Below are 183,274 nucleotides of genomic sequence, written 5' to 3'. Positions count from 1 at the left end.
GCAGCCGCTCGATCTTGCCCGGATCCTTGTCGACGCAGCACACATCGTGCCCGAAATCGGCAAAGCAGGCCCCCGACACCAGGCCGACATAACCCGAACCGATCATCGCAACACGCATGGCAATCACAATCCTTCAGGGTAGGCGCCCGGCAGCCGGGCCGTTCATGTCCGGCGCGCCGGTTAGCATGGCGACCAGCGGGCGGGAAGCCGCAACGACCGTGCGCCGCGTGCCGGGCCCCGGCCCCCGGCTCATCGGGCGTTCAGGCGGCGGGGGCAAAGACACACGGGCAAATTCGCGGGAGACAATGATGCGGCAGCGTTGGACGACGATGGCCCCGGCGACAACCCTCGGCCTGGTGACGGCATTGGCGGCCGTGCTGCTCGCCGTGCCGGCCCCGCTCGCGGCGCAGCCGGCGGTGCAGTCGCAGCCGGTGCCCGCGTCCCAGCCACAAGCGCCCGTAAACGGCGAGACGCCGGCGCCGCTGCCGCCCGAGAAATCGCCGACCTATGCCGAGGATGATGTGCTCGGCGCCGCCGAGGATACCTTCGGCAAGGGCGCCGAGGGCCTGGCCGAGCTCATCCGCCAGACGTTTTCGAAATACGGCCAGCCCAACGCCTATATCGTCGGTAAGGAGGTGGGCGGCGCCATCGTCGTCGGCGTGCGCTATGGCTCCGGCACGCTGTTCCACAAGGTGGAGGGCCAGCGGACGGTACACTGGACCGGGCCGTCGATCGGCTTCGACCTGGGCGGCGACGGCTCCAAGACCTTCGCGCTGGTCTACAACCTCGACGACACCGAGGACCTGTTCCGCCGCTATCCGGCGGCCGAGGGCAAGGCCTATCTGGTCGGCGGCTTCACCGCCAATTACCTGCAGCGCGACAATGTCATCATCGTACCGGTCAAGCTCGGCGTCGGTGCCCGGCTGGGCATCAATATCGGTTACATGAAGTTTTCCAAGACAGGGAAGATCGTCCCGTTTTGATCGCCGATATTGACACTTTGAACCAGATGGGCTAACTGGCGGACGCTTCATGAAGTGCAGGCGTCGTTGTGTCCAGCGGAAGGCGTCCAGACACCCGGGGCAAATGTACGAAATCGCACGTCAATGGTGTAGCCTTAGTGTAGCTTTAAGGTTACAACGTTGAAATAAAAGGGTGGATTTCAGCCCTTCACCTGCCCCAACAACGTCTCTCCCGCCGCCGTCCGCCGGATGTTTTCCGCCAGCCGCTCGAACACCCGCCGCGAAGTTTCGGGCGACACCCAGGACCGGTGCGGCGTGATCCGGGCGCGCGGGTGGCCGATCAGCCAATGGCCATCGGGGAGCGGCTCGGGCTCGGTGACATCGAGCGATGCCCAGAGCCGGCCCTTGTCGAACTCGCACTTGAGCGCGTCGTCGTCGATGATGGCACCGCGCGCGACGTTGACGATATGGGCATCGGCCTTCATCCGGCCGAGGAAGTCGGCGTTAATGATGCCCCGCGTCGCGTCGCTGATCGGCGCCGCGATGACCAGATGGTCCGAACGCGCCGCCAGCTCGGCGAGCGGCACCAGTGTGATACTGGGGTCGTCGGGCGGCGTGTTCGACTGCCGGGTGGCGATGATCTTCATGTCGAAGGCGGCGGCATAACGCGCCACCTGGCCGCCGATCGCGCCCAGCCCAAGCAGTCCCAGCGTGCGCCCCTCCAGCGTGCCCGACGGGTTGGCCATCATCTCGTCCCGGCTCGGCCAGCTGTCGCCGGCGTTGAGCGTCACCTTGGCCAGCTGCTTGGTATGCGCGAGCATGACCGCCAGCGCATATTCGGCGATCGGCCGCGCCGTGGTGCCGGAACTGCAGGCGACCAGCGGTGCCTCGAACACCCAGTCGGGATAGTCGTCGAGGCCCGCGCTGGCGATCTGGACGAGCTTCGTCGTGCCCGGCCAGCCGGCGGGGCGCGGGACGCCGGCGACGCCGCGCGTCTCGCCCTCGCCGTGCAGGATGAACAGCACATCGGCGTCGACGGGCAGGTCCCAATGCCGTTCGCGCGGCTGGTGCTCGGCGCTGGTGACGCCGGGCAGGCCAGCGATGAGCCCCGACATGGGCGGTGCGAACTGGTGGACGACGCGCATGAAAACTCCCCTTGGTTGCTGCATCCTATCGCGGCGGCCGCCTCTTCGCCATCTTGTCCTTGTGCCATCGCCGCCGCTAAGGAACGGGCGACCGCCACCAGGAAAGCAGCACCATGGCCGAAATCACCGTCACGACCCGCGAGGGCAAGGATATCGCCCTGCCGGCCAAGCCCGGGATGTCGGTGATGGAGATCATCCGCGACGGCGGCATCGACGAGCTGCTGGCGCTGTGCGGCGGCTGCTGTTCGTGCGCCACCTGCCATGTCTATGTCGATGAAGACTTCGCCACCGCCACTGGCACCGCCGGCGCCGACGAGGACGACTTGCTCGACAGCTCGGATCACAAGACACCCGCGTCGCGGCTATCGTGCCAGATCGCCTTCACCGCCGCCCTCGACGGCCTGCGGGTGACCATCGCCCCGGAAGACTGATCGCCCCATGGGCCTGCTGCCGGCCATCGCCGATGCGTTCGCCCGCCAGGCCGGGTTCTGTCGCCGGCTGGGCTCGCCGCTGACCGCGGCAGTGTGCGACGCGGCCGTGCTCGCCTGCGACACCACCAGCCTGACCGGGCGGACGCTGGCGGACTGGCCGGGCGACCCGATGGCCGATGCGCTGATGATGCGTTTCACCGGCGGCTGCAATGCGATGGTGCGCGCCGACCGGGCGCCGATGCTGGCGCCGCTGTACCCGCCGGCCGCGACGCCGTCGGTCGCCGATCTCGCTGCCGCGCTGCGGTTGCTGCTGGCCGACCCGGCGCTCGATGCGGCGCTGGCTGGCTGGCTGGATGGGCCGCCGCAGACCAACGAGGTGGCACGTGCCGGGGTGCTGATGCCCGGGCTGATGGTCATCGCCGCCGCCACCAGCCTGCCGCTGCGACTGTTCGAGCTGGGCTGCAGCGCCGGGCTCAACCTCGCGCTGGCGTCCTTCGGCTATCGGCTGGGCAGCGTCACGATCGGTGACCCGCGGTCGCCGGTCCAGCTGGCGCCGGCCTGGACCGGGCCGCCGCCGCCGGTCGCCGGGGTGTCGGTTCTCGCGCGGCGCGGCACCGACATCAGCCCGCTCGACGTCGCCGACCCGGCGGTGCGCGAACGGCTGATGGCCTATGTCTGGCCCGACCAGCCCGAACGCGTCGCCCGCGCCGCCGCCGCAACCGCAGTGGCCCTGGCCGATCCGCCGCCGATCGACCGCGCCGACGCCGCCGACTGGACCGAGGCGCATGTGCGGCCGGAACCCGGCAGCGTCGCCGTCGTCTATCACTCGATCGCCTTCCAGTATTTCCCGCCCGCCACCCAGGCGCGCATCGCCGCGCATCTGGCCGGGCTTGCCGCCACCGCCGCAGCACCGGTCGCCTGGCTGCGCTATGAGATGGACGACGCCAGCGCTGCCCGGCTGCCGACGCTGCGGCTGACGCTGTGGCGCGGCGGCGACCCCGAAGAGCGGCTGCTGGCCCGTGCCCATCCGCACGGCACCTTCCTGGAGTGGCTCGCCTGAAACTCATCCTCGCCTCCGCCAGCCCGCGCCGGGTCGAACTTCTGGCCCGGCTCGGCATCGTGCCCGCCGCCATCGACCCCGCCGACATCGACGAGACGCCGGGCAAGGCCGAGGTGCCGCGCGCCCATGCCGAGCGGCTGGCGCGGGAAAAATGCGCCGCCGTCGCCGCCCGCCATGCCGGCGCGCTGGTGCTCGCCGCCGATACCGTCGTCGGTGTCGGTCGCCGCATCCTGCCCAAGGCGGAGGACGAGGCGACGGCGCGCAAGTGCCTGGCGTTGCTGTCGGGCCGGCGGCATCGGGTGACGACAGCGGTCGCCATTGCCGATGCCGGCGGGCACATCCGCATGCGGACCAGCGAAACGATCGTGGCCTTCCATCGCCTCGACGCCGCCGCCGTCGACGGCCTGGTCGCCGCCGGCGACTGGCGCGGCAAGGCCGGCGGCTATGCACTGCAGGGCTCGGCCGAAACCTGGGTGCGCTGGCTGTCGGGCAGCTGGTCGGGCGTCGTCGGCCTGCCCCTGGCCGAAACCCGGACCCTGCTGGCGGCATCGGGCTGGTGACCAGCGCGCTGGTGGAGCGCGGCATCGGCGCCACCCGGGCGCTGGTGCTGGACGGCGACACGGTCATCGGCGCCCATATCGAGCGCGACGACGGCGGCCCGCGTGCCGGCGCGATCCATGTCGGCCGCCTGGCGACGATCCTGGTGCCGGGCCGGCGTGGCATCGTGCGGCTGGGCGACGGCGAGGCGCTGCTGGAACCGCTGCCCCGGCTGGCGGAAGGTGGCCTGCTCCGCGTCGAGGTCGTGCGAGAGGCGGTGCCCGAGGTGGCGCGGCCGCGCCTCGCAAAGCTGCGTGCGATCGACGGCCCCGCGGCGGCACCCGGCGAGGTCCAGCCCGGGCCCGACCTGATGGCGCGGCTGGCGGTGGCCGGCCATGCGGTCACGATGGTCGGCGGCCTTGGCGCGGACCGGCTGGAGGCGGCCGGCTGGAGCGAAGCCGTGGAGGCGGCGCGCACCGGCCATGTCGCCTTCCCGGGCGGCCTGCTGACGATCAGCCCGACGCCGGGGATGACTGTCATCGATGTCGACGGCCCCGGCGACCCGGTGGTGCTTGCCGAAGCCGCCGCCCATGCCGCCGCCGTCGTCATCCGGCGCTTCGATCTCGCCGGCTCGATCGGCATCGATTTCCCGACCGTGACGGGCAAGGCCGCGCGCAACCGGCTCGGCGAGATCCTCGACGCCGCGCTGCCGGCGCCGTTCGAACGCACCGCCGTCAATGGCTTCGGCTTCATCCAGATCGTGCGGCCGCGGCTGCGTGCCTCCTTGGTCGAATCGGTCCGCGCGCCGGGCTTTGCCGCGCTTGAACTGCTGCGCCGCGCCGGCCGCGGCGACGCCGGCGCGCGGACGCTGGTGGCGCATCCTGTGGTAGCCAACTGGCTGGTCGCCCGACCGGCGTTGATCGAGGCCCTGTCGCGCCAGGTCGGCGGCGCCGTGCGCTTGCAGGCCGACGCGGCGCTCGCCATATCGGCCGGCGATGTCCACTGAAAAACCCTGCGCCTATTGCGGCAAATCCCCTCGGGTCGAGACCTATGCGCCGTTCTGCTCGCGCGGCTGCCAGGACCGCGATCTCGTCCAGTGGATGCGCGAAGGCTATGTCGTGCCGGCGAGCGACAACGAGGACGAACTTTCCGACACACGCCCGCTGGACAACGAACGCTCCGACGGTTAGACGCCTGCCTCCGCCCCGGCTTACCCCGCCGGGTGCATCATGGGCCCGGGTAGCTCAGGGGTAGAGCAGGGGATTGAAAATCCCCGTGTCGGTGGTTCAAATCCGCCCCCGGGCACCACCTTTGCCATGAAGCCGGACCGGAGTCGGTCGCCATCGATTCTGCCATGCCGCCATGCTTGCACCGGTGTGGCGCGCGGACGTCGCGCCTGCGTCGCAACAGCCCGCGCCCTGCCCTTCGTGTTTGCCTATCGTTGGTGACCAGCATCCCGCAACCTTTGGTTGCCGGTGCGTTATAGCCTTGACCCAACAAGGAACCCGATGTGGCCAAACCCAAGCAGACTATTGTTTCTCCTGCCAAACAGGCGCGGACCGGCTCCGACAAGTCCAAGGGGCGCGCCGACAGCGACAGCCCGGCGAATGTCGTTCGCGGCGCCGGTGGCGAACTGCATCAGCAGGCCACTGGCGACCAGGTCCGGCTGACTACCAACAACGGTACGGTCGTTTCCGATGATCACAACAGCCTCAAGGCAGGACCTCGCGGCCCGGTCCTGCTCGAAGACTTTGTGCTGCGCGAAAAGCTGTTTCACTTTGACCATGAGCGCATCCCGGAGCGCGTGGTCCATGCCCGGGGTCTCGCCGCCCATGGCTTTTTCGAGCTGACCGACTCGCTCGCCAAGCACACGACGGCAGCGATCCTCGGCGAAACCGGCGTTCGCACGCCGGTCTTCGTCCGCTTCTCGACGGTTGCCGGCAACCGCGGCTCGGCCGACCTGGCGCGCGACGTGCGCGGCTTTGCCGTCAAGATGTATACGTCGGAGGGCAATTGGGACATCGTCGGCAACAACATCCCGGTGTTCTTCATCCAGGACGCCATCAAGTTCCCCGATCTCGCCCATGCCGTGAAGGAGGAGCCGGATCGCGGCTTTCCCCAGGCGCAGTCGGCGCACGACACCTTCTGGGATTGGATCGCCATGACGCCGGAGGCGATGCACATGGTGATGTGGCAGATGTCGGACCGGACCATCCCGCGCTCGATGCGGATGATGCAGGGCTTTGGCGTCCACACGTTCCGGCTGATCGATGCCGAAGGTCTGTCCACCTTCGTCAAGTTCCACTGGACGCCCAAGCTCGGCGTCCAGTCGGTCGTTTGGGACGAGGCTGTGAAGATCAACGGCGCCGATCCCGATTTCCACCGGCGCGACCTGTACAATGCCATCGAGGCCGGCGATTTCCCCGAATGGGATCTGGGCGTCCAGCTCTTCAGCGAGGCAGAGGCGGACGCGTTCGATTTCGATCACCTCGATTCGACCAAGGTCATCTCGGAGGAAGTGGTGCCGCTGCGCACCATCGGCCGTCTGGTGCTCGACCGGAACCCGACCAACGTCTTTTCGGAAACCGAGCAGGTCGCGTTCTGCACCCAGAACATGCCCGCCGGTATCGATTTTTCCGACGACCCGCTGCTGCACGGGCGCAATTTTTCCTACCTCGATACCCAGTTGAAGCGGCTTGGCTCGCCCAACTTCCACCAGCTGCCGATCAACGCGCCAAAGTGCCCGTTCGCCAACATGCAGCGCGACGGTCACATGCAGATGGGGCTGCACCCGCAGCGCGTCACCTATACGCCGAGCCTGCTCGATCCGAGCGGCCCGCGCGAGGACCCGGCCAAGGGGTTCCGCAGCTTTGCAGCGCCGGTCGAAGGGCCAAAGCTGCGCCAGCGGTCACCGACCTTTGCCGACCACTACAGTCAGGCGCGTCAGTTCTTCCTGAGCCAGACCGAGCCCGAGCAGAACCATCTCGTGTCGGCGCTGATCTTCGAACTGAGCAAGGTCGAGGCCCTGATCGTTCGCGCCGCGATGCTCGGCCATCTGGTCAACATCGACGAGACCCTCGGCGAGCGCGTCGCCGCCGGGCTCGGCCATGACGCGCCGATCGTGCCTGCCGAACCCGCAGTCACGACGCGGACCGACCTCGCTGCCGCGCCTTCGCTCAGCATCCTCGCCCGCTTCGCGCCGACACTGGTCGGCCGCAAGATCGGCGTGCTCGTCACCGATGGCGCCGAGGCGGCGCTGGTTGCCGACCTGATGGCGGCGGCAAAGAAGGCCGGTGCGACTGTCGAGGTGATCGCGCCGCGCGTCGGCGGCGCCACGCTTGACGATGGCGCCAGACTGGCCGCCGACCATCAGCTGCAGGGCGGACCGTCGGTGCTGTTCGACACTGTCGTGCTGGCAGTATCGGAAGCCGGTGTCGCGGCACTGCTCAACGAGGCGGCTGCCGTCGCCTGGGTCCATGACGCCTTTGCCCATCTGAAGGTCATCGGTGCCAGCGCAGCCGCCGAGCCACTGCTTGCCAAGGCCGGTGTCGTCGCCGATGCCGGTCTGGTGCCGTTGACCGACCGTGCCCATGTTGCTGACTACATCAAGGCAGCCGAGGCCGGACGCATCTGGGCCCGCGAGCCGTCGGTGCGCTCGGTCTACTGACGACGCGCGAGGATCGGCAGCACCGACAGGCTGCCGGCCCTCGCAACGGTTCCCGTTGCGCACATGCAACCACGCTGCGAAACATGGGTTAATCGTTCGTGTGGGTGACGCAGACACATTGGCCCGACGCTTGTCATGTCATCTCGCATCGTGAAATCTCGATAGCAGTTCCGGCACGGAACGAGGCAGCGAAATCGTTGCGTGTCTGTGCGCCATCGATGCTGCCGCCACCCGGATCGCGCCTCGGATCCCCACTGTCGTCGTTCTGGTCAACAACAGCCATGATCAGACGGCGATGCTGGCGCGTGCGACGGTCATGCGGAACTGCCGTCTCATCGTCGAACAGGTCGCCCTGTCACCGGGCAACGCCGGCTCGGCCCGCATGGCTGCCCTCGATCGCGCGATTTTCGAGCTGCCGCCGACCGGCATCGTGATGACGACCGACGCCGACAGCGAAGTGGCACCTGATTGGATCATGGCCAATCTCGCCGAGATCGACGCCGGCGCCGACGCCGTAGCGGTCGTCGTCGCGTTCAGCCCGGCGACGCTGGCGGCACTGCCCAGCTTCGGAAGCGCGCGACACCTGGAATGGCAGCTTGCCGATCAGCACGCGCGGCTCGGTACGCTGATCGACCCTGTCGCGCATGATCCCTGGCCGAACCACATCTGGGCCTGGGGCGCGAGCCTGGCCGTTACCGTGGCCGCATACAGGACAGTTGGCGGCATGCCGCCCGTGCCGCTCGCCGTAGACCGCGCCTTTGCGGCGCGCATCGAGGCCCATGACTTGCGACTGCGGCGTAGCCATGCGGCTGTCGTCTACACCTCCGCACGGCGATCGGGGCGGGCTCCCGGTGGCTTCGCCGACCTGATCGACGCCTATGCCAGCAACGCCGAAATGCCCTGCGACGCCGCGCTCGAGCCGACGATGGACTTGGTGCGGCGGTTGCTGCTGCGGGCGCGGTGCCGGGCCGCAGGCGAAAACGGGTTCGGCGCACGCTGGGCGATGATCGAGTCCACGACGCCAGCGCTGGCCCGACGGCGCCTGCATCCCGCAACCCTGCCGGCGGAGGTGGCGCTCGCCGGGCGGATCATTGCGGCGCTGTCGCCAGCCGCAGCAGGTCGAGCCGATACTCCGGTGTCCGCTCCCGGCGTCTGACCTGGAACGGACCGAGCGCCGCTACGAAGGCGCCGACCGCGCCGTCGCCTATCTGGGGATAGTCCGGCGTCGGGCCGAGCCAATGCACCAGCAAGATGTCCGCGCCGGGCTGCGCCGGGCACGCACGGCATCGGCGGTCCTCGCGATGCCGGCGTCGTCGAAATAATAGAGCACTTCCGACAGCAGGATGAGATCGAACCGGCCCGGCGGCGGCCGATCGGGCAGGGTGGATAGCGCAAAGCGAGCCTGGGGCTGCGCGGCACAACGCTTCCGGGCTATAGCCAGCGCCGCCTCGGCAACATCCGTGCCGAGCAAATTGTCACAGGACGGAGCCAGCCTCGCCGTCAGCACACCGATCGAACAACCGACCTCGATCGCATCGGCGTAGTGGCGGCCCTCCAGTGCCGCCAGGGTCGCTGCATATTTGGCATCCTCGTACGGGCTGGTCTCGAAGCCCCAGGGATCGGCACTGCCCTCATACAGCGCATCGAAATAGCCCGGCTGGAGCGCAGGGGCGATCATCGCTCGAACGTTCCGCCACGGGCGAGCAAATAGCCCGCGGCATTGTCGCGCGAGGCGTCGAGCATCGGCTGGCGCAGATAGGTTTCCAGGTCGCGGCAACAGCGGTCGAGCGGGTCGGGCCCCAGGAACGCGGCAAGACCGGCATTGCGCCGGGCCGCATCGACACCGAGCAGCACCAATGTCTCGAACGTGGCTCGCGCAAGGTCGACGTAGGCGACGGCCGCTTCGGGTGGGACTGTTGCATCGGTCGCGCGGTGGGCGGCCTCGGCGACGAGCAGACGCGCGGCCTCGAAGGCGCCGGCGGCGGCGGCAAAGCGGTGCCGGCTGACGGGATCGGCGCCGCGGCCGCTGCGCGCCAATTGGGCCGCGTGCAGCGCGAGGATCTGGCGCATGCCGCCCGATTGCACGGCCAGCACGCGCCAGGCGCCGCCGGCGAACAGCGGCGCGCGATAGTAATCGCCGGGCGCACCGATGATGTCGTCGTCAGCAACGAAGACATCATCGAAATTGACCGTGCCGGTGGCCGTCCCGCGCATGCCGGCGGCCTGCCACACCGACAGGTCGACGGCGATCCCGTCGCTTGCCATGTCGACCAGGCACATCAGCGGGCCATTGCCGGGCGTCTGCGCCGTCACCAGCGGGCGGCGAATGCTGCCGGCGCCCGAGCAGTGCACCTTACGACCGGACAACTGCCAACCGTTGCCGCAACGCGTCGCCGTGACACCGACGCCGCGTTCGGCGTTCCACACGCCGGAGATGCGGCCAGCGGTCGCTTCGGCGGCCAGCGTTGCCATCGGGCCGCCATAGCGGTCGACCAGCAGGATGGCGTTGCAATGGCCCTCGAAAAGACGACCGACCGTCAGGCTCGCGGCGCCGATATCCGTCAGCAGCGCCGCATAATTGTCGATCGCCGCAGCGTCGACGGCGAGCGCCTCTCCGCCATGCGCCCGCGGCAATGGCCGGGTCAGCAAGCCAGCACCGGCGAGCGCCGCGATCGCACCAGTCGGGAAGTTGCCGTTCCGGTCGACATCTGCCGCATCGGCGAAGATTTCGGGGGCGATCGCGGCGAAAGCGCCGACCGCGTCGACCATATCGGGAACGCGTGCCTGCAGGTGGACATTGACCATCTGAAATGAACACCCGCCCACGACCCGCGTTCCGCATCGGCCGCCCTTTGCTGGCGATCATCGCGCCGCACCCCGATGACGACGTCCTCGGCTGCGGCTTGCTGATCGATGCCGCAAGGCGCGCCGGCTGGCGGCTGCTGGTGGTCGCGCTGACCGACGGCCAGGCTTCGCATCCTCATTCGGCACGCTGGCCGGCATCGGCCCTTGGTCGCTTGCGGCGTGGCGAGATGCGCCGGGCACTGGCCCGTCTCGGCGCCGGCACCGCACCGGTGCGCTTCATGGGCTGGCGCGATGGCGATCTCGCGGGCGATGGCTCGACGCTCCGGTTGCGTCGGCTGTTGCATGCGGCAGGCGCCACGACCGTCGCGGTCGCGTCCCCCGCCGACCACCACCCCGACCATCGCGCCGCCTGGGCGCTCGCCCGTACCGCAACATCGGCGGGGCGGTGGCGATTGCTCGGCTATGAAGTCTGGGCCCGCAGCGAGACATGCCCGCGGCCGCTCTTCACAACTGGCAAAGCCGCCAAGCGCTGGGCGATGGCGGCCCACCGCAGCCAGGTCACCGACTATATCGCTGATGATCCGGACGGCTTTATCTTTGCCGCGCCGGTCCTGCGCGGCCTTGTCGAAAGTGCCGAAACGCTGCGGCTGCACAAGGGTGCGGTGGTCGCCAGGCCGACCGGCAACCCTAATCGAAGCGCATGCCGAGCACTGCGCCGAGATCGGCCAGCGCCTGCGCTTCGCCCGTCACCTTGATCGCCGTCATGCCCAGCGCGGCCGCCGGCTTACAGTTGATGCCGAGGTCGTCGAGATAGACGCAGTCGGTCGGCTTCAGGTCGAGCAGCTGGCACATCATCTGGTAGATGCGCGGATCGGGCTTGCGCAGGCCCACCTTTGAGCTTTCGATGACATGGTCGAAGCGGGCCAGGGTGGCGGCGACGGCGGCGGTCTTGGCCGGGTCGCTGGTCATGCCGGCGCCGTGGCCGACCTTGGCGTTGTTGGTTATGCAGCCGAGCTTGAGCCCGGCAGCCCGGCAGCGATCGAGCGCCGTCACCATCGTTGGCCGGATGTCGCCGGCCAACAGCGCGAGCACCGCCGCACCGCGGACGTCGTGGCCCAGCGCCAGGGCCTCGTCGGCGAACAGGGTGTCGAACCCGTCGGTGTCGATCTCGCTGCGTTCAAGCAGCGCCCAGGCATTGCTGTCGGGATTGCGGGCGTTGACGCTGCGGATGAAATCATGGGGCAGGCCGCGTTCGGCCTCATATCGGTTGAAGGCGTCGAAGGGCGACGAGGTGATGACCCCGCCGAAATCCCAGATCACGGCCTTGATGTCATTGCTCGCCATTGCTGCGCTCCCTTGCGGGACGCGTCTAGCCGGTGGTGCGCGCGGCCGCCAGCGGGCGCGGGTTCATCCGTACGATCGTCCAGATGAGGAAGGTCGCAAAGCTGACCCACAGGATATACGGCGTCAGCAGCAGTGCGGCAAATTGCTCGATCGGCCACAGCGCCACCATCATCGCCACGATCGAGGCCCAGAGAAACGGCACCTCCGCCAGCGCCCAGTCAGGCCGCTGGGATCGGAAGAACAGCGGGCTCCACAACAGATGGAAAACGCCGTTCACGCCAAAGACGATAAGGATGTCGCTCTGCTGCGCCGGTGTCGCCAGCGCCCAGGTCCGCACGCCGGCCCAGGCGGCAAGGCCGAGGATCGCCGTCCAGGCCGGGCCGAACAGCCAGCCCGGCGGCTGCCAACCGGGTTTCCTCAGCTTTTCATACCAGTCCCCACGCGGCGTCATCAGCCCGCCGATCAGCAACAGGCCGACAGCCCAGGCGATCGCATAGAGGGTAGGGGTGTGCACGTCGGGCATATGGGTCCTCGGCAGTGCAATTCACAGGTGCGCGGGCGGTTGCAACGGCGAAGATGCCGGGGCATGGCAGGCACCATGAACCTCGCACGCTTTCCCCGTCGCCGCTACACCCCCGGTTTCACGCCGCTCGAACCGATGCCGCGCCTTACGGCGGCACTGGGGGGCGCCGAACTCTGGATCAAGCGCGACGACCTGCTTGGTCTTGCCGCCGGGGGCAACAAGACGCGCAAGCTCGAATTCCTGGTTGCCGATGCGATCGCGCAAGGCTGCGACACCCTGGTTACCGTCGGGGCGCCGCAATCGAATCATTGCCGGCTGACGCTGGCAGCGGCAGCGCGGGAGGGGCTGAAATGCCGCCTGGTGATCGAGGAACGGGTGCCCGGCACCTACAGTCCCGACGCACTGGGCAACAACCTGCTGTTCGACCTGATGGGCGCTGAGACCATCCGCAACGTCCCGCTCGGTACCGACCTTGCCGCCGAGATGGCGATCGAAGTGGCAGCGGTCGCGGCACTGGGGCGCAAGGCCTATGCCATCGTCGGCGGTGGCTCGAACGCGCTGGGTGCGCTGGGCTATGCCGCCTGTGCCGCAGAGATCATGGCGCAGTCGTTCGAACAGGGCGTCGCCTTCGATCGCATCGTCGTCGCCAGCGGCAGCGCTGGAACCCATGCCGGCTTATTGACGGGCCTGGTCGCGCTCAACGCCGGCGTGCCGGTCACCGGCATCAACGTGCGGCGGCCGCAGGCGGAGCAGGAGGGCAATGTCCACAAGCTGGCGGTGGCGACGGCCGCGTTGCTCGGCACGCCGGCGCCGACCCGCGACGCGGTGGTGGCGCTCGATCGCTGGGTTGGCCCCGGCTATTCGCTGCCCACCCCCGAAATGGTCGCCGCCGTGAGGCTGCTGGCGCGGACCGAAGGAATCCTGCTCGATCCGGTGTACACCGGAAAGGCGATGGCGGGGTTCGTCGCCCTGGTGCGCGACGGCACCTTGGCCGCCGGGCAGCGCGTGCTGTTCCTGCACACCGGCGGCAGCCCGTCGCTGCACGCCTATGCCGATGACCTGCGCGACCCCGCGCTGAATTGATGGCCGGCTGGCGCGCGATCGGCGTCATCGGCGGCATGGGGCCGGCGGCGACCGCCGATTTCCTGGCGCGGCTGGTGATCGCCGCCAGTGCAACGAGCGATAGCGACCATCCGCGCGTGTTCGTCGACAGCAATCCCCATGTGCCAGATCGCAACGCCGCGCGGGTGGGGCAGGGACCGTCGCCGGGTCCGGTGCTGACCGCGATGGCGCGCGCGCTGGCGGCGCAGGGCGCCGAGCTGCTGGCCATGCCGTGCAACGCCGCGCACGGCTGGGCCGACGATATACACGCGGCCGTGCCGGTGCCCTTCGTCGACATGATCGCGGCGGCCGTGGTGGAAACACTGGCATTGCGGCCGCAGCGGGTCGGCATCATCGCCGTTGGCGCAACGCTCGATGCGCGACTTTATCATCACCGGTTGGCGTCGGCGGGTGTCGAGGCCATCGATTGCGATCTGGACATCGTCCAGCCGCTGGTCACGCGGATCAAGGCCGGCGATACCGGGGCCGACGTCCGGGCCGCCATGGCCGCCGAGGCTGCACGGCTCGCCGCTGCCGGTGTCGATGTCATCATCGCCGCCTGTACCGAAGTGCCGCTGGTGCTGAACGCCGCCGACGCGCCGGTGCCGCTGGTCGATGCGACGGCGGCCTTGGTGCGGGCGGTGATGGCCGCGGCGCGCCACCCGTCCGCATAGGCGCGCTATCGGACGCGCAAGAATCGCTGATTCCAGCTTGCGACGCCGCCTTGGCACAGTGCCGGTTCACCATGGGGGTGAACCAGGGGCATCGATGCAGCACTCCACCGGGCGGCGACCGTCATGGAAAATCGCGCCGCCATCGCGGTCGCTGCTTGCGCACTGGTTCTGGCGCGGGCTGACCGGGCTGGTCTTTGCCGGCACCATCGCGATGCTTTTCGTGCAACCGGTATCGGCGGCGCCGAAAAGCTGGTCAGGCAGCTGGCGGGTGACACTCGCCCTCCCCGGCGGCCCGCTGCCTTTCGGGCTCGAAGTTCGGCAGGGCAAGGCCGGGGTCAGCGCCACGCTCATCAACCCGCCGGAGCGCATGCGCGTGGAACGCGTCAGTCTCGATGGCGAGCGACTGACGTTGGCATTTCCGTCGTACGGCTCGCTACTGCTGCTGGTACGCGGGGCCGACGACCGCATCACCGGCATCGCGGAACTGGCGCGCAGCACCGGCCCGGCCAGCCTGGCTGTTACCGGCCAGCGCGGCGCGTGGCGATTCGAGGCGCAGCCGGCAAGGCCGGCGGCCGACCTTTCCGGCCGCTGGCTGATGACATACGGCAAGGATGCACAACGCGGCCTGGTGCAGCTGCGTCAGACCGGCACCCAGGTCAGCGGCTCGGTCCAGTTGCCGAGCGGCGATTTCCGTTATCTGGCGGGGGAGGTTTCCGGTCGCAAATTGTCCTTGTCGACGTTCGACGGCAACGCCGCGACGCTGTGGACAGCTGTTTTCGACGGCAAGGCGATCAATGGCGCGCAGTTCACCGCCACCGGTAGCCCCGCCGGCACGGCGTGGACGGCCCGCCGCGCCGGCAAGACCGTCGTCGAACCCGTTGCTGTCGAAAAGGCGAAGGGCCGCGAGCTTGCCTTCAGCTTTCCGGACAGCAGCGGTCGCAGGATTTCGCTGACGGACCAGCGCTACAAAGGCAAGGTCGTGGTCGTCACTCTCGGTGGCGCCTGGTGTCCCAACTGCCACGATGAAGCCGTTTTCATGGGCCCCTATGCAACGCGCCGCCAGCGCGAAGGCCTGGAAGTGATCGCACTTCAGTTCGAATATGGCACCGACAAGGCAAAGGCGTTTCGGCTGATCGACAACTTCAAGGCGCGCTACAAGTTGCCGTACCCTTTATTGCTGGCAGGCGAACCGACGCCGGAATCGACCAAGGCAGCCCTCGGCGCGCTCGGCCCGGTCAAGGTCTATCCTTCGACTATCTTTATCGGTCGTGACGGCCGGGTCCGCGAAGTTCACATAGGCTGGGCCGGCCCGGCAACGGGCATGTTGAACGCCCGTGCCAAGGCCGACTTTGACGCGACCGTCACGCGCCTGCTGCGCGAACGGTCGTAGCCGTCATCAGGCACGACGTCCGCTGACCAGTGACATGATCAGGCTGACAGCGAACAATGCGATGAAGATGAAGAACAGGATCTTGGCGATGCCGACGGCCGCGGAAACAATACCGCCAAAGCCGAACAATGCGGCGATCAAGGCGATGACCAAAAATGTGATTGCCCAATTCAGCATGGCGGATTTCCTCTCATGACGACGGCGATTTAACGTCGTCGCCAATGGCGGGTTCCGCCGCCCGCAGCGGGAAGGACAGGCTGGCAGTGCTGCCGCTACCGTCTGCACCCGGCTGAATGTGCATCGTGCCGGCAAGCTGGGATGACAGGGCACGGATCAGGCGCAGCCCCTGGCCGTTCACCGTGTCGCCGGCGAGGCTGTCCGGGCTGAAGCCGACGCCGTCGTCGGTCACCGACAGAACAGCCGGCTTGCCGGCGCGGAATCGCACGCACACCCGCCCCGAGCGTCCGGCCGGAAAGCCGTGATGGAGCGCGTTGTTGACCGTCTCCACGACCCAAAGCGTCATCGGCACAGCAGTGTCGATATCGACCTCGACATCATCGACGTCGCATATCAGTCGGACATTGCTGTCCCCTGCCGGCTGCAACTGTTGGCATAATGCGTCGAGCAGGGTCTGCGCCGAAATGCTCGCCAGTTCGCCGGTATCATAAAGTTGGCGGTGAACGAGCGCGAGCGCGCCGATCCGTCGGCGGGCCTGATCGATCGCCTGCCGTGCGGCATCGTTCTGCAACCGGCTCGACTGCAGACTGAGCAGGCTCATGACCATCTGGAAGTTATTCTTGACGCGGTGATGAAGCTCGCGGGCCAGCAACCGCTGTCGCTCCAGCGAATCGCGCAGCCGCCGGTCGCGCTCGCCGACAGCGCCCGACATCCGGTACAGCGACGCTGCGACGCTGCGGATCTCGCGCGGAGCCTCCGAGAAATTGACCGGACGCCGGCGATAGTCGCCACCGGCAAAGCTCAAGGCGAGCCGCTGCAAGGCCACCAGCCAACGCAATACCAGTTGGCGTGCGCCGAACCATATCGCGAGAGAGGCGAGCAGGATGGCCAGCACCGGCAGTGTGAAATCAATGACCGTCTGCCACCAGACGACGCCAAAGCGTTCCGCATCGGGACTGGCGTAGACGACGTAAAGACCGACCTGCCCGGGGGCGGAGCGGACCAGCGGCACCAGCGTATAGGACCAGGATCGGCCCGCCTCGTCACGCGTCCGGCCGATGTCGCCGATCGGAACGTTCAAGTCGATGGGAGGCAAATCCCGGCTGCTGATCAGGCGCTGCCCATTGTCGCTGAAGATTGCCACCCCGGTGTCGCGTTCCGTGGCGGCGGCAATGGCCAGCCGACGCTCCAGCCAGGCAAGATCGATGGCGATGCCCAGCGTGCCTTCGAACTCATCCTGTGCGCTGCGCAGCGGTAGTACCAGCGAAATGATGCGCTTGCCGGTGATCGGCCCGACTCTCGCCTCGCTGACCATGATCTTGCGGCTGTTTCGAGCCAGCTGCCATTCGGGCAACGTCGCGATGTTCACCGACTTCGTGGGCATTACGGCCGAGCACACAAGCTCGCCGTCGGCATTGTAACGTGCGAGATTCGTATAGGCCGGCGACAGCCTCTGGACCGACCGCAGCGTGGCGGCGCACTGTGGGCGAACGTCTCGGATGTCCGGATTCATCGCGGCGATATTCAGCGTCGTAGCTGCGCCGTTCAGGATCATCTCGTTGCTGTCCGCCAGCGAATGGGCACTTTCGGACAAATGGCGGATGACGCTGGCGCGCCGGCTTTCGACGCGCACCAGCCCCTGGGCGATAGACAGGATCGTGATCGGCAGCAAAGCTGCGATCAGCAACAGCAGCAGACCGCGGCGCAACGACAAGCGCTTCAGGTTCAGCCAGCGATAGCGGGAGAGGGTGCCGGCACCCGGACCGGTCATCGACAACTGCAGCCTAGGCCGCAGGCCGGACTTGCGGAGGAGGTGCTTCGGTGGCGCCGTTCATGTAAAGGTTGAGCGCTGCCCGGCCGCGCGAAACACGGCTCTTCACTGTCCCGACGGCGCAACCCATGACGGCGGCCGCCTCCTCGACCGACAGGCCGCTGGCGCTGACGAGAAGCAGTGCTTCACGCTGTTCGGCCGGCAGGGTCGACAGTCCGCGCTGGACGTCGGCAATGTCGATGCCCGAGCCCTGCGTCGCCGTCGTCACCAGCACGCGATCGGCAAGCGCCTCGTCCCAGGGTGCGAAGCGATGGGCGCGGCGGCCGAGCGAAAAATAATGGTTGCGCAGGATTCGAAACAACCACGCGCGAAAATGCGTGCCGGGCATGTAGCTGTCGCGCGCTGCCCAGGCCTTGGCCAGCGCATCCTGGGCGAGATCATCGGCCAAGTCGCGATTACCGCACAGGCCACGCGCAAACCCGCGCAAAGCTGGAATTGCGGCAAGCAGGTCGCGACGAAAATCCTCTGGCGGCGGCGTGGGTGCGTCGTCGGTCATTGCGTTGGTCCCTTGCTGCGCGAATCGATCTCGTCGAGCAGCTTCAGGAAATCATCGGGAATGGGCTCGTCGGCGATTGCCGCGAACAATTTCTGCAGGCCTGTCGTTACAGGATCGGGCTTGCCCGCCACCGGCGCCTCGCGACGAATAGCGTTACGTTCCATCCCGGCGTCCATCGCATCATCCTGTTTCATTCCGTCGTCTTCCCCCCGGACACGTCGACCAGCAGCCCAAAAACGCCGTTACAACCGATTCGTTCCACAACGCGTACGATTTCACGGAACCATGACGATGACAGGGCGTAATCACCGAAGTCTACGCAGCGCTGACATCGGCGAGGGGAATAAAGCATGAAGGATGTAGTTGGTTCCGAAGGACAGGTCACGTCAGGCCAGGGTGGCCTGCGTGCGTCGTTGGGGCCATATCTGCCATATTTGCGTCGCTACGGTCGTGCATTGACGGGCTCGCAGCGGACAGGCGACGCTTTCGTGCGTGCGGCGCTCGAGGCGCTCGTGCAGGCGCCTGACCAGATCAACCAGGAGCGTTCGCCGCGGGTCGAGCTGTTCCGCTTGTTCCATGCCTTCTGGGGCCCCGTTGCCGACCAGGTGGGCGAAGCCGCGCCGTCATGGGCCGGCGCGAGCCGAATGGTCGGCGAGGACCTGCTCGAGAATCTTCCCGCCCATCGCCGGGAAGCGCTGTTGCTGACTGCTGTCGAAGGTTTCTCGCTTGCCGAAACGGCGGTCATCCTGGCCCGGGACGAGGCCGAAGTCCGCGCAGACATCGCCGCAGCAAATGCCGCCATTGCCGAGCAGATGGTCGGCCGGGTGATGATCATCGAAGATGAGCCGATCATTGCAATGGATCTGCAGTCGATCGTCGAGGGCCTCGGTCACAGCGTTGTCGGTATTGCCGCGACGCGCACCGAAGCGGCAGCGCTGGTTGCCCGGGAGGAGGCCGACCTGGTGCTCGCCGACATCCAGCTCGCGGACGGTTCGTCAGGTATCGATGCGGTGAAGGACATCCTTGCCGATCACGACATTCCGGTCATATTTGTGACCGCTTTCCCGGAACGACTGCTGACAGGCGAACGCCCCGAACCGACCTATCTGATCACCAAGCCTTTCGCAGTGGAAACGCTGGTGGCAACAATCGGCCAGGCGCTGATGCTGCAAAAGCGTTACGAGCCGGCGTGATCGCGCTGTGAGATGGCAACGTCGGAGCGCGTAGGTGCTCCGGCCTTGCACAGTCAGACAATATTTGGGATGCAGCGCTACAGCGGCGCCTTGACGTGACTGCCGACACCCCGGGCCGACGTGCCGGTCGCCACCGCCGCAGCCATTCGAAACAGTGAAACAACCCGCCCCGGACTTTCCCAAAGTTCACCCAGGTCGGGGCTGAAGCGGATCAGGCGGATATCGGGATCCGTTGGTCCCGCAGGGTAGAAGGCCTCGGCGGCCGGCGACCATAGCGCCTCGATCATGGCGCGTTCGCTCGATATGCGAGCGTTGCCGGTGAACACCACACGGGCGGACTTGCCGTCGCTGAAAACGACCGTTGCGCGTGGGTCGGCGCGGATTTCGTCGAGTTTGCCCGAGTCCTCGTCGGTCATGAACCAGATCAAGTCGTCCTCGGCCCGAATGATCGCCGACATCGGCCTGGCATGCTATACCGCGTCACCGATGGTCACCAGCAACGACGAGCCGATAGATTCGGCCGCATCCCAGACCCGCTGCCGCTGGACGTCATCAGGCTTCGACTTGTGGACTCCCGTATCGTATGTGGAACGTGACGGCGGCGACGCGGTTCCAGTCTGGCCTTGTGCCGACTGCATGCCGCGCCCTATCGGTCATGGACCACAAGGACCGTTCACCGCCCATGAAGATCACCGCTGCCGTCCTCGATGATGCAAGCAACGCGGCTCCTTTTGCCGACAGCCGGCCTTTGCGCCTGGCGTCGCTGGACCTCGCCGATCCCGGACCGCACGAGCTGCTGGTCCGCATCGAGGCCGCCGGCCTGTGCCATTCCGATCTTTCGGTCGTGAACGGCGACCGCCCGCGCCCGGTACCGATGGCGCTGGGGCATGAAGCCTGCGCAACGGTGATCGCCACCGGCAGCGCCGACAGCCGTTTCGCCGGCGGCGACCGGGTCGTGCTCGCGTTCCTGCCGGCGTGCGGCCGCTGCGTCGCCTGTGCCAGTGGCGAAGGTTGGCTGTGCGCGGAGGCGGCCGGCGCCAATGGCCGCGGCGAGTTGCTGGGCGGCGGGCGCCGGTTGAGCGAGGACGGGCGGCCGGTCCACCATCACCTGGGGCTGTCCGCCTTTGCCGGCCATGCCGTCATCGACGAGCGTTCGGCCGTGCGCATCGACGCGGATATCCCGCCGGCGATTGCCGCGCTGTTCGGCTGCGCGGTGCTGACCGGCGTCGGCGCGGTGTTCAATTCGGCAGCGGTGCGGCCCGGTGAAAGCGTCGCGGTCTGGGGCCTCGGCGGCGTTGGCCTGGCTGCGTTGCTCGGCGCCGTCGCTGCCGGCGCGGAACCGGTGATCGCCATCGATCCGGTGCCGGCGAAACGCGCGTTGGCGCTGGAGCTCGGGGCCCGCGCCGCCGTCCATCCCGACGAGGCCGAGGCTGCCATCAAGGCAGCGACAGGCTCCGGCGCCGACGTCGCCATCGAAAGCGTCGGCTCGGGCAAGGTCCTGGCCGAAGCCTATCGCCTCACGCGGCGCGGCGGTCGCACCGTCACCGTCGGTTTGCCCAATCCGGCCGAGCCGCTGACCATCCCCGCCGTGAGCCTGGTCGCCGACGCCAAGACGCTGATCGGCAGCTACATGGGTTCTGCGATCCCGTCCCGCGACGTGCCGCGCTACATCGCGCTGTGGCGGGCCGGGCGCCTGCCGGTCGAACGGCTGTTGTCGGACACCCGGCCGATGGCCGAGATCAATGCGGCGCTCGATGCGCTCGCCGGCGGCAGCGCCATCCGCCAGATCCTGCTGCCGGGGTGATCGCGGCGCTGCTCGGCCTTGTCGCCGGGCTGATCATCGGCAGCTTCATCGCGGCGCTGACCTGGCGCTGGCCACAGGGTCGCAGCATCGCCACCGGCCGGTCCCGCTGCGATCACTGCGATGTCGTGCTGGCACCGCGCGATCTGGTGCCGGTCATCAGCCATCTCGTGTTGCGCGGGCGCTGCCGGCACTGCCGTACGCCCATCGCGCGGCGGCACATGGCCATCGAGATCGCCGGCGCCGGCGTCGGTGCCTTGGCGATGGCGCTGCATCCTGACATGGCCGGTGTCGTCGGCGCGGCATTTGGCTGGCTGCTGCTTGCGCTCGTCGTGCTCGACATGGAGCAGCTTTGGCTGCCGGACGCGCTGACCTTGCCTTTGCTGGTGGCGGGGCTGGTCGCCGGGCTGTGGTTGCAGCCCGCTATGCCCGACCGGGTCATCGGTGCCGTCGCCGGCTTTGCCAGCCTCGCCGTCATCGCCGCCGGGTACAAGGCGGCGACCGGGCGGGTCGGCATGGGCGGCGGCGATCCCAAGCTGTTCGGCGCGATCGGTGCCTGGCTCGGCTGGGCGGCGCTGCCGCTGGTGCTTCTGCTGGCAGCGCTGCTGGGGCTGGCCCTCGTCGCCCGTGACCGGCTGGCGGGGCGGATGGTCGGTCGCCACAGTCGCGTGCCGCTGGGCGCGCTGCTCGCCGCTGCCGCTTGGTGGTTGTGGCTCGTTTCACCTGCACTACAGTGGCTGCCATGACCATTGTCCCCTTTGCCGGCGCGCAGCGCCTGCCCGTTCGCGAAGCCGTGGTGTTTTCGCGACGGCATTTCCTTGCGGCCGACGAATGTGCGGCGCTGGTGGCGCGGATCGACGCCGAGCGCCGGCCTTCGGGTCTTGCCGATCAGAACGGCGACCCCGGTTTCCGGACCAGCGAAACATGTGACCTCAGCGGCGATGATCCGCTTGTGGCCGGCATCACCAGGCGCCTGGCGGCCTATGCCGGGCTCGATGCAAGCCACGCCGAGCCGCTGCAGGGCCAACGCTATGCGCTCGGCCAGGAGTTCAAGGCGCATACCGACACGTTCGAACCGGATGGCGCCGACTATGATCTGTACTGCAGTGTCGCCGGCCAGCGCACCTGGACACTGATGGTCTACCTCAACGAGCCGGAGGCTGGTGGCGCGACACGGTTCAAGCAGCTCGACAAGATCGTCCAGCCCGAAACCGGCAAGCTGTTGGCCTGGAACAACCTGTTGCCCGACGGCCGCCCCAATTACGCGACGCTCCACCAGGGCATGCCGGTGCGCGGCGGCACGAAATACATCATTACCAGCTGGTTCCGGCAAAAGCCCTGGCGCTGATCACGGCACGGGTCGTCAGAAATTGACGCTGGCTCCGAAGCTGAAGGATCGACCCAGGTCATAGGTGTTGTTGTCGATCCGCGAACCGTTGAGCAGCTGGAATTCCTGATATCGGGTGTTGGTCAGGTTGCGCGCCTCGAACTTCAGCTCGAGATTGAAGCCGCCGAGTTCGATGGCCTGGCGCATCACGAAGTCGAGCCGCAGGCCGGGGCGTTCGGTAAGGTCGGGCTGGCCCGACGGGCCGCGGTTGGTGGCGCGCTGGCTCGCATAGGTCAGCAGCAGCGTCTGTTCCGACAGCGAGTCCTGATCCTGGATGCCCAATTGCAGATTGACGATATGGTCGGACTGACCCGTCAGCCGCTGACCATCGCGGAACAGCTCCGACGCGGCGACGACCTGGCCGGTGAAGGGAACGATGGTGGTATCGCCGTCGGTCACTTTGATCCGGGACTTGGTGTAGGTGTAGTTGGCGCTGGCCAGGATGCGGCGGCTGGCGAGAAAGCCGCTGTCCGACAAGGCATCGAGCGGGAAATACTTCTGGATCTCGGCTTCGGCGCCGTACAGCGTCGCCTTGGGCGCATTGGCAAAGGTGGTGTTGAAGCTGCCGCCGACCTGGAAAGCGATGGTTTCGATCGGATTGGTAATCTGCTTGTAGAAGCCGCCGAGGGTCAGCCGCTGGTCGCGGCCGAAGTAATATTCATAGCGCCCCTCGGCATTGAACAGCGTCGAATCGATCAGGAACTGGTTGCCGAAGCTGTTGCGATCGCTGTCGGTATCGAAGAAGGGCTGCGGCGCCAGCTCGCGGAACTGCGGGCGCGCGACGGTCTTCGAAGCCGAAAAGCGGAGCTGCATGTCCTCGGCAAAATTCCAGGTCAGCGTGCCGGCGGGCAGCCAGTAGGTGTTGTTGATCCGGGTCGGCGTGAGCACGACGTCGCCCAGGTTGAACAGATCGATCGGCGCCACGAACTGCTTGCCGTCTTCGTAGCGGACGCCGGCGACGAACTGCACGCCGTCGACGGGCTCGATCTCGACCTGGCCATAGCCGCCATGCACGGTCAGGCCGGCGTCGTAGCGGGCAGCGCCCGAGGTTGCCGAGGTTTCGTTGAGGATGATGCCGTAGGTGTAGACGTTGTAATCGGACAGCAGGAAGTCGGGCCGTTGCTGGGTCACCCCCAACGGCAGGGCATCGACGCTCTGGAACCGATAATCGCGACGGGTCGAGGTGCGCTTGTTGTCGCTATAGGCGTAACCGGCGGTTACCTTGATCGGGAAAGGCCCGTTCTCGAACTTGTAGCCGAGGTCGAAACCGCCGGCCCAGACATTCTCGTTCAGGCGCGAAAAGGCGATGTCGCTGCGCTGGCCGGGGCTGCGCAGGTCGTTCACATAATCGTCGACCTCGGCGCTGAAGGCGTAGTTGTTGTTGCGTTCATAGGGCGAAAAACGCTTCGAATTGGCGTAGGTGCCGCGCACGTCGACGGACAATTGGCCGAAGCGGAATTCGCCGACAAGCTGCGTGTCGAACAACTGGCGCTCGAACCAGGCGGTGGCGTTGCGGTTGAGGAGGACATCTTCACCGACGTTCACCGCATCGAAGCCGGACTGGATCCGCGCCTCCTTGATGGTGTCGTGAATGAAGAGGTTGGTGAATCGCACCTTGTGATCAGCGAATTCGGCGCCGATGCCGAGCAGGCCGTTGACGACGATGTGATTCTCGGTCGAGAAAAACCGGTAGTTCTGGTCGGCGACCAGCACCGGGTCGCTGCCGGGCGTCAGCACGCGGGCACCGCCCGACAGCTGCTGCAGCCCCGATTTCGTCCGCCATTCGTTTTTCAGCCCGGCCGAACCTACAAGGCCGACACGGACATCGCCCATGTCGAAACTGGTGCCAGCCTCGATGTTGCCCGCCAGATTGACCGGAATGCTGTAGTTGCGCTGGATGACATTGGTCGGCGAGTTGGTCAGGCTTGCGGTAATGTCCTGCAGGTCGCGTACCGAAAAATTCGGGCCGGCGAAGAGCAGGTTGCCGCTCTGCTGGGCGTTCTTCAGCAATCGCGGCGTCGCGCGTGTGCCATTGTCGAAGCCGAGCCAATCGGTGTTGCTGCCCTGGTAGACAAGGCCAAGCTCGCCTGTGGTGACGGTGTTGCCGCCGATGCTGCCACCGATGCTGAGGAACGGCTTTTCGGGCACGGCGCTGGTTGTCAGGTTGATGACGCCGCCGCCGAATTCACCCGGGAAATTGACCGAATAGCTTTTCTGCACAAGCGACGACGCCAGCACGCTGGTCGGAAACAGGTCGAGCGGCACGACCCGGCGCAGCGGATCGGGCGACGGGATCGGCAGGCCGTTGAGCAGCGCCAGCGAGTAGCGTTCGCCAAGCCCGCGAACATAGACAAAGCGGCCGCCGACGACGGAAAGCCCGGTCACGCGCTGCAGCGCCCCGGCAATGTCACCTTCGCCGGTGCGCGCGATGTCGGCCTGTGACAGTACCGAGACGACCTCGCGGGTCGATCGGATGACGTTGGGGATGCGGCGGCCGATGACGACGATCTCGCTGTTGCTGCCACCGCCCGGGACCGAGACATCGACATCCGCATCAGGGGCGTCGTCCTGTGTCGTGGCCGGTGCAGGCGTGTTCGCGGGTGCCGGCGTCGACCCAGACGTCGGTGCAGGCGTCGGCGCAGACGTTGGTGCAGACGTTGGTGCAGACTGGGCGAATGCCGCCGATCCCGACAGCATGGTCGATACAAGCAGCGCGCTGCCAAGTCTGGTCTTGAGCTTCATCGTGCGGTCCCCTGGTTCCTTCGGTCATGCATCCGACGGCGGCGCATGACGCTGCGGCAAGCGGGGGGGTGGTTGCCGCCACCCCCCGGTCGACCTCAGCTGCCGGTGTTCGCCGGCGCGGCTTCGCACGACACCTGGCCGGGCAGGCCGCAGGTCCAGCCATTGAACCAATTGTCGTTGGCGTCGCGGAAGGCGCCAACGTAGCTCGTGTTGACGAGGAACGGGTTGAGCGTGCTGGCATCGAACGGCACCGCACCGAGTTCGGTCGCCCCCGGAAAGACCGTGTTGGCCAGCGTCGGCACATAGTTCAGCACGTTGTTGTTGCCGGTGATCAGCGGCGTGATGGCGGCGACCGGGACATCGGCTTCGTCGCGCGCCGGCGTGGCGCAACCGAACAGCACCGAACGGAACACCGGCGCGCCGACTTCGTCGAGGGCCGCATCGACGGCGGTCGACGCGGTCTGCGCACCGTCGATGTCGAGGCAGATGCCGGCGGTCGCCGCGATCACGCCGTTGACCAGCGTATAGTCGGTGCCGCCGCGCAGCAGGATCGGATCGGCGGTGCGACGGTTGATGAAGGTGAAGTTGGCCAGCCGCACGTTGGTACGCGGGGTCAGCAGCTCACCGCCGGCGGTATCGGCCTCGATGATGCGGTCGCCGCCGGTCGTGCGCTGGATGGCAAGCACGAACTGCAGGAAGCCCTTGTAACCGAGATCGGTATCGATGTTGTCGTCGTCGATGCCCGTCAAAACCAGGTAGCGGCCGTTGACCCGCCCGCCGAACCATTCGATGCCGTCATCGGAGCTGTTGTGAACCTGGATGTTCTCGACGGTTGTCCCCGAGCCGACGCCGGCCAGCGTGATGCCGTTGAGCTCGTTGCCCGGCGCGACTTCAAAGCCCGGGTAGCGGACCTGGACATAGCGGAGGCGACCGCTGTTGTCGGCGAGGGTGGCGCCGCCGTAGAAGGCGCCCGTCAGGCCCTCGACGGCCGACTGGCAGCCGACGGTGCCGCCGACGACGCCGGCACCGATGCATGTGTGGATAGGGGCGCGGCCGAGGACGACGATGCCGCCCCATTGGCCGATGGTGTTGGCGCCGGCCGTACCTTCGATGTTCGAGCGGCTGGTGAAGATGATCGGCTGGGTCGCGGTGCCTTCGGCGAAGATCTGCGAGCCGCGGTTGATGACGAGCGAATCGGCACCCGACGAGCCGAACAATACGGTCCCCGGCTCGATGGTCAGGATGCCGGCAGTGCTGCCGGCGAGCGGCGCATTGGGGTCACCGCCACGATCGGTCCCGACGTTGACGCGGCCTGACAGCGAGTAAATGACGCCGCGCAGGTTGCGGACGCTCAGATTGCCCAGGATGTTGCCCGAGATCTGGCAGTTGCGCAGGTTGTTGATGATTCCGACATCTGCGGTGCCGGTGGGGCAGCTGGCGGCGGGGCCGGTGGGGGTCGGCGTAGGCGTCGGAGTCGGCGTCGGCGTGGGAGTCGGCGTGGGCGCCGGCGTCACGATCACGCCTTCGCCCGGCGATGCGATGTCGCTGGCACCGTCACAGGCGGCGAGCGCCAGGGCCGACCCCAGCAGCAGGAGTGTCCGATACTGCAGCATTTGCTTATCCCCTGAACCTGAGTTTCGAGAACCGGGCGTTCCCGTCGGACATCAGGCAGGGTCAACCGCGACCCGACCTTCGAATGACATCCGTCAGGGCCGGGCTTAGGTTCGGATCGTGACTCGGTCGTTGCGCTTGGATGACGGATTTAAGTCAACGCGCGACTTCCACCGTCGCTGTGGCCGCGACGCCACCACGCCGATAATCGATGCTCACGCTGTTCGATCCGGCGATTTCCGCCGGTAATTCCAGCAGCTTCTCCTGGCTTTCCAGCCCCTGGCCGCCGATGGCGGTGACCACGTCGCCAGACCGCAGTCCTGCCAGCCGGAATATCGGCAAGCGTGTCATATCAACGATTTCGTGACCAATGACGCGGTCGCCTTCGCGCACGGGCTTCATGCCAAGCCGATAATCATTGGCGGTTGCTGCCACTGCCCGCACATTGCCGCGACTTTCGGGCTGCGGGCCTGCCGGGCGGTCGCCGTCGAGCAGCAGCGTCTGTCGAGTCCCGCCCGACAGCAGCGCAACGGACCCAGGCGTTAGTTCATCGAGGATGATACCCGGCGCGACCACGCCCCCGGCCCGGACCAGACGCTGCCGGCCGTCGCCGGCCTCGATGATCGCCGCGCCGCCGCTGCCGCGTATCAGCACCCCGCGCAGGATGAAGCCGCCGGAGGCAGCGGGCGCCGGCGCGGGTTGCGGTCTCGCAGGGGGCGGCGCAGGCGGATATGGCGCGACAGGCTCCGTCTGCGTCAACGCGACAGCGGGTGCGGCGTCCATGTCGGGCGACGGGTCGAGGATCCCGACCAGGCCCGCCGCAAGCAGCAGACCCCCACCGACAGCGAGGGCCCATTCGCGCGGGCTGGTTTCAGCCACAGCCGACCAGCCCGGCGACAGGCGCGACCACGGCTTCGCCTGTCGGCAAGGTCATCGTGATGATCGCGTCACGGACGACGCCGCCAATGCCGCCGTCATTGGGCTCGATGGTCGCATCGATGGCAATGGCGCTGCCCGCATCGGCAAAGCGCAGCCGCGACGGGAACCCCAGCACCGGTGCGCCGGTGCCGGCGTCGCTGGCGGGCAGCGTCGTCGCCACCCCGTTGCGCATGACCCGCAGCGACAATGGGTTGGCCAGCACCATCGCCACCCGCCGTTCCGACGCGCGGTCCCAAAGGAACATGGCGCATTGATCCTTGCCCAGGACCTGTTGCGGCAGTTCACCGAGCGGCAGGGCCGAAGCGACGGCGGCGGCGAGCAGCAGCGGGAACGGCATCACAGGCGTCCTTCGACATTGAATGCGAGGCCGCGCGGAGTCGGCTGGAAGCCGGCGGCGAGCAACCCGGTGCGATCGCCCTCGCCGACATCGTCGACGGCGAGTGTCACGCGATAGCGGCCGTCCGCCGAGATGCGCAGGTCGAGCCGGGTCCTATCTGCCGCCAGCGGCAGCACCAGCGCCGGACCGTCGCATCGCGGCGTGCCGACGAGCGAGCCGATGCGCGCCAGGCCGCCCCCCGCCTGGAGGGTCACGCGCCCGCCGGTACTGGCGCACGTCGCACCGCGAAAATCGACGCTGAAGTCGTCGAAGTCGAGCGAGGCCACCGGCAGGCCGGCGAGGCGCCCCGGCAAAAGGCGACCGCGGACGCCGGACACGCCGCCGCCGTCGCTGTGCCGCAGCACCGCACCGGCTATCGCGGGCCCGAAGAACGCGAGCCTGACCGTGCCCCCGAGCAGCGGCAGCGGCGCCAACCTGGCCTCGACATCGCCGAGTGGCAGGCCGCGCAGCTGCGCCGCCGTCAGGCGACCGCTCCAGACGTCGCCGGTCACCGCTTGTGCCGTTAATCCCGCATCGCCGAGGCCCGCGAAGCGCAGCGGCAACAGCGCCAGCAGCGCAAGGGCAAGCAACGCAACGAAGGCGATCGAGCGGCCTGTCATCGCCGCGCGTCGCGCAGCGCGAGGTCGGCGGCTATCGTCTGGTCACCGTTGCGCGTGATGGCGAGCCGATCGACGATGATGCCGTCGGCGGTCTCCAGCTCGGCAATCCAGCGCAGCAGCATGGCCGGCTTTACCGCGGGGACGCGCATCGTGACGCGGCCGCCGGCGTCGCTATCGAGCCGTTCCGTCGTCAATCCGGCGGCAGACGCGCGGCTGCCGACACGTTCGATGGTCGGCAGCGCCTCGGCCGGACGCGTGCGGACTTCCGCGGCCCGGATCGCCGCCGCCATGCCGCGCACATCGCCGAGCGCCACAGTCGCAACTGACAGCCGATCGGCCGCTTCCGCCCGGGCCTGCGCCAGCGGTCGCAAGACCCCGAACCCGAGCGTTATCGCCAGCACCAGCACCGCCAGGACCAGCAGCAGGATCTGCTCGCGCCGACTGCGTTCACGCCACCAGGGCAGGACCAGCGCCGTCATCGCGGCCGCACCATGACATCGACAACAGTAACGCCATTGTCGGGGCGCGGACTGCCGATGCGTGCCTCGACACCGGCGGCGGCAAGTCCGGCGGCGATGGCCTGGCCATCGTCGGCACCCGGCACCGCCACCAATGCCGTCAGCCCGGTGTCGGGCGTGTAGCCGAGCGATTGCAGTGTCGCCGCCGGCCGGCCCTGCAGCGCGCCGAGCAGCGCCGCTGCCAGCCCTGTCAGCCCCTGGCCGGCGCCGCCCAGGCTGGCAAGTCGTGCCGCGACCTGCGCGCGCGGCGCATCGATCGCGGTACCGCGTGGCAATACGGTGCGCGCGGCGTCGGCAAGCTGCTGTTCGGCGCGATCGGCGGCGAGGCTGGTGCGGAACAGGACGGCGGCATCGCCGACGAGCCACAGCGCCAGCGCGGCGGCCAGGGTCAACGCAATGCGTCGGGTCTGTCCCTGCTCGACACGCCAGGCCTGGACACGGGCGAACTCCCCTTGGCGGAGGTCGATCGGCAGGTCGGCAAGACTGGCGTCAAGGCCTGCATCGAAGCGGGCGAGGTCGATCCTCTCCGCATTGCGATCGCCGATCAGGAGTGGGGTCAGGCCCGGTTCGGCCGAGAACGCCAGCCGCTGCCCGCGCACATGATCATGCCCCGAGGCTGCGAGGACCGTCACATCGTCGGCGCCGGCGGGCACCGGCAGCAGCATGGGAAGCGGCACGATGCGGTCGGGATCGAGGCCGGCGGCCGCAAGCTGCGCCAGCCAGACGGCCATCGCCCCGCGATCGACCAGCGCCATCGGCCGGAACCCCTCGGCATCCGGGGCTCCGATCGCGACATGCACATCGGCGACCGGAGCGCCGCTGACATCGGCGGCCAGCAGTCGCGCTGCTGCCAGGGCCTGGGCCGGGGCAAGCGGCGGCAATTCCACCCAATGCAGCACCACCGCGGTGCCGGGCACGACGGCGATCAGCGCGTCGCCATCGGCAACGGCCGGCAATCCCGGCCCGCGTGCCGTGGCGACATCGTCGTCGAGGCGCAACCAATGGCTGCCGTCGCCGTCGAGGAAAGCTAGCCAGCGGATCATTCGTCCCTCGTCCAGCGCCGTGTCGCGATCCGCACCGATTGCTGGCGGGCGTCGAACAGCGCGGTCTCGCGCAGCTCGCTTTCGCCCGCGCGAACGCGCATGTCCACCGCGAACCAGGCCGTGCGGACCTGCGGTTGGCGAAGGGCGTCGGCCGGGGGATCGATGCCACGCAAGGCGTCGGTGTTCCAGAAGGCACCGATGTCGGACCAGCCCGGGCCCGGCCGCTCGGCGATGATGCGGCGTGCGGCCGGAATGTCGAGCGTGCCGGGGAACAGCATGGCCAGCAGCGGCGCCTGGTCAGGCAGCAGCGTGTTGACGTTGAGGGGCGACAGGTCGGCGACCGGCAAGGCGCACAGCCACGGGCGGATGCGGGCATAGACTTCGGGCGTCACGCCCGAGACGGCGCGCCATTCGCTGGCCTCGGCCATCAGGGCGTTGGCGGTGCGGTACGGCACCGCGGCGCGCGCATAGACGCTGTCCTCGGCGCCGTCCGGATAGGCATCGCCGTTGCTGTCGATCCAGTCGGCGCTGGCCGCGGCGATGCGTCGGGCCTGGGCTTCGGGGATGGTGAGCAGCGTCATCAGGCGGGCAAACTGGTCGATGGCGATGGGCCGAGCCACCAGCGCCTGCGCACTGCCGGCAACAAGGCTGTTGAGATTGAAGCAATTGCCGCCGTCCCGCACCCGGACCTCGGCGGTTCCGTTGGGCAGCGGCAGCGTCGTCGGGCGATCCTGCCAGCCGCCCGCCAGGGTCGTTCGGGTGGCGCTGGCCGCGGCGAGATCACCGATACGCGTCGCCACCAGCATCTCGGCGATGCCGGCATAGGCGCGCGCCTCGGTGATGCCGGCGCTGTTGCCGGCCAGGGTCGTTGCCAGGCGCAGGCGATCGAATACCGCGACCGCCAGCGCCCCCAGGATACCGACAAGGATCAGCACGCTGAGCAGGGCCGCGCCGCGCTCTTTCGGGTTGCCGGCGTTCATATCGGGCCCGGCCCGACGAGGAACACCTGCCGCAATTCGGGGACGGCGGCGGCAGCCAGGGTCAGCTCGACGGCGTCGGGCATGACATCATCGGCGGCCGGCTGCCAATCGCTGCGCCATTCGCCCGCCGTGTGAAAGCGCAGCCGCAAGCTCGTCACCCCGGTCAGCAGCACGGCCGGCGGGTTGGCGACGGTGCCGTCGACCATCGGTGCCGACAGGCGTTCCAGCCGGTCGCCGTTGAGGCGGTAGGCGACGCGCTGCAACGAGGACCTCGGAGCACCGCCGTCGTTGCGCCAGCCGCGACGCACCATTTCCATGGCGACGGTGCCGTCGGTGGCAAAGGCCGGGTGGCGCAGGCCGTTGCTGTCGCGCCAGGGTCGCGGCGCGGCTTGTGCCAGGTCGGCGGACAGCAGCGCCCGGGTGCGGACGACGCCGGCCAGCGTGTCGAGTCGCTCACCGGTGCGCTGGCGCGCGTCGATGCTGAACGACAGCAAGGACACGCCGGCGAGCGACAGGATCGCGAAGATGGCGAGGCCGATCAGCAGCTCCACAAGGGTGAAACCGGCGGACTTCATGCCGCCCGCCGCACGACAGTGCGGGTCGCGGCCGTGCCGCCGTCGGGACCGGCGACGCGAATCTCGATGCGTTGCAGGCGCGGATCGGGGCTGCGCGCCACGATCTGAGTCCAGCGCCAGCTGCGACCGGCGTTGGCCGTGGTGCCGGCGGTGGCACCATAGGCGGGCGGCTGGGGTGTGATCATCAGCTCGACGGCGATGTTCTGGGCCACGATATCGGCCATGGCACGCTCGTCGAGCCGGGCCGTCGTGCCCAGCGCAGCGCCCTGCAGGCGCAGCAGCGCCAGCGCCGCCAGGCTGAAGATCGCCAGCGCGACCAGCACCTCGATCAGCGTGAAACCGGCGTCAGCGGGCCTGGACATCGACCGCCCCCGCTGCGTCGACGGCGATGCTGGCGCGATCGGTGCCGCGCTGCAGGGTGACGAGGGCCGGCGTGGCAAGGCCGGTGGTGTCGAACACCAGCAAGTCGCCGCCTTCGATGCGGTTCAGCGCCTCCACGCCCTCGCCCCAGCGGCGCGGCTGCAGCGCCTTGGCGGTCGCCGGTACCCAGCCGTCACCGGCGCGGCGTGAAAAGCCGTAGCCGGCGGCATCGATGCGCACCGCCATGTCGGCGCCGCCAACGATGGCGAGGTCGCGCGCGGTTACCAGCCGGGCAGCCAACGCCTCGGCATCGTCGGCGATGCGGCCGCGCGGGTCGGGCAGGGCGATGACGACGGCGGCCGTGGCGAACCCCAGGATGACGAGCACGATCATCAGCTCGACCAGCGTGAAGCCGGCCTCGCCGGGGTCGCGCCGGCGGCTACTTCCAGTTGCCGATATCGGCATTTTCACCGGTCCCGCCCGGCGCGCCATCGGCGCCGAGCGAATAGATATCGACGGCGCCATGCGTGCCGGGGTTGGCGTATTGATAAGGCTTGCCCCAGGGGTCGTCGGGCAGGCGCTTGAGGTAGCCGCCGCGGCGATAGCGGTCGGGCTGCGACAGGCCGGCGGGGGGCGTCTGCAGTGCCGCCAGCCCTGCGTCGGCGGCCGGATAGGTGAAGTTGTCGAGCCGGTACATCTCCAGCCCCTGTTCGATCAGCGCGATATCGGCCTTTGCCTTCTCGACCATCGCCTTGTCGCGGGTCGGCAGGACGTTGACGATGACGACGGTGGCCAGGAGCCCGATGATGACGATGACCACCATCAGCTCCACCAGGGTAAAGCCGTCTTCGTGTTCGCTGTGGGTCACGGGGGTCCTCATTGGGCAGCCAGTGTGTCGAGTTGCAGGATCGGCAGCAGGATCGACAGCACGATGGCGGCGACGATGCCGCCCATCACGATGATGACGCCGGGTTCGAGCAGCGACAAGGCGGTGGCGGTGAAGGTGTCGAATTCGCGTTCCAGATAGTCGGCGGCGCGTTCGAGCATCAGGTCGAGCCGGCCGGAGCTTTCCCCGCCGGCGGCCATATAGACCAGCAGCGGCGGAAACACACCCGATCGGCGCAGCGCCGTCGACAGGCTGCCGCCCTCGCGGATGGCGACGATGATGTCCTCGGAGGCGCGGCGCAGCGCCCGGTTGTTGATCGTTGCGGTAGTCAGCGCCAGCCCCTCGATCAGCGGCAGCCGGCTGGCGACCATGGTGGCGAGCGTGCGGGCCAGCCGCGCGGCGTGGAGATCGCGCAGCAGGCGCCCTAGCAACGGTAGCCCCAATAGCCAGGTGTCGAAACGCAGGCGAAAACCCTCGTCACGCATGGCGCGGGCGAACAGCAGTGCGGCGCCGGTGATGCCCAGCAGCAGCAGCCACCACCAGCCTGACAGGAAGTCCGACAGGCCGATGACGATGCGGGTAAGCAGCGGCAGCGCCTGGCCGATGTCCTCGAACTGGGCGACGACCTTGGGGACGACGAAGATCATCAGCGCGATGACGACGACCGTGGCGACGATGGCAAGGGCCGCGGGATAGGCGATGGCGGCGACGACCTTGCCGCGCACGGTGGCCTGGCGTTCCTGCAGGTCGGCAAGGCGCTCGAGAATCTCGGGCAGCGAGCCGGAGCTTTCCCCGGCCGACACCATGGCGCGATACAGCGGCGGGAAACTCGCGGGGGCCAGCGCCATGGCTTCGGACAGGCGTCGGCCCTCCACGACGCCGGTGTGGACGCGGCCGAGCACCTGCTGGACATGGGGCTGTTCGGACTGGCGGACGATGGTGCGCAGCGCCTCCTCGAGCGGGGCGACCTGGCCCAGCGTCGCGATCTGGCGGGTAAACAGCGTCAATTGCCGGGCATTGAGGCGACGACGGCCACCGCCCGCCGCTGTCGGCGCACGCGCACTGGCGGCATCGATGCGGGTGGCAAACAGTTTCTTGCGCAGCAGATCTGCGCGCGCGGCGTCGCTGCTGTCGGCATTGACCCGGCCCTGGCGGGTGCGGCCGGCGGCATCGATCGCGCTGTACTGATATTCAGGCATCGCCGGCACCGCTGCGCATGACGCGCACGGCCTCTTCGGGAGTGGTCACGCCGGCGGTGACAAGGGCGCGGGCGGCACCGGGCAGGGCCGGGGCGTGCGCAAAAGCCTGGGCCGCGATGGCCGCCTCGTCGCCGCCGTCGAGGATCAGCTTGCGGATCTCGTCGGTGATGCGGATGGCCTCGAACACCCCGACGCGGCCGCGATAGCCGCTGCCGGCACACGCCGGGCAGCCGTGGGCGGCCCAGATCGTCGTGCCGGGCGCGATGCCGATCAGGGCGGCGGTGCCGGCGTCGGCGGGATGCGGGGTGGCGCAGTCGGCGCACAGGCGGCGCACCAGCCGCTGGGCGATGACGGCGCGCAGCGTCGATGCCAGCAGGAAGGGCTCGATACCCATGTCACGCAGCCGGGTGATGGCGCCGGCGCTGTCGTTGGTGTGGACCGACGACAGCACGAGGTGGCCGGTGAGCGACGCCTGGATGGCGATTTCGGCGGTTTCGCTGTCGCGGATCTCCCCGACCATCACGGTATCGGGGTCTTGCCGCAGGATCGCGCGCAGGCCGGCAGCGAAACTGAGCCCGACCTTGGGGTTGACCTGGGTCTGGCCGACGCCGTCGACGGCATATTCGACCGGGTCCTCGACGGTCAGGATGTTGCGGCTGCCGTCGTTGAGGAGGCGCAGACCGGCATAAAGCGTCGTCGTCTTGCCCGAACCGGTGGGGCCGGTGACCAGCACGATGCCGTTCGGTTCGGCGAGCGCCGCGCGAAAGGCGCGGTCGATGGTGAGCGGCATGCCCAGGGCATCGAGGTCGATGCCGGCATTGTCCTTGTCGAGCAGGCGCAGGACGACGCGTTCGCCGGCGCGCGACGGCAATGTGGAGACGCGGACATCGAGGCTCTTGCCCCCCAGCGTCAGCCCGATGCGTCCGTCCTGGGGCAGCCGGCGCTCGGCGATGTCGAGCCGGGCCATGACCTTGATGCGGCTGACCACCATGGAGGCGACGTTGGCGGGCAGGCGGTGGCGCTCGGTGAGCTGGCCATCGGCGCGCATGCGGACGATCAGCGCGGCTTCATAGGGCTCAATATGAATGTCGGAGACGCCCTGGCGGGCAGCTTCGGCGATGAGCCCGTTGATGAGACGGATGATCGGCGCGTCGTCCTGGGTGTCGAGCAGGTCGTCGGCGGAGGGGATATTGTCGACGAGAAGCCCCAGTTCGTCGCTGCCTTCCATGCCCGCGGTGGTGAAACCACCCAGCGCATAGTTGCCCGACAACAGGCGATCGAAGCCTGCGGGCTCGACGATATCGACGGTGAGCGGGCGCGCCACGATGCGCCGGACCTCGGCGAGTACCCGGGGATCGTCGCCGCGGCGCAGGCCGACATGCACCGCGGCGGCATCGGCACCGGTGATGACGACGCCGAAACGCTTGGCAAAGCCATAGGGGAGCACCGGCGGCGGCGCCGGCAGCGGCGCCGCGTCGAGGATCGAGGGAGCGTTTTCGCTCATTTCCGGGGCGGCAGGGGGGCGGGAAGGGGCGCCGGCGGGGGCATGCGGGGTGGCATCTGCGGCGGCACGGTGCGCAGATAGTCGTTGACCAGCACGTCGAGCGACGTGGTGTCGGACGCATTGGGGCCGGTTCGCGCGGCATCGGCGCCACGCATATACTCATAGCGTTCGGCGGCGAGGCGCTGCGCGTCCGATGCGGTGCGGACGATGGTGGGGCGGATGAACACCATCAGGTTCGTCTTGGTCTTGTTGCGCGACTTGGAGCGGAACAGCACGCCAAGGCCGGGGATGTCGCCGAGCAGCGGCACCTTTTCGATGGTGCGGCGCTCGTTTTCGTCGATAAGGCCGCCGAGCGCGATGATCTGGCCATCGTCGACAGTGACCGTCGTCGACAGCTCGCGCTTGTTGAGGATGAGCTCGCTCGACGTCGACGAGACCGGGCCGGCGATGGAGCTGACCTCTTGCCGCAGCTGCAGCTTGATAGTGCCGCCGGCGTTGATCTGCGGGCGGACGTCGAGCTGGATGCCGACATTCTGGCGCTGGATGGTGCGAAAGGCGTTGTCGAAGTTGTTCGACAGTGCTTCGCCGGTGGAGATCGGGACCTCCTGGCCGACGAGGATCTTGGCCTGCTGGTTGTCGAGCGTCATGATCGACGGGGTCGACAGGATGTTCGATGCGGTGTCGGCCTTTACCGCATTGATGACGAAGCCGAAGATGGCGTTGTTGCCGAGCTTGCCGCCGAGGCCGAAGGTGCCGCCGGTGGCGCCGAGCAGGCTTTGCAGCGCGGCGTCGCGCAGCGCCGTCGTGGTATCGGAGCCGGGGTCGTATTTTTCGCCCGCCACGGCACCGGCGACGGTCAGCAGGTTGGGCGCCGTGTTCGAATAGTTGGTGACCGAGAACGGGATCGCGCTGCCGCCGGTGCCGGTCAGCAGGAACTGCACGCCCAGCCGTTTGGCGGCGACGTCGGATATCTCCACGATGATGGCTTCGACGAGGACCTGTTCGCGGCGGGTATCGAGCTGGCGGATGACTTCGCCGAGCTGGCGCTGCACGTCGGCAGGCGCCGAGATGATGATGGCGTTGGCGCCTTCGTAGCGGGCGATGACGGCCTGGCCGCGGCCGATGGTGGCCCCGGCGATCTGGGTCGCCGGGCCGGCGCCCTGGGACGCGACGATGTTGGTGGCGGCGCGGTCGCCGAACGGCTGTTGTGCGGTGCTCTGGCTGGTCCCGCCGCTGGTCGGCGCGGCGGTCGGTTGCTGCCCGACGAGCTGTTGCAGCACCGGCAGCAGCTTTTCGGCGTCGGCATGGTTGAGGAAGATGACCCGCACATCGGCGCCGGCGGCAGCGCGGCGGTCGAGATCGGCGATGGTGTCGGCGAGGCGCTGCACGGCCCCGGCCTCGCCGCGCAGGGCGATGGCGTTGGAACTGTCGACGGCGACGATGGACACCCCGCCGCGGGTCGCCGCGCCCCCGCCGGCACCGGGATCACCGCCGGGCCCGCCGCCGAGCTGGCCGAGCGCCTGGGCGATCTCGCGGGCGCCGGCGTTCTTCAGCGGTACAACGCGGTTGGTCTCGCGGTTGCGGTCGATCTGGTTGATCAGGTTGCGGATGCGGGCGACATTATCGGCATAATCGGCGACGATGACGGCATTGCCCGACCGGTTGGCGGTGACCTGGCCCTCGCGGCTGACCAGCGGGCGCAGGCTGTCGACGGCGGAGGCGGCATCGATCGAATCGAGCCGGAACACCTGGGTGACGAAGCGGTCGCGGCCGCCGCCGGCGCTCGGCTGGGTGGCGGCACCATCGGCGGGCTGGACGCGAAAGGCGCCGCCGGCGGCGGGGACCACGATCAGCCCGTTGCTGCGCAGTGTCGACAGGAACAGCTCGAAATAGGCCTCGCGGCCCAGTGGGCGTTCGCTGACGACGGACACCTTGCCCTGGACGCGCGGGTCGATGATGAAGGTGCGGCCGGTGGCGCGCGACACGTCCTGGATATAGGCGCGGACATCGGCATCGCGCAGGTTGATCGTCTGCTGGGCCTGTGCGGCGCCGGCGAGCAGCAGCGCGGCGATGATGGCGCGGCGCATCAGCGTGACCCCGCGATGCGCAGCTTGACGATTCGGCCGCCGCGTTCGACGCCGATCTCGATACCGCCGCTGTCGAGCTGGCGGGCGAGTGCCGCCGGATCGCCCAGGGCAGCGACCGGCGCGCCATCGACGCTGACCAGCACATCGCCCGGCTGCAGCCCGGCCGTGGCGAAAGCGGCGCCGCTGCCCTTGGGCGCGAGGACATAGCCGGTGATCGCGCTGCCGTTCAGCCGCGGCGTGACCTGGACGTCGGCCGCGAGACGGGGGGCAGGACCGGCATTCGGCGCCGCGCCGATGGCGGCCGGCGTCACCGGTATGCCGCCGGCGGATTGGTCGAGGAACAGTTTTTCGGGCGTGCCGCCGCGCAGCAGCGTCACCGAATCGAAACCGACCGCCTGCAGCGTGACCCCCGGCTGCACGGTTTCACCGACGAGATAGCTCGACTGCACGCCGTCGCCGGCAGCGATGATCGCCGATCCGCGGCCGGACACGGTGTCGACGCGGGTGCCGACCAGGGTGAGCGCCAGGCCCGACACCTGCGCCCGGCCGTCGTCGACCGGCTGGCGGAAAAAGGGATCGAAGCTGCCGAGGATGCTGCGATCCACAGTGGCGGTGGTGGTCGCCGGCGGCTGCCAGTCGCCGAGCGGGGTCACCGGGGTGACGACGGCCCAGAACAGCCGCGCCGCCGCCAGCGCCAGCACGGCGAGCGCCGCCAGTTCGGCGGCATGCATCGCGCCCGCGGGCCACCGGTCCCGCGCCGCTGGCCATGGCAAGGTCATCGCCGGTCGCTTCAATTGCACACGCATCCGACTGTACGGTTCCCCCGGCTCCGACTGCCCGTAGACTTCGCCGATGACTCATTTGTGACAGTTTCGCGGTGGCTTTGAAAGCGACGCTCGGCCTGTCGCATCGCCGGTGCCCCGCCGCCGCTTGACTTTTTGCGGCGCAGCAACGATATCGGCCTCGGCTTCAGCGCGGTAATGCCGCTGCCCACGCCGGGTGCGTGATCGAGCAGACTGCTCCTGACCCGGACGTTCAGAGGCCAGCCCCAAGGGCCACCCTCATCACGCGGGTTGTCAAAACCCGCTTGTCCGGCCGGCCCCAAAGCCCGCCGGCAGCCACGCGAATCCATCGCGTGACCCAATTCGCAAAGAAAACCCATGACGTATTTTGCTGATTTCGGCCTCGCCGAACCCATTGCCCGTGCGCTCGCCGACAAGGGCTATACCGAACCCACGCCGATCCAGACCCAGGCCATCCCGCCGGTGCTGGAAGGGCGCGACATCTGCGGCATCGCCCAGACCGGCACCGGCAAGACGGCGGCGTTCGCGCTGCCGATGCTGCACCGCCTGGCCGCCAATCCCAAGCATCGCCTGAAGTACGCCACCCGCGCGCTGGTGCTGGCGCCGACGCGCGAGCTGGTCTCTCAGATCGCCCAGTCGTTCACCGATTATGGCAAGTACATGAAGCTTTCGGTGACGACGGTGTTCGGCGGCGTGCCGATCCCGCGGCAGGAACGCGCCATGTCGCACGGTGTCGATGTCGTCGTCGCGACGCCGGGCCGCCTCCTCGACCTGATCGAGCGCGGCTCGCTCGACCTTAAGCAGGTCGAGATCCTCGTGCTCGACGAGGCCGATCAGATGCTCGACCTGGGCTTCATCCACGACTTGCGCCGTATCGTCGGCCTGCTGCCGCGCCAGCGCCAGACCTTGTTCTTCTCGGCGACCATGCCGAAAGCCATCGAGGAACTGGCGTCGCGCTACCTGACCAACCCGGTCAAGGTTGCCGTAAAGCCGGCCGCCACGACCGCCGAGCGCGTCGACCAGGCCGTCATCCACGTCAACCAATCCGAAAAGCCGGCGCTGCTGCAGCTGATCCTGCGCGACAAGGCCATCGACCGGGCGCTGGTGTTCAGCCGGACCAAGCATGGTGCCGACCGCATCGTGCGCCAGCTCGGCAATGCCGGCATCGTTGCCGAGGCGATCCATGGCAACAAGAGCCAGCCGCAGCGCGAACGCGCTCTGGCGTCGTTCAAGAACGGCACCTGCAAGGTGCTGGTGGCGACCGACATCGCGGCGCGCGGCATCGACGTGACGGGTGTCAGCCACGTCATCAACTATGAGCTGCCGAACGTGCCGGAAAGCTATGTCCACCGTATCGGGCGGACGGCGCGCGCCGGCGCCGATGGCCAGGCGGTTGCTTTCTGCGCCGAGGACGAACGCCCGTTCCTGCGCGACATCGAAAAGCTGATCCGCCAGAAGATCACCGTGCTGGCGCTGCCGGCCGATTTCCGCGCGGCTGTCGTTGCGGCGCAGAAGGTGGAGCGCGCTGCTCCGCCGGCGCCGCGCGAGGAGCCGGGCCGCGAGGATCGTCGTGACTTTGCCCGCCGACCGGCGGGTGGGGGCCGTCCCGGCCGCGATCCGCGCGCGCAGGTACGTGCCGATGGCCGCTCGGGCCGCCCGCCGGCGCGGGCCGGTAGCGGCGGCGGCTATCGCGGCGGCCGCTGAGGCGTAAAGAAAGACCCCGGGTTGCCAGATGGCGACCCGGGGTTTTCCATGTCCTGATTGTAAGTCATCTCGGCATTCGCCGGGAAGACTCGGGGGAGCTTACGCCGTCCCGCGACCCGATTCGTCGATCAGGTCGGTGACGCTGACGTTCTTTTCCTGCGGTGCGCTGCCGGTCATCTGGCCCGGCTCGACATTGCTGTCGGCTTCGGGCCCGGCAAAGGCGCCGGCGGCGTCATCGGCGAGCAGCCCGACGTCGGACTGGCGCGCATCGAAGCCACTTTCGCCCTCGCCGCCGCTTTGGTCTTCGTCGATGGCGTCGCCGCCCTCTTCCTCTTCCATCGTCACCGCGACATCGGCATTTGCCGACAGGCGGACCTGGTCACCCTCGACGCTGGCGACAAGTCCCATCGGGATGAAATGGTGATGGTCCTGGTGGCCGCCGCCGAAACCGGCGCCGCCGCTGTCCTTCTTGGTCAGCTGGATACGGTCGCCCCGGACATGGTCGACGGTGCCGACATGGACGCCATCGGCGCCGATGACTTCCATGTGCTCGCGGATATTGTCGTGCATGATCGTTCTCCCGGGTTTGCTGTCCGACGGGCAAACGCGGGAGAACGGGACACGGCTGCCTATGCGGCAACGGCCTTCAGGATCTTGCCCGGGGTCCGCGGCGGCTCGCCCTTGGGCAGCGCGTCGACATGTTCCATGCCCGAGGTGACTTCGCCCCAGACGGTGTACTGGCGATCGAGGAAGCTGGCGTCGGCAAAGCAGATGAAGAACTGGCTGTTGGCGCTGTTGGGGTTCTGCGAGCGCGCCATCGAGCACACGCCGCGGACGTGCTTTTCGCCCGAGAATTCGGCCTTCAGGTCGGGCTGCTTGGAGCCGCCCATGCCGGTGCCGGTGGGGTCGCCGCCCTGGGCCATGAAGCCGGGGATGACGCGGTGGAAGACGACGCCGTCATAGAAACCCGAATTGGCCAGGCCGGCGATGCGCTCGACATGGCCGGGGGCGAGGTCGGGGCGCAGCTTGATGACGACATCGCCACCGGAATCGAGCGTCAGGGTCAGGGTGCTGGGGGTATCGGCCATCATTTCTCTCCAAAAGGTCCGGCGCTTTACCCCTTCAACGGGAAAGCCTCAAGCCGCGCGCGTAATTCGGCGGGCAGCGGCGCCGGGCCGTCGGGGCCGCGATGGACGAGGACCGAGTCGCACAGCGCGATGCAGGCACCGTTCTGGAACATCGCCTTCAGGCTGCGCATGCTGCTGGTGCCGATATGGCCGATGGCATAGCCCAGCGTGAGCGGCGCCGGGTACGAGCCCTCGTCGAGATAGTCGATCGCCACATGCGCGACGAGATAGCGCGGCCGCACCGACATGCGGCCGTCGGTGACGAGGCCCTGGTTGAAGCGGATGCGGGCTTCCTCGAAAAAGCGCGTGATGGCGACGTTGTTGAGGTGGCGGTTGACGTCCATGTCGGCAAAGCGGGTCTGCATTTCCGCCACCCAGGGGTAGTTGGCGAGATCGAGTCGGCGCGGGTCGTGCCTCATCGCATGCGGTACCGGATCGGCAGCGTCTTGCGGCCCGAAACGAAGTTGGCGATCGAGTTCTTCGGCTCGCCGGCGAGCTCCACAGCCTCGATGCGCGGCAGCAGTTCGGCGAGCAGCAAGCGGATCTCGAGGCGGGCGAGATGCAGCCCGAGGCACATGTGGACGCCGTTGCCGAACGCCGTCTGCGGGTTGGGGCTGCGGTCGACCTTGAACTTGAAGGGGTCGGCGAACACGCGTTCGTCGCGATTGCCCGACCAGTAGAACAGGCAGAGCCCGTCGCCGGCCTTGATCTGCTTGCCGCCCAGCTCGGTATCCTCGGTCGCCGTGCGCATGAAATGCTTCACCGGGGTGACCCAGCGGATCATTTCCTCCACGGCCGACGGCAGCAGCGACGGGTCGGCCTGCAGCTTCGCCAGCTGCTCGGGGTTGCGGATCAGCTGTTCAAAGCCGCCGGCGGCGGTGGAACTGGTGGTGTCGTGGCCGGCGGTGGCGGTGATGACGTAATAGCTCATCGCCTCGCGGTCGCCGATCGGGGCGCCGTCGACCATGCCATTGGCGATGATGGTGCTGAGGTCGTCGCGCGGATGGGCGCGGCGATCGGCGGTGATGGCACCGAAATAGGCGAAATACTCCTGCGCCAGCTTGAACAGGTCGACCTGCGGATTGCCGCTGCTGCCCGACAGTGCGCCGATACCCTGGGTGATCAGCTTTGAACGCGCCACGACATCGGGGTCTTGGGCGCCGAACATCTCCTGCGTCATCCGCAGCATCATCGGTTCGTCGGATTCGGGCACGCCGAGGATGCGCATGATGACGCGCAGCGGGTAGAACAGCGCGACCTCGTTGACGAAATCGCAGGCACCGCCGAGCGCCGCCATGCGGTCGACATGGTCCTTGGCCACCGCGCTGATCATCGGTTCGAGCTTCCTGAGGTTGGCAGGCAGGAACCAGTCATGGGTGAGCCGGCGCAATTTCATGTGCAGCGGATCGTCGAGGTCGACGAGGCTGCGGAACAGATGGGTGTCGCCGACGGTGTCGAGGGTCCATTTCTCGGCCTCGGCGGGGGCGAGATAGGTGCGATGGGAGTTGATGAACTTGCTGTTGGCCTTGCTGACCGTGGTGATGTCGGCGTGCCGGGTGACGGCCCAGAACGGGCGGTAGCCCGTGGGTTCGCACCAGTGCACCGGGTCTTCGTCGCGCAGCCGCGTGTAGACGGCGTGGACGCTTTCGTCGGCGGTGGCTTCCGGATTGACCAGGATATTGTCGTCGCTGGCGCGGTCGAAGCCCGGGAAGGGCATGACGGGGTCGGCAAAGGCGGTGGCCATGGTGGTTCCTTACTGGCTGCGGCCACGGGCCTGGACGGCGGCGCGGGCCTGCTCGACGGCGCTGGCGGACACGGCGGCGTTGGCGGCCTTGCCGCGTTCGGCCTCCAGCGCCATGCCGTCGGCGAAGGTGGCGCCATAGCCGTCGCCGATGAGCCGCTTGTAGGCAGCCGAGAACGCCGGATCGATGGTCGCCATGTCGGCGGCGAGGCGCTGGGCGTGGGGCAACAGCTCGTGCGGCGGCACCACGCGGTTGACGAGGCCCCAGCGCTCGGCAGTGGCGGCATCAAGGAAATTGCCGGTCAGCGACAGTTCGCGGGCGCGATACGGCCCGATCAGGCGCGACAGTTTCTGTGACAGCCCCCAGCCCGGCATGATGCCGACCCGCGCATGGGTGTCGGCGAAGCGGGCGCGTTCACTGGCGATCAGCACGTCGCAGGCCAGCGCGACCTCGAAACCGCCGGTGATGGCGACGCCGTTGATGGCGCCGATGCAGGGTTTGGTCAGCTGTTCGATGGCCAGCACCGGGTTTTCGTCCGCAGTTTCGGCGTTGGCGGCGCCCAGGCCGTCCTGGCCGAGCTCCTTCAGGTCGAGCCCGGCCGTGAAGGCACGGTCGCCGGCGCCGGTCAGGATGACGACGCGGACGCTGGCATCGGCCTCCAGCGCGCGCATGGCGGCGGCGAGATCGCGGCGGACGGCGCGCGACAGGGCGTTCATTGCATCGGGACGGTTGAGCGTGACGGTGGCCACCGGCCCGTCGGTTGTCACCAGCACCACGTCTTCGGCCATGTCTGCACTCCCTTTGACCGGCACCCTAGCGCAACGGCCGGGGATTTGTCCTGTCGTTGCGGCTAGGGCGTCAGGGTTGCCGGCGCAGAATCAGGTAGAATGCGCCCCCGCCGCCGTGCCGCGGATGGGCGGCGCGCAGCGAGGCGATGCGGCTGCGCATGGCGCCGGCGTCGAGCCAATGGGCGAGTTCGCCGCGGATTCGGCTGGGGCGATCGGCGCGGCCCTTGCCGGTGATGACCAGCAGCACCCGGTCGCCATTGGCATGGGCATCGTCGAGCGCATGGGCAAGCACGTCATGGGCGGCGGCCAGGGTGTGGCCGTGAAGGTCGATGATGCGGTCGGGACGCACGTCGCCCTGGCGCAGCTTGCGGTCCCAACCCCCGTCGAGGGTGGCGCCGGCGACGGATTTCGCCGGCTTTGCACCGGGATTGATCAGGCGCGGCGGGGCGGGAATTGTCGATTTCGGTGCGATCCGGGGTGGTTTCGGTTGCGGCGGCGGGGGTGCGGCGGGGGTGGCGCGCTTGCCGGCGATGGGGCGGACGGTGGCGGCGACGCGGGACCAGAGCGCCTGTTCATGCGCGCTGAGCCGCCGGGACATCAGCGGGCAAGCCGCTCGGCGGCTTGAACGGGGACAAGGACGAGGATGCGTGCCGCCGCGGCCTGCGCGCCGGCATCGGCGCGGGCCTCGGCGCCGGCGCCCATGAACAGGTCGATGCGATTGGCGCCCTTGATGGCGCCGCCCGTGTCCTGCGCGACCATCAGCGCCGACAGTGGCCGGTTGCCTGGCAGGGTGGTTTCCACGAGCAGCGGCGCGCCCAGCGGCACGAACAGCGGGTCGGCGGCGACCGAGACGCGCGGGGTGACGGCGATGCCCATCGCGCCGACCGGGCCATCGCCCTTTATCTCACGGAAGAACACGACGCTGGGGTTGGCGGCGAGCAGCGCCGGCGCCTCGGCGGGGTGGGCGCGCAGCCAGGCGAGGATGGAATTCATGCTGGCGCCGCCTTTCGGCAGGTCGCCGCGATCGACCAGCACCTTGCCGATGGCAACATAACCGCGGCCGTTCTGGCTGTCGTAACCGATGCGCATGATGCCGCCATCGGGCAGCCGCAGCCGGCCGGAGCCCTGGATCTCGAGGAAAAACGCCTCGTACGGGTCGGCGGCCCAGGCGAGTTCCAGGCCCTTGCCGGCGAGCACGCCGGCCTGGACGGCGGCGCGGTCGAAATAGGGGACGAGCGCCTTGCCGTCGATGCGGCCGCGCAGCTTGCGGCCCTTCAGGTCGGCGGCAAAATCGCCAAGATCGGCCTCGATGAGGTCGGGCGGGCGGCGGTAGAAGGGCACTGGAAAGCCCGGGGTGGCGGTACGCGCGCCGGCGATCTCGGGCTCGAAATAGCCGGTGCTGAAGCCCTTGCCGGCGTCGATGGCGACGGCGCGGAAGTTGCCGGCGAAGAACATGGCGGGATCGGCGGGCGCCGCGGCGGCGGCGGTGCAGGCGGCGGCCCAGTCGCCGGGGCGGGTCAGGCCGCTGCGGTCTTCACGCTTCTGCAGCGAGGCGCAGCTCTTGCGGAAGGCGGCGAGCGCCGCGGCGGCATTGGCGGGCGGCGTGAACGCGACGACCGCGAGCGGCAGGTCGGCAGCGCGCGCCGGGGCGGTGACGGCCGGTATCGCCCCGGCCGGTGTCGTGGCGGGGCGCGGCGGCGCATTGGTGGGGCGCGGCGGTGCAACGGCAGGCGTGCGGGCAAGCTGCGGTGCGCAGGCGGCGAGCAGCATCGGCAACAGGAAATAGGCGCTGGCGCGCGCCCGCATCGGCAGCACCTCGCCGGTCTTCAGCGGGTCTTGTCGCCGTCGCCGGGAGTTTCGTCGTCGGTGGCGATCAGCAGCCACTGCGGGTCACGGCTGCCGACATGGCGGCTGAACGTCCAGACGTCGTTGCTGTTGATCGGGTCGCCGCCGGCGATCGCCACCCGCGCATCGAAGCGGATCGTGACCTCTGCCATCTGGCCTATCATTTCGGCCTGGGTGATGGCGGCGCTCTCGATGGAAACGATACGGTTCGGCAGTGCCGCACCTTCGCGCTCCTCGATGGCGGTGGCGAAGTTCTCCTGGATTTCATCGGACACCAGGCCGTTCATCGTGCGCGTATCGCCCGACCAGAAGGATTCGAGGATCATGCGATAGGCGGCCTTGGCGCCGCCGACGAAACGTTCCGGATCGAAGCCGGCATCGGCATCGGCAACCGCCTGCAGCGCCGGCGCCAGGCCGGTATCGGTGCCCGCTGGAACGGCAATGGCGCCGCGCGACGGCAAATCGATGCCGCGGCTGACAGGTGCCGTCACCTCGGGGGCGCCGGGGCGGAAGCTGTCACCGACCGGCCGTTCATGCCCGGTGCGCTTGCCGAGTACACTGACCAGCCGCAGGCCGATGAAGGCGGCCAGCATCGCCAGCAACACGATCTCGATCCACGAACTCCCGTCAGCCATCGGATTTTCCTATTCCAGTCGCGTCCTGCATAGCAGGGAAAATATGGTGCGGTCCATCGCCACGACAACCGCTGCGACATTTGCCGCGATTACGTTCTCGCTGATCGTTTAACGGACAGGGCAGGACAAGGCTGCACAGGATCGGCACGGCAGGCCAACAATCCTACGGCGCATGTCGCCGTGCTGGTGTGGACGGCGGGACTCGAACCCGCACTCCCAGGGGGAAGCAGATTTTAAGTCTGCTGCGTCTACCGGTTTCGCCACGTCCACAGCGCGGGCGGCGAGGAAGCGGCAGGCGCCGCGGCCTCAGCCGACGTTCAGTCGCTCGCGCAGTTCCTTGCCCGGCTTGAAATAAGGCACGCGCTTGGCATCGACCTTAACCGCGGTGCCGGTGCGTGGATTGCGGCCGGTCCGGGCCTCGCGGGCGCGGGTCGAAAAGGCGCCGAAGCCGCGCAGTTCGACACGACGGCCCGACGACAAGGCGTTGGTGATTTCATCGAAGATGGTGGACACGATGCCTTCGACATCGCGCATGGTCAGATGCGGATTATTCTCCGCGACGATGGCAACCAATTCTGACCTGATCATAGCTTCATCCCGCTCCCGGCCGATTCCCCGGCACGTGCACGATAGCCGGCTGTGGGCCGCCCCCCGACGGACGCAAACTGTAATCGGACCCTAACGTTGGTCAACCCATCAGGTAATGAAATCGCAAGTTTTTTTGCAAAAATAGCTGCCCCCGCCGGGATCGGCGGGGGCAGGAGGCCGGTATCTTACGACTTGTCGGCGTCTTCCTTGGCCTTGTTGAAGGCGGCACCGAGGATATTGCCCAGCGTCGCGCCCGAGTCGGACGTGCCGTACTGGGCCACGGCGGCCTTTTCTTCGCTGATCTGCATCGCCTTGATGGAGAGCATGGGCTTGCGGCCCTTTTCGAAGCCGATGATCATCGCGTCGACCTTCTGGCCGGGCTGGAAACGCTCGGCCTTCTGCTCGTCGCGGTCGCGGCTGAGGTCGCCACGCTTGATGAACACCGTCGGGCCGTCGTCGCCGACCTGGACGTCGATGCCGCCATCCCGAGCTGCAACCACCGTGCCGGTGATGATATCGTTCTTCTTGAGGTTGTCGGCCGCGGCCGGACCCTCGGTGCTGGCGATGACGCGCGGACCCTGGCTTTCGTCGAGCTGCTTGATGCCGAGGCTGATGCGCTCCTTCTCGACATCGACTTCGAGCACGACGGCGGTGACGCGCTCACCCTTGTGGTGACGCGACAGCGCCTGCTCGCCGGTGAGGCCCCAGGCGATGTCGGACATGTGGACCATGCCGTCGACTTCGCCGTCCAGCCCGATAAACAGGCCGAATTCGGTGGCGTTCTTGACTTCGCCCTCGACCTTGGAACCGACGGGGTGATCTTCGGCGAAGACCTCCCACGGGTTGCGCTGGGCCTGCTTGAGGCCGAGCGAGATGCGACGCTTTTCCTCGTCGACCTCGAGAACGATGACTTCGACTTCCTGGCTGGTCGAAACGATCTTGCCGGGGTGGACGTTCTTCTTGACCCACGACATTTCCGAAACGTGCACCAGGCCTTCGATGCCGGCTTCCAGCTCGACGAATGCACCATATTCGGTGATGTTGGTGACGCGGCCCTTGTGCTTCGAATCGACCGTGTACTTGGCGGCGGCGGTCGTCCAGGGATCGGCCTCCAGCTGCTTCATGCCGAGGCTGATGCGCTGCGTCTCGCGGTTGATGCGGACGATCTGCACGCGCAGCACATCGCCGATGTTGAGCACTTCGGACGGGTGGTTGACGCGCTTGTAGCTCATGTCGGTGACATGCAGCAGGCCGTCGATGCCGCCCAGGTCGACGAAGGCGCCGTAATCGGTGATGTTCTTGACGGTGCCGTCGACGATCTGGCCTTCGGCGAGGCTCAGGATCAGGCCCGAGCGCTGCTCGGCGCGCGATTCCTCGAGGATCGAACGGCGCGACACGACGATGTTGCCGCGCTTGCGGTCCATCTTCAGGATCTGGAATGGCTGCGGCAGGTTCATCAGCGGGGTGACATCGCGCACCGGGCGGATATCGACCTGCGAACCGGGCAGGAAGGCGACGGCGCCGTTCAGGTCGACGGTGAAGCCGCCCTTGACGCGGCCGAAGATGACGCCTTCGACGCGCTCGCCGGCGGCGTACTGGGTTTCCAGCGCATCCCACGACGCTTCGCGGCGGGCGCGGTCACGGCTGAGCATCGCTTCGCCATTGGCGTTCTCGACGCGGTCGACATAGACCTCGACTTCGTCACCGACGGTCAGCCCATGCTTGCCGTCGAGGCCGGCGAATTCGCGCAAGGGGATGCGCCCTTCGGACTTGAGGCCGACATCGATGACGGCGAGGTCGTTTTCGATACCGGTGACGATACCCTTGACGACCCGACCTTCGAAACTCTGGTTCTTGCCGAGGCTGGATTCGAGCATTGCTGCGAAATCATCGCGCGTCGGCTGTGCGGCAGTTGCCATATATACTTCAACACCTTGTAGTCAGGATCGGCACGGGAGGCCCCCGTGAAACCCTCCAGCCGGCACCATTGCCTGCTGTTCTGCGTCGTCGCGCCGGCACCATGCCGACACTCCAAACCCCAGCGATAAATCGAAAGTGGCGGGAGATTACCCCCGAAAGCTTTCAGACCTGTTGCTGGCCGTCCAACGAATGGGCCTGCGCAATGGCTTGTTCGACAAGCGCAATGGCCCGCTGGACGGCGGCGTCTATACCCAATTCGCTGGTATCGAGCAAGGCGGCGTCGTCGGCCTGGCGCAGGGGGGCGGTGCTGCGCCCCGAATCGCGGGCGTCACGCGCCTCGATGTCGGCGAGCACGGCGGCGAGGTCGCGGCTGTCGCCCTTGGCGGCGAGCTCGCGGTGGCGGCGCTGGGCGCGGACCAGCGGCGTCGCGGTGACGAACAGCTTGGCGGTGGCGTGCGGCGCGATGACGGTACCGATATCGCGGCCGTCGAGGACGGCGCCGCCGGGCTGGCCGGCAAAGACGCGCTGGCGTTCGAGCAGCGCCGCGCGCACCGGCGGGTGGGCGGAAACGATGGAGGCGCCCTGGGCGTTGTCGCTGCTCATCAGGTCGGGATCGTCGAGCAATTCGGGATCGAGGTGCAGCGCGGCATGGGTGGCGGCGGCGACGTCGCCGGGGTCGCCGCCCGACAGGCGCACGGCAAGGCCGGTGGCGCGGTAAAGCTTGCCGGTGTCGAGGTGCGGCAGGCCATAGCGGCTGGCGAGCGCCCGGGCGATGGTGCCCTTGCCGCTGGCGGCGGGGCCGTCGACGGCGATGATGATGGGGTGCGGGGTTGTCACGGCTGCGGCCTTAGGCGGGTGGCAGCGTTTCGCCAAGCACCGCGCGCGGGCACGACCCGCAACCGTCGACCCCGCGCAGCCTGGGCCCATGGACCACCGGCTGTCGGCGCGGGCGGTGCATTCGTGGGCTGGCCGGTGTTTCATGTGTCCCGGCCTGCGCCGGGATGACGGTGAGGTGGGGTGACTTGCAGCCGGGATGGTTGTGACTTAGCGTCGACTGATGGCGGTGGGGGCACCTTCAAATGATGCGTTTGCTATCGTCGTCGGGACCCGGCCCGAGGCGCTGAAGCTGGCGCCTGTCGTCTTGGACCTGGCGCGGCGCGGACGGCGGCCGCTGCTGGTGGCGACGGGGCAGCATCGCGAACTGCTCGACGGTGCGCTGGCGGCCTTCGGCCTCGCCCCCGATCGCGATTTCGGCATCATGCGCAGCGGCCAGGCGCCGGCCGATGTCATCGGCGCGCTGGTGCCGGTGCTGGCCCGCTGTTTCGACGAAGTGCAGCCGGCGGCGGTGATCGTCCAGGGTGACACCGCCAGCGCCTTTGCCGGGGCGCAGGCGGCCGCCTATGCGCGGCTGCCGCTGGCGCATGTCGAGGCCGGGCTGCGGTCGGGCGACAGCGAGCCGTTTCCGGAAGAGATGCATCGCCGCCTGATCGGGCAGCTCGCCGACCTGCATTTCGCGCCGACCGCCGCCGCCCGTGCGGCGCTGCTGGCGGAAGGGGTGACGCCGGGCAGCGTCCATGTCACCGGCAATACCGGCATCGATGCGCTGCGGCTGATGCAGGCGCGGCTGCGGGGCGATCCGGCGCTGGCCGCGGCGCTGGCGCTGCGCTTCGGCGCCGTCGACCGGCGCCGGCCGCTGGTGCTGGTGACCGTGCATCGGCGCGAGAATCACGGCGGCCGGCTGGCCGGCGTGCTGGCGGCGGTGGCGGCGCTGGCGGCGGAGGCGGAGATCGTCATGCCGCTGCACCCGAGCCCGGCGGTGCGCGCGCCGGCGCTGGCGGCGCTGGGCGGGGTGGCGGGCGTGCACCTGCTGCCGCCGCTCGATTATGCGGCGTTCGTCTGGCTGATGGGCCAGGCGACGCTGGCGCTGACCGATTCGGGTGGCGTGCAGGAGGAGGCGCCGGCGATCGGCCTGCCGGTGCTGGTGCTGCGCGATGTCACCGAACGGCAGGAGGGGGTGGCGAGCGGCAATGCGCGGCTGGTCGGCACGGATGGCGCGGCAATCGTGGCGGCGGCGCGGGCGTTGCTCGCCGATGCCGGCGCGCTGCGGCGGATGGGCGAGGCGGCGCTGCCCTATGGCGTGGGGGATGCGTCGCGGCGGATCGGGGATGTGCTGGCGGCGCGGTTCGGGGGATCGGTGGCGGCGGAGTGATGTCCTCCCCCCTGAGGGGGAGGATTAGTGGGCGCCGAGTGAGTTCATCATGGCGACGAAGGTAGGGAAGCTCGTTGCGATCGGGCGGGCGTCGTCGACGGTAACCGGCGCGCGCGCGTTGAGGCCGAGCACCGCGAAGCTCATGGCGATGCGATGATCCAGCCGGGCGGCGATGGTGGCGCCGCCGGGCACGGGCTCGCCCCCGCTGCCGGTGACGACCAGGCCGTCGGGCAGTTCCTCGACGATGACGCCGCAGGCGCGCAGCCCTTCGGCCATGACGGCGATGCGATCCGATTCCTTGACGCGGAGTTCTTCCAGCCCGCGCATGACTGTGCGGCCCTGCGCAAAGGCGGCGGCGACGAACAGGATCGGATATTCGTCGATCATCGATGGCGCGATCTCGGGCGGCACGGCGATGCCGGTCAGCGGGCCGTGGCGAACGGTGAGGTCGGCGACAGGTTCACCGCCGACGCTGCGTTCGTCCGAAAGCGTGATGTCGGCGCCCATCGCCTGCAGCACGCCGATCAGCCCGGCGCGGGTCGGATTCATGCCGACGTTCGTGATGGTGACGGCGGAGCCGGGAACGATCAGCGCCGCAACGAGCGGGAAGGCGGCCGACGACGGGTCGCCGGGCACGGTAATGGCCTGGGGGCGAAGCTCGGGTTCGCCGACGAGGGTGATGACGCGGCCCTCCGGCGACGCTTCGATGCGCAGCTTGGCGCCGAAGCCGGCGAGCATGCGCTCGCTGTGGTCGCGGGTCGCGATCGGCTCGACGACGCTGGTCTCGCCAGGCGTGTTGAGCCCCGCCAGCAGCACCGCCGACTTCACCTGTGCCGAGGCGACCGGCAGCGTGTAGCGCAGCGGCACGGCGGGGCAGAGGCCGGTCATGGTCAGGGGCAATCGGCCTCCGGGCGACGCGGCAAAGCTGGCGCCCATCAGCGACAAGGGTTCGATGACCCGCCCCATCGGCCGGCCCGACAGCGAGGCATCGCCGATGAAGGTCGCGGTAACCGGGTGGCTGGCGACGAGGCCCATCAGCAGCCGGGTGGAGGTGCCGCTGTTGCCCATGTCGAGCGCCGTGCGCGGCTGCAGCAGCCCGCCGACGCCGACGCCATGGACGTGCCAGCGGCCGTCGCGGCGTTCGATATCGGCGCCCATTGCCCGCATCGCGGCGGCGGTGGCGAGCACGTCCTCGCCCTCCAGCAGCCCGGTGATGACGGTTTCGCCGACCGCCAGCGCACCCAGCATCAGCGACCGGTGGCTGATCGATTTGTCGCCCGGTACGGTCACCGTTCCGGCCAGCGGGCCGGCGGTGGCGAGGGTCAGGGGCTGCGGGAGGCCGGCGGCGTTCATGGGGGCGCGCTTTGACAGGGGCGGCGGCGTGTGGCAATCGCCCGCCTTTCCGGGGCGTCTTTTCGCACCCCCGGTTTCGGAGACTCCCAATGGTCAAGGCTGAATGGGGCGCCAAGCGCGCCTGCCCGAAGTGCAATACACGTTTCTATGACCTGACGAAGGACGAGCCGGTCACCTGCATCGCCTGCGGCTATGCCTGGGCGCCGGAACCGATCCTGAAGTCCAAGCAGACAACGCCGTTCGAACAGGCCAAGCCCGCCGCCGCGGCCGAGGGCGCCGACGCCGTCAATGCGGTCGACGAGGATCTGGACCTGGATGCCGACGACGATGCCGCCGAGGCACCCGATGTCGACCTGGGCGACGACGACGACCTCGGTGCCGTCGTCACCAACGGCGAAGACGAGGAAAGCTGAATTTCGAGCTTGCGCCGGACGGGGCTATGTCCTAACCGGCGCTTCCTCCCGGTTCGCCGGGATGACGGTCGTGGGGCGTTAGCTCAGCTGGGAGAGCGCTACGATGGCATTGTAGAGGTCAACGGTTCGATCCCGTTACGCTCCACCAACCGTCATATGAAAGCGGCGCCCCGGGCAACCAGGGCGCCGTTCTCGTGTTGGGTGGTGGGGGCATATTAGAGGTCAACGGTTCGATCCCGTTACGCTCCACCAACCGTCATATGAAAGCGGCGCCCCGGGCGACCAGGGCGCCGTTCTCGTGTCGGGTGGTGGGGGCATATTAGAGGCCAACGGTTCGATCCCGTCACGCTCCACCAACCGTCACAGATTAAATCGGCGCCCCGGGCAATCGGGGCGCCTCTTTCGTGTTCTGTTTCCCTCTCCCGCACGCGGGAGAGGCGACTCGCGCCCAGCGCGGCGGGTGAGGGTGTTCCCGGCGCCGAAGACGAGAAACACCCTCACCGGGGCCGGCTTCGCCGCCTCTCGCCTCTCCCGCACGCGGGAGAGGGCAGTCGTCAATCCACCACCGGGAGCCAAACGGCGCTGGCCTTGCCGGGGCTGTGCTCGATGGTCTGGGTCGCCGCCTTGTAGTCGCCGGCTTTCGCATTGAAGATGTTGGGCACGAACGTCTGCGGGTTGCGGTCGTAGAGCGGGAACAGCGTCGACTGGACCTGCACCATGATGCGGTGGCCCGGCAGGAAGACGTGGTTCACGTTGGGCAGGCCGAACTTGTAGTTCTCGAGCCTCCCGGGCTTCAGCGCCGCCGGGGTCGATCGCCCATGGACGTAGCGCCCGCGGTAGATCTCGATGCCGATCGGCAGCTGGAAGCCGGCGAGTTTCGGGTTCGCCGAGCCTTCGGCCGGATAGACGTCGATCAGCTTGACCACCCAGTCGCTGTCGCTGCCGCTGGTGGCGGCGAACAGGTCGACCTGGGGGGCGCCGGCGATATGGACGGCCTTGTCGAGCGGCGCCGTCGTGTATTGGATCACATCGGGGCGGCCCGAGACGAAGCGCTGGTCCGACACCAGCCACGGGCCCCAGACATCGCGATCGCGCAGGTGGACGGGGCGCGGCACGAACGGCACCGGTTTGGCCGGGTCGCTGACATAGGTATCGCGCCCGGCGGTGGCCGGCTTGTCGAAGGACAGCTTGCCGCCGGCCTGGAGGTAGATCGGCTTCGGCGTGCCGCCGGGCCAGGACGCGGCGCGTTCCCAGGTGTTGGTGCCGGTCGCATAGGTCAGCACCGGCGGGGTGGCGGCCTTGGGTGCGTCGTCCTTCAGATGCTGGTCGAGGAACGGCTTCATCACCGTCTTGCGGAATTCCAGCGCGGTGTCGCCGCCGAACGGCAGCGCGCCGAGCGACGTGCCGTTGTAGTTGACGCCGCTGTGCCGCCACGGGCCGATGACGAGGAACAGCTTGTCGTTGGCGGTGTCCTTGCCCTCCAGGGCGCTGTAGACGGCGGGGGCGCCATAGCTGTCCTCCTGGTCCCACTGGCCGACAACGAGCATCGTGGGGACGCTCAGCGGGCGCTTGGCGAGCTGTTTGTCGACGGCCTGTTCCTGCCAGAACTGGTCATAGGCCGGATGCTCCATCAGCTTGCGCGCGAAGGGGAAGGCATCCATGCCATAGGCCCGGGCGAAATCACCGGCGGAGCCTGCGTCCAGATAGGCGTCGTAATCGTCGTCGGTGCCATAGGGCACGGGGCCGCCGCCCTTTTTCGCGGTCTGGCCGGCGGTATAGTCGAAGTTCGACTGCCGCCAGGCCCCGTTGTGGAACCAGTCGTCGCCGATCCAGCCGTCGACCATCGGGCTTTGCGGCACCGCCGCCTTCAGCGCCGGGTGCGGATCGACCAGCGCCATCAGCGAGGTGAAGCCGGGATAGGAGGAGCCGGTGATGCCGACCCGGCCGTTCGATTCGGGGACGTTCTTCACCAGCCAGTCGATGGTGTCGTACGCATCGGTGCTGTGATCGGTCGCGGTCGGGTTGATCGGGCCGCGCAGGGGCTTGGTCATCACATAATCGCCTTCGGAGGCGTGGATGCCGCGAACGTCCTGGTAGACGCGGATATAGCCGTCGTTGACATATTCGGTGTCGGAGATCGGCAGGATCTCCGTGATAGACTGGCTGCGGTTGCGCGATGTCGCCTTGGCCGCGTCATAGGGGGTGCGGGTCAGCAGCATCGGGCCACGGGTCGTGCCCTTTTTCATGACGATGACGGTGAACAGCTTCACCCCGTCGCGCATCGGGATCATCGCCTCGCGCCGGATGAAATCGGCCTGGGGGCGGACCCAGTCGTACCGGGCGATGCCGTCGGGCATGTCGACCGGCGTTTGCGCCGCAGCGCCGGCTGCCAGCATCGTGCCGGCCAGGATCATGCTCAACAATTTCATCGTCAATTCCCCTCGATGCGGTAACCATATTCGGCGGCGACGACGGTCGCCAGGTCGTGGCCGCGTGTCGCCATCAGGCGCTGCAGCTCGGCGATCTTGGCGTCGACGAGGAACCGGTACCAGAAGCCCTGCAGCCCATGGAACGCCAGCCCCTGCCAGCCATCGAGAATGCCGAGCAGCACGATGTAGCGGTACAGGAAATACAGCAGCGGCCGCAGCCCCAGCGGCAGCCTGGCATAGACATTGTCCTTGATCCAGCGCTTGCGCCGCGCCTCCGGCCCCATGTCGCCGGTGTCGGGCGGCCCGACTGCGCGCAATAGCTGGTCGATGGCCTCGCGGGTGGCATAGCCGTTGTGCTTGGCGGTCCACCAGCCGATCGAGTTGAGGTTGATGTCGGTGATGGTGCCGTCGATGTGGGTAACGGCGCCGCCGACGACGACATGTTCGTCCATCCAGCGGTTCTCGACGCGGCCGCGGCCGGTGCGCCACAGCCGGATGACGCGGGTCGGGAACATGCCGCCCCAGCGGATGCGGCGGCCGAGAAAGACCATGTCGCGATCGATGGTGGCGCCGGCCACGCCCGGATCGGCGCTAGCCATGAAGGCGGCGATGGCGGCGGCGAGTTCGGGCGATACCACCTCGTCGGCGTCGAGGCGCATCGTCCAGCCATGATTGTCACCGGCATGGTCGAGCCCCCAGTTGAACTGCTGGGCATAGTTGGTCCATTCGTGGCCGACGACATCGGCGCCGGCGGCGCTGGCGAGCGCGCAGGTGTCGTCGCGCGAGCCGCTGTCGACGACGATCATGCGGGTGGCGATGGCACGCACCGAATCGAGGCAGCGTTCGATGTGCCGGGCCTCGTCACGGGTCAGGATGATGACCGTGAGCGGTGGGTGCGTTGCGGCCGACATCAGGTGCCGTTGATGCCGACGGGGATCAGCCGGATGCCGTATTCTTCCTGGGCAACGGTGTTGAGCGTGTGCTGGCGCTGCGCCATCAGCGCCTCGACCTCGCGTTTCTTGATGTCGACGAGGAAGCGGAACCAGCCGGTCTGCAGCACGCAATAGACGAGGCCTTCCCAGCCATCGAGCAGCCCCAGGCGGACGAGATAGCGCCACAGCGTCACGACGGGCGCGCGGATGCCGACGGGCATGCCGCCGACGGCGCCGCTCGGCCAGCCGTCGTGGAGCTGCGCCAACGCCTCGCGGGTGGCATGGTCGTTCTGGCGGTCGGTCCACCAGCCGATATTGTGCAGGTCGATGGCGGCGATGTCGGCATCGATGGCGCCGGCGCGGCCGTGGACGATCATGCGGGTGCCGACCAGCCGGTCCTCGCAATGGCCATGGCCGGTGCGCCACAGCCGCAGCGTGCGTTCGGGATAAAGCCCGCCGCGACGCAGCCAGCGGCCGAGGAAGTGGAAGCGGCGGCGGACGGTGAAGCCGAGCGGCGTGGCGGGGAGCACCGTGAGGTCGGCGAGGCGGGCGGCGAGCGGCGGCAGGATGACCTCGTCGGCATGGAGGAGGAAGGTCCATTCGGTGGTGATGCCGGCGGTGTCGATGGCCCAGTTGATCTGGCGCGCATCGCTGCTCCATTTATGGACCAGCACCTCGGCGCCGTGGCTGCGGGCGATGTCGGGCGTGCCGTCGCTGGAGCCGGCGTCGATGACGATGATGCGCTGTGCCAGCGTGCCGATGCTGGCGAGGCAGCGGGCGATGTGCGGCGCCTCGTCGAGCACCGGGATGATCACCGTCAGCGCCATCAGTCGCGCATCCTGAGCAGCCGCGGCGGCGAGCCGGCGACGACGGCGTTGGCGGCGACATTGTGGGTGACGACCGAGGCGGCGCCGACGACGGCGCGGGCGCCGATGCGGACGCCGGGGCCGATGTAGCAGCGCACCGCCACCCAGGCGTCGTCGTCGATATGGATGGGGGCGCCGATCACCGGGCGGCCGGGGCGATCGAAATCGCGGCTGGCGGAGCACAGGTAGGTGTACTGGCTGACCCCGGCGTTGCGGCCGAACACGATTGGCGCGACATTGTAGACGACGACATGGTCGTCGATCGAGCTGCCGTCGGCCATGACGAGGTTCCAGGGTGCCCAGACGATGCTGCGCGGATAGGGGTGGACGCCGCGCCCGATGCTGGCGCCGAACAGGCGCAGCAGCAGGCAGCGCCAGCCGTGGGCGACGCGCGGGCTGGGGCGATAGAGCAGCGCATGGACGAGCCCCCAGGCAAAGCGCCCGGCGCGGTTGCGAAACGTCACGTCGATGTCGCGAAAGCCGGCGGTGCTGGCGGCGGCGGGGGTGTCAGGCATGCATGGGATCCGGTTCGGGCGCACCCTGCATGACCCGGCCATAGCTGTCGAGCAGGCGCGCGGCGATAGGGGCCCAGCCGAAGTCGCGCTGCACCAGGGCATGGCCGCGGCTGCCCATGGCGGCGCGCTCCGCCGGCGACAGGCGCATGGCGGTGGCGAGCGCCGTGGCGAGGCTGTCGGGGTCGGTGCCGGCCCGCCAGCCGCAGGCTTCGGTGGCGAGGCTGGCCCAGGGCGTGCCGGTGGTGGCGACGACGGGGACGCCGGCGGCCAGCGCCTCGGTGACGGTGATGCCGAAGTTTTCGGAAAAGCTGGGCAGCACGAACAGGTCGGCGGCGGCGAACAGCGCCGGCTTGTCGGCCTCGGCGACGGGTCCGGTGAGGCGGACGCGGTCGCCGAGGCCGAGTCGGGCGATCTGATCGCCAAGCGCGGTGCGGTGGTTGCCCTCGTCGGGGCCGCTGATCTGCAGCGTCCAGTCGGGGAACTGGGGCGCCAGCCGGGCCCAGGCGGCGACCAGCCCGGGCAGGTTCTTTTTCGGGTGCAGCCGCGACAGCGACAGCAGGGTGCGGCCGGGTGCGGCGGCGCGGTCGCTGCGATCGGGCAGCGGCGGGCAGGCGACGCCGTTGGGCACCAGCGCCACCGGCTTGCCGGGCAGCAGCGCGGCAATGGCGGCGGCCTCGGGCGCGGCGGTGGCGACGAGCAGCTCCGCCTGGGCCAGCAGGCGACGCTGGTAGAGTGCCCAGGCGAGCTGCTTGCGGCGGCGGTGCCAGGCCAGCGCCCAGGGCTCGAGCATGCCGTGGGGGGTGAGCAGCAGCGGCAGGCCGAGGCGACGGGCGGCGGTACCGGCGGCGATGTTGGCGAGGCTCCACAGGCCGTTGTCGTGGACGATGTCGGCACCGAGCGGCCGGATGGCGGCGGTGAAATCGGGCAAGCGGCCCGGCACCAGCAGCGTCGTCACCAGCGCCGGATCGGGCCGCAGCAGCGCGCCGTCGCGCGCCGGATCATGGCGGGCGACCAGCGTTACCCGGGCGCCGGCGCGGGCGAGGGCCTCGCACAGGTCGCGGATGGTGCGCGCCGGGCCGCCGTCGCGCTCGGCGATGCTGGCGATGGTCTGGACGACATGCATCAAAGGCGCGCGCGCAGGCCGGCGAGGGTCGCCGCCGGGCTGGCCAGCCGGCGCGCCAGCAGGCGCAGCGGGGCGATGATGTGGTCGCGGGCGGCGAGCGAGCGGCCGAGCGCCTTTTCCCGAATGCGGACAAGGTCCTGCGCATTAGCCGCTGCGAGGCGCCCGCTGCCGGTGATGCTGTCGCCATAGAGGCGAAAGGCGCCGAGCGCGTCGGGGATGTTGGCGACGCGGACCCCGGCGCAGAGCATGTCGACGAGCAGTTCGTAATCCCAGCACGTACGATTGGCAGTGTTGAAGCCGCCGGCGGCGGCGAGCGCCGCCGGCCGGAAGAAATGGCCCTGCTGGACGAAGGTCATGGCGCCCTGGCCGATGTCGGCGCGGCTGACGCGGCTGGTGCGGATCGGCCGCAGCACCCGGTCGTCGGCATCGACCAGCACGCCATTGCCGCAGACGGCATCGGTGTCGGGCCGTTCGGCAAAGGCACGGGCGACGGCGGCCAGCGCCCCGGGCAGCAGCCGGTCGTCGGCGTTGAGATAGCCGTAGATGGCGCCGGTGGCGCGGGCGAAGCCGCGGTTGAGGCCGTCGGCAGGACCGTCGTCGGGATCGAGGATAACCGGGCCGAGGCCGGGGGCGGCGGCGATGATCGTCCGGCTGGCGTCGGTGGAGCCGGGGTCGACGACGATATGCTCGATATCGGGGTAGCCCTGGTCGCGCACCGAGGCGAGCGCCGCCGGCAAGAACCGCGCCTGGTTGAACGACAGGGTGACGATCGAGATGCGCGGCAGGTCCATGGCTGGCGCCGGCCCTCGCACAAAGCCGGGCGGGGGTAAACTTCAGCGGCGGCCGGCGGCGCCCTCGCCGAGGGCGCGGACGAGGTCGCGGCCCCAGGTGCTTGCCGACCAGCCGGTGGCGGCCTTCAGCGCCGCGGCGGCGACGCCGGTGTCGGGTTCCGCGGCGGTGCCGGGCAGGATGGTGACATGGTCGGCGGCGTCCTTCCCGAAAAATTCAAAGGCGTGGCCGGCGAATTCGGCGGTGGTCAGCGTGTGGCCGGTGGCGACGGCGGCGTCGCGGACCTGGGGCAGGGCGGCGAGGCGCAGCACGGCGTCGACATATTCGGGGGTCCAGCCCCAATCCTGCGGGCCGGATTCGACCAGTTCCAGCCGCTCGGGCTCGCCCCGGGAGGCGCGCCAGGCGGCGGCGGTGATGCGGGCGGCGAGATTGTCGGTCGGGCCGAGCCGCGAATCATGCGGGTGGAGAATGGCGTTGAACCAGGGCCGGCCGTCGGCGGCGCGCGCCTCGGCGATGCGCCGGGCGCGGGCGGCGGCGTCGCGGTCGCGTTGCAGCCGGTCGCGATCGACGACATGGGCGATACGCAGGCCGGGCCGGGCGGCCGCCAGGATATTGTCGATCTGGGCCTCGAGGCCGTTTGCGGCGACCGCGAACACCACGTCGGCTCCGGCCGCGGCGGCGACCGGATCGTCGGTCAAGGCGACGGCGGCACCGATGCCGAGTTCGGCGATGGCATCCGGGCCGGCAACACCCGCCTTCACCCCGGTGACCCGCACGCCGCGGGCGTCGAGCAGCCGGGCGAGATAGGCGCCGACATGGTCGTCGACACCGAGGATGAGGGCGGAGGCATAGGGGAGCGCGGCCATCGGCGATTCCCGCCACGCCGCGCCCGGACTGTCAACTGCTGTTCCGCGTTCATGTTGCTGCAACGCAAAATGCTTTGAATTCGGCCGGGCCGGGCCGTATATCGTCGCGAGGCTGGCCGCCAGGCGCGGCCACCATGTGCAATTGCGAAGGCGACCGGGTGGCAGGCACCTTCATCCTCAAGCCCTATGAGCGGCGCCGCGATCCGGGCGTGTTCGGGCGCTTCATCCGCATTTTCGGGCTGATCATGCTGGCGGCATTCTATGGCCTGCTGTGCAGCGTCCTGCCGCTGCAGCTGCTGGTCGTGCCCGCCATCCCCATCCTGGTCCTCGTCGGCCTGATCCTGTGGATGCTGCCCGATGTCGGCGGGATCTATGCCGACACCATGGCAAAGCTGTTGGCGGCCTATGCCTTTCTGTTCGTCGTCTGGCCCTGGTACGTCGCGATCGATGTTCCCGGGGTGCCCTGGGTGTCGCCGCAGCGCATCTGCATCGCCGCGCTGGTCGCCGTCTTCCTGTTCAATCTCGCCAAATCGTCGGAATTCCGGCAGATGTTGACCGACGTGATGGCGGCATCACCGTTCACCCGGCGCGTCTTCTGGATTTTCTGCGGCGTGACCCTGGTGTCGCTTCCGTTCAGCGCCACGCTGGGCTTTTCGATCAACAAGTTCATCAACAACCAGATCTTCTGGACGATGATGTTCGTCGTGTCCGCCTGCCTGGCGACGCGGCCCGGCTTTGTCTTTCGGGTCGGACAGTTGCTGGTCATCGGCGCCATCATGGTCTCGATGGCCGGCCTGTACGAGGCGGCGAGCCAGCGGGTGATCTGGATGGACCATCTGCCGGGCTTCCTGCAGGTCGATCCCATATTGATGGCGACCTTCGCTTCGGCGCAGTCGCGCGCCGGCACCGACATCTACCGCGTCCGCGGCACCATGGGCGTCAGCCTCTATTATGCCGAGTATCTCGCCATGGTGCTGCCGTTCGTGCTGCACATGATCGTCTGCGACAAACGCTTTCGCAACAAGGTGCTGCTGTCCGCCGGCGCGGTCGCGATTGCCGCGAACATGTACCTGACGAACGCCCGTTCGGGGATGATCGGTCTGTTCGCGTCGCTGGTCGCCTATACCTTTTTCGTTGCTGTCCGCCTGCGTCGGCGAGACTCCGGCTCGCTGGTCAGTTCCGCGATGTTCTACGCCTATCCGCTCGCCGTGATGATGCTCGGCATGGTCGTCCTGGCGTCGACCCGGTTGCGCACGATGACGCTCGGCGGCGGCGCCCACCAGGCCAGTTCCGATGCGCGCAAGGCGCAGTGGGAAATGGGCATTCCCAAGATCATGGACCATCCGCTCGGCCATGGCGTCGGCCGCGCCAACGAGGCGCTGGGCTATACCAATCGCGGCGGCGGCGGCACCATCGACACCTATTACCTGTCGCTGCTGATGGATTATGGCCCGATCGGCTTTGTCTGCTTCCTGCTGATCTTCGCCTCGGTGGTCTGGTTCGGCTTCAAGGCCTATCTCGCCGCGGCGACCCCTGACCAGGACATGGCGGCACCGCTGGCCGTCGGCCTGCTCAACTTCCTCGTCATCAAGTCGGTGTTGAGCGCCGAGCTGAACATTCCGATCGCCTTCATGATGACCGGCTTTGTCGTCGGCCTGATGTACCAGCAGCAGCGTGCCGGCCTGGTGCCGCCGCCGGCGACGAAGCCGATCCTGCCGCGCCTGTTCAGCCGTTTCCGGGCCAGCCCGCAGGCGGCATGAGCGAGGCAGGCCGGGCGAGCCGCGCAGACTATCGCGCCTTTCGCTCCATCCCGACGCGCTGGATGGACAACGACGCCTATGGCCACGTCAACAACGTCGTCTACTACAGCTGGTTCGACACGGCGGTGAACACACTGCTCGTCGAAATGGGACTGCTCGACATCATGCACGGGCAGACCATCGGCCTCGTCGTTGAAACCGGCTGCCGCTATCATCGATCGGTGGCGTTTCCCGCCATTGTCGAAGCCGGCGTGCGGATCGCGCGGCTGGGCAGCAGCAGCGTCCGCTGGGAGGTGGGGATCTTTGTCGCCGGCTCCGACGCCATCGCGGCGGAAGGCTTTTTCGTCCATGTCTATGTCGATCGCGACACCCGGCGCCCGGTGCCGCTGACCGACGATTGGCGCACGGCGCTGACGGCGCTGGCCGCCTGATGGCGCGGCCGCCGACCACCTGACGCCTGGCGTAGCGTTTTCGCGCCGGCGTGAAGAGGCGCTGCGGGCGATGATCGTCGCCGAACGCGGGCGTGTGGCGAGGCACTTAACCATTCTCGATCTTGGCGGTCGCGCCTATTATCGGCGCCGCGCCGGCATCGATTTCCGCGATGCGCAAGTCGATGATCGGGGAGCGGCGATCGGCTTGACCGTCCTATGTCGGGCGGTGCTGGACAGGTCCGGCCAAGGGCTTTAATCGCCCGCAATGACCCACCCGACCGAATCCGTCCTGATCCTCGATTTCGGGAGCCAGGTGACGCAGCTGATCGCCCGCCGGGTGCGCGAGGCCGGGGTCTATTCGGAGATCGTGCCGTTCGCCAAGGGCGGCGAGGCCTATGACCGGCTGCAGCCGCGGGCGGTGATCCTGTCGGGCAGCCCGGCGTCGGTAACCGACGAGGGCAGCCCCCGGGTGCCCGACAATATCCTCGCCGCCGACGTGCCGATCCTCGGCATCTGCTATGGCGAGCAGGTGCTGTGCGCGCAGACCGGCGGCCAGGTCGGGCCATCGGGCCACCGCGAGTTCGGGCGGGCCGATATCGACATCGTCGACGATTGCGCGCTGTTCGACGGCGTCTGGGCCAAGGGTGATCGCCCGCATGTCTGGATGAGCCATGGCGACCGCATCGACGCGATCCCGGATGGCTTTCGCCCCGTCGCCGTGTCCGCCGGCGCGCCGTTCGCCGCCATCGCCGATGACCGTCGCCGCCGCTATGGCGTGCAGTTTCACCCCGAGGTGCATCACACCCCCGATGGTGGCCGCCTGCTGGCCAATTTTGTCCACAACGTCGCCGGCATGGCGTCGAACTGGACGATGGCGGGCTTTCGCGCCGCCAAGATCGCCGAGATCCGCGAGCAGGTCGGCAGCGAGCGCGTGCTGTGCGGGCTGTCGGGCGGGGTCGATTCGTCGGTCGCCGCGTTGTTGATCCATGAAGCGATCGGCGACCAGTTGACCTGCGTGTTCGTTGACCATGGCCTGTTGCGGCAGGGCGAGGCCGAGCAGGTCGTCGGGCTGTTCCGCGAGCATTACCACATCCCGCTGGTCCATGTGGACGCCAGCGACGTGTTCATGGCCGGGCTGGCCGGCGTCACCGATCCGGAGAAGAAGCGCAAGTTCATCGGCGGCGCCTTCATCGACGTGTTCGAGGCGGAGGCGAAGAAGATCGGCGGCGCGCGCTTCCTGGCGCAGGGCACGCTGTACCCCGATGTCATCGAGAGCGTGTCGTTCACCGGGGGCCCAAGCGTCACCATCAAGAGCCACCATAATGTCGGCGGCCTGCCGGCGCGGATGAACATGGCGCTGGTCGAACCGCTGCGGGAGCTGTTCAAGGACGAGGTGCGGCGCCTGGGCGTCGAGCTGGGCCTGCCGCCGGCGTTCGTCGGCCGCCATCCGTTTCCGGGGCCGGGTCTTGCCATCCGCATTCCGGGCGAGGTCACCAAGGACGCCTGCGACACGTTGCGCAAGGCCGACGCCATCTATCTCGAGGAAATCCGCAACGCCGGGCTGTACGACGAGATCTGGCAGGCCTTTGCCGTGCTGCTGCCGGTGCGCACCGTCGGCGTGATGGGCGACGGGCGGACCTATGACAAGGTCTGCGGGCTGCGCGCCGTCACCAGCGTCGATGGCATGACGGCGGATGTCTATCCGTTCGAAAGCGCGTTCCTGTCCCGTGTCGCCACCCGCATCGTCAACGAGGTGCCGGGCATCAACCGCGTCGTCTACGACTATACGTCGAAGCCGCCCGGCACGATCGAGTGGGAGTGACCGATGGCAAGTCCTGACAGCCCGCCCCGCGCGGCGCCCCCGCCGGTGCCCGCGCCAGCGCCCTACAGCGCGGCCCGGATCGCCAGCGCTGCGGTGATCGTCGTGGCGATCGTCGCCGTCGCCTGGGGCGCGACGCTGCTTTCGCGGTTCTTCATGCTGGTGTTCGCTGCGATCGTCATTGCCGCGATCTTCGACACCATTGCCAGCTGGCTGGTCCGCAAATCGGGGATGAAGCGGTCGATCGCGCTGGCGCTGTCGGTGATCGGCATCATCGCGCTGTTCATCGGCGCCTTCACGCTGTTCGGCACACAGCTGGCGAGTGAGTTCGACACCATCCGGCAGACCGTGCCGCGCGCGCTGCGCGGGCTGGAAGGGTTCCTCGACCGCTTCGGTCTCGGCGAACAGGCACGGCAGCTGGCCAAGGTCAGCAGCGACGATATCTCCGGCATGCTGTCGCGGGCCGGGGGCTATGCGCTGGCGGCGGGCAATGGGCTGGCCGATTTCGTGCTGGTGCTGGTCGGCGCGATCTTCCTCGCCGGGGATCCCGCCACCTATCGCCGGGGGCTGCTGCTGATGGTGCCCACGCGTGTCGAGCCGATCGCCGCGCTGGCGATCGACGACGCTTCGGCCGGCCTGCGCGGCTGGATGGTCGGCCAGGCGGTGTCGTCGCTGGTCGTGGCGGCGCTGACCTGGGCCGGGCTGGCGCTGCTCGGCGTGCCGGCATCGGGCGGGCTGGGGCTGATCGCCGGGCTGCTCGACATCATCCCGATGGTCGGGCCGGTGATTGCCGGCGTGCCGGCGGTGCTGCTGGCCTTTACCGAATCGCCGGCGACGGCGCTGTGGACGCTGTTGCTGTTCCTCGGCATCCAGCAGCTGCAGGGCAATTTCCTGCAGCCGATGATCCAGAAACACGCCGTCGACGTGCCACCCGCGGTGCTGCTGTTCGCGGTGTTCGCCGCCGGGCTGCTGTTCGGCTTCATCGGCGTGCTGCTGTCGGCGCCGTTGACAGTCGTCGTCTATGTTCTTGTCCAGCGCATCTATGTGCAGGCGATCCTGGGCAAGCCGATCAAGGTGGCGGGCGCCGACTGAACGACAGGGAGCGGCCGATGGCACTCAGTATCCTCGTCTTCTACGGGTCATACCGTTCCGACCGGAAGGGCATCCGCCTCGCGGACTACCTCGTCAGGGCGCTGGCCGGGCGTGGTCATGATGTCGAGCTGGTCGATGCCAGGGCGGTCGGTTTGCCGATGCTCGACCGGATGTTCAAGGAGCATGCGGCGGGGGAGGCACCGCCGGCGATGGCGGCGCTGGCGGGGAAGATCAGGGCGGCCGATGCGTTCGTGTTCGTCGCCGGCGAATACAACTGGGGCATGCAGCCGGGGCTGAAGAACCTCACCGATCATTTCCTCGAGGAATGGTTCTGGCGGCCGGCGGCGATCGCCAGCTATTCGGCCGGGCGGCTGGGCGGCGCACGGGCGAACAGCGCCTGGCACGCGACATTGTCGGAAATGGGCATGGTGGTGGTGTCGAGCACGCTGACGGTCGGCGGCATCGGCAATGCGCTGGACGCCGACGGCACGCCGACAGGTGACAGCGGCGCCGCGCTGGCCAAGCAGTTCCCGCGCTTCGCCGCCGATCTGGAATGGTGGGCAGAGGCCGGCAAGCGCCAGCGCGACGCGGTGCCGGTGCCCTATTGAGGATTTGCGAATGACGCTGACGCTGCACGGCATCAAGAATTGCGACACGGTGAAAAAGGCGCGCGCCTGGCTCGATGCCCGCGGCGTCGCCTATCGCTTTCACGACTACAAGGCATCGGGCGCCGATGCCGCTGACCTCAACGCCTGGGTCGCCGCGCTGGGCTGGGAAACGGTGCTCAACCGCGCCGGCACGACGTTTCGCGGGCTGGCGGATGCCGACAAGGCGGGCATCGACGCCGACAAGGCGGTGGCGCTGATGCTGGCGCAGCCGTCGCTGATCAAGCGGCCGATGCTGGTCGGCGACGGCGTGCTGCTCGCGGGGTTCAAACCTGAAGTCTACGAGGCGACGATCAGGGGCTGACGCGCATCCGCCAGCTTCTTCGAACGATCCGTTCCATATTATGCCGATTTCCTGAAACGTCGGCGGCCGTTACAAACGCGCCAACCCAAACACAGGAGACTCACGATGCCCAAGGTTCTGGTGCTTTACTATTCGAGCTATGGCCATGTCGAGACGATGGCCCAGGCCGTTGCCGAGGGCGCCCGCGCCGCCGGCGCCACCGTCGATGTCAAGCGTGTGCCGGAAACGGTGCCCGACGACATTGCCAAGGCCAATTACTTCAAGACCGAGCAGGACGCCCCCGTCGCCACCATCGCCGAGCTGGCCAGCTATGACGCGGTCATCATCGGGGCACCGACGCGTTTCGGCCGCATGCCGTCGCAGCTGGCGGCGTTCCTCGACCAGGCCGGCGGCCTATGGGCGTCGGGCGCGATGAACGGCAAGGTCGGCGCGGCCTTCACCTCGTCGGCGTCGCAGCATGGCGGCAACGAAACGACCCTGTTCTCGATCATTACCAACCTGCTGCATTTCGGCATGGTCGTCGTCGGCCTGCCGTACAGCCACCAGGGCCAGATGACGCTGGAGGAGATCGTCGGCGGCGCGCCGTATGGCGCCACCACCATCGCCGGCGGCAAGGGCGAGCGCCAGCCGAGCACGATCGAGCTCGACGGCGCCCGCCACCAGGGCGAGCTGGTCGCGAAGACCGCGGCAAAGCTGTTCGGCTGACAACCCGCTTGCCCGGCGCCGCGGCTGGCGACAGAAGCGGCGCCGTAGCAGGGGAGCGCGCATGCACTGGCTGATCAAGTCTGAACCGTTCAAATACAGCTGGGACATGCTGGTCCGCGACGGGTCGACGACCTGGGACGGCGTGCGCAACAACCAGGCGGCGATCTACCTGCGGTCGATGAAGATTGGCGAGGAACTGGCATTCTATCACAGCAACGAGGGGCTGGCGGTGGTCGGCGTCGCGCGGGTTGCAGGTGAACATTTCATCGACCCGAGCGACCCCAAGGGCCGGTTTCCGGCGGTCACCGTCGCGCCGGTGCGACCGCTGGCGATGCGGGTGACACTGGCGGCGATGAAGGCCGAGCCGCGGCTGGCGGGCATGGCGATGTTCCGCCAGTTCCGGCTGTCGGTGGCGCCGGTGACCGATGCCGAATGGGACGTGATCATGGAAATGGGCGGCGGCTGACGCTTGCCCTCGGGCCGTGTTCGGCGCAGGAAAACGGCCATGTCGACCACCTTCACTCTCGATACCGCCACCAGCCGCGCCCATCCGGTGCCGGAGCCGGTGCGGCGGCTGACCGTGCCCGGCATCGCCAAGCGCAAGGGCGGCGAGCCGGTGGTCATGCTGACCGCCTATACGGCGCGGATGGCGCAGCTGCTCGACAAGCATTGCGACATGCTGCTGGTCGGCGATTCGCTGGGCCAAGTCATCTATGGCCTCGACACCACGGTGAAGGTGACGCTGGACATGATGATCGCGCACGGCGCGGCGGTGGTGCGCGGGTCGTACCGGTCGGTCGTCGTCGTCGACATGCCGTTCGGCAGCTATGAGGCGTCACCGCAGCAGGCGTTCGAAAGCGCGGCGCGGGTGATGAAGGAGACCGGCGCCGCCGCCGTGAAGCTGGAAGGCGGCACGGCGATGGCGGAGACCATCAGCTTCCTGTCACGCCGCGGCATTCCCGTCGTCGCCCATGTCGGGCTGACGCCGCAGGCGGTCAATGCGCTCGGCGGCTATGGCGCGCGCGGCCGCAGCGAGGCCGAGGCGGCGACCATTCTCGCCGATGCCGTCGCGGTGGCCGAGGCCGGCGCCTTTGCGCTCGTCGTCGAAGGCGTCGTCGAGCCGCTGGCGCGCCAGATCACCGAAAGCGTCCGCTGCCCGACCATCGGCATCGGCGCGTCGGCAGCCTGCGACGGCCAGGTGCTCGTCGTCGACGACATGCTCGGCATGTTCGAGCGGGTGCCGCGCTTCGTGGAGCGCTTCGACGACCTGGCGGTGCGCATCGACGCTGCTGCCGGGAGCTATGCCGCCGCCGTGCGCGAGCGGCGGTTTCCGACCGAGAAGCAACTCTACCGCTAGCAGGCCAGCCCGCCGAGCGTCTGCCCGCCCGGCACCCCGGCTTGCTTGCACAACGTGCGCAAGGCCGCGGCGTCACCCGGGTCGAAGCGCAGCCGGCGCGGTGCGATCGGGTTGTCGCCGATCGTCCAGTCGGCGCCCTTGCCCTTGTTGTAGATGATGGCGCCGGCGACGTAATTGCCGGCGATGGTGACGTTGCTGTCGCTGCCGTTGACCAGCAGGCCGCCCTTTGGCGCGATCAGCACGTTGTTGCGGATGGTCACCGTGCGGGTTTCGGCGCCCCAGCTGGTCAGCGCCGCCTGCGCCGTCGGCGTCGCCAGGAAGATATTGCGCTCGATGACGAAATCATGGTCGCCGGGGCCCGGACGGCTCTTGTCGCCGTGGAAGGTCATCGGGCGTGAGGTGTTGTCGATGAAATTGTCGGTAACCTTGATGCGGCGATTGGCAAGGTAGAGCGAGATGCCGTTGCCGTGGATGCCGTGCAGGTCGGTCAGCACGTTGCCGCTGATCTCGCTGTCGGTCACGCCGAGCAGGGCGATGCCGGTCCGCCCGACGCTTTCGATGCGATTGCCGATGATCCTGATGTTGCGCATATTGCCGGCGATGCGCATGCCCGAGCCGCGCTCGATCCTGATGATGACGTTGTTGCGGATCACCGTATCGGAGATATTGCCGAGACTGAGAACGCCCTTGCCATCCCACAGCGCCGAGTTTTCGAAGCGGTTGTTGCTGATCAGCAGCCCGCTGCCGACACTGCCGCCGCGGGAGATCGCCTGGCCCTCGCCGCGCCCTTTGGGAGCGGCGGTCTGGTGGCGAAAGACGAAACCGGTGATGGCGATGCCCTGCCGGTTGCGCAGGTCGAAGCCACCGCGGCCGCTGCCGACCATCAACCGGCCGCTGCGGGCCCAGACGATCGCCTGGCCCGGCCCGGTGACGGCGTATTGGCCGGGGGCGGTGATGGCACCGGGCAGCCCGAGCAGCGCATAGCGGTTGGTCCGGTTGGAAAACACCTTGATGCCGGCGGGATCGAACAACACCGTGTCGCCGGACACGCCGGTGACCGGGCGGCGCACGACCTGATTGCCGAACACCCAGAGCTGCAGCGTGCCGCGGGCCCGGCCGCCGAGCTGGCGGGCGATGCCGGGCGCCTCCAGCCGGCCGCTTTCGATGGCGGCCGCCTCCGTCGCGGGCGCCGTGGCAAAGCCGCCGACGTCGTCGGCAAAGAACGGGTCGGCAACCGCCGGCGTCTGCGCCTCGAACATCACGCCTTCGCCATCGTAGAATTTGATGAAGCTTGTTTCGGGCGGGGTGAACCTGACGAGGCTGAGCTTTTGCCAGTTGGCGGCATCGCCGCATTCCGCCGCCGACCGGCACGGCGTGACCGCGGTGACCGGATCGCCGCCCTCGATGATCGCCGGGCCGCTGCCATAGCCGCTGCCGGTATAGGTCAGCAGGCGATCGCCGGTGCCGTCGCCCTTGATGGCGATGGTGCCGCGATAGGCGACGCCGCCCTTGAAGCGCACCACGTCGCCGGCGCCCGGCATGGCGCTTGCGGCGGTGCCGGTGGCGGCAGGGTCGCCCGGCGCGTGCTGCCAGGGCGTCGACGGCGAGGTACCGCCGGCGCGGTCGTTGCCGGCGTCATAATCGACATAATAGGTTGCAGCGGCAGCAGGCGTGCCGCCGGCGAGAAGCAGCAGCAGGGCAAAACCGATTTTCAAGCGCCGTCTCCGGACATGAGGGTGGCAAGCAATTGGTCGACCGTGAGGACGAAGCCGAGCGTGGCGCGGCCGGGGGTGGCGTCGCCGCGGGCAAAGGCGACCAGCGCATCGCGATTGAAGATTCCGCTATCGGCGAGCCGGTCGACGTCGATGGCACCGTTGAGGCCGTGCCGCAGCGCGAGCGACCCGGCGGTGGCCGATCCGATGGTTGCGCGATCGCGTGCCGACAAGCGCTGTTGCAACTTTGCCGTTGCTTTCGCGACAAAACGCCGTGCCTGGGCGACGCGATTGCCGACTCCGCCGCGTGCCACCGCCGCCGGGACCAGGCCCGAATCGAGGGCGATGGCGGCCAGGCCCGGATCGAGCCGGGCGATTTCCTGCGCCACGAAACGCGAGGCGTTTTTTTGCGCCGGCGGCGTCACCCGGGCCAGCGCCAGCACATCGGCATCGAAGAACGGCAGCAGTACCGGGCGCCGGCCGAGCGTCGCCGACACCGCGGTGCCGCACCAGCGGTGCATGCGCTGTTCGAGGTAGAAGCGATCGAGGGCGGCACCCCAGCTTGCGTCGTCGCCGCCGAGCAGCTGATCGGTCAGGCGCGCGGTGATCGTGGCGCGGGCCGCCGCCAGCCAGGCCGGATCGAACAGCGCCGGGCTGACGAGATCGTTGGAAATGATGCGCCAGCCGATGACCCGTGCCGCCAGCGCCGCCGATGGCGCCGCGTCGAGCGGCTGGCCGGGATAGTAGAAGCCGCGCAGGATCTCGCCGTTCTGGCCGCTGAAGCGCGCCACCGGCGGCCGGCCGGCGTTGATGACGTTGACGCCGGCGCGATCGAGCGGATTGGCGGTGAAATCGTCGCGTGCCGCGGCGCTGTGCAGGACGGCGGCGAAATCGGCAGCGGAAAGCCGGGCGAGCGCCGACTGGTCTACGATCACATGCTGCATCCCGGCATGGGCGGCGAGGCGCGCGGCGACGATGACATCGGGCGCGTCGGGGGTGCCAATGGTGAAGCCGGTGGTACTGGGCCGGTCGGCTGCCGGCAACGCCGCCAGCATCAGCCGGCTGTCCCAGCCGCCGCTCAGCTCGATTTCGGCCGTCTCGTGCGCGGCGCGCAGGCGGGCAACGGCGGCGGCGATGGCATCCTCGGGGGCGGCGAGCCGACTCGGCGGCGGCATGGCGACCATCGCCAGGCAGCCACCCGCAAGCTCGGCGATGTGACCCGCCGCCAGCTTGCCGACGCCGGCGACCGCGCTGTCGAGCCCGACCATCGCGCCCGTCAGCGCCAGCCCGGCCAGCGCCATGGTGTCGATGCCGAGGCCAAAGCGCCGGGCGATGGCGGTGGCGCTGTCGCCGATCGCCGCGACGCCCGGCCCGGCCCAGGTGAACCAGTGGCCGAGGCCCGGATGGTCGGCGGCGGCGCGCACCGTGTCGCCGTCCTGCCAGGCGAGGCGGAACGGCGGTGCCCAGTCGGCAAAGGCAGCGACGCCCTGCGCGGCCAGCGCCGCGGCGACGGCGGTCGCGGACAGGCGGCAAGCGTCGCGCCGGTCGACGATGTCGCCCTGCAGACCTACCAGCGGATCGGGAACAGCGGGCCAGCGGCCAGCCCCATGGTCCGCGTCGCGCCACAGCAGCAGCGTCGGGCCGAGCCGCACCAGTCCGTCGGCATGACGGGCGGCGGCCCGGTCGGCCTGGCCAGGTTCCGCGAAACTGGCGATCAGCACCGGGCAACGATCCTTTCGGCGCCGCGGCGTGCGGCGCTGACTTTGGCCGCAGCGTGCGGCGCTGGCTTCGGCCGCAGCGTGCGGCGCTGGCTTCGGCTTAGTCAAGCGGCGGCCCGGAGGCCATCGCATTCGCGTCCGAATGCGGCGGCTCGACCGCCCGGGCGGGTCAGAATTTAGAAACACCTTTATCTCTGTTGTGTCATCGGGCATTCAGCCGCGGACTGGCAGAGGCGGCACCGATGTGCCGCCGATCGAATACTGGAGTTTCCTCCCCTTGGCCGTGACCCCGCGCGAACCCGACGAAGCTTTTCTGCGTGAAGTCGACGAAGGTGTGCGCCGCGACCAGGTCGCGTCGCTGTGGCAGCGCTTTGGCAAGGTCGGGATCGCGCTGGTCATCGTGCTGCTCGGCGCGCTGGCGTTCTACTTGTGGCGGCGCGACAACCAGGCTGCAGCCGCGGGCGTTGCCGGCGAGGATCTGAGCCAGGCGATGACCCGGCTCGAAGTCGGCGAGGGCGCCAAGGCGCGGCCGGTCATCGACCGGCTGGCGGAGGATGGCCCCGGCGGCTATCGCACCGTCGCCAGGCTGGTGCAGGCGAGCGACGCCATCGGCGGCGGCGATTCGGCCAAGGCGGTCAAGATGCTGGATGCCATCGCCGCTGACAGTAGCCAGCCGCAGCCGGTGCGCGATGCGGCGCTGCTGAAATCGGTGCGCCTGTCCTATGACGGCCTGCCGCCCGCGACGGTGATCGCGCGGCTGAAGCCGCTGGCCATTCCGGGCAATGCCTGGTTCGGCCTCGCCGGCGAGATGACCGCGCTGGCCCAGATCAAGGCCGGGCAGAATGCCGCCGCCAAGCCGCTGCTGATCGCAATCACCCGCGACGAGACGCTGCCGGCGTCGCTGCGCAGCCGCACCGCCCAGCTGGCGGTGGCCGAGGGCGTCGATCCTTCCCAGCTCCAGCCGCCGGCCGTCGTTTCCGGCGCCGCGAAGTAAAGGCGTTACCCTTGCACAAGCCTTCTATCGGACTGCTGTTGATCACCGCACTGGCGGTGTCGGGCTGCGGTGTCTTCAAGCCGTCGAAGAAGCGCGGCACGCCGACGCTGGGCGAGCGTATCCCGGTGCTGAATTTCGAGACCCGGGCGGAGGCCGAGGCCGAGCTCGCCGACCTGGCGGTGGTGCTGCCGCCGGCCGAAACCAATGCCGACTGGGCCCAGCCCGGCGGTTCGGCGGCCAAGGTCGCGGGCCAGCTGACCCTGTCGGAGACGCTGACGCCGGCGTGGACCGCCGCCATCGGCAAGGGCAGCACCGGCCAGCGCCGGTTGAACGCCGCGCCCGTCGTGATGGGCGGCAAGGTGTTCACCATGGATACCGCCGGCGACGTCAAGGCATTCGACGCGGCCAGCGGCCGGACGGCCTGGCAGGCGCACATCTCGCTGGTCGTCGGCGATGAAAAGAAGAAAAAGAAGAACGAGAACGCGGCCTTTGGCGGCGGCGTCAGCGGCGGCGACGGCCGGGTCTTTGCGACGACCGGCTATGGCATCATCGCCGCCTATGATGCCGGCACCGGCACGCAATTGTGGCAGCAGAAACTCGGCACGCCGCTGCGCGGGGCGGCGACCGTTGCCGGCAATCGCGTCTATGCGCTGACCCAGGACAACCAGCTGTATGCGCTGTCCGCCGACAAGGGCGAGACGCTGTGGACGGTGTCGGGCACCGTCGAGGTCGCCGGCCTGCTCGGCGCCGGGGCACCCGCCGTGGCGCAGGACACCGTCGTCGTCGGTTTTTCCAGCGGCGAGCTGAATGCGCTGCGGGCGGAGAACGGCCGTACCGTCTGGGCCGATGCGCTGGCGCGGACCGGCCGCTCGACCGCCATGGCGGCGCTGTCGGACATCGATGCCTCGCCGGTGATCGATCGCGGCCGGGTCTATGCCATCGGCCATGGCGGCCGCATGGCGGCGCTGGAACTGGCGACCGGGCAACGGGTGTGGGAACGCAATTTCGCCGGCACCTCGATGCCCTGGGTGGCAGGGGAATTCATCTTTCTGGTGACGCTGGAAGGCGAGGTCGTCTGCCTGAAACGGTCCGACGGCAAGGTGCGCTGGGTCTACCAGCTGCCGCATTATGGCAACGTCAAGAAGAAGACCAACCCCATCCACTGGCAGGGCCCGGTGCTGGCGTCGGAACGCCTGTATCTCACCGGTTCCAACAAGCAGATGGTGGTGATCTCCCCCTACACGGGCAAGCAGATCACCAGCTACAAGCTGCCGGCGCCGGCCTATCTGCCGCCGGTGGTGGCCGGCAACATGGCCTATGTGCTGACCGACGACGGCAAGCTGACTGCGTATCGCTGATGGCCGGGGCCGCGCGCCTCTGCTAGGAGGCGCGCATGTCAAACCATGAAAAACTGCCGCGGGTGGCCATCGTCGGCCGGCCCAACGTCGGCAAGTCGACCCTGTTCAACCGCCTTGTCGGCCGCAAGCTGGCGCTGGTCGACGATACCCCCGGCGTCACCCGCGACCGGCGGGAGGGGCTGGCGAAGCTCCACGACCTGACCTTCACCATCGTCGACACCGCGGGTTTCGAGGATGCCGATGCCGCGTCGCTGGCCGGCCGCATGCGCGAACAGACCGATGCCGCCGTCGGCGATGCCAAGGTGGCGCTGCTGGTGTTCGACGCCCGCGCCGGCATCACTCCGCTCGACAAGCATTTCGCCGGCTGGCTGAGGAAGCGCGGCACACCGCTGATCCTCGTCGCCAACAAGGCGGAAGGCCGCGCCGGCGAACTGGGTGTCGCCGAAAGCTATGCGCTGGGACTGGGCGACCCGGTGCAGATTTCCGCCGAACACGGCGAGGGCATGGCCGATTTGTTCGAAGCGCTGATGCCGTTCATCGACGCCGATGAGGCCGATGACGACGATCTCGAACTGCCCGAGGGCGAGCCCGAACCCGAAGTCGAGGCCGGGCCGCTGAAGCTCGCCATCGTCGGGCGCCCCAATGCCGGCAAGTCGACGCTGATCAACACGCTGCTCGGCGAACAGCGGCTGGTCGTCGGGCCGGAAGCCGGCATCACCCGCGATTCGATCGCCATCCCCTGGGATTATCACGGCCTGCCCGTCCGGCTGGTCGACACCGCCGGCCTCAGGAAGCGTGCCAAGGTCAGTGACAAGCTGGAGCGCATGTCGGCCGCCGATACCAAGCTGGCGGTCGATTTCGCCGAGGTGGTCGTGCTGCTGCTCGATTCGGAACTCGGCCTCGAAAGCCAGGACCTGCGCATCGCCGACATGGTGCTGTCCGAAGGTCGGGCGCTGGTCATCGCCCTCAACAAATGGGACGTGGCACGGGACCAGTCGTCGCTGTTCCAGGGCGTCCGCAAGGCGCTCGACGACGGGCTGTCGCAGATCCGCGGCGTGCCGCTGGTGGCCATCTCGGGCCAGACCGGCAAGGGCCTCGACCTGATGATGAAGGCGGTGACCGAGGCGCGGGAGAAATGGTCGCGCCGGGTGCCGACGGCAGGCCTTAACCGCTGGTTCGAGGCGGCGCTCGACCGCAATCCGCCGCCCGCCGCCGGCGGCACGCGCATCAAGCTGCGCTATGTCACCCAAGTCGCGGCGCGGCCGCCGACCTTCGTCATCTTCGGCAACCGCACCGAGGATCTGCCCGCCAGCTATGGCCGCTACCTCGTCAACAGCCTGCGCGATGATCTCGATTTCGAAGGCGTGCCGATCCGACTGAGTTTTCGCGGCGGCAAGAATCCGTTCGAAGGCGCGCCGCGGCGCGTGTCGGACCGGGCACCGCGATCCGTCCGGCGATGACCGCGGCGCGGCCGGTCCTCTATGGTTACTGGCGGTCGTCGGCCGCCTATCGCGTGCGACTGGCGCTGGCCTGCAAGGGGCTGGCGTACGACAGTCTGCCCGTCGACCTCAGGATTGGTGCACAAGGCAGTGACGACTATCGGGCGCGCAACCCGCAGGGGCTGGTGCCGGCGCTCGCCATCGATGGCGACGTGCTGGGGCAGAGCCTGGCCATCATCGAATATCTGGAGGAAACGGCGGGCGGCCCGGCGCTGCTGCCGACGGAACCGCTGGCCCGGGCGCATGTGCGGGCGGCGGCGCAGATCATCGCCTGCGACATCCATCCGATCAACAACCTGCGCGTGCTGCGCTACCTCAAGCAACCGCTCGGTCACGACCAGGCGACGATCGATGCCTGGGCGCGCCACTGGATCACCAGCGGCCTGACGGCGCTCGAGACGATCGCGGCGCGCCATGGCGGGCTGTGCCTGTTCGGCGACACGGTGACCATCGCCGACCTTTGCCTGGTGCCGCAGCTTTACAATGCGCGGCGAATCGTCACCGATCTGGCGGCGTTTCCGCGTCTGACGGCGATCGACGCCCGGCTGGCAACCGCCGAATTCGTTATGGCGGCGCACCCCGACGCGCAGGTCGACAGCGTCGCCGGCTGATCGGATTTCGACGCATTTGCCACACAGCTTGGCTTGCATTTCCCAGCAATCAGAGTAACAACGACGGTGCGTTAACTGGGCTTAAACGCATAATTGTTGGGGGCTATATGTTCTTTGGTACTACGCGTCGTCGCTCTTTGATGGCGACCAGCGCTCTCGTTCGCGCTGCGCGAATCACTGTCTCGGCAACCGGGCTGGCCGTTGTCGGATTGTCCCCGGCAGCTGCCCAGACACTGGATCTCGCCGGCGCGAATCAGACCATTAATTCGTTCGCCCCCTACAACGATATCTTCAATTCGACCGGGTCGGCGACACTGACGGCGCAGCTGCTGTCGGCGCAAACCTATGCTGGCGTGTTGCGCGACAACGGTGGCGTGCTCGGCCTGACGAAAACCGGTGCGGGTGCCCTGACCCTGACCGGCGCCAACACCTATTCCGGCGTGACGACGATCGGCGCCTCGAGCCGCATCATTGCCGGGGCCGCCAACACCCTGTCCGCCGCGTCGCTGCTCAACACGACCAGCACCGGCGTGCTCGACATGGCCGGCTTCGGCCAGACGATCAACGGCCTCGTCGGCACTGGCGCCAATGGCGGCGTGCGCAACACGGGCGCGTTGGCGACGTTGACGATTTCGAGTGCGACGGACCATAGTTTCGCCGGCAACATCGGCGGCAATTCGGGTGCCGGCGATGCGATTCGCGTCATCAAGACGGGTGCCGGGCTGCAGCGCTTCTCCCGCGCGAGCAATTACACCGGCGGCACCCAGCTGGCGGCCGGCACGCTCGGCTTCGGCTCGGGCGGCGCGTTCGGCACGGGCGCCATCGACGTTACCGGCAACGCGCGGATGACCAGCTTCGGGTCCGCGCTGACGGTCGCGAACGACATCAATCTCGGCGCCAGGCTGTCGCTCGGCGGGCTGCCCTTCACCCTCAGCGGCGTGATCTCGGGTGCGGGTTCGCTCGACCTCACCGGCGGCGGCGCGGCGCTGACCGGCCTCAACACCTTCGGCGGCGGCATCATTCTCAACGGCAGCGGCCTGATCGTCGGCAGTTCCTCCTCGACCGGCGCCGGCGCCATCTTGGCTTCGGACAACACATCGTCGTTCACGGTTTCGGCGGCGGCCTTTGCGTCGGTGACCAACGTCACCCTCAGCAACGACATCGTCCTCAGCTTCGCATCGCCCGACCGCGGCATCAACTTTCGCGCGCCGGTGGCCGGTCAGTCGCTGACGCTCGACGGCACGATCAGCGGCAACGGCCGGTTGTTCTTCAGCGGCGGCGACGGCACGGTCATCTTCAACCGCGCGAACAGCTTTGTCGGCAGCGTCAACGTCAGCCAGGGCGTGCTCGGCGTCGCCGTCGACAACGCGCTTGGCGGTCCCGGCAACCAGATCAACATGTCGGGTCCCTCGGGCATCACGGCCTTTGGCAACGTCCTCGTCATCGCCAACGAACTGCGTGCCGCAAGCGTCGTGACATTCGACACCAACGGCAATGATCTGACCTACAGCGGTGTCATCCGCAACCTGAATGCCGGCGCCGGGTCGGTGGTCAAGGCCGGCGCCGGGACTCTGATTCTGGAAGGTGCAAAGACCTACATTGGTACGACGACCGTGAATTCGGGTACGCTGCAGCTCGACGGTTCGCTGACCAGCGATGTCACGGTCAACGCCGGCGCAACGCTCAGCGGCAACGGCTCGGTTGCGGCGGCACGGACGGTGACGATCGCCGATGGCGGCATCATCGCGCCGGGCACCAGCCCGGGCACGCTGACGGTCGGCAATCTGGTTCTCAACGCAGGCTCGGTGCTGAACTTCGAACTCGCCGCGCCGAATGCTCCGCTCGGCGGCGCCGGCAGCGACCTGATCGTCGTTACCAACAACCTGACGCTCGACGGTACCATCAACACCACCGCGCTGCTGGGCTTCGATGCCGGCACCTATCGCGTCATCAACTACGGCAACCTGCTTGCCAACAACGTCCTGCTCGCCGGCAGCGGCCCGGCAGGCTTCACCTATTCGATCGTGACGACCACCGGGATTGGTGGCGGTGCCGGTGGAGTCAATCTGCTCGTCGCCTTTGACGGGCCGCGCTATTGGGACGGCACCGGACCGTTCGGCAATAACGTCGTCAACGGCGGCGACGGCATCTGGACGGCCGGCGCGACCAACTGGACCGATGCCACCGGCGCCGGGGCCCTGTCCTGGGCCAATACCGAAGGCGTGTTCGCCGGCAGTGCCGGTACCGTCTCTGTGGTCGGTCCGCAGACCTTCACAAGCTTGACGTTCACCACAGGCGGCTATGTGCTGACCGATGGCGGCAGCGGTTCGCTGGTCACCAATGGTGCCAGCGTTGTCGATACCGCTACCGCCGCCGCGGATGTGACGGTGTTCGATCTCGTGGTTTCCGGCGCGGGCTCGATCGTCAAGCAGGGTGTGGGCTATCTCGATCTGACGCGCGCCAACAGCTATGCGGGCGGGACGGACATTCAGGGCGGCACCGTGCGTGCCTATGTCTCGGGCGCGGTTGGCGGCGGCGATGTCACCATGGCCGGCGGCACTGCGTTCGATCTGGTGACGGGTGGCATCACCCTGGCCAACAATTTCGTACTGAATGGCGTCGACACCTTCCGCGTCTACAATGGCCTGTCGGCAATCGATGGCGTGATTTCAGGCAGCGGCAGCCTGTTCTATGACGAGGCAGGAACGCTCGCACTTAATGCGGCCAACACCTACAGCGGCGGAACCACGATCAATTTCGGCGCGGTCCAGGTCGGCAACGATGCCGCGCTCGGCGCCGGCGGCGTGACGATCGCCGACAACACGACGTTGATCGCTGGCGTAAGCGGCCTCGCCTTGGCCAACGCCGTTGCCACGCTTGGCAGTGGCAAGGTCGATTCGGGTCCTGGCGTGTTCACGCTCAATGGCGCCATCAGCGGCGCCGGCTCGATCTCGCAGGTCGGCACCGGCAACCTGGTGCTGAACGGCAACAACAGCTTCACCGACCTCGGCATCAATCAGGGCACGGTGACTGTCGGCACCAACACGGCCGCCGGCATCGGCAGCATCAACATCAACGACAATGCCACGCTGGCGGCGGGCGCCGATGGTCTTGCGTTGGCCAACGCCATCACGACGACGGCGAACGGCATCGTCAACGCCGGACCGGGCGTCTTCACGCTCAATGGCAACATCGGTGGCGCCGGCTCGATCTCGCAGGTCGGCACCGGCACCCTGGTGCTTAACGGCGACAACAGCTTCACCGACCTCGGCATCAACCAGGGCACGGTCGTTGTCGGCACCAACACGGCTGCGGGCATTGGCAGCATCAACATCAACGACAACGCCACGCTGGCGGCGGGCGCCGATGGGCTCGCGCTGGTGAATGGCGTCACGACGACCGGCAATGGCATCGTCAATGCCGGCCCGGGCGTGTTCACGCTCAACGGCAACATCGGGGGCGCCGGCTCGATTTCGCAGGTCGGCACCGGCACCCTGGTGCTTAACGGCGACAACAGCTTCGCCGACCTCGGCATCAACCAGGGCACGGTCGTTGTCGGCTCCAACACGGCAGCCGGCATCGGCAGCATCAACATCAACAACAACGCAACGCTGGCGGCCGGGATGTCGGGCCTCGTTCTTGCCAATGCGGTGACGACGACCGGCGCTGGCACGATCGACACCGGCCCGGGCGTGCTGACGATGACCGGCGCCATCGGCGGCGACGGCGGCATTGCCAAGACCGGCAGCGGCACGCTGACCCTGACGGGGACCAGCACCTACACCGGCGCGACGAGCGTCGATGCGGGTAACCTCAACGTCAACGGCGCGCTCGGCAATACCGCGGTTACCGTGCTGTCGGGTGCCACCCTGTCCGGCACCGGCACCATCGCCGGAGATGTGACCATCGAAGACGGTGGTACCCTCAGCCCAGGCAACTCGCCCGGCACGCTGACCGTCGGCGCGCTCAACCTCAATGGCGGCTCGATCCTCAATTGGGAACTGGGCGCGGCCAACACGATCGGCGGCCCGCTTAACGATCTCGTCATCGTCAACGGCGACCTGGTCCTCGATGGCCAGTTGAACGTCGTGCAGAGCGCCGGCGGCCTGTTCACGCCTGGAATCTACAACCTCATCACCTACACCGGCGCCCTGACCGACAATATCCTGTCGATCAATTCGCTCGACAACGGTGCCAGCGGCGTCGTGCAGACGCTGGTCAACGGGCAGGTCAACCTGGTCGTGCTCAGCTCCCCGACGGTCGTGCTGTACTGGGACGGCGCCGATGGCGTCGGCAACGGCGTCATCAGCGGCGGCTCGGGCACCTGGAACCTCAGCAACACGAACTGGACCGGTGGCCCGCCGAGCGCGCTCAATTCCAGCTGGCAGCAGGATGCACTCGGTGTGTTCACAGCGCCGGGCGGCACTGTCGACATCACCGACAGCATCCAGTTCCAGGGCCTGCAGTTCACCGGTGACGGCTATGTGCTGACCGCCAGCGGTGCCGGCGAACTGACGACGGCGACGTCGAGCTTCGTATTTACCGACGCCGGCGTGACGACAACGATCACCGCGCCGATCACCGGCGTCGGCGAGATCGTCAAGCAGGGTGCGGGCACGCTCGCGCTCGGCGGCAACAGCAGCTATGCGGGCGGCACGCAGCTTACCAATGGCCAGATCACCGTGCTGACCAACGGCGCGCTCGGCACCGGTACGCTGACGATGGCGAGCGACACGACGCTGGCCGCCGGCGTCTCGGGCCTCGTGCTCGCCAACGCGGTCACGACGACCGGCAACGGCCTCGTCGACTCGGGCGCCGGCGTGTTCACGCTGAATGGCGACATCGGCGGCGCGGGCTCGATCTCGCAGGTCGGCACCGGCAACCTGGTGCTCAACGGCAATAACAGCTTCACCGACCTCGGTATCAACCAGGGCACCGTGACTGTCGGCACCAACACGGCGGCCGGCATCGGTTCGATCAACATCAACGACAACGCCACCCTCGCGGCGGGCGTGTCGGGCCTGGTGCTGGCCAACGCCATCACGACGACGGCCAACGGCATCGTCGACTCGGGTGCCGGCGTGTTCACGCTGAACGGCAATATCGGCGGCGCCGGCTCGATCTCGCAGATCGGCACCGGCAATCTGGTGCTCAACGGCAACAACAGCTTCACCGACCTCGGCATCAACCAGGGCACGGTCACGCTCGGCACCAGCACCGCTGCGGGTGCGGGCAGCATCAACATCAACGACAACGCCACTCTCGCAGCCGGTGTGTCGGGCCTGGTGCTGGCCAACGCCATCACGACGACGGCGAACGGCATCGTCGACTCGGGTGCCGGCGTGTTCACGCTGAACGGCAATATCGGCGGCGCCGGCTCGATCTCGCAGGTCGGCACCGGCAATCTGGTGCTCAACGGCAACAACAGCTTCACCGATCTCGGCATCAACCAGGGCACGGTGACGGTGGGTTCGGATACCGCTGCCGGCGTCGGCTCGATCAACCTCAACAACAATGCGACGCTGGCCAACAACAAGGACGTGACGCTGGCCAACGCCATGACGACGACGGGCAATGGCCTTGTCGACGTGCAGGCCGGCACGACGCTGACGCTCAATGGCAACATCGGCGGTGGTACGGGCGCGGGCCTGGGCGGCAACCTGCTGACCAACGGCAGCTTCGAAGCTGGCAACATTTCCGGTTGGACCACGACGGGCCAGAGCTTTGCCTGGAGCGCAACGACAGGTGGCCTCAATGCCGTCGACGGCAGTTTCTATGCCGGCACCGGCTGCGTTTCGACCGCCTGCCCGCTCAGCCAGACGGTCGCGACGACCGCCGGCCAGAGCTATGTTCTCAGCTATGCCTTCAATCCCGGCCAAGGTGGCCCGTCGATTGCCTCGGCGGCATGGAACGGCACCGATGTGCTGCAGATGCCGCAGGGCCCGGCGGTCTGGACCAACTACAGCACGACCGTTGTCGCCACGGGCGCTTCGTCGCTGCTGCAGTTCTTCGGTCGCCAGGATCCCGCCTTCAACGGGCTCGATGCCGTCCTGCTTCAGCAGGCCGGTGGCGCTTTCGGGTCGCTCAGCCAGATCGGTCTCGGCACGCTGGTGCTCAACGGTGACAACAGCTTTGTGAACCTGGGAATCAACCAAGGGACCGTGCAGGTCGGCAGCAACACGGCGGCCGGGATCGGTGGCATCTCGATCAACGACAACGCCACCCTGCAGTCGGGCGGCGCGGCGATCACGCTGGCCAACGGCGTCGCAACCACGGCCAATGGCCTTATCAATGTCCGCGCCGGTGAAGTACTGACCCTCAACGGCAATGTCGTCGGCGCGGGCTCGATCTCGCAGATCGGCAGCGGCACCCTGGTGCTGAACGGCGACAACAGCTTCACCGACCTCGGCATCAACCAGGGCACGGTCACTGTCGGCACCAACACGGCGGCCGGCATCGGTTCGATCAACATCAACAATGACGCCACGCTGAAGGCCGGCGCGGACGGCCTCGTCCTCGCCAATGCGATCACCACGACGGCGAACGGCCTCGTCGACAACAGCGGCTTTACCTTCACACTCGATGGCACCATCGGTGGCGCCGGTTCGATCAGCTCGATCGGCCTCGGCAATCTGGTGCTCAACGGCGCCAACAGCTTCACCGACCTCGGCATCAACCAGGGTACGGTGACCATCGGTACCAACACGGCGGCCGGCATCGGCAGCATCAACATCAACGATAACGCCACCCTTGCGGCGGGCGTGTCGGGCCTGGTGCTGGTCAATGCGATCACCACGACCGCCAACGGCCTCGTCGACTCGGGCGGCGGCGTGTTCACGCTGAACGGCAACATCGGTGGCGCCGGCTCGATCTCGCAGATCGGCACCGGCAACCTGGTGCTGAACGGCGACAACAGCTTCGTGAACCTCGGCATCAACCAGGGCACGGTCACTGTCGGCACCAACACGGCCGCCGGCAGCGGCAGCATCAACGTCAACGATAACGCCACTCTCGCGGCCGGTGTGTCGGGCCTGGTGCTGGCCAACGCCATCACGACGACGGCGAACGGCATCGTCGACTCGGGTGCCGGCGTGTTCACGCTGAACGGCAATATCGGCGGCGCCGGCTCGATCTCGCAGGTCGGCACCGGCAATCTGGTGCTCAACGGCAACAACAGCTTCACCGACCTCGGCATCAACCAGGGCACGGTCACTGTCGGCACCAGCACCGCCGCGGGTGCGGGCAGCATCAACATCAACGACAACGCCACGCTTGCTGCGGGGGCGGATGGCCTGGTGCTCGCCAATGACGTGACGACGACCGCCAATGGCATCGTTGACAACAACGGCTTCGTGTTCACGCTGAATGGCAACATCGGTGGCGCAGGCTCGATCAGCTCGATCGACACCGGCACGCTGGTGCTGAACGGCGCCAACAGCTTCACCAACCTTGGCATCAACCAGGGAACGGTGCAGGTCGGCAGCAACACGGCGGCGGGCATCGGCGCCATCGCGATCAACGACAATACCACCCTGCAGTCGGGCGGTGCGGCGATCACGCTGGCCAACGCGGTCGAGACGACGGCTAACGGCCTTGTCAACGCGCGTGCCGGTGAAGTGCTGACGCTCAACGGCAATGTCATCGGGGCTGGCTCGATCTCGCAGATCGGTACCGGCACGCTGGTGCTGAACGGTGACAACAGCTTCACCAACCTCGGCATCAACCAGGGAACGGTGCAGGTCGGCAGCAACACGGCGGCGGGCATCGGCAGCATCGCGATCAACAACAACGCCACCCTCCAGTCGGGCGGTGCGGCGGTCACGCTCGCGAACGCTGTCGAGACGACGGCCAATGGCCTCGTCAACGTCCGCGCCGGCGAAGTGCTGACGCTGAGCGGCAATGTCATCGGGGCCGGCTCGATCTCGCAGATCGGCAGCGGCAATCTGGTGCTGAACGGCAACAACAGCTTCACCAACCTGGGCATCAATCAGGGCACCGTGACTGTCGGTACCAATACTGCCGCCGGCATCGGCGCCATCGCGATCAACAACAACGCGACGCTGGCAGCCGGCGTCTCCGGGCTGGTGCTGGCCAATGCCATCACCACCACGGCGAACGGCATCGTCAACTCGGGCCCCGGCGTGTTCACGCTCAACGGCAACATCGATGGCGCGGGCTCGATCAGCCAAGTCGGCATCGGCAATCTGGTGCTCAACGGCAACAACAGCTTCACCAACCTCGGTATCAACCAGGGCACGGTGACAGTCGGTACCAACACGGCGGCGGGCATCGGTGGCATCGCCATCAACAACAATGCGACGCTGGCGGCGGGCGTCTCCGGGCTGGTGCTGGCCAATGCCATCACCACCACGGCGAACGGCATCGTCAACTCCGGCCCTGGCGTGTTCACGCTCAATGGCAACATCAACGGCGCGGGCTCGATCAGCCAGGTCAGCACCGGCAACCTGGTGCTCAACGGCGCCAACAGCTTCCGCAACCTTGGCATCAACCAGGGCACGGTGACTGTCGGTACCAGCACGGCGGCGGGCATCGGCGGTATCGCCATCAACAACAATGCGACGCTGGCGGCGGGTGTCTCCGGCCTGGTGCTGGCCAACGCCATCACCACGACCGCCAACGGCATCGTCAACTCCGGCCCTGGCGTGTTCACGCTCAACGGCAACATCAACGGCGCCGGCTCGATCAGCCAGGTCGGCACCGGCAACCTCGTGCTCAACGGCGCCAACAGCTTCACCAACCTCGGCATCAACCAGGGCAAGGTGACGCTCGGCACCAACACCGCCGGCGGCATCGGCGCCATTGCGATCAACAACAATGCGACGCTGGTCGCCGGCGCCAACATCACGCTTGCCAACCAGATCGTGTCGACCGCCAATGGCTTCATCGACACGGGTGCCAACACCGCGACGCTCAACGGCGTCATCAGCGGCGTCGGCAGCCTGACGAAGCAGGGTAGCGGTGGCCTGATCATCAACGCCATCAACACGATCACCGGCCCGACCACGGTCGCCGCCGGTCGCCTGTCGGTGAACGGCTCGCTGGCCAGCTCGGCAACCACGGTGCAGTCGGGCGCCACGCTCGCCGGCACCGGCACGGTCGGCGCGCTGACCGTTCAGTCGGGCGGCACCGTGGCACCGGGTAACAGCGGCGCTGGCACGCTCAGCGTCAACGGCTCGGTCACCCTCGCTGCCGGTTCGACCTATCAGGCCGAACTCAACGGCCTGGTCGCTGACCGGATCACCGCCAGCGGTGCGGCAAGCATTGCCGGCGGTATCGTGGTGACCAACATCTCGGCACCGGGCGCCGCGTTCAACACCAGCTACACCCTGCTGTCGTCGAGCGCGCGGACCGGCAATTTCGCCACCACCTCGTTCGCCAACTTCGGCGTCGCGTTCTTGCCGACGCTGGAATACACAGCGACCTCGGTGATCCTGCGCCTGACGCCGAACTCGCTGGTCAACATTGGCGGCGGCACCCTCACCGGCAATCCGCTGGCGGTGGCAACGGCGTTCGATGCCGCGGTCAAGGCCGGCTACAACCCGCAGCCGTTCTTCCCGCTGTTCACCCAGGGCGCCAATTTCTCGAACGCCCTCAGCCAGCTTTCGGGCGAACTGCACAGCGCCGAGCGCCGGGTCCTGCTGGAAGATACCCGCGTCGTCCGCGAAGCCGCCTTCGACCGCCTGAACGCCGGCCTGTCGGCGATCAGCGGCGCCAGTTCGGTGACGACGACCGATGGCGACAAGGCAACGACCTTCTGGCTGCGTGCCGCCGGGTCGTGGGGTAAGGCCAGTGCCGATGGCATCGGCAGCCGTTTCGAAACCGAACAGCGCGGTGTGCTGACCGGTATCGATTTCGCCAACGACGGCTTCAAGGCCGGTGCGATGTTCCATTACACCAGCACCGACCTGACGTTCGACGTCCTCGGCAAATCCAAGCTGGAATCGACCGGTGGCGCGATCTACGCGGGCTATCGTCAGCCTGGCGAGGGCTTTGCCGTCGGTCTCGGCGGCTCGATCGCCGGCAACAAGGCGAAGGGCGCTCGCGCCATCACCGCGCCCGGCCTGCAGCAATCGCTGACCAGCAGCATCTCGGGCACGACCTACCAGATCTTCGGCGAAGTCGCTTATGACCTGGTCGGTGGCGATATCCGGTTCGAACCGTTCGGTCGGGTTGCCCACGCCCAGGTGCGCTCCGACGCCTTCGCCGAGGCTGGCGGCATTGCGGCGCTGGTCGGCAAGGGCCAGCGCAACAACCTGACGGTGGTCGACGCGGGTCTGCGCGGCGGCATCCAGAACGGCATCGTCGAGCTGAGCGGTTCGGCCGCCTGGCATCGCACGAGCGGCGACCTGAACGGGCTGACCTACAGCTCGATCACCGGCCTCAACAGCGATGCCGGCATCCGCGCCGTGGCCCTCGATCGCGACGCCGTGGCGCTCGAAGCCAAGGCCGACTTCAGCATCACCCCGACGATCAAGCTCGGCGCCGGCTACAGCGGCATCATCGGTTCCAAGAACAAGGACCATGGTGCCCGCGCAACCCTCACCATCGGGTTCTGATCGTCCCTCCATCGTCGCTGATTGCGGCAGCATTCCCCCGGGAATGCTGCCGTTTTCATGTGCGGCGATCGCCACCGGCGGCGAAACATTGACGCTGGCGGCCGGCCGCCCTAGCCGCTGTGCCATGACCTTCTATTCCGACAACGCCGCTGCCCCCTGTCCCGAAGTACTCGCCGCCATTGCCGCGGCGGCGCCGGCGACGGTGTCGGGTTACGACGGCGACCCGATTTCGGCGCGGCTCGATGCGGCATTCGCGGAGGTCTTCGGGCAAGCCTGCACGGTGCTGCCGGTCGGTACCGGCACCGCCGCCAATGCGCTGGCGCTGGCGACGATGGTGCCGCCCTATGGCGCCATCGTCTGCCACCAGGATGCCCATATCCAGGTCGATGAATGCGGCGCGCCCGGCTTTTTCACCGGTGGCGCCGCGCTGATGCTGGTGCCCGGCGCCGCCGGCAAGCTGACTCCTGAAGGCATCGCGACGGCATTGCTGCCGCACCGCGGCGATGTCCACCAGGTCCAGGTGCGGGCGCTGTCGCTGACCCAGGCGACCGAGGCCGGCACCGTCTACACGCCGGCGGAGCTGGCGGCGCTCGGCGATCACGCCCGGGCGCAAGGCTGGCGTGTCCATCTCGACGGTGCCCGCTTTGCCAATGCCGTCGCGCATCTCGGCTGCCATCCCGGCGACATCAGCTGCCGGGCCGGGGTCGACATCCTCAGTTTTGGCACCATCAAGAACGGCGGGCTGTCGGCCGAAGCCATCGTGGTGTTCGGGCCCGACCTCGTCGCCGACCTCAAGTTCCGCCGCAAGCGCGCCGGGCAGATGCCGAGCAAGGGCCGGTTCCAGGCGGCGCAGCTGCTGGCGATGATCGAAGGCGGCACCTGGCTGCGCAATGCCGCCCGCGCCAATGCCGGGGCACAGGCCATCGCCGCCGCCGCCGGCGACAGGGTCATGCATCCCGTCGAGGCCAATGAGGTGTTCGTGCAACTGCGCCCCGGCGAACCCGAACGGCTGCGCGCCGCGGGGCTGGGCTTTTACGACTGGGGCGCCGCCGGGTCGGGCGAGGCACGCTTTGTCGTCGCCTGGGACACGCCCGACGCCGACATCGCGGCGCTCGCCGCGCTGCTGGCGGGGTGACGGCGGCAGCGCAGATCCGGCCGGCCGGCGTCTTCACGCCGCGGCTGCTCGTCTATTTCGCCATCATCACCTTCATCTGGGGGTCGACCTGGCTGGTCATCAAGACGCAGCTCGGCGTGGTGCCGGCGAGCTGGGCGGTGGCCTATCGTTTCCTGCTCGGCGGCAGCGCGATGATGCTGATGGTGCTGGTCCGCGGCAAGTCGCTGCGCATCGGCGGCGCCGGTCATCGGTTCGCGCTGGTCAACGCCGTCATGCAGTTCGTGCTCAATTTCAACCTCGTCTACCGCGCCGAGGAACATGTCACCTCGGGCCTGGTGGCGCTCAGCTTTGCGCTGTTGATCGTGCCGAATGCGCTGTTGTCGGCAGCGTTCCTCGGCCAGCGCATCACGCCGCGGTTTGCGCTGGGCAGCATCATGGGCATCGGCGGGGTGGCGCTGATCTTTGCCCGTGACCTGATGGCACCTGGCCTCGACACCCGCGCCGTGGCGCTCGGGCTGGCGCTGGCCATCGGCGGCGTGCTGTCGGCGAGCGTCGCCAATGTCATGCAGGCGACCAGCACCGGCCGCTCTCTGCCGGCGGAAGGCGGGCTGGCCTGGTCGATGGCCTATGGCGGCCTGCTGAATGCCGGGCTCGCCTGGGCGCTGGCCGGGCCGCCGGTCATCGACACATCGCCGGCTTTCCTGCTCGGCCTGGCCTATCTCGGGCTGGTCGCCTCGGCGGTGGCCTTCAGCCTCTATTACGCAATCATACGGGCGGTCGGGCCGGGCAAGGCCGCGTACAATGGCGTTGTGGTGCCGCTGGTGGCGATGGCGCTGTCGACGGTGTTCGAGGGCTATCGCTGGACGCCGCTGGCGGTCGCCGGCGGAGCGCTCGCGATGGTCGGGCTGGTGGTGGCGCTGCGCAGCCGCTCCTAGCGTCCGTCTCGCGCCAGGGGAGAGCCAGTATGGCACGCAGTTGCAGCGAATGCGGAGTGCGCGATCGGACGCTGTGCGCCAGCCTGGACGATGACGCGCTGGGGGCGTTGGGCAAGCTGGGCAGCCAGCGGCGGCTTGCGCGGGGCGACACGCTGATCCGCGCCGGCGATCCGCCGCTGGTCTGCGCCAACCTGCAATCCGGCGTCATGAAGATCGCGACGCTGACGCCGGCAGGTACCGAATCGATCGTGGGGCTGTTGTACCCGGGCGATTTCATCGGGCGGCCGTTTGCCGGCGCCAGCGACCATGACATCGTCGCGTTGACCGATGTCGAGCTTTGCGTGTTCCCGCGCGCGATCTTCGAACGCGTGCTCGCCGAGCACCAGCGCATGGAGCATCTGCTGCTGCAACGGACGCTCGCCGAGCTCGACCGGGCGCGGCGCTGGCTGACCCGGATGGGTCGCGCCACAGCAGGGGCGCGGGTGGCAGGATTCCTTGATGACATGGGGCGGCGGCTGGCGACATCCGACTGCCGGCGCAGTGCGGGCGTGGCGCCGGGCACCGCCTATGACCTGCCGCTCAGCCGCGGCGAGATTGCCGATCTCCTCGGCCTCACCATCGAAACCGTCAGCCGCCAGATGACGCGGCTGCGCGCCGCCGGGATCATCGGCCTGCCGGGCGGGCGCGGCATCGTCGTTACCGATCCGGCGGCGCTGGCGGCGGCGGCCGAGGAGTTCGTCTGATCGCCAGCGCTTGATCGGGATCAATGCGCGGCGCCGCTGATGGCGCGACAATCGCCGTCATCGATGGGAGAATGGCGATGAAGACGATCCTGGTACATGTCGACGCGGACGACGGTCAGCCGGCGCGGCTGCAGGCGGCGTTCGACCTGGCGCGGGCCTTTGGCGGGCACCTGACCTGCCTGCAGGTTACGCCCTATGCGGCCTATGCGCTGGGTGAACCGGCAATGGGCGCGTTTCCGGTTACGGCGCTGATCGAGGCCATCGAGAAGGAACGGCGCGCCGAGCGGCAGGCGGTCGAGACGCGGCTGCGGCACGAAGGCGTCAGCTGGGACTGGGTGACGCGCGAGGGCGACACGGCCGACTGGCTGGTAGAGACGGCGCGGCTCGCCGATGTGGTGGTGATGAGCAGCGGGCCGTACAGCGGCAATGCGACGGCGCGGTTGGCCCTTGCCGGCGATGTCGCGGTGCGGGCGCCGGCACCGGTGATTGCCGTGCCGCCGACGAGCCGCGGCATCGCCGTCACCGGGGCGGCGCTGATCGCCTGGGACGGCTCGCAGGAGGCGGCATTGGCGCTGCGTGCGGCGCTGCCGATGCTGCGGCTGGCCGAATCGGTCGATATTCTCGCGGTGGCCGAAAGGCCGACCGCGTTCACCGCCCGCGCCGCCGCTGCCTATCTGTCGCGGCAGGGCGTCGCGGCGGAAGTCATCGAGCGAACCTGCGACGGCGACACGATCGAGGCGGTGATCCGCGGCGTCGTTACCGAGCGGCGCTCGGCCTGGCTGGTGCAGGGCGCCTATGGCCATTCGCGGCTGCGCGAGACGGTGTTCGGCGGGGTGACGCGCGGGCTGCTCGCCGATGCCCCGGTGCCGCTGCTGCTGGCGCATTGAGCAGGCCGATCGCGCGATTGATCCAGATCAAGGAACGCCGGGCCGGGCCGGATAATCTTGGCGGCGAAGCGGCGAAGGGCCGCCACTCGGGAGGCCAGGACGATGAAGCTCGACTTTGCAGACGGTTCCCACATCGGCTCGGCGGTCAAGGCGCCGGTGATTGCAAAGGCGGCGCCGCCACTGGCATTCGACCTGCCCGGGTCGCTGTTGCGCCAGCTGGTGCTCGCCGCCGCCGGCTATGTCGCGGTCATGGGCCTGGCGTTTCGCGCCGGCACCGGCATCGGACTGATCCTTGCCGTCTTCGCGCTGGTACTGGTCGGCTATTACGGCCTGCCGCTCCTCATGGCGCGCGCCAGCGGGGCCACGCCGCCGGTCCCGCGCCGCGGCGCCTGGGGCATCGATACCGCCAGCGGCTATCTGTCGGGCCGCGCTGCATGGGCGCAGATCATGACCGTGCCGTTGCTGATGCTGGCCTGGGCGGTGTTCATCGCGTTCATCCGCTGACCACGGCCGCCGGGATCGTGCCCGATCCCGGCGCCCCTGCTATTCCGCCGCTACCGGCAGGTCGAGCGCGCGCGCGGCGCGCCACAGTTTCTCGATGGTCGCCGGCATCTCGATCTGGGTGCCGTCGAGCGCATCGATGATGGCGTTCATGATCGACGGCATGGCGCCGATGGTGCCGGCCTCGCCGCAGCCCTTGACCCCGAGCGGGTTGGTCGGGCTCGGCGTGCCGAGCGTATCGAAGCCGATCATTGGCGGCATGTCGTCGGCGCGCGGCACGCCATAATCCATGAAGCTGCCGGTGACGAGCTGGCCGTCGTCGGTATAGACGACATCCTCGAACAGTGCCTGGCCCAGGCCTTGCGCGACGCCGCCGTGGATCTGGCCCTCGACGAGCATCGGATTGACCAGCTTGCCGAAGTCATCGACCAGCGAATAACGCTCGATGCTGACCTTGCCGGTGGCCGGATCGAGCGCCACTTCGGCGATGTGGCAGCCGTTGGGGAAGGTCGGCGCCGGCTTGCCCGTCGAGTATTTCGACCGACCGTCGAGGCCACCGAAATGCGCCGCGGCAATTTCGGCAAGGCTGCGGGTCGCGTTGGTGCCGCGGGCGCGGAAGACGCCATCGGCATAATCGACCTCGTCAACGCCTAGGTCCGCCTTGGCGAGTTCGATGCCGCGCTCGATCATCGCGTCGGCCGACGCCAGCACGGCGCCGCCGCCGAAGGCCATGGATCGCGAGCCGCCGGTGCCATGGCCGACCTCGAGCCGGTCGGTGTCGCCCTGGACAATGCGGATATCGTCCATGTCGATGCCGAGCTTTTCGCTCAGCACCTGGGCATAGGCGGTTTCATGGCCTTGGCCGTTGGACTGGGTGCCGACCGCCATCTCCACGACGCCATCGGCGGCGACGCGGACATCGGCATATTCATCGGTGCCGCCACCGCCGGCGATCTCGACGTAATAGGCCATGCCGCGGCCGAGGCGCAGGCCCTTGGCGGCGGCCGCGGCCTTGCGTGCCGGAAAGCCGGCCCAGTCGGCCTGGGCCATCGCCTTGTCGAGCACGGCGGGGAAATTGCCGATGTCGAAGGTCAGCCCGATGCCGTTGTCGTGCGGCAGTTCGGCGGGCGTCAGCAGGTTGCGGCGGCGGATGTCGTCGACGCCGAGCCCGAGTTCGCGTGCGGCGGCCTCGATCAGCCGCTCCATGATGTACGCCGATTCCGGTCGTCCGGCGCCGCGATAGGCATCGACCGGCGCGGTGTTGGTGACAACGCCATGGACGAGATTGTGGATGGTCGGGATGCGATAGACGCCGCCCATGATCTTGCCGCCTGCCATGGTCTGGATGGCGGGGCCGTACTGCGCCTGATAGGCGCCGAGATCAGACCAGGTTTCGACCGCCAGCGCGGTGATCAGGCCATCGGCGTCGAAGCCCAGTTGCGCGTCGCTGACCATGGCGCGGCCATGGGTGTCGGTCTGGAAGGCGTCGCCGCGCTCGCCGGTCCATTTCACCGGGCGCCCGAGCGCCTTGGCAGCGTGGAGGACGAGCGGATATTCGGCATAAAGGAAGGTCTTCATGCCGAAGCCGCCGCCGACGTCGCCGGTGACGATCTTGACCTTGTCGATGTCGACCTTGAGCACCGGGCCGGCGAGCATCTGGCGCATGCCGGCGACGCCCTGGCTGCCGGTCGATAGCGTGTAGACGCCGGTGGCGGCATCATATTCGCCCAATGCGGCGCGTACCTCCATCGACGTCGGGGCGACGCGGTTCTGGACGATACGAAGCCGGGTGACATGGGTGGAGGCAGCGAGCGCGGCGGCGTTCTTCTCGGCATCGCCGACCGCCCAGTCGAACAGGCTGTTCGATGCGGCTTCCTCCCAGATCTTGGGCGCGCCGGGGGCGATGGCGGCGTCGATGGAGGCGACAACGGGCAGTTCGCGATAATCGACCTCGATCGCTTCGGCGCCGGCGCGGGCGGCTTCGCGGCTTTCGGCGACGACAAAAGCGACGGCATCGCCGACGAAGCGGACCCGATCCTTGGCGAGCAGGATGCGCGGCGTCTCGAGCGGAGCGGAAAGGGGCACGAGGCAGGGGATCGGGCCGTAGTCGGCAACATCGTCATGGGTGTAGACCGCGACGACACCGGGCAGGGCGAGCGCCGCGCTGGTGTCGATCGACATGATCTCGGCATGGCCATAGGGCGAACGCAGGGTCACGCCATACAGCATGCCGTCACGCTGCAGATCGTCGGTGAAATTGCCCCTGCCGGTGAGCAACCGGACATCCTCGACACGCTTGACCGACTGGCCGGCACCGAACTTCATGATTGGCTCTCCCCAAAACAGGCGGCAAGGCCCGTGCGATACTCTGGATAGCGCAAAACATAACCCAAATCCCGCGTCATCTTGCCATTGGCGACGCGGCGGCACTCGGCATAGAAAGCCCGGCCCATCGGTGACATTTGCGCCGTCTCCAGGCTTTGCAATGGACCGGGCGCCTGGCCGAGCAGCCGGGCGGCATGAGCGGTGACTTCCTCCCCCGGCGCAGGTTCGTCGTCGGCAAGGTTGTAGACGCCAGGGGCGCCCCTCGTCAGGCTGACGCCGATCGCGCCGACGATGTCGTCGACATGGATGCGCGAAAAGACATGGCCGGGCAGGTCGATCCGCGCCACCGGCCCGGCGCGCAGCCGATCGAGGGCCGACCGCCCGGGGCCATAGATGCCGGGCAGGCGGAACACGCGGGCGGCGGGGTGCAGCGCCTGCCACGCTTCGTCGGCAACCAGGCGCCCCGAGCGCCGGCCTTTGAGCGGCGACGCTTCATCGACCCAGGCGCCGCCGGCGTCGCCATAGACGCCTGTCGACGACAGATAGCCGATCCATTGTGTCGGCGCTGCAGCCAGGGCGTCGCCGTGCGCCACGAGCACCGGGTCCTCGCCGCTCGGAGCAGGTGGCACCGATGACAGGATATGGGTGGCGGCAGCGATGGCGGCGGGCAGTTCGGGGCTGTCGAGCGTCAGCACACCGGGGCCGGGGCGGCTGCGCACTGCCGTGACGGTGCCGGGAAAGGCGGCGGCGAAGCGGGCCGCGGTGTAGCCGAGGCCGAGAACAAGGAGATGCATGGCGACGTTATGGCCGAGTGTTGTGCGGCTGGCGAGCACTCTTGCCAGGGCCGGACACACGTTATATAACCTATGTTATGCCAAAGCTTGTCGACCATGATGATCGCCGCAGCCGCCTTGCCGAGGCCGCCGCCGATGTCATCGCAGGCCAGGGCCTCGACGCCACCGGCCTGCGCGAGGTGGCGCGCGCGTCGGACCTGACGACCGGTGCGGTGACGCATTATTTTACCAGCAAGGCGGCATTGATCGACGCGGCCTATGACGCGGTGATGGAGCGGCTGCTCGATCGCCAGGCGGAGCAGCTGCCGGGCGGAGCGACACCCGCGGCGGTCATGGTCCAGCTGGCCGCAGTGTTGCCCGGCGACGCCGCCGGCGTCCGCGACTGGCGGGTGTGGCTGGCGTTTTCGGCGCGCGCCATCGTCGATCCCGCCATGCAGCAGCGGCACCGCAGCTATTACGCGCGCATCACCGCCGGCATTGCCGCCGAATTCGCGCGTGGCGACGACGATGGCCGCGCTGTCGCCGACCTGATCGTCGCGATCCTGGACGGGCTCGGCACGCGGATGCTGCTCGAACCGGGCGACTGGCCGCCGGCGCGCGTGACCGCGACGCTGGCGCGCGCCATGCCGCTGTTGTTTCCCGACCATGAGGTGATGCCATGACGATGACCGCCGCTGCCCATCCCGTCATCCCGCAACTGACGCACCTTGCGGCGGACATCGACATCGACACGCTGATGGCCGTGTTGCGCCGCGATGGCGCGCTGATCGTCGACGATGTGCTCGACGCCGCGACGCTTGCTGCGCTGCGCGCCGAGGTCGATCCCTATATCGCCGCGACGCCGCCGGGCAGCGACGATTTCACCGGCCGCCAGACGACGCGCACCGGTGCCCTGGTGGCGCGTTCGCCGGCCACCCGCGCGCTGGTCATGCACCCGCTGATCCGTGCCGCCGCCGACGCGCTATTGCTGCCGTTCTGCGAGCGCTGGCAGCTGCATCTGACCCAGCTCATCCGCATCCGGCCCGGCCAGCCGGCGCAATATGTGCACCGCGACCGCTGGGCCTGGGGCACGCATCTCGGCCATATCGAGCCCCAGCTCAACACCATCTGGGCGGTCACCGATTTCACCCGCGCCAATGGGGCCACCCAGGTCGTGCCTGGCTCGCTCGACTGGCAGGATTCGCGGCGGCCCGAACCCCAAGAGATCGGCTATGCCGAGATGCGCGCCGGCTCGGTGCTGATCTATTCGGGCGGCGTCTTCCATGGCGGCGGCGCCAACAGCAGCGACGGCGACCGCATCGGCCTCAACCTGACCTATACGCTGGGCTGGCTGCGGCAGGAGGAGAACCAGTATCTGGCCTGCCCGCCCGACATTGCCCGCACGTTGCCGGCCGACCTGCAGGCGGTGATCGGCTATGCGATGGGCAGCTATGCGCTCGGCTATTACACGCCGCCGTTGCCGCCGGGGCAGGGGCCCGAGATCGTGTCGCCCAAATATGCGCTCGATGGCGCCGACGGCACGATGTCGATGGGCGATACCGGCCTGCTGGCGTCGATCACCGCCGCGGTGGAACGAACCTAGCGGACATCGGGCTGGCCGAGGTGCTCCGCCTTCCAGCGCATTGCGGTCAGCACGCGCGTGTGCCCCGACGGATGGTCGAAAAAGATCGCCTCCTCGAGAGGTGACGGCTCGATCTTGCGGTACTGCGACAGCTTGATCGCGGTGCGGGCAAAGGCGTCGGGCGCGCGCGCGGCATTGAGGCCATAAAGGTCGGCCTCGATCTCGTTGGTACGGACCAGCGTGTTCATCAGCGGCGTCAGCAGCAGGCCGAGGACGGTCGCCACCAGCAGCAGCACCGGCAGGATCGCGGGATCGGCGACCTCCGTCACGCCCCAGCGCGCACCGAAGCGGGCGAGCAGGGCGGGAAGGACCCGGCTGGCGATGAAAAAGCCGATGGCGAGGATGACGGTCAGGGTGACGATCAGCTTGACGACGTGATTGAGCACATAATGGCCGATCTCGTGCCCCAGCACGGCGCGGACCTCGTCGGCCGGCTGGCGCATCAGATTGTCGTTGAGCGCGATCCTGGTCGTGCCGCCGAGCCCGGCGACATTCGCGGAAATCCGCTTCGACTGCCGCGAGGCATCGACGAGATAGACGTTGGTCGCCGGCACGCCGTTGGCCCGTGCCATCGCCAGGACCGCATCGCGCACCGGGCTGGCCGGCAGCGGCGTGTATTTGTTGAACAGCGGCTCGATGAACAATGGCGCCAGCATGATCATCACCGTCAGGCCGGCGGCGGTTAGCCCGGTGCCGATCGCCCACCAGCTGCGCGGTGCGCGCCGGATTGCGGCGTGGATCCCGATGAACAGCAGCGACAGAAGGATCGTCGAGATGACGATGTCGAGCGCCGCTTCGCTGGCCCAGGCGCCGAAATCCTGATTCGACAGGCCATAGTCGTGCTCGCGGACGAAACGCGACCAGATGTCGAGTGGCAGGGTGATCAGCGTCGCCAGCATCAGATAGGGGACGGCGAACAGGAAGGAGCGCAGCCAGCGCAGGCGGCTGGTCCGCCGGGCCCAGCGTGAGATGGCGGCGGCCATACCGGTGCGCAGGATGATCAGGTTGGCGACGATGGCCGCCAAAGCGCTCCACAGGATCAGCCAGTAGCCGCCTTCGAAATAGGCGTCGGACCTGGCCCGCGCCGCCCCGCTCAACGTCGCCATATAGGCTTGGGTGGCGAGTTCGGGATCGAATATCATGGCAGCCCCGCTGATGTGTGTTATCTAGTTAACACACGCTGGCGAGGCTGCCAAGTCAAGCGGTCAGCCCAAGGGACCGCTCAACGAACATCAGATGGCGCGGTCGGGATCGTCCCAGCTGCGGTCCGATTTGCCCCGGCCGGTGTCGGGCTCGCCGAGATCGTCGCGGGCATCGCCGAGCAGGCCACTTTTGTCCTGCTCGTGCTGGTTGCGCGAGGCCTGCTGTTCAGGGCTGTAAAAGCCGCCGCTGGCGGTTTCGGTGTCTTCGTGATGCGTCTTGACGCCCTGGCCGCTGGTGCGTTCGGACTGGGCTTCGGGGCTGTAGAAGCCCTTGGGCGGTTCGCGGTCGTCGGCGCGGCCGGTCTCGCTGTTGTCATAGTCGGGCGAACGGGTGCCGCGGCTGCCGACACCCTGCTGGCCATGGCCCTGCTGGCCGTAATAGCTGTCGATGCTGCCGCCGTTGCTGCCATAGTCGAAATTGTCGACGTCTTCGCGGGCATAGCTCGGCGCCCCTTCCAGCTGCGACCGGTCGAGATCGACGCGATAGCCTTCGACCTGGGTGTCATAGGTCAGCACATCCCACGGCAGCGGATGGAATTTCTCGCCGATGCCGAGGAAGCCCCCGAACGACATGACGACATAGGAAACCTGGCCGCTGACCTTGTCGATCAGGATGGTATCGATGCTGCCGAGTTTGTCACCGGCCGTGTTGAAGACTTCGGTGCCGCGCACCCGATCGGAGGCGATCAGGTTGCGGTTGCCCTGCCGGCCGTCATCGGTATCGCGATCAAAGAGCGTGTTGCTGTCCATGGCTTGTCCTTCCCGATCAATTTCTTCCATTCTTCCGGCCATCGGCGACGACTGGAACAGGAGCTTAATCAACCGGCTCGACCGCCGCGCGGTTCCCGTTGGCCGACAAATCGGGGCGACGACCATCGCGTCGGCGGTCGGTCGTTTTTGTGTGCAACCTTGCCGAAACCGGGGCGTTTGGTTCAGCAGGCAGCGAGATCAGTCCCCCCGCTTTCGTTGCCGAAGAAAGAACCCGGTCGCGCTCGCCCCCCGTACGCGACCGGGTTCAATTCCTTTCAGGCTCCATGTAAGGGCCAGTTCCGCTTTAGATGTCCCAACTGTGACCGACGCGACGTTGCGCGTTTCGACAGCGGAACCATCGCGGCTGCGCAACGTTGACACGCTGCGACCCAACAGGAGTTACTCGCAATGAAATCTGCCCTTACCCCGATGGCGCTGCTGCTCGCTGCCGGCGTGACCCTCGCCGGCTGCAACCAGTCGCCCGCTGAAAAGCAGGCCGATGCCGTTCGTGACTCCGCCGATGCGACGGCAGAGAGCATGAACAAGGCGGCCGACAAGGCCGAAGGTTCCGCCGACAATGCCACCGATGCGGCGCAGGTCGGTGCCGAAGCGACCGCCGATTCGATGCGTGCCCAGGCCGACGCCGTCGAGGACAAGGGCGAAGCCAAGGCCGATGCAATCGAAGCCGGCGATACGACCGCCGCGACCACGACCGAGACGACGACCACCACAAAGAAGTAGGCCGGGCCAAGGCCCAGCCGGCACGGCGCCGGATCCCCAGGGGTCCGGCGCCGTTGCCATGTCGGTCGCCTGGCGGGACAATCTGCCCGACATTGTGCTTCGACAACACCCTGTTTGACCGGCATTATGGGGACATGACCATGCTCGATGCCCAGGCGACCCCTCAATTGCCGAATGCCGTCAGGCTCGCCGACTATGCGCCGCCCGACTGGCTGGTGCCGCAGGTCGCGCTGGCTTTCACGCTCGACCCGGACCGCACCATCGTTCGCTCCCGGCTCGACGTGCGGCGGAATGGCGATCATGCGCGCCCGCTGGTGCTCGATGGGCAAGGGCTGGAGACAGTGGCGATCAGCATCGATGGCGTGCCGGTCAACACCGCCCCCACCGGCGAGGAACTGGTGCTGACCATCCCCGGCGATGCGGCCATGGTGGAGATCGTCGTCGCCATCCAGCCGGCACGCAACACCCGGCTGATGGGGCTGTACGCCAGCGAGGACAAGCTGGTGACGCAATGCGAAGCCGAGGGCTTTCGCGCCATTACCTGGTTCCCCGACCGGCCCGACGTGCTGTCGACCTATAGCGTCAGGATGGAGGCCGATGCCGCGCGGTTCCCGATCCTGCTGTCGAACGGCGATCGCGGCCCCGCCGAGATATTGGCCGACGGCCGGCATGCCGTGACCTGGACCGACCCCTGGCCAAAACCCGGCTATCTGTTTGCACTTGTTGCCGGCGACCTGGCGGCGCTGACCGACAGTTTCACGACGATGTCGGGCCGCCGCGTTGCGCTGGCGATCTGGACGACGCCAGCCGATGTGCCGCGCTGCGCCCATGCCATGGCGTCGTTGAAGGCATCGATGGCCTGGGACGAACGCGTCTATGGCCGCGAATATGACCTCGACGAGTTCAACATCGTCGCCGTCAGCGATTTCAACGCCGGGGCTATGGAGAACAAGGGCCTCAACATTTTCAATTCGAAGTTCATTTTGGCCGATGCCGAAACCGCCACCGATGCCGATTTCGACAGCGTCGCCGGCGTCGTCGCCCATGAATATTTCCACAACTGGACCGGCAATCGTGTCACCTGCCGCGACTGGTTCCAGTTGAGCCTCAAGGAAGGGCTGACGGTCTTCCGCGACCAGCAATTCTCTGCCGACCAGGGCAGCGCCGCGGTGCGCCGCATCGACGATGTCCGCGGGTTGCGGGCCGTGCAGTTTCCGGAAGATGCCGGACCGCTCGCCCATCCGATCCGCCCGGATCACTATATCGAGATCGCGAACTTCTACACGGCGACGATCTACAACAAGGGCGCCGAAGTCATCCGGATGCTGCACACGCTGCTGGGGGCCGATGGTTTCCGCGCCGGTGCCGACCTGTATTTCGACCGGCACGACGGCCAGGCGGTGACATGCGAAGACTGGCTGCGCGCGATGGAGGACGCCAATGGCCGCGACCTGGCCCAATTCCGCCGCTGGTATGACCAGGCCGGCACGCCCAAGATCTCGGTGCGGAGCCGCCAGACCGGCAGCACTGTCGTCGTCGAGCTGACCCAGTCGCAGGGGCCGACGCCGGGCCAGTCCCTGAAGCAGCCGGTCCATATGCCGTTCCGGATGGCGCTGATCGGTGCCGACAGCGGCCACCGCGTCTGCGACGAACGTCTCGTCGAGGTCCGCGACAAGATCACGGTGGTGGCGTTCGAGGATGTGCCCGAGCCGGTATTGCTGTCGCTCAACCGCGGCTTTTCGGCGCCGGTCATCGTCGAGGCGCCGACGTCGCGCGCCGACCTGGCGTTTCTTGCCGGCCATGACGACGACCCGTTCGCGCGCTGGGAGGCGATGCAGCGGCTGGCGCTCGACGTGCTGGCAACCGACGATGACCCGGCCGAGTTGGTCGCTGCCGTCGCCGCGACCCTGGCCGACGGCGAAGCCGGGCGGCTCGATGCCGCTTTCGTTGGTGAAGCGGTGCTGCTGCCGACCGAAAGCTTCATCGGCGACCAGGCCAAGGTGGTCGAGGTCGAGAATATCCACCGGCGGCGCGAGGCGGCCCGGCTGGCGATCGCGACCGGCCTGCAGGACCAATGGTGGGCCGCATATCGCCGGCACAGCGGCAGCGGCACCGCGCTGACACCCGAGGCCAAGGGCGATCGCCGGCTGGCCAATGTCGCGCTGGCCTATCTGGTCACCGCCGGGTCGGCCGAAGCAGTCGCGGCCGCACGCCGGCAATATGACGCGGCAGCGACGATGACTGACCGGCTGGGGGCGCTGCAGGCGCTGATCAACACCGACACGCCGGAACGCGACGCCTGCCTTGCCGATTTCCATGCGCGTTTTGCCGGCAACAATGACGTCATCGACAAATGGTTCACCGTGCAGGCGCTGGCGACGCGGCCGGATACGATCGCGCGCGTGCAGGCGCTGCTTGGCCACAGGGATTTCAGCCTGACGAATCCCAACCGCCTGCGTTCGCTGGTCGGCGCGTTCGGAGCCAACCAGCGGCATTTCCATGCGGGCGATGGCGCCGGCTATGCCCTTCTCGCCGACCAGCTGCTGGCGGTCGATCGTGTAAACCCGCAATCGGCGGCGCGGCTGGCGGTGCCGCTCGGCCGCTGGCGCCGCTTCGACGCGGCGCGCGGCGCGCTGATGCGGCGCCAGCTCGAACGCATCGTGGCGGCGCCGGGCGTCAGCAAGGATGTGCTGGAAATGGCGTCGCGCGCGCTGGCGTAAGTAGCCGACAGATAAAATGCCGCTTCCGCTCTTCCACCACCCCGATTACGTCGCCGAGCTGCCCGCCGGCCACAGCTTCCCCATGTCGAAATACGCACTGCTGCTCGACGCCCTGGCGGAAGCCGGGCAGGCGGTCGCCGTCACCGCCGCGCCGCCGATGCCGCGGGAATGGCTGGAGGCGGTCCACGATCCTGGCTATGTCGATGCCGTCCTGTCGGCCCAGGTGGCGCCCGACCGCGAACGCCGCATCGGCTTTCCCGTCACGCTGGAGGTGGCGCGGCGTACCCTCGCCGTTGCCGGCGGCACCCATGGCGCCGCGCTTCATGCCCTTCGCCACGGCTATGCCGCCAACGGCGCCGGCGGCAGCCACCATGCACTGCCCGACGGTGGTGCCGGCTATTGCGTCACCAACGATCTCGCCATCGCCGCCAATCGGCTGGTCACCGAAGGCGCGGCGCAGCGCATCCTCGTCGTCGACCTGGATGTCCATCAGGGCGATGGCACGGCGGTGATCTTTGCGGGGCGCGACGACGTGCTGACCTTTTCGATGCACGCCGCCAAGAATTTCCCGGTGCGCAAGGCGCGCAGCTTTCGCGATGTCGAGCTGCCCGACGGCACCGATGATGCCGGCTATCTGGCGTTGCTGGCAAGCGAGTTGCCGCCGCTGTTCGACCTGGGCCCCGACCTGCTGCTGTTCCAGGCCGGGGTCGATCCCCATGCCGACGATCGGCTTGGCCGGCTGGCGCTGAGCGACGCCGGGCTGGCGGCGCGCGACGCCTATGTCGTGCGCGCGGCGCGGGCGCGCGGCATCGCCATCGCCTCGACACTGGGCGGTGGCTATGCCGTCGACCGCATGGCGGTGGCGCGCCGCCATGCGGCCGGGCTGGTCGCGCAATGGCAGGCCGCGAGGGATTTCCAGCGCACCGGCGTATGACGGCTGTAGATGATCAGCAAGCCTGTCCCGCCACCGGTCGCTGACGAGGGTACATTCGCGCCCGCCGGCAGCCTGTCGGCGCTGATGGCCCGGGTGACGACCGGTGATGTCGCTGCCTTCGATCGGCTTGCCCGCGCGTTGCAGGGCCCCGGATTGCGGCTCGCCGATCGCACCCTCAATGATCGTGCGGCGGCGGAAGATGTCGTCCAGGTTGCGCTGACGCGGCTGTGGACGCTTGCCGAACGCTATGATCCGGCGCGCGGATCGGTGGAGGGCTGGTTCCGGCGCATCGTCGTCAACCTGTGCCTCGATCGCCGGCGTTCGCTAAAGCTGGTGGCGCCGCTGGAGGCCGCCGATCAGGTCGCGAGCAGCGACCCTGATCCCTATCAGGTCGCCGTCCTGACCGACCAGCGCCGACAGCTCGATGCCGCGATGGCAAGCATTGCGCCGCGGCAGCGTGCCGCACTGGCGATGTTCCATGGCGAGGGGATGAGCATGGCCGAAATCGCCGTGCTGATCGACGCGACGCCCAAGGCCGTCGAGGGATTGCTGGGCCGGGCGCGTATGGAATTACGCAACCTTTTGGGATTGGACAAACAGCCGTGAACGTCGAGCGCGCCATCGAAATCATCGAGAGCCACGGCGCCGACGCGCACCGCTGGCCGGTCGGTGATCGTGCTGCGGTGCAGGCGTTGGCGGCCGATCCCCGGGTCGCCGCGGCGTTGGCGACGGCGCGCGAGGTCGATGCGATGCTGGCCGACTGGGCCGCCACACCGGTCGCCGGCCGCATCGATCTCGCCGCCATCGCCCGGCTGCCGCAACAGGCGCAGCCGGCCCCGGCAGCGTTGCGCAACCGCGGCTGGATTGTCGGCGGCGCCATGGCCGCGGCGCTGGCCGGGGTGATGGTGCTGGCGCCGCCGCGGAACGACACCACCAGCCGGGTTGCCGGATTTTCCAATACCACCGCGCCGTCGGCCGCGGTGGCGGCACCAGGGGATGGCAGTGATGCCGAAGCCTTTGCCGATGTGTTCACGCCGACTGCCGATGAGGACGAACTGATATGATCAAGTTTTCACTGCGCGCTGCCGCGCTGGGCGCGGTGCTGCTGACGGCCGCCCCGGTGCTGGCACAGGCCGCCCCGCCGCCCCCGCCGGCGCCGGGTGCCGGCATGATGGCCGGCCCCGAATGGCGCGGTCGCGGCCGCATGGGCCATGGCAAGGCCTTTGCATCGATGAGCGAGGCCGGCCGCAAGACCATGTGGGAAGCGATGCGCGGCAACGAGGATCGCAAGGAGGACCGCCAGGCCGTGAAGGCCGCGCGCGACCGGATGCTGACGATCCTCGACGCCGAGCGGCTCGACACCAATGCGCTGAAGCGCGCGATGGACGACGAGCGGAACGCCGCCAATGCCAGCCGCGAGCGCCGGCAGTCGGCGATGCTTGCCGCCTTCGGCAAGCTGTCGGTCGCCGATCGCAAGGCCTTTGTCGCCGACAGTCGCGCGCTGAAGACCCGGATGGAATCGCGTATGCAGAAGTGGCGCGAACGCCGCCCGATGCGCGGCATGGGCGGCCGCGATGGCGCCGTGCCGACACCGCCGCCGACGCTGTAAGGCGGGACGAATGAAGGAGGGCGGCGCCGCTGGCGTCGCCCTTTTTCGTGTCAGGCGCGCCAGCCGGTCTGCCGCTCGATTTCCCCCCAGACCAGCGGGGCAAGGCGGGCGGCGATTGGCCCCGGCGTACCGGTACCGATGGCCTGGCCATCGATGCGCACCACCGGCAGCAGCGGCGCCGTGGTCGACGTCAGCAGCGCCTCGTCGGCGGCCAGCGCTTCGGCCAGGCTGAACGGCCGCTCGTCGACGGGGATCTTGGCACCGCGGGCAAGATCGATCAGCGCGCTGCGGGCGATGCCGGGAAGGATCGATTCCGAGAGCGGATGGGTCAGCAGCCGGCCGTCCTTGACGATCCAGGCGTTGGTCGAGCTGCCCTCGCGGAGCGTGCCGTCCTCGGCGACCAGCCAGGCCTCGAAGGCACCGGCGGCGCGGGCATCCTGCTTGGCGAGGACATTGGCGAGCAGGCCTGTGGTCTTCAGGTCGACACGCCGCCAGCGCATGTCGTTGACGGTGACGACGCTCACCCCGGTCGCCTGCTGCCGCACGCGCTGGGCGAAATCGAACCGGCGGACGGTCATGATCAGGCTGGGCGACGGCGCTGCCGGAAAGCCATGGTCGCGCCGCGCGCTGCCGCGCGTCAGCTGGAGATACAGCAGGCCGTCGCTGTGCCCGTTCACCGCCACCAGCCGCCGCGCGACGATGCCGAGCGCCGCGTCGCTCATCGGGAAATCGATGAACAGCGCCGCCAGCCCGCGCCGCAGCCGCGCCAGATGGCCGGGCCAATCGAGCAGCCGGCCGTTCATTATGGCGCACACTTCGTAAAGCGAATCGGCGAATTGCAGCCCGCGATCCTCGACATGGATCATCGCATTGCGGAGCGGCACCATCCTGCCGTCGACATAGGCCAGTTGCGGCATTCGGGCGCGTCCCCACCAGCGGCGACAGCCGCGACATGCAGCGCCTTTAGCGGCATAGAGGGGGCCATGTCAGCACCGCATCTCATCTGGTTCCGCAACGATCTGCGCCTTGCCGATCACGCCGCGCTGATCGGCGCCGCCAAGGCCGGGCCCGTCGTGGCGCTCTACGTCCTCGACGACGATGCGCCCGGCCATTGGCGGATGGGCGCGGCGCAGCGCTGGTGGCTGCACCACAGCCTGGCGGCGCTGGGCCGCGACCTGGCCGCGCGCGGCGGCGCGCTGGTGCTGCGCCGGGGCAGTGCCGCAGCGGTGGTGCCCGAGGTGGCGCAGGCGATCGGTGCCGCCGCCGTTCATACGCTGACCCATTACGAACCTTGGGCCAAGGCGCAGGATGCCGAGGTGGCGCGCGCCGTCACGCTGAAACGCTACCACGGCGCACTGCTCGCCCCGCCGGCGAGCGTGCTGGCCGGCGGCGGTGGGCGCTATCGAATCTTCACGCCCTGGTGGAAGAAATTGCTGGAGCAGATGCCGCCGCCGCGGCCGCAACCGGTGCCCGACATGGCCTTCGCGACGCTGCCGGCGGGGGACGACCTTGGCGACTGGGGTCTGCTGCCGACAAAACCCGACTGGTCTGGTGGTTTCGAAATCTGGACGCCGGGGGAGGCTGGCGCCGCGGCGCGGCTGGCCACCTTCCTCGCTGTCGCGCACGGCTATGATGCCGGCCGCAACCTGCCGTCGCAGGAAGGCTCGTCGCGACTGTCACCCCACCTGGCGCTGGGTGAAATCTCGGTGCGGACCGTCTGGCACGCCGTCGCCGATGCCATTCCGGCGGCGCAGGCGGAACCCTATCTGCGCGAGCTCGGCTGGCGCGATTTTGCCGCCAACATCCTCGACCAGTTCCCCGATCACGGCGATGTGCCGGGCCGCGCGCAATTCGACGACATGGGGTTCCGCAACGCCCCCGACGACCTGGCGGCGTGGCAGCGCGGGCGCACCGGCTATCCGATCGTCGACGCCGGGATGCGGCAGTTGTGGACGACCGGCTGGATGCACAACCGTGTCCGCATGATCGCCGCGTCGTTCCTGGTGAAGCACCTGCTGGTCGACTGGCGGGTGGGGGAGCGCTGGTTCTGGGATTGCCTGGTCGATGCCGATCTCGGCGCCAACTCGCTCGGCTGGCAATGGGTGATGGGGTCGGGAGTCGATTCATCGCCGTTCAACCGGGTGTTCGCGCCGTTGTCGCAAAGCGCCAAGTTCGACGCGGCCGGCTATATCCGGCGCTGGGTGCCGGAGCTGGCGCAGCTGCCCGATGCGGTCATCCACGATCCGGCCGCGGCCGAGCCGATGCTGCTGCGCGCCGCCGGGGTGACGCTGGGCCGGACCTATCCGCGGCCGATCGTCGATCATGCCGAAGGCCGGGCCCGCGCGCTGGCGGCCTATGCGGCAGCGAGGGGTTAGGCCGCCACTTTCCGGCGGAGGAAATGCAGCAGCGTCGCCACCGCGATCAGCGCCGTGGTCGCCATTGCCTCCGCCCGCGTCGATTGTGCTGCCAGCCAGACACTCGCGGCAAAGGCGATGATCGCCGCCGGCCACAGACCCGGGACGCGCGCCACCGGCCCGGCCTGCGCCACGTCGCGGGCGCGAAGTCGCAGCGCCGCCGCGCAACCGATGACATAGACGATCAGCGTGATCAGCATCGACGCGATGACCAGCGCCTGGAAGCTGCCCGACAGCGCCAGCGCCCCCGCCACTACGGCATGGGCAACGATCGCCATCTGCGGCGCGTGGTGGCGGGCATCGATATGCCCGAACACCGCCGGCAGATAGCCATCGCGCGCCGCCGCGAACAATGTGCGCGGCGAACTCATCATGTCACCGGCCAGATAGCCGATGATCGACACCATCGCCCCGACAGCCATCATCGCCCCCAGCGCCGGCGACACGCTGCCCAATGCGGCGGCGAGCGGCGCCGGCGCATCGGCGAGCGCGTTGCCGAGCAGGCCCTGCGCGACGACCTGGATACCCGTATACAGCAATGCTGCCGCACCCAGCGCGACAGCGATGGCGCGAGGGATCGTGCGCGCCGGATCGCGGACTTCGCCGGCAACACCAAGCCCGACCTCGATGCCGGTGAACATGAACAGGCCGAGGATGGCGGCACGGCCGATATCGGGGCTGCCGCCGGCAGGCAGGGCCGCCTGCAGGTTGATCGGCGAGACATGCGCCGCGCCGATGGCGAGGAACAGCAGGATCGGGACCAGCTTCAACAGCGTCGCCGCCGAGATGAAACGCGAGGCCGTGGCGATGCTGCGGATGTTCATCAGCACGAGGGCGACATACAGCGCGACGATGGCAAACGCCTGGGGCAACCCCCCGGCGAGCGCTGGCACGAACAGGCTGGCCGCGGCGACAGTGGCGACGGCGCCGGCGGCGCTCGACAGCGTGTTGCCGGCCCAGAGCAGGATGCCGCTCAACCAGCCCCAATAGTCGCCAAAGGCGGTCGCTGCGAAACCATAGATGCCGCCGCTCGCCGGCACCCGCGCCGCGGCTTCCGCAAAGCACAGCATGATGGCGCCCATCGTGATGGCGCCGGCGACATAGCTCAGCGGCCCCCAGGGGCCCATGGCGGCGGCGATGTCGCGCGGCACGGCGAAAATGCCGGCGCCGATGATGAGGCCGAGGAAATTGCCGACGAGGCCGCCGAGGCCGATGCCGGCAACCAGCCCGGCGTCGCGGCGGGCGACGGGAGCCGTCAGGCGCGGCTTCCGGAGGAGTGACGGATCGTGACGGCCATGGCTCGGAACGCTAGGCGGCCGCATCCGCCCTGTCCACTCGCCGCGTTTGGCGGAACCCTCGTGGTGCTGCGGGGTTGGTCAGGCGAAGGAGAAACAGCATGAAATCCATCATCATCGGTCTCGGCCTCGCAGGTCTTGCGGTCTGGCTCGGCAATCGCGCCGCCGGCGGCATCAAGAACGAACTCGGCATGGGCCAGGACCGTTCGGGCGGCGCGCACACGCCCGACGGCCGCGATGCATCGCGCTCGTTTGCTGCCGGCATCGCCGACGAAAACACCATCCCGAACGCGGTACCGTCGCTCTAGGGCATTATCTCGACACCCTGCCAGTCGAACACCCGGCCGCTCACCGTCGGCGTCATCGTTTCGATGACGTCGAGCAGGTGGGCGGCCGACTGCGTTGGGGTGAACAGGGTTTTCACGTTGCGCTGGAATGGCTTCGACAGGCCGGTATCGACGGTGCCGGGATGCAGGCCGATAACGATGCTGTCGGGGTTCTTGCGGGCCTGCTCGATCGCCATGGTGCGCAGGATCTGGTTGAGCGCAGCCTTTGATGCACGATAGGCATGCCAGCCGCCGAGGCGGTTGTCGCCGATTGAACCGACACGGGCCGACAGGGCCGCGAACAGTGTCTTTCGGCCCTTTGGCAGCAGCGGCAGGAACGCCTGGGCGACCAGCGCCGGGCCGGTTGCGTTGACGGCGAACGCGCGCGCGAAAGCGTCTGCCGACAGCATGCGCAGGTCGCGTTCGGGCGAAAGGCCGTCGGCATGGAGCAACCCTGTGGCACATATGACCAGGTCGGGCGGCGCCTGCAGCGCCGATGCGGCAGCGGTGATGCTTGCCGGGTCGGTGACGTCGAGGCCGGTGGCCCGCGCCATTCGCGTGACCTGCGCAAATTGCAGATCGGCGTCGAGCAGATCGGCAAGCGCCGCGCCGATGCCGCCGCTGGCCCCGATGATGACGGCATGGGCAGCGCGGGTGAAGGATGGCAGGCGGGTCATGCTGCCGGGCTAACCGCGATGGTGGGAACGCGCCAGTGGACGCGGTGGCGCAGTCCCTTGAGGGAAAAACGCCTGTCACCCCGGCCTTCGCCGGGGTGACAGGCTGATGGTGTCTGCCCTCGCGACTTCGCGCGTGCCGGGCCGCTAGTCCTTTTCCATCGTGCACTGCAGCGGATGCTGGTGCTCCCGCGCGAAATCGATGACCTGGTTCACCTTGGTCTCGGCAACTTCATAGGTGAAAATGCCACACACCCCGACCCCGCGCTGGTGGACGTGGAGCATGACGCGGGTCGCGTCCTCGATCGTCATCTTGAAGAAGCGCTGCAATGTCAGCACGACGAATTCCATCGGTGTGTAATCGTCGTTCAGCATCAGCACCTTGTACAGCGCCGGCTTGGCGGTGCGGGTCCGCGTCTTGGTGGCGACGCCGACGCCGGTGCCGCCGCCGGGGCCGCCCGGCTTGCCGTCCTGGGAATCGTCATCGCTAAGCAACGGCACGAAGGTCATCAAGGGGGTCGGCTCCGGGGGCAGGGGCGAGCGGCCAATATAGGGCGGATTTCGCGCACAGAAAAGGGCGGGCGCGTCGCCGCACCCGCCCTTTCGGCGTCCGGTCGCAACCGGCCTTACTTGTTGAAGGTCGACTTCATCTTGTCGGTGGCGATCGCGGCACGGTTCTGGACCGGCTCGAACACTTCACCAGCGAGCTTGACCATCATCTCCGACAGCTTCGAAAATTCCGAAACGGCCTGGTCGAACTGGCCCTTGGCATAGTCGCTCTGCAGCTGCATCAGCTCGTTCGGCGTCTTGGCGGACGTGATTGCCTTCATCGCCGTGGAGGCTTCTTCAAAGCTCTTGCGCGACACTTCGGCGACGTGGGTGGCGATCTGCTCGATGCCGGCGGTGGCGGCGCGGGCCGAAGCCAGCAGCGCTTCGACATTGCCGCGGGCCATGTCGGTGATTTCGTCGAGCGACTTCATGCTCTGCTCGACGGCTTCCTTCGACTTGGCAGTGATCTGCTCCATCGCGGCCTTGCCGGTGGTCATCGCGTCTTCAGCCGACTTGTTCATCTGGCTGACGGTGTTCTTGACGGTTTCCTGGGTGGTTTCAAAGGCAGCGGCCATCGGAGTATCCTTGAGGTTAAGTGGGGTGGGCAGTTTGAAAGCGGTGGGGACGACGTAGAGCGCCGGACGCGGTGCGGCAGGCGCCGGGTCGGCCGAGGCAGGCGCGACCGGAGCGGTTGCGGCCGGCGGCGCGATGGGCGCCGGCGTGGCAACGTCGGTCGTGGTCGGTGCGGCAACGGAAGCCGCGGCCGGGGCCTCGGCAGCCGGCGGGGTCGGCGGCGTGACGATCGGCTTGGCCGCGACAGGCTTCGGCGCGACAACCGGCGGGGCCTTGGGAGCGGCGGCCTTTGGCGGCACAACGGCCTTGGCCACCGGCCTGGCGGAAGGCACCTTAATCGCCGGCTTGGCAGCGAGCGGCGGCACCACGACCGGGGCCGGCTTGGCGGCGACCGGCCGCACCGGCTTGGGTGCCGCGGCCGGCGACGCCGCGATCGGCACCGCAGGCGTCGACGCGACAGGCGCAACCGGGGCGTCGCTGCAGGGTGCTGCGGGCTTGGTCGATGCGGCGTTCGTCTTGGCAGGCATTGCTCGCTCCACGTTCATGCTGCGATGCAACATAATAGAAATCGAACCCGCTTTCAAGAGCTTATGTTGCGCTGCAACATGAGTGTCGATGCCGTTTATCTTCAGGGGGTTAGTGGCCGACCACGACCGGCGCGACGCCCGATGCTGCCAGCGCGGCGTTGAGGTCGCCCTGCAGTTTTTCCAGCGCCTCCTGGCTGCGTGCTTCGACGCGGGCGACGAGCACGTCCTGGGTGTTCGACGCCCGCAGCAGCCACCAGCCGTCGGGCGTCGTCACCCGCGCGCCATCGGTTTCGTCGACGGTCGCGCCAGCCGTCTTCAGCCGGCCGAGAACCTCGCTGACGACGACGAACTTGCGGTCTTCCGACGACTGGAAGCGCAGCTCCGGCGTGTTGACCATCGCCGGCATCGCGTCCTTCAACGCGGTCAGCGAGCCGCCGAGCGCCGACACGGCGCGGATCAGCCGCACCGCCGCATAGATGCCGTCGTCAAAGCCATACCATTCATGCTTGAAGAAGATGTGGCCGCTCATCTCGCCGGCCAGCGGCGAATCGGCTTCCTTCATCTTGGCCTTGATCAGGCTGTGGCCGGTCTTCCACATCAGCGGCGTGCCGCCCAGTTCGGCGATGCGGTCGTACAGCGCCTGGCTGGCCTTCACATCGGCGATGATCGTGGCGCCGGGCAGCGCCTTCAGCACCGGCTCTGCAAGGATACCGAGCAGCTGGTCGCCCCACACCACCCGGCCCTGGCCGTCGACGGCACCCAGCCGGTCGGCATCGCCATCGAAGGCCACGCCGAAGTCGCAGCCGTGGTCGGCAACGGCGCGCTTCAGGTCGACGAGGTTCTTTTCCTCGGTCGGATCGGGGTGATGGTTGGGGAAATTGCCGTCGACCTCGGTGAACAGCAAATGATGGGTGCCGGGCAGCTTCCTGACCAGCTTCTCGACGACCGGCCCGGCGACGCCGTTGCCGCAATCCCAGGCGATGGTGAACGGCGTGGTGGCGTCGAAGCCCTGCACGAGCCGGTCGACATAGCGATCCATGATTTCGATGCCGCGTTCCCCGGCGGTCCCGGTTTCCCAGTCGCCCGCCGCCGCCATCTCGCCCAGCGCGCGGATGTCGGCGCCGAAAAACGGCCGGTCCTTCAGCATCATCTTGAAACCGTTGTACGCCGGTGGATTATGGCTGCCGGTGATCATGATGCCGCCGTCGCAGCCGAGTTCGTAGACCGAATAATAGAGCATCGGCGTCGGCCCCAGGCCGACCCGCCAGGCCTCGACCCCGGCCTCGTTCAGCCCGCGCACCAGCGCCGTTTCGAACAGCGGCGACGAGGTGCGACCGTCATAGCCGACTGCCACCTTGCTGCCGCCGGCGCGCCGGATGACCGTGCCGAAGCTGCGGCCGATGGCATGGGCGTCGGCTTCGGTCAGCGTGTCGCCGACAAGACCGCGAATGTCGTATTCGCGCAGGGACGTGGCGTGGAACTGGTGGGACACTGGCTACTCCGGAACTGTGGCGCGCTCTAGCGGCCAATCGTCAACAACCCATTACGTACCGCAGCTAGTTTCGTTGCCGCAACTGGGCCAGCAGCAGGTCACGCGCCGCGGTGACGTCTCGCGCCGCGGCGTCGCTGCCGCCGGCATCGGGGTGCGCCGCGGCGATGCGGCTGCGCCAGGCGGCCTGGATGGTCTCGGCATCGGCTGTCGCGCTGACGCCGAGAAGGGCGCGAGCGGCGGCGGCATCGCCAACCACGGCCTTTGGCGCCTGCGATCGCCACCAGTACCACGCGCCGGCCGCGGCGATCGCCGCCATGATGAAATGCCCGGTTTCGAGCATGCGGATGGCGAACAGCAGCGCCACGCCGCTGCCACCGAGCCGCAGCAGGTTGGGCACCAGCTCTCCGCGCTTGTGCAGCCACCAGGCCAGCGCCGCGGCGAGGATGAGCGCGATGCCCAAGCGTCAGGCCAGCATCGCCGGGTCCCAGCCCGGCAGGTTGAGGCCGGCGAGCAGCGCCCGTAGTTCGGCACGCGCGCCGACATGGCTGAGGCTGAAATCCTCCAGCGCCGAGCGATCGAGCAGGGTGAGCCCGCGCGGGAAGAATTCGCGGAAGATGACGCGCTCGGCCAGCCCGCCGACGACACGAAAGCCGACGCGCTTGGCCAGCGCATCGAGCGCCGCGCCCACCCGCTTGCGGTTGCGCGCCTCCAGCGTCGACAGGCGGTTGCGCAGCACCACCCAGTCGACCTGGACCCCGTCCTGCTTGGCCCTGGCGCGGCGCGCGTCCCAGATCAGCTCGGCATAGAAACTCGGCCGCTTGACGGCGAAGGTCTCCGGGTCGACCTGGCCGATCAGGTCGAAATCGACGAAGCTGTCGTTGATCGGGGTGACGATGGTGTCGGCACGGGCCAGGGCGGCACGGGCGAGCTCGCTGTCGCGGCCCGGCGTATCGATGACGATGAAGTTCAGCCCCTTGGCCTGGTCGAGCCGCAGTTCGAGTTCCGCCGCGGCTTCCGGTCCATCGGGGATCACCGCCACGTCGGGGCTGGGCAGTGACAGGTCGCGCGATGCGGCAAAGGCGGCACGGTTTTCGAGATAGCGTGCGACGGTGCGCTGGCGCGCGTCGAGATCCAGCATCGCGACCTTGAACCCGGCATGGGCCAGCGCGACGCCGATATGGACGGCGGTCGTGGATTTCCCCGACCCGCCCTTTTCATTGCCGAGCACGATGATGTGCGCGGATTTTTCTGCCGCCAAACCTGCCCCCGCCATTGATGCCCCGAACCTTGCCAATCACGGCGGTTTCGCACACAGCCGCGCGAAAGTGTCAAGCTGCAGTCAAGGCTGACACAACCGAAAGGCCGCCCATGCCGGGACCGCTTCGCATCGTCCGCACCCCCCTAGAGCTGACCGCCGCGATGGAGGCGTGGAAGCGCGCCGGGCATCGCGTCGCCTTCGTGCCGACGATGGGCGCCCTCCACGCCGGCCATCTGGCGCTGGTCGCTGAAGGGTTGAAACATGCCGACAAGGTGGCGGCGTCGATCTTCGTCAACCCCAAGCAGTTCGGGCCGACCGAGGACCTTGAACGCTATCCGCGCGACGAGGCCGGTGACGGTGCCAAGCTGCTCGCGGCGGGTTGCGAGCTGCTCTACGCGCCGACCGTGGCGACGATGTACCCGCCGGGCTTCGCGTCATATGTGCGCGTCGCGGCGCTGCCCGACCTGCTCTGTGGCGCCGCGCGGCCCGGGCATTTCGACGGGGTGGCGACCGTCGTGTCGAAGCTGCTGGCGGCGGCGCGGGCCGATGTCGCGGTGTTCGGCGAAAAAGACTGGCAGCAGTTGGCGATCGTGCGGCGCATGGCGGACGATCTCGACCTCGGCACCCAGATCATCGGCTGCCATATCGTCCGCGATGACGACGGCCTCGCGCTGTCGTCGCGCAACCTGTACCTGACGCCCGACGAGCGCGCCCGCGCCGTCGCACTGCCGCAGGCCCTGTCCCGGGCGCGCGAGGCACTGCTCGCCGGCGGCGATGTCGCCCCGGCGCTGGCCACGGCCGAGCGCAAGATCGCCGGCGCCGGCTTTGCCCGCATCGACTATTTCGAGCTCGTCGATGGCGAGCGGTTGACGCCGCTCAGGGCGGTGACGCCGGGTGCGCGGCTGATGGCAGCGGCGGTGATGGGCAGCACGCGGCTGATCGACAATCTGGCAGTCTGACGTTCCCTCCCTCGAGGGAGAACCTAGCGTGCTTGCCGCCGACCGATCGGATAGCCGCCAAACGGGTAATCATATGGCGAGCCAAAGCCGAAACCGCCGCCAAAGCCACCACCGAACCCGCCGTAACCATAAGGCCCATAGCCGAAGCCGCGCCCCTCGGCTTGGCTGAACGACAGCGTCGCCGTCGCCTGCTCGCCCAGCGGCACCACCGCGGTGCCGAAAAAGCCGCGGGCGCCGCCGGTCCCGACGAACATGCCGACCTCGCCGTGGATCTTCTTGTCGGCCTTGCCCTCTTCATCGGCATAGAGCGACGGGCCGTTGAGGTCGGTGATGCTGCCCGCCGACAGCCGTGACGGCAGCAGCGCCGGCGTGTCGGTGTCGGTGCGCCGCGACCCCGCCGCGATCGCGGCATCGCGCTCTGCCGGCGACAGGCGATAGACTTCCTCCGCCTGCACGGCGGTGCCGGTCAGCAGAGCAAACAGGGTCAGGGCGCGCAGCATCATGTCCATCGGTCCTTCGGCTCCATCGGAGCGCCTTGCCACCTTAGCCGCGCCTGAACGGGGTGGCCATGTCCATCGCCTCGATGTCCGCCGCCACCATTTCGCCCTCACGGGCCACGAAATCGGCGACGGCTTCGCGGAAACCGGCATTCGGGATGTAATGCGCCGACACCGTCGCCACCGGGCGATAGCCGCGCGCCAGCTTGTGCGCCCCCTGCGCCCCGGCCTCGACCCGCGCCAGGCCGTGCGCGATGGCCCAGTCGATCGCCTGGTAATAGCAGAGCTCGAAATGCAGGAAGGGGATGTCCTCGGTCGATCCCCAGTAGCGGCCGTAAAGGCAATCGCCGCCGATGAGGTTCAGCGCGCCCGCCACCGGCCGGCCATTGCGCAACGCCAGCATCAGCAGCACCCGGTCGCCCATGCTTTCGCCGAGCAGCGAGAAGAACGATCGCGTCAGGTAGGGCCGACCCCATTTCCGCATGCCGGTGTCCTGGTAGAACGTCCAGAACGCATCCCAATGCGCCTCGGTGATCTCGGCGCCCGACAGGTGGACGATGTCGACGCCGCTGGCCAGCGCGCCTTCGCGTTCCTTGCGGATCGCCTTCCGCTTGCGCGACGACAGCGCCGCCAGGAAGTCGCCGAAGCTCGCATAGCCGTCGTTCGACCAGTGGAACTGTTCGCCGACCCGAATCAGCCAGCCCTGCGCCGCGAACAGCGGTTGCTGGTCGGGCGCCACGAACGTCGCATGCACCGACGACAGATTGTTCTGCACCGCCAGCGTCTCGGCCGCCGCCAGCAGGACTGGGGCGACAGCAGGGTCACGCAGCAGCAGCCGCGGCCCCGTCGCCGGCGTGAACGGCACCGAACATTGCAGCTTGGGATAATAGCGTCCGCCAGCACGCTCCCAGGCATCGGCCCAGCCATGGTCGAAGACATATTCGCCCTGGCTGTGCGTCTTCAAATACGCCGGCATGATGCCCGCCGGGCGCCCGTCGGCATCATCGACGACGATATGCGCCGGCTGCCAGCCGGTGCGCGCGCAGGCGCTGCCCGATGCCTCCAGGCTGGCGAAGAACGCGTGCTGGACGAACGGATTGTCGGGCCCGGCACAGGCATTCCAGTCCGCCGCGGTCACGTCCGCGGCAGCGGTCAGCACCCGGGCGCGTACCTCCGCCATCAATCCTGGATGGCGACGATCGCGTCGATCTCCACCGCGACCCCGCGCGGCAGCACGGCGACGCCCACCGCCGATCGGGCATGGCGACCGGCCTCGCCGAACACCGCGACCATCAGGTCCGACGCGCCATTGCCGACCTCGGGCTGGTCGGTGAAATCGGGGTGGGAGGCGACGAACACGCCCAGCTTGACGATGCGGCGGACGCGGCCGAGCTCGCCGAGCGCCGCCTGCATCTGGGCGATCAGCCCGACGGCGCAGCGCCGCGCCGCGACCTGGCCGCCGGCGACGTCGACGGTATCGCCGAGCCGGCCCTTGATCAGCGCACCGGCCTCGTCAAACGGGATCTGGCCCGAAATGTGCAGCAGGCCGTCGATGATGACGCCTGGAACATAGTTGGCGGCGGGTGCTGCCGCGGTCGGCAGCGTGATCCCGAGCGCGGCGAGACGGGAGGCGGGGGTATCGGTCATCGTTCGGTCTCCAGGATCGTCATGATATGCTCGATTGCCTCGGCCCAGTCGTCGATCCGGGCGTCGGCATCGGGGGCGGCGGGGATCAGGCCGCGCAGCGGCGCCTCGGCGACCATGTGCAGGCGATGGACGTGCGGCACATGCTTCTTCGCCGAACTGTGATGCGGCGGCAGGTCGTCGATGAACACCGCGCTCGACGGCTGGAACTCGTCGAGCAGCGCCCTGATCGGCGCGCCCTTGGGGCCGTTGTTGCCGATGACCCGGTATGGCATCCCCCTGCGGGCCAGCTCGGCGGTGCGGGTGACGGCGTGATGGTCGGCGATGTTGGTCAGCACGACGACGTCGCAGGTCGTCGCCAGCCGCGCCAGCGCATCGACGGCGCCGGCCACCGGGATCTGCGTCCGCATATGGGTCGTGAAAAACCCGTCGAGCAGCGGCGGAAACGCCTCGGCGGCGATCGGATTGCCGCTCGCGTCGCGGACATTGCCGGTCAGCGCAAAACTGTCGAGCCGCAGAGTCAGCGCATGTTCAGCCTTCAGATAGGCAATGAACGGGTCGATGAACTCGAGGAGTACGCCATCGCAGTCCGAAATGATCAGCGGTCTGCTCACGCCCGGCCCTCCGCCAATGCCGCGCCGGCGGCGACCAGCGCTGCCGGCTTGACGCCGATGGCGTCGGCACAGGCGACCAGGTCGGCCTCGCGGCCGGTCAGGAAATCGACGACCGCGGCGAGCACCACCGGGTCGCCGGCACGTTCCCGCAGCGTCGCCACATCGAGGCCCGACAGCGCCAGGAACCGCGGCCCCAGGTCGGCATCGCCGGCGACATGCGCCAGCGCCATCAGGCCGATGACGGCCGGCGGTTCGGCGCCGTTAGTCTTTCGTTCGTGCAACAAGCGTAGATACCGATCGGCTGGATACCGTTCTTCCCTACGGGGCATGATGGGGGCTTGCCAAGCATTGCCGACGGCGCTGCGGCAATCCTTGCTGGTTGCAAGGCGTGTTTCGCGCTACGCGGAGCGTGGGCGCCATGCGCTGCCGCGGGCGGAAAGCCGGCGTCGGTCGCGCCTGGCGCCGGGGGATAAAGGCATCCGATGACCGTGAGGATCGGTTTTGTGGGGAGCGACAGCGCCGGCGGGCTCGCCGGGGCGCTGTTGTCGCTTGTCCCGCCCGGCGCCACGCTCGAGGTGCTGAGCATCGCCGGCGCCATCCAGCTCATCGGCCAGCGCGCGCTGACGGTGCTGATCGTCGCCCTCGACGGGCCGTCGTCGCCCGCGGCCCTGACGCGGCTGCTCGAATTGCAGCCGGCCGCCGAACAATTTCCGCTGCCGGTGTTCGCACTGGTGCCGCGCGACGACCCGGCGGCGCTGGTCAAGGCCTTCGACCTGCGCGTCGCCGATGTCGCCGGCCTGCCGATCGACCCGCACGAGATCCGCGCCCGCATCGCCGCGCTGGTCCGGCGCCGGGCGGTGGCATCGGCGCGCGCCGCGGAAACCCGTGCGGTCTGGCGGCTGGCGGTGATCGACCCGGTGACCGGGCTCTACAATCGCCACCATCTGGATACGATCCTGCCCGCCGCCTTCGATTCGGCGCGCAGTGGCCGCCGGGCGCTGGCACTGCTGATGATCGATCTCGATGCGCTGAAGCCGTTCAACGACCGCTGGGGCCATGCCGCCGGCGACCGTGTACTGCGCAGCGTGGCCGAGGCGCTGCAGGCCGGGCTGCGACCGACCGACACGATCGCGCGCTTCGGCGGCGACGAGATCGTCGTGGTGATGCCCGATACCGATCACCTGACAGCCGGGCTGGTCGCCGCCTGGCTGGTGAAGGCCGTGGCGGAAACCCCGATCGGGCGCGGCCCCGACGGGCCGGTCCATGTGACGATCAGCGTCGGCCTTGCGGTGCTGAAAGAGGGCGACACCAGTGCCGAAACGCTACTGATGCGCGCCGATGCGGCGCTGTACGATGCCAAGCGCGCCGGGCGGAATCAGGTGGCGGAGGCGGCTTGATTCGGGGGTTGCGGGGCATAAAAAAGCCGCGGCAAAGCCGCGGCTGACGTCGGACGGGTCGGTTGGCGTGGCCAACCGCCCGCCGGCCGCGCTGCTGCGAGTCGGCTTGCAAGCTACGCTTGCGCGCCGCCGCAGGGCGCTACTTGATCTTCGCTTCCTTGAACTCGACGTGCTTGCGCGCCACCGGATCATATTTGCGGAAGTTCAGCTTCTCGGTCTGGGTGCGCGGGTTCTTCTTGGTCACATAATAATAACCGGTGTCCGCGGTCGACACGAGCTTGATCTTGATGGTTGTCGGCTTGGCCATGACAGGTCCCGAAGTAATGCGATTGGACGCGCGCGGCAGGCCGGGCACGAGAAGCGGCGTCCAATGGCGGGGCGCCCGGCAAAAGTCAAGCCGCCGCCGCCAGATTGCCCCGGATTTGGCAGACCGGCGTCGAACACCTAATTGAGCTGCATGACCTTGCCCCCGACCATCGTCGAACTCGAAGACCGTGCCGTGCTCGCGGTGACCGGCGCCGATGCGCGCAGCTTCCTCCAGGGGCTGCTGACCAACGATCTCGACCAGCTCGCCCCCGATCGCCCGCTTTATGCCGGCCTGTTGTCGCCACAGGGCAAGGCCCTGTTCGACATGATCCTGTTCGCCGCGCCGGACGGCGTGCTGATCGACATCGCCGCCACCCGCGCCCCGGCGCTGGCGCGGCGGTTGTCGATGTACAAGCTGCGCAAGGCGGTAGCCATCGCGGCCAGCCCGCTGCGGGTCGTCGCCGGCTGGAACGGCGGCGAGGCCGGCCACCCCGCCGACCCGCGCTTTGCGCCGCTGGGGGCCCGCTGGCTGGCAAATTCCGGTCCAGAGCCGGGGGCCACGACTTATGACGCCCACCGCCTTGCCATCGGCGTGCCCGACAGCGCCGACATCGGCGAGGACGAGCTGCTGTGGCTGGAAACGGGCGCGGACCTGCTCGGCGGCGTCAGCTTCACCAAGGGCTGCTATGTCGGCCAGGAGAATACCGCCCGCATGCACCATCGCGACAAGGTTCGCCGCCGCCTGGTGCCGGTCGCCATCGCGGGCGATCCGGGCGACGGCGTCGTCCGCGATGCCGCCGGCCGCACTGTCGGTGCGCTGCGCTGCCACGCCGGCGGCCGCGGCTTTGCCCATCTGCGGCTGGAGGCTGCCGGCGGTCCGCTCGGCGCAGGCGATGCCGCGCTCACCGTGGCGCGCCCGACCTGGCTGGAACCGGCGCTGGCCGGCGCGGTTGCCGACGCATGATGGCCGCTCCCCCGGCAAAACCTGCCACCCCCGCCGACCCGACGCCGCTGCGCGACCTGCCCGATCAACTCGGCGCGGTGACGCTCGATACCTTCAACTGGCTGCGCTACGACAGCCGCCAGGCGCTGCTGGCGCTCGCTGTCGGCGCCGCGCTTTACGCCGTCTTCTGGACGGTGCGCTGGGGCATCTGCCGGGTCCTCGGCGAAGGCCATGACGTCACGACCTGGCGCGGCTTCGTCCGCCGCATCGTCCGCAAGACCCGCAGCCCCTTCCTGGCGGTGCTGGCCATGCAGGCGGTCGGCAATCTCGGCGAGGCGCCGGCGCCGTTGCTGCGTGCCATCGGCTTCGTCTTCACCATCGCCTTTGCCATCCAGGGCGCCATCTGGGTGCGCGAGATCGTGCTGTCGCTGGTCGAGCGGCGCACCAGCGCCGAGGACAGCGAATCGCTGCGCGACGCGATGAACGTCATCACCGTGCTGGTGAACGTCGTCGTCTGGATCCTGGCGCTCATCCTCATCCTCGACAACGTCGGCGTCAACGTGACGGCGCTGGTGGCGGGCCTGGGCGTCGGTGGCATCGCCATCGGTCTCGCGGCGCAGGGTATCTTCAGCGATCTGTTCGCCGCCCTGTCGATCCTGTTCGACCGGCCGTTCCGCGTCGGCGACGTCATTTCCTATGGCGGCAACACCGGCCGGGTGGAGGCGATCGGGCTGAAGACCACCCGCATCCGGGCGCTGTCGGGCGAACAGTTGGTGATGGCCAACACCAAATTGCTCGAACAGCAGGTGTCCAACATGCGCCGCATCGAGGAACGCCGCATCGTCATGCAGATCGGCATCATCTACCAGACCCCGGCCGACATCGTCGCGCGCCTGCCCGGCGAGATCGAGGCGATCATCGAGGCCCAACCCGACACCCGTTTCGACCGGGCGCACTTCTTCAATTTCGGCGCATCATCGCTCGATTTCGAGTTCGTGTTCTTCGTGACCGTGCCGGAATACAACGTCATGATGGACCGGCGACAGGCAATATGCCTCGCCATCATGCAAAAGCTCGCCGAACTGAAGGTCGAATTCGCCTATCCGACGCAGACGACCTTCACCGCCGCCCCCGACGGCACGATGATCGACCCCCGGCCCGTCATGGAAGTGCCGGCGCCGGTCAGCCCTTCGGAACCGCCTGGCCGCGCAGTTCGACGGGGATCGAACGGTAAATCGGCGCCGGAATAAGCCCCAGCCGGGCGCGGACGTCGTCGATCGGCAGCGGCAGCAGCGCCAGCCAGTCCTGCGCCGGCAGCCAGCGTGCCGCGCGCCCGCGCCGATAGCCTTCGCGAATGGCGGCGACATAGGGCTGCTTCACCGGCGCCTTGCGGCTCTTGAACGCCGCGCCGACGGCGATGAACGCCCAGCCGAGCGCCCGCGTCTGGGCATAGGAGAAGGCGACGAGACAGGCCTCGCCCAGTGAATCCAGGCCATAGCCGGTGGTGACGTGCCACAGGTCGTGCGAATCGCGGATACGCCGGCCGAACCAGGCGACGGGATGCTCAAGCCCGATCATGGTCTGGTTCGAAACCTCGACCAGGCCCTGCGGGGTCACGCCGCCGGTGTCGGTGAAGTCGCGATAGACGGCGCCCAGGCTGCCGGCCGGCAGCGTCGCCAGCCAGGCACGGTCCGACAGGCGATCGGCAAGCTCCTCGCGCTGATAGGCCAGGCGGCCGCCCTCGGCCGTGGCGAGCAGCCGGTGATAGCCCTTGCGGGTCGAATCACCGTTGAGCGCACGCATGATCTCGAAGACTTCGCGGGTATCGTCCTTGTCGCGCAGCAGCCGTTGGAGCGCACGGAAGGCAGCTCCCCATTCCTTGCGCGGGACGGGCAGGCGGCGCGGCTCGGGCGCGGCGGCGATAGCGGTATGGGCGGTCATGCGGAGTAGCTGTACGCAAAAATCGCGCTGCGTAAAGTCCTACTCGGGGTCGGCCTGCTCGGGCGATGCCGCCACCATGTCGCGCCACTGTTCGATCGACACGCCCGACAGATATTCGCGCTGCATCGATGGCGTCAGCACTTCGATCATCACGGCGTTTTCCAGCCAGAATTCGATGACGCCGAACAGCGCGCCGCGCATCCGGTAGCGGGTCAGCCAGCCTTCGCGCCTGCCGATGGCATGGACCTGATCGGCACCGAGATCGGTGGCGATGGCGACATGGGTGGCGGTGCGGGCGCTCGGCACCGGGTCCTTTACGGTGCGGGCATCGCGGTCGCCGTCATCGTCGTCCGCCGGTACCAGTACCGACCCGAACCGATAGATCTCGATGGCGCTGTTGCGGGCGTCGCCGGCCATGGCGATCCACGCGCCGTCGGCGACCGGAGGGACCGGCAGGGCGGCACCGCGCCACAGTTCGGCGATGACCTCGGCGACGCGTTGGGGCTCGCCGGCGGCGATCGAAACATGGAAAATCATCGGGTATGATCCGTGGTTGCTGTATTGGTGAGTTATGTCACCAATACAGCAAAGTCAAGATCGCGGCGTGTCAGTTTCGCGGCACGCTCATCGCCGAATTGTCGGGCGCCACGGCCTGGGCCTGTATCGGGCCATAGCCGCTATCGGGGAAGCTGGAGACGCAGCCGGCCTGTTGCGCGCATTGCTGGTTGGCGGCGTAATGGTCATAGGCACAGCCGCCAAGGCCGAGGCAAAGCGCCAGTAACGTTGTCCTGTTCACCGATTTTCCCCGCCATCACCCTGTGCCGTCGTAATTATCGCGTTTGTTAGCCCCCGCCAAGACCGCCCGGGGCTTGACAAAAACAACCGATATGGTTAATACGCCGTAGCTTTCGGATCGCCCTAGAACGCGGAGCCTTGCGCCATGCCCCATCAGCAGCTGACCATTGCCGCCAGCGACGGCGATTGCCCCGCCCATGTCTTTACGCCCGCCGGTGGCGGCGGCGGCCCGGCGGTGATCATGTACATGGACGCCGGCGGCATCCGACCGGGTGCGCTCGGCATGGCGGAACGACTGGCGGAGGCAGGCCATGTCGTGCTGCTGCCCGACCCCTTCTATCGCTATGGCCCCTATGGCCCGTTCGACCCGGTGGAGGTCTTCAAGGGCGATTTCCGCGCCATCCTCGGCCCGCTGATGGCGACGACCGGCAATGCCAGGGCGGCGGCGGACACGGCGGCATTGCTCGCCTATCTCGACACGCGCAGCGATGTCGTCGGCGGCAAGGTCGGCGCCGTCGGCTTCTGCATGGGCGCCGGCATGGCGATCGCCGCCGCGGGCACGGTGCCCGATCGCTTTGCCGCCGTCGCCAGCTTCCACGGCGGCAACCTCGCCACCGACAGGCCCGACAGCCCGCACACATACGCGCCGCAGCTGCAGGCCGAGGTCTATGTCGCGGCGGCCGACAACGACAACAGCTACTCGCCCGAGATGGCGGCGCGCTTCGAAGCGGCGCTGGACGCGGCGGGGGTGGCGTATCGTGCGGAGGTGTACGATGGCGCCGCGCATGGCTGGATGATGCCGGATTTTCCGGTCTACGACGAAGCGGCGGCGGAGCGCGGGTGGCGGGAGATGCGGGCGCTGTTCGGGCGGACGTTGGGGTAGTGGCGGAGTGGCAGGTTACGCCCAGAAGCGGACGTTAGTTATTCGGAGCGGTAAGCCACGTCGTTATGGGCTCGCGTTGCACAGCGGCGTAGCTCGGGTCCTTCCGGCGAATGTCCACGTCATCGAGGAAATGATACACAAGGTCATAAGGGTATTCCGGCTGCCCCTCGGTATTGAGCCGTTCAATGGCTCTGAGACACATCGCTTCTACCATTGCCCAGTCAATTTTAGGCTCTTTCTCGGCGGCGAGGATAGCGTGCACATCGGCCTGAAGTTCGTCTGACGTCATTCGCTCAGCTTAGGGCGCGCACTCACCAGATCAATGTCTGCTTTCTACCCCGTCTCGGACCCTGCTGCTCCCTCCTCCCACATGAGCGAAGCGGACGTAGAGTGGGCAGGGTCGGGTTAGGGGTCGATCGATTCGGGCACGCTCTGCGCCAACGCCCCCACCCCGACCCTCCCACTCTACCGCCTGCGGCGGTAGGGGGAGGGAGCAGAAGGCACCCGTCAATGGTGTAGCCTTAGTGTAGCCTTAAGCGTGACAACGTTGATTTCAAACGCCGATTTCAGATCCCCGCCACGTCCTCGATGCTCAGCAAGCTCGCATTGCCGCCGGCGCTCGTCGTGTCCGTGCTCACCGTCCGTTCGTGGACGAAGCGCAGCAGGTAGTGCGGTCCGCCGGCCTTGAAGCCGGTGCCGGAGCGGCCCTCCCCGCCGAAGGGTTGTGAGCCGACGACGGCGCCGATCATCGAGCGGTTGATGTAGAGATTGCCGACATGGGCGGTCTCCGCGACCGCCGCGGCCACCGAGGCGATGCGGCTGTGCAGGCCCATCGTCAGGCCATAGCCCAGCGCGTTCACCGCGCCGATGGTTTCGGGCAGGGTCCCGGCCTTCCAGGTCACGACGTGCAGCAGTGGCCCGAACCATTCCTGGGTCAGCTCGGCGATGCTGCCGAGCCGGATCACCGTCGGCGCGATAAAGTCGCCCGTGGCGGGCGCCTCGAGGGTATGGACCCAGCGATCGCGCTGCGACTGGCGATAGCTTTCCAGCCGGTCGTATGATGCGGTGTCGATGACCGGGCCGACATCGGTCGCCGGGTCGGCCGGCGCGCCGATCAGCAACGTGTCCATGGCGCCCTTCAGCATCTCCAGCGTGCGCTCCGCCACATCCTCCTGCACCAGCAGCAGGCGCAGCGCCGAACACCGTTGCCCGGCGCTGCGGAAGGCGCTGGTGATGACATCCTGCACCACCTGTTCGGTCAGCGCGGTCGAATCGACGATCATCGCGTTGATGCCGCCGGTCTCGGCGATCAGCGGCACCAGCGGGCGCGTCTCGTCGTCGAGCAGCGCCCGGGCGATGCGGCGCGCCGTGGCGGTGCTGCCGGTGAAGGCGACGCCTGAAACCCGCGCGTCTCGAACCAGCGCATCACCGGCTTCGCCGCCGCCGGTTACGAGGCGCAGCGCGTCGCGGGGGATGCCGGCCTCGTGCGCCAGCTTGACCGCCGCCTCGGCGATGGCGGGCGTCTGCGGCGCCGGCTTGCCGACGACGGTGTTGCCGGCGACGAGCGCCGCGCCGACCTGCCCGAGAAAGATGGCGAGCGGGAAATTCCAGGGCGCGATGCAGGCAAAGACGCCGCGCCCTTCCAGCCGCAACTCGTTGCGTTCGCCGGTCGGGCCGGGGAGCAGCTGGGGCACGAATTTGGCGCGCGCCTCGGCGGCGTAATAGCGGCAGAAATCGACCGCTTCGCGGACTTCGGCAAGGGCGTCGGGGATCGTCTTTCGCGCCTCGTGAACGCAGATCGCCATCAGCCGCTCACGGTCGCGCTCGAGCAGGTCGGCGAGGCGATCGAGCGCGGCGGCGCGGGCGGCGACGGGGGTGGCGGACCAGGCGGGGAAGGCGCGGTCGGCGGCGTCGACGGCTTCGGCAACGGCGTGGCGGTCGTGCGCATCCTGGATGTCGCCGCGCTTGCCGAACAGCGCGTCGGCCTCGTCGAACAGCAGGATGTCCTTGGCGACGCGCGCCAGCACGACCTCGTCGGCAAGGTCGATCCCGGCGCTGTTGTCGCGGCTGTCGCCATAGAGCCGCACCGGCAGTGGGATCGAGGGGTGCGGCGTGCCGCCGACGCCGGCGATCTTGGCGGCCGGGTCCGCAAGCAGCGTTTCATCGCTGATGCTCGCATCGGCGAGCTGGTGGACAAAGCTGGAGTTTGCGCCATTCTCCAGCAGGCGCCGGACCAGATAGGCGAGCAGGTCACGATGGCCGCCGACGGGCGCATAGGTCCGGCATTTGTAGCCGTCCTCGCGCACCAGCCGCTCGAACAGCCCTTCGCCCATGCCGTGCAGCCGCTGGAATTCGAAGTCGCGGGTGTCGCCGGCCCATTCGAGGATGGTCGCCACCGTCAGCGCATTGTGGCTGGCAAAGGCCGGGTAGATGTTGGGCGCCGCCAGCATGTCATGGGCGCAGGCGAGGTAGGACACATCGGTTGCGGCCTTGCGGGTGAACAGCGGGTAGTCGGCGAGGCCGCCCTCCTGCGTGCGCTTGATCTCGCTGTCCCAATAGGCGCCTTTGACCAGCCGCACGGTCAGGCGCTGGCCGGTGTCGGCGCCCAGGCCTTGCGCCCAGGCGATGACGGCGCGGGCACGCTTGCCATAGCCTTGCGCCGCCATGCCGAAGCCGTCCCAACCTTTGAGCTGCGGATCGCGGGCGACGGCCTCGATGATGTCGAGGCTCATCATCAGGCGCTCGCTCTCCTCGGCATCGACGGTCAGGCCGATGCCGCTGGCGGCGGCCTCATGCGCCAGTTGCCGGACCATCTCGGTCAGCGCCGGCACCGCGGTCGCGGCATGGGCGGTTTCGTAGCGCGGGTGGAGCGCGGACAGCTTGACCGAGACGGAATGGCGGTCGGTGATGTGGTTGGCCTTGGCGGCCTTCGCCGTGTCGCGGATGGCGGCCTGGTAGCTGGCGAAATAGCGGGCGCCGTCCTCATAGGTGCGCGCGGCCTCGCCGAGCATGTCGAAGCTGGCGGTGAAGCCGCGGTTGTCCTTGTCTCCGGCGCGGACCAGCGCCTCGTCGATGGTGCGGCCCATGACGAACACCTGCCCCATCATGCGCATCGCGGCGCCGACAGCCTGGCGGACGAAGGGCTCCCCGGCGCGGGCGACGAGGCGCTTGAGGACGCTGGCCTTTGCCCCAGAGTCGTTGGCATCGCCCAACAGCGCCCGGGTCATCACCAGGCCCCAGGTCGCCGAATTGACCAGCGCCGAATCGGACTCGCCGGCGTGCGCCGACCAGTCGGCATTGCCGATCTTGTCGCGGATCAGCGCGTCGGCGGTCTCGGTATCGGGCACGCGCAGGAACGCCTCGGCCAGGCTCAGCAGTGCCACGCCCTCCGCCGTATTGAGGCGATACTGCTGGAGGAAGCGGTTGACCCAGCCTTCGGTCTGCGCCGCGCGCAGGTCCGCCAACAGCCCGAGCGCGCGGCCGACGACGGCGTCTCGCGTCGCCGGCGCCAGCGTGGCGGTGGGCAGCAGGCCGGCCAGGACCTCGGGTTCGGGCGCACGGTGGAGGGTGCGCATCTGGCTGCGGGCGGTGGCAAGGCTGGTCATCCCCTGGCTCTAGCGGCAGCAGCGGCCCGGGGAAAGCTCAGCCCGCAGCGGCCATCAGGCCGTCGTCGATTTCGCGGGCGCGAATGGCCGCAGGCCGGGCGTCGATCCGCGCCACATAGGCCGCAAAGCTCGGGCGCGCCGGCATTGTGCCGAACTGCAGGCCCCAGCCGATCTGCGCACCGGCATAGACATCGGCAGCCGTGAACCGGTCGCCGGCGAAATAGTCATGGGTCGCCAGCCAGCCATCGAGTGCATCGCACACGGCATCGAGGCTGCCCCAGCCGGCGGCGAGTTCCTTGCCCTGCGGCACGGTGAAGCCCATCGATGCGTTGACGACCGCCTGTTCGACCGGACCGGCGGCAAAGAACAGCCAGCGATAATAGTCGCCGCGAGCGGCCGGTGGCGGCGCCAGCCCGGCATCGGGAAATGCATCGGCGAGATAGGCGCAGATCGCGGCGCCTTCGGTGACGATGGTGTCGCCATGGCGGATCGCCGGCACCTTGCCCATCGGGTTGATGGCGCGATAAGCGTCGGCCTTCATCGTCGTGCCATATTCGAGCAGTTCGGTCCGGTACGGCGCTCCGGCCTCCTCCAGCATCCAGCGGACGATGCGGCCGCGCGACATCGGGTGGGTATAGAAAACCAGTTCGGCCATGGCGTCCTCCCGGTGGTTTTCGCGATACTACGCCCTGCGGCAGCCGTCCGAAAGCAGGCTTGACGACTACAGGCGTAATCGGCATGATTACGCCTGTAATCGGAGAACCCTGTGGTCGAGCGAATCAGCGAAGCGGAACTGGTGGTGATGGAGACCCTGTGGGCCGATTCGCCGCTGACGGCATCCGATGTCGTCGAGCGCATCGACGGCGGCCGCGGCTGGAGCGACCGTACCGTCAAGACGCTGCTCGGCCGGCTGCTGGCCAAGGGCGTGCTCGCCCATGTCGAGGACGGCCGGCGCTATCTCTATCGGCCGCTCGTCGAGCGCGCCGACTATGTCGCGCAGGAATCGGGGCGGCTGGTCGATCGGCTGTTCGGCGGCCGCGCGGCGCCGCTGGTCGCGCATCTCGCCGAATCGGGGCAATTGTCCGCCGCCGACATCGCCGAACTGGAAGCCCTGGTCCGGGAGCTGAAGTCATGAACAGCTGGGTCATCGAAACTTTGGTGTCATCGACGGCGCTGATGCTGCTGGTGCTGGCGATCCGCCGCCCGGTGGCGCGGTTGCTCGGCGCGCGCACCGCCTATGCACTGTGGGCGCTGCCGGCGCTGCGGCTGCTGCTGCCGCCGTTGCCGGGCTGGACGACGCTGTATGCGCCGGTCGCCCCGCACGAACCGGCGGCGCCGCTGGCATCGGCCGATACGGCCATCGCCACGGCCCTGCCGGCTGTCACGACGTCGCCGGCGATCGTGACCGGTATCGACATGGGCCTGATGCTGCCCCTCCTCATAGCGCTGTGGGCGGTCGGTGCGGCGGCCTGGTTCGGCTGGCAGATGTGGCGCTATCGGCGCTTCATGGCCGAGGCGCTGGCGACCGCCGAATCGCTGGCCAGCGCCGGCGGTGTCGAGGTGCTCGTGACGCCCGCGGTCGCGGGGCCGATGGCGGCCGGCATCCGCCACCGCCGTATCCTGCTGCCGGCCGATTTCACCAGCCGTTACACCGCCGATGAGCGTCGGCTGGCGCTGCTGCACGAGGGCGCCCACCATGATCGCGGCGACCTGTTGGCCAATCTCGCCGGGCTGGCGGTCGTCGCCGCGCACTGGTGGAACCCGGTCGCGCACCTCGCCTATCGCGCCTTTCGCCGCGACCAGGAACTCGCCTGCGACGCCACCGTGCTGGCCGGCAGCACCGTCGATACCCGGGTCGCCTATGGCAGGGCGGTGATCAAGTCGGCTTGCAGCCGTACCCCTGCCGCGGCGTGCGCGATGAACCACAAGAGCCATCTCAAGCAGAGGATCGCCATGATGAAATCGAGCCATGACGGTGCCGCGCGCGCCGTATCCGGAGGCCTGTTCGCCGTCGTCGCCATCGCCGGCGGCCTGCTGCTGTCGGCATCGGGCAGCGCCTATGGCCCCGACGACATGCCGCCGGTCACGCCGATGCCGCCGACTGCCCCCGAGGCACCGTTGTCGCCTGTTGCTGCAATGCCTGCTGTCGCGCCTGTCGCCCCGCTGCCTGCGGTCGCCCCGGTGGCGCCGCCGGCGCCGCCCGCAGCCGTCGCGCGCCGCAGCCAGCATATCGTCATCCACCGCAGCGACCTGTCGGCCGCCGATCGCCGCGAACTGCGCAATGCCGAACGCGAGGCCCGGCGTGCCGGCGTTGAGGCTCGCCGCGCCGGGGAAGCCGCCGGCCGCGCCGGTCGTGAAGCCGGGCGCCAGGCCGAGGCAGCGGTTCGCGCCATGGATATCGAGGGCACCGTCCGCCACGCCCTCGCCGCGGCGCGGATCGGCATGGTGTCGCACTGCGCTGCCGCCGGCGTCACGGTCACCCGCGACATCGATCCGACGACCTGCGACGCGCAGTTCCGCAGGCACATCCGCGAGACCGTCCGGCAGTCCCTGCAGGCGGCCCGGATGAGCATTTACGCCAGCCATGGCCTGGCCGAGGAGGCTCGCCGCGAGGCGTTGCAGGGCATCGACGAAGCCATCGCCGAGAGCGACCGCGAACCGGTGGCCCCGATCGGCTGAGCGCCGCAATGCGGTTGACGCTTACGTCACCCCGCGCCTAGGTTGCCGCAAAACAACCTTGGGGTATCCGCGATGGCAAAGGCAGTTCCGCTCGAAGATTATCGGGCGCTGGTTGGGACGGAAGTCGGCGTTTCCGATTGGATCCTGGTCGACCAGGCCAAGATCGATGCCTTTGCCGAAGTCACCGGTGACCACCAGTTCATTCACGTCAATCCCGAGCTTGCCAAGCAGACGCCGTTTGGCACCACCATCGCCCATGGCTATCTGACGCTCAGCCTGTGTTCGGTCTTTGCCTATGGCGCCATGCCGGGGATCGCCGGCGCGCGGATGGGGGTCAACTACGGCCTCAACAAGGTGCGCTTCATGGCGCCGGTGAAGTCCGGCAGCCGGGTCCGCGGCCGCTTCGCACTGGTCGATGTCACCCAGCGCCCCGATGGCGCCTGGCAGACGACGAGCAATGTGACGGTGGAGGTCGAGGGCGAGACCAAGCCCGCGCTCGCCGCCGAGTGGATCACGCTGACCTACGTTTGAGGAGCAAGCGATGAGCCGTATCGGACTGTTGCAGAAACCCTGGCCCGAAGCCTTTGCCGCGACGATCGAGAAGATCGTGCCGCCGGGCACCGAGCCGCTGGCGCTGTTCACCTCGGTTGGGCAGAGCCAGAAGGCGCTCGATCGTTTTCTCGGCGGCGCCATCGCCGGCAAGGGCGCGATCGATTTCCACACCCGCGAGATCGTCATCCAGCGCACCACGGCGCAGACCGGCTGCGAATATGAATGGGGCATCCATTCCAAGCTGTTCGCCGCCAAGGCCGGATTGTCCGACGCCCAGGTGCGATCGACATTCGACGGCCATGCCGACGACGGCAACTGGGAGGCGGCGGACGCCGCGGTCATCGCCAGCGTCGATGCGCTGCTCGCCAACAAGAAACTGACCGATGACGAATTCGCGCGGCTGGCGGCGCATTTCGACACCGCCGCGATCCTGGAGATCGTCCAGCTCATCGCCTTTTACCACGGCGTCGCTCTCATCACCGGCGCCATCGACCTGCCATCCGAACCCGGCATGGGGCGGTTTCCGACCGCCTGAGCCACAGCTGCAAAGAAGGACATTCCCATGCGTGAAGCCGTCATCGTCTCGACTGCTCGTACCCCCATCGGCAAGGCCTATCGCGGCGCCTTCAACGCCACGCCGTCGCCGACACTGGGCGGCCATGCCATCAAGCATGCCGTGGCTCGCGCCAAACTGGAAGGCGGCGAGATCGACGACGTCGTGATGGGGGCGGCGCTGCAGCAGGGTGTCCAGGGCGGCAACATCGCGCGCACCGCGCTGCTCCGCGCCGGCTTGCCGGTGACCGTGTCGGGCCAGTCGATGGACCGCCAGTGCTCGTCGGGCGTGATGGCCATCGCCACCGCCGCCAAGCAGATTATCGTCGACGGCATGCAGATCGCCGTCGGCGCCGGCATCGATTCGATCTCGATGGTGCAGAACGACAAGATGCGCGTCGGTGCCGACCCCAGCCTCGTCGCCATGCACCCGGCGATCTACATGCCGATGCTGCAGACCGCCGAAATCGTCGCCAAGCGCTACAATGTCAGCCGCGATCGCCAGGACGAATATGGCTATCAGTCGCAGATGCGGACCGCCGCGGCGCAGCAGGCCGGCAAGTTCGACGACGAGATCGTGCCGATGACCACGACCATGCAGATGGTCAACAAGGAAACCAAGGACGTCACCAGCCATGAGGTGACGCTGTCGAAGGACGAGGGCAACCGGCCGGAAACGACGCTGGAGAGCCTGAAAGGCCTGAAGCCGGTCATCGAAGGCGGCGTCATCACCGCCGGCAACGCGTCGCAGCTCTCGGACGGTGCGTCGGCGAGCGTGCTGATGGAAGCCGGCGAGGCGGCGCGGCGCGGGCTCACCCCATTGGGGGCTTACCGCGGCATGGCGGTGGCTGGGCTGGAGCCCGACGAGATGGGCATCGGCCCGATCTATGCCGTGCCCAAGCTGCTGAAGGCCAATGGCCTGACGATGAACGACATCGGCCTGTGGGAGCTGAATGAAGCGTTCGCCGTACAGGTCATCCATTGCGCCGACGTGCTCGGCATCGATCCGGAACTGCTCAACGTCAACGGCGGCGCGATCTCGATCGGGCACCCCTATGGCATGACCGGCGCACGCTGCACCGGCCATGCGCTGATCGAGGGCAAGCGTCGCGGGGCGAAATATGTCGTGGTGACGATGTGTGTCGGCGGCGGCATGGGCGCTGCGGGGCTTTTCGAGGTTTACTGAGCGCGGCCGGGCGCAACGGCGCGATTGCGTAGCAATCGGCTGTTGCGCGCGGACTAGCGCGCAGTCGGCCAGCAGGGCGGTCGGCATGTCGCCGGCCGAACCTGTCTGACGTCACGTCACGGCTGTGCCGGGACGCCTTCCGTATCGACCGGCCGCCGGTTGATGATCGCCCACAGATGCACCAGCAGCAGCACCAGCAGCAGCCCGGCCGCCGTTCGCCCGACCTGTGACGGCCCGTAATAGCGCGTGTGGAACGCCCCCCAGCCGCAGATCACGAAGAAATTCGCGTAGAGCAGCGAGCGTTCCCAGCGGCCGCTGCTGGCGAGCAGCGTCGGCAGCAGCAGCGCCAGGCCGGCACCGATCACCGGCATGTCGTAATCATAAGCATAGGGGCTGATGACCAGTGATGCACAGGCGGCGAAGCCCAGCGCCTGAATGGTCGGCAGGCGCCGCTGGGCAAGAACGATCGCCGCCAGCGCGGTGACCGCCACCACCGCCTGGCCGGCGAGTGCGACACCGGCCGGCAGCCCGGCGGAGCGCAGCGAGGCATAGGCGGAGACCATGCGGCAGAAAGGGTAGAATCGACCCTGCAGGAAGCCGGCGGTGTTGCGGATGCCGGCGAGAAACGCGTCCCAGATCGTCGGCGAGATGATGAGCAGCGGCAGCAGCGACGCGATGCCGACGGTCAGCGCGGCGACGAAGAACACCTGCCAGCGCCGGTCGACGACGACATACAGCGCCAATGCCAGCGCCAGGTGCGGCTTGATGATCATCAGGCCCAGCGGGATGCCGGCCCAACCGCGGCGATCGCGCAGGCCGATGACCGTCAACCCGATCAGCGTGCCGGTCAGCAGGCCGTTCTGGCCGAAGAACATGTTGGCGCAGATCGGCCCCAGCATGAGCAGCAGCATGGTGATGAAGTTGGCGCCGGCGGCACGGCGCAACATCAGCAGATAGGCGCCGGCGGTGATCGCGAAGAACATGCCGAACGACAGCCCGCGGGGCAGCAGCGCCAGCGGCGCGACGACCAGGTCATAGGGCGGCGGGTAGCTCCAGGTCAGCCGGTAGTTCTTGCCCATCAACTCGATCTGCTGCTGGACATATTGGGCATAGTCATAGGACGCGACGATGTCGCCGCGCAGCGCCAGCCGCGAGGCCATGTAAAAGGCGTCGAAATCGGATGCGGTGGGCTTGCCGACCGCGCCGTAATGCGAAATGCCGCCATTGATGACCATGAAGGCGACGGTCATCAGCATCAGCATCAGGTAGATGCCGCGCAGCCGCGACCGCTGCGCCGTCTCCACAATCTCTGCCAGCATAAGTTGCCCCGACCCCCGTGTGTACCCGATCGCGGGCCATCGACCCCTGCCGCATGGCCGGGCGAAATTCCACGCTTTTGTTGCGCTGCACCGGAAGATTGGCCATTTGCCGCGATATCGGGCATGGAGTGCCCAACATGTCATTTACATCCCTGCCGCCGCTTCTCGCCGAAGCGCTATCCGCCCGTGGCTATGCCGCGCCCACGCCTGTCCAGGCCGCCGTCCTGCAGCCCGACGCCGAAGGCCGCGACCTTATCGTGTCCGCCCAGACCGGTTCAGGCAAGACCGTTGCTTTTGGCGTCGCCATGGCGCCGCAGCTGCTGAACGAGGACGGCCGTGCCGATCGCGCCGGCGCGCCGCTGGCGCTGGTCATCGCGCCGACGCGCGAGCTGGCGCTGCAGGTCAGCCGCGAGCTGGTCTGGCTCTACGGCAAGACCGGCGCCCGCATCGCCACCTGCGTCGGCGGCATGGATGCGTCGAAGGAAAGGAAGTTGCTCAACCAGGGCGCGCATATCGTGGTCGGCACGCCGGGACGCCTGCGCGATCACCTGGAGCGCGGGGCGCTCAACCTGGCGCAGATCAAGGTCGCCATCCTCGATGAAGCCGACGAGATGCTTGACATGGGCTTCCGCGAGGACCTGGAACAGATCCTCGACGCGACGCCCGAGGCGCGCCGCACCTTCATGTTCTCGGCGACAATGCCGAAGCCGATCGTGGCGCTGGCCAAGCGCTACCAGCGCGACGCGCTGCGCATTTCGACGGTCGGCGAAGATCGCGGCCATGGCGACATCGCCTATCAGGCGGTCACCGTCGCACCCGCAGATATCGAGAATGCCGTCGTCAACCTGCTGCGGTTCCACGAGGCGCCGACGGCGATGCTGTTCTGCGCCACCCGCGACAATGTCCGGCATCTCCACGCCAGCCTGATCGAGCGCGGTTTCGACGCGGTTGCGCTGTCGGGCGAGCACAGCCAGAACGAGCGCAACCAGGCACTGCAAGCCCTTCGTGACCGCCGCGCCCGCATCTGCGTCGCCACCGATGTCGCCTCGCGCGGCATCGACCTGCCGACACTGTCGCTGGTCATCCACGTCGAATTGCCGCGCGATGCGGAGACGCTGCAGCATCGTTCGGGCCGCACCGGCCGGGCGGGCAAGAAGGGCACCGCCGTGCTCGTCGTGCCTTATCCGGCCCGCCGCCGGGTGGAGGGCATGCTGCGCGGCGCGCGCATCAATGCCGAATGGATGAACGTGCCGGGCCCCGCCGACATTCGCCGCAACGACCACGAACGGCTGCTGACCGCGCTGATGGAAGTACCGGTCGAGATCGACGACGAGGATCGCGCGCTCGCCGACCGGCTGTTGCTGGAGCGCAGCCCCCAGGACATCGCCGCGGCGCTGGTCCGGATGCACCGGTCGAAGATGCCGGGCGTCGAAGAGCTGATCGACAACAAGGGGCCGGCGCCGCGTGCCGAGCGCCCGTCCAGCGACGGCCCGCGCGACGGCTTTGAAGACACCGTGTGGTTCCGCATGGATGTCGGCCGCCGCCTCAACGCCGATCCGCGCTGGTTGCTGCCACTGATCTGCCGCCGCGGCCATGTGACGAAGACCGAGATCGGCGCGATCCGCATCATGCCCGAGGAGACGATGTTCGAGATCCCGCGCGCCATCGCGCACCGGTTCGCCGATGCGCTGCACCGGACCGAAGGCGAGGATCGTTCGCCCGAAGGCGGCATCCGGATCATCCCCGCCGATGGCCCGCCGCCGCCGCAGCGCAGCGGGCCGCGGCCTGGTCCTGGCAGCAAGCCGAACCGGCCGGTGCTGGTCCGTCCGGTGGCACCCGGCGGCGGCTATGAGCGCAAGGGGCCGCCGAGTGGCCCGCGCGGTCCCCGGCCCGGCCCCGCCAATCCGCAGCAGCGGGGCAAGTTTCGCCAAGGCTGATCGGTGACGCGCATCCTGATCGATGCCGACGCCTGCCCGGTGAAGGACGATATCTATCGCGTCGCCATCCGCCACGGCGTGCCGGTGGTCGTCGTGTCGAATAGCGGGATGCGGCTGCCGGGGCATCCGTTGGTGACGCAGACCGTCGTCAGCGATGCGTTCGATGCCGCCGATGACTGGATCGCCGACCACTCCGATGCGTCGACGCTGGTGGTGACCGGCGACATCCTGCTCGCCGATCGCTGTCTCAAGGCCGGCGCCACGGTGCTGTCGCACATCGGCAAGCCGTTCACGACAAGCTCCATCGGCGCCGCGATCGCCACCCGCGCCATCATGGCCGACCTGCGCGCCGGCGGCGATATCGTCGGCGGACCGGCGGGCTTTACCAAGGTCGATCGCTCGCGATTTCTCCAGGCGCTCGACACGGCGCTGGTGCGGCTTCGCTAGATTTCGATCAACCGGCGCAGCGCGGCCGGATCGGGCAGGGCGATGGTGCGGTAGCCGACGCGCACGAGACCCTGGGCTTCCAGGGCCCCGAGGATGCGATTGACGGAATTGCGCGACAGGTTGGCGATGGCGCCGAGCTCATCCTGGCCGACCTGCACCAGGGCCGGCTGGTCGTCTCGGTCGCGATGGCGGATGCCGGCCAGTCGGAGCAGCGTCGCGGCGCAACGCTGGCGATTGTCGGCAATCATCAGGTCGTTGCCGATGATCGAAGCGGTGTCACCGTAGATGATCGCCAGGCGGCCGAATTCCCGCCACCATGACGGTTCGATGGCGACGATGGCGTCGATCGCGGCGGGCGACAAATGCGCGATCACGCTGGGCGCGCGCACGCTGAGCTGACCGGTGCGCGGGCGTCCGGTCAGCGCCGGCCCGACGCCGACCCAATCGCCACTGTGGATGATGTGCGACAGCCGCAATTCGGCGCCGGCGTGTGTCGTCGAAAATGCCATGGTGCCCGAGGCGAGGCCATAGACGGTGCCCTGGTCGGCACCGATGTGCGACAGGATCGTGCCGGTGGCATGGCGGCGCCACTGGCAGCGGGAGAGCACGGCGCGGCGAAACTCGGGCGGCGAGGCGCTGATCCAGCTGTCCGAGAACATGCGGGCATTTGCAGCTTCGATCTCGTCCCTGGACGCCGGTCCCGATTGCAAGATATTGTCCTTTCTCCTTGAGTTTGCATCAGAAGGTGCAATTTTCGGTGAATTTGTATGCTATCGGACAATAGCAGCGTTCGCCGAGACTGTCGCACGCTCGTGGTCGCACCGGCTACCAGGCCGCCTTTGTCGGGGGGCGGGGGACATAGTGCCGGGGCCGGTGCGGCCATCATTCTCCGGCCACGGACCTTATCAGATATCGTCGAGCGCCAGCAGGGCAAAGCTCGCCAGCCAATGTTCGCCGGCATAGTCGCCGGCGATGTGCGGCAGGCCGGCGGCGAGATGTGTATCGGCGGCGACCGCCATGGCGGGTGCGGCCGGTCCCGCCTGCGCGGCGATGTTGCGCCAGCACCAGGCCCGGCTCAGGTTGAGGCCGTCGAGATGCGCGATCTTGCCGTCGCTGCGGTCTGTGACCGTGGCCGGGCTGAACAGGCTCGCCGGTCGACCCGCAGCCGCGGCGGGCAGGAAGGCCGCGAACCATTCGCGAAACTCGGCCGCCGGCAGCAACCGTGCCATCGCCAGCGCCTCGATCAGCGTCGGCGACAGGAAGGCGTCGCCATCCGGCTCCCACGCCCGGGCATCGCGGTCGCCACCGAACCAGTCGCGGGCACGGGCGGTTGCCAGCGCCAGCAGCGCCGGATCGTGGCGACGCGCCCAGCCGGCAAGGAGCGCCAGCGCGAATGCCGAATTGCCATGGGCGCCGGTGCGGATCGGATAGGTCTGCAGCGGCAGAAAGGCGTGGAAGCGCGCTGCAAAGGCCAGGGCCAGCGGTGCCAGCGCCTGGTCCAGCGCGGCGTCGTCATGCTGCGCGGCTTCATCATGCAGCGCCAGCAGCCAGGCCCAGCCATAGGGCCGTTCGAACCCGCGCGACGACGGCCGTTCGAGATAGGCGCATTCGGCGGCGACATTGCCCGGGGTGAACAGCGTTTCGGCCAACTGCCTCGTGTCGGCGGCGGCGGCGTGGCCCGGGAAGCGGCGCAGCAGCCGCAGCAGCAGCCACCAGCCATGGACGCAACTGTGCCAGTCGAAGCTGCCGAAGAAGATCGGGTGCAGGTCGCGCGGGGTGCGAGCGTCGGCGGGCCCGTCCATCACATGGTCGAGCTTGTGCGGATATTCGCGGGTGACATGGCCGAGCGCGATGCGCGCCATGCGGCCGGCGAGCGCCTGATCGAGTATCAAAAGGCAAATCCCCAGATCAGCAGCGTGTTGAACACGAACAGCGGGATGGCGGTCGCCACCTGCGCCTTGATGACGGCGTTGCGATCGTCGAGTTCCAGCAGCACCGCCGGCACGATGTTGAAATTCGCCGCCATCGGCGTCAGCAGCGTGCCGCAAAAGCCCGACAGCATGCCGACCGCGGCGACGATGACCGGATTGCCGTGCAGCGCGCCGATCAGCACCGGGAGACCGACCGCCGCCATCATCACCGGAAAGGCGGCAAAGGCGTTGCCCATGATCATCGTGAAGCCGGCCATGCCGAGCGTGAAGACGAGCACGGCGAGGAATACCGAGCCATCCGGAATGACCTGCCCGGCCAGTCCGCCGACGATCTGGCCGACCCCGGCCGCGGCGAACACCGCGCCCAGGCTGGCCAGCATCTGCGGCAGGATGATCGGCCAGCCGATGGCTTCGGCGAGGCGGCGTCCTTCATGGAACGGTGCCGCCCCCGGCGGCCGCAGCCTGGCGAGCAGCAGGGCGACGGCGATGATCATGCCGAAGCCGAGGCTGACGAGCGTCACCTGCTTCGGGTCGACCAGCGGCGCACCCGACAGCGTCACATATTTGAACAGGAATGTGCCGACCAGCGCCACCGCGGGCACCACCAGCGCCGGCAGGAACAGCCGGTTGCGATGGCGGGTGGCGCTGGCCTCGCGCTCCTCCACGCTGCTGGTCGGGACGCTGCCGCGCGCCAAATTGCCGGTACCGGCGATGGCAACGAGCGCCAACACGAGGACACCGTTGCCGAGATCGCCGAGCAGGTCGCCGGCCAGGAAGCTGAGCGCCAGCAACCCCCAGAAGGCGGCGCTGCCCAGCCGCTTCGGGTGGCTGCGATCGGCCAGCGTCAGGACCGCCCAGCCGCCGAACAGCACGCCGGCGACCGTGTAGAGGAACGGCAGCCCGATCATGGCCGCCGCCGATCCATCCGCCACAGGCGGACGCCATGGACGACAAAGGCCGCGACAGCGGTGGGTATCGCCCAGACCGACAGCTGCAGCGGCGCGACGACGATGCCGTTGGCCTCCAGGAAGCCCTTGATCAGCAGGATCGAGGCGATGGCGAGGAAGATGTCTTCGCCAAAGAACATGCCGACATTGTCGGTGGCGGCGGCCATGGCGCGGATCTTCTGTCGCCCGTCATCGGTGATCGCCGGGTCGGCACGCTCGGCGGCGGCCTCGGCCATCGGCGCCAGCAGCGGGCGCACCGTCTGGGCATGGCCGGCGATCGCCGTCAACCCCAGCGCCGATGTCGCCTGGCGCAGCAGCAGATAGGCGATGAGGATGCGCCCGGTGGTGGCCGCCGCGGTCGCGGCGATCACGTCACGCGCCCGCTCCCGCAGGCCGGCACGTTCCAGCATACCGATGACCGGCAGGATGATCCACGGCGCGCTGACATAGCGGTTGGTATTGAACGCCTTGCCGAACGTGGCGATCACCGCCAGCGGGTCCATCCCCGCCGCGATGCCGCTGGCCAGCGCCGCGACGACGACCACGAGCAGCGGATTGAACCGCAGCGCAAAGCCGACGACGATGACGACGATGCCGATCAGCGGCCACATGGCGACGTCAGGCCCGCGCCATGACCACACGCTCCAGGATCGTCAGCGGCATGGCGCCCTGGCGCAGCACCTCGTGGAACTGCCGCGGATCGAACCGGTCGCCCTGCTTGGCCTTCACGGCGTCGCGCAGCTTTGCCCATTGCGTATGGCCGACCTTGTAGCTGAGCGCCTGTGCCGGGCCGACGCAATAACGTTCGACCTCGCGTTGCGAGCGGCCGCGCGGGAAGCCGGTGGCGCTGACCAGGTAATCGGTGGCCTTGTCGCGGCCCCAGCGCTTGTAATGGATGCCGGTATCGCAGACGAGCCGCGCGGCGCGGAACAGGAAGCTTTGCAGGTAACCGATGCGGCCGAGCGGATCATTGTCATAGACGCCGAGTTCATCGGCGACCTGTTCGGCATAAAGCGCCCAGCCCTCGGTATAGGCCGAATAGCCGCCGCGCCGGCGCAACAACGGGATATCGGTCGATTCCTGCGCGATGCTGATCTGCAGGTGATGGCCCGGCACCGCCTCGTGATAGGTCAGGCTGGCCAGGCCGTATTTCGGCCATTCGGCCGTGTCCTTCAGGTTGATGTAGAATGCCGCCGGCCGCGAGCCATCGGTGGCGGCGCCCTGGTAATAGCCGTTGGCGGCGCCGTCCTGGATGAAGGCGGGTACGCGGCGGACCTCCACCGGGGCCTTGGGCAGGGTGCTGAACAGCTTGGGCAGGCGCGGATAGGCGTCCTTGATCTGGATATTCAGCTGGTCGATCAGCGCCGCACGGCCGGCGTCGGTATTGGGGAACACCTGATCGGGTCGGTTGTTGAGCTGGGTCAGCCGTTCGCCGACGCTGCCCCGGGTCAGCCCCTGCGCCTTCAGCATCGCGTCGAGCCGGCCGCTGATCTCCGCAACCTGGGCGAGGCCGAGGCGATGGACATCGTCGGGCGTCAGTTCGGTGGTGGTCGAGCTTTTGACGCCGGCGGCATAATAGGCATCGCCGTCGGGCAGGCGCCAGACGCCGGCCTCGCTGGTCGCCTTGGCCCGCAGCGCGGTGACCGCGGCGATGTGGCGGTCGAGCGCCGGGAAGACCTGGGTTTCGACGATGGCGATGGCGCGCGGACCATAGGCGGCAGCCAGTCCGGCCGCCTTCGACCGGCGCACCACCGACTCGACGAGCACCGTGCTCGCCGCCGGCTGGTTGCGCAGCGCGGCGAGCTGCTGCAGCGTGATGTCGAGCGCGAAATCGGGCGCGAAGATGCCGCGGCTGGCATCGGCCATCTGGCGATCGAGGCTGTCGTCGAGCGCTTTCGGGAACGCGCCGAGCCGCGCCAGATAGCTTTCGGCGTCGTCGGCCGTGACGATCTTGTGGGTCGAATCGAGAAAATCCGGAATGTCGCGATACGGGCCCTGCTGCTGGGTGATCACATAGGGCTGAAAGTTGCCGCGCGCCGACCCGAAGCCGAAGCGAGTCTCCGACGCCACCGAGCGCGTCAGGTCGTAATCGATGATGTCATAGTCGAGCGCCGCCCTGGGCGACAGCGCGGCGCGATCGATGGTGTGCAACCGCGCCAGCCGATCCTTGACCCGGCCCAGCCGCTGCACCTTGCCGGCGGCCGAATAGTCGTTGAGCCGCGACTTCAACCCGGCACGGGCGCCCTTGTCGAGGCCCAGCGACGAGGCCTGCTGCGGGCTTTCATCCACGCCTTCGTTGAAGAAGGCGTCGAGCAGCGCCGTCAGCCTGGCGTCTTCGGCCGTCGCCGCCCACACGGCCTGGGGGATTGCGCCGGCGGCACCGACAAGCGCCGTGGACTTCAGGAACTGGCGGCGATGCATGGACTTTCCCCCGGGGTGTGGCGCTGATCGAGGCCGCGATCTAGCGCGCGAAGTAATGCTCATATGCCGGCACGGTCAGGAAGTTTTCGAGCCGGTCCGACAGCACCAGCGTGCGGAACACCTCGGCAGCTTCGGTGTATTTGCCGGCGGCGAAGAAATTGTCACCGACCTGGCCTTGCCAGACCGCGAGCTGCTCGTCGGTGACCCGGGTGATCAGCGCCGCGTCGACGGCCTCGCCGCTGTCGAGGGTCACACCGGCCTTGCGCCATTGCCACAGCTGCGTGCGGCTGATCTCGGCGGTGGCGGCGTCTTCCATGAGGTTGTGCAGCGGCACGGCGCCCTGGCCGCGCAGCCAGGCAGCGATGTAACCGATGCCGACGTTGATGTTGTTGGTCAGGCCGGCGAGGGTCTTGGGCCCTGGCGGCGGCGTCGTCAGGTCCGCGGCGGTAGCGGTGCCTTCGGGGATTACCGCCAGCTGGTTGGGGCCGGGCATCAGGCGATCGAAGACCTCCCGCGCGACACCGACGAGGCCGGGATGGGCGACCCAGGTGCCGTCATGGCCGAGCGTCGCCTCGCGCTCCTTGTCGGCGCGGACGGCGGCAAAGGCGCGTTCGTTGGCGGCCTCGTCGTCCTTGACCGGGATGAACGCCGACATGCCGCCCATCGCATGGGCGCCGCGGCGGTGGCAGGTGCGGACGACATGGGCGGCGTATCTGGCCATGAACGGCACCGTCATGGTGACGGCGGCGCGATCGGGCAGGACCTTGCTGGGATCGTTGCGGAAGGTCTTGATGTAGCTGAAGATGTAATCCCAGCGGCCGCAGTTCAGCGCGGTGATATGGTCGCGCAGTTCGTACAGGATCTCGTCGGCCATGAAGGCGCCGGGCAGGGTCTCGATCAGCACGGTGGCGCGGATGGTGCCGAGCGGCAGGCCGAGGATCGACTGGGCGGTGGTGAAGATGTTGTTCCACAGCCGCGCCTCCAGATAATGCTCCATCTTGGGCAGGTAGAAATAAGGACCGGAGCCGCGGGCGATCAGCGCCTTGGCATTGTGGAAGAAATACAGGCCGAAATCGAAGATGGCGCCGCAGACGCGCTCGCCATCGACGATCATGTGCGCTTCGTCGAGGTGCCAGCCGCGCGGCCGGGCGATCAGCGTCGCGGTCTTGGCGTTGAGGGCATAGCTCTTGCCCTTGTCCTCGAGGCTGATCGTGCCGGCGGCGGCGTCGCGCAGGTTGACCTGGCCGTCCATCATCACCTGCCAGGTCGGCGCGGACGCATCCTCGAGGCAGGCCATGAAGCATTGCGCGCCGGAATTGAGCGCGTTGATGACCATCTTGCGGTCACAAGGGCCGGTGATCTCGACGCGCCGATCGGTCAGGTCGTGCGGCGCCGGGCGGACCTGCCAGGTCGGGTCATCGCGCACCGACGAGGTCTCGGCGGCGAAATCGATGCCGTTGCCGGCATCCGCCCAGCCCTGGTGCGATTCGCGGGCGCTCAGCAGCGCCCGGCGCGTCGGCTCGTACATGCGGTGCAGGTGGGCGACGAAGTGCAGCGCCGCTTCGGTCAGGATGGTGTCATAGCCGGGGCGCATCTCGCCGGTGATCTGGATGCCGTTGTCGGCCATGCGTTATCCTTCAATCTTCGGTAAAGCGGAACGGCACCAGTCCGCGCTGGCGCTCGTCAAAGGTCAGACGCGCCCCTGCTGGCGGCAAACCGCGCTGACGGCAAGAGGCACGATGGCAGGCGGCGCAACCAGGCCCGATCGGGGTCGCCGGGCGGCCGAGATCGAGGCCCGCCGCCCAGGCCAGTTGCGCGGCGTGGCGGGCGTCGCAGCCGAGCCCGATGGCGAACTCGGCACGCGGTGAGCCCCAAAAGGTCGCCACCGGTCGGACGGTGCGGGCGATGGTCAGGAATCGGCTACCGTCCTCCATCTCGACGAGCTGGCGGCGAACGTCGCCGGGGCGGTCGAAAGCGGCGTGCAGCGACCAGAGCGCGCAGCCGCCGCCGCCGATCGGCGTGGCCGGGATCGGCGAGGGGCCGGGCGCGAAGGATTTGGAGATCACGCCGGCGCGATCGACGCGGAGGAAAAAGAACGGCACGCCGCGCGCGCCGGGCCGGGCCAGCGTCGCCATGCGGTGTGCGACCTGCTCCAGACCGCGGCCGAACCGCGCCTGCAGCAATTCCACGTCATAGCCGGTGGCCTCGCAGGCCGCGAGAAAGCGGCCATAGGGCATCATCATGGCGCTGGCGGCATATTTGCCGAGATGGACCGTCGCCGCCTGGCGGTGCTGGGGATCGTCGATGCCAGCGGCGGCGATCGTCGCCTCGATCGCCGGTTTCAGTTCGATCAGCGCCAGCTGCACCGCGGCGGCAAAGCCTCGCGACGCGGCGTCGAGGCTTTCGGACAATTGCAGTTGGCGGCCATGGAGATTGAGGCGTCGCAGCGCGTTCGAAAGCACATCGGCGGGCATCGCGATGACGGTGATGGCATGTCGCGCCCTGAGGCGTTCGACGACCGCGGCATTGAGGTCCGGCCCCGACAGCCGCAGATCGTCGGCGAGCGTTTCGGCGGCCAGGTCGAGATCGTGGAAGTAATTGCCGGCGTCGTCGATCATGCGGATGACGGTATCGAGGGGCCCCGGCGGGGGCGCCTCGACCGGGCCTGCCGGCGCCGACTGGTGGAGCCGCAGCAATGCCTGGGCGATGCCGGGCGAGCGGGCGGCGAGATCGCGCAATTCGGCACGCGACACGTCGATGCCGGCCAGACGCGGATCGGCAAAGGCGCGGGCCAGTTCGTCGGCAACCGCCGTGCCGTCGTCGCCGGTCAGGCTTTTCAGGTCGAGATCATAGCTGGTGGCAAGCTTGAGCAGGAAAGCGGCGGACAGCGGCCGCTGGTCACGCTCGATCAGGTTGAGATAGGATATCGAGACGCCGAGATCGGACGCCATGCGGGTCTGCGTCAGCCCGCGTGCGATGCGCAGGCGCCGGATGCGTGCCCCGGCGAACAGCTTGCGACCGCTGCTGTCGGCTTGCACAAGGTCGTTGGCAGGCTTGTTTGTCAATATATTTACAACGTGACCGAAGGGAAAAGCGGAAGTACGACATTTCGACACGAATGTTTGACCGCGCCGATTGACGAGCGCCTAGCGCAGGCGCAGAGCGATGACAACAGCATGACAGCTGAAGGGGAGGATGTGGCGGAGGCAGCGGAAAACGCGCCCCGCCACAGCCATTTTGGGGCTCCGTCTTGCCATTAGCGACAGGCGCGCGGCACGTACAAAGCCGCTATCTTGTCCGCTTTCTGCGCAGGAGCCGCTGATGGTCGCCCCCTTTGGTCCCGATCCGTACATGAACGGCTATTACGCGCCGTTCCTCGCCGAACTCGATGCGCCCGACCTGGTCATCGAGGGCACGCTGCCCGCGGGGCTGGCGGGCACCTTCTACCGCAACGGCCCGAACCCGGCGTACCCGGTCCGCGACGGCGATCGCTACCATGTCTTCGACGGCGACGGCATGATCTTTGCCGTCACGCTCGGCGGCGGCCGCGCCGCCATGAAGAACCGCTGGGTGCAAACCGAAAAGCTGAAGGCCGAGCGCGCCGCCGGCAAGCGGCTGTTCGGTGTGTTCGGCAACCCTCGTTTCACTGACCCGTCGGTCAATTTCATGGATTACAACATCGCCAACACGCACATCTGGCCGCACGCCGGCCGGCTGTTCGCGCTGATGGAAGGGTGCCCGCCGGTCGAGGTCCACCCCGATAGTCTTGCGACCTTGGGCAGCGAGACCTTCGGCGGCGCTGTCACCGGCCCGTTCACGGCGCACCCCAAGACCGATCCCGACAATGGCGACCTCCATGCCTTCGGCTATTCGGCAAAAGGGCCGGGATCGACCGCGGTGCGCTACAACATCATCGATGCCCAGGGCCGGCCAAAGCACACGACCTTCATCGACCAGCCCTATCCCAGCATGATGCACGACTTTTTGATGACCGACCGCCATGTCGTGTTCCCGGTCATGCCGGTGGTGCTCGACATGGCGCGGGCGATGTCGGGCAAGCCGATGGCGGCGTGGGAGGCCGAGCGCGCCACCGCTTTCGGCATCATGCCCAAGGGTGGCACCGCCGAGGATTTGCGCTGGGTGGAGAGCGATCCTCGCTTCATGTTCCATTCGTCGAACAGCTATGAATTCGGCGACGACATCGTCATCGATGTCGCCGGCAGCGCCCGGGCGCCGCTGATGCCCGATGCCGACGGCAATCTGCCGCGCCACGAGGACACCCGCTTTACCATGAAGCGCTGGATCGTGTCGCCGGGCGGCGTCCGCGAGGAGGTGATCGACGACCTCGACATGCAGTTCCCGCGCATCGATGACCGCCGCCAGGGCAAGGCCTATGGCAGCACGTACATCAACTGCACGACGCGGCCGACGGCGGGGCGCCTCGATGGCTTTGAATCGCTCGCGCGGATCCACATGAGCGGCGGCGCCCGCGACAGCTATGACGGCGGCGACGGGGCGTATTTCGGGGAGCCGGTGTTCGTGCCGAACGGCCCCGCTGAAACCGACGGCTGGCTGCTGGCGCTGAAATGGGATTCGGTCAGGAACGAAAGCGCGCTGCTGGTCATGGATGCCGGGCACCTGGCCGACGGCCCGGTGGCGACGGTGCGGATGCCGGCGCGGGTGCCGGGCGGATTTCACTGCCACTGGCGCGGAGCGCCATCTTAAGCAACTGGCGCGGAGCGCCATCTTAAGCAACTGGCGCGGAGCGCCATCCTGAACAACTGGCGCGGAGCGCCATCTTGAACAATCGGCGAGGAGCGACAGCATGAGCAACCCGGGCCTCGAGCGCTGGCACAGCTATATCAAGGCGCCCGACCACAAGGTTTTGTGGCAAATGCTGCACCCCGATGCGGTGTTCGAAAGCCCGGTGGTGCACACGCCGCAGCGCGGCCGCGACATCGTCTACAAGTACCTCGCCAGCGCCGACAAGGTGCTCGGCGGGCCGGGCTTTGCCTATATCGGTGAATGGACCGCGCCGAATTCGGCGGTGCTGGAGTTCACCAACACCATCAACGGCATCGCCATCGATGGGATCGACATGATCACCTGGAACGATGAAGGGCAGATTACCCATTTCAAGGTCATGGTGCGGCCGTTGAAGGCGGTGAACATGCTGCACCAGATGATGGGCGAGATGCTGGCGAAGGCGGGATAAGGGGTTAAAGGCAGGGGCGCGGGCAAAACCCGCGCTGGCGTCAGACGGATTCGGCCGGCAAGGCCGACCGGCCCGCTGGCCGGCCTGGCGCGAGTCCGCGCGCAGCAGCCGATCGCTTCGCGAATGTGCCGCTGCTTACGGCCGCGCTGCGGCCCATCCACATTGTTGCCCGCGGTTCTGCTGTTTGAGCCACACCTGCAACGGCGCAAAATACGCCAGCATCGCCTTGCCGCTCATCTGCTTCGTGCCCGTGAACGCCTGTAGCGCCTCGGGCCAGGGCTTCGACGCCCCCATCGCCAGCATGGCGTCCAGCTTCGCGCCCACCGCCTTGTCGCCATAAATCGAGCAGCGGTGCAGCGGGCCCTTCCAGCCGGCCTGCTTGCATGCCGCCTGGTAGAACTGGAACTGCAGGATGCGGGCGAGGAAATAGCGCGCATAGGGGGTGTTGCCCGGGATGTGATACTTGGCGCCGGGGTCGAAATCGGCCTCGGTCCGCTCAACCGGCGGCACAATGCCCTGATATTGCAGGCGCAGGTCGGTCCAGGCCTTGTTGTACCCGGTCGGCGGAGTCGCGCCCGAGAACACGCCCCAGCGCCATTTGTCGACCAGCGCGGTCCACGGCATGCCCGGCACCTTCTCCATCGCCTGGCGCAGCAGCAGGCCGATGTCCTTCGACGGGTCGGGCACCTTTGCGGCGTCGAGCAGGTTGATCTTCACCAGGTAATCCGGCGTCACGTTCAACGCGACGAAGTCGCCGATGGCTTCGTGAAAGCCGTCGTTGGCGCTGTTCATGTAGAGCAACGGCTGCTTATTATAGGCGCGCTGGTAGTAATTATGCCCCAGTTCGTGGTGGATGGTCACGAAGTCCGACGCGTTGACCTTGGTGCACATCTTGATGCGCAGGTCGTCTTTGTTGTCGAGGTTCCAGGCGCTGGCATGGCAGACGACCTCGCGATCGGCCGGCTTGGTGATCATCGAGCGCTGCCAGAAGGTGTCGGGCAGCGGCGCAAAGCCCAGCGATGAATAAAAGCCCTCGCCGCCGCGGACCATCTTCACCGCGTCATAGCCCTTGGCTTTCAGCAGATCGCCGACGTCATAGCCGATGTTCCCCGCGCCGGCAGGCGCGACAACGTCGTAGATCTCGCTCCAGTCCTGCGCCCACATGTTGCCGAGCAGGTCGGCACGGATCGGCCCCGTCTTCGGCTGCACCGCATCGCCGTATTTCTGGTTGAGCTTGGTGCGCGTGTAGCAATGCAGGTCGGTATAGAGCGGATTGACCTCCGCCAGCAGCGTGTCGATCAACTTGGCGAAGTCGTCGGCCGGCATGTCATAGCCCGACCGCCACATCGCGCCGGTGTCGGCAAAGCCCAGTTCTTTGGCGCCGGCGTTGGCGATCTCCACCATGCGGGCATAATCGGCGCGCATCGGCTGGGCGACCTTGTGCCAGCTTGCCCACATTTCCCTGGTCAGCGCGGGGTCGCGGGTCGTGCCCATCAGCGCCTCGAGGTCGTTGCCGCTGGTTTCCTTGCCCTTGAGCGTGCCCTTGCCCTTGCCATAGGTCGACTGCAGGCGGGTCGCGATGGTGTTGAGCTCATCGGCGGCGCCTGGCGTGTCGGGTGCCGGCAGCACGAGGCCCTGCTTCAGGAAGCCGAGCTTGCGACTTGTGTCGTAGCTGAGGCCCGCGGTGTCGTTGAACTTCGCCGCTTCCTTGGCGAGCTTGACCGACAGCAAGGTGCCTTCCGCCCCGGCGCGGGCGGCAAGGGCGTCGGTGTCGTCGGTGATGTAGGTCGCGTTCACCCATTGCACACGGGCGGCATAGTCGCTGTAGGTCGACAGCTGCTGCTCGGCACTGGCGACAAAGGCGTCGGCCTCGGCCGGGGTTGCGGCTCCGGCAACGGTGGCGGACAACAGCGCGGCGGCGAGCGCCAGCGCCGAAACGACGGATGTCATGGCAGTCTCCCAAGGACCATTGTGGCGGCGGGAATGCGCCCGCGCCGACGGGTTCGTCAACACCGGGGCCGGAATTCAGACAACGGCGTGTTCCAGCCAGGCCGCGATCGCGGTGCCGAAATCGGGCTTGGTCACCGCGCTCATGTGATTGCCGGGGATTTCGCAATAGGCGGCGTTGGGTAGCACCGTGGCAAGGTCGGGGGCGGAGCCATTGTCCTGGTCGGCGACGCCGCAGACCACCAGTGTCGGCGTCTCCAGGGTGCGCAGCACGGCTTCCGACGTCGCCTGTTGCGATCGCAGGACATGGGCCACCGCTTCCCCATCGATCTTGTTCTGCTTCATGAAGGCCGCCGCATTCGCCTCCGCCGTCCCGGACGCAAAGCTGTCGGCATTGGCGATGACGTTGAGGAACCAGGCGGCGCGTTCGGCACCGCCGGTAATGCCCATGAGGCCCATGCCGCCCAGAACGGCGCGCCGCGGCCGCATCCCCCGCGCCAGCAGCCGCACGGCGGTGCGCGCGCCGAGCGAATAGCCGCCAAGGTCGAATTCGCCCAGTTCCAGATGCTTGACCAGCGCCTCGATATCCATCGCCAGCACATCGACCGGATAGTGCGCCGGGTCATGCGGCGCGGCGCTGTGCCCATGGGCGCGGAAATCCGGCATGATGACGCGATAGCCGGCACCGGCGATCTCCGCGGCCGCGCCATAGCGACGCCAGTTCATCTCGCCGCTGCTGAACAGGCCGTGCAGCAGCACGATCGGCTGGCCGCTGCCCATTTCCGTCCAGGCGATGCGGGTAGTGTCGAACGACAGGAATTCCTGGGTAGCCGGCGTCATTGCGGTGTATCCTTGGCCTTGGCCCAGCGATCCTGGAGCGCTTGATAATCTTCGCTGCGCATGGTCGGCAGGTTGTCGTCGTGGACCCAGCCCGGCACCTTGCTTTCCACGCCGAAATGGCTGGCCAGCCGCACCGCTGCCGGGTCGTCGAGGCTGCCGACCGTCAGGTCGATGCGGTCGCCCTCCACGAAGCGGAAGGTCAGCGGCGTGCCACAATGGCCGCAATGGCCGCGCAGCGCGATCGGCGACGACCGCCACTCGGCCGGTGCTGCGGCGGTCAATTCGACATCGGACTGCGCTGCGTTGACAAAGGCGGCCGCGACATTGCCGACGGCGCGCTGGCACATCCGGCAATGGCACCAATAGCCTTCGGGCTCGATGCGGGCGCGATAGCGCACCTGCCCACAGGCGCAGCCGCCACTGACATCGATCATGGCGTGCCCTTGAGCCCGGCATAGACCACCGCAGGTACCGTCGCGACCAGGCTCCAGGCGAGCAGCTCGAACAGCGAGCGCAACAGCAGCCCGCCGCCGTCGGGGCCGGCAAGGCCCGCCACCAGCGCCGCCGATGGCGCCAGGGTCAGCGCAACCAGCAACGCCAGCGCCAGCGTGCGGTTGCGGTTGCCCTCGGTCAACGCCAGCGCGCGTCGGATGGCGGCGACCGGCCCCAGCCGCTCGACGACCGCGACCGGCACCAGCGGCATCATCGCGGCGATCGCCCATAGCCCCAGTGCCAGCAGCGACACATCGAGCAGCCAGCCCGCGAGTGTGCCGTGCCGGGCGAACAGCTGGATGATCAGGCCGAGCACGAAGGCGGCGCCGGCGAGCAGCGCCACGCGCAGCCCGGGGGTGGCGCGCACCAGCCCCTCCCGGACGAACAGCCGCGGCGGCAGCGCCCGACCGCGCAACCGGGCGACAACGCCCCAGCTGACGAGCGCGACATACAGCATGGCGCAGACGCTGCGCAGCGTGATCAGCAGCGTGCCGGCATCGGCGTCGCCGGCGATGCCGCGGGTAACGATCGAAGGCAAGGTCACGAGCGCCAGGCCGCCCAGCACGACGCCGGCGAAATCGCTGGCAAAGACCCGGCAGGTTCGCCGGATCGCCAGCGCCACGTCGAGCGGCGGTACAGCCTCGGTTGTCATCCCGCCGCGCCTTCCTTCCGGGCCTGCCGCGCCTCCGCGACCGCCGCCTGCAATGCATCGAACCCGACGGCGCCCGACAGGATGCGATCCCCGACGACATAGCTCGGTGTACCGGTCAGCCCCAGCGCCCGGCCGAGCTCGAGGTTGCGCTTGATCTCGGCTTTCAGCGCCGGCGCGCCCAGGTCCTTTGCGGTGCGCAGTTCGTCGAGTCCGGCGGTGCGCACCATGGCGACGGTGCGTTCGTGGCTGACCTTGCCCGGATTGTCGAACATGGCATTGTGAAAGCGGCTGTATTTGCCCTGCTGCGCCGCCGACAGGCTGGCCATGGCGGCTTCGTCGCTGGCCGGCGACAGCACCGGAAAGTCGCGATAGACGATGCGGACGCCCTTGTCGGCCGCGGCAAGCTTCAACGTGTCGGCATGGCCCTGCCGGCAATAGGGGCAGGCATAATCGAAGAACACGACGACCGAAACGTCGCCCTGCGGGTTGCCGGCAACGGCGCCGGCGAACGGCGTCTCGATGGCGGCGCGATTGCTTTTCAGCAGCGCGGAGACCTCGCGGTTCTGCAGCCGGCTCATCGCCTCGGGAATGATCTCGGGGTGGGCGAGGATATAGTCGCGGACGATCTTTTCGATCGCCGCCTTGTCGGCCGGTCCGCCGGCACCGGGCGCCGCCAGCACGGCACCGCCGGCCCCGGCCAATACCACCGCCGCCGCCAACCAGATTGCCCGCACGCGTGTCTCCATGATCTTTGCCAGTTTTGCCCGGGCGTCTGCCATTGTCATCGACGCCTCTTCTTCTTGCCAAGCTCGTCTGCCGCCAGCAGCGCGATGTCGTCGGCGCGGATCCAGTCGGGGGTGCCGCGGGGCAGGCCGTTCAGCGCGATCCGCGCATTGGCGGCGGCGCCCATGGCATTGCCTTCGAGGTTGAACCGTTCCGCCGCGGCCAGCGCGGCGCGGGGTTCGTCACCCTTGCGATCATAGATGACGCCCAATTGATACCAGGCAAAGGGATTTTCGCGGTCGCGGGCGATGGCACGCTTCAACAGTGGCTCGGCCTCGGCAAAGTCGAGCTTGTTCTCGTCGGCGATCAGGGCGTGGCCGAGCAGGGTCATGATCAGCGGCTCGTCGGGGTCGGCGCGAACGGCGGCGCGCAGTACCGGCACAGCCTCCTGCGGCTTGCCCGATTCGAGCAGGATCTGGCCTTTCAACTCGAGGTAAAACGGATCGCCCGGCGCCGTCTTCAGCAGCTTGTCGACTTCGCCGACCGCCTGGTCGGGATAGGCGCTGCGGTGCCAGGCGTAGGCGCGGGCATAGCGTCCGGGGGCGGACTGGTCGCTTTCGGGATAGAGCCTGAGCACCTGCTGGGGTTCGTCGACAAAGCCGATCAGCTTGGCCTTGACCCGCTTGAAGCGGTTTTCGAGCGCCGGATCGGCCGGCGTGCTCCAGGCCGGATCGGCCTTGTAGACGGCCTCCAGGTTGGCGATGCGGGTGCTCGATAGCGGGTGGGTGCGGTTGTATTCATTGTCCTGCGGCACGGCATAGCGATATTCCTCGCCCTGCAGCCGCTTGAAGAACGCGATGGAGCCGCGGCCCGACAGATGCGCCTTCGACAGATAGACGGCACCGGCCTGGTCGGCGCGGCTTTCCTGGTCGCGGGTGAAGCTGAGGAACTTGCCCTGCGCCACGGCGGTGCCCAGCCCCAGGATGGCCATGCCGGCCTCGCCCGCGCCGACGGCGATCGCGGCGGCGGCCCCGACCAGCGACAGCAGCGAGATGTTGGTCGCCGGCCCGGCGCCTTCGTTGAAGCGAACGCTGTGCCCGCCCGAGATATGGCCGATTTCATGGGCGATCACGCCCTGCAGGTCGTTGACGCTCTCTGCCCGGCTGATCAGCCCCGAATGGATGAAGATGTTCTGCCCGCCGGTGACAAAGGCGTTGATGCTGGAGTCGCCGACCAGGATGATCTGCACCGATTTGGGATCGAGCCCGGCAGCGACGATCATGTCGCGCGAGATGTCGCGGAAGAACGCCTCCGTCTCGGCATCGCGCAGGATCGATTGCGCGGCAGCGGAGGATGCCAATCCCAGCACCGCGACGGCCACGGCCAGGTTTCGAAGGATACGCATCGCCACCGCCGTGTCCTAGCACAGCTGAATGCGTGGTGAAGCGCGGCATCTTCCGCACGCCGCTCTGAACGGCGAGGAGAACTCGCTACGCCGCCTTGAGCAACCTTGCCCGGCGCCGGGCGACGCTGCTGCCGAGCCCCAGAGCCTCGCGGTATTTTGCCACCGTGCGACGCGCGATGTCGAAGCCTTCACGCTGCAGGATCTCGACCAGCCTGTCGTCCGACAGCGTGTCCTCGGTCTCGGCGGCGATCAGCCGGGCGATGCGGTCCTTGACCGCCAGCGCCGACGAGGCCTCGCCGCCGTCCGACGATCCGATGCCACTGGTGAAGAAATAGCGCAGTTCGAACAGGCCGCGCTCGCACTGGATATATTTGTTGGAGGTGACCCGGCTGACCGTCGATTCGTGCATCTCGATGGCGTCGGCGATGGTGCGGAGCGTCAACGGCTTCAACTGGCCGACGCCGTGGTCGAAGAAACCGCGCTGGTGCTTGACGAGCTCGCTCGCCACCTTGACGATCGTGCGGGCGCGCTGGTCGAGCGCCTTCAGCAGCCAGTTGGCGCTGTGAACGCATTCGCTGAGGAAGTTGGCGGTGGCCTTGTCGGCGCCGTGTTCGAGCACGGCGTGATAGTCGCGATCGATCAGCAGCCGCGGCAGCGTGCCCTGGTTGAGTTCGATATGCCATTCGCCGTCGGCGCCCTTGGTCACGAAGACGTCGGCGACCACAGGTGATGATCGCTCGCCACCATAGCGCAGCCCCGGCTTGGGGTCGTAGCGGCGCAGCTCGCGGATCATGTCGCCGACATCCTCCCGGTCGACGCGGCACAGCCGGACGAGGGCCGCAACATCGCCGCGGCCGACGAGGTCGAGATGTTCGATCAGGCACGCCATCGCCGGGTCGTAGCGGTCGGCCTCGCGGGCCTGCAGCGCGATGCATTCGGCCAGGTTGCGCGCGCCGACGCCGGTCGGTTCGAAGCGCTGGATTCCGGCGAGCACCGCTGCCACCACGGCGACATCGACGCCGAGCCGGTCGGCGATGTCGTCCAGCGGCTCGGTCAGATAGCCCGATTCATCGATGAGATCGATGATGTGGCGGGCGATGATCAGGTCGGCGCCGCCGAACGCCGCGCTGGCCTGGGTCACCAGTACTTCAGCCAGCGACGCCTCGGCGGCGGCGAAGCGGTCGAAATCGGTCTCCTCGCCGTCGCTGCCGGCGGCGGCGGCGCCCCAGTCGGCACTGTCCCCGGCGGTGTCGTGCTGGAAACTTTCGCCGGTATAGTCGACGTCGAGCGGCGATTCCGTCGCGCTGCTGCCGCTATCGCCGCCGCCGAGCAACTGGTCGAGGCTGCTGGCGCTGGGATCGGCGGCCGCCTCCACTGCGGCTGGAGCCTCGGCGGCATCGGCCCCGTCGCTGGTGCTGAGCAGCGGGTTCTTGTCGAGTTCCTCGCCGATATAGGCCTCGAGCTCGACATTGGTCAGCGTCAGCAGCTTGATGGCCAGCTGCAGCTGGGGGGTCATCACCAGCTGTTGCGATTGCCGCAGTTCGAGGCGCGGACCGAGGCCCATGGCTTATGCTCGCACCACGCCCATCACAGCGCGAAGTCCTCGCCCAGGTATACCCGGCGCACCGTCTCGTCGGCGACCAGGGCCTGCGGCGTGCCTTCGAACAGCACCCGGCCATCATAGATGATGCAGGCACGATCGACGATCTCGAGCGTCTCGCGGACATTGTGGTCGGTGATCAGCACGCCGATGTCGCGGTCGCGAAGCTGGACGACGAGCGCGCGGATGTCGGCGATGGAGATCGGATCGATGCCGGCAAAGGGTTCGTCGAGCAGCATGATCGACGGGCTGGCGGCCAGCGCGCGGGCGATCTCGCAGCGGCGGCGCTCGCCGCCCGACAGCGCCATCGCCGGCGCGTCGCGCAGCCGGGTGATGTTGAACTCCCCGAGCAGCGATTCGAGCCGGGCCGCGCGCGCCGTCTTGTCGGGTTCGGCGACTTCGAGCACCGCCAGGATGTTCTGTTCGACGGTCATGCCGCGAAAGATCGAGGTTTCCTGCGGCAGATAGCCGAGGCCGAGCGCCGCGCGGCGGTACATCGGCAGGCCGGTGATGTCATGGCCGTCGAGGAGGATGCGGCCGGTATCGGGCATCGCCAGGCCCATGATCGAATAGAAGCACGTCGTCTTGCCGGCGCCGTTCGGCCCGAGCAGGCCGACAACTTCGCCGCGGCGGACCGACAGCGACACGTCGCGGAGCACGACGCGCTTGTCATATCGCTTGCCGATGCCGTCGACCGACAGGCCGCGCGCGACACCGGCATGCGCCGCCGCACGCTCCGCAGCGCGCGGGTCGGCCGCGGTATCGCGGGGCGCATCAATTGTATCGACGTCGGCCATCTGTCACTCCCGCCTGCAGCCCGGTCACTTGGCCCGGACTTTGCATAGCGCTGTGCAAACTACCGCGAAGCGGCCCGGCTTGCCAAGGGCATGTCGGGCCGGACGGGGCGAAATCGGTTGGACTGCCCGGGTTTAGCGGACGACCGTCAGAATTTGAAACCGATCTCGGCGCCATAGGTGCGCGGCGGGCGAGCCCCGGCAAAGGTGAACAGCCCCGCCACCGGCAAGGTCGCGCCGATGTCGCGGAAGTCGGTGAGGTTGCGGCCGAAGATCGCGACCCGCACCTCGCGGTTCGGCGCGATGTTGAAGGTGTACGACACCTGGGCGGCAAGATCCTCGCGGTCGCGCGTCTGGCAGCGATCGTCGTTGCGGACGGCGCCGATCACTACCGGGCGGTTCGGCACGATGCAGGTCTGGTATTTGCTGATGAAACGCAGCGTCGTGTTGAAATCGAACGTGCCGTTCCCGAGCGGGCGGCTGTAATCCATCGTGACCGACGCCTGGTATTTCGGCGCCCGGCGCAGCGTCAGCGTCGACACGTCGTCGGGAATATTGTCGCCGTTCACGTCGTTGAGGAAATTGTCGAACTTGGCATCGGTATAGGTCAGCGCGGTGCTGAAGGTCAGCTCGCGGATCGGCTGGGCGATCAGCTCGATCTCGACACCCTTGATGGTCGCGGACGATGCGTTCTTGACGACGGTTTCCTGCGGGCTCGACGATCCCGGAGGTGCCGGCTGGACGTTCTCTTCCTGCTTGTTGTTGTACTTGCTGTAATAGGCGGCGATGTTGGTGCGCAGCGTCCGGTCGAGCCAGTCCGCCTTCAGGCCGATTTCATAGGCATCGACGGTTTCGGGTTCATAGGGCCCGAGCGAGGTCGGGCTGGACGCGCGGCCGTTGAAGCCGCCGGAGCGGAAGCCCTTGTTGTACGAGGCATAGACGCGTTGCCCGGCGCCGAGCTCGTAGTCGATGCTGGCGCGCCAGGTGAATTGTCCGAAACCCTGTTGGCCGGAACAATTGGTGGCGGGGCCATAGGCCGGCAGCACGACGCCGGGCGCCGGCGAGATGGTGCCGATGACATCGACGCAGCTCTGGCCGTCGAAGCCGGGCAGGGTGATGCCGACCAAAGCGCCGATGCGGCCGTAATTGTTGAAAATCTTCTTGTCGTCATGGGTGTAGCGCGCGCCGGCACCGATCGTCAGTCGGTCGGTCGCCTTCCAGCGGACATCGCCGAACCCTGCATAGGATCTGGTCGAATGGTCGACATATTGGCGCAGCTGGGCCGGTGCGCCGCCGGCGAGCACCGCGCCCAGGGTCGTGCGCTGGTCGAGCCGGTAATTGCTGTCGAAGTAGAAGCCGCCGACGAGGACGTTGAGGGTATCGGTCAGGTCGCCGACAAGCCGCAGTTCCTGGCTGAACTGGCGGTATTTCTGCTGGCGCAGCGTTTCGAAGAACGCCGCGGACGAGGCGTCGAAATCCTGGGTGACCGATTCCCGGTTCTGGCGCCAGCCGGTAACCGAGGCCAGCGACCAGCCGCCGCCGAGCTCGATATCGATGTTGCCGCTGATGGCATCGGTGTCGTTGGTGACCGGCGTGTCGATCTGGGAAAAGGTCGTGTAGAGGCCGCGGCCCGGCAGGCCGTTGCGGTCGCACTGGCCCGGGGGCGGAAAGCCGGGGGCACCCGGAGCGGCGCAGATGACATCGCGCCCGGTTTCGGACAGCGAGCCGACGATGGTTTCGCCGCGCTCGCGCATATGTTCATAGGTGATCTGCGCCTTGATGCCGTCGGTTGGCGTGATGAGCGCGGTGACGCCGCCGGTCAGCACCTCGTACTCGCCCTCGCGACGCCCCTTGGTGACATTCTGGTAGTAGCCATCGGTCTTGTCGTAGAAACCGAATGCCTTGAGCGCGATGATGCCGCCCAGCGTACCGCTGTTGACCACCAGGCGCCCGCGCTTGGTGTCGAAATTCGAATAGGCGAACTGGCCCTTGACGCCGAAGTCCTCGGTCGGCCGGGTGCGGGTGACGCTGATCACGCCGCCGATGGTGTTGCGGCCGAACAGCGTGCCCTGTGGCCCGCGCAGCACCTCCAGCCGTTCCATGTCGAAACTGTCGAGCAGCTGCCCGGTGTTGGTGCCGATGAAGACGCCATCGACGACGACACCGACGGCGGGATCGAAGCTTTTTTCGATGTCCTCGAACGAGATGCCGCGGATCGAAATGGCCGCAGCGCTGGGCCCGGCGGCGACATTGTCGACAACCAGGCTCGGGACGCGTCCGCCGAAGTCGCGCAGATCCTCGACCGTGGCGGCATCGAGCGTGCGCTGGTCGAGCGCGGTGACGGCGACCGGGATGCTCTGTACCGAATCCTGGCGGCGCTGGGCGGTGACGACGATTTCACGCAGCGCGCTGTCGTCGGCGGCCGCCGGCTGGTCCTGGGCCGCGGCGGCCGTGCCGAGCGCGAACAGGAGCGTAGTACCCTGCAGCAACATCGTGCGAAGCGTCATGTCGTCACCTCCCCGTAGAGCCTGCGTGCGCCGGGTTGACCCGATCTGAGCCGAAATTAGCCGCGTCTTCATGCCGCGCGGGTAGCCGCCAAAACTGACAGTCGCAGGCAACGCCCTGCACAACGATTATGAATGTTGCAGCATTGCAACAGCAGGGCGGGCATCATGGCGATCACCACGCACCCCACATTCTGTCGGTTCTGCCACGCCAATTGCGCCATGCTCGCCGATGTCGACGACGATCGCGTGGTTGCTGTCCGCGGTGATCCCGACGACGCCAAATATCACGGCTATACTTGCATCAAGGGTCGCCAGCTGGCCGATGCACACAACCATGAGACGCGCCTGCTGCGGCATCTGAAACGCACGCCGGCGGGGCTGCAGCCGATCGCGACCACGCAGGTCTTCGACGAAATCGCCGCGCGGCTGCAGGCGATTGTTGCGCAGCATGGACCGCACAGCGTCGCCGTTTATTCGGGCACCTATGCCTTTCAGAACAGCGCGGCGATGTTTGCCGGCCAGGCCTTCGCCAAGGGGCTGGGCACGCGCAACTATTATACCAGCGTGACGCTCGACCAGCCGGCCAAGGTCTATACGACGCTGCGCATGGGGCATTGGAGCGGCGGGCCGCAGCCGTTCAGCACCGCCGACGCGCTGCTCGTCGTGGGCAACAATGCCATCACCTCGCACTATGGCCCGGTCGGCGGCGTGTCGCCGTTCTCGCCGTCGCGCAGCCTGCAAGATGCCAAGGCGCGGGGGCTGAAGCTGGTGGTGATCGATCCGCGCATAACGGATGTGGCACGCCACGCGGATGTCCATCTGGCGGTAAAGCCGGGCGAGGATGTCGCGCTGCTGTCGGCGATCATCAACGTCATCCTGTCCGAAGCGCGTTTCGACCAGGCGTTCTGCCAGCAGCATGTCGACGGCCTCGATGAACTGCGCGAGGCGGTACGCGGCATGACGCCGGAGATCGCGGTCGCGCGCGCCGGGGTGCCGGCGGAGGCCATCGTTGCCGCGGCGCGGATCTTTGCCGATGCGAAGCGCGGCGTCGCCTCGTCGGGGACCGGCCCCGAGATGTCGGGCGACGGCACGATGATCGAGTACCTGCTCGCCAGCCTCAACATCGTCTGCGGGCGGTTCGTGCGCGAGGGCGAGCCGGCATCGCCGCCGCGGGTGTTCACCGCCCAGGCGCCGCGCCATGCCGCGGTCAACCCGCCGATGAAGCTGTGGGGCGAAGGCTTCCCCGCCTCGCGGTTCCGGGGGCTGACGCAGCTCGGCGAGGAAATGCCGTGCAATGTGCTGGCCGACGAGATCCTGACGCCGGGCGACGGCCAGGTGAAGGCGCTGATCGTCATCGGCGGCAATCCGGTTGTGGCCTTTCCGAACCAGGACAAGATGGTCGCGGCGATGCAGGCGCTCGACCTGCTGGTCTGTATCGACATCCGGGAATCGGCGACGACGCGTCACGCCGATTACGTGCTGGCACCGGCGATGTGCCTGGAACGCGACGACATCACCAACCTGTCCGAATGGTGGCACGAAACGCCCTATGCCCGCTATGCCCGGGCGCTGGTGCCGGCGCCGGGCGACACGCTCGACGAATGGGAGATGTTCTGGGAACTGGCGTGGCGGATGGATGTGCCGCTGCGCTTTGCCGGCGGGGAGGCGGACCTGGCGGTCAAGCCCGACAAGGCGGCGATCCTCGACCTGATTGCCGCCGGGTGCCTGGTGCCGCCGTCGCAGGTGCGCGACGACACGCCCGATGGCCGGGCGATAGTCTATGGCGACCTCGCCCCGGTCGTGCAGCCGGCGCCGGCGGACGCTGCGGCGCGGTTCACGCTGACGCCCGACGATGTCGTCGCGCAGCTGCGAAAGCGCCTGGCGCAGGCGGCCGACAGCGACGGCGGTTTCCGGCTGGTGTCGCGGCGAACCAAGCACGTGTTCAATTCGTCGGGGCATCAATATGCGGCGCTGGCCCGGAAGGGCAGCACCAACTTTGCCCATATGAACCCCGACGACATGGCCCGGCTGGGCATTGCCGACTAGAGCGCCATCGAGCTCAGCGGCAGCCGCGGCAGCCTGTTCGGCATCGCCAAGGCATCGCCGGAGGTGCGGTCCGGGGTGATATCGATGGCGCATGCCTTCGGCGATTTCGATACCGGGCTGGGCGGTGTACGGGCGCATGGCAACAGCACCAACCGGCTGGTGGATGAGACGCAGGATTACGACCCGATCACCGGCCAGTCGCGGCAGAGTGCGATACCGGTGACGGTGCGGGCGGCGGCGGAGGTAGTGGCGGCGGAGTAAGCCCCCGCCGGAATGACTGGCAGCTTCAGAAGGCTTGCCAACCTGCCCCTCAGCGTCGAAACGCTGGCGCGATGACGATCATCCTCCTGCTGTTCGCCGCCGGCCTGTGGGCTGGCGTCCAGAACGCCCTCGCCGGCGGGGGCTCGTTCATCACCCTGCCGGCGCTGATCGCCGCCGGGCTCGATCCGAAACTGGCCAACATCACCTCGACGATCGCGCTGTTTCCGGGGCAGATCACCACCGGCTGGGCCGGGCGATCGCTGGTATCGGGGGTCGACCGGCTGTCGTTCCGGTCGCTGGCGATCATCAGCCTGTTCGGTGGCATCGGCGGCGCCTTTCTGCTGATCGCGACACCCAGCAAGGTCTTTGCCGTCATGGTGCCCTGGCTGGTGCTCGCCGCCACCGCGCTGTTCGCCTGGAGCACCTTCGGCCGCGGGCCAAAGCCCGGCAGCGCGCCGCCGCCGGCGTGGGCGACGGTGCTGACGCAGAGCAGCATCGCGCTCTACAGCGGCTTTTTCGGCGGCGGCGCCGGCATATTGACGCTCGCCTCGCTGACCTTTGCGCGGCTGCCGGTGCGCAATGCCGGCGGCACCAAGAACGTCCTGGTGGCGCTGTCCAACCTGTCGGCCGCCGTGGTCTTTGCCTGGTCGGGTGCCGTCGCCTGGCGCGAAGCGGTGGCGATCGGCGCCGGATCGATCATCGGTGGCTATCTCGGCGCACGGGCGCTGAAGGTGCTGCCCGAACGGCTGCTGAAGATCGGCATCATCGTCATCGGCGTCGCGCTGACAATCGGGCTGTTCCTGCGGGGTTAGGGTCCGTACTCAATAGGAATGGGCGTCGTGATGATCCGGAGAGGCGAAATGGCTAGGCGGACGACCGCTGGCGGGGCTTCGGCCCCCCGGCAAGGTTGTCCAACGACGCCATTTCGCCTCTCCGGACCACGCGCAGCGCGACCCAGAGAAGCCCGGCAGAGCGCTCGCTCGATTGCCAGATAGCTCTGCTATCTGGCTGCACTCGCTCTCTCCTGCCGGGCTTCTCTGAGCCGTCCCGACGCCCATTCCTATTGAGTACGGACCCTAGGCCGCCACCGCCGGGCTCAACCGGTCACGCAGCTCGCGCTTCAGGAACTTGCCGCTGGCGTTGCGCGGCAGCGGTTCATCGAGGAACCAGACGTGGCGCGGCACCTTGTGGCGGGCGATCAGCGCGGCGCAATGGTCCTGAAGCTCGGTTTCCGCCAGCGTCGTGCCGGGTTTCAGCACGATCGCGATGGCGACGTCCTCGCCCAGCCGCTCGTCGGGAACGCCGAAGACGCAGCATTCGGCGACCGCGGCATGGCGATAGACGATGGCCTCGACCTCGGCGCAATAGACGTTCTCGCCGCCGCGCAGCACCATGTCCTTCTTGCGATCGACGATGAAGATGAAGCCGTCTTCGTCGATGCGGGCGATGTCGCCGGTGTGCAGCCAGCCGTCGGTGATCGACGCGGCGGTGGCCTCGGGGCGGTTGATATAGCCCTTGATGACCGATGATCCCTTGACCCAAAGCTCCCCGACGGCGCCCGGCGGTACCGCGTTGCCGTCGTCATCGACGCATTTCGCCTCGAATGTCGGCATCGCTGGGCCGGCGCTGTCGGGCTTGTCAACGAAGAAATCGGCGGAGACGGAGGTGATGATCCCGCAGGTTTCGGTCATGCCATAGCCCGTGCCGGGCCGCGCCGTCGCCACCCGGGCCTCGATCTTTTCGACAAGGTCGGGCGGCACCTGGGCGCCACCGCCGGCCAGTGACGTCAGGCTGGAGGTGTCGGACGTGGCGAAATCGGGGTGGTTGATCAGCTCGCGGGCCATCACCGGTACGCCGCTCATCGCCGTCACCCGCTCGCGCACGATCAGCCGCAGCGCCTCGCCGGCGTCCCAGCGGTACATCAGTACCATGGTGCCGCCCACCGACGTCGTGACATAGGCGCCGCAGTTGTTGGCGGTGACATGGAACAGCGGCGTCGTGATCAGCGTGACGGGGACGGGCGCGACGGCCGGGGGCGTGACGCCGGTCGCCCGCTGGGTGGCGAGTGCCGAGGATGCGCCGGCATAGAGCATGTTGTAGAGGTTCGACACGCAGCCCCGATGGGTCAGCTGGGCGCCCTTGGGGTGGCCGGTGGTGCCCGAGGTGTAGAAAATGCAGGCGTCTGCATCGGGATCGACGGCGATGTCGGGCATGGCGCCGTCATGGGCGACGACCGTCGACCAGGGGACGACGCCTGCCGTGTCGGGCAGCCGCACGCCGACAAGGGTCATCGGGCCCGGCAGGTCGGTGCAGGCGCTGAGCCGCTCCAGCCGCTCGGCGTCGAGGAACAGGACTTTCGGCGCTGAATCCACCAACGCATACTCCATCTCCGCGCTGGTCCACCAGGCGTTCATGCCGACGACGGCGATGCCGCAGGAGACGCAGGCCCAGTAGATCAGCATCCATTCGGGGTAGTTGCGCATGGCGATCGCCACGCGGTCACCCGGCACGACGCCCTGCGCCGCCAGCCAGGCGGCGACGGCATCGACCCGGGCATGCGCCTCGGCATAGCTAAGCCGCTCGTCGCCATAGACGAGGTAGGGGCGGTCGGCGAACTGCATGGTCGACAGCCAGACGTCGCGGACGCTCGGCGGCGCGTTCCTGAAGGTGCGGATGCGGCGGCCGAGCACCTCGGCCACGACCACCTCGAAGGCGCCGCTGGGGCCGGTCAGTTCGTCCCGGGCCTGCTGGAGCTCGGCATAATGCATGTCAGGCCCCTGTCATCGTTCCGGTCAACCGATCGCAGCGGGCGCCGGCGGCGACAAGCTGTGAACAGCATTAGCTGCCCGGATTGCCGTCAACGTGCTGCCACCAGCAGGTCGGGCCGGCCGTTGCGGCTGTTCCGGCCGCGCGCAGGCGTATCGCCGGCGCGGGATCTGGCACCCGACGGCAGCGCCGCGAGGCAGAGCAGATAGCCGATGATGCCGCTGCCACCATAGCCGAGGACCGGCGTCGGATAGTTGCCCAGCACGGCGGCGAGCAGGATCGCCAGCCAGACCGCGGCAAAGACCGGTGCCGTGCCGTCGCCGCGCGCCAGGACCGGCAGCAGCAGCAGCAGGGCCGCCCCGGCGAGCACGGCGGCGCCGGCGAGGGGGGAAAAGACCAGCGCGCCGGCAAGGACCTGTTCGACAAAGGGCGTCGCCGGCAGCGTGTCAGGCCGGATCAGCGTGACGGCAAAGGCGACCAGCGCCGCGCCGAACGCCAGCGCCACCTGCCGCTCGCGATGCCGCAGCAGCAGCGCGGCGAGGCCGGCAACCAGCGTCGCCGCCATGGCGCGATCGGGCTGCAGCGCCAGCGCCAGCGCCGCGACCAGCATCGCCAGCGTTGCGGCGACACCCCGGGCGCGGGCGAACGCCAGCACCAGCAGCGGCAGCAGGATCAGGCTGGGCTGCAGCGACACGGCGCCGATGCGGGCCCAACGTGTCGCGTCGTCGATCGTCGTGCCGAACAGGGCCGTTGCCAGCAGGGCCGCCGCCGCTGCCAGCATGGCGGGACCCGATATCGTGTCGCCGCGGCTGCGCACCAGGATCGCCAGCAGTGCCACGCCGATGACCAGCGCGGCGCCGTTGACGACGAGATAGCTGCGGGGGGCGCCTGCCGCCGCCATCGCCGCCATGCCCAGCGCCGTCGCCAGCGTCGCGCCGGCGATGCCGAGGGCGCGCGGGTTCCGGAGCAGTGGCGGCCTGTCGATCATGGTCTGCGCTCTCCTATCGCCGGGCGCCGCTCTCGTCGATCAGCACCTCGCGGCGGCCGACATGGTCGGGTTTCGACACGAATCCATCGGCTTCCATGCGCTCGATCAGCCGCGCGGCGTTGTTGTAGCCGACGCGCAGCTGGCGCTGGAGATAGCTGGTCGAGGCCTTTTGCGCCGCCGCGATGATCTCGATGGCGCGGGCATAGCTGTCGGCGTCCTCGTCACCGGTCGGAGCACGGCTCTTACCGTCACCACCCCCGCCCATGCCGTTATCCAGGCCCCATTGGCCGTCGATATCGGTCGGGTCCTCGGTGACGGCCTCGACATAGGCGGGCATGCCCTGGCGGCGCCAATGGTCGGCGACGGCCTCCACCTCGTCATCGGTGACGAAGGGGCCGTGGACGCGGATCACCTGCTTGCCGCCCGACATCCACAGCATGTCGCCCTTGCCGAGCAGCTGTTCGGCGCCCTGTTCGCCGAGGATGGTGCGGCTGTCGATCTTGGAGGTGACCTGGAAGCTGATGCGCGTCGGCAGATTGGCCTTGATGACCCCGGTGATGACATCGACGGACGGGCGCTGCGTCGCCATGATCAGGTGGATGCCGGCGGCGCGGGCCTTTTGCGCCAGCCGCTGGATGAGGAATTCGACCTCCTTGCCGGCGGTCATCATCAGGTCGGCGAGCTCGTCGACGACCACCACGATCAGCGGCAGCTTGTCGAAATCGAGCACTTCCTCCTCGATGATCGGTTCCTGGGTGTCGGGATCCCAGCCGGTCTGGACGCGGCGGACGAAGGGTTTGCCGCTGGCCTTGGCCTCGGCGACCTTCTGGTTGAAGTTGGCCAGGGATCGGACGTTGATCGCCGACATCTGGCGATAGCGGTCCTCCATCTGCTCGACCGCCCATTTCAGCGCGCGGATCGCCTTGGGCGGATCGGTGACGACCGGGGCGAGCAGGTGCGGGATGCCGTCATAGGTCTTCAATTCGAGCATCTTGGGATCGATCATGATCATCCGGCAGTCCGCCGGGCCGAGCCGGTAGAGCAGCGACAGGATCATGGCGTTGAGGCCGACGGACTTGCCCGAGCCGGTGGTGCCGGCGATCAGCAGGTGCGGCATGGGGGCGAGATCGGCGATGACCGGTTCGCCGGCGATGTCCTTGCCGAGGATCAGCGGCAGCACGATGCCACGATCCTCGAACGCCCGGGAGCCCAGCAGCTCCGACAGGCTGACCATTTCGCGGGTTTGATTGGGCAACTCGATGCCGATGACGTTCTTGCCGGGGACGACCGCGACGCGCGCCGACAGCGCCGACATCGACCGGGCGATGTCGTCGGCAAGGCCGATGACCCGCGACGCCTTGATGCCGGGGGCGGGTTCCAGCTCGTACATGGTGACGACAGGCCCGGGGCGCACCTCCCCGATGCGGCCGCGGACGCCGAAATCCTCCAGTACGCCTTCGAGCAGCCGGGCATTCTGTTCCAGGCTGGCCGTGTCGACGCGGCGCGCCGGGCCGGTCGGCGGCGGCCGCAGCAGCGACAGGCTGGGCAGGATGGCGCTGTCGCCGAGGTCCAGTGTGGGTTGGCGTTCCTTTTGCAGGCGCTTGCCGGGGGCGGGCTTGGGCGCGGCCTCGACGACGATGCGCTGCGGCGCGGCCGGCTGGGGGTCGCGATAGTCCTCCTCGTCGTCCGCGGCGCGGACTGGCGCGCGGCGTTCGCGCGGCAGGAACGGTTCGTCGTCGTCGGCCTGGCGCGGCAACAGGCCGGCGACGCGGTCGCCAAGGCCGCGCAGGCGCAGCAGATCGGCGAATTCGATGCCGCTGCCATAGGCGGCGAGGGCCAGGCCGACGGGGGCGAGCAGGACGCCGGCAAGGGTGCCGACCGGAATGCCGTCGAGCGCCGCGGTGTCGGCGAGACTGGTCGCGACATGATCCATCAGCAGCCCGACGACGCCGCCGAAGCCGGCGGGGGCGCCGAGGCCGGGAAGCATCAGCGCGCCGGCCGCGGCGGCGAGCACCAGGATGCCGCCGAGGGTCGCGAACAGGCACCGGCGCAGCGGAAAATCGCGGCGCTGCACGAGCCGCAGGGCACCGACGACGATCGGCGGCGCCAGCAGCAGCGACGGCCAGCCCAGCAACTGCAGCAACAGGTCGGAAACATGGCTGCCGACGCTGCCCAGCGCATTGGTCGGCAGGCGTCCGGTGATGGCGTTGAACGAGGGGTCGAGCGGTGACCAGGTCAGGATCGCGGCGACAAGCGCGCCGGCAAGCAGCACCAGCACCAGCGCCGCGGCGAGCACGATGAAGCGCCGGACCGCGGTCCTGATGGCAGCCAGCAGCCGCGCCACGCGGCCCTGGGGGGCTGCCCGCGGCCGGTTCATCGTCGATGCGGCGCGCGTCGCCATGCCAGTTTCCCGCCCCCGGCCCTGTGAAATCCAGCGGTGTTCACGCTTTGAACACGTCGCCGGACGATGCAGCACGGCGAGTCACGGGTCAAGCGCCGGGCCGCGATATGCGGTGGACAACATGTCCGCTTGGGGGGCCCGGGTCTTTCGGGTAACAGTCCGCGCCATGAACATGCCTGTCAGAACCGACGTCATCATCATCGGCGGGGGCCTGGTCGGCTCGACCCTGGCGCTGGCGCTGGCGCGGCACGAGGTCGCCAGTGTCGTCGTCGATGCGCAGGACCTCGATACGACGGTGCTGCCGGCCTTCGACGGGCGCGCCAGCGCGGTGGCGAGTGCCTCGGCGCGCATGCTGCGGGTGCTGGGGATCGGCGATATCCTCGATGCCGAGGGTTGCGCGATCCGCGCCATTCGCGTCACCGACGGCACCGCGCCGCAGTTTCTGCACTTCGATACGGGTGAAGCGGGCGATCCGCTGGGCATCATGACCGAGAACCGGTTGCTGCGCATGGGGCTGCTGCGGGAGGTGCGGGCGGCACCGCTGGTGACGTTGGTGGCGCCGGCGACGGTGAAATCGCTGGTCCGCGACGAGACTGCGGCGGTTCTGACACTGGCCGACGGCCGGATTTTCACCGCGCCGCTGGCGATCGCGGCCGATGGGCGGCGCTCCCGCACTCGCGACGATGCGGGAATCCGGCTGGCCAACTGGCGCTACCCCAATGCCGCGCTGGTCACCATGGTGGCGCACAGCGTGCCCCACGGCAACGTCGCGTGCGAGATGTTCTACCCCAGCGGGCCCATGGCATTGCTGCCGATGACCGATCACGGCGACGGCCGGCCGCGCACCGCAATCGTCTGGACGGTCGATGCGAGTGCCGCGGAGGGGGCGAGGAAGCTCGGGCCGCGGGCCCTGGCCGCCGAGATCGCGGCGCGGGTCGATGGTACCATGGGTGATATCGAGGTGATTGCCCCCCAGGCGGTGTGGCCGCTGGGCTTTCATCATGCCGCGACATATGAGGCGCAGCGGCTGCTGCTGGTCGGCGATGCCGCGCACGGCATCCATCCGATTGCCGGGCAGGGCCTCAACATGGGGTTCCGCGACGTGGCGGCGCTGGCGGAGGTGCTGGTCGATGCGGCGCGGACCGGCCAGGACCTCGGGAGCCCCGATGTGCTGGGGCGTTATTCGGCGTGGCGGCGGCTCGACAACTCCATGGTCAGCGCGGTGACCGACGGTCTGAACCGGCTTTTCGCGGTGCCGGGACGGCTGCCGTCGGCGATCCGGCGCTTTGGCCTTGCCGGCGTGGAGCGAATCCCGCCGCTGAAGGCGCGTTTCATGGCCGAAGCGCGCGGCGAAACCGGAAAACTGCCAGCTTTGTTGACGGGCGAACTGATCTAGTCAGGCCTGAAACAGGGGGGGCAGGCATGGCAAGCGCGGCAATCGACAAGGACGCATTGAAGGCCCGGTACCGCGCCGAGCGCGACAAGCGGCTGCGCGCCGATGGCAATGACCAGTATGTCGAGCTGAAAGGCGCCTTCGCCGGGCTGCTCGACGACCCGTACATGCCGGTGGTCGAACGCGCGCCGGTGACCGATCATGTCCGTTTCGCCTTTGTCGGCGGCGGTTTCGCCGGGCTGTGCACCGGCGCGCGGCTGGTCGAGGCCGGTATCAGCGACGTCCGCATCATCGAAAAGGGCGGGGATTTCGGCGGCACCTGGTACTGGAACCGCTATCCCGGCGCGCAATGCGACACGGCGTCGATCATCTACATGCCGTTGCTGGAGGAAACCGGGCACCGGCCGACCGAGAAATACGCCCATGCGCCCGAGATCCTGGAGCAATCGCAGCGGATCGGCCGCACCTTCGGCCTCTACGACAAGGCGTTGTTCCACACCGAAGTGACGAACATGACCTGGGACGAGGGCCGCCGGGTGTGGACCATCGCGACAAATCGCGGCGATCGCTTCACCGCGGACTTCATCGGCATGGGGACGGGGCCGCTGCACGTGCCGAAATTGCCGGGAATCCGGGGAATCAAGACGTTCAAGGGACATAGTTTCCACACCAGCCGATGGGATTACGCGTACACCGGCGGGGCGCCCGGGCGCGATTCCGGGGGGATTTTTCTTGATCGCCTGATCAACAAGAAAGTCGCGATAATCGGCACCGGCGCCACCTCGGTGCAATGCGTTCCGCACCTCGCCCGCGCTGCGGAGACGCTTTATGTCGTCCAGCGCACGCCGTCTTCGGTCGATGTCCGCGCCAACAAACCGATCGACCCCGACTGGTTCGACGGAATCGCGACGCCGGGCTGGCAGCAGCGCTGGCTGGAGAACTTTGCCGGCAATGTCGGCATGGGCGGGGCCAGCGAGGACTGGGTGCAGGACGGCTGGACCGACCTGTCGAAGCGCATCCGCAGCCGCATCATGCAGCTGCCGCCGGCGGAAATGACGCCGCAGAACATGCTGGCGGCGTTCGAGGATGCCGATTTCGAGAAGATGTCGGAGATCCGGGCGCGGGCCGAAAGCCTGGTCGCCGACCCCGGGACGGCCGAGAAATTGAAGGCCTGGTACCGGCAATTGTGCAAGCGGCCGTGCTTTCACGACGCCTATCTGCAGGCGTTCAACGAACCCGGCACGCATCTGGTCGATACCGACGGTCAGGGGGTCGAGCGGATCACCGAGACCGGCTTCGTCGTCGGCGGGGTCGAATATGCGGTCGACTGCATCATCTATGCCTCGGGATTCGAGGTCGGCACCGATCACACCCGCCGCGCCGGCTTCGACATCACCGGCGTCGGCGGGCGGAAGCTGTCGGAGGCCTGGGGGCAGGGCATGCGGACGCTGCACGGGCTGCACGTCCATGGCTTTCCCAATGCCTTCATCGTGCAGTTCGCACAGGCGGCGAACTATGTCGTCAACGTGCCGCACAACTGGACGGACGCCGGGACGACGATCGCCAGCATCGTGCGGCATGCCGTCGATAACGGGCTGACGCGGGTCGATGCGACGCCGGAGGCGCAGGCGGCGTGGGTCGAGCTGCTGATGACGGGGCCGGGGATGATGATCGGCGGGCCGGATTGCACGCCTGGGTATTATAACAACGAAGGTAAGGAGCGCGGGCCGGAGGCGGCGTACGCGGTCGGGCATCCGGGCGGGGCGCTGGCGTTCTTTCGCCATATCGCGAAATGGCGGGAGTCGGGGCGGTTCGAGGGGTTGGCGTTCGGGTGATCCCTCTCCCGCTTGCGGGAGAGGCGACTGGCGACGCGAGCGGGTGAGGGTGTCCTCCGTTTGCCGGTCGGGTACACCCCCACACGGAGCGCTGACGCGCCTCTCGCCCTTCCCCAGGCGGGAGAGGGGGTTCAGTCCTCGACCGGCGTGAATTCGCGGGCTTCCTCGATCAGCAGGATCGGCACGCCGTCGCGGATCGGATAGGCGAGGCCGGCGCGGTCGGCGACGAGTTCCTGTGCAGCCTCGTCGAGGCGCAGCGGGATGCGGGTCATCGGGCAGACGAGGATGGCGAGGAGTTTCGGGTCGATCACTGCAGCGTCGGGCGATCGCCGCCGCCCGTCCCCTGCGCGAACGTCATCAGCGCCGTCAGCGTGCCGGCGCGGTCGGCGAGGTCATCGGCCTCCAGCAGCGCCTGTTTCTCGGCCGGGTCGAACGGGCAGACGCTGGCCAGCGTCGTCACCAGCGATTCGTCGTCGGCCGACGTCACCGCCTCCCAGTCGGCGCTGAGGCCCTGGGCGTCGAGATAGACGCGCAGCACATCTTCCAGCCCGGCGCGGGCGGCGGCGGCGAGGGGTTCAGGCTCCTCGCGATCCTCGCCGAAGCCGTCGTAATCGGCCATGACCTGGCGATAGAGGGTGCTGCGATCGAGCTCGGCCTGGATGCGGAAGCGCGAGATGCCGGTCAGCGCGATCAGCATGCGGCCGTCGTCGGTTTCGCGGAAATCGCTGATGCGGCCGAGGCAGCCGACATCGTAGAGCGGCGGCGGGTCACCGTCGAAGCGACTTCCAGCGGCGCCTTCGGCGCGGGGCTGGATGATGCCGATGATGCGGTTGGCGGCGCCGGTGGCGGCCATCGCGTCCTTGACCATCGCCAGGTAGCGCGGCTCGAAGATGTTGAGCGGCAGGACCCCGCGCGGCAGCAGCAGCGCGCCCGACAGCGGGAACACCGGCACGGCGGCGGGCAGGGGATCGGGGCGGATCATGAGAACAATATCGATCGCAGGCGCGCCCGGGTGCGGATGCTCCAGGCATCGTCGAGGCCGGTCGCTTCGAACATCTTGAGGAGCGTCGTGCGGGCGGCGCCTTCGTTCCAGCCGCGATCGGCGGCGATGATGGCGAGCAGGGCATCGGCGGCGGCATCGCGATCGCCGCGGGCGAGCAGCGCGCCGGCGAGGTCGAAACGCTTGCCGTGATCGTCGGGACTGGCGTCGACTTCCGCCATCAGCCCGGCGAGGTCGTCGACCGGCACGGCTTCGGCGGCGAGCGCCACGGCGGCGCGGGCGCGGACGACGTCGGCATCCTTCGATTCGGCGGGGACGCCATCGAGGGCCGTCGCGGCGGCGTCGGTCTGGTCGCCGGCGATCAGCGCCAGGGCGTATTTGCCGGCGAGATACTCGCGCTCCGGCAATTCCCGGGTGAGCGCGGCGAGCATGGCGATGGCATCCTCGATGGCGCCGGCGGCCATGGCGGCGTCGGCGGCTTCGACCAGCGCGGCGATCTCGGCCTCGGCATCGGCTTCACCCGGTGCCGGTGGGGCGCCGGCGAGCAGGCGATCGATGAAGGCGTTGAGTTCACGTTCGCCGAGCGCACCCTGGAAGCCGTCGACGGGCTGGCCGGCGAGGAAGGCATAGACGGTGGGGATCGACTGGATGCGGAACTGGCTGGCGAGGGTCTGGTTCTTGTCGACGTCGATCTTGACCAGCTTCACACGCGGCGCATGGGCGGCGACGACGCGTTCGAGCAGCGGCGTCAGCGTCTTGCACGGGCCGCACCATTCGGCCCAGAAATCGACGAGCACCAGCGCGTCCTTCGACGCATCGATGACATCGCGGCGGAACGCTTCGATGCTGGCCTTTTCGGTGGCGGCGGTGGCGAGGCTGGCCAAGTGCGAATTCCCTGCAGTTATCGCGGCCATATGGGGTGATGGCGTCGATTTTGCCAACCCCGAGGTTTGCCGCAGGCGAGCACGACCGGCCCGGTCTGATGATTAACCGTCGGCTGTGAACGGGGTTGCAACGGATTTTTGCGACCGGTTTGCCGGATTGCGCTTGCATCGGCGGCGGTGCCGGTGCTAACCGCGCCGCTCGCCACGAGGTTCGCCAGTCGAACCTGCGGTCGAGCGGGCGTAGCTCAGGGGTAGAGCGCAACCTTGCCAAGGTTGAAGTCGAGGGTTCGAATCCCTTCGCCCGCTCCAGCCGCTGCGCGGCTGGAGCGGCAAGCGCAGCTTGCACCCAGACTCGCGCAAGGCCGGCCGGCGGTTCGGCCGATATCATCGGCCGAACCCGTCCGACGCGCGGGCTTTGCCCGCAACCCGTTTCTACAACAATCCTTCGCAGAGTCGGCGGCTCCGCCGCCGGCTGCGCTGTAACAAACCGCGCGCCGTGCTAAACACCCCACGATGTCCGCCCACGACCACGCCCACCACGACCACCACCACCACGCCCCCCCGGCGGGCGGCTTCGGCCGCGCCTTCGCCATCGGCATCACCATCAACCTCGCCTATGTCGCCATCGAGGCGGCGTACGGCGTCATCACCGGATCGATGGCGCTGCTCGCCGATGCCGGTCACAATCTTTCCGACGTGCTGGGGCTGGCCCTGGCCTGGGGCGGCTTGCACCTGTCGGCGCGGCCGCCGAGTGCGCGCTTCACCTATGGCCTCAAGCGGTCGGGTATCCTCGCCGCGCTGGCCAACGGCATCGTGCTGGTGCTGGCCTGCGGGGCGATCGCGGCGGAGGCCGGCCACCGCCTGCTGGCGCCGCAGCCGGTGCCGGGCGGCACGGTGATGGCGGTGGCGGCGGTGGGGATCGTGATCAACGGCTTTACCGCCTGGCTGTTCGCGCGGGGGCGGAAAGGCGACGTCAATATTCGCGGCGCCTATCTGCACATGCTGGCGGACGCCGGGATTTCGGCGGCGGTGGTGGTGTCGGGCTTTCTGATCCTGCGGACCGGGCTGAACTGGATCGACCCGGCGCTGAGCCTGGTCGTCGTCGCGGTCATCTTGCGCGGCACCTGGGGGCTGCTGCGCGAATCGGTGGCGATGGCACTGGATGCGGTACCCGACGGCATCGAATCGGCCGATGTGGCGGCGTTCCTGAAGGGCCGGCCGGGCGTCGCGACGGTCCACGACCTGCATATCTGGGCGATGGGCACCACCGATACGGCACTGACGGCGCATCTGGTGATGCCCGATGGCCACCCCGGCGATGTGGCGCTGGCGACGCTGGCGCACGACCTGGAGCATCGCTTCGGCATCGGCCATGCGACCATCCAGGTCGAAACCGGGGCGGCCGACTGCGCCCACCTCGCCTGCGCCTGAGCGGGCATTTTTCCGCAAAGTCGCAGGTAGAACGGCGTCGGCCGTGCGTTTATGGCAGCGGGACACGACGCAAGAAGGCGAGTTTTCCCATGCGCATCATCGACCATTACATCGGCGGCCAGTCGGTTTCCGACGGCGCCCGCAGCAGCGATGTCTATGATCCCAATTCGGGCAAGGTGCAGGCCCAGGTCCGGCTGGGCAGCGCCACGACCCTCGATGCGGCGGTGGCGGCGGCCAGGGCGGCGCAGCCGGGCTGGGCGGCGACCAATCCGCAGCGCCGGGCGCGGGTGATGTTCCGCTTCAAGGAGCTGGTCGAGGCCGAGATCGACGATCTGGCGCGCATCCTGTCGTCCGAACACGGCAAGGTGCTGGCCGATTCGAAGGGTGATATCCAGCGGGGGCTGGAGGTCATCGAATTCTGCTGCGGCATACCGCATGTGATGAAGGGTGAGTACACCCATGGCGCCGGCCCCGGCATCGACATCTGGAGCCATCGCCAGCCGCTCGGCATCGGCGCCGGCATCACGCCGTTCAATTTCCCGGCGATGATCCCGATGTGGATGGCCGGCGTCGCCATCGCGACGGGCAACGCCTTCATCCTGAAGCCGTCGGAGCGCGACCCGACGCTGCCGGTGCGGCTGGGCGCATTGTTCAAACAGGCCGGGCTGCCCGATGGCGTGTTCGCGGTGGTCAACGGCGACAAGGAGATGGTCGACGCGATCATCGACAATCCCGACATCGCGGCGATCAGCTTTGTCGGCTCGTCGGACGTGGCGCATTACATCTACAGCCGCGGCACCGCGAACGGGAAGCGGGTGCAGGCGATGGGCGGCGCCAAGAACCATGGCGTGGTGATGCCCGATGCCGACCTCGACGCCGTGGTGCGCGACCTGGCCGGCGCGGCGTTCGGCTCGGCCGGTGAACGCTGCATGGCGCTGCCGGTGGTGGTGCCGGTCGGCGAGGACACCGCCGAGCGGCTGCGCGCCAAGCTGCTGCCGGCGATCGCCAAGCTGCGGCTGGGCGTGTCGACCGATCCCGAAGCGGATTACGGCCCGGTGGTCAGCGCCGCGCACAAGGCGCGGATCGAGGACTATATCCAGATGGGCGTCGACGAAGGCGCCGAGCTGGTCGTCGATGGCCGCGGCTATAGCCTGCAGGGGCATGAGGGCGGCTGGTTCGTCGGGCCGACGCTGTTCGACCATGTGAAGCCAGGCATGAAGTCGTACGAGGAGGAGATTTTCGGCCCCGTGCTGCAGATCGTCCGCGCCGCCGATTTCGAGGAGGCGGTGCGGCTGCCGTCGGCGCACCAGTATGGTAATGGCGTCGCCATATTCACCCGGAACGGCCATGCGGCGCGCGAATTCGCCGCCCGGGTCAATGTCGGCATGGTCGGCATCAACGTGCCGATCCCGGTGCCGGTGGCGTACCACAGCTTCGGCGGCTGGAAGCGCAGCGCCTTTGGCGACATCGGCCAGCATGGCATGGAGGGCGTGCAGTTCTGGACGAAGCGCAAGACGATGACCGGGCGCTGGCCGGATGGCGGCGTGGGGGATGCGGGAAGCGCGTTCGTCATTCCGACGATGGGGTAGAATGGAGCTGATGGGTAGAGGGATTTTCGCATGACCTATGAAACTCTGCTCATCGAGCATCATGACGCCGTCACGCTGGTGCGGCTCAACCGGCCGCAGGCGCTGAACGCGCTCAACAGTCAGACTCTGGCTGACCTGATCGCGGTGTTTGCCGCCTATGATGCCGATCCGGCGCAGCGCTGCCTCGTCCTGACCGGGAGTGAAAAGGCCTTTGCCGCCGGCGCCGACATCAAGGAAATGTCGGAACAGTCGTTCGCCGACATGTACGGCGCGAATTTCTTTGCCGGTTATGAGAAGGTGACCGGCACGCGCAAGCCCTTCATCGCCGCGGTCAATGGCTTTGCGCTGGGCGGCGGTTGCGAGCTCGCCATGATGGCGGATTTCATCATTGCCGGCGACAACGCCAGGTTCGGCCAGCCGGAGATCAAGCTGGCGGTGACGCCGGGCATGGGTGGATCGCAGCGGCTGGTGCGGGCGATCGGCAAGGCCAAGGCCATGGAGATGTGCCTGACCGGGCGGATGATGGACGCCGCCGAGGCGGAGCGGTCGGGGCTGGTGGCGCGGGTGGTGCCGGCGGCGACCCTTGTCGAGGAGGCCCTGAAGACCGCCGCCGCGATTGCGGCAATGGCGCCGCTGGCGGTGCTGGCGGTCAAGGAACAGATCGATGCGGCGTTCGAGATGCCGCTGTCGGCGGGGGTGCGCTTCGAGCGGCGGCTGTTCCATGGGCTGTTCGGCTCTGCCGACCAGAAGGAAGGCATGGCGGCGTTTGTCGCCAAGCGGCCGGGGGTGTGGACGGGGAAGTAGCGCGGTCAGGCGAAGATTACTGTCAACCCGGGCTTGACCCGGGACCCAGTTATCCTTCGCCGGCGCTCAAGGAAAAAACTGGGTCCCGGGTCAAGCCCGGGATGACGAAAAGGAAGCAGGCAATGCCAACGATCGCATTCATCGGGGTCGGCAACATGGGCGGCGGCATGGCCGCCAACCTGGCCAAGGCCGGGCACGCCGTCCGCGCCTTCGACCTCAGCGCCGATGCGGTGGCGCGGGCCGTTGCCAATGGCTGCACTGCCGTCGCCAGCGCTGCGGAGGCTGCGGACGGGGCCGATGCCATCGTCACCATGCTGCCCGCCGGCGCGCACGTCCGCGCCGCCTATGAGGGCGATCTGTTCGCCGCCGCGGCGCCGCACGCCATCCTGATCGATTGTTCGACCATCGACGTCGCCACGGCCAAGTCGGTCGGCGAGGCGGCGGCGCAGCGCGGCCTGGCGATGGTCGATGCGCCGGTGTCGGGCGGCACGGCGGCGGCTGATGGCGGTACGTTGACCTTCATGGTCGGCGGTCCCGATGCGGCGTTCGCGGCCGCCAAGCCGATCCTCGACGCCATGGGCAAGGCGGTCATCCACGCCGGCGGCGCGGGCATGGGCCAGGCCGCCAAGATCTGCAACAACATGATCCTGGGCGCGACGATGGTCGCCACGGCGGAGGCGTTCGTGCTCGCCGAGAAACTGGGCCTCGACGCGCAGACCTTTTTCGACATCTCGTCGAGGGCGAGCGGGCAGTCCTGGTCGATGACCAGCTATTGCCCCGTGCCCGGCCCGGTGCCGACATCCCCGGCCAACCGCGATTACCAGGGGGGGTTCGCCGCGGCACTGATGCTGAAGGACCTGAAACTGGCGGTCGCGGCGGCGACGACGGCGGGTGCCAGCGTGCCGATGGGCGCGCAGGCGGAGGCGCTGTACCAGCTGTTCGCCAACAACGGCGGCGGCGGGCAGGATTTCTCGGCAATCGTGAAGCTGCTGCGTGGGCCCGCAATCGCAGTGACTTGACAGGCGCCGGCGCGCTGCGACGATGATCACGGGGACATGATTTCGGGGGGCCGGTTCTTCTTGTGGTGATTTCGCGCGCGCTGGTGCTGGGCATAGCCGCGTCCGTGGGTTTGCTGCCCGGCAACGCGGCCTTGGCCGCCGAGTTGCCGGTCGCCGCCTATGGGCGACTGCCGTCGGTATCGCACATCGCCCTGGCCGGCGGCGATGTCGAGCTGGTGACGCTGGCGGCGGAGGACCATTGGCTGTCGCGCGGGCCGACACGGGTGCAGATGCTGGAGGCGACGGTGGCGTTCCTGGAGAAGCATAATCCGGCGAAGTAATGCAGCGCCGTCCGCCGGAATCGATGATCGAACAGGAATTGCCGGAAGGCCTGATCGCGTCGCCGTGTCGGCCCTTGCGGAAGACGATAACGCTGCAATAATGAAATTGAACCGGGGGCAATTCGTGATTTTGTCGATAGTGCGTGCGATGTTCGTCTGGCTTGCGGTCAACGGCGCGGTTGCGACCGCGGCGGCTCCGCCGATCGATGCCTTCGGGCAGCTTCCGACCATCGGCGACATTTCGGTCTCGCCGGACGGCAAGCGCTGGGCGGCAATCGTCGGCGCCGCCAGCGGGTCCGAGGTGCAGATCCGCGAACTGGCGACCAACAAGCTGCTGCTGGCCAGCCCGGCACGGGATTACAAGATGCGCGCCCTGCAATGGGCCGACAATGACCGCATCGTGCTGACCATCTCGCAGACGACGAAGATCCGCAGCGAAGATTTCATGTTCGCAAGTCGCAACGAACTTTTCCTGATGCTGATGTACGACCTGAGCACCGGCAGCTGGCGGCGGCTGATGGAGAATATCAAGCTGGCGGGCAACTTCATCGCCGGAGCGCCGAGCATCAGGGTTATCGACGGTCGACCGCAGCTGATTGTCCAAGGCTGGTCGACGACGGGTTCGACGATGAACGCCACGCTGTTCCGCATCGATCCTGCAACCGGGCGCACGACAGTCGCCGAGGTCGGCGTTCCCGGCACCGGTGACTGGATCATCGGCGACGACGGCAAGTCGGTGGCGCGCGCCGATTATGACCGGGTCACCGGCGTCTGGCGGCTGATGGTCCGCCGTGATGGTTTCTGGAAGGAACTGTACCGCGAGACCGCGACGATCGACACGCCCTATCTCGCCGGCGCGGGGCGGACACCCGGCACGATCCTTCTCGGCACGAGCAAGAGCGGCGAATATGAAGTGCACGAAGTGGCGCTCGCCGATGGGGGGTGGTCGCAGCCGCTCGGCAGGGCCTTTGGCGACGGTCTTGTACGCGATCGCGTCGGGCAGCAGCCGATCGGCGTCGTCGATGAAGGGTTGGGCCAGGTCAGCTATGAATTTTTCAATCCCGACGATCAGAAGCTGTGGCGATCGATCAGTCGCAGCTTCAAGGACGAGCTCGTCCAGCTCGTCGACTGGAGCAGCGACCGCAGTATCGTCGTGGTGGAGGTGTTCGGGCCGACGTCCGGCGATGCGATCTATGTGATCGATCGCAAGGCCAAGACCGCCGGGCTGCTGAGCCAGCGCTATGCCCGGGTCGAACCCCGCGATTTCGGCACGGTGCAGACGCTGACCTACAAGGCTGCCGACGGCACCGCCATCCCGGCCTATCTGACTTTGCCGCCGGGCCGGACACCCAGGCAGCTGCCGCTGATCGCGCTGCCGCATGGTGGGCCGGCATCGCATGACAGCCCGGGGTTCGACTGGTGGGCACAGGCGCTGGCGAGCCGCGGCTATGCCGTCTTGCAGCCCCAGTTCCGCGGCTCGACCGGATACGGCGCCAGTTTCCGCGCTGCCGGCTTTGGCCAATGGGGCCGCAAGATGCAGAGCGATGTCTCGGACGGCGTCCGCCACCTGGCCGGGCTGGGCACCATCGACCCGAAGCGTGTCTGCATCGTCGGCGCCAGCTATGGCGGCTATGCGGCGCTGGCCGGCGTTACGGTCGAACAGAATGTCTATCGCTGTGCGTCTTCGATCGCCGGCGTATCCGACCTGCGGCGCATGCTGAAGCGCGAAACCAGCGATGCCGGCAATTCGCGAAATCCGACCGTCCGTTACTGGCAGCGCTTCATGGGGGCGAGGTCGGTCGACGATGCCAGCATCGACGCCTGGTCGCCGGCGCGGCTGGCGGGAAAGGTCGACGTACCGTTGCAGTTGATCCACGGCAAGGACGATACCGTCGTGCCGATGGAGCAGAGCAATTTCATGGCGAGCGCCATGAAGGCCGCGGGCAAGCCTGTCGACATGGTGGTGCTGCCGTCCGAAGATCACTGGTTGTCGCGCCCGGCAACGCGGATCGCCATGCTGGACGCGCTGACGGCGTTCCTTGAAAAGCATAATCCGCCCGATCCGGCGGCGGCCGTGGCCGTGCTGGAACCGACCAGTCCGGTGAAATAGCCGCAGGGATTGGCGTTTTCGCGCGGCGCGGGCTAAGCCGCGCGCAATCATGACGAAGCCGCTGACCCTCGCCCTGCCCAAGGGCCGTATCCTGAAGGAGGCGTTGCCGTTGCTGGCGCGCATCGGGATCGTGCCGGAGCCGGATTTTTCGGACGACAGTTCGCGCAAGCTGATGTTCGAGACGAGCCGGGCGGATGTGCGGATCATCCGGGTGCGGTCGTTCGATGCGGCGACCTTCGTGGCGTTCGGCGCGGCGGAGATCGGCATTGCCGGCAACGACGTGCTGATGGAGTTCGCCTTTTCGGAGCTGTACGCGCCGGTCGACCTCGGCATCGGCCATTGCCGGCTGTCGGTGGCGCAGCCCGCGGCGCTGGTGGAGGACATCCGCACGCTCAGCCATGTCCGCGTCGCCACCAAATACCCCGGCATCACCCGCCGGCATTTCGCCGCGCAGGGCATCCAGGCGGAGGTCATCAAGCTGAATGGTGCGATGGAGCTGGCGCCGATCTGCGGGCTGGCCGGGCGGATCGTCGACCTGGTGTCGACGGGCAAGACGCTGGCCGAGAACGGCCTGATCGAGACCGATGTCATCGCCCAGGTGTCGTCACGGCTGATCGTCAATCGCGCCGCGTTCAAGACGCATCCGGCGGTGGTGCCGCTGGTCGATGCCATTCGCTCATTGGTCGAGAATGTCGATGCCGCAGCGGCTTGATGCCGGCGATCCGGGGTTCGGGGCGGCGTTTGCGGCGCTGGTCGATGCCCGGCGCGACAGCGATGCCGATGTGTCGGCCGATGTTTCGCGCATCATCGCCGATGTGCGGGCGCGCGGCGATGTCGCCGTCGCCGAGCTGACCGCCAAGTTCGACCGGGTCGATCTCGATGCCGCGGGCTGGGAAATTCCGCTGGCCGAGCTCGATGCTGCCGTGGCCGGACTGGCGCCGGAGTTGCGCGCCGCGCTCGATCTTGCCGCCACGCGCATCCGCGATTTCCATCTGCGCCAGCGGCCGACCGACAACGATGCCACCGATGCCGCCGGCGTGCGCACCGGCGTGCGCTGGAGCGCGGTCGAGGCCGCCGGGCTGTACGTGCCGGGCGGGCGCGCCGCCTATCCGTCATCGGTGCTGATGAATGCGATTCCGGCGGTCGTCGCCGGGGTCGAGCGGCTGGTGATGGTGACGCCGACGCCGGGCGGTGCCGCCAATCCGCTGGTGCTGGCGGCGGCGCGGCTGGCCGGCGTGACCCGCGTATTCCGCATCGGCGGCGCCCAGGCGGTGGCGGCGCTGGCGCTGGGCACGGCGCGTATCCCCCGCGTCGATGTCATCACCGGCCCCGGCAACGCCTGGGTCGCGGAGGCCAAGCGCCAGCTGTACGGCGTCGTCGGCATCGACATGATCGCCGGGCCGTCGGAGGTCGTCATCGTCAGCGACGGCAAGTCGAACCCCGACTGGATCGCCGCCGACCTGCTGGCCCAGGCCGAGCATGACCCGGTAGCGCAGTCGATCCTGCTGACGACCAGCGCCGCCGAGGCCGATGCGGTGGCGGCGGCGGTCGAGCGACAGCTGGCGACGCTGGTCACCGGGAAAGTGGCGCGGCAAAGCTGGCAGGATTTCGGCGTCATCGTCGTGCTGCCCGATCTCGACGCCGCGCTGCCGTTGCTCGATGCGCTGGCGGCCGAGCATGTCGAGCTGATGATCGATGATCCGAACGCGCTGTTCGCCCGCATGCGCCACGCCGGGTCGGTGTTCCTGGGGCGCCACACGCCGGAAGCGGCGGGCGATTATCTCGCCGGGCCGAATCACGTATTGCCGACCGGGCGCCGGGCGCGCTTTGCCTCTGGGCTCAGCGTTGTGGATTTCATGAAACGGACAACGTTTCTCGATTGCGGGCCGCAGGGCCTGGCGGCGATCGGCCCGGCGGGGGCGGCGATCGCCGATGTCGAGGGACTGGCGGCGCATGCCGCGTCGATCCGCATGCGATTGGAGACGGAATGAACGCCCAGGCGATGCGGAAACTGCGGCAGGTCCACCTGTATATCGGCGTGTTCTTTGCGCCGGCGATCCTGTTCTTCGCGATTTCGGGGGGCCTGCAGGCCTTCCGGTTGCAGCAGGCGAGCGGCTGGGATGGCGCACCGCCGCCGGTGTGGATGGCGTGGATGGCCAGCGTCCATATCGACCAGGCCAAGCTGGAGCCGGAAGCCGAGAAGCCTGCGGCCAAGCCCAAGCCGCCGGTCGATCCGGTGGTTGCGGCCGAACGCGCCGCGAAAAAGGCCAGGGCGCTGCCGATGAAGATCTTTACCGCGGCGCTGGCGCTGGCGCTCGGTCTGTCGGCGCTGCTGGGGGCGGCGATCGCGCTCAACATGCGGTCGACGCGGCGGGTGGCGGTGGTGATGCTGATCGCCGGCACGCTGGCGCCGATCCTGCTGCTGCGCTGAACCCGCGGGCGGCTGGGGCGTTGCGAGGGGATGGACCCGCGCAAGCCCTATCGGCCGATCGGCGAGAACCCCGACCCTGCGGGCGGCGATCCGGAACCCGAGGATCTGCGGCCGCTGCCGCGTAGCGAGGATGATGATCCGGCGCACGACAGCAGTGCGGCGCCGGATGATTGAGGGGTTTTGGCGGTCAGTCATCCCGGCGAAGGCCGGGACCCATAAACCACGATTTTGCCTGCGCGAGCGCCAGCCACGGAGAACTTGTGGTTCATGGGTCCCGGCCTGCGCCGGGATGACAGTTAAGCGTCATAGACCGCACGCTCGAACGCCGACAGCGTCGCCAGGGCGGCCGGGTCGGCGAAAGGGAGGAGCTGCATCAGCAGTACCGCGGCAACGTCGCTGGCCGGGTCGATCCAGAAATAGGTATTGCAGATGCCGGCCCAGGCGCAGCTGCCGGCGGCGCGGCCGTCGCCGCCGGGCTCGGGGTTGATCAGGAACCCGAGGCCCCAGCCGGCGCGCATTTCCGGGAACCATTCGACCCGCGCGCTGAGCGCCGGCATCGTGGTTTCCATGACGCCGGCGCGCAAGGTGCCGATCTGGTTGCGCATCATCTCGGCGACCGTCGCGGCCTGCAGGATGGTGACGCCATCGAGGCTGCCGCCGTTCAGCAGCATGCGGACAAAGCGCATATAGTCGCTCGCGGTGCCGAGCATGCCGCCACCGCCGGAAATGAACTCGCCGGCGCCGCCGCCGATGTTGATCGGGAAGGGCACCAGGCCGCCGTCCTCGCCGCGCGCCATGTTGCCGGACAGCCGGGCCTTGTCGGCCTTTTCGAGGTGGAAATGCGTGTCGGCCATGCCGAGCGGCCCGGTGACATGGTCGGCGATATAGGCGTCCAGCCGCTGGCCGCTCGCCGCCTCCACCGCCAGCCCGGCCCAATCGGTGCTGATGCCATAGGCCCAGCCGTCGCCGGGATCGAACAGCAGCGGCGAGGCGAGGCTGGCGAGCGTGCCCGGCACCGGCGCCGCGCCGCGGGCCCGCGCCATGTCGGCATGGACGAAATCATAACCGAAGCCCGAGGTGTGGGTGAGCAGGTGGCGGAGCGTGACCGGCCGGGCGGCAGGGCGGGTCGCGACCTTGCCGTCGTCGCCGAAGCCGGTGATGACAAGGGGGTCGGCAAGGCCGGGCACCAGGTCGGCAAGCGGCGCGTCGAGGGCCAGCTTGCCCTGTTCGACCAGCTGCATCGCCGCCACCGACACGATCGCCTTGGTCATCGAGGCGAGCTGGAACACCGTGTCGGGTGTCATCGGCGTGCCGTCGCCGCGATGGCCGATGGCGACGGTCTCGCGCACACCCTGCCGGTCCCCGACCATGGCGACGGCGCCCGGGATGCCGTTGGCGGCGATGGCATCGGCGAGTGCTGCGGCGATTGTCATGATCTTCCCCCTCGGGCCTTTGCGACCCTTTGCGCGCATCATTCCGCCGGACGACGCCAAAGTCGAGTGCGCCCTAGAGCGCCGTCGCCGACAGTTCCGGGAAAACCTTGCCGACCTTGCCGAGCAGATAGTCGCCGTAGCGGCCCATCGGGGCGTGGACGCTGGCGCCGTCCCAGCGGCCATGGTCGGTGCGCGGGGCAAAGCCGGGCAGGGGCTCGACGACGGCATCGAAGGCGGGGTCGAAGAACAGCGGCCAGGACAGGCGCTGCTGCCCCGAGCCGTTGACGACCCGGTGCGGGGTCGATCGCCAGACACCGCCGGTCAGCCGGTCGAGCATGTCGCCGATGTTGACGACCAGCGCGCCCGGGATCGGCGGCGCCGCGAGCCAGCCGCCGGGGGTGCGCACCTCGAGCCCGCCGTGGCGATCCTGGGCGAGGAGGGTGAGGAAACCATAGTCGGTGTGCTCGCCGACGCCGAAGCCGGTTTCGCCCGGCGGGTAGCGGAAGATGCGGAACAGCAGCGTCGGCGAAGCGGTGTAGCGTCGGGCGAAATGGTCGGCCGGCAGGTCCAGCGCCAGCGCCATGCCAGCGGCGAGCGCATGGGCGGCGCGGGCGGCGCCGGCCATCCAGCTTTCGACGGCGGGGCGCAGCGCCGGCACGGTGGCGGGCCAGAGATTGGCGCCGTGCAGCGGCCAGCCGGCGGCGACGCGCGGATCGTCGGGGCCAAGGTCCTCGCCGAGGTAGAGGCCTTCCTTGCCGTCGGGCTGCCCCGAGGTCAGCTCGCCGTGCAGCGGGAACCAGCCGCGCCAGGCGCGGCCGCCATGGCGCATCGCGATGCGGGCCTTGTCGGCGGCGGGCCGGTCGAAGAAATCATGGGCGGCGGCTTCGATCGCCGCAAAGGCGGACGGCGCGATGCCGTGGCCGGTCAGGTAGAAGAAGCCACGGTCGCGGCAGGCGCTGTCGATCGCCGTGGCGACATGGCGGCGGGCGGCGGTGTCGGTGCCGAACAGCGCGGCCATGTCGATGATCGGGAGCGTGTCGGCCATGGCCCAGCGTCGCACGGGCGCCCGGGGAGCGCCAGTTGCCGTCAGCCGCCGATCAGCACCGTCGGGAAGCCCAGCACGATGACGCCGCCATGGGCGGTCTGGTCGCCCATGCGGACGGCGCCGGCGCTGCCGGTCAGCACGGTCATGCTGGCCTTGATGATCGAATCGGGCGGGCCGACACAGACGCACATGTCGCCCATGTGCGACGCCGGCAGGCCGCCGATCAGCACCGTCGGCACGCAGGGGCCGGAGATCGGGCCGCCGACATGGGGCACGGGCCCGGTGAACGCCGGGCAGGCGTGCATGTCGGTGATTCGCGATGCCGGCTGGCCCATCGAAATCGTGCCTCCAGGATAATGTTTCGGTATGCGCATATTCCGGTTTGCATTTCCAAACAAAAGTCGCATCTTGCCGCCGCGCTCGCCACAATGGGCGCGGCGCGGATTCGGGGGCAGATTGTGATCATCGGTGACGATGATGGCGCATCGGTGTTGGCGGCGATCGAATCGGCCGACACGCCCGTCGGCGTGGACGGGCGCGAGGACGAGGGCGCCGCCGGCGAGCTGTTCCGCGAGATCCGGTTCCAGCGCA

The 183,274-nt window shown here is 68.3% G+C and carries 177 protein-coding genes, 4 tRNA genes and 1 pseudogene (1 of these 182 running past the window's edge); 83 read left to right on the top strand and 99 right to left on the bottom strand.

The annotated features are described in order from the left end of the window. Positions 1-118 (bottom strand): hypothetical protein (locus ACP7AI_RS09290; RefSeq protein ID WP_426166607.1); only part of this gene is annotated, 118 nt, incomplete at its 3' end. A 190-nt stretch (positions 119-308) separates the two neighbouring features. Between ACP7AI_RS09290 and ACP7AI_RS09285 the strand changes: the two genes are divergently transcribed. Beyond that, positions 309-983, top strand: a complete 675-nt coding sequence (locus ACP7AI_RS09285) for a DUF1134 domain-containing protein (protein WP_426166512.1) — start codon at positions 309-311, stop codon at positions 981-983. 179 nt (positions 984-1,162) lie between these two features. On the opposite strand, the gene ACP7AI_RS09280 is transcribed toward ACP7AI_RS09285, so the two are convergent. Continuing rightward, positions 1,163-2,107 (bottom strand): NAD(P)-dependent oxidoreductase, encoded by a 945-nt coding sequence (locus ACP7AI_RS09280; protein WP_426166510.1) that lies wholly within the window; start codon positions 2,105-2,107, stop codon positions 1,163-1,165. Between the two features lie 113 nt (positions 2,108-2,220). Between ACP7AI_RS09280 and ACP7AI_RS09275 the strand changes: the two genes are divergently transcribed. The 8 genes from ACP7AI_RS09275 (at position 2,221) to ACP7AI_RS09240 (ending at position 8,958) form a co-directional block, all read left to right on the top strand. Then, entirely contained in the window at positions 2,221-2,538 is a 318-nt protein-coding gene (locus ACP7AI_RS09275; protein WP_426166509.1) for a 2Fe-2S iron-sulfur cluster-binding protein, read from the top strand. Positions 2,539-2,545: 7 nt separating this feature from the next. Next, a complete protein-coding gene (locus ACP7AI_RS09270) occupies positions 2,546-3,598 on the top strand; it encodes a DUF2332 domain-containing protein (RefSeq protein WP_426166507.1) in 1,053 nt (350 codons plus the stop codon). Next, positions 3,595-4,158, top strand: coding sequence for a Maf family protein (locus ACP7AI_RS09265; protein WP_426166605.1), 564 nt, complete (start codon positions 3,595-3,597; stop codon positions 4,156-4,158). The genes ACP7AI_RS09270 and ACP7AI_RS09265 overlap by 4 nt, the downstream gene beginning before the upstream one ends. Further along, on the top strand, positions 4,155-5,141 hold the full coding sequence (locus ACP7AI_RS09260) for a ribonuclease (RefSeq protein WP_426166505.1): 987 nt from the start codon (positions 4,155-4,157) through the stop codon (positions 5,139-5,141). The genes ACP7AI_RS09265 and ACP7AI_RS09260 overlap by 4 nt, the downstream gene beginning before the upstream one ends. Next, complete coding sequence (gene yacG, locus ACP7AI_RS09255) at positions 5,131-5,325, top strand: DNA gyrase inhibitor YacG (protein ID WP_426166503.1); 195 nt, start codon at positions 5,131-5,133, stop codon at positions 5,323-5,325. The genes ACP7AI_RS09260 and yacG overlap by 11 nt, the downstream gene beginning before the upstream one ends. 43 nt (positions 5,326-5,368) lie before the next feature. Further along, positions 5,369-5,443 (top strand) — tRNA-Phe (locus ACP7AI_RS09250). Positions 5,444-5,645: 202 nt separating this feature from the next. Next, a complete protein-coding gene (locus ACP7AI_RS09245) occupies positions 5,646-7,802 on the top strand; it encodes a catalase (RefSeq protein ID WP_426166501.1) in 2,157 nt (718 codons plus the stop codon). 295 nt (positions 7,803-8,097) lie between these two features. Beyond that, positions 8,098-8,958 (top strand): hypothetical protein, encoded by an 861-nt coding sequence (locus ACP7AI_RS09240; RefSeq protein ID WP_426166499.1) that lies wholly within the window; start codon positions 8,098-8,100, stop codon positions 8,956-8,958. A 48-nt stretch (positions 8,959-9,006) separates the two neighbouring features. On the opposite strand, the gene ACP7AI_RS09235 is transcribed toward ACP7AI_RS09240, so the two are convergent. Beyond that, positions 9,007-9,480 (bottom strand): class I SAM-dependent DNA methyltransferase, encoded by a 474-nt coding sequence (locus ACP7AI_RS09235; RefSeq protein ID WP_426166497.1) that lies wholly within the window; start codon positions 9,478-9,480, stop codon positions 9,007-9,009. Then, positions 9,477-10,607: a hypothetical protein gene (locus ACP7AI_RS09230; protein ID WP_426166495.1), complete on the bottom strand. Its 1,131-nt coding sequence runs from the start codon at positions 10,605-10,607 to the stop codon at positions 9,477-9,479. Before ACP7AI_RS09230 ends, ACP7AI_RS09235 begins: the two co-directional genes overlap by 4 nt. A gap of 5 nt (positions 10,608-10,612) precedes the next feature. Here ACP7AI_RS09230 and ACP7AI_RS09225 point away from each other — a divergent pair, with 5 nt between their 5' ends. Continuing rightward, positions 10,613-11,362, top strand: a complete 750-nt coding sequence (locus tag ACP7AI_RS09225) for a PIG-L deacetylase family protein (RefSeq protein WP_426166493.1) — start codon at positions 10,613-10,615, stop codon at positions 11,360-11,362. Here ACP7AI_RS09225 and ACP7AI_RS09220 read toward each other — a convergent pair. Beyond that, positions 11,295-11,951, bottom strand: a complete 657-nt coding sequence (locus ACP7AI_RS09220) for an HAD-IA family hydrolase (protein ID WP_426166491.1) — start codon at positions 11,949-11,951, stop codon at positions 11,295-11,297. The two genes, ACP7AI_RS09225 and ACP7AI_RS09220, sit on opposite strands and share 68 nt — an antisense overlap. A 25-nt stretch (positions 11,952-11,976) precedes the next feature. Beyond that, on the bottom strand, positions 11,977-12,465 hold the full coding sequence (locus ACP7AI_RS09215) for a TspO/MBR family protein (RefSeq protein ID WP_426166489.1): 489 nt from the start codon (positions 12,463-12,465) through the stop codon (positions 11,977-11,979). 72 nt (positions 12,466-12,537) lie between these two features. Between ACP7AI_RS09215 and ACP7AI_RS09210 the strand changes: the two genes are divergently transcribed. The 3 genes from ACP7AI_RS09210 to ACP7AI_RS09200 all read left to right on the top strand — a co-directional run bounded on the left by ACP7AI_RS09210 (position 12,538) and on the right by ACP7AI_RS09200 (position 15,639). Continuing rightward, the gene (locus ACP7AI_RS09210; RefSeq protein WP_426166487.1) at positions 12,538-13,557 is read left to right on the top strand and encodes a D-cysteine desulfhydrase; all 1,020 of its coding nucleotides are present in this window, start codon (positions 12,538-12,540) and stop codon (positions 13,555-13,557) included. Then, a complete protein-coding gene (locus ACP7AI_RS09205) occupies positions 13,557-14,249 on the top strand; it encodes an aspartate/glutamate racemase family protein (RefSeq protein ID WP_426166485.1) in 693 nt (230 codons plus the stop codon). The genes ACP7AI_RS09210 and ACP7AI_RS09205 overlap by 1 nt, the downstream gene beginning before the upstream one ends. Before the next feature lie 94 nt (positions 14,250-14,343). After that, positions 14,344-15,639 (top strand): peroxiredoxin family protein, encoded by a 1,296-nt coding sequence (locus ACP7AI_RS09200; protein ID WP_426166483.1) that lies wholly within the window; start codon positions 14,344-14,346, stop codon positions 15,637-15,639. 6 nt (positions 15,640-15,645) lie between these two features. Here ACP7AI_RS09200 and ACP7AI_RS09195 read toward each other — a convergent pair whose 3' ends face one another. From ACP7AI_RS09195 to ACP7AI_RS09180, 4 genes are read right to left on the bottom strand one after another with little or no spacing between them, the layout of a single operon-like run. Beyond that, positions 15,646-15,816, bottom strand: coding sequence for a DUF1328 domain-containing protein (locus tag ACP7AI_RS09195; protein ID WP_426166481.1), 171 nt, complete (start codon positions 15,814-15,816; stop codon positions 15,646-15,648). 13 nt (positions 15,817-15,829) lie between these two features. Continuing rightward, complete coding sequence (locus ACP7AI_RS09190) at positions 15,830-17,587, bottom strand: sensor histidine kinase (RefSeq protein WP_426166479.1); 1,758 nt, start codon at positions 17,585-17,587, stop codon at positions 15,830-15,832. A gap of 13 nt (positions 17,588-17,600) precedes the next feature. Continuing rightward, positions 17,601-18,143, bottom strand: coding sequence for a sigma-70 family RNA polymerase sigma factor (locus ACP7AI_RS09185; protein WP_426166477.1), 543 nt, complete (start codon positions 18,141-18,143; stop codon positions 17,601-17,603). Further along, positions 18,140-18,337: a NepR family anti-sigma factor gene (locus tag ACP7AI_RS09180; RefSeq protein ID WP_426166475.1), complete on the bottom strand. Its 198-nt coding sequence runs from the start codon at positions 18,335-18,337 to the stop codon at positions 18,140-18,142. The genes ACP7AI_RS09185 and ACP7AI_RS09180 overlap by 4 nt, the downstream gene beginning before the upstream one ends. A gap of 156 nt (positions 18,338-18,493) precedes the next feature. On the opposite strand from ACP7AI_RS09180, the gene ACP7AI_RS09175 reads away from it, so the two are divergent. Continuing rightward, positions 18,494-19,336, top strand: coding sequence for a response regulator (locus ACP7AI_RS09175; RefSeq protein ID WP_426166473.1), 843 nt, complete (start codon positions 18,494-18,496; stop codon positions 19,334-19,336). Between the two features lie 77 nt (positions 19,337-19,413). Here the strand turns inward: ACP7AI_RS09175 and ACP7AI_RS09170 are convergent, their stop codons facing one another. Further along, positions 19,414-19,794, bottom strand: coding sequence for a pyridoxamine 5'-phosphate oxidase family protein (locus ACP7AI_RS09170; protein WP_426166471.1), 381 nt, complete (start codon positions 19,792-19,794; stop codon positions 19,414-19,416). Positions 19,795-20,018: 224 nt separating this feature from the next. Between ACP7AI_RS09170 and ACP7AI_RS09165 the strand changes: the two genes are divergently transcribed. The 3 genes from ACP7AI_RS09165 to ACP7AI_RS09155 are packed head-to-tail and all read left to right on the top strand — an operon-like array spanning position 20,019 to position 22,485. Beyond that, the gene (locus tag ACP7AI_RS09165) at positions 20,019-21,140 is read left to right on the top strand and encodes a zinc-binding dehydrogenase (protein WP_426166469.1); all 1,122 of its coding nucleotides are present in this window, start codon (positions 20,019-20,021) and stop codon (positions 21,138-21,140) included. After that, complete coding sequence (locus ACP7AI_RS09160; RefSeq protein WP_426166467.1) at positions 21,137-21,883, top strand: prepilin peptidase; 747 nt, start codon at positions 21,137-21,139, stop codon at positions 21,881-21,883. The genes ACP7AI_RS09165 and ACP7AI_RS09160 overlap by 4 nt, the downstream gene beginning before the upstream one ends. Continuing rightward, complete coding sequence (locus tag ACP7AI_RS09155) at positions 21,880-22,485, top strand: prolyl hydroxylase family protein (RefSeq protein ID WP_426166465.1); 606 nt, start codon at positions 21,880-21,882, stop codon at positions 22,483-22,485. The genes ACP7AI_RS09160 and ACP7AI_RS09155 overlap by 4 nt, the downstream gene beginning before the upstream one ends. A gap of 15 nt (positions 22,486-22,500) precedes the next feature. Here ACP7AI_RS09155 and ACP7AI_RS09150 read toward each other — a convergent pair whose 3' ends face one another. From ACP7AI_RS09150 to ACP7AI_RS09075, 16 genes are all read right to left on the bottom strand, one after another. Beyond that, positions 22,501-25,266, bottom strand: coding sequence for a TonB-dependent receptor domain-containing protein (locus ACP7AI_RS09150; protein ID WP_426166463.1), 2,766 nt, complete (start codon positions 25,264-25,266; stop codon positions 22,501-22,503). Between the two features lie 95 nt (positions 25,267-25,361). Continuing rightward, entirely contained in the window at positions 25,362-26,879 is a 1,518-nt protein-coding gene (locus ACP7AI_RS09145) for a hypothetical protein (RefSeq protein ID WP_426166461.1), read from the bottom strand. 154 nt (positions 26,880-27,033) lie between these two features. After that, positions 27,034-27,660 (bottom strand): type II secretion system protein N, encoded by a 627-nt coding sequence (locus tag ACP7AI_RS09140; RefSeq protein ID WP_426166459.1) that lies wholly within the window; start codon positions 27,658-27,660, stop codon positions 27,034-27,036. A gap of 88 nt (positions 27,661-27,748) precedes the next feature. Beyond that, positions 27,749-28,153, bottom strand: coding sequence for a hypothetical protein (locus ACP7AI_RS09135; protein WP_426166457.1), 405 nt, complete (start codon positions 28,151-28,153; stop codon positions 27,749-27,751). Continuing rightward, positions 28,153-28,812 carry a type II secretion system protein N gene (gene gspN / locus ACP7AI_RS09130; RefSeq protein ID WP_426166455.1) on the bottom strand — a complete coding sequence of 220 codons (660 nt, stop codon included), beginning with the start codon at positions 28,810-28,812 and terminating at the stop codon, positions 28,153-28,155. The genes ACP7AI_RS09135 and gspN overlap by 1 nt, the downstream gene beginning before the upstream one ends. After that, the gene (gene gspM / locus ACP7AI_RS09125; protein ID WP_426166453.1) at positions 28,809-29,291 is read right to left on the bottom strand and encodes a type II secretion system protein GspM; all 483 of its coding nucleotides are present in this window, start codon (positions 29,289-29,291) and stop codon (positions 28,809-28,811) included. The genes gspN and gspM overlap by 4 nt, the downstream gene beginning before the upstream one ends. Next, the gene (gspL, locus tag ACP7AI_RS09120; RefSeq protein ID WP_426166451.1) at positions 29,288-30,373 is read right to left on the bottom strand and encodes a type II secretion system protein GspL; all 1,086 of its coding nucleotides are present in this window, start codon (positions 30,371-30,373) and stop codon (positions 29,288-29,290) included. Before gspL ends, gspM begins: the two co-directional genes overlap by 4 nt. Continuing rightward, positions 30,370-31,353: a type II secretion system minor pseudopilin GspK gene (gene gspK, locus ACP7AI_RS09115; protein ID WP_426166449.1), complete on the bottom strand. Its 984-nt coding sequence runs from the start codon at positions 31,351-31,353 to the stop codon at positions 30,370-30,372. Before gspK ends, gspL begins: the two co-directional genes overlap by 4 nt. Beyond that, a complete protein-coding gene (gene gspJ, locus ACP7AI_RS09110) occupies positions 31,350-31,928 on the bottom strand; it encodes a type II secretion system minor pseudopilin GspJ (protein WP_426166447.1) in 579 nt (192 codons plus the stop codon). The genes gspK and gspJ overlap by 4 nt, the downstream gene beginning before the upstream one ends. Continuing rightward, complete coding sequence (gene gspI, locus ACP7AI_RS09105) at positions 31,925-32,290, bottom strand: type II secretion system minor pseudopilin GspI (RefSeq protein ID WP_426166445.1); 366 nt, start codon at positions 32,288-32,290, stop codon at positions 31,925-31,927. Before gspI ends, gspJ begins: the two co-directional genes overlap by 4 nt. Next, a complete protein-coding gene (locus ACP7AI_RS09100) occupies positions 32,274-32,753 on the bottom strand; it encodes a GspH/FimT family pseudopilin (protein WP_426166443.1) in 480 nt (159 codons plus the stop codon). The genes gspI and ACP7AI_RS09100 overlap by 17 nt, the downstream gene beginning before the upstream one ends. Further along, positions 32,728-33,168, bottom strand: coding sequence for a type II secretion system major pseudopilin GspG (gene gspG, locus ACP7AI_RS09095; protein WP_426166441.1), 441 nt, complete (start codon positions 33,166-33,168; stop codon positions 32,728-32,730). The genes ACP7AI_RS09100 and gspG overlap by 26 nt, the downstream gene beginning before the upstream one ends. Beyond that, positions 33,165-34,373: a type II secretion system inner membrane protein GspF gene (gene gspF, locus ACP7AI_RS09090; protein WP_426166439.1), complete on the bottom strand. Its 1,209-nt coding sequence runs from the start codon at positions 34,371-34,373 to the stop codon at positions 33,165-33,167. Before gspF ends, gspG begins: the two co-directional genes overlap by 4 nt. Further along, positions 34,366-35,877 (bottom strand): GspE/PulE family protein, encoded by a 1,512-nt coding sequence (locus ACP7AI_RS09085; RefSeq protein ID WP_426166437.1) that lies wholly within the window; start codon positions 35,875-35,877, stop codon positions 34,366-34,368. Before ACP7AI_RS09085 ends, gspF begins: the two co-directional genes overlap by 8 nt. Next, complete coding sequence (gene gspD / locus ACP7AI_RS09080; RefSeq protein ID WP_426166435.1) at positions 35,874-37,964, bottom strand: type II secretion system secretin GspD; 2,091 nt, start codon at positions 37,962-37,964, stop codon at positions 35,874-35,876. The genes ACP7AI_RS09085 and gspD overlap by 4 nt, the downstream gene beginning before the upstream one ends. Then, complete coding sequence (locus ACP7AI_RS09075) at positions 37,964-38,695, bottom strand: type II secretion system protein N (RefSeq protein ID WP_426166433.1); 732 nt, start codon at positions 38,693-38,695, stop codon at positions 37,964-37,966. The genes gspD and ACP7AI_RS09075 overlap by 1 nt, the downstream gene beginning before the upstream one ends. Before the next feature lie 429 nt (positions 38,696-39,124). On the opposite strand from ACP7AI_RS09075, the gene ACP7AI_RS09070 reads away from it, so the two are divergent. Next, positions 39,125-40,471, top strand: coding sequence for a DEAD/DEAH box helicase (locus tag ACP7AI_RS09070; RefSeq protein WP_426166431.1), 1,347 nt, complete (start codon positions 39,125-39,127; stop codon positions 40,469-40,471). 324 nt (positions 40,472-40,795) lie between these two features. Here ACP7AI_RS09070 and ACP7AI_RS09065 read toward each other — a convergent pair. The 12 genes and pseudogenes from ACP7AI_RS09065 to cmk form a co-directional block, all read right to left on the bottom strand. After that, a pseudogene (locus tag ACP7AI_RS09065) lies at positions 40,796-41,041 on the bottom strand (DUF2171 domain-containing protein); the annotation flags it as partial. A gap of 59 nt (positions 41,042-41,100) precedes the next feature. Then, entirely contained in the window at positions 41,101-41,559 is a 459-nt protein-coding gene (locus ACP7AI_RS09060; protein ID WP_426166429.1) for a peptidylprolyl isomerase, read from the bottom strand. A 26-nt stretch (positions 41,560-41,585) separates the two neighbouring features. Further along, complete coding sequence (locus ACP7AI_RS09055; protein WP_426166426.1) at positions 41,586-42,017, bottom strand: acyl-CoA thioesterase; 432 nt, start codon at positions 42,015-42,017, stop codon at positions 41,586-41,588. Continuing rightward, entirely contained in the window at positions 42,014-43,342 is a 1,329-nt protein-coding gene (locus ACP7AI_RS09050) for a cytochrome P450 (RefSeq protein ID WP_426166423.1), read from the bottom strand. The genes ACP7AI_RS09055 and ACP7AI_RS09050 overlap by 4 nt, the downstream gene beginning before the upstream one ends. A 9-nt stretch (positions 43,343-43,351) precedes the next feature. Then, the gene (locus tag ACP7AI_RS09045) at positions 43,352-44,128 is read right to left on the bottom strand and encodes an enoyl-CoA hydratase (RefSeq protein WP_426166420.1); all 777 of its coding nucleotides are present in this window, start codon (positions 44,126-44,128) and stop codon (positions 43,352-43,354) included. 70 nt (positions 44,129-44,198) lie between these two features. Beyond that, complete coding sequence (locus tag ACP7AI_RS09040) at positions 44,199-44,726, bottom strand: Smr/MutS family protein (protein WP_426166417.1); 528 nt, start codon at positions 44,724-44,726, stop codon at positions 44,199-44,201. Further along, positions 44,726-45,934 (bottom strand): murein transglycosylase A, encoded by a 1,209-nt coding sequence (gene mltA / locus ACP7AI_RS09035; protein WP_426166414.1) that lies wholly within the window; start codon positions 45,932-45,934, stop codon positions 44,726-44,728. Before mltA ends, ACP7AI_RS09040 begins: the two co-directional genes overlap by 1 nt. Positions 45,935-45,954: 20 nt before the next feature. Beyond that, on the bottom strand, positions 45,955-46,608 hold the full coding sequence (locus ACP7AI_RS09030) for a Tim44/TimA family putative adaptor protein (RefSeq protein ID WP_426166411.1): 654 nt from the start codon (positions 46,606-46,608) through the stop codon (positions 45,955-45,957). Between the two features lie 184 nt (positions 46,609-46,792). Beyond that, a tRNA-Leu gene (locus ACP7AI_RS09025) sits at positions 46,793-46,878 on the bottom strand. Positions 46,879-46,914: 36 nt separating this feature from the next. Further along, positions 46,915-47,196, bottom strand: coding sequence for an integration host factor subunit beta (locus ACP7AI_RS09020; protein WP_426166408.1), 282 nt, complete (start codon positions 47,194-47,196; stop codon positions 46,915-46,917). Between the two features lie 185 nt (positions 47,197-47,381). After that, the gene (gene rpsA, locus ACP7AI_RS09015; RefSeq protein WP_426166405.1) at positions 47,382-49,115 is read right to left on the bottom strand and encodes a 30S ribosomal protein S1; all 1,734 of its coding nucleotides are present in this window, start codon (positions 49,113-49,115) and stop codon (positions 47,382-47,384) included. A 163-nt stretch (positions 49,116-49,278) separates the two neighbouring features. Further along, positions 49,279-49,935, bottom strand: coding sequence for a (d)CMP kinase (gene cmk / locus ACP7AI_RS09010; protein WP_426166603.1), 657 nt, complete (start codon positions 49,933-49,935; stop codon positions 49,279-49,281). A gap of 244 nt (positions 49,936-50,179) precedes the next feature. On the opposite strand from cmk, the gene wecB reads away from it, so the two are divergent. Next, positions 50,180-51,325, top strand: coding sequence for a non-hydrolyzing UDP-N-acetylglucosamine 2-epimerase (gene wecB / locus ACP7AI_RS09005; RefSeq protein WP_426166402.1), 1,146 nt, complete (start codon positions 50,180-50,182; stop codon positions 51,323-51,325). Positions 51,326-51,349: 24 nt separating this feature from the next. Here wecB and aroA read toward each other — a convergent pair whose 3' ends face one another. Beyond that, on the bottom strand, positions 51,350-52,678 hold the full coding sequence (gene aroA, locus ACP7AI_RS09000) for a 3-phosphoshikimate 1-carboxyvinyltransferase (protein WP_426166399.1): 1,329 nt from the start codon (positions 52,676-52,678) through the stop codon (positions 51,350-51,352). 89 nt (positions 52,679-52,767) lie between these two features. Here aroA and ACP7AI_RS08995 point away from each other — a divergent pair, with 89 nt between their 5' ends. Then, complete coding sequence (locus ACP7AI_RS08995) at positions 52,768-53,091, top strand: TIGR02300 family protein (protein ID WP_426166396.1); 324 nt, start codon at positions 52,768-52,770, stop codon at positions 53,089-53,091. 72 nt (positions 53,092-53,163) lie between these two features. After that, positions 53,164-53,239: transfer RNA gene (locus ACP7AI_RS08990), tRNA-Ala, on the top strand. A gap of 406 nt (positions 53,240-53,645) precedes the next feature. Here ACP7AI_RS08990 and ACP7AI_RS08985 read toward each other — a convergent pair. The 7 genes from ACP7AI_RS08985 to ACP7AI_RS08955 are packed head-to-tail and all read right to left on the bottom strand — an operon-like array spanning position 53,646 to position 60,611. Continuing rightward, positions 53,646-55,520 (bottom strand): CocE/NonD family hydrolase, encoded by a 1,875-nt coding sequence (locus ACP7AI_RS08985; RefSeq protein WP_426166393.1) that lies wholly within the window; start codon positions 55,518-55,520, stop codon positions 53,646-53,648. 2 nt (positions 55,521-55,522) lie between these two features. After that, on the bottom strand, positions 55,523-56,431 hold the full coding sequence (locus tag ACP7AI_RS08980; protein ID WP_426166390.1) for a glycosyltransferase family 2 protein: 909 nt from the start codon (positions 56,429-56,431) through the stop codon (positions 55,523-55,525). Further along, complete coding sequence (locus ACP7AI_RS08975; RefSeq protein WP_426166387.1) at positions 56,431-57,279, bottom strand: glycosyltransferase family 2 protein; 849 nt, start codon at positions 57,277-57,279, stop codon at positions 56,431-56,433. The genes ACP7AI_RS08980 and ACP7AI_RS08975 overlap by 1 nt, the downstream gene beginning before the upstream one ends. Then, on the bottom strand, positions 57,279-57,833 hold the full coding sequence (locus tag ACP7AI_RS08970) for a hypothetical protein (RefSeq protein WP_426166385.1): 555 nt from the start codon (positions 57,831-57,833) through the stop codon (positions 57,279-57,281). Before ACP7AI_RS08970 ends, ACP7AI_RS08975 begins: the two co-directional genes overlap by 1 nt. Then, positions 57,826-58,956, bottom strand: coding sequence for a glycosyltransferase (locus ACP7AI_RS08965; RefSeq protein ID WP_426166382.1), 1,131 nt, complete (start codon positions 58,954-58,956; stop codon positions 57,826-57,828). Before ACP7AI_RS08965 ends, ACP7AI_RS08970 begins: the two co-directional genes overlap by 8 nt. Continuing rightward, positions 58,956-59,747, bottom strand: coding sequence for a glycosyltransferase (locus ACP7AI_RS08960; RefSeq protein ID WP_426166379.1), 792 nt, complete (start codon positions 59,745-59,747; stop codon positions 58,956-58,958). The genes ACP7AI_RS08965 and ACP7AI_RS08960 overlap by 1 nt, the downstream gene beginning before the upstream one ends. Positions 59,748-59,789: 42 nt before the next feature. Then, complete coding sequence (locus ACP7AI_RS08955) at positions 59,790-60,611, bottom strand: GDP-mannose 4,6-dehydratase (protein ID WP_426166377.1); 822 nt, start codon at positions 60,609-60,611, stop codon at positions 59,790-59,792. Positions 60,612-60,769: 158 nt separating this feature from the next. Here ACP7AI_RS08955 and ACP7AI_RS08950 point away from each other — a divergent pair, with 158 nt between their 5' ends. The 10 genes from ACP7AI_RS08950 (at position 60,770) to panB (ending at position 68,744) form a co-directional block, all read left to right on the top strand. Then, entirely contained in the window at positions 60,770-62,371 is a 1,602-nt protein-coding gene (locus tag ACP7AI_RS08950; protein WP_426166374.1) for an O-antigen ligase family protein, read from the top strand. Further along, positions 62,368-62,802, top strand: a complete 435-nt coding sequence (locus ACP7AI_RS08945) for an acyl-CoA thioesterase (RefSeq protein WP_426166372.1) — start codon at positions 62,368-62,370, stop codon at positions 62,800-62,802. Before ACP7AI_RS08950 ends, ACP7AI_RS08945 begins: the two co-directional genes overlap by 4 nt. A 70-nt stretch (positions 62,803-62,872) precedes the next feature. After that, positions 62,873-63,058, top strand: coding sequence for a hypothetical protein (locus ACP7AI_RS08940; RefSeq protein WP_426166369.1), 186 nt, complete (start codon positions 62,873-62,875; stop codon positions 63,056-63,058). 9 nt (positions 63,059-63,067) lie between these two features. Next, complete coding sequence (gene guaA / locus ACP7AI_RS08935) at positions 63,068-64,624, top strand: glutamine-hydrolyzing GMP synthase (protein WP_426166367.1); 1,557 nt, start codon at positions 63,068-63,070, stop codon at positions 64,622-64,624. A gap of 3 nt (positions 64,625-64,627) precedes the next feature. Then, entirely contained in the window at positions 64,628-65,713 is a 1,086-nt protein-coding gene (locus tag ACP7AI_RS08930; RefSeq protein WP_426166365.1) for an AI-2E family transporter, read from the top strand. A gap of 17 nt (positions 65,714-65,730) precedes the next feature. Then, positions 65,731-66,321: an NADPH-dependent FMN reductase gene (locus ACP7AI_RS08925; protein ID WP_426166362.1), complete on the top strand. Its 591-nt coding sequence runs from the start codon at positions 65,731-65,733 to the stop codon at positions 66,319-66,321. A 10-nt stretch (positions 66,322-66,331) separates the two neighbouring features. Beyond that, a complete protein-coding gene (locus tag ACP7AI_RS08920) occupies positions 66,332-66,682 on the top strand; it encodes an ArsC family reductase (protein WP_426166359.1) in 351 nt (116 codons plus the stop codon). 105 nt (positions 66,683-66,787) lie between these two features. Beyond that, positions 66,788-67,387, top strand: coding sequence for an NAD(P)H:quinone oxidoreductase (wrbA, locus tag ACP7AI_RS08915; RefSeq protein ID WP_426166357.1), 600 nt, complete (start codon positions 66,788-66,790; stop codon positions 67,385-67,387). A gap of 61 nt (positions 67,388-67,448) precedes the next feature. Next, positions 67,449-67,853, top strand: coding sequence for an EVE domain-containing protein (locus ACP7AI_RS08910; RefSeq protein WP_426166354.1), 405 nt, complete (start codon positions 67,449-67,451; stop codon positions 67,851-67,853). 39 nt (positions 67,854-67,892) lie between these two features. Continuing rightward, positions 67,893-68,744: a 3-methyl-2-oxobutanoate hydroxymethyltransferase gene (gene panB / locus ACP7AI_RS08905; protein ID WP_426166351.1), complete on the top strand. Its 852-nt coding sequence runs from the start codon at positions 67,893-67,895 to the stop codon at positions 68,742-68,744. Here panB and ACP7AI_RS08900 read toward each other — a convergent pair. Then, the gene (locus tag ACP7AI_RS08900; protein ID WP_426166348.1) at positions 68,741-70,459 is read right to left on the bottom strand and encodes a right-handed parallel beta-helix repeat-containing protein; all 1,719 of its coding nucleotides are present in this window, start codon (positions 70,457-70,459) and stop codon (positions 68,741-68,743) included. The genes panB and ACP7AI_RS08900 overlap by 4 nt on opposite strands. After that, a complete protein-coding gene (locus ACP7AI_RS08895; protein WP_426166345.1) occupies positions 70,456-72,177 on the bottom strand; it encodes an asparagine synthase-related protein in 1,722 nt (573 codons plus the stop codon). The genes ACP7AI_RS08900 and ACP7AI_RS08895 overlap by 4 nt, the downstream gene beginning before the upstream one ends. A gap of 241 nt (positions 72,178-72,418) precedes the next feature. Here ACP7AI_RS08895 and ACP7AI_RS08890 point away from each other — a divergent pair, with 241 nt between their 5' ends. From ACP7AI_RS08890 to ACP7AI_RS08845, 10 genes are all read left to right on the top strand, one after another. Further along, the gene (locus ACP7AI_RS08890; protein ID WP_426166342.1) at positions 72,419-73,168 is read left to right on the top strand and encodes a tetratricopeptide repeat protein; all 750 of its coding nucleotides are present in this window, start codon (positions 72,419-72,421) and stop codon (positions 73,166-73,168) included. 11 nt (positions 73,169-73,179) lie between these two features. After that, on the top strand, positions 73,180-74,526 hold the full coding sequence (locus ACP7AI_RS08885; RefSeq protein ID WP_426166339.1) for a PQQ-binding-like beta-propeller repeat protein: 1,347 nt from the start codon (positions 73,180-73,182) through the stop codon (positions 74,524-74,526). A gap of 35 nt (positions 74,527-74,561) precedes the next feature. After that, the gene (der, locus tag ACP7AI_RS08880) at positions 74,562-75,986 is read left to right on the top strand and encodes a ribosome biogenesis GTPase Der (RefSeq protein WP_426166336.1); all 1,425 of its coding nucleotides are present in this window, start codon (positions 74,562-74,564) and stop codon (positions 75,984-75,986) included. Further along, a complete protein-coding gene (gene maiA / locus ACP7AI_RS08875; protein ID WP_426166333.1) occupies positions 75,983-76,636 on the top strand; it encodes a maleylacetoacetate isomerase in 654 nt (217 codons plus the stop codon). Before der ends, maiA begins: the two co-directional genes overlap by 4 nt. Positions 76,637-76,776: 140 nt before the next feature. Further along, positions 76,777-87,213, top strand: coding sequence for an autotransporter-associated beta strand repeat-containing protein (locus ACP7AI_RS08870; RefSeq protein WP_426166330.1), 10,437 nt, complete (start codon positions 76,777-76,779; stop codon positions 87,211-87,213). Between the two features lie 124 nt (positions 87,214-87,337). Next, entirely contained in the window at positions 87,338-88,348 is a 1,011-nt protein-coding gene (locus ACP7AI_RS08865; protein WP_426166600.1) for a threonine aldolase family protein, read from the top strand. Continuing rightward, a complete protein-coding gene (locus tag ACP7AI_RS08860) occupies positions 88,345-89,262 on the top strand; it encodes a DMT family transporter (protein WP_426166327.1) in 918 nt (305 codons plus the stop codon). Before ACP7AI_RS08865 ends, ACP7AI_RS08860 begins: the two co-directional genes overlap by 4 nt. A 29-nt stretch (positions 89,263-89,291) precedes the next feature. After that, positions 89,292-90,005, top strand: coding sequence for a Crp/Fnr family transcriptional regulator (locus ACP7AI_RS08855; RefSeq protein ID WP_426166324.1), 714 nt, complete (start codon positions 89,292-89,294; stop codon positions 90,003-90,005). Positions 90,006-90,028: 23 nt separating this feature from the next. Next, a complete protein-coding gene (locus tag ACP7AI_RS08850; RefSeq protein WP_426166321.1) occupies positions 90,029-90,892 on the top strand; it encodes a universal stress protein in 864 nt (287 codons plus the stop codon). Positions 90,893-90,994: 102 nt separating this feature from the next. Beyond that, positions 90,995-91,396 carry a hypothetical protein gene (locus tag ACP7AI_RS08845; RefSeq protein ID WP_426166318.1) on the top strand — a complete coding sequence of 134 codons (402 nt, stop codon included), beginning with the start codon at positions 90,995-90,997 and terminating at the stop codon, positions 91,394-91,396. 39 nt (positions 91,397-91,435) lie between these two features. Here ACP7AI_RS08845 and ACP7AI_RS08840 read toward each other — a convergent pair whose 3' ends face one another. Both ACP7AI_RS08840 and ACP7AI_RS08835 read right to left on the bottom strand, forming a co-directional pair. Continuing rightward, positions 91,436-93,718 (bottom strand): xanthine dehydrogenase family protein molybdopterin-binding subunit, encoded by a 2,283-nt coding sequence (locus tag ACP7AI_RS08840; protein WP_426166315.1) that lies wholly within the window; start codon positions 93,716-93,718, stop codon positions 91,436-91,438. Next, positions 93,715-94,512 (bottom strand): SDR family NAD(P)-dependent oxidoreductase, encoded by a 798-nt coding sequence (locus tag ACP7AI_RS08835; RefSeq protein WP_426166312.1) that lies wholly within the window; start codon positions 94,510-94,512, stop codon positions 93,715-93,717. The genes ACP7AI_RS08840 and ACP7AI_RS08835 overlap by 4 nt, the downstream gene beginning before the upstream one ends. A gap of 77 nt (positions 94,513-94,589) precedes the next feature. On the opposite strand from ACP7AI_RS08835, the gene ACP7AI_RS08830 reads away from it, so the two are divergent. Together ACP7AI_RS08830 and ACP7AI_RS08825 are read left to right on the top strand one after the other, a co-directional pair. After that, positions 94,590-95,174 carry a TetR/AcrR family transcriptional regulator gene (locus tag ACP7AI_RS08830; protein WP_426166309.1) on the top strand — a complete coding sequence of 195 codons (585 nt, stop codon included), beginning with the start codon at positions 94,590-94,592 and terminating at the stop codon, positions 95,172-95,174. Beyond that, positions 95,171-96,094, top strand: a complete 924-nt coding sequence (locus tag ACP7AI_RS08825) for a phytanoyl-CoA dioxygenase family protein (RefSeq protein ID WP_426166306.1) — start codon at positions 95,171-95,173, stop codon at positions 96,092-96,094. The genes ACP7AI_RS08830 and ACP7AI_RS08825 overlap by 4 nt, the downstream gene beginning before the upstream one ends. On the opposite strand, the gene ACP7AI_RS08820 is transcribed toward ACP7AI_RS08825, so the two are convergent. Together ACP7AI_RS08820 and ACP7AI_RS08815 are read right to left on the bottom strand one after the other, a co-directional pair. Next, entirely contained in the window at positions 96,091-97,275 is a 1,185-nt protein-coding gene (locus tag ACP7AI_RS08820; RefSeq protein WP_426166303.1) for a M48 family metallopeptidase, read from the bottom strand. The two genes, ACP7AI_RS08825 and ACP7AI_RS08820, sit on opposite strands and share 4 nt — an antisense overlap. Positions 97,276-97,365: 90 nt before the next feature. After that, positions 97,366-98,085, bottom strand: coding sequence for a PRC-barrel domain-containing protein (locus ACP7AI_RS08815; protein WP_426166300.1), 720 nt, complete (start codon positions 98,083-98,085; stop codon positions 97,366-97,368). A 408-nt stretch (positions 98,086-98,493) separates the two neighbouring features. Between ACP7AI_RS08815 and ACP7AI_RS08810 the strand changes: the two genes are divergently transcribed. From ACP7AI_RS08810 to ACP7AI_RS08785, 6 genes are all read left to right on the top strand, one after another. Then, positions 98,494-98,826 (top strand): hypothetical protein, encoded by a 333-nt coding sequence (locus tag ACP7AI_RS08810; protein WP_426166297.1) that lies wholly within the window; start codon positions 98,494-98,496, stop codon positions 98,824-98,826. Positions 98,827-98,966: 140 nt separating this feature from the next. Beyond that, entirely contained in the window at positions 98,967-101,546 is a 2,580-nt protein-coding gene (pepN, locus tag ACP7AI_RS08805) for an aminopeptidase N (protein ID WP_426166598.1), read from the top strand. Positions 101,547-101,562: 16 nt separating this feature from the next. Continuing rightward, positions 101,563-102,480 carry a histone deacetylase family protein gene (locus ACP7AI_RS08800; RefSeq protein WP_426166294.1) on the top strand — a complete coding sequence of 306 codons (918 nt, stop codon included), beginning with the start codon at positions 101,563-101,565 and terminating at the stop codon, positions 102,478-102,480. 9 nt (positions 102,481-102,489) lie between these two features. Beyond that, a complete protein-coding gene (locus ACP7AI_RS08795) occupies positions 102,490-103,086 on the top strand; it encodes an RNA polymerase sigma factor (RefSeq protein WP_426166291.1) in 597 nt (198 codons plus the stop codon). Next, positions 103,083-103,544, top strand: coding sequence for a hypothetical protein (locus ACP7AI_RS08790; protein WP_426166288.1), 462 nt, complete (start codon positions 103,083-103,085; stop codon positions 103,542-103,544). The genes ACP7AI_RS08795 and ACP7AI_RS08790 overlap by 4 nt, the downstream gene beginning before the upstream one ends. Beyond that, positions 103,541-104,089 (top strand): periplasmic heavy metal sensor, encoded by a 549-nt coding sequence (locus tag ACP7AI_RS08785; protein ID WP_426166285.1) that lies wholly within the window; start codon positions 103,541-103,543, stop codon positions 104,087-104,089. The genes ACP7AI_RS08790 and ACP7AI_RS08785 overlap by 4 nt, the downstream gene beginning before the upstream one ends. A 50-nt stretch (positions 104,090-104,139) precedes the next feature. Here ACP7AI_RS08785 and ACP7AI_RS08780 read toward each other — a convergent pair whose 3' ends face one another. After that, positions 104,140-105,006: a D-amino-acid transaminase gene (locus ACP7AI_RS08780; protein ID WP_426166282.1), complete on the bottom strand. Its 867-nt coding sequence runs from the start codon at positions 105,004-105,006 to the stop codon at positions 104,140-104,142. 66 nt (positions 105,007-105,072) lie between these two features. On the opposite strand from ACP7AI_RS08780, the gene ACP7AI_RS08775 reads away from it, so the two are divergent. Beyond that, positions 105,073-106,464 (top strand): cryptochrome/photolyase family protein, encoded by a 1,392-nt coding sequence (locus ACP7AI_RS08775; RefSeq protein ID WP_426166279.1) that lies wholly within the window; start codon positions 105,073-105,075, stop codon positions 106,462-106,464. Here ACP7AI_RS08775 and ACP7AI_RS08770 read toward each other — a convergent pair. Then, entirely contained in the window at positions 106,461-107,825 is a 1,365-nt protein-coding gene (locus ACP7AI_RS08770) for an APC family permease (protein WP_426166276.1), read from the bottom strand. The genes ACP7AI_RS08775 and ACP7AI_RS08770 overlap by 4 nt on opposite strands. A gap of 74 nt (positions 107,826-107,899) precedes the next feature. On the opposite strand from ACP7AI_RS08770, the gene ACP7AI_RS08765 reads away from it, so the two are divergent. After that, entirely contained in the window at positions 107,900-108,106 is a 207-nt protein-coding gene (locus tag ACP7AI_RS08765; RefSeq protein ID WP_426166274.1) for a hypothetical protein, read from the top strand. Here the strand turns inward: ACP7AI_RS08765 and ACP7AI_RS08760 are convergent. The 3 genes from ACP7AI_RS08760 to ACP7AI_RS08750 form a co-directional block, all read right to left on the bottom strand. Beyond that, positions 108,103-108,801: an SDR family NAD(P)-dependent oxidoreductase gene (locus ACP7AI_RS08760; RefSeq protein ID WP_426166271.1), complete on the bottom strand. Its 699-nt coding sequence runs from the start codon at positions 108,799-108,801 to the stop codon at positions 108,103-108,105. The two genes, ACP7AI_RS08765 and ACP7AI_RS08760, sit on opposite strands and share 4 nt — an antisense overlap. 144 nt (positions 108,802-108,945) lie before the next feature. Next, positions 108,946-109,308 carry an ATP-dependent Clp protease adapter ClpS gene (gene clpS / locus ACP7AI_RS08755; RefSeq protein WP_426166268.1) on the bottom strand — a complete coding sequence of 121 codons (363 nt, stop codon included), beginning with the start codon at positions 109,306-109,308 and terminating at the stop codon, positions 108,946-108,948. Positions 109,309-109,424: 116 nt separating this feature from the next. Beyond that, a complete protein-coding gene (locus tag ACP7AI_RS08750) occupies positions 109,425-109,922 on the bottom strand; it encodes a phasin family protein (protein ID WP_426166265.1) in 498 nt (165 codons plus the stop codon). A 133-nt stretch (positions 109,923-110,055) separates the two neighbouring features. Between ACP7AI_RS08750 and ACP7AI_RS08745 the strand changes: the two genes are divergently transcribed. After that, positions 110,056-110,529 carry a hypothetical protein gene (locus ACP7AI_RS08745; protein ID WP_426166262.1) on the top strand — a complete coding sequence of 158 codons (474 nt, stop codon included), beginning with the start codon at positions 110,056-110,058 and terminating at the stop codon, positions 110,527-110,529. Positions 110,530-110,556: 27 nt separating this feature from the next. On the opposite strand, the gene pgmG is transcribed toward ACP7AI_RS08745, so the two are convergent. From pgmG to ACP7AI_RS08730, 3 genes are all read right to left on the bottom strand, one after another. Next, positions 110,557-111,939: a phosphoglucomutase/phosphomannomutase PgmG gene (pgmG, locus tag ACP7AI_RS08740; protein ID WP_426166259.1), complete on the bottom strand. Its 1,383-nt coding sequence runs from the start codon at positions 111,937-111,939 to the stop codon at positions 110,557-110,559. Between the two features lie 64 nt (positions 111,940-112,003). Further along, positions 112,004-112,399 (bottom strand): molecular chaperone DnaJ, encoded by a 396-nt coding sequence (locus tag ACP7AI_RS08735; RefSeq protein ID WP_426166256.1) that lies wholly within the window; start codon positions 112,397-112,399, stop codon positions 112,004-112,006. Positions 112,400-112,402: 3 nt separating this feature from the next. Next, a complete protein-coding gene (locus ACP7AI_RS08730; RefSeq protein ID WP_426166253.1) occupies positions 112,403-113,212 on the bottom strand; it encodes a division plane positioning ATPase MipZ in 810 nt (269 codons plus the stop codon). Between the two features lie 95 nt (positions 113,213-113,307). Here ACP7AI_RS08730 and panC point away from each other — a divergent pair, with 95 nt between their 5' ends. Then, positions 113,308-114,156: a pantoate--beta-alanine ligase gene (panC, locus tag ACP7AI_RS08725; RefSeq protein ID WP_426166250.1), complete on the top strand. Its 849-nt coding sequence runs from the start codon at positions 113,308-113,310 to the stop codon at positions 114,154-114,156. A gap of 23 nt (positions 114,157-114,179) precedes the next feature. On the opposite strand, the gene ACP7AI_RS08720 is transcribed toward panC, so the two are convergent. Genes ACP7AI_RS08720 through ACP7AI_RS08700 form a run of 5 tightly spaced genes read right to left on the bottom strand, consistent with a single transcriptional unit; the run spans position 114,180 to position 117,192 of the window. After that, positions 114,180-114,659, bottom strand: a complete 480-nt coding sequence (locus ACP7AI_RS08720) for a hypothetical protein (RefSeq protein ID WP_426166247.1) — start codon at positions 114,657-114,659, stop codon at positions 114,180-114,182. 40 nt (positions 114,660-114,699) lie between these two features. Further along, on the bottom strand, positions 114,700-115,833 hold the full coding sequence (locus ACP7AI_RS08715) for a GNAT family N-acetyltransferase (RefSeq protein WP_426166244.1): 1,134 nt from the start codon (positions 115,831-115,833) through the stop codon (positions 114,700-114,702). Further along, positions 115,833-116,300, bottom strand: a complete 468-nt coding sequence (locus ACP7AI_RS08710; RefSeq protein WP_426166241.1) for a RidA family protein — start codon at positions 116,298-116,300, stop codon at positions 115,833-115,835. The genes ACP7AI_RS08715 and ACP7AI_RS08710 overlap by 1 nt, the downstream gene beginning before the upstream one ends. Continuing rightward, positions 116,297-116,911 carry an HAD family hydrolase gene (locus ACP7AI_RS08705; RefSeq protein WP_426166238.1) on the bottom strand — a complete coding sequence of 205 codons (615 nt, stop codon included), beginning with the start codon at positions 116,909-116,911 and terminating at the stop codon, positions 116,297-116,299. The genes ACP7AI_RS08710 and ACP7AI_RS08705 overlap by 4 nt, the downstream gene beginning before the upstream one ends. After that, complete coding sequence (locus tag ACP7AI_RS08700; protein ID WP_426166235.1) at positions 116,908-117,192, bottom strand: DUF3572 domain-containing protein; 285 nt, start codon at positions 117,190-117,192, stop codon at positions 116,908-116,910. The genes ACP7AI_RS08705 and ACP7AI_RS08700 overlap by 4 nt, the downstream gene beginning before the upstream one ends. A gap of 201 nt (positions 117,193-117,393) precedes the next feature. Here ACP7AI_RS08700 and ACP7AI_RS08695 point away from each other — a divergent pair, with 201 nt between their 5' ends. Next, positions 117,394-118,308, top strand: coding sequence for a diguanylate cyclase (locus ACP7AI_RS08695; protein ID WP_426166232.1), 915 nt, complete (start codon positions 117,394-117,396; stop codon positions 118,306-118,308). A 139-nt stretch (positions 118,309-118,447) separates the two neighbouring features. Here ACP7AI_RS08695 and rpmG read toward each other — a convergent pair whose 3' ends face one another. Next, the gene (rpmG, locus tag ACP7AI_RS08690) at positions 118,448-118,615 is read right to left on the bottom strand and encodes a 50S ribosomal protein L33 (protein WP_426166229.1); all 168 of its coding nucleotides are present in this window, start codon (positions 118,613-118,615) and stop codon (positions 118,448-118,450) included. Between the two features lie 150 nt (positions 118,616-118,765). Here rpmG and ACP7AI_RS08685 point away from each other — a divergent pair, with 150 nt between their 5' ends. Both ACP7AI_RS08685 and ACP7AI_RS08680 read left to right on the top strand, forming a co-directional pair. Continuing rightward, on the top strand, positions 118,766-119,578 hold the full coding sequence (locus ACP7AI_RS08685; protein ID WP_426166227.1) for a YgfZ/GcvT domain-containing protein: 813 nt from the start codon (positions 118,766-118,768) through the stop codon (positions 119,576-119,578). Continuing rightward, the gene (locus ACP7AI_RS08680; protein ID WP_426166224.1) at positions 119,575-120,807 is read left to right on the top strand and encodes a mechanosensitive ion channel family protein; all 1,233 of its coding nucleotides are present in this window, start codon (positions 119,575-119,577) and stop codon (positions 120,805-120,807) included. Before ACP7AI_RS08685 ends, ACP7AI_RS08680 begins: the two co-directional genes overlap by 4 nt. Here the strand turns inward: ACP7AI_RS08680 and ACP7AI_RS08675 are convergent. The 3 genes from ACP7AI_RS08675 to ACP7AI_RS08665 form a co-directional block, all read right to left on the bottom strand. Next, positions 120,740-121,498: a Coq4 family protein gene (locus ACP7AI_RS08675; protein WP_426166221.1), complete on the bottom strand. Its 759-nt coding sequence runs from the start codon at positions 121,496-121,498 to the stop codon at positions 120,740-120,742. The two genes, ACP7AI_RS08680 and ACP7AI_RS08675, sit on opposite strands and share 68 nt — an antisense overlap. Positions 121,499-121,537: 39 nt before the next feature. After that, positions 121,538-122,035, bottom strand: coding sequence for a hypothetical protein (locus tag ACP7AI_RS08670; RefSeq protein WP_426166219.1), 498 nt, complete (start codon positions 122,033-122,035; stop codon positions 121,538-121,540). Positions 122,036-122,105: 70 nt separating this feature from the next. Then, a complete protein-coding gene (locus tag ACP7AI_RS08665) occupies positions 122,106-122,294 on the bottom strand; it encodes a hypothetical protein (RefSeq protein ID WP_426166216.1) in 189 nt (62 codons plus the stop codon). A gap of 144 nt (positions 122,295-122,438) precedes the next feature. Between ACP7AI_RS08665 and ACP7AI_RS08660 the strand changes: the two genes are divergently transcribed. Beyond that, entirely contained in the window at positions 122,439-123,176 is a 738-nt protein-coding gene (locus tag ACP7AI_RS08660; protein WP_426166213.1) for a dienelactone hydrolase family protein, read from the top strand. A 34-nt stretch (positions 123,177-123,210) separates the two neighbouring features. Here the strand turns inward: ACP7AI_RS08660 and ACP7AI_RS08655 are convergent, their stop codons facing one another. From ACP7AI_RS08655 to ACP7AI_RS08645, 3 genes are all read right to left on the bottom strand, one after another. Continuing rightward, positions 123,211-123,465: a hypothetical protein gene (locus ACP7AI_RS08655; protein ID WP_426166211.1), complete on the bottom strand. Its 255-nt coding sequence runs from the start codon at positions 123,463-123,465 to the stop codon at positions 123,211-123,213. A 277-nt stretch (positions 123,466-123,742) separates the two neighbouring features. Continuing rightward, positions 123,743-126,781 carry a bifunctional proline dehydrogenase/L-glutamate gamma-semialdehyde dehydrogenase PutA gene (gene putA / locus ACP7AI_RS08650; RefSeq protein WP_426166208.1) on the bottom strand — a complete coding sequence of 1,013 codons (3,039 nt, stop codon included), beginning with the start codon at positions 126,779-126,781 and terminating at the stop codon, positions 123,743-123,745. Between the two features lie 37 nt (positions 126,782-126,818). Next, positions 126,819-127,436: a glutathione S-transferase family protein gene (locus ACP7AI_RS08645; RefSeq protein WP_426166205.1), complete on the bottom strand. Its 618-nt coding sequence runs from the start codon at positions 127,434-127,436 to the stop codon at positions 126,819-126,821. A 111-nt stretch (positions 127,437-127,547) separates the two neighbouring features. Here ACP7AI_RS08645 and ACP7AI_RS08640 point away from each other — a divergent pair, with 111 nt between their 5' ends. The 5 genes from ACP7AI_RS08640 to ACP7AI_RS08620 all read left to right on the top strand — a co-directional run bounded on the left by ACP7AI_RS08640 (position 127,548) and on the right by ACP7AI_RS08620 (position 131,750). Next, positions 127,548-127,916: a BlaI/MecI/CopY family transcriptional regulator gene (locus ACP7AI_RS08640; protein WP_426166203.1), complete on the top strand. Its 369-nt coding sequence runs from the start codon at positions 127,548-127,550 to the stop codon at positions 127,914-127,916. Continuing rightward, positions 127,913-129,460, top strand: coding sequence for a M56 family metallopeptidase (locus ACP7AI_RS08635; RefSeq protein ID WP_426166201.1), 1,548 nt, complete (start codon positions 127,913-127,915; stop codon positions 129,458-129,460). Before ACP7AI_RS08640 ends, ACP7AI_RS08635 begins: the two co-directional genes overlap by 4 nt. A 72-nt stretch (positions 129,461-129,532) precedes the next feature. Next, positions 129,533-129,991 (top strand): MaoC family dehydratase, encoded by a 459-nt coding sequence (locus ACP7AI_RS08630; protein ID WP_426166198.1) that lies wholly within the window; start codon positions 129,533-129,535, stop codon positions 129,989-129,991. Positions 129,992-130,001: 10 nt separating this feature from the next. Further along, entirely contained in the window at positions 130,002-130,547 is a 546-nt protein-coding gene (locus ACP7AI_RS08625; protein ID WP_426166195.1) for a carboxymuconolactone decarboxylase family protein, read from the top strand. Between the two features lie 27 nt (positions 130,548-130,574). Continuing rightward, positions 130,575-131,750: an acetyl-CoA C-acyltransferase gene (locus tag ACP7AI_RS08620; protein ID WP_426166193.1), complete on the top strand. Its 1,176-nt coding sequence runs from the start codon at positions 130,575-130,577 to the stop codon at positions 131,748-131,750. A 116-nt stretch (positions 131,751-131,866) separates the two neighbouring features. On the opposite strand, the gene ACP7AI_RS08615 is transcribed toward ACP7AI_RS08620, so the two are convergent. Further along, on the bottom strand, positions 131,867-133,069 hold the full coding sequence (locus tag ACP7AI_RS08615; protein WP_426166190.1) for a glycosyltransferase family 87 protein: 1,203 nt from the start codon (positions 133,067-133,069) through the stop codon (positions 131,867-131,869). A gap of 137 nt (positions 133,070-133,206) precedes the next feature. Between ACP7AI_RS08615 and ACP7AI_RS08610 the strand changes: the two genes are divergently transcribed. Beyond that, positions 133,207-135,006 (top strand): DEAD/DEAH box helicase, encoded by a 1,800-nt coding sequence (locus tag ACP7AI_RS08610; protein ID WP_426166187.1) that lies wholly within the window; start codon positions 133,207-133,209, stop codon positions 135,004-135,006. Between the two features lie 3 nt (positions 135,007-135,009). Then, on the top strand, positions 135,010-135,453 hold the full coding sequence (locus ACP7AI_RS08605; protein WP_426166184.1) for a YaiI/YqxD family protein: 444 nt from the start codon (positions 135,010-135,012) through the stop codon (positions 135,451-135,453). Here ACP7AI_RS08605 and ACP7AI_RS08600 read toward each other — a convergent pair. The 7 genes from ACP7AI_RS08600 to ACP7AI_RS08570 all read right to left on the bottom strand — a co-directional run bounded on the left by ACP7AI_RS08600 (position 135,450) and on the right by ACP7AI_RS08570 (position 143,817). Beyond that, positions 135,450-136,112 (bottom strand): Crp/Fnr family transcriptional regulator, encoded by a 663-nt coding sequence (locus ACP7AI_RS08600; protein ID WP_426166182.1) that lies wholly within the window; start codon positions 136,110-136,112, stop codon positions 135,450-135,452. The genes ACP7AI_RS08605 and ACP7AI_RS08600 overlap by 4 nt on opposite strands. A gap of 246 nt (positions 136,113-136,358) precedes the next feature. Further along, positions 136,359-137,315 carry a DUF2891 domain-containing protein gene (locus ACP7AI_RS08595; protein WP_426166596.1) on the bottom strand — a complete coding sequence of 319 codons (957 nt, stop codon included), beginning with the start codon at positions 137,313-137,315 and terminating at the stop codon, positions 136,359-136,361. Positions 137,316-137,341: 26 nt separating this feature from the next. Further along, positions 137,342-138,292 carry a DUF979 domain-containing protein gene (locus tag ACP7AI_RS08590; RefSeq protein ID WP_426166180.1) on the bottom strand — a complete coding sequence of 317 codons (951 nt, stop codon included), beginning with the start codon at positions 138,290-138,292 and terminating at the stop codon, positions 137,342-137,344. Further along, positions 138,289-138,942, bottom strand: a complete 654-nt coding sequence (locus tag ACP7AI_RS08585) for a DUF969 domain-containing protein (protein ID WP_426166178.1) — start codon at positions 138,940-138,942, stop codon at positions 138,289-138,291. The genes ACP7AI_RS08590 and ACP7AI_RS08585 overlap by 4 nt, the downstream gene beginning before the upstream one ends. Before the next feature lie 7 nt (positions 138,943-138,949). Further along, positions 138,950-140,752, bottom strand: coding sequence for a DUF885 domain-containing protein (locus ACP7AI_RS08580; protein WP_426166176.1), 1,803 nt, complete (start codon positions 140,750-140,752; stop codon positions 138,950-138,952). Between the two features lie 40 nt (positions 140,753-140,792). Beyond that, on the bottom strand, positions 140,793-142,379 hold the full coding sequence (gene aceB, locus ACP7AI_RS08575) for a malate synthase A (RefSeq protein WP_426166173.1): 1,587 nt from the start codon (positions 142,377-142,379) through the stop codon (positions 140,793-140,795). A 10-nt stretch (positions 142,380-142,389) separates the two neighbouring features. After that, positions 142,390-143,817 (bottom strand): helix-turn-helix domain-containing protein, encoded by a 1,428-nt coding sequence (locus ACP7AI_RS08570; protein ID WP_426166171.1) that lies wholly within the window; start codon positions 143,815-143,817, stop codon positions 142,390-142,392. A gap of 256 nt (positions 143,818-144,073) precedes the next feature. Between ACP7AI_RS08570 and ACP7AI_RS08565 the strand changes: the two genes are divergently transcribed. Together ACP7AI_RS08565 and ACP7AI_RS08560 are read left to right on the top strand one after the other, a co-directional pair. Next, complete coding sequence (locus ACP7AI_RS08565) at positions 144,074-145,477, top strand: carotenoid oxygenase family protein (protein ID WP_426166169.1); 1,404 nt, start codon at positions 144,074-144,076, stop codon at positions 145,475-145,477. Positions 145,478-145,577: 100 nt separating this feature from the next. Next, the gene (locus ACP7AI_RS08560) at positions 145,578-145,967 is read left to right on the top strand and encodes a nuclear transport factor 2 family protein (protein ID WP_426166166.1); all 390 of its coding nucleotides are present in this window, start codon (positions 145,578-145,580) and stop codon (positions 145,965-145,967) included. A gap of 135 nt (positions 145,968-146,102) precedes the next feature. On the opposite strand, the gene ACP7AI_RS08555 is transcribed toward ACP7AI_RS08560, so the two are convergent. The 9 genes from ACP7AI_RS08555 to ACP7AI_RS08515 all read right to left on the bottom strand — a co-directional run bounded on the left by ACP7AI_RS08555 (position 146,103) and on the right by ACP7AI_RS08515 (position 156,927). Then, positions 146,103-147,917 carry a M2 family metallopeptidase gene (locus ACP7AI_RS08555; RefSeq protein WP_426166164.1) on the bottom strand — a complete coding sequence of 605 codons (1,815 nt, stop codon included), beginning with the start codon at positions 147,915-147,917 and terminating at the stop codon, positions 146,103-146,105. A 75-nt stretch (positions 147,918-147,992) separates the two neighbouring features. Further along, positions 147,993-148,754: an alpha/beta fold hydrolase gene (locus ACP7AI_RS08550; RefSeq protein WP_426166162.1), complete on the bottom strand. Its 762-nt coding sequence runs from the start codon at positions 148,752-148,754 to the stop codon at positions 147,993-147,995. Further along, the gene (locus tag ACP7AI_RS08545; protein ID WP_426166159.1) at positions 148,751-149,188 is read right to left on the bottom strand and encodes a GFA family protein; all 438 of its coding nucleotides are present in this window, start codon (positions 149,186-149,188) and stop codon (positions 148,751-148,753) included. The genes ACP7AI_RS08550 and ACP7AI_RS08545 overlap by 4 nt, the downstream gene beginning before the upstream one ends. Beyond that, on the bottom strand, positions 149,185-149,898 hold the full coding sequence (locus ACP7AI_RS08540; protein ID WP_426166157.1) for a hypothetical protein: 714 nt from the start codon (positions 149,896-149,898) through the stop codon (positions 149,185-149,187). The genes ACP7AI_RS08545 and ACP7AI_RS08540 overlap by 4 nt, the downstream gene beginning before the upstream one ends. After that, entirely contained in the window at positions 149,895-150,683 is a 789-nt protein-coding gene (locus ACP7AI_RS08535; RefSeq protein ID WP_426166154.1) for a DsbA family protein, read from the bottom strand. The genes ACP7AI_RS08540 and ACP7AI_RS08535 overlap by 4 nt, the downstream gene beginning before the upstream one ends. After that, complete coding sequence (locus ACP7AI_RS08530) at positions 150,680-152,026, bottom strand: M48 family metalloprotease (RefSeq protein WP_426166151.1); 1,347 nt, start codon at positions 152,024-152,026, stop codon at positions 150,680-150,682. The genes ACP7AI_RS08535 and ACP7AI_RS08530 overlap by 4 nt, the downstream gene beginning before the upstream one ends. Before the next feature lie 85 nt (positions 152,027-152,111). Beyond that, on the bottom strand, positions 152,112-153,590 hold the full coding sequence (gene rpoN / locus ACP7AI_RS08525; protein ID WP_426166148.1) for an RNA polymerase factor sigma-54: 1,479 nt from the start codon (positions 153,588-153,590) through the stop codon (positions 152,112-152,114). A gap of 23 nt (positions 153,591-153,613) precedes the next feature. Beyond that, positions 153,614-154,423: an LPS export ABC transporter ATP-binding protein gene (gene lptB / locus ACP7AI_RS08520; RefSeq protein ID WP_426166145.1), complete on the bottom strand. Its 810-nt coding sequence runs from the start codon at positions 154,421-154,423 to the stop codon at positions 153,614-153,616. Positions 154,424-154,569: 146 nt separating this feature from the next. Further along, positions 154,570-156,927 (bottom strand): TonB-dependent receptor, encoded by a 2,358-nt coding sequence (locus tag ACP7AI_RS08515; protein WP_426166142.1) that lies wholly within the window; start codon positions 156,925-156,927, stop codon positions 154,570-154,572. Between the two features lie 165 nt (positions 156,928-157,092). Here ACP7AI_RS08515 and ACP7AI_RS08510 point away from each other — a divergent pair, with 165 nt between their 5' ends. From ACP7AI_RS08510 to ACP7AI_RS08500, 3 genes are all read left to right on the top strand, one after another. Beyond that, a complete protein-coding gene (locus ACP7AI_RS08510; protein ID WP_426166139.1) occupies positions 157,093-158,973 on the top strand; it encodes a molybdopterin-containing oxidoreductase family protein in 1,881 nt (626 codons plus the stop codon). A gap of 84 nt (positions 158,974-159,057) precedes the next feature. Then, positions 159,058-159,234, top strand: a complete 177-nt coding sequence (locus ACP7AI_RS08505) for a hypothetical protein (protein WP_426166137.1) — start codon at positions 159,058-159,060, stop codon at positions 159,232-159,234. Positions 159,235-159,305: 71 nt separating this feature from the next. Continuing rightward, a complete protein-coding gene (locus tag ACP7AI_RS08500; RefSeq protein ID WP_426166134.1) occupies positions 159,306-160,046 on the top strand; it encodes a sulfite exporter TauE/SafE family protein in 741 nt (246 codons plus the stop codon). Between the two features lie 264 nt (positions 160,047-160,310). Here the strand turns inward: ACP7AI_RS08500 and ACP7AI_RS08495 are convergent, their stop codons facing one another. The 3 genes from ACP7AI_RS08495 to ACP7AI_RS08485 form a co-directional block, all read right to left on the bottom strand. Then, entirely contained in the window at positions 160,311-162,002 is a 1,692-nt protein-coding gene (locus ACP7AI_RS08495) for a class I adenylate-forming enzyme family protein (RefSeq protein WP_426166131.1), read from the bottom strand. Positions 162,003-162,091: 89 nt separating this feature from the next. Continuing rightward, on the bottom strand, positions 162,092-162,988 hold the full coding sequence (locus tag ACP7AI_RS08490) for a hypothetical protein (protein WP_426166129.1): 897 nt from the start codon (positions 162,986-162,988) through the stop codon (positions 162,092-162,094). 13 nt (positions 162,989-163,001) lie between these two features. Continuing rightward, positions 163,002-165,389 (bottom strand): DNA translocase FtsK 4TM domain-containing protein, encoded by a 2,388-nt coding sequence (locus ACP7AI_RS08485; protein ID WP_426166126.1) that lies wholly within the window; start codon positions 165,387-165,389, stop codon positions 163,002-163,004. A 172-nt stretch (positions 165,390-165,561) separates the two neighbouring features. Between ACP7AI_RS08485 and ACP7AI_RS08480 the strand changes: the two genes are divergently transcribed. Together ACP7AI_RS08480 and ACP7AI_RS08475 are read left to right on the top strand one after the other, a co-directional pair. Further along, on the top strand, positions 165,562-166,785 hold the full coding sequence (locus ACP7AI_RS08480) for an FAD-dependent monooxygenase (RefSeq protein WP_426166123.1): 1,224 nt from the start codon (positions 165,562-165,564) through the stop codon (positions 166,783-166,785). A gap of 26 nt (positions 166,786-166,811) precedes the next feature. Beyond that, a complete protein-coding gene (locus ACP7AI_RS08475; protein WP_426166120.1) occupies positions 166,812-168,617 on the top strand; it encodes a flavin-containing monooxygenase in 1,806 nt (601 codons plus the stop codon). Between the two features lie 131 nt (positions 168,618-168,748). On the opposite strand, the gene ACP7AI_RS08470 is transcribed toward ACP7AI_RS08475, so the two are convergent. Genes ACP7AI_RS08470 through trxA form a run of 3 tightly spaced genes read right to left on the bottom strand, consistent with a single transcriptional unit; the run spans position 168,749 to position 170,501 of the window. After that, on the bottom strand, positions 168,749-168,928 hold the full coding sequence (locus ACP7AI_RS08470) for a Trm112 family protein (protein WP_426166118.1): 180 nt from the start codon (positions 168,926-168,928) through the stop codon (positions 168,749-168,751). After that, positions 168,925-169,599 (bottom strand): LON peptidase substrate-binding domain-containing protein, encoded by a 675-nt coding sequence (locus ACP7AI_RS08465; RefSeq protein ID WP_426166115.1) that lies wholly within the window; start codon positions 169,597-169,599, stop codon positions 168,925-168,927. Before ACP7AI_RS08465 ends, ACP7AI_RS08470 begins: the two co-directional genes overlap by 4 nt. Continuing rightward, the gene (gene trxA, locus ACP7AI_RS08460) at positions 169,596-170,501 is read right to left on the bottom strand and encodes a thioredoxin (RefSeq protein ID WP_426166113.1); all 906 of its coding nucleotides are present in this window, start codon (positions 170,499-170,501) and stop codon (positions 169,596-169,598) included. The genes ACP7AI_RS08465 and trxA overlap by 4 nt, the downstream gene beginning before the upstream one ends. 234 nt (positions 170,502-170,735) lie before the next feature. Between trxA and ACP7AI_RS08455 the strand changes: the two genes are divergently transcribed. The 11 genes from ACP7AI_RS08455 to ACP7AI_RS08405 all read left to right on the top strand — a co-directional run bounded on the left by ACP7AI_RS08455 (position 170,736) and on the right by ACP7AI_RS08405 (position 180,379). After that, positions 170,736-170,810, top strand: a tRNA-Gly gene (locus tag ACP7AI_RS08455). Between the two features lie 204 nt (positions 170,811-171,014). Next, a complete protein-coding gene (locus ACP7AI_RS08450) occupies positions 171,015-171,932 on the top strand; it encodes a cation diffusion facilitator family transporter (RefSeq protein WP_426166110.1) in 918 nt (305 codons plus the stop codon). Positions 171,933-172,021: 89 nt separating this feature from the next. Beyond that, positions 172,022-173,521, top strand: coding sequence for a CoA-acylating methylmalonate-semialdehyde dehydrogenase (locus tag ACP7AI_RS08445; protein WP_426166107.1), 1,500 nt, complete (start codon positions 172,022-172,024; stop codon positions 173,519-173,521). Between the two features lie 30 nt (positions 173,522-173,551). Next, positions 173,552-174,325 carry an enoyl-CoA hydratase-related protein gene (locus ACP7AI_RS08440; RefSeq protein ID WP_426166104.1) on the top strand — a complete coding sequence of 258 codons (774 nt, stop codon included), beginning with the start codon at positions 173,552-173,554 and terminating at the stop codon, positions 174,323-174,325. Positions 174,326-174,426: 101 nt separating this feature from the next. Beyond that, complete coding sequence (gene mmsB, locus ACP7AI_RS08435) at positions 174,427-175,344, top strand: 3-hydroxyisobutyrate dehydrogenase (RefSeq protein WP_426166102.1); 918 nt, start codon at positions 174,427-174,429, stop codon at positions 175,342-175,344. Between the two features lie 104 nt (positions 175,345-175,448). Further along, positions 175,449-175,664 carry a hypothetical protein gene (locus tag ACP7AI_RS08430; RefSeq protein ID WP_426166099.1) on the top strand — a complete coding sequence of 72 codons (216 nt, stop codon included), beginning with the start codon at positions 175,449-175,451 and terminating at the stop codon, positions 175,662-175,664. 148 nt (positions 175,665-175,812) lie between these two features. After that, positions 175,813-177,774, top strand: coding sequence for an alpha/beta hydrolase family protein (locus ACP7AI_RS08425; RefSeq protein ID WP_426166096.1), 1,962 nt, complete (start codon positions 175,813-175,815; stop codon positions 177,772-177,774). Between the two features lie 49 nt (positions 177,775-177,823). After that, entirely contained in the window at positions 177,824-178,486 is a 663-nt protein-coding gene (gene hisG / locus ACP7AI_RS08420) for an ATP phosphoribosyltransferase (RefSeq protein ID WP_426166094.1), read from the top strand. Continuing rightward, entirely contained in the window at positions 178,470-179,765 is a 1,296-nt protein-coding gene (gene hisD / locus ACP7AI_RS08415; RefSeq protein WP_426166092.1) for a histidinol dehydrogenase, read from the top strand. Before hisG ends, hisD begins: the two co-directional genes overlap by 17 nt. Further along, entirely contained in the window at positions 179,762-180,205 is a 444-nt protein-coding gene (locus ACP7AI_RS08410; protein WP_426166089.1) for a hypothetical protein, read from the top strand. The genes hisD and ACP7AI_RS08410 overlap by 4 nt, the downstream gene beginning before the upstream one ends. 30 nt (positions 180,206-180,235) lie before the next feature. Beyond that, the gene (locus ACP7AI_RS08405) at positions 180,236-180,379 is read left to right on the top strand and encodes a hypothetical protein (RefSeq protein ID WP_426166087.1); all 144 of its coding nucleotides are present in this window, start codon (positions 180,236-180,238) and stop codon (positions 180,377-180,379) included. A gap of 122 nt (positions 180,380-180,501) precedes the next feature. Here the strand turns inward: ACP7AI_RS08405 and ACP7AI_RS08400 are convergent, their stop codons facing one another. The 3 genes from ACP7AI_RS08400 to ACP7AI_RS08390 form a co-directional block, all read right to left on the bottom strand. After that, positions 180,502-181,638, bottom strand: coding sequence for a serine hydrolase domain-containing protein (locus ACP7AI_RS08400; RefSeq protein ID WP_426166085.1), 1,137 nt, complete (start codon positions 181,636-181,638; stop codon positions 180,502-180,504). 73 nt (positions 181,639-181,711) lie between these two features. Next, positions 181,712-182,683, bottom strand: coding sequence for an isopenicillin N synthase family dioxygenase (locus tag ACP7AI_RS08395; RefSeq protein ID WP_426166083.1), 972 nt, complete (start codon positions 182,681-182,683; stop codon positions 181,712-181,714). 41 nt (positions 182,684-182,724) lie between these two features. Continuing rightward, positions 182,725-183,018, bottom strand: a complete 294-nt coding sequence (locus ACP7AI_RS08390; protein WP_426166080.1) for a PAAR domain-containing protein — start codon at positions 183,016-183,018, stop codon at positions 182,725-182,727. A gap of 123 nt (positions 183,019-183,141) precedes the next feature. Here ACP7AI_RS08390 and tssA point away from each other — a divergent pair, with 123 nt between their 5' ends. Further along, positions 183,142-183,274, top strand: partial view of a type VI secretion system protein TssA gene (tssA, locus tag ACP7AI_RS08385; protein ID WP_426166077.1) — the 5' end (the start) only. 1,025 nt of this gene lie beyond the right edge of the window; only the first 133 of its 1,158 coding nucleotides appear in the window; its start codon is at positions 183,142-183,144; its stop codon lies off the right edge, out of view.

It is taken from the genome of Sandarakinorhabdus sp. DWP1-3-1, assembly GCF_049896705.1.
Lineage (GTDB): Bacteria > Pseudomonadota > Alphaproteobacteria > Sphingomonadales > Sphingomonadaceae > Sandarakinorhabdus.
The sequence above is the reverse complement of the archived record's forward strand: the minus strand, read 5'-3'. Positions and strand labels throughout refer to the sequence as shown.

Coding starts and splice junctions, on each gene's coding strand:
- ACP7AI_RS08750 (WP_426166265.1), bottom strand. CDS start 109,922: ATGGCCGCTGCCTTTGAAACCACCCAGGAAACCGTCAAGAACACCGTC.
- ACP7AI_RS08630 (WP_426166198.1), top strand. CDS start 129,533: ATGGCAAAGGCAGTTCCGCTCGAAGATTATCGGGCGCTGGTTGGGACG.
- ACP7AI_RS08560 (WP_426166166.1), top strand. CDS start 145,578: ATGAGCAACCCGGGCCTCGAGCGCTGGCACAGCTATATCAAGGCGCCC.
- ACP7AI_RS09220 (WP_426166491.1), bottom strand. CDS start 11,951: ATGGCGAGCAATGACATCAAGGCCGTGATCTGGGATTTCGGCGGGGTC.
- ACP7AI_RS08815 (WP_426166300.1), bottom strand. CDS start 98,085: ATGGACAGCAACACGCTCTTTGATCGCGATACCGATGACGGCCGGCAG.
- ACP7AI_RS09140 (WP_426166459.1), bottom strand. CDS start 27,660: ATGGACGCCGCACCCGCTGTCGCGTTGACGCAGACGGAGCCTGTCGCG.
- der (WP_426166336.1), top strand. CDS start 74,562: ATGTCAAACCATGAAAAACTGCCGCGGGTGGCCATCGTCGGCCGGCCC.
- ACP7AI_RS09285 (WP_426166512.1), top strand. CDS start 309: ATGCGGCAGCGTTGGACGACGATGGCCCCGGCGACAACCCTCGGCCTG.
- ACP7AI_RS09185 (WP_426166477.1), bottom strand. CDS start 18,143: ATGACCGACGACGCACCCACGCCGCCGCCAGAGGATTTTCGTCGCGAC.
- ACP7AI_RS08555 (WP_426166164.1), bottom strand. CDS start 147,917: ATGACATCCGTCGTTTCGGCGCTGGCGCTCGCCGCCGCGCTGTTGTCC.
- ACP7AI_RS09275 (WP_426166509.1), top strand. CDS start 2,221: ATGGCCGAAATCACCGTCACGACCCGCGAGGGCAAGGATATCGCCCTG.
- ACP7AI_RS08760 (WP_426166271.1), bottom strand. CDS start 108,801: ATGACCCGCCTGCCATCCTTCACCCGCGCTGCCCATGCCGTCATCATC.
- ACP7AI_RS08925 (WP_426166362.1), top strand. CDS start 65,731: ATGGCACTCAGTATCCTCGTCTTCTACGGGTCATACCGTTCCGACCGG.
- gspD (WP_426166435.1), bottom strand. CDS start 37,964: ATGCGCCGCGCCATCATCGCCGCGCTGCTGCTCGCCGGCGCCGCACAG.
- ACP7AI_RS08800 (WP_426166294.1), top strand. CDS start 101,563: ATGCCGCTTCCGCTCTTCCACCACCCCGATTACGTCGCCGAGCTGCCC.
- ACP7AI_RS09060 (WP_426166429.1), bottom strand. CDS start 41,559: ATGGCCGATACCCCCAGCACCCTGACCCTGACGCTCGATTCCGGTGGC.
- gspI (WP_426166445.1), bottom strand. CDS start 32,290: ATGTCCAGGCCCGCTGACGCCGGTTTCACGCTGATCGAGGTGCTGGTC.
- ACP7AI_RS09190 (WP_426166479.1), bottom strand. CDS start 17,587: ATGACCGGTCCGGGTGCCGGCACCCTCTCCCGCTATCGCTGGCTGAAC.
- ACP7AI_RS08615 (WP_426166190.1), bottom strand. CDS start 133,069: ATGCTGGCAGAGATTGTGGAGACGGCGCAGCGGTCGCGGCTGCGCGGC.
- ACP7AI_RS08715 (WP_426166244.1), bottom strand. CDS start 115,833: ATGGCGGAGGTACGCGCCCGGGTGCTGACCGCTGCCGCGGACGTGACC.
- ACP7AI_RS09200 (WP_426166483.1), top strand. CDS start 14,344: ATGCAGCACTCCACCGGGCGGCGACCGTCATGGAAAATCGCGCCGCCA.
- ACP7AI_RS08620 (WP_426166193.1), top strand. CDS start 130,575: ATGCGTGAAGCCGTCATCGTCTCGACTGCTCGTACCCCCATCGGCAAG.
- gspF (WP_426166439.1), bottom strand. CDS start 34,373: ATGCCTGAATATCAGTACAGCGCGATCGATGCCGCCGGCCGCACCCGC.
- ACP7AI_RS08515 (WP_426166142.1), bottom strand. CDS start 156,927: ATGACGCTTCGCACGATGTTGCTGCAGGGTACTACGCTCCTGTTCGCG.
- ACP7AI_RS08405 (WP_426166087.1), top strand. CDS start 180,236: ATGGACCCGCGCAAGCCCTATCGGCCGATCGGCGAGAACCCCGACCCT.
- ACP7AI_RS08960 (WP_426166379.1), bottom strand. CDS start 59,747: ATGGACCTGCCGCGCATCTCGATCGTCACCCTGTCGTTCAACCAGGCG.
- ACP7AI_RS08910 (WP_426166354.1), top strand. CDS start 67,449: ATGCACTGGCTGATCAAGTCTGAACCGTTCAAATACAGCTGGGACATG.
- ACP7AI_RS08825 (WP_426166306.1), top strand. CDS start 95,171: ATGACGATGACCGCCGCTGCCCATCCCGTCATCCCGCAACTGACGCAC.
- rpsA (WP_426166405.1), bottom strand. CDS start 49,115: ATGGCAACTGCCGCACAGCCGACGCGCGATGATTTCGCAGCAATGCTC.
- ACP7AI_RS08745 (WP_426166262.1), top strand. CDS start 110,056: ATGGGCGCCGGCGTGGCAACGTCGGTCGTGGTCGGTGCGGCAACGGAA.
- ACP7AI_RS09045 (WP_426166420.1), bottom strand. CDS start 44,128: ATGGCCGAAGACGTGGTGCTGGTGACAACCGACGGGCCGGTGGCCACC.
- ACP7AI_RS08965 (WP_426166382.1), bottom strand. CDS start 58,956: ATGCATGTCGTCCAGACCATCGCCAGCATCGCCGAGCGCGACGGCGGC.
- ACP7AI_RS09020 (WP_426166408.1), bottom strand. CDS start 47,196: ATGATCAGGTCAGAATTGGTTGCCATCGTCGCGGAGAATAATCCGCAT.
- ACP7AI_RS08465 (WP_426166115.1), bottom strand. CDS start 169,599: ATGATCCGCCCCGATCCCCTGCCCGCCGCCGTGCCGGTGTTCCCGCTG.
- ACP7AI_RS09280 (WP_426166510.1), bottom strand. CDS start 2,107: ATGCGCGTCGTCCACCAGTTCGCACCGCCCATGTCGGGGCTCATCGCT.
- ACP7AI_RS08500 (WP_426166134.1), top strand. CDS start 159,306: ATGACGATCATCCTCCTGCTGTTCGCCGCCGGCCTGTGGGCTGGCGTC.
- mmsB (WP_426166102.1), top strand. CDS start 174,427: ATGACGAAAAGGAAGCAGGCAATGCCAACGATCGCATTCATCGGGGTC.
- aceB (WP_426166173.1), bottom strand. CDS start 142,379: ATGGCCGACAACGGCATCCAGATCACCGGCGAGATGCGCCCCGGCTAT.
- ACP7AI_RS08440 (WP_426166104.1), top strand. CDS start 173,552: ATGACCTATGAAACTCTGCTCATCGAGCATCATGACGCCGTCACGCTG.
- ACP7AI_RS08545 (WP_426166159.1), bottom strand. CDS start 149,188: ATGATCGATGTCAGTGGCGGCTGCGCCTGTGGGCAGGTGCGCTATCGC.
- ACP7AI_RS08395 (WP_426166083.1), bottom strand. CDS start 182,683: ATGGCCGACACGCTCCCGATCATCGACATGGCCGCGCTGTTCGGCACC.
- ACP7AI_RS09150 (WP_426166463.1), bottom strand. CDS start 25,266: ATGAAGCTCAAGACCAGACTTGGCAGCGCGCTGCTTGTATCGACCATG.
- hisD (WP_426166092.1), top strand. CDS start 178,470: ATGCCGCAGCGGCTTGATGCCGGCGATCCGGGGTTCGGGGCGGCGTTT.
- ACP7AI_RS08850 (WP_426166321.1), top strand. CDS start 90,029: ATGCGCGGCGCCGCTGATGGCGCGACAATCGCCGTCATCGATGGGAGA.
- ACP7AI_RS08785 (WP_426166285.1), top strand. CDS start 103,541: ATGATCAAGTTTTCACTGCGCGCTGCCGCGCTGGGCGCGGTGCTGCTG.
- gspJ (WP_426166447.1), bottom strand. CDS start 31,928: ATGAAGTCCGCCGGTTTCACCCTTGTGGAGCTGCTGATCGGCCTCGCC.
- ACP7AI_RS08625 (WP_426166195.1), top strand. CDS start 130,002: ATGAGCCGTATCGGACTGTTGCAGAAACCCTGGCCCGAAGCCTTTGCC.
- ACP7AI_RS08985 (WP_426166393.1), bottom strand. CDS start 55,520: ATGAAATTGTTGAGCATGATCCTGGCCGGCACGATGCTGGCAGCCGGC.
- ACP7AI_RS08865 (WP_426166600.1), top strand. CDS start 87,338: ATGACCTTCTATTCCGACAACGCCGCTGCCCCCTGTCCCGAAGTACTC.
- ACP7AI_RS08945 (WP_426166372.1), top strand. CDS start 62,368: ATGAGCGAGGCAGGCCGGGCGAGCCGCGCAGACTATCGCGCCTTTCGC.
- ACP7AI_RS08485 (WP_426166126.1), bottom strand. CDS start 165,389: ATGGCGACGCGCGCCGCATCGACGATGAACCGGCCGCGGGCAGCCCCC.
- ACP7AI_RS09030 (WP_426166411.1), bottom strand. CDS start 46,608: ATGGCTGACGGGAGTTCGTGGATCGAGATCGTGTTGCTGGCGATGCTG.
- ACP7AI_RS08400 (WP_426166085.1), bottom strand. CDS start 181,638: ATGACAATCGCCGCAGCACTCGCCGATGCCATCGCCGCCAACGGCATC.
- mltA (WP_426166414.1), bottom strand. CDS start 45,934: ATGCGGGCGCGCGCCAGCGCCTATTTCCTGTTGCCGATGCTGCTCGCC.
- ACP7AI_RS08940 (WP_426166369.1), top strand. CDS start 62,873: ATGATCGTCGCCGAACGCGGGCGTGTGGCGAGGCACTTAACCATTCTC.
- ACP7AI_RS08995 (WP_426166396.1), top strand. CDS start 52,768: ATGGTCAAGGCTGAATGGGGCGCCAAGCGCGCCTGCCCGAAGTGCAAT.
- ACP7AI_RS08975 (WP_426166387.1), bottom strand. CDS start 57,279: ATGGCGCTGACGGTGATCATCCCGGTGCTCGACGAGGCGCCGCACATC.
- ACP7AI_RS09195 (WP_426166481.1), bottom strand. CDS start 15,816: ATGCTGAATTGGGCAATCACATTTTTGGTCATCGCCTTGATCGCCGCA.
- ACP7AI_RS08920 (WP_426166359.1), top strand. CDS start 66,332: ATGACGCTGACGCTGCACGGCATCAAGAATTGCGACACGGTGAAAAAG.
- maiA (WP_426166333.1), top strand. CDS start 75,983: ATGACCGCGGCGCGGCCGGTCCTCTATGGTTACTGGCGGTCGTCGGCC.
- ACP7AI_RS08445 (WP_426166107.1), top strand. CDS start 172,022: ATGCGCATCATCGACCATTACATCGGCGGCCAGTCGGTTTCCGACGGC.
- ACP7AI_RS09270 (WP_426166507.1), top strand. CDS start 2,546: ATGGGCCTGCTGCCGGCCATCGCCGATGCGTTCGCCCGCCAGGCCGGG.
- ACP7AI_RS08820 (WP_426166303.1), bottom strand. CDS start 97,275: ATGATATTCGATCCCGAACTCGCCACCCAAGCCTATATGGCGACGTTG.
- ACP7AI_RS08970 (WP_426166385.1), bottom strand. CDS start 57,833: ATGCCTGACACCCCCGCCGCCGCCAGCACCGCCGGCTTTCGCGACATC.
- ACP7AI_RS09165 (WP_426166469.1), top strand. CDS start 20,019: ATGAAGATCACCGCTGCCGTCCTCGATGATGCAAGCAACGCGGCTCCT.
- ACP7AI_RS08685 (WP_426166227.1), top strand. CDS start 118,766: ATGACCTTGCCCCCGACCATCGTCGAACTCGAAGACCGTGCCGTGCTC.
- ACP7AI_RS08780 (WP_426166282.1), bottom strand. CDS start 105,006: ATGCCGCAACTGGCCTATGTCGACGGCAGGATGGTGCCGCTCCGCAAT.
- ACP7AI_RS08645 (WP_426166205.1), bottom strand. CDS start 127,436: ATGGCCGAACTGGTTTTCTATACCCACCCGATGTCGCGCGGCCGCATC.
- ACP7AI_RS09225 (WP_426166493.1), top strand. CDS start 10,613: ATGAACACCCGCCCACGACCCGCGTTCCGCATCGGCCGCCCTTTGCTG.
- ACP7AI_RS08480 (WP_426166123.1), top strand. CDS start 165,562: ATGCCTGTCAGAACCGACGTCATCATCATCGGCGGGGGCCTGGTCGGC.
- ACP7AI_RS08610 (WP_426166187.1), top strand. CDS start 133,207: ATGTCATTTACATCCCTGCCGCCGCTTCTCGCCGAAGCGCTATCCGCC.
- ACP7AI_RS08840 (WP_426166315.1), bottom strand. CDS start 93,718: ATGAAGTTCGGTGCCGGCCAGTCGGTCAAGCGTGTCGAGGATGTCCGG.
- ACP7AI_RS08770 (WP_426166276.1), bottom strand. CDS start 107,825: ATGCGGCCGCCTAGCGTTCCGAGCCATGGCCGTCACGATCCGTCACTC.
- ACP7AI_RS09210 (WP_426166487.1), top strand. CDS start 12,538: ATGGCAGGCACCATGAACCTCGCACGCTTTCCCCGTCGCCGCTACACC.
- rpmG (WP_426166229.1), bottom strand. CDS start 118,615: ATGGCCAAGCCGACAACCATCAAGATCAAGCTCGTGTCGACCGCGGAC.
- yacG (WP_426166503.1), top strand. CDS start 5,131: ATGTCCACTGAAAAACCCTGCGCCTATTGCGGCAAATCCCCTCGGGTC.
- ACP7AI_RS08635 (WP_426166201.1), top strand. CDS start 127,913: ATGAACAGCTGGGTCATCGAAACTTTGGTGTCATCGACGGCGCTGATG.
- panC (WP_426166250.1), top strand. CDS start 113,308: ATGCCGGGACCGCTTCGCATCGTCCGCACCCCCCTAGAGCTGACCGCC.
- ACP7AI_RS09100 (WP_426166443.1), bottom strand. CDS start 32,753: ATGCCGATATCGGCAACTGGAAGTAGCCGCCGGCGCGACCCCGGCGAG.
- ACP7AI_RS09085 (WP_426166437.1), bottom strand. CDS start 35,877: ATGAGCGAAAACGCTCCCTCGATCCTCGACGCGGCGCCGCTGCCGGCG.
- ACP7AI_RS08510 (WP_426166139.1), top strand. CDS start 157,093: ATGGCGATCACCACGCACCCCACATTCTGTCGGTTCTGCCACGCCAAT.
- ACP7AI_RS09205 (WP_426166485.1), top strand. CDS start 13,557: ATGGCCGGCTGGCGCGCGATCGGCGTCATCGGCGGCATGGGGCCGGCG.
- ACP7AI_RS08550 (WP_426166162.1), bottom strand. CDS start 148,754: ATGACGCCGGCTACCCAGGAATTCCTGTCGTTCGACACTACCCGCATC.
- wrbA (WP_426166357.1), top strand. CDS start 66,788: ATGCCCAAGGTTCTGGTGCTTTACTATTCGAGCTATGGCCATGTCGAG.
- ACP7AI_RS08730 (WP_426166253.1), bottom strand. CDS start 113,212: ATGGCGGGGGCAGGTTTGGCGGCAGAAAAATCCGCGCACATCATCGTG.
- ACP7AI_RS09055 (WP_426166426.1), bottom strand. CDS start 42,017: ATGAGGCACGACCCGCGCCGACTCGATCTCGCCAACTACCCCTGGGTG.
- ACP7AI_RS08765 (WP_426166274.1), top strand. CDS start 107,900: ATGAAATCCATCATCATCGGTCTCGGCCTCGCAGGTCTTGCGGTCTGG.
- ACP7AI_RS09075 (WP_426166433.1), bottom strand. CDS start 38,695: ATGCATGCCGCCGAACTGGCGGCGCTCGCCGTGCTGGCGCTGGCGGCG.
- ACP7AI_RS09135 (WP_426166457.1), bottom strand. CDS start 28,153: ATGCCGTTCCCGCTGCTGCTCGCCGCCGCCGTCGCTTCGGCCCTGCCG.
- hisG (WP_426166094.1), top strand. CDS start 177,824: ATGACGAAGCCGCTGACCCTCGCCCTGCCCAAGGGCCGTATCCTGAAG.
- ACP7AI_RS08580 (WP_426166176.1), bottom strand. CDS start 140,752: ATGCATCGCCGCCAGTTCCTGAAGTCCACGGCGCTTGTCGGTGCCGCC.
- ACP7AI_RS08810 (WP_426166297.1), top strand. CDS start 98,494: ATGAAATCTGCCCTTACCCCGATGGCGCTGCTGCTCGCTGCCGGCGTG.
- ACP7AI_RS08830 (WP_426166309.1), top strand. CDS start 94,590: ATGCCAAAGCTTGTCGACCATGATGATCGCCGCAGCCGCCTTGCCGAG.
- ACP7AI_RS08710 (WP_426166241.1), bottom strand. CDS start 116,300: ATGACCGATACCCCCGCCTCCCGTCTCGCCGCGCTCGGGATCACGCTG.
- ACP7AI_RS08695 (WP_426166232.1), top strand. CDS start 117,394: ATGACCGTGAGGATCGGTTTTGTGGGGAGCGACAGCGCCGGCGGGCTC.
- ACP7AI_RS08505 (WP_426166137.1), top strand. CDS start 159,058: ATGGCGCATGCCTTCGGCGATTTCGATACCGGGCTGGGCGGTGTACGG.
- ACP7AI_RS08845 (WP_426166318.1), top strand. CDS start 90,995: ATGAAGCTCGACTTTGCAGACGGTTCCCACATCGGCTCGGCGGTCAAG.
- gspM (WP_426166453.1), bottom strand. CDS start 29,291: ATGACGGCGCTGGTCCTGCCCTGGTGGCGTGAACGCAGTCGGCGCGAG.
- lptB (WP_426166145.1), bottom strand. CDS start 154,423: ATGGCCGACGTCGATACAATTGATGCGCCCCGCGATACCGCGGCCGAC.
- ACP7AI_RS08655 (WP_426166211.1), bottom strand. CDS start 123,465: ATGACGTCAGACGAACTTCAGGCCGATGTGCACGCTATCCTCGCCGCC.
- ACP7AI_RS08490 (WP_426166129.1), bottom strand. CDS start 162,988: ATGATCGACAGGCCGCCACTGCTCCGGAACCCGCGCGCCCTCGGCATC.
- ACP7AI_RS08530 (WP_426166151.1), bottom strand. CDS start 152,026: ATGCGTATCCTTCGAAACCTGGCCGTGGCCGTCGCGGTGCTGGGATTG.
- ACP7AI_RS08930 (WP_426166365.1), top strand. CDS start 64,628: ATGGCAAGTCCTGACAGCCCGCCCCGCGCGGCGCCCCCGCCGGTGCCC.
- ACP7AI_RS09235 (WP_426166497.1), bottom strand. CDS start 9,480: ATGATCGCCCCTGCGCTCCAGCCGGGCTATTTCGATGCGCTGTATGAG.
- gspG (WP_426166441.1), bottom strand. CDS start 33,168: ATGAGGACCCCCGTGACCCACAGCGAACACGAAGACGGCTTTACCCTG.
- ACP7AI_RS08565 (WP_426166169.1), top strand. CDS start 144,074: ATGGTCGCCCCCTTTGGTCCCGATCCGTACATGAACGGCTATTACGCG.
- ACP7AI_RS08795 (WP_426166291.1), top strand. CDS start 102,490: ATGATCAGCAAGCCTGTCCCGCCACCGGTCGCTGACGAGGGTACATTC.
- ACP7AI_RS08540 (WP_426166157.1), bottom strand. CDS start 149,898: ATGACAACCGAGGCTGTACCGCCGCTCGACGTGGCGCTGGCGATCCGG.
- ACP7AI_RS08595 (WP_426166596.1), bottom strand. CDS start 137,315: ATGGCGCGCATCGCGCTCGGCCATGTCACCCGCGAATATCCGCACAAG.
- ACP7AI_RS09040 (WP_426166417.1), bottom strand. CDS start 44,726: ATGTCCCGGCGGCTCAGCGCGCATGAACAGGCGCTCTGGTCCCGCGTC.
- gspK (WP_426166449.1), bottom strand. CDS start 31,353: ATGAACGCCGGCAACCCGAAAGAGCGCGGCGCGGCCCTGCTCAGCGTG.
- ACP7AI_RS08835 (WP_426166312.1), bottom strand. CDS start 94,512: ATGCATCTCCTTGTTCTCGGCCTCGGCTACACCGCGGCCCGCTTCGCC.
- ACP7AI_RS08535 (WP_426166154.1), bottom strand. CDS start 150,683: ATGACAATGGCAGACGCCCGGGCAAAACTGGCAAAGATCATGGAGACA.
- ACP7AI_RS08855 (WP_426166324.1), top strand. CDS start 89,292: ATGGCACGCAGTTGCAGCGAATGCGGAGTGCGCGATCGGACGCTGTGC.
- ACP7AI_RS08450 (WP_426166110.1), top strand. CDS start 171,015: ATGTCCGCCCACGACCACGCCCACCACGACCACCACCACCACGCCCCC.
- ACP7AI_RS08475 (WP_426166120.1), top strand. CDS start 166,812: ATGGCAAGCGCGGCAATCGACAAGGACGCATTGAAGGCCCGGTACCGC.
- ACP7AI_RS08955 (WP_426166377.1), bottom strand. CDS start 60,611: ATGGCCGCGCTCCCCTATGCCTCCGCCCTCATCCTCGGTGTCGACGAC.
- ACP7AI_RS08585 (WP_426166178.1), bottom strand. CDS start 138,942: ATGTGGCCGCTGATCGGCATCGTCGTCATCGTCGTCGGCTTTGCGCTG.
- ACP7AI_RS08600 (WP_426166182.1), bottom strand. CDS start 136,112: ATGTTCTCGGACAGCTGGATCAGCGCCTCGCCGCCCGAGTTTCGCCGC.
- ACP7AI_RS09170 (WP_426166471.1), bottom strand. CDS start 19,794: ATGTCGGCGATCATTCGGGCCGAGGACGACTTGATCTGGTTCATGACC.
- ACP7AI_RS09180 (WP_426166475.1), bottom strand. CDS start 18,337: ATGAAACAGGATGATGCGATGGACGCCGGGATGGAACGTAACGCTATT.
- ACP7AI_RS08660 (WP_426166213.1), top strand. CDS start 122,439: ATGCCCCATCAGCAGCTGACCATTGCCGCCAGCGACGGCGATTGCCCC.
- pepN (WP_426166598.1), top strand. CDS start 98,967: ATGCTCGATGCCCAGGCGACCCCTCAATTGCCGAATGCCGTCAGGCTC.
- ACP7AI_RS08675 (WP_426166221.1), bottom strand. CDS start 121,498: ATGACCGCCCATACCGCTATCGCCGCCGCGCCCGAGCCGCGCCGCCTG.
- ACP7AI_RS09070 (WP_426166431.1), top strand. CDS start 39,125: ATGACGTATTTTGCTGATTTCGGCCTCGCCGAACCCATTGCCCGTGCG.
- ACP7AI_RS08980 (WP_426166390.1), bottom strand. CDS start 56,431: ATGTCGGCCGCAACGCACCCACCGCTCACGGTCATCATCCTGACCCGT.
- ACP7AI_RS08870 (WP_426166330.1), top strand. CDS start 76,777: ATGGCGACCAGCGCTCTCGTTCGCGCTGCGCGAATCACTGTCTCGGCA.
- ACP7AI_RS09240 (WP_426166499.1), top strand. CDS start 8,098: ATGCTGGCGCGTGCGACGGTCATGCGGAACTGCCGTCTCATCGTCGAA.
- ACP7AI_RS09230 (WP_426166495.1), bottom strand. CDS start 10,607: ATGGTCAATGTCCACCTGCAGGCACGCGTTCCCGATATGGTCGACGCG.
- ACP7AI_RS08410 (WP_426166089.1), top strand. CDS start 179,762: ATGAACGCCCAGGCGATGCGGAAACTGCGGCAGGTCCACCTGTATATC.
- ACP7AI_RS09145 (WP_426166461.1), bottom strand. CDS start 26,879: ATGCTGCAGTATCGGACACTCCTGCTGCTGGGGTCGGCCCTGGCGCTC.
- ACP7AI_RS09050 (WP_426166423.1), bottom strand. CDS start 43,342: ATGGCCACCGCCTTTGCCGACCCCGTCATGCCCTTCCCGGGCTTCGAC.
- gspL (WP_426166451.1), bottom strand. CDS start 30,373: ATGATCCGCTGGCTAGCTTTCCTCGACGGCGACGGCAGCCATTGGTTG.
- panB (WP_426166351.1), top strand. CDS start 67,893: ATGTCGACCACCTTCACTCTCGATACCGCCACCAGCCGCGCCCATCCG.
- guaA (WP_426166367.1), top strand. CDS start 63,068: ATGACCCACCCGACCGAATCCGTCCTGATCCTCGATTTCGGGAGCCAG.
- ACP7AI_RS08425 (WP_426166096.1), top strand. CDS start 175,813: ATGTTCGTCTGGCTTGCGGTCAACGGCGCGGTTGCGACCGCGGCGGCT.
- aroA (WP_426166399.1), bottom strand. CDS start 52,678: ATGAACGCCGCCGGCCTCCCGCAGCCCCTGACCCTCGCCACCGCCGGC.
- putA (WP_426166208.1), bottom strand. CDS start 126,781: ATGACCAGCCTTGCCACCGCCCGCAGCCAGATGCGCACCCTCCACCGT.
- ACP7AI_RS08390 (WP_426166080.1), bottom strand. CDS start 183,018: ATGGGCCAGCCGGCATCGCGAATCACCGACATGCACGCCTGCCCGGCG.
- ACP7AI_RS08775 (WP_426166279.1), top strand. CDS start 105,073: ATGTCAGCACCGCATCTCATCTGGTTCCGCAACGATCTGCGCCTTGCC.
- ACP7AI_RS08590 (WP_426166180.1), bottom strand. CDS start 138,292: ATGATCGGGCTGCCGTTCCTCTACACGGTCGCCGGCGTGCTGTTCGGC.
- ACP7AI_RS09175 (WP_426166473.1), top strand. CDS start 18,494: ATGAAGGATGTAGTTGGTTCCGAAGGACAGGTCACGTCAGGCCAGGGT.
- clpS (WP_426166268.1), bottom strand. CDS start 109,308: ATGACCTTCGTGCCGTTGCTTAGCGATGACGATTCCCAGGACGGCAAG.
- ACP7AI_RS08680 (WP_426166224.1), top strand. CDS start 119,575: ATGATGGCCGCTCCCCCGGCAAAACCTGCCACCCCCGCCGACCCGACG.
- ACP7AI_RS08495 (WP_426166131.1), bottom strand. CDS start 162,002: ATGCATTATGCCGAGCTCCAGCAGGCCCGGGACGAACTGACCGGCCCC.
- ACP7AI_RS08720 (WP_426166247.1), bottom strand. CDS start 114,659: ATGATGCTGCGCGCCCTGACCCTGTTTGCTCTGCTGACCGGCACCGCC.
- gspN (WP_426166455.1), bottom strand. CDS start 28,812: ATGACAGGCCGCTCGATCGCCTTCGTTGCGTTGCTTGCCCTTGCGCTG.
- rpoN (WP_426166148.1), bottom strand. CDS start 153,590: ATGGGCCTCGGTCCGCGCCTCGAACTGCGGCAATCGCAACAGCTGGTG.
- ACP7AI_RS08670 (WP_426166219.1), bottom strand. CDS start 122,035: ATGATTTTCCATGTTTCGATCGCCGCCGGCGAGCCCCAACGCGTCGCC.
- ACP7AI_RS09155 (WP_426166465.1), top strand. CDS start 21,880: ATGACCATTGTCCCCTTTGCCGGCGCGCAGCGCCTGCCCGTTCGCGAA.